At 67.3% G+C, this 217,006-nt stretch carries 196 protein-coding genes, 3 tRNA genes, 1 pseudogene and 2 riboswitches; of the genes and pseudogenes, 52 read left to right on the plus strand and 148 right to left on the minus strand.

The window, feature by feature from the left end:
* On the plus strand, positions 1-373 hold a 373-nt coding region (locus AC5RT3_RS08685), incomplete at its 5' end, for a hypothetical protein (RefSeq protein WP_494123977.1).
* 109 nt (positions 374-482) lie between these two features.
* Here AC5RT3_RS08685 and tyrS read toward each other — a convergent pair.
* The 3 genes from tyrS to AC5RT3_RS08700 are packed head-to-tail and all read right to left on the minus strand — an operon-like array spanning position 483 to position 4,819.
* The gene (gene tyrS, locus AC5RT3_RS08690) at positions 483-1,796 is read right to left on the minus strand and encodes a tyrosine--tRNA ligase (protein ID WP_494051613.1); all 1,314 of its coding nucleotides are present in this window, start codon (positions 1,794-1,796) and stop codon (positions 483-485) included.
* 34 nt (positions 1,797-1,830) lie between these two features.
* Entirely contained in the window at positions 1,831-4,059 is a 2,229-nt protein-coding gene (locus AC5RT3_RS08695; RefSeq protein ID WP_494123978.1) for a HelD family protein, read from the minus strand.
* Positions 4,060-4,111: 52 nt separating this feature from the next.
* The gene (locus AC5RT3_RS08700) at positions 4,112-4,819 is read right to left on the minus strand and encodes a DNA-3-methyladenine glycosylase (protein ID WP_494123979.1); all 708 of its coding nucleotides are present in this window, start codon (positions 4,817-4,819) and stop codon (positions 4,112-4,114) included.
* A gap of 112 nt (positions 4,820-4,931) precedes the next feature.
* Between AC5RT3_RS08700 and AC5RT3_RS08705 the strand changes: the two genes are divergently transcribed.
* Positions 4,932-6,416: an AlkA N-terminal domain-containing protein gene (locus tag AC5RT3_RS08705; protein WP_494123980.1), complete on the plus strand. Its 1,485-nt coding sequence runs from the start codon at positions 4,932-4,934 to the stop codon at positions 6,414-6,416.
* Positions 6,413-6,907, plus strand: a complete 495-nt coding sequence (locus AC5RT3_RS08710) for a methylated-DNA--[protein]-cysteine S-methyltransferase (RefSeq protein WP_494051609.1) — start codon at positions 6,413-6,415, stop codon at positions 6,905-6,907. The genes AC5RT3_RS08705 and AC5RT3_RS08710 overlap by 4 nt, the downstream gene beginning before the upstream one ends.
* A gap of 18 nt (positions 6,908-6,925) precedes the next feature.
* Here the strand turns inward: AC5RT3_RS08710 and AC5RT3_RS08715 are convergent, their stop codons facing one another.
* The 10 genes from AC5RT3_RS08715 to argC form a co-directional block, all read right to left on the minus strand.
* Positions 6,926-7,687 (minus strand): maleylpyruvate isomerase family mycothiol-dependent enzyme, encoded by a 762-nt coding sequence (locus tag AC5RT3_RS08715; RefSeq protein WP_494123981.1) that lies wholly within the window; start codon positions 7,685-7,687, stop codon positions 6,926-6,928.
* A 10-nt stretch (positions 7,688-7,697) separates the two neighbouring features.
* On the minus strand, positions 7,698-8,234 hold the full coding sequence (locus AC5RT3_RS08720) for a pyridoxine/pyridoxamine 5'-phosphate oxidase (RefSeq protein WP_494051607.1): 537 nt from the start codon (positions 8,232-8,234) through the stop codon (positions 7,698-7,700).
* 147 nt (positions 8,235-8,381) lie between these two features.
* Positions 8,382-9,809: an argininosuccinate lyase gene (gene argH, locus AC5RT3_RS08725; RefSeq protein ID WP_494051606.1), complete on the minus strand. Its 1,428-nt coding sequence runs from the start codon at positions 9,807-9,809 to the stop codon at positions 8,382-8,384.
* A gap of 5 nt (positions 9,810-9,814) precedes the next feature.
* The gene (locus AC5RT3_RS08730; protein ID WP_494051605.1) at positions 9,815-11,020 is read right to left on the minus strand and encodes an argininosuccinate synthase; all 1,206 of its coding nucleotides are present in this window, start codon (positions 11,018-11,020) and stop codon (positions 9,815-9,817) included.
* 44 nt (positions 11,021-11,064) lie between these two features.
* Positions 11,065-11,595, minus strand: coding sequence for an arginine repressor (locus AC5RT3_RS08735; RefSeq protein ID WP_009359387.1), 531 nt, complete (start codon positions 11,593-11,595; stop codon positions 11,065-11,067).
* Positions 11,595-12,596: an ornithine carbamoyltransferase gene (gene argF, locus AC5RT3_RS08740; RefSeq protein WP_494010387.1), complete on the minus strand. Its 1,002-nt coding sequence runs from the start codon at positions 12,594-12,596 to the stop codon at positions 11,595-11,597. The genes AC5RT3_RS08735 and argF overlap by 1 nt, the downstream gene beginning before the upstream one ends.
* Positions 12,593-13,846: an acetylornithine transaminase gene (locus tag AC5RT3_RS08745; protein WP_494123982.1), complete on the minus strand. Its 1,254-nt coding sequence runs from the start codon at positions 13,844-13,846 to the stop codon at positions 12,593-12,595. The genes argF and AC5RT3_RS08745 overlap by 4 nt, the downstream gene beginning before the upstream one ends.
* Complete coding sequence (argB, locus tag AC5RT3_RS08750; RefSeq protein ID WP_494051604.1) at positions 13,843-14,802, minus strand: acetylglutamate kinase; 960 nt, start codon at positions 14,800-14,802, stop codon at positions 13,843-13,845. Before argB ends, AC5RT3_RS08745 begins: the two co-directional genes overlap by 4 nt.
* A gap of 40 nt (positions 14,803-14,842) precedes the next feature.
* Positions 14,843-16,009 carry a bifunctional glutamate N-acetyltransferase/amino-acid acetyltransferase ArgJ gene (gene argJ / locus AC5RT3_RS08755; RefSeq protein WP_494051603.1) on the minus strand — a complete coding sequence of 389 codons (1,167 nt, stop codon included), beginning with the start codon at positions 16,007-16,009 and terminating at the stop codon, positions 14,843-14,845.
* The gene (gene argC, locus AC5RT3_RS08760; RefSeq protein WP_494123983.1) at positions 16,006-17,037 is read right to left on the minus strand and encodes an N-acetyl-gamma-glutamyl-phosphate reductase; all 1,032 of its coding nucleotides are present in this window, start codon (positions 17,035-17,037) and stop codon (positions 16,006-16,008) included. The genes argJ and argC overlap by 4 nt, the downstream gene beginning before the upstream one ends.
* Positions 17,038-17,170: 133 nt before the next feature.
* Here argC and AC5RT3_RS08765 point away from each other — a divergent pair, with 133 nt between their 5' ends.
* The 3 genes from AC5RT3_RS08765 (at position 17,171) to AC5RT3_RS08775 (ending at position 23,595) form a co-directional block, all read left to right on the plus strand.
* Entirely contained in the window at positions 17,171-18,136 is a 966-nt protein-coding gene (locus tag AC5RT3_RS08765; RefSeq protein WP_494010392.1) for a quinone oxidoreductase family protein, read from the plus strand.
* Positions 18,137-18,316: 180 nt separating this feature from the next.
* Complete coding sequence (locus AC5RT3_RS08770) at positions 18,317-22,204, plus strand: Pls/PosA family non-ribosomal peptide synthetase (protein WP_494124038.1); 3,888 nt, start codon at positions 18,317-18,319, stop codon at positions 22,202-22,204.
* Between the two features lie 17 nt (positions 22,205-22,221).
* Positions 22,222-23,595: a M1 family metallopeptidase gene (locus tag AC5RT3_RS08775; protein ID WP_494051600.1), complete on the plus strand. Its 1,374-nt coding sequence runs from the start codon at positions 22,222-22,224 to the stop codon at positions 23,593-23,595.
* Here the strand turns inward: AC5RT3_RS08775 and AC5RT3_RS08780 are convergent.
* The 3 genes from AC5RT3_RS08780 to pheS form a co-directional block, all read right to left on the minus strand.
* Positions 23,592-24,260: a 4'-phosphopantetheinyl transferase family protein gene (locus AC5RT3_RS08780; protein ID WP_494123984.1), complete on the minus strand. Its 669-nt coding sequence runs from the start codon at positions 24,258-24,260 to the stop codon at positions 23,592-23,594. The genes AC5RT3_RS08775 and AC5RT3_RS08780 overlap by 4 nt on opposite strands.
* Before the next feature lie 65 nt (positions 24,261-24,325).
* Entirely contained in the window at positions 24,326-26,869 is a 2,544-nt protein-coding gene (gene pheT, locus AC5RT3_RS08785) for a phenylalanine--tRNA ligase subunit beta (protein ID WP_494123985.1), read from the minus strand.
* Between the two features lie 2 nt (positions 26,870-26,871).
* Positions 26,872-27,933 (minus strand): phenylalanine--tRNA ligase subunit alpha, encoded by a 1,062-nt coding sequence (gene pheS, locus AC5RT3_RS08790; RefSeq protein WP_009358627.1) that lies wholly within the window; start codon positions 27,931-27,933, stop codon positions 26,872-26,874.
* Positions 27,934-28,131: 198 nt separating this feature from the next.
* On the opposite strand from pheS, the gene AC5RT3_RS08795 reads away from it, so the two are divergent.
* The 3 genes from AC5RT3_RS08795 to AC5RT3_RS08805 are packed head-to-tail and all read left to right on the plus strand — an operon-like array spanning position 28,132 to position 30,456.
* The gene (locus AC5RT3_RS08795; protein WP_494123986.1) at positions 28,132-28,626 is read left to right on the plus strand and encodes a hypothetical protein; all 495 of its coding nucleotides are present in this window, start codon (positions 28,132-28,134) and stop codon (positions 28,624-28,626) included.
* Positions 28,623-29,303, plus strand: coding sequence for an SIMPL domain-containing protein (locus AC5RT3_RS08800; RefSeq protein WP_494123987.1), 681 nt, complete (start codon positions 28,623-28,625; stop codon positions 29,301-29,303). Before AC5RT3_RS08795 ends, AC5RT3_RS08800 begins: the two co-directional genes overlap by 4 nt.
* Before the next feature lie 46 nt (positions 29,304-29,349).
* The gene (locus AC5RT3_RS08805; protein WP_494123988.1) at positions 29,350-30,456 is read left to right on the plus strand and encodes an Rv2578c family radical SAM protein; all 1,107 of its coding nucleotides are present in this window, start codon (positions 29,350-29,352) and stop codon (positions 30,454-30,456) included.
* 70 nt (positions 30,457-30,526) lie between these two features.
* Here AC5RT3_RS08805 and AC5RT3_RS08810 read toward each other — a convergent pair whose 3' ends face one another.
* Positions 30,527-30,976: a (deoxy)nucleoside triphosphate pyrophosphohydrolase gene (locus AC5RT3_RS08810; RefSeq protein ID WP_494123989.1), complete on the minus strand. Its 450-nt coding sequence runs from the start codon at positions 30,974-30,976 to the stop codon at positions 30,527-30,529.
* 164 nt (positions 30,977-31,140) lie between these two features.
* Here AC5RT3_RS08810 and AC5RT3_RS08815 point away from each other — a divergent pair, with 164 nt between their 5' ends.
* Both AC5RT3_RS08815 and AC5RT3_RS08820 read left to right on the plus strand, forming a co-directional pair.
* Entirely contained in the window at positions 31,141-32,349 is a 1,209-nt protein-coding gene (locus AC5RT3_RS08815) for an MFS transporter (RefSeq protein ID WP_494051594.1), read from the plus strand.
* Positions 32,350-32,580: 231 nt separating this feature from the next.
* Positions 32,581-32,856, plus strand: coding sequence for a GlsB/YeaQ/YmgE family stress response membrane protein (locus AC5RT3_RS08820; RefSeq protein WP_258805493.1), 276 nt, complete (start codon positions 32,581-32,583; stop codon positions 32,854-32,856).
* Between the two features lie 112 nt (positions 32,857-32,968).
* Here the strand turns inward: AC5RT3_RS08820 and AC5RT3_RS08825 are convergent, their stop codons facing one another.
* The 4 genes from AC5RT3_RS08825 to infC form a co-directional block, all read right to left on the minus strand.
* The gene (locus tag AC5RT3_RS08825; protein WP_494051593.1) at positions 32,969-33,877 is read right to left on the minus strand and encodes a TrmH family RNA methyltransferase; all 909 of its coding nucleotides are present in this window, start codon (positions 33,875-33,877) and stop codon (positions 32,969-32,971) included.
* A gap of 61 nt (positions 33,878-33,938) precedes the next feature.
* Positions 33,939-34,331: a 50S ribosomal protein L20 gene (gene rplT / locus AC5RT3_RS08830; protein WP_009358634.1), complete on the minus strand. Its 393-nt coding sequence runs from the start codon at positions 34,329-34,331 to the stop codon at positions 33,939-33,941.
* A gap of 115 nt (positions 34,332-34,446) precedes the next feature.
* Positions 34,447-34,641 (minus strand): 50S ribosomal protein L35, encoded by a 195-nt coding sequence (gene rpmI / locus AC5RT3_RS08835; protein ID WP_009358635.1) that lies wholly within the window; start codon positions 34,639-34,641, stop codon positions 34,447-34,449.
* Between the two features lie 120 nt (positions 34,642-34,761).
* Positions 34,762-35,769 carry a translation initiation factor IF-3 gene (gene infC, locus AC5RT3_RS08840; protein WP_494051592.1) on the minus strand — a complete coding sequence of 336 codons (1,008 nt, stop codon included), beginning with the start codon at positions 35,767-35,769 and terminating at the stop codon, positions 34,762-34,764.
* A gap of 388 nt (positions 35,770-36,157) precedes the next feature.
* Between infC and AC5RT3_RS08845 the strand changes: the two genes are divergently transcribed.
* Positions 36,158-36,544 (plus strand): DUF1844 domain-containing protein, encoded by a 387-nt coding sequence (locus AC5RT3_RS08845; protein ID WP_009358637.1) that lies wholly within the window; start codon positions 36,158-36,160, stop codon positions 36,542-36,544.
* 156 nt (positions 36,545-36,700) lie between these two features.
* On the opposite strand, the gene AC5RT3_RS08850 is transcribed toward AC5RT3_RS08845, so the two are convergent.
* The 8 genes from AC5RT3_RS08850 to AC5RT3_RS08885 form a co-directional block, all read right to left on the minus strand.
* Positions 36,701-38,002, minus strand: coding sequence for an MFS transporter (locus AC5RT3_RS08850; protein WP_494123990.1), 1,302 nt, complete (start codon positions 38,000-38,002; stop codon positions 36,701-36,703).
* Between the two features lie 56 nt (positions 38,003-38,058).
* Complete coding sequence (locus tag AC5RT3_RS08855) at positions 38,059-38,937, minus strand: SseB family protein (protein WP_494051590.1); 879 nt, start codon at positions 38,935-38,937, stop codon at positions 38,059-38,061.
* 26 nt (positions 38,938-38,963) lie between these two features.
* Positions 38,964-39,710, minus strand: a complete 747-nt coding sequence (priA, locus tag AC5RT3_RS08860; protein WP_494051589.1) for a bifunctional 1-(5-phosphoribosyl)-5-((5-phosphoribosylamino)methylideneamino)imidazole-4-carboxamide isomerase/phosphoribosylanthranilate isomerase PriA — start codon at positions 39,708-39,710, stop codon at positions 38,964-38,966.
* Between the two features lie 41 nt (positions 39,711-39,751).
* Entirely contained in the window at positions 39,752-39,910 is a 159-nt protein-coding gene (locus tag AC5RT3_RS08865; RefSeq protein WP_494010407.1) for a hypothetical protein, read from the minus strand.
* A complete protein-coding gene (gene hisH, locus AC5RT3_RS08870; protein WP_494123991.1) occupies positions 39,911-40,675 on the minus strand; it encodes an imidazole glycerol phosphate synthase subunit HisH in 765 nt (254 codons plus the stop codon).
* A complete protein-coding gene (hisB, locus tag AC5RT3_RS08875; RefSeq protein ID WP_133349866.1) occupies positions 40,672-41,298 on the minus strand; it encodes an imidazoleglycerol-phosphate dehydratase HisB in 627 nt (208 codons plus the stop codon). The genes hisH and hisB overlap by 4 nt, the downstream gene beginning before the upstream one ends.
* A gap of 63 nt (positions 41,299-41,361) precedes the next feature.
* The gene (locus tag AC5RT3_RS08880) at positions 41,362-42,480 is read right to left on the minus strand and encodes a histidinol-phosphate transaminase (RefSeq protein WP_494123992.1); all 1,119 of its coding nucleotides are present in this window, start codon (positions 42,478-42,480) and stop codon (positions 41,362-41,364) included.
* A gap of 113 nt (positions 42,481-42,593) precedes the next feature.
* The gene (locus AC5RT3_RS08885; RefSeq protein WP_494051586.1) at positions 42,594-43,007 is read right to left on the minus strand and encodes a LysM peptidoglycan-binding domain-containing protein; all 414 of its coding nucleotides are present in this window, start codon (positions 43,005-43,007) and stop codon (positions 42,594-42,596) included.
* A 437-nt stretch (positions 43,008-43,444) separates the two neighbouring features.
* On the opposite strand from AC5RT3_RS08885, the gene lexA reads away from it, so the two are divergent.
* Positions 43,445-44,179, plus strand: a complete 735-nt coding sequence (lexA, locus tag AC5RT3_RS08890; RefSeq protein ID WP_494051585.1) for a transcriptional repressor LexA — start codon at positions 43,445-43,447, stop codon at positions 44,177-44,179.
* A gap of 72 nt (positions 44,180-44,251) precedes the next feature.
* On the opposite strand, the gene AC5RT3_RS08895 is transcribed toward lexA, so the two are convergent.
* Positions 44,252-46,309 (minus strand): ATP-dependent DNA helicase, encoded by a 2,058-nt coding sequence (locus AC5RT3_RS08895; RefSeq protein ID WP_494123993.1) that lies wholly within the window; start codon positions 46,307-46,309, stop codon positions 44,252-44,254.
* Positions 46,302-47,882, minus strand: coding sequence for a GTPase HflX (gene hflX, locus AC5RT3_RS08900; protein ID WP_494123994.1), 1,581 nt, complete (start codon positions 47,880-47,882; stop codon positions 46,302-46,304). Before hflX ends, AC5RT3_RS08895 begins: the two co-directional genes overlap by 8 nt.
* A gap of 448 nt (positions 47,883-48,330) precedes the next feature.
* On the opposite strand from hflX, the gene AC5RT3_RS08905 reads away from it, so the two are divergent.
* Positions 48,331-48,945, plus strand: coding sequence for a class I SAM-dependent methyltransferase (locus AC5RT3_RS08905; RefSeq protein WP_494051582.1), 615 nt, complete (start codon positions 48,331-48,333; stop codon positions 48,943-48,945).
* Here AC5RT3_RS08905 and dapF read toward each other — a convergent pair.
* The 6 genes from dapF to AC5RT3_RS08935 all read right to left on the minus strand — a co-directional run bounded on the left by dapF (position 48,926) and on the right by AC5RT3_RS08935 (position 54,567).
* Positions 48,926-49,870, minus strand: coding sequence for a diaminopimelate epimerase (gene dapF, locus AC5RT3_RS08910; RefSeq protein WP_494123995.1), 945 nt, complete (start codon positions 49,868-49,870; stop codon positions 48,926-48,928). The genes AC5RT3_RS08905 and dapF overlap by 20 nt on opposite strands.
* A 74-nt stretch (positions 49,871-49,944) precedes the next feature.
* On the minus strand, positions 49,945-50,841 hold the full coding sequence (miaA, locus tag AC5RT3_RS08915; RefSeq protein WP_494123996.1) for a tRNA (adenosine(37)-N6)-dimethylallyltransferase MiaA: 897 nt from the start codon (positions 50,839-50,841) through the stop codon (positions 49,945-49,947).
* Positions 50,842-50,844: 3 nt separating this feature from the next.
* Positions 50,845-52,404 carry a tRNA (N6-isopentenyl adenosine(37)-C2)-methylthiotransferase MiaB gene (gene miaB / locus AC5RT3_RS08920; RefSeq protein WP_494123997.1) on the minus strand — a complete coding sequence of 520 codons (1,560 nt, stop codon included), beginning with the start codon at positions 52,402-52,404 and terminating at the stop codon, positions 50,845-50,847.
* 42 nt (positions 52,405-52,446) lie between these two features.
* Positions 52,447-52,932 (minus strand): regulatory protein RecX, encoded by a 486-nt coding sequence (locus tag AC5RT3_RS08925; RefSeq protein WP_494124039.1) that lies wholly within the window; start codon positions 52,930-52,932, stop codon positions 52,447-52,449.
* A gap of 144 nt (positions 52,933-53,076) precedes the next feature.
* Complete coding sequence (gene recA / locus AC5RT3_RS08930) at positions 53,077-54,132, minus strand: recombinase RecA (RefSeq protein WP_494051578.1); 1,056 nt, start codon at positions 54,130-54,132, stop codon at positions 53,077-53,079.
* 210 nt (positions 54,133-54,342) lie between these two features.
* The gene (locus tag AC5RT3_RS08935; RefSeq protein WP_009358653.1) at positions 54,343-54,567 is read right to left on the minus strand and encodes a DUF3046 domain-containing protein; all 225 of its coding nucleotides are present in this window, start codon (positions 54,565-54,567) and stop codon (positions 54,343-54,345) included.
* 41 nt (positions 54,568-54,608) lie between these two features.
* Here AC5RT3_RS08935 and AC5RT3_RS08940 point away from each other — a divergent pair, with 41 nt between their 5' ends.
* A complete protein-coding gene (locus tag AC5RT3_RS08940) occupies positions 54,609-55,136 on the plus strand; it encodes a MarR family winged helix-turn-helix transcriptional regulator (protein ID WP_494123998.1) in 528 nt (175 codons plus the stop codon).
* Between the two features lie 101 nt (positions 55,137-55,237).
* Here the strand turns inward: AC5RT3_RS08940 and AC5RT3_RS08945 are convergent, their stop codons facing one another.
* From AC5RT3_RS08945 to AC5RT3_RS08980, 8 genes are all read right to left on the minus strand, one after another.
* Entirely contained in the window at positions 55,238-55,690 is a 453-nt protein-coding gene (locus AC5RT3_RS08945) for a helix-turn-helix domain-containing protein (protein ID WP_494010421.1), read from the minus strand.
* A 200-nt stretch (positions 55,691-55,890) separates the two neighbouring features.
* A complete protein-coding gene (locus AC5RT3_RS08950) occupies positions 55,891-56,370 on the minus strand; it encodes a CinA family protein (RefSeq protein ID WP_494051577.1) in 480 nt (159 codons plus the stop codon).
* Positions 56,367-57,011, minus strand: a complete 645-nt coding sequence (pgsA, locus tag AC5RT3_RS08955) for a CDP-diacylglycerol--glycerol-3-phosphate 3-phosphatidyltransferase (protein ID WP_494051576.1) — start codon at positions 57,009-57,011, stop codon at positions 56,367-56,369. Before pgsA ends, AC5RT3_RS08950 begins: the two co-directional genes overlap by 4 nt.
* Positions 57,012-57,033: 22 nt before the next feature.
* On the minus strand, positions 57,034-59,931 hold the full coding sequence (locus AC5RT3_RS08960; protein ID WP_494123999.1) for an FtsK/SpoIIIE family DNA translocase: 2,898 nt from the start codon (positions 59,929-59,931) through the stop codon (positions 57,034-57,036).
* 167 nt (positions 59,932-60,098) lie between these two features.
* Positions 60,099-61,790, minus strand: a complete 1,692-nt coding sequence (locus AC5RT3_RS08965) for a ribonuclease J (protein WP_494124000.1) — start codon at positions 61,788-61,790, stop codon at positions 60,099-60,101.
* 40 nt (positions 61,791-61,830) lie between these two features.
* Complete coding sequence (gene dapA / locus AC5RT3_RS08970) at positions 61,831-62,739, minus strand: 4-hydroxy-tetrahydrodipicolinate synthase (RefSeq protein ID WP_494010426.1); 909 nt, start codon at positions 62,737-62,739, stop codon at positions 61,831-61,833.
* 58 nt (positions 62,740-62,797) lie between these two features.
* Complete coding sequence (locus tag AC5RT3_RS08975; protein ID WP_494124001.1) at positions 62,798-63,610, minus strand: carbon-nitrogen hydrolase family protein; 813 nt, start codon at positions 63,608-63,610, stop codon at positions 62,798-62,800.
* A gap of 104 nt (positions 63,611-63,714) precedes the next feature.
* On the minus strand, positions 63,715-63,981 hold the full coding sequence (locus AC5RT3_RS08980) for a hypothetical protein (protein ID WP_494124002.1): 267 nt from the start codon (positions 63,979-63,981) through the stop codon (positions 63,715-63,717).
* 222 nt (positions 63,982-64,203) lie between these two features.
* Between AC5RT3_RS08980 and AC5RT3_RS08985 the strand changes: the two genes are divergently transcribed.
* Complete coding sequence (locus AC5RT3_RS08985; protein ID WP_494124003.1) at positions 64,204-65,439, plus strand: heparan-alpha-glucosaminide N-acetyltransferase domain-containing protein; 1,236 nt, start codon at positions 64,204-64,206, stop codon at positions 65,437-65,439.
* A 59-nt stretch (positions 65,440-65,498) separates the two neighbouring features.
* Here the strand turns inward: AC5RT3_RS08985 and AC5RT3_RS08990 are convergent, their stop codons facing one another.
* From AC5RT3_RS08990 to AC5RT3_RS09020, 7 genes are all read right to left on the minus strand, one after another.
* Positions 65,499-65,981 (minus strand): hypothetical protein, encoded by a 483-nt coding sequence (locus tag AC5RT3_RS08990; protein ID WP_494010430.1) that lies wholly within the window; start codon positions 65,979-65,981, stop codon positions 65,499-65,501.
* Between the two features lie 2 nt (positions 65,982-65,983).
* Positions 65,984-66,754: a 4-hydroxy-tetrahydrodipicolinate reductase gene (gene dapB / locus AC5RT3_RS08995; RefSeq protein WP_494051571.1), complete on the minus strand. Its 771-nt coding sequence runs from the start codon at positions 66,752-66,754 to the stop codon at positions 65,984-65,986.
* Positions 66,755-66,845: 91 nt separating this feature from the next.
* Positions 66,846-67,334, minus strand: a complete 489-nt coding sequence (locus AC5RT3_RS09000) for a molybdenum cofactor biosynthesis protein MoaE (protein WP_494010432.1) — start codon at positions 67,332-67,334, stop codon at positions 66,846-66,848.
* Entirely contained in the window at positions 67,324-67,854 is a 531-nt protein-coding gene (locus AC5RT3_RS09005; RefSeq protein ID WP_494010433.1) for a MogA/MoaB family molybdenum cofactor biosynthesis protein, read from the minus strand. The genes AC5RT3_RS09000 and AC5RT3_RS09005 overlap by 11 nt, the downstream gene beginning before the upstream one ends.
* Positions 67,851-68,345: a cyclic pyranopterin monophosphate synthase MoaC gene (gene moaC / locus AC5RT3_RS09010; protein WP_494051570.1), complete on the minus strand. Its 495-nt coding sequence runs from the start codon at positions 68,343-68,345 to the stop codon at positions 67,851-67,853. Before moaC ends, AC5RT3_RS09005 begins: the two co-directional genes overlap by 4 nt.
* On the minus strand, positions 68,333-69,574 hold the full coding sequence (locus AC5RT3_RS09015) for a molybdopterin molybdotransferase MoeA (RefSeq protein ID WP_494051569.1): 1,242 nt from the start codon (positions 69,572-69,574) through the stop codon (positions 68,333-68,335). Before AC5RT3_RS09015 ends, moaC begins: the two co-directional genes overlap by 13 nt.
* Positions 69,575-69,597: 23 nt before the next feature.
* Positions 69,598-71,013, minus strand: coding sequence for a molybdopterin-dependent oxidoreductase (locus AC5RT3_RS09020; protein ID WP_494124040.1), 1,416 nt, complete (start codon positions 71,011-71,013; stop codon positions 69,598-69,600).
* A gap of 309 nt (positions 71,014-71,322) precedes the next feature.
* Here AC5RT3_RS09020 and moaA point away from each other — a divergent pair, with 309 nt between their 5' ends.
* The 3 genes from moaA (at position 71,323) to AC5RT3_RS09035 (ending at position 74,719) form a co-directional block, all read left to right on the plus strand.
* Positions 71,323-72,444: a GTP 3',8-cyclase MoaA gene (gene moaA, locus AC5RT3_RS09025; protein WP_494124004.1), complete on the plus strand. Its 1,122-nt coding sequence runs from the start codon at positions 71,323-71,325 to the stop codon at positions 72,442-72,444.
* A 6-nt stretch (positions 72,445-72,450) separates the two neighbouring features.
* Complete coding sequence (locus AC5RT3_RS09030) at positions 72,451-72,717, plus strand: MoaD/ThiS family protein (protein ID WP_494124005.1); 267 nt, start codon at positions 72,451-72,453, stop codon at positions 72,715-72,717.
* 151 nt (positions 72,718-72,868) lie between these two features.
* A complete protein-coding gene (locus AC5RT3_RS09035; RefSeq protein ID WP_494124006.1) occupies positions 72,869-74,719 on the plus strand; it encodes an HNH endonuclease signature motif containing protein in 1,851 nt (616 codons plus the stop codon).
* Positions 74,720-74,764: 45 nt separating this feature from the next.
* On the opposite strand, the gene AC5RT3_RS09040 is transcribed toward AC5RT3_RS09035, so the two are convergent.
* The 10 genes from AC5RT3_RS09040 to truB form a co-directional block, all read right to left on the minus strand.
* Positions 74,765-75,442, minus strand: coding sequence for a DUF1579 domain-containing protein (locus AC5RT3_RS09040; RefSeq protein WP_494124007.1), 678 nt, complete (start codon positions 75,440-75,442; stop codon positions 74,765-74,767).
* 89 nt (positions 75,443-75,531) lie between these two features.
* Positions 75,532-76,875 carry a M16 family metallopeptidase gene (locus tag AC5RT3_RS09045; protein WP_494051564.1) on the minus strand — a complete coding sequence of 448 codons (1,344 nt, stop codon included), beginning with the start codon at positions 76,873-76,875 and terminating at the stop codon, positions 75,532-75,534.
* A gap of 112 nt (positions 76,876-76,987) precedes the next feature.
* Positions 76,988-79,246, minus strand: a complete 2,259-nt coding sequence (locus tag AC5RT3_RS09050) for a polyribonucleotide nucleotidyltransferase (protein WP_494051622.1) — start codon at positions 79,244-79,246, stop codon at positions 76,988-76,990.
* Between the two features lie 240 nt (positions 79,247-79,486).
* Positions 79,487-79,756 (minus strand): 30S ribosomal protein S15, encoded by a 270-nt coding sequence (rpsO, locus tag AC5RT3_RS09055; RefSeq protein WP_494010440.1) that lies wholly within the window; start codon positions 79,754-79,756, stop codon positions 79,487-79,489.
* A gap of 182 nt (positions 79,757-79,938) precedes the next feature.
* The gene (locus tag AC5RT3_RS09060) at positions 79,939-81,198 is read right to left on the minus strand and encodes a kynureninase (RefSeq protein WP_494051563.1); all 1,260 of its coding nucleotides are present in this window, start codon (positions 81,196-81,198) and stop codon (positions 79,939-79,941) included.
* Positions 81,195-82,049 carry a tryptophan 2,3-dioxygenase gene (kynA, locus tag AC5RT3_RS09065; protein ID WP_494124041.1) on the minus strand — a complete coding sequence of 285 codons (855 nt, stop codon included), beginning with the start codon at positions 82,047-82,049 and terminating at the stop codon, positions 81,195-81,197. The genes AC5RT3_RS09060 and kynA overlap by 4 nt, the downstream gene beginning before the upstream one ends.
* Before the next feature lie 89 nt (positions 82,050-82,138).
* Positions 82,139-83,122: a bifunctional riboflavin kinase/FAD synthetase gene (locus tag AC5RT3_RS09070; protein WP_494051562.1), complete on the minus strand. Its 984-nt coding sequence runs from the start codon at positions 83,120-83,122 to the stop codon at positions 82,139-82,141.
* A gap of 78 nt (positions 83,123-83,200) precedes the next feature.
* A complete protein-coding gene (locus AC5RT3_RS09075) occupies positions 83,201-83,656 on the minus strand; it encodes a hypothetical protein (RefSeq protein WP_494051561.1) in 456 nt (151 codons plus the stop codon).
* Between the two features lie 19 nt (positions 83,657-83,675).
* The gene (locus tag AC5RT3_RS09080; RefSeq protein WP_133349922.1) at positions 83,676-84,029 is read right to left on the minus strand and encodes a hypothetical protein; all 354 of its coding nucleotides are present in this window, start codon (positions 84,027-84,029) and stop codon (positions 83,676-83,678) included.
* 1 nt (position 84,030) lies between these two features.
* Positions 84,031-84,969: a tRNA pseudouridine(55) synthase TruB gene (gene truB / locus AC5RT3_RS09085; protein ID WP_494051560.1), complete on the minus strand. Its 939-nt coding sequence runs from the start codon at positions 84,967-84,969 to the stop codon at positions 84,031-84,033.
* A gap of 65 nt (positions 84,970-85,034) precedes the next feature.
* Between truB and AC5RT3_RS09090 the strand changes: the two genes are divergently transcribed.
* The gene (locus AC5RT3_RS09090) at positions 85,035-86,198 is read left to right on the plus strand and encodes a pyridoxal phosphate-dependent aminotransferase (RefSeq protein ID WP_494051559.1); all 1,164 of its coding nucleotides are present in this window, start codon (positions 85,035-85,037) and stop codon (positions 86,196-86,198) included.
* Positions 86,199-86,210: 12 nt separating this feature from the next.
* On the opposite strand, the gene trxA is transcribed toward AC5RT3_RS09090, so the two are convergent.
* Both trxA and AC5RT3_RS09100 read right to left on the minus strand, forming a co-directional pair.
* Positions 86,211-86,648, minus strand: coding sequence for a thioredoxin (gene trxA, locus AC5RT3_RS09095; RefSeq protein WP_494010447.1), 438 nt, complete (start codon positions 86,646-86,648; stop codon positions 86,211-86,213).
* Between the two features lie 2 nt (positions 86,649-86,650).
* Positions 86,651-87,136: a nucleoside deaminase gene (locus tag AC5RT3_RS09100; protein WP_494010448.1), complete on the minus strand. Its 486-nt coding sequence runs from the start codon at positions 87,134-87,136 to the stop codon at positions 86,651-86,653.
* Positions 87,137-87,318: 182 nt separating this feature from the next.
* Here AC5RT3_RS09100 and AC5RT3_RS09105 point away from each other — a divergent pair, with 182 nt between their 5' ends.
* Positions 87,319-88,470 (plus strand): ScyD/ScyE family protein, encoded by a 1,152-nt coding sequence (locus AC5RT3_RS09105; RefSeq protein ID WP_494051558.1) that lies wholly within the window; start codon positions 87,319-87,321, stop codon positions 88,468-88,470.
* A gap of 90 nt (positions 88,471-88,560) precedes the next feature.
* Here the strand turns inward: AC5RT3_RS09105 and rbfA are convergent, their stop codons facing one another.
* The 5 genes from rbfA to rimP form a co-directional block, all read right to left on the minus strand.
* Positions 88,561-89,070 carry a 30S ribosome-binding factor RbfA gene (gene rbfA, locus AC5RT3_RS09110; RefSeq protein ID WP_494051557.1) on the minus strand — a complete coding sequence of 170 codons (510 nt, stop codon included), beginning with the start codon at positions 89,068-89,070 and terminating at the stop codon, positions 88,561-88,563.
* Between the two features lie 246 nt (positions 89,071-89,316).
* The gene (gene infB, locus AC5RT3_RS09115) at positions 89,317-92,232 is read right to left on the minus strand and encodes a translation initiation factor IF-2 (protein WP_494010451.1); all 2,916 of its coding nucleotides are present in this window, start codon (positions 92,230-92,232) and stop codon (positions 89,317-89,319) included.
* A gap of 152 nt (positions 92,233-92,384) precedes the next feature.
* Positions 92,385-92,747 (minus strand): YlxR family protein, encoded by a 363-nt coding sequence (locus AC5RT3_RS09120; RefSeq protein WP_494010452.1) that lies wholly within the window; start codon positions 92,745-92,747, stop codon positions 92,385-92,387.
* A 161-nt stretch (positions 92,748-92,908) separates the two neighbouring features.
* On the minus strand, positions 92,909-93,889 hold the full coding sequence (nusA, locus tag AC5RT3_RS09125; protein WP_494010453.1) for a transcription termination factor NusA: 981 nt from the start codon (positions 93,887-93,889) through the stop codon (positions 92,909-92,911).
* Complete coding sequence (rimP, locus tag AC5RT3_RS09130; protein ID WP_494124008.1) at positions 93,889-94,506, minus strand: ribosome maturation factor RimP; 618 nt, start codon at positions 94,504-94,506, stop codon at positions 93,889-93,891. The genes nusA and rimP overlap by 1 nt, the downstream gene beginning before the upstream one ends.
* Before the next feature lie 106 nt (positions 94,507-94,612).
* Between rimP and AC5RT3_RS09135 the strand changes: the two genes are divergently transcribed.
* Positions 94,613-95,752 (plus strand): DUF4439 domain-containing protein, encoded by a 1,140-nt coding sequence (locus AC5RT3_RS09135; RefSeq protein ID WP_494124009.1) that lies wholly within the window; start codon positions 94,613-94,615, stop codon positions 95,750-95,752.
* Positions 95,753-95,822: 70 nt separating this feature from the next.
* Complete coding sequence (locus AC5RT3_RS09140) at positions 95,823-96,860, plus strand: aminoglycoside phosphotransferase family protein (RefSeq protein ID WP_494051553.1); 1,038 nt, start codon at positions 95,823-95,825, stop codon at positions 96,858-96,860.
* A gap of 13 nt (positions 96,861-96,873) precedes the next feature.
* Here AC5RT3_RS09140 and AC5RT3_RS09145 read toward each other — a convergent pair whose 3' ends face one another.
* From AC5RT3_RS09145 to AC5RT3_RS09155, 3 genes are all read right to left on the minus strand, one after another.
* Positions 96,874-98,265: a pyridoxal phosphate-dependent decarboxylase family protein gene (locus AC5RT3_RS09145; RefSeq protein WP_494124010.1), complete on the minus strand. Its 1,392-nt coding sequence runs from the start codon at positions 98,263-98,265 to the stop codon at positions 96,874-96,876.
* 66 nt (positions 98,266-98,331) lie between these two features.
* The gene (locus tag AC5RT3_RS09150) at positions 98,332-99,126 is read right to left on the minus strand and encodes a sulfite exporter TauE/SafE family protein (protein ID WP_494010458.1); all 795 of its coding nucleotides are present in this window, start codon (positions 99,124-99,126) and stop codon (positions 98,332-98,334) included.
* A gap of 9 nt (positions 99,127-99,135) precedes the next feature.
* The gene (locus AC5RT3_RS09155) at positions 99,136-100,941 is read right to left on the minus strand and encodes a proline--tRNA ligase (RefSeq protein ID WP_494124011.1); all 1,806 of its coding nucleotides are present in this window, start codon (positions 100,939-100,941) and stop codon (positions 99,136-99,138) included.
* A 426-nt stretch (positions 100,942-101,367) separates the two neighbouring features.
* Here AC5RT3_RS09155 and AC5RT3_RS09160 point away from each other — a divergent pair, with 426 nt between their 5' ends.
* Genes AC5RT3_RS09160 through AC5RT3_RS09170 form a run of 3 tightly spaced genes read left to right on the plus strand, consistent with a single transcriptional unit; the run spans position 101,368 to position 103,582 of the window.
* Positions 101,368-102,198 carry an ABC transporter ATP-binding protein gene (locus tag AC5RT3_RS09160; RefSeq protein WP_494124042.1) on the plus strand — a complete coding sequence of 277 codons (831 nt, stop codon included), beginning with the start codon at positions 101,368-101,370 and terminating at the stop codon, positions 102,196-102,198.
* The gene (locus tag AC5RT3_RS09165) at positions 102,198-102,953 is read left to right on the plus strand and encodes an ABC transporter permease (RefSeq protein ID WP_494051551.1); all 756 of its coding nucleotides are present in this window, start codon (positions 102,198-102,200) and stop codon (positions 102,951-102,953) included. The genes AC5RT3_RS09160 and AC5RT3_RS09165 overlap by 1 nt, the downstream gene beginning before the upstream one ends.
* Positions 102,950-103,582 (plus strand): TetR/AcrR family transcriptional regulator, encoded by a 633-nt coding sequence (locus AC5RT3_RS09170; RefSeq protein WP_494051550.1) that lies wholly within the window; start codon positions 102,950-102,952, stop codon positions 103,580-103,582. The genes AC5RT3_RS09165 and AC5RT3_RS09170 overlap by 4 nt, the downstream gene beginning before the upstream one ends.
* On the opposite strand, the gene AC5RT3_RS09175 is transcribed toward AC5RT3_RS09170, so the two are convergent.
* The 8 genes from AC5RT3_RS09175 to dxr form a co-directional block, all read right to left on the minus strand.
* Positions 103,559-104,269: a hypothetical protein gene (locus tag AC5RT3_RS09175; protein WP_494051549.1), complete on the minus strand. Its 711-nt coding sequence runs from the start codon at positions 104,267-104,269 to the stop codon at positions 103,559-103,561. The genes AC5RT3_RS09170 and AC5RT3_RS09175 overlap by 24 nt on opposite strands.
* A gap of 87 nt (positions 104,270-104,356) precedes the next feature.
* Positions 104,357-105,247 carry a GNAT family N-acetyltransferase gene (locus tag AC5RT3_RS09180; protein WP_494051619.1) on the minus strand — a complete coding sequence of 297 codons (891 nt, stop codon included), beginning with the start codon at positions 105,245-105,247 and terminating at the stop codon, positions 104,357-104,359.
* The gene (ispG, locus tag AC5RT3_RS09185) at positions 105,210-106,376 is read right to left on the minus strand and encodes a flavodoxin-dependent (E)-4-hydroxy-3-methylbut-2-enyl-diphosphate synthase (RefSeq protein WP_411376019.1); all 1,167 of its coding nucleotides are present in this window, start codon (positions 106,374-106,376) and stop codon (positions 105,210-105,212) included. The genes AC5RT3_RS09180 and ispG overlap by 38 nt, the downstream gene beginning before the upstream one ends.
* Positions 106,377-106,408: 32 nt before the next feature.
* The gene (locus tag AC5RT3_RS09190) at positions 106,409-106,702 is read right to left on the minus strand and encodes a YciI family protein (RefSeq protein WP_494010464.1); all 294 of its coding nucleotides are present in this window, start codon (positions 106,700-106,702) and stop codon (positions 106,409-106,411) included.
* 80 nt (positions 106,703-106,782) lie between these two features.
* Positions 106,783-107,310, minus strand: coding sequence for a hypothetical protein (locus AC5RT3_RS09195; protein WP_494010465.1), 528 nt, complete (start codon positions 107,308-107,310; stop codon positions 106,783-106,785).
* Positions 107,307-108,014: a MarR family transcriptional regulator gene (locus AC5RT3_RS09200; RefSeq protein ID WP_494010466.1), complete on the minus strand. Its 708-nt coding sequence runs from the start codon at positions 108,012-108,014 to the stop codon at positions 107,307-107,309. The genes AC5RT3_RS09195 and AC5RT3_RS09200 overlap by 4 nt, the downstream gene beginning before the upstream one ends.
* Positions 108,015-108,149: 135 nt before the next feature.
* Positions 108,150-109,481: a M50 family metallopeptidase gene (locus AC5RT3_RS09205; RefSeq protein WP_494010467.1), complete on the minus strand. Its 1,332-nt coding sequence runs from the start codon at positions 109,479-109,481 to the stop codon at positions 108,150-108,152.
* A gap of 18 nt (positions 109,482-109,499) precedes the next feature.
* Positions 109,500-110,681, minus strand: coding sequence for a 1-deoxy-D-xylulose-5-phosphate reductoisomerase (gene dxr, locus AC5RT3_RS09210; protein WP_494124012.1), 1,182 nt, complete (start codon positions 110,679-110,681; stop codon positions 109,500-109,502).
* A 58-nt stretch (positions 110,682-110,739) separates the two neighbouring features.
* On the opposite strand from dxr, the gene AC5RT3_RS09215 reads away from it, so the two are divergent.
* A complete protein-coding gene (locus AC5RT3_RS09215; protein ID WP_494051547.1) occupies positions 110,740-112,197 on the plus strand; it encodes a lipase maturation factor family protein in 1,458 nt (485 codons plus the stop codon).
* A 32-nt stretch (positions 112,198-112,229) separates the two neighbouring features.
* Here AC5RT3_RS09215 and AC5RT3_RS09220 read toward each other — a convergent pair whose 3' ends face one another.
* Genes AC5RT3_RS09220 through AC5RT3_RS09250 form a run of 7 tightly spaced genes read right to left on the minus strand, consistent with a single transcriptional unit; the run spans position 112,230 to position 120,201 of the window.
* Positions 112,230-113,069 (minus strand): HpcH/HpaI aldolase/citrate lyase family protein, encoded by an 840-nt coding sequence (locus AC5RT3_RS09220; RefSeq protein WP_494010470.1) that lies wholly within the window; start codon positions 113,067-113,069, stop codon positions 112,230-112,232.
* Positions 113,066-113,692 (minus strand): MaoC family dehydratase, encoded by a 627-nt coding sequence (locus AC5RT3_RS09225; protein WP_494010471.1) that lies wholly within the window; start codon positions 113,690-113,692, stop codon positions 113,066-113,068. The genes AC5RT3_RS09220 and AC5RT3_RS09225 overlap by 4 nt, the downstream gene beginning before the upstream one ends.
* Positions 113,689-114,471: a CoA transferase subunit B gene (locus tag AC5RT3_RS09230; RefSeq protein WP_494051546.1), complete on the minus strand. Its 783-nt coding sequence runs from the start codon at positions 114,469-114,471 to the stop codon at positions 113,689-113,691. The genes AC5RT3_RS09225 and AC5RT3_RS09230 overlap by 4 nt, the downstream gene beginning before the upstream one ends.
* Complete coding sequence (locus tag AC5RT3_RS09235; protein WP_494051618.1) at positions 114,468-115,235, minus strand: CoA transferase subunit A; 768 nt, start codon at positions 115,233-115,235, stop codon at positions 114,468-114,470. The genes AC5RT3_RS09230 and AC5RT3_RS09235 overlap by 4 nt, the downstream gene beginning before the upstream one ends.
* 48 nt (positions 115,236-115,283) lie before the next feature.
* The gene (locus AC5RT3_RS09240) at positions 115,284-116,447 is read right to left on the minus strand and encodes an acyl-CoA dehydrogenase family protein (RefSeq protein ID WP_494010473.1); all 1,164 of its coding nucleotides are present in this window, start codon (positions 116,445-116,447) and stop codon (positions 115,284-115,286) included.
* Positions 116,448-116,450: 3 nt separating this feature from the next.
* The gene (locus AC5RT3_RS09245; RefSeq protein ID WP_494124013.1) at positions 116,451-118,586 is read right to left on the minus strand and encodes an acetyl/propionyl/methylcrotonyl-CoA carboxylase subunit alpha; all 2,136 of its coding nucleotides are present in this window, start codon (positions 118,584-118,586) and stop codon (positions 116,451-116,453) included.
* Positions 118,587-118,593: 7 nt separating this feature from the next.
* Positions 118,594-120,201 carry a carboxyl transferase domain-containing protein gene (locus AC5RT3_RS09250; RefSeq protein ID WP_494010475.1) on the minus strand — a complete coding sequence of 536 codons (1,608 nt, stop codon included), beginning with the start codon at positions 120,199-120,201 and terminating at the stop codon, positions 118,594-118,596.
* A 144-nt stretch (positions 120,202-120,345) separates the two neighbouring features.
* On the opposite strand from AC5RT3_RS09250, the gene AC5RT3_RS09255 reads away from it, so the two are divergent.
* Entirely contained in the window at positions 120,346-121,005 is a 660-nt protein-coding gene (locus tag AC5RT3_RS09255; protein ID WP_494010476.1) for an SACE_7040 family transcriptional regulator, read from the plus strand.
* Positions 121,006-121,124: 119 nt separating this feature from the next.
* Here the strand turns inward: AC5RT3_RS09255 and AC5RT3_RS09260 are convergent, their stop codons facing one another.
* The 3 genes from AC5RT3_RS09260 to pdhA are packed head-to-tail and all read right to left on the minus strand — an operon-like array spanning position 121,125 to position 124,701.
* Positions 121,125-122,513 carry a dihydrolipoamide acetyltransferase family protein gene (locus AC5RT3_RS09260; protein ID WP_494124014.1) on the minus strand — a complete coding sequence of 463 codons (1,389 nt, stop codon included), beginning with the start codon at positions 122,511-122,513 and terminating at the stop codon, positions 121,125-121,127.
* Positions 122,514-122,521: 8 nt separating this feature from the next.
* Entirely contained in the window at positions 122,522-123,532 is a 1,011-nt protein-coding gene (locus AC5RT3_RS09265) for an alpha-ketoacid dehydrogenase subunit beta (RefSeq protein ID WP_494124015.1), read from the minus strand.
* Positions 123,532-124,701 (minus strand): pyruvate dehydrogenase (acetyl-transferring) E1 component subunit alpha, encoded by a 1,170-nt coding sequence (gene pdhA / locus AC5RT3_RS09270; RefSeq protein WP_494010479.1) that lies wholly within the window; start codon positions 124,699-124,701, stop codon positions 123,532-123,534. The genes AC5RT3_RS09265 and pdhA overlap by 1 nt, the downstream gene beginning before the upstream one ends.
* A 194-nt stretch (positions 124,702-124,895) precedes the next feature.
* Between pdhA and AC5RT3_RS09275 the strand changes: the two genes are divergently transcribed.
* From AC5RT3_RS09275 to AC5RT3_RS09290, 4 genes are all read left to right on the plus strand, one after another.
* Positions 124,896-125,369: an Lrp/AsnC family transcriptional regulator gene (locus tag AC5RT3_RS09275; protein ID WP_494010480.1), complete on the plus strand. Its 474-nt coding sequence runs from the start codon at positions 124,896-124,898 to the stop codon at positions 125,367-125,369.
* Between the two features lie 242 nt (positions 125,370-125,611).
* Positions 125,612-126,166, plus strand: a complete 555-nt coding sequence (locus AC5RT3_RS09280) for a hypothetical protein (protein WP_494010481.1) — start codon at positions 125,612-125,614, stop codon at positions 126,164-126,166.
* Between the two features lie 141 nt (positions 126,167-126,307).
* The gene (locus tag AC5RT3_RS09285) at positions 126,308-126,712 is read left to right on the plus strand and encodes a DUF4383 domain-containing protein (RefSeq protein WP_494010482.1); all 405 of its coding nucleotides are present in this window, start codon (positions 126,308-126,310) and stop codon (positions 126,710-126,712) included.
* Positions 126,713-126,718: 6 nt separating this feature from the next.
* Entirely contained in the window at positions 126,719-127,339 is a 621-nt protein-coding gene (locus AC5RT3_RS09290; RefSeq protein WP_494051542.1) for a hypothetical protein, read from the plus strand.
* A gap of 84 nt (positions 127,340-127,423) precedes the next feature.
* Here AC5RT3_RS09290 and AC5RT3_RS09295 read toward each other — a convergent pair whose 3' ends face one another.
* Both AC5RT3_RS09295 and AC5RT3_RS09300 read right to left on the minus strand, forming a co-directional pair.
* The gene (locus tag AC5RT3_RS09295; RefSeq protein ID WP_494051541.1) at positions 127,424-129,040 is read right to left on the minus strand and encodes a monocarboxylic acid transporter; all 1,617 of its coding nucleotides are present in this window, start codon (positions 129,038-129,040) and stop codon (positions 127,424-127,426) included.
* Positions 129,037-129,417: a DUF485 domain-containing protein gene (locus AC5RT3_RS09300; RefSeq protein ID WP_494010485.1), complete on the minus strand. Its 381-nt coding sequence runs from the start codon at positions 129,415-129,417 to the stop codon at positions 129,037-129,039. The genes AC5RT3_RS09295 and AC5RT3_RS09300 overlap by 4 nt, the downstream gene beginning before the upstream one ends.
* Before the next feature lie 180 nt (positions 129,418-129,597).
* Between AC5RT3_RS09300 and AC5RT3_RS09305 the strand changes: the two genes are divergently transcribed.
* From AC5RT3_RS09305 to AC5RT3_RS09325, 5 genes are all read left to right on the plus strand, one after another.
* Positions 129,598-130,779, plus strand: a complete 1,182-nt coding sequence (locus AC5RT3_RS09305) for a sensor histidine kinase (RefSeq protein ID WP_494051540.1) — start codon at positions 129,598-129,600, stop codon at positions 130,777-130,779.
* A gap of 35 nt (positions 130,780-130,814) precedes the next feature.
* Entirely contained in the window at positions 130,815-131,531 is a 717-nt protein-coding gene (locus tag AC5RT3_RS09310; protein WP_494051539.1) for a LytR/AlgR family response regulator transcription factor, read from the plus strand.
* Positions 131,528-131,878, plus strand: coding sequence for a DUF485 domain-containing protein (locus AC5RT3_RS09315; RefSeq protein ID WP_494010488.1), 351 nt, complete (start codon positions 131,528-131,530; stop codon positions 131,876-131,878). The genes AC5RT3_RS09310 and AC5RT3_RS09315 overlap by 4 nt, the downstream gene beginning before the upstream one ends.
* Positions 131,879-131,945: 67 nt before the next feature.
* Positions 131,946-133,412 (plus strand): sodium/solute symporter, encoded by a 1,467-nt coding sequence (locus AC5RT3_RS09320; RefSeq protein WP_494124016.1) that lies wholly within the window; start codon positions 131,946-131,948, stop codon positions 133,410-133,412.
* A 4-nt stretch (positions 133,413-133,416) separates the two neighbouring features.
* A complete protein-coding gene (locus AC5RT3_RS09325; RefSeq protein ID WP_494124017.1) occupies positions 133,417-133,770 on the plus strand; it encodes a hypothetical protein in 354 nt (117 codons plus the stop codon).
* A 15-nt stretch (positions 133,771-133,785) separates the two neighbouring features.
* Here AC5RT3_RS09325 and AC5RT3_RS09330 read toward each other — a convergent pair whose 3' ends face one another.
* The 6 genes from AC5RT3_RS09330 to rpsB all read right to left on the minus strand — a co-directional run bounded on the left by AC5RT3_RS09330 (position 133,786) and on the right by rpsB (position 138,740).
* Positions 133,786-134,370, minus strand: a complete 585-nt coding sequence (locus AC5RT3_RS09330) for a DivIVA domain-containing protein (protein ID WP_494124018.1) — start codon at positions 134,368-134,370, stop codon at positions 133,786-133,788.
* 74 nt (positions 134,371-134,444) lie between these two features.
* On the minus strand, positions 134,445-135,368 hold the full coding sequence (locus AC5RT3_RS09335; protein ID WP_494124019.1) for a phosphatidate cytidylyltransferase: 924 nt from the start codon (positions 135,366-135,368) through the stop codon (positions 134,445-134,447).
* Positions 135,368-135,925 carry a ribosome recycling factor gene (gene frr, locus AC5RT3_RS09340; RefSeq protein WP_009357884.1) on the minus strand — a complete coding sequence of 186 codons (558 nt, stop codon included), beginning with the start codon at positions 135,923-135,925 and terminating at the stop codon, positions 135,368-135,370. Before frr ends, AC5RT3_RS09335 begins: the two co-directional genes overlap by 1 nt.
* Positions 135,926-136,052: 127 nt before the next feature.
* Positions 136,053-136,790: a UMP kinase gene (pyrH, locus tag AC5RT3_RS09345; protein WP_009357885.1), complete on the minus strand. Its 738-nt coding sequence runs from the start codon at positions 136,788-136,790 to the stop codon at positions 136,053-136,055.
* A 134-nt stretch (positions 136,791-136,924) separates the two neighbouring features.
* The gene (gene tsf / locus AC5RT3_RS09350) at positions 136,925-137,761 is read right to left on the minus strand and encodes a translation elongation factor Ts (RefSeq protein WP_142044739.1); all 837 of its coding nucleotides are present in this window, start codon (positions 137,759-137,761) and stop codon (positions 136,925-136,927) included.
* A gap of 127 nt (positions 137,762-137,888) precedes the next feature.
* The gene (gene rpsB / locus AC5RT3_RS09355) at positions 137,889-138,740 is read right to left on the minus strand and encodes a 30S ribosomal protein S2 (protein ID WP_009357887.1); all 852 of its coding nucleotides are present in this window, start codon (positions 138,738-138,740) and stop codon (positions 137,889-137,891) included.
* Positions 138,741-139,190: 450 nt separating this feature from the next.
* On the opposite strand from rpsB, the gene AC5RT3_RS09360 reads away from it, so the two are divergent.
* Positions 139,191-139,781 (plus strand): M23 family metallopeptidase, encoded by a 591-nt coding sequence (locus AC5RT3_RS09360; protein ID WP_494051533.1) that lies wholly within the window; start codon positions 139,191-139,193, stop codon positions 139,779-139,781.
* A gap of 45 nt (positions 139,782-139,826) precedes the next feature.
* Here AC5RT3_RS09360 and AC5RT3_RS09365 read toward each other — a convergent pair whose 3' ends face one another.
* The 6 genes from AC5RT3_RS09365 to AC5RT3_RS09390 all read right to left on the minus strand — a co-directional run bounded on the left by AC5RT3_RS09365 (position 139,827) and on the right by AC5RT3_RS09390 (position 145,084).
* Positions 139,827-141,017, minus strand: coding sequence for an acyl-CoA dehydrogenase family protein (locus AC5RT3_RS09365; RefSeq protein WP_494124020.1), 1,191 nt, complete (start codon positions 141,015-141,017; stop codon positions 139,827-139,829).
* A 138-nt stretch (positions 141,018-141,155) separates the two neighbouring features.
* Positions 141,156-141,229: transfer RNA gene (locus AC5RT3_RS09370), tRNA-Ile, on the minus strand.
* A gap of 73 nt (positions 141,230-141,302) precedes the next feature.
* Positions 141,303-142,499, minus strand: coding sequence for a glycosyltransferase (locus AC5RT3_RS09375; RefSeq protein WP_494010494.1), 1,197 nt, complete (start codon positions 142,497-142,499; stop codon positions 141,303-141,305).
* Positions 142,500-142,609: 110 nt separating this feature from the next.
* Positions 142,610-143,518, minus strand: a complete 909-nt coding sequence (locus tag AC5RT3_RS09380) for a DMT family transporter (RefSeq protein ID WP_494051531.1) — start codon at positions 143,516-143,518, stop codon at positions 142,610-142,612.
* Positions 143,518-144,141, minus strand: a complete 624-nt coding sequence (locus tag AC5RT3_RS09385; protein ID WP_494051530.1) for a CDP-alcohol phosphatidyltransferase family protein — start codon at positions 144,139-144,141, stop codon at positions 143,518-143,520. The genes AC5RT3_RS09380 and AC5RT3_RS09385 overlap by 1 nt, the downstream gene beginning before the upstream one ends.
* Positions 144,142-144,229: 88 nt before the next feature.
* Positions 144,230-145,084, minus strand: coding sequence for a phage holin family protein (locus tag AC5RT3_RS09390; RefSeq protein WP_494051529.1), 855 nt, complete (start codon positions 145,082-145,084; stop codon positions 144,230-144,232).
* Positions 145,085-145,258: 174 nt separating this feature from the next.
* On the opposite strand from AC5RT3_RS09390, the gene AC5RT3_RS09395 reads away from it, so the two are divergent.
* From AC5RT3_RS09395 to AC5RT3_RS09405, 3 genes are all read left to right on the plus strand, one after another.
* Positions 145,259-146,482 (plus strand): multidrug effflux MFS transporter, encoded by a 1,224-nt coding sequence (locus AC5RT3_RS09395; protein WP_494051528.1) that lies wholly within the window; start codon positions 145,259-145,261, stop codon positions 146,480-146,482.
* Positions 146,483-146,540: 58 nt separating this feature from the next.
* On the plus strand, positions 146,541-146,768 hold the full coding sequence (locus AC5RT3_RS09400; RefSeq protein ID WP_494051527.1) for a hypothetical protein: 228 nt from the start codon (positions 146,541-146,543) through the stop codon (positions 146,766-146,768).
* A gap of 74 nt (positions 146,769-146,842) precedes the next feature.
* Positions 146,843-147,250, plus strand: a complete 408-nt coding sequence (locus tag AC5RT3_RS09405) for a hypothetical protein (RefSeq protein WP_494010500.1) — start codon at positions 146,843-146,845, stop codon at positions 147,248-147,250.
* Positions 147,251-147,304: 54 nt separating this feature from the next.
* Here the strand turns inward: AC5RT3_RS09405 and AC5RT3_RS09410 are convergent.
* The 6 genes from AC5RT3_RS09410 to AC5RT3_RS09435 all read right to left on the minus strand — a co-directional run bounded on the left by AC5RT3_RS09410 (position 147,305) and on the right by AC5RT3_RS09435 (position 153,771).
* Positions 147,305-147,377, minus strand: a tRNA-Asn gene (locus tag AC5RT3_RS09410).
* A gap of 146 nt (positions 147,378-147,523) precedes the next feature.
* Positions 147,524-147,596: transfer RNA gene (locus AC5RT3_RS09415), tRNA-Asn, on the minus strand.
* 77 nt (positions 147,597-147,673) lie between these two features.
* Positions 147,674-149,599, minus strand: coding sequence for a DNA primase (gene dnaG / locus AC5RT3_RS09420; protein ID WP_494051526.1), 1,926 nt, complete (start codon positions 149,597-149,599; stop codon positions 147,674-147,676).
* Between the two features lie 82 nt (positions 149,600-149,681).
* A complete protein-coding gene (locus tag AC5RT3_RS09425; protein ID WP_494051617.1) occupies positions 149,682-150,968 on the minus strand; it encodes a deoxyguanosinetriphosphate triphosphohydrolase in 1,287 nt (428 codons plus the stop codon).
* Between the two features lie 22 nt (positions 150,969-150,990).
* Positions 150,991-152,172, minus strand: coding sequence for a tRNA dihydrouridine synthase DusB (gene dusB / locus AC5RT3_RS09430; RefSeq protein WP_494051525.1), 1,182 nt, complete (start codon positions 152,170-152,172; stop codon positions 150,991-150,993).
* A 54-nt stretch (positions 152,173-152,226) separates the two neighbouring features.
* Positions 152,227-153,771: a YibE/F family protein gene (locus AC5RT3_RS09435; protein ID WP_494051524.1), complete on the minus strand. Its 1,545-nt coding sequence runs from the start codon at positions 153,769-153,771 to the stop codon at positions 152,227-152,229.
* A 54-nt stretch (positions 153,772-153,825) separates the two neighbouring features.
* Between AC5RT3_RS09435 and AC5RT3_RS09440 the strand changes: the two genes are divergently transcribed.
* Positions 153,826-154,605, plus strand: coding sequence for an alpha/beta hydrolase (locus AC5RT3_RS09440; protein WP_494051523.1), 780 nt, complete (start codon positions 153,826-153,828; stop codon positions 154,603-154,605).
* A 169-nt stretch (positions 154,606-154,774) separates the two neighbouring features.
* On the opposite strand, the gene AC5RT3_RS09445 is transcribed toward AC5RT3_RS09440, so the two are convergent.
* The 3 genes from AC5RT3_RS09445 to AC5RT3_RS09455 form a co-directional block, all read right to left on the minus strand.
* Complete coding sequence (locus tag AC5RT3_RS09445; RefSeq protein WP_494051522.1) at positions 154,775-155,809, minus strand: GNAT family N-acetyltransferase; 1,035 nt, start codon at positions 155,807-155,809, stop codon at positions 154,775-154,777.
* 2 nt (positions 155,810-155,811) lie between these two features.
* Positions 155,812-157,197, minus strand: coding sequence for a glycine--tRNA ligase (locus AC5RT3_RS09450; RefSeq protein WP_494051521.1), 1,386 nt, complete (start codon positions 157,195-157,197; stop codon positions 155,812-155,814).
* A gap of 130 nt (positions 157,198-157,327) precedes the next feature.
* Positions 157,328-158,323: a DMT family transporter gene (locus AC5RT3_RS09455; RefSeq protein WP_494124021.1), complete on the minus strand. Its 996-nt coding sequence runs from the start codon at positions 158,321-158,323 to the stop codon at positions 157,328-157,330.
* A 32-nt stretch (positions 158,324-158,355) separates the two neighbouring features.
* Between AC5RT3_RS09455 and AC5RT3_RS09460 the strand changes: the two genes are divergently transcribed.
* Entirely contained in the window at positions 158,356-158,586 is a 231-nt protein-coding gene (locus AC5RT3_RS09460; protein ID WP_009359372.1) for an RNA-binding S4 domain-containing protein, read from the plus strand.
* Between the two features lie 75 nt (positions 158,587-158,661).
* Here the strand turns inward: AC5RT3_RS09460 and AC5RT3_RS09465 are convergent, their stop codons facing one another.
* Positions 158,662-159,312 (minus strand): alpha/beta hydrolase, encoded by a 651-nt coding sequence (locus AC5RT3_RS09465; protein WP_494051519.1) that lies wholly within the window; start codon positions 159,310-159,312, stop codon positions 158,662-158,664.
* Positions 159,313-159,390: 78 nt separating this feature from the next.
* On the opposite strand from AC5RT3_RS09465, the gene AC5RT3_RS09470 reads away from it, so the two are divergent.
* From AC5RT3_RS09470 to AC5RT3_RS09480, 3 genes are read left to right on the plus strand one after another with little or no spacing between them, the layout of a single operon-like run.
* Positions 159,391-160,260, plus strand: coding sequence for an SGNH/GDSL hydrolase family protein (locus AC5RT3_RS09470; protein ID WP_494051518.1), 870 nt, complete (start codon positions 159,391-159,393; stop codon positions 160,258-160,260).
* 48 nt (positions 160,261-160,308) lie between these two features.
* Positions 160,309-161,487, plus strand: a complete 1,179-nt coding sequence (locus tag AC5RT3_RS09475) for a winged helix DNA-binding domain-containing protein (RefSeq protein WP_494124022.1) — start codon at positions 160,309-160,311, stop codon at positions 161,485-161,487.
* A 22-nt stretch (positions 161,488-161,509) separates the two neighbouring features.
* Positions 161,510-162,070, plus strand: a complete 561-nt coding sequence (locus tag AC5RT3_RS09480) for a hypothetical protein (RefSeq protein WP_494124043.1) — start codon at positions 161,510-161,512, stop codon at positions 162,068-162,070.
* Between the two features lie 3 nt (positions 162,071-162,073).
* Here the strand turns inward: AC5RT3_RS09480 and AC5RT3_RS09485 are convergent, their stop codons facing one another.
* Positions 162,074-163,558 (minus strand): CoA-acylating methylmalonate-semialdehyde dehydrogenase, encoded by a 1,485-nt coding sequence (locus tag AC5RT3_RS09485; protein WP_494124044.1) that lies wholly within the window; start codon positions 163,556-163,558, stop codon positions 162,074-162,076.
* A gap of 63 nt (positions 163,559-163,621) precedes the next feature.
* Positions 163,622-164,524, minus strand: a complete 903-nt coding sequence (gene mmsB / locus AC5RT3_RS09490; protein ID WP_494124023.1) for a 3-hydroxyisobutyrate dehydrogenase — start codon at positions 164,522-164,524, stop codon at positions 163,622-163,624.
* Positions 164,525-164,664: 140 nt separating this feature from the next.
* On the opposite strand from mmsB, the gene AC5RT3_RS09495 reads away from it, so the two are divergent.
* Entirely contained in the window at positions 164,665-165,564 is a 900-nt protein-coding gene (locus AC5RT3_RS09495) for a LysR family transcriptional regulator (RefSeq protein ID WP_494124024.1), read from the plus strand.
* Positions 165,565-165,585: 21 nt separating this feature from the next.
* Here AC5RT3_RS09495 and AC5RT3_RS09500 read toward each other — a convergent pair whose 3' ends face one another.
* The 4 genes from AC5RT3_RS09500 to AC5RT3_RS09515 form a co-directional block, all read right to left on the minus strand.
* Positions 165,586-166,704, minus strand: coding sequence for a zinc-binding dehydrogenase (locus AC5RT3_RS09500; protein ID WP_494124025.1), 1,119 nt, complete (start codon positions 166,702-166,704; stop codon positions 165,586-165,588).
* A gap of 99 nt (positions 166,705-166,803) precedes the next feature.
* The gene (locus AC5RT3_RS09505) at positions 166,804-168,186 is read right to left on the minus strand and encodes an MFS transporter (RefSeq protein WP_494124026.1); all 1,383 of its coding nucleotides are present in this window, start codon (positions 168,184-168,186) and stop codon (positions 166,804-166,806) included.
* Positions 168,187-168,385: 199 nt separating this feature from the next.
* The gene (gene metX / locus AC5RT3_RS09510) at positions 168,386-169,501 is read right to left on the minus strand and encodes a homoserine O-acetyltransferase MetX (protein ID WP_494124027.1); all 1,116 of its coding nucleotides are present in this window, start codon (positions 169,499-169,501) and stop codon (positions 168,386-168,388) included.
* A gap of 12 nt (positions 169,502-169,513) precedes the next feature.
* A riboswitch (SAM riboswitch) is annotated at positions 169,514-169,630 on the minus strand.
* 121 nt (positions 169,631-169,751) lie between these two features.
* Positions 169,752-171,077, minus strand: coding sequence for a bifunctional o-acetylhomoserine/o-acetylserine sulfhydrylase (locus AC5RT3_RS09515; protein ID WP_494124028.1), 1,326 nt, complete (start codon positions 171,075-171,077; stop codon positions 169,752-169,754).
* Between the two features lie 42 nt (positions 171,078-171,119).
* Positions 171,120-171,236: riboswitch (SAM riboswitch) on the minus strand.
* A 161-nt stretch (positions 171,237-171,397) separates the two neighbouring features.
* Between AC5RT3_RS09515 and AC5RT3_RS09520 the strand changes: the two genes are divergently transcribed.
* The gene (locus AC5RT3_RS09520; RefSeq protein ID WP_009359382.1) at positions 171,398-172,036 is read left to right on the plus strand and encodes a VOC family protein; all 639 of its coding nucleotides are present in this window, start codon (positions 171,398-171,400) and stop codon (positions 172,034-172,036) included.
* Positions 172,037-172,211: 175 nt separating this feature from the next.
* Positions 172,212-174,158 (plus strand): HNH endonuclease signature motif containing protein, encoded by a 1,947-nt coding sequence (locus AC5RT3_RS09525; RefSeq protein ID WP_494124029.1) that lies wholly within the window; start codon positions 172,212-172,214, stop codon positions 174,156-174,158.
* Between the two features lie 3 nt (positions 174,159-174,161).
* Here AC5RT3_RS09525 and AC5RT3_RS09530 read toward each other — a convergent pair whose 3' ends face one another.
* The 6 genes from AC5RT3_RS09530 to tdh form a co-directional block, all read right to left on the minus strand.
* Positions 174,162-174,941: a CPBP family intramembrane glutamic endopeptidase gene (locus AC5RT3_RS09530; protein WP_494051510.1), complete on the minus strand. Its 780-nt coding sequence runs from the start codon at positions 174,939-174,941 to the stop codon at positions 174,162-174,164.
* 84 nt (positions 174,942-175,025) lie between these two features.
* A complete protein-coding gene (locus tag AC5RT3_RS09535; RefSeq protein WP_494051509.1) occupies positions 175,026-175,814 on the minus strand; it encodes a DeoR/GlpR family DNA-binding transcription regulator in 789 nt (262 codons plus the stop codon).
* 97 nt (positions 175,815-175,911) lie between these two features.
* Positions 175,912-177,123, minus strand: a complete 1,212-nt coding sequence (gene hutI / locus AC5RT3_RS09540) for an imidazolonepropionase (protein WP_494124030.1) — start codon at positions 177,121-177,123, stop codon at positions 175,912-175,914.
* 11 nt (positions 177,124-177,134) lie between these two features.
* Positions 177,135-178,241, minus strand: coding sequence for an NAD(P)/FAD-dependent oxidoreductase (locus AC5RT3_RS09545; RefSeq protein WP_494124031.1), 1,107 nt, complete (start codon positions 178,239-178,241; stop codon positions 177,135-177,137).
* Between the two features lie 56 nt (positions 178,242-178,297).
* Complete coding sequence (locus tag AC5RT3_RS09550; RefSeq protein WP_494124032.1) at positions 178,298-179,494, minus strand: glycine C-acetyltransferase; 1,197 nt, start codon at positions 179,492-179,494, stop codon at positions 178,298-178,300.
* Between the two features lie 12 nt (positions 179,495-179,506).
* On the minus strand, positions 179,507-180,553 hold the full coding sequence (gene tdh, locus AC5RT3_RS09555) for an L-threonine 3-dehydrogenase (RefSeq protein WP_494051505.1): 1,047 nt from the start codon (positions 180,551-180,553) through the stop codon (positions 179,507-179,509).
* 132 nt (positions 180,554-180,685) lie between these two features.
* Here tdh and AC5RT3_RS09560 point away from each other — a divergent pair, with 132 nt between their 5' ends.
* A complete protein-coding gene (locus tag AC5RT3_RS09560; RefSeq protein WP_494010526.1) occupies positions 180,686-181,597 on the plus strand; it encodes a LysR family transcriptional regulator in 912 nt (303 codons plus the stop codon).
* 16 nt (positions 181,598-181,613) lie between these two features.
* On the opposite strand, the gene AC5RT3_RS09565 is transcribed toward AC5RT3_RS09560, so the two are convergent.
* The 5 genes from AC5RT3_RS09565 to AC5RT3_RS09585 form a co-directional block, all read right to left on the minus strand.
* On the minus strand, positions 181,614-182,222 hold the full coding sequence (locus tag AC5RT3_RS09565; RefSeq protein ID WP_494051503.1) for a hypothetical protein: 609 nt from the start codon (positions 182,220-182,222) through the stop codon (positions 181,614-181,616).
* A gap of 199 nt (positions 182,223-182,421) precedes the next feature.
* Positions 182,422-183,930: an Asp-tRNA(Asn)/Glu-tRNA(Gln) amidotransferase subunit GatB gene (gene gatB / locus AC5RT3_RS09570; protein ID WP_494010528.1), complete on the minus strand. Its 1,509-nt coding sequence runs from the start codon at positions 183,928-183,930 to the stop codon at positions 182,422-182,424.
* Positions 183,930-185,504, minus strand: coding sequence for an Asp-tRNA(Asn)/Glu-tRNA(Gln) amidotransferase subunit GatA (gene gatA / locus AC5RT3_RS09575; protein WP_494051502.1), 1,575 nt, complete (start codon positions 185,502-185,504; stop codon positions 183,930-183,932). The genes gatB and gatA overlap by 1 nt, the downstream gene beginning before the upstream one ends.
* 3 nt (positions 185,505-185,507) lie before the next feature.
* Positions 185,508-185,804 carry an Asp-tRNA(Asn)/Glu-tRNA(Gln) amidotransferase subunit GatC gene (gene gatC, locus AC5RT3_RS09580; protein WP_494010530.1) on the minus strand — a complete coding sequence of 99 codons (297 nt, stop codon included), beginning with the start codon at positions 185,802-185,804 and terminating at the stop codon, positions 185,508-185,510.
* Between the two features lie 146 nt (positions 185,805-185,950).
* Positions 185,951-187,435, minus strand: coding sequence for a CitMHS family transporter (locus tag AC5RT3_RS09585; RefSeq protein ID WP_494051501.1), 1,485 nt, complete (start codon positions 187,433-187,435; stop codon positions 185,951-185,953).
* A gap of 202 nt (positions 187,436-187,637) precedes the next feature.
* Here AC5RT3_RS09585 and AC5RT3_RS09590 point away from each other — a divergent pair, with 202 nt between their 5' ends.
* Both AC5RT3_RS09590 and AC5RT3_RS09595 read left to right on the plus strand, forming a co-directional pair.
* Positions 187,638-189,407 carry a sensor histidine kinase gene (locus tag AC5RT3_RS09590; RefSeq protein ID WP_494051500.1) on the plus strand — a complete coding sequence of 590 codons (1,770 nt, stop codon included), beginning with the start codon at positions 187,638-187,640 and terminating at the stop codon, positions 189,405-189,407.
* Positions 189,400-190,065 (plus strand): response regulator, encoded by a 666-nt coding sequence (locus tag AC5RT3_RS09595; protein WP_494010533.1) that lies wholly within the window; start codon positions 189,400-189,402, stop codon positions 190,063-190,065. Before AC5RT3_RS09590 ends, AC5RT3_RS09595 begins: the two co-directional genes overlap by 8 nt.
* Before the next feature lie 6 nt (positions 190,066-190,071).
* On the opposite strand, the gene AC5RT3_RS09600 is transcribed toward AC5RT3_RS09595, so the two are convergent.
* The 17 genes and pseudogenes from AC5RT3_RS09600 to AC5RT3_RS09680 form a co-directional block, all read right to left on the minus strand.
* Complete coding sequence (locus tag AC5RT3_RS09600; protein WP_494010534.1) at positions 190,072-190,455, minus strand: RidA family protein; 384 nt, start codon at positions 190,453-190,455, stop codon at positions 190,072-190,074.
* 48 nt (positions 190,456-190,503) lie between these two features.
* Positions 190,504-191,007, minus strand: coding sequence for a GNAT family N-acetyltransferase (locus tag AC5RT3_RS09605; protein WP_494051499.1), 504 nt, complete (start codon positions 191,005-191,007; stop codon positions 190,504-190,506).
* A 111-nt stretch (positions 191,008-191,118) separates the two neighbouring features.
* Positions 191,119-191,928 (minus strand): inositol monophosphatase family protein, encoded by an 810-nt coding sequence (locus AC5RT3_RS09610; RefSeq protein ID WP_494051498.1) that lies wholly within the window; start codon positions 191,926-191,928, stop codon positions 191,119-191,121.
* Positions 191,925-194,213, minus strand: a complete 2,289-nt coding sequence (ligA, locus tag AC5RT3_RS09615) for an NAD-dependent DNA ligase LigA (RefSeq protein WP_494051497.1) — start codon at positions 194,211-194,213, stop codon at positions 191,925-191,927. The genes AC5RT3_RS09610 and ligA overlap by 4 nt, the downstream gene beginning before the upstream one ends.
* 37 nt (positions 194,214-194,250) lie before the next feature.
* Positions 194,251-194,883, minus strand: a complete 633-nt coding sequence (locus AC5RT3_RS09620) for a hypothetical protein (RefSeq protein ID WP_494124033.1) — start codon at positions 194,881-194,883, stop codon at positions 194,251-194,253.
* 146 nt (positions 194,884-195,029) lie between these two features.
* Positions 195,030-195,662, minus strand: coding sequence for a hypothetical protein (locus AC5RT3_RS09625; RefSeq protein WP_494051495.1), 633 nt, complete (start codon positions 195,660-195,662; stop codon positions 195,030-195,032).
* A gap of 119 nt (positions 195,663-195,781) precedes the next feature.
* Positions 195,782-200,227 carry a type VII secretion EssC family protein gene (locus AC5RT3_RS09630; RefSeq protein ID WP_494010540.1) on the minus strand — a complete coding sequence of 1,482 codons (4,446 nt, stop codon included), beginning with the start codon at positions 200,225-200,227 and terminating at the stop codon, positions 195,782-195,784.
* Positions 200,224-200,928: a hypothetical protein gene (locus AC5RT3_RS09635; RefSeq protein WP_009359457.1), complete on the minus strand. Its 705-nt coding sequence runs from the start codon at positions 200,926-200,928 to the stop codon at positions 200,224-200,226. Before AC5RT3_RS09635 ends, AC5RT3_RS09630 begins: the two co-directional genes overlap by 4 nt.
* 61 nt (positions 200,929-200,989) lie before the next feature.
* Positions 200,990-202,714 (minus strand): serine/threonine-protein kinase, encoded by a 1,725-nt coding sequence (locus tag AC5RT3_RS09640; RefSeq protein ID WP_494124034.1) that lies wholly within the window; start codon positions 202,712-202,714, stop codon positions 200,990-200,992.
* Positions 202,711-204,411 carry an FHA domain-containing protein gene (locus tag AC5RT3_RS09645; RefSeq protein WP_494124035.1) on the minus strand — a complete coding sequence of 567 codons (1,701 nt, stop codon included), beginning with the start codon at positions 204,409-204,411 and terminating at the stop codon, positions 202,711-202,713. The genes AC5RT3_RS09640 and AC5RT3_RS09645 overlap by 4 nt, the downstream gene beginning before the upstream one ends.
* Positions 204,398-205,336 (minus strand): PP2C family protein-serine/threonine phosphatase, encoded by a 939-nt coding sequence (locus tag AC5RT3_RS09650; RefSeq protein ID WP_494103504.1) that lies wholly within the window; start codon positions 205,334-205,336, stop codon positions 204,398-204,400. The genes AC5RT3_RS09645 and AC5RT3_RS09650 overlap by 14 nt, the downstream gene beginning before the upstream one ends.
* On the minus strand, positions 205,333-206,589 hold the full coding sequence (locus tag AC5RT3_RS09655; protein ID WP_494124045.1) for an RDD family protein: 1,257 nt from the start codon (positions 206,587-206,589) through the stop codon (positions 205,333-205,335). Before AC5RT3_RS09655 ends, AC5RT3_RS09650 begins: the two co-directional genes overlap by 4 nt.
* A 249-nt stretch (positions 206,590-206,838) precedes the next feature.
* Positions 206,839-206,919, minus strand: a pseudogene (locus AC5RT3_RS09660) (zinc-ribbon domain-containing protein); the annotation flags it as partial.
* Positions 206,916-209,495, minus strand: a complete 2,580-nt coding sequence (locus AC5RT3_RS09665) for a transglutaminase TgpA family protein (RefSeq protein WP_494124036.1) — start codon at positions 209,493-209,495, stop codon at positions 206,916-206,918. The gene AC5RT3_RS09665 and the pseudogene AC5RT3_RS09660, both read right to left, overlap by 4 nt.
* A complete protein-coding gene (locus tag AC5RT3_RS09670) occupies positions 209,492-210,814 on the minus strand; it encodes a DUF58 domain-containing protein (RefSeq protein WP_494051488.1) in 1,323 nt (440 codons plus the stop codon). Before AC5RT3_RS09670 ends, AC5RT3_RS09665 begins: the two co-directional genes overlap by 4 nt.
* Positions 210,815-210,872: 58 nt before the next feature.
* A complete protein-coding gene (locus tag AC5RT3_RS09675) occupies positions 210,873-211,844 on the minus strand; it encodes an AAA family ATPase (RefSeq protein WP_009356297.1) in 972 nt (323 codons plus the stop codon).
* A 76-nt stretch (positions 211,845-211,920) separates the two neighbouring features.
* The coding region (locus AC5RT3_RS09680; protein ID WP_494124037.1) for an Ig-like domain-containing protein at positions 211,921-217,006 on the minus strand (5,086 nt) is incomplete at its 5' end.

Raw genomic sequence — 217,006 nt, forward strand, 5'->3', positions numbered from 1 at the left:
ACCAAAACCAGTGGAAATAACACCAGCAAAAGCTGCACAAAATTTGAAACCAGCCAAAAACACCAAACCAATGCCACAGGGGCGGCACGATCCGGCACATTCAACCAATTACATACATAATCGGTATCAACAAACTTGGCACACTATTGAGTTCTCAAACAACAGACACATTCGAATATTCCCGAAACAAATTCAAAAAGAATTTCTATCTCGTATTTCTTCGCTGCGATGTTTCAATCTTATTTCATCCATATTCGCTTTTGCAAATCCGGATGTTTTCCCGGAATTCACTCGGCGAAGTGAATCCACCCAGCAAAAAGTGAAGCATTCCTACCATCAGAGCATTGCTCCGAGAAGAATCGCTTCTCATTAGTTGGGGGTTTGTCACCACTCAGCGGCGGCGACTCAGAAAACAATACACGCCCCTCCGCAGCCGTGCAAATCGACTGTGGAGGGGCGTGCAAAAGGGTCAGATGCCGTAGTTACGGGACCAGCACCTCAACCGTGGCCAGGTTCTTCTTGCCCCGGCGGAGCAGCAAGTACTGGCCGTGCAGGAGTTCATCCTCGGAAATCACGGCTTCCGGGTCCAGAACCTTTTCGTTGTTGACATACGCGCCACCTTCACCAACCGTGCGGCGGGCAGCGGACTTGCTCTCCGACAGCCCCGACGCCACCAGCAGGTCCACGATCCCGAGGGCATCCACCTGGACGGTGGCGGAGGGAAGCTCAGACGTGGCCGCCTGAAGCGTGGACTTGTCAAGGGCAGTGAGATCGCCGTTGCCGAACAGGGCGGCCGAAGCGGCGATGACTTTTTCAGTGGCTTCCACGCCATGCACCAGCGACGTGACTTCGTAAGCGAGCTTCCGCTGGCCCTCGCGGGCGAAGGGACGCTCCGCCACTGCCACTGCGATCTCTTCGATCTCGGCGCGGGTCAGGAAGGTGAAGACCTTCAGCCTGTCCACAACGTCTGCATCCGCAGTGTTGAGCCAGAACTGGTAGAACGCGTACGGGCTGCACATGCCGGCGTCGAGCCAGATGGCGTTGCCTTCGCTCTTGCCGAACTTGCTTCCGTCGGAGTTGGTGATCAGCGGGGTACCCAGGGCGTGGACGCTCTTGCCCTCCACCTTGCGGATCAGTTCGGTTCCGCTGGTCAGGTTTCCCCATTGGTCGGAGCCCCCGGTCTGCAGGACACAGCCGTAGGCGCGGTACAGCTCCAGGTAGTCCATGCCCTGCAGGATCTGGTAGCTGAACTCGGTGTAGCTGATGCCCTCGTCGGAGTTGAGCCGCGAGGCAACGGCATCCTTGCGGAGCATGGTGCCCACCCGGAAGTGCTTGCCTACTTCCCGCAGGAAATCGATGGCGGTCAGCGGCGCCGTCCAGTCAAGGTTGTTTACCATCCGCGCAGCGTTGTCGCCCTCGAAGCTCAGGAACCGGCGGACCTGCGCCTGGAGGTAACCCACCCACTCCGTAACTGTTTCCTTGGTGTTCAGGGTGCGCTCGGCGGTGGGCCGGGGATCACCGATCAGGCCGGTGGAGCCGCCAACGAGTCCCAGCGGCTTGTGCCCCGCCAGCTGCAGCCGCCGCATGAGGAGCAGCTGGACCAGGTTGCCCAGGTGCAGGCTCGGTGCAGTCGGATCGAAACCGCAATAGTAAGTGACCGGGACGCCGGCGAGGAGCTTTTCAAGCTCGGCTTCGTCGGTGGAGACGTGGACCAGGCCACGCCACTTCAGCTCCTGCCAGATGTTGGCAAAAGAGGGGTCGTTGTGTTGCGATTCGAGGCTGTTGATGTCTGGCACGCCTTCTAAGGTAGCAGTATCCGGGGACGCCGGATCAGCGGACGATACCGGCCGGAACCGGTTCGGAGGCGATCAGCCGCAGCCGCTGAGTGGCGCGGGTCATCGCCACGTAGAGGTCACCCACCTTGCCGTGTTCGTGGTTGAGCATCTTTGCCGGTTCCAGGACCACCACGCCGTCGAACTCAAGGCCCTTGGCTTCGCGGGGGCTGATGATCACGATGTCCTGTTCGTAGCTGCCCGCGCCCGTGCCGATACGGCGCCCGTAGGCCGCGCGCAGGGCTGCCGTGGCCTGGGGCAGGAGGGGTCCGTCGGCGATCACGGCGAGCAGGCCGCCGTCGAGCGCTTCCAGCTCCTCCGGCAGGACCTCCACAAGCCGGTCCACCAGGGCGCCGGGGATAACCTCGTCGATGACGGGTGACCAGCGCCCCTCCCGCACGGCCTTGGGGGCGGACACCACCAGGCCCGCCGCGTTTGCCATCCGGACGGCGGCTTCGGCGATCTGGGAGGGCGTGCGGTAGTTGACCGTCAGCTCCTCCAGCTGCCACCGGTCACCGAACATCGGCGCCAGCGCGCCCTGCCAGGAATTGGCGCCGGCAACGGAACTGGTCTGGGCAATATCGCCCACGATGGTGAAGGACTTCAGGGGGCAGCGGCGGACCAGGAGCCGCCACTGCATGGGGGAAAGCTCCTGCGCCTCGTCCACCACAATGTGCCCGAAGGCCCAGGTGCGGTCGCTGGTGGCACGCTCGGCAGCGCTGAGCCGTGCCTCCCGTTCCTGGTTCTGCTCCATCAGGTCTTCGGCGGTCATCAGGGCGTCAACGCCGGCGGTTTCCATGTTGACGAGCGTTTGCTTGGCGTTGGCGAGATCCCGGGCACGGTCATGCTCCTGCTGCGCCAGCCCGCGGCCGGCGGCGGCGTCAAGTTCACCCAGCAGTTCGGCAGCCTCATCCAGCAGCGGAACGTCGGACTCCGTCCAGGGGGCGTCAGCCGGCCGCAGGAGCAGCGCGCGCTGCGCGGGCGAAAGGTTGGGGGTGCAGAATTCCAGGATGGCCGGCTTGCTGAACAGGTCGGAGATCAGCTTTTCGGGGGTCATTGGCATCCAGCACAGGTTCAGGGCGATGCGGACATCCCGGGCCGTACGGACATCCTCTGCAAGGTAGGAGCGGTCCGCGTTGTTGCCGATGTTCCCGGCCTCGACCAGTTCGGTCATCTGCTCCGTCAGTTCACGCAGCAGGATCTTAACGAACGTTACGCGTGCCTCGTTGTACGGCTTGCCGGTGGCACGGGCCTTCTCCCGGGCGCGGCGGACCTGCCGGGGCGTCAGCACCAGCTTCCGGCCGTCCACTTCCAGCGTCCTGTTGTGGGCAGGAACCCGCTGGCGGTTGGAGACGGCGTTGGCCACGATTTCTGCCATGTCCAGGCGGCCCTTGAGGGCAGCAACATCGGCGTCCTGCTCCGGCACGGCATGGATGCCGGGCATGAGGCGGCCAAGGCTGGCCATGACCACGCCGGTCTCACCCAGCGAGGGCAGCACGCGTTCGATGTACTTCATGAACGACGACGACGGGCCCACCAGGAGCACGCCTGCACTCTTGAGCCGGTCGCGGTGGGTGTACAGCAGGTAGGCGGCGCGGTGCAGGGCGACGGCGGTCTTGCCTGTGCCAGGTCCGCCCTGGACCACCAGCGCGCCGGAGATGGAGGACCGGATGATGCGGTCCTGCTCGGACTGGATGGTGCTGACGATGTCCGACATCCGGCCCGTGCGCTTGGAATTCAGGGCGGCGAGCAGGGCGCCTTCACCCTGCAGCGACTCATTGTCCGCGAGCATCCCGGCATCGAGGACGTCGTCTTCGATGGCCTTGACTTCGCGGCCCTGCAGGATCAGGTGCCGGCGGCGGCGCACGCCCTGCCGGTCGAACGCGGTGGCCTGGTAGAAGTGCCCGGCCTCGGGCGCGCGCCAGTCAACCATCAGGCGCTGCAGGTCCTCGGTGGTGAGGCCGATGCGGCCGATGTACTGCGCTTCGCCGGAGTCCAGGTCCAGGCGGCCGAAGACCAGCCGGTCATCCACCGCGTCCAGCTGCGCCAGGCGGTCCTCGTACAGTGCGGCGAACGCATCGCGCTCGGAAACATTCTGCATGGTGCCCACTGCCCCGGCCCGGCGGACCTGCGCGAGCTGCCGGCGCTTTTCCTCGCGGAGCTCTTCCAGCCGGGCATACAGGCCCGCTACATACTCCCGTTCGTGGGCCAAATCGGCGTCAAGCATTCAACGTTCCCCTATCGCAAAAGACAGACCTACCATTCTACAACCATTTCCGTTAACGCTGCTGAAACGCGGACCGGGGCGGTTGCGCTGATGGACCCATGGTGGCCGGGGGTTTCCGGACCCGGGGTTTGGCGGGCTTGTACCTGGAGACAGTGGGGTCCCCGGTGATCCAGAAGCGCCAGGCGTACTCGTCCGAGCCGCCCGCCCCGGCCACCCCCACCCGCGGGCCTGAACTTACCTGGGGAGGCGGCCCCGGCGGAAGTACCAGCCCGAAGGGCGGGGCAAGCGCGTCACGTCCGCTGTCCGCCGTCGTCAGTCCCAGGGCCTTGGCCAGCCGGGCCGGGCCGCTGGCGAGGTCGGCGGGGCTCCTGGACGTGGTTCGCCGCCGCCGGGCCAGTTCGAGGCCGTCCACGATTTCGCCTGCCCGCAGCAGCAGCGCGGAGGCAACCCCCTCCGGCCCGCAGACGATGTTGGTGCAGTGGTGCATTCCGTAGGTGAAATAGACGTACAGGTGTCCGGCGGGGCCGAACATCGGCGCGTTGCGGGGCGTAGGGCCGCGGTACGTGTGGGAGCCCGGGTCCGGGTGGAGCGAATCCTCCGGTCCCAGGTAGGCCTCCACTTCCGTGAGGCGGACGGACACCGGACCTTCGCGCGACTCGTGCGTGAGGACGGCGCCCAGCAGCAGCGGGGCCAGCTCGCGGGCATCGCCCGAGAGGATCTCCCGCAGCGGCGAACGGGCCGGCACAGGGTTTTCACTCATGGCCAGACCTTACCCGCATCCGCCGGTTTCACCCGCGGCGCGGCAGCGGAGCCGCCACGGCCATGTCCGATTTCCGCTAGCAGGGGCCTCCGGTGGCTGGCAGGATGGAGTCATGGACTTCTGGCAGCGCTACCGGGCAATCGACGCCCGGGACACCCGTTTCGACGGGCAGTTCTACACTGCGGTCCGGACCACGGGGATCTACTGCCGCCCCTCCTGCCCGGCCCGCACCCCCAAAGCCGCCAACGTCACGTTCTACGAAACCTCGGCTGCGGCCCATGACGCCGGTTACCGGGCCTGTAAACGGTGCCTTCCCGAGGCCGTCCCCGGCACGCCGGCCTGGAACCTCCGCCAGGACGTCGCGGGCCGGGCCATGCGGCTGATCAATGACGGCGTGATCAACAGGGACGGCGTGGAGGGGCTTGCTGCCCGGCTGGGCTACTCGTCGCGCCAGCTCAACCGGATCCTCACCCATGAACTGGGCGCCGGGCCGTTGTCCCTGGCCAGGGCCGGACGGGCCCAGACCGCCCGCACCCTGCTGGTCTCCACGCCAATGAAGCTTGCCGACGTCGCCTTCGCCGCCGGCTTCAGCAGCGTCCGGCAATTCAACGAGACCATGCTTGACGTGTTCGCCATGACCCCCACTGCCCTTCGGCACACCGGGCGGCATGCACACACGGCAGGAGCTGCCACGGTACTGACCCTCAGCCTCCCCTACCGCAAGCCCTTCGATCCCGGCATCTTCACATTCCTGGCGGTCCGCGCCATCCCGGGCATCGAGGCAGGCACGCCAACCTCCTATGCCCGGACTCTCCGGCTGCCCCACGGCGACGCCCGCTTCAGGATTGATTACGACGCCGGCGCGCGGGAGCGGCCGCTGACCCTCACCATCGGCGCGGCGGACCTGCGCGACCTGCCCGCGCTGCTGAGCCGCGTCCGGCGCCTGTTCGACCTGGACGCCGATCCGGAAGCCATCGACGACGCCCTGTCCTCGGATTGCCGGCTGGCCGCGTCAGTGGCGGAAGCCCGCGGCATCCGGATGCCCGGCGCCCTGGATCCCCAGGAGCTCCTGGTGCGGGCCATGGTGGGGCAGCAGATTACCGTCGCCGCGGCCCGCACGGCGCTGACGCAGCTCTCTGCGGCCGGCAGCCCCAGCAGTGTTCCGGGCGACGGCCTTGACCGTCTCTTCCCCACGTCCGCACAGATTGCCGAGGCCGGACATTTGCTGCGCGGGCCCCGGCGCCGGACGGAATCGCTGCTTTCTGCTGCCGCCGCCATGGCGGAAGGACGAGTTGACCCCGGTTATGGCGATGACCTGGCCGGCCTCACGGCCAAGCTGCTGCCGCTGCCCGGCGTGGGACCCTGGACTGTGGGCTACGCGGCCATGCGGATCCTCGGCGCCCCCGACGTCTTCCTCGCCAACGACGCTGCCGTCCGGAACGGGATCCGGGCCCTTTCGGCGGGCGGCGCCGGCCTGGCCCCGGACTTCCGGGAAGTCAGCCCCTGGCGTTCCTACGCCACCATGCACTTGTGGCGCGCCGCCGCCGCACCCAAAGCCCCCGCCGCCAGCGGCACTTCCAGGAAAGCGATGCCATGACCGCCCAACTGCTGACAATGTCCACCCCGGACGGCCCCTTCACCATCATTGCGCGGGAGGGACTGGTCCTGGCGTCAGGCTGGACCGCCGACCCCCGCGAACTGACCGGCCAGGTCCATCCCGTGCTGCGCCCCGACGCCGTCCAGTCCGTCGCCGCGCTGGGTGACATCTCGGGGGCTGTGGAGGCCTTTTACGACGGCGACCCCGCGCCGGCCATGGCAGTGCCGGTCCTGCAGCGCTCAGGTCCGTTCCGGGCCCACGCCTGGGACGTCCTCCGGCAGGTCAAGCCCGGCCACCCCGTGACGTACACGGAATACGCGGCCCTGGCAGGCAACGCCAAGGCAGTCCGCGCGGCCGCCAGCGCGTGCGCATTCAATGCCGCCGCCTTGTTCGTGCCCTGCCATCGGGTGATCCGGACTGACGGCACCCTGGGCGGCTTCCGCTGGGGCCTGCGCGTGAAGGAGAGCCTGCTGGCCCGCGAAGCGGCCTGACGGGACAGTACAGGGGGACTACTTCGGCGCCGGGGTTCCGGCTGGCCAGGGCAGCAGCTCAGGCAGGTCCGTCCCGTCGGCTGCAGCGGAGGCACGCAGGCTGCCGAGTGATGGCTCCCGGCCTGCCAGCCATGCGGCGATGTCCGTAAGCATCCCGCTGATAACGGTGGACCGGTTGCCGCTGCCGATGCTGACGGGCGGCAGGCCAAGCGGCTGCAGCACCAGCTTGTCCTCCGGCCGCACCCTGGCGGCGAGGAAGTCGAAGAGGTGCTCGCAGAACGCCCGGCTCCAGGTTTCCGGCCCCCTGCCCGTCTGCAGGTCTGACGTATGGATGACGAGTTCGCGCCAGAGCGCCAGGCCGCCGTCCAGTACCACTCCCCCGCGGTACGAAATCGGGGCCCACCATCCGGTGCGGTTGGCCGAGGAATCCTTGACGCCCGGCAGCGCATCGAAGGCCCTGAGGACCCGCTGCAGTGCCGCAGTTAGGTCTGCGAGGTGGGTGGCGGCGTCGTGCCCCGCGGCCATCTCGATGGCTTTGTTCCGGCGGTCCATGCCGCCGTCGTACAGCTCTATTGTTTCGTCGCGGGCTGCGTACTCGAGTTGCCGGGCCATGGCGTTGGAGATCCCGGTGAGATGGGCGAGGACATGTCCCCGCGTCCAGCCCGGCAGTGCCGAGGAAGCCCGGACGTCTTGGTCGCTGAACTTTGCGGCGTCTGCGGCAACGTCACCCGCGGCCTTATGGAGGTCTGCGAGCAGGTCATCGGGTGCGGGAGAGGCCATGGCGCTCATCCTAACCCTCAGGAGCTCCGTCCGGACCCAGCCGGTGCCGGACATGTTCACCGTCGCTGCTCCCCTGCCAGAACTCGAACTCCGTGGGCTGGACCGCGTACAGCTGCCAGTTGGGATTGGTGCTGCCGTCGGCGCGCGGACGTTCCGCCCAGTCGCGGGCGGAGGCCTCGGCGGAGAGCCGGACCACCGGCCCGGCCACGCGGACCTGGCGTCCCAGGGAGGCCCAGTAGAAGTTCATGGCGGCCTGCGGGACGATGTCCAGTTCCTGTCCCTTGCGGGAGGTGCGGGAGGTGGCGAAATGCCAGCCGTCGCCGTCGATGTTCTTCAGGATCAGCATGCGTGAGGACGGCTGCTGCCCGGCACTGACCGTGGCCAGGCTGAAGGCGTGGGGCTGCTGCTCCCCCGCGTCCAGCGCCTCGTCCAGCCACTGCTTGAACAGCTCCACTGGGTTCCGCGCAGCGCCGGCCGGATCAAAGCTGGGAAGGTCGGCCGGGAAGTCGGGCAGGGTGCGGAGGAACTTCCGGAAGGTTTCGCTCATGACGCCATGCTAGCGGCGGGTCCATGCCTGGACGGCACAACGCTCTCTCAGTTGCTACATGAAAATGGCCAACGCTCTCTCACTTTCTTAGCGAAGGTGAGAGAGCGCTGGCCAGAAAGGCGCATCAAGTGAGAGAGCGTCGGGTTGTTACCCTGCGTACTCCCGGACCGCGGCGAGTTCGCCTTCAAGGGCGGCCAGCTGGCGTTCGACGGCGGCCGGCGCCGTTCCGCCCTGGGAGTTGCGGCTGTTCAGCGACCCCTCCGTGGACAGGACCGTCCGGACCTCAGGAGTGAGGTGAGCCGAGATGGCCGCATACTCGTCGTCGGTCAGGTCCCACAGCTCGACGCCGCGGGACTCGGCCTGCTTGACCGCCGCACCGGACAGCTCATGCGCTTCACGGAACGGGACGCCCTGCCGGACCAGCCATTCGGCGATGTCCGTGGCCAGCGCAAAGCCCTGAGGTGCCAGCGACTCCATCCGCTCCCGGTTGAAGGTCAGCGTGGCGAGCATGCCGGAGACGGCCGGGAGCAGGAGCTCCAGCGTGTCAGCGGCGTCGAACACCGGTTCCTTGTCCTCCTGCAGGTCGCGGTTGTACGCGAGCGGCAGGCCCTTGAGGGTGGCAAGGAGCCCGGTCAGGTTGCCGATCAGGCGCCCCGCCTTGCCGCGGGCCAGCTCGGCCACGTCCGGGTTCTTCTTCTGCGGCATGATCGAGGACCCCGTGGAGTACGAGTCATGCAGCGTGACGAAGGAGAACTCCTTGGTGGCCCAGAAGATCACTTCTTCCGAGATCCGGGACAGGTCCACGCCGATCATGGAGCACACCCAGGCGAACTCGGCGAAAACATCGCGGGACGCCGTGCCGTCGATGGAGTTGTGGACCGCGGAGTAGAAGCCCAGGTCCGCAGCCACCGCCTCGGGATCGAGCCCCAGCGAGGACCCGGCCAGAGCACCTGACCCGTACGGGGAAACACCGGCCCGCTTGTCCCAGTCCTGGAGCCGCTGCACGTCGCGCAGCAGGGCCCAGGCATGGGCCAGCAGATGGTGGCTGAGCAGGACGGGCTGGGCGTGCTGCAGGTGGGTGCGCCCCGGCATGGCCACGCCCTGGTGGGCTTTGGCCTGGTCCACCAGCGCGTCAACGGTGTCCAGCACGCCGCGGGCGATGATCCGGGCGTGGTCGCGCAGGAACATCCGGCCCAGGGTTGCCACCTGGTCGTTGCGGGACCGGCCGGCGCGCAGCTTGCCGCCCAGCTGCGGACCCGCCCGCTCGATCAGGCCGCGTTCCAGGGAACCGTGGACGTCCTCGTCGGACTCCGCCGGCAGGTAGGCGCCGGAAGCCACGTCCTCGTCCAACTGCGTCAGGGCGGCGAGCATGCCGTCCAGCTCGCCATCGTCCAGCAGGCCGGCCTTGTGCAGCACGCGGGCATGCGCCTTGGAACCGGCGATGTCGTAGCGGGCCAGCCGCCAGTCGAAGTGCGTGGACTTGCTCAGGGCGGCGAGGGCGTCCGCGGGGCCGCCGGCGAACCGGCCGCCCCACAAGGCTCCCGCATTTGTAGCTTCCGTCTTGGGCTCAGCCACGTGGGCTACTTTCCTGCGACCCGGATGTCGCGGCCGGAGGCCACCTTGGCGGACATGCCCCACAACTCGATGAAGCCGCGGGCCATGGACTGGTCAAAGGTGTCGCCGGTGTCGTAGGTGGCCAGGTTGAAGTCGTACAGGGAGGTGTCGGAGCGGCGGCCGTTCACGATGGCCTGGCCGCCGTGCAGGGTCATGCGGATGTCGCCGGAGACGTACTTCTGGGTGTCATCGATGAAGGCGTCCAGGGAGCGCTTCAGCGGGGAGAACCACTGGCCGTCGTAGACCAGTTCGGCCCAGCGCTGGCCCACGGTGGCCTTGAAGCGGGCCTGCTCACGCTCGATGGTGATGTCCTCAAGGTGCTTGTGCGCGGTGATCAGGGCCATGGCGCCGGGGGCCTCGTAGATTTCGCGGGACTTGATGCCCACCAGGCGGTCCTCGACGACGTCGATGCGGCCCACGCCCTGGGCGCCGGCCCGGCGGTTGAGTTCCTTGATGGCCTGCAGCGGGGTGACCCGGGCGCCGTCGATCGCTACCGGCACGCCGGCTTCGAAGGAGATGATGACCTCATCGGGTGCCGGCGGGAACTCCGGCGTGGCGGTGTAGTCGTAGATGTCCTTGGTGGGGGCGTTCCAGATGTCCTCGAGGTAGCCGGTTTCCACGGCGCGGCCCCAGACGTTCTGGTCGATGGAGTACGGGTTCTTCTTGGTGGTCTCGATGGGCAGTCCCTTTTCCTCGGCGAAGGCGATGGCCTTGTCCCGGGTGAGGGCGAGGTCGCGGACCGGTGCGATGCACTTCAGGTCCGGGCCGAGGGTCTGGATGCCCACTTCGAAGCGGACCTGGTCGTTGCCCTTGCCGGTGCAGCCGTGGGCAACGGTGGTGGCGCCGAATTCGCGGGCGGCCTTCACCAGGTGCTTGACGATCACCGGGCGGGAGATGGCGGACACCAGCGGGTAGTGGCCCTGGTAGAGGGCGTTGGCCTTCAGGGTGGGGACGCAGTATTCGTTGGCGAACTCATCGGACGCGTCTGCCACGTAGGCTTCGACGGCGCCGCAGCCAAGGGCGCGCTGGCGGATGGTTTCGAGCGACTCGCCGCCCTGTCCGACGTCGACTGCCACGGCGATGACCTCGGCGCCGGTGGCTTCACCGATCCAGCCGATGGCTACGGATGTGTCCAGGCCGCCTGAGTAGGCGAGCACAATGCGTTCAGTCACTTCACATGCTCCTTAGTGGGGGGTGTTTGATGTTGTCTTCAAGCTTATTGCCCGGCTTCCTCGGCCAGCTGCAGGAAGCGGGCTGCGAGGTCGGGGCCGCCCAGCGGATCCCGGGACACCAGCAGCACGGTGTCGTCGCCGGCGATGGTCCCCAGGATGGCGGGCATGACCGAATGGTCGATGGCCAGGGCCAGGAAGTTCGCGGCCCCCGGAGGGGTCCGGAGCACCACGATGTTGGCCGACGCTTCCGCCGTCACCAGCAGTTCGCTGCACAGCCTGGCGAGCCGGGCGTCCAGGATTTCCTGGCTCACGCCGGTCTTGGCGGCACGCTCGCCCCCCTCGCCGGGGACGGCGTACACCAGGGCGCCCTCCTTGCCGCGGACCCGCACGGCCCCGAGTTCCACGAGGTCCCGGGACAGCGTGGCCTGGGTGACCTGCACGCCGTCGTCCGCGAGCAGTGCGGCGAGCTCCGCCTGGGAACGCACCGACTGGTTGGTCAGGATGGCGGTGATGCGTGCCTGCCGCGCAGTCTTGGTGGCCGGGCTGGAGCCCGGTGACACGGGCTGGGCGGACACTAGAACGTGCTCTCCCCGGTACCTTCAACCGGCGAAAGGCCGTCAACGAAGGCAAGGCCGGAGCGGTGCATCAGCCAGGCCATCAGCGCTTTCTGGGCGTGCAGCCGGTTTTCCGCCTCGTCCCAGACGATCGACTGCGGGCCGTCGATGACGCCCGCCGAGATCTCGTAGCCCCGGTACGCGGGCAGGCAGTGAAGCACGACGGCGTCATCCGCGGCGAGTTTCATGGCTTCCTCATCCACGGAGTACTCCCGGAACAGCTGCAGCCGCGCTTCCTTTTCCGCCTCCTGGCCCATGGACACCCAGGTGTCGGTGGCCACGACGTCGGCGCCCTGGAGTGCTTTGGCGGCGTCGGTGGTGATCAGCACCGAGCCACCCGTCTCTGCGGCACGTTCCTCGGCGGCGGCCACGATGTCCGCGGCGGGCAGGTAGCCTTCCGGGCCGGCGATCCGGACGTGCATGCCGGCGGTGACCCCGGCCAGCAGGTAGGAGTTGGCCATGTTGTTGGCGGCGTCGCCCAGGTAGCTCATGGTGAGGCCGTTGAGCTCCCCCTTGTGCTCCTTCACGGCCAGGAGGTCTGCCAGCAGTTGGCAGGGGTGGTAGTCGTCGCAAAGTGCGTTGATGACCGGGACGCTGGAATTTTCCGCCATGGCCACCAGGCCGGCATGCGCGCCTGTGCGCCACACGATGGTGGAGACCATGCGCTCCAGGACCTTCGCGGTGTCCTCCACGGATTCCTTGTGGCCGATCTGGGCCTCACCGGGGTTGATGATCAGGGCATTGCCGCCCATGTCAGCAATGCCGGTGGCGAAAGAGACCCGTGTGCGGGTGGAGGTCTTGTCGAAGATGACGGCAACGGTCTTGCGCCCGCTGCTCTCTGCCGCGAAGGGCTGGACGCTGTAGGGCGCCGCCTTCATGCGCGCGGCAAGCTCCAGGACCTCCGCCTGTTCGGCGGGGGTCAGGTCCGTGTCCTTGAGGAAGTGCCGGGTTGCGGGAGTCACTGGGCGTCCTTAGCTGTCTGGAGGATTGCCGGGAAAGCGGCGAGGAACGAGTCGGCCTGGGCCGTGGTGAGGACCAGCGGGGGCGCCAGGCGGATGGTGCGCGGGCCGGGGCTGTTGACGATGAAGCCGGCGTCCAGGGCAGCCTGCACCACGGCGGGCGCGACGTCGGCGTCCAGGTCGAAGCCGATCAGCAGGCCGGCGCCCCGTACTTCGGTGACGCCCGGCAGCGCCGCCAGCGCGGAACGGAGGTCCTCCCCCACCGCGGTGGCGTTGGCCAGGACGTTCTGGCTTTCGATCGCGTGCAGCGTGGCGAGGGCGGCCGCCGTCGCCACCGGGTTCCCGCCGAAGGTGGTGCCATGCTGGCCGGCGGACAACAGCGACGACGTCTGCTCACCCATGGTCACCAGGGCGCCAATGGGGAAGCCGCCGCCCAGGCCCTTGGCCAGCGTGATGGCATCCGGGACGATTCCCGCCTCTTCGCTGGCGAACCACTTGCCGGTCCGGCCGATGCCGGTCTGGACCTCATCCAGGATCAGCAGCGCGCCCACCCTGGCAGTCAGCTCCCGCGCCGCCCGGAGGTACTCCGCCGAAAGCGGCCGTACTCCCGCCTCACCCTGGATGGGCTCGAGGAAGACCGCCGCGACGGTTTCGTCCACGGCGGCTTTGAGCGCCTCGATGTCGCCGAACGGGATGTGCTCCACGCCGCCGGGCAGCGGTTCGAACGGAGCCCGGTAGGCTTCCTTGGCGGTCAGGGCAAGTGCGCCCATGGTCCGGCCATGGAAGGCTCCCTCGAGGGCGATGATTTTGGTCCGCTGCACGCTGCCGCCACCCAAGTTGCGGCGGGCAAGCTTGAACGCTGCCTCGTTCGCCTCGGTGCCGGAATTGGTAAAGAACACCTTGGACCCGGCGGGCGCGTTGGCCAGCGCCAGGAGCTTTTCGGCCAGTGCGATCTGGGTGGGGCTGGTGAAGAAGTTGGAGACGTGGCCCAGGGTGGAGAGCTGGCTGGCGATGACCGACGTGACGAACGGGTGCGCATGGCCCAGTGCGTTGACGGCGATCCCGCCGAGCAGGTCAAGGTACTCCTTGCCGTCGGCGTCCCACACCAGGCAGCCGGCACCGCGGACCAGGACACGCTGCGGGGCGCCGAACACTCCCATGAGTGAGGACGAATAGCGCGACAGCCATTCGGAGCCGGCATGGCCGGTGGTTTCCACGAGTTCGGTCACTGGTGACTTTTCCATCGTATTCATCCGTTGATCTCCTCGTCCGGAACAACCTGGGTGCCGATTCCGGCGGTGGTGAATGTTTCAAGAAGCATGGAATGGGGCAACCGGCCGTCCACGATGTGCGCCCGTTCCACGCCCTCGTCAATGGCCTTGAGACAGGCGGCCATCTTGGGGATCATGCCCGATTCGAGCTTGGGCAGCATGTCCCGCAGTTCGGAAGCCGTGAGGGAGGAGATCAGCGACGACTTGTCCGGCCAGTTGGCGTACAGGCCCTCGACGTCGGTGAGGATGACCAGCTTGGACGCGCCCAGGGCCGAGGCAACGGCCGCCGCCGCGGTGTCCGCGTTGACGTTCAGCACCTGTCCGGTGGGCTGGAACCTGGCGGCACCTGCGACGCCGTCACCGCCGTCGACGATTTCCGGGGCCACGGTGGAGATCACGGGGATGCGGCCGGCGTCGAGGATGTCCACCACGCCGGCGGGGTCGACGCCCACCACCTCGCCCACCAGGCCCAGGTCCACCTCTTCGCCGTCAACCACTGTCCCGGTCCGCACGGCGCGCAGCAGGCCGCCGTCTTCACCGGACATGCCCACGGCGTAGGGGCCGTGGGAGTTGATGAGCCCCACCAGTTCGCGGCCCACCTGTCCGGTGAGGACCATCCGGACCACGTCCATGGCCTCCGGCGTGGTGACGCGCAGGCCGCCCTTGAACTCTGATTCGATGCCCAGCCGGCCCAGCATGGAGTTGATCTGGGGCCCGCCGCCGTGAACCACCACCGGATGGATGCCCACATGGTGGAGGAACACGATGTCCTCGGCGAACGCGCGGCGGAGTTCGTCATTGACCATGGCGTTGCCGCCGTACTTGATCACCATGGTGGTGCCGGCGAAGCGCTGGATCCAGGGCAGCGCCTCGATAAGGGTGGCGGCCTTGGCCTGGGCGTCGGACATGCTGGTGGTCTCGCGCGTCTGGGTGTTCATGCTGTCTCTTCCGCGGGGATCGGCGATGGCTGAAACGGTGCTAGCTGGAGTAGGCGCTGTTCTCGTGCACGTAGTCGTGGGTGAGGTCATTGGTCCAGATGGTCGCTTCTGCGTCACCGGCCTGCAGGTCGATTTCCACCAGGACCTCGCGCGGCTCCAGGTTCACCAGGCTCCGGTCGTCGCCGATGCTGCCGTTGCGGCAGATCTGGATGCCGTTCATGGCCACGTTGAGCTGGTCCGGCTCGAACGCTGCGTCCGTGGTGCCCACCGCTGAGAGCACGCGCCCCCAGTTGGGGTCCTTGCCGAAGATGGCGGCCTTGAAGAGGTTGGACCGGGCCACGGAGCGGCTGACGGTCTCGGCGTCGGTTTCACTGGCAGCGTTGAAGGTCCGGATGGCGATGTCGTGGCTGGCGCCTTCGGCGTCTGCGATGAGTTTCCGTGCCAGCTCGGCGCAGACCTTGGTCAGGCCTGCGGTGAAGACCTCGGCGGCCGGAACTGCTCCGGACGCTCCGGAGGACAGCAGGACAACGGTGTCGTTGGTGGACATGCAGCCATCGGAATCGGCGCGGTCAAAGGTGACCCGGGTGGAGTCCCTGAGGGCCAGGTCGAGCAGTTCCGGTTGCACAGCTGCGTCGGTGGTCAGCACCACCAGCATGGTGGCAAGGCCGGGGGCCAGCATGCCCGCGCCCTTGGCGATGCCGCCGATGCTGAATTCCTGCCCGTCCGCGTCAGTGCCGATGAACAGCGCTGACTTGGGGACAGAATCGGTGGTCATGATGGCCTCGCCGGCTTCCGGTCCGCCGTCGGTGCTGAGGGCAGCGGCAGCGGCCTCAACACCGGGCAGGATCTTGTCCATGGGCAACTGCTCGCCGATCAGGCCGGTGGAGCAGACAAAAACGTCGGTGGCCGAAATTCCCAGGACTTCGGCTGCCTTCTCGGCGGTGCTGTGGGTGTTCTGGAAACCGGTGGGCCCAGTGCAGGCGTTGGCACCGCCGGAGTTCAGCACCACGGCATCCACCCGGCCATCGGCGACCACCTGGCGGGACCAGTGGACGGGGGCGGCAGCCACCCGGTTGCTGGTGAACACGGCTGCGGCGGCCTTGGACGGGCCGTCATTGACCACCAGCGCGAGGTCCGGCTTGCCGGAAGCCTTGAGTCCGGCGGTGACGCCGGCGGCGCGGAATCCCTGGGGCGTGGTGACGGTCACGGGGCTACTCCCTGCAGGTCAAGGCCGGCGGTTTCCTGCAGGCCGAGTGCGATGTTCATGGACTGGACAGCGCCACCGGCAGTGCCCTTGGTGAGGTTGTCGATGGCGCAGGTGGCGATGACGCGGCCGGTGTGGCCGTCGAAGGCCAGCTGCATGGCGGCGTGGTTCGATCCCTGCACACTCTTGGTGCCGGGCCACTGGCCCTCGGGCAGCAGGTGCACGAACGGCTCGTCGTCGTAGGCGTCGGCCCAGGCCTGCCGGAGCTGCTCTGCCGTGATGCCGGGCTTCACCTTGGCTGTTGCGGTGGTGAGGATGCCCCTGCTCATGGGTGCCAGGGTGGGCGTGAAGGACACAGTGACCTGTTCACCCGCGGCATTGGACAGTCCCTGCTCTATCTCCGGAGTGTGGCGGTGCCCGCCGCCTACGCCGTAGGGGCTCATGGAGCCCATCACTTCGGCGCCGATGAGGTTGACCTTTGCGGCCTTGCCCGCACCGGAGGTGCCGGACGCGGACACGATGACGACGTCGTCGGGCTGCAGCAAACCGGCGGCGAACCCGGGCGTCAGCGCCAGCAGGGCCGACGTCGGGTAGCAGCCGGGCACTGCAATCCGCGTGGCGCCCTTGAGCGCCTCGCGCTGGCCGGGGAGCTCGGGAAGGCCGTACGGCCACGTGCCCGCGTGGGCGGAGCCGTAGAACTTTTCCCACGCGGCCGGGTCCTGCAGGCGGTGGTCGGCACCGGCGTCGATCACCACCGTCCCTTCCGGCAGCTGGGCGGCGATTTCGGCGGAAGCGCCGTGCGGCAGGGCGAGGAAGACGACGTCGTGGCCGGACAGGTTGTCCACCGTGGTGTCTTCCAGGATTCGGTCGGCGAGCCCGTGCAGGTGCGGCTGCAATTCGCCCAGGCGCGAGCCCGCGTTGCTGTGCGCCGTGATCGCGCCGATGGTGACGTCCGGGTGTCCGGCCAGGAGTCGGAGGACTTCTCCCCCGGCGTAACCGCTGGCGCCCGACACTGCAACAGAAATAGTCATGCCCCCGACTATACAGCAATAGTTATGCATGAGAACCGATATTTATGCATAACCTTGCTTCCCCGCTTCGCGGTATCCCTAGGATGGTGACAGCATCGGGAGCCGGACGCGCCGGCTCCTGGAAAGGGGAGCAATGACGCACGCAATCGTCGCACGGCAGGCAGGCGGACCGGAAGTCCTCGTCTACGAGGAAGCGGAACCCCCCGTGCCGGGGCCCCGGCAGCTGCTGGTGAAGGTGCGGGCGGCAGGCGTCAATTTCATCGACACGTATAAGCGCAGCGGCACCTACAAGGTCCCGTTCCCCTTCACCCCGGGATCGGAAGCCGCAGGAACGGTGGAGGCAGTGGGTGAAGGGGTTACCGCCTTCTCCGTTGGCGACCGGGTAGCCACTGCCGAGGGATTCGACTGCTATGCGGACTACATGCTGGTGGCCGAGGACACCGCATTGCCCGTTCCCCGCGGTCTGGACGACTTCACGGCAGCAGCACTTCCCCTGCAGGGGATGACGGCGCACTTCCTGATGAATTCCACCTTCAAGGTGGAGCCCGGGCACACCGTCCTGCTGCATGCCGGCGCAGGCGGCGTGGGGCTGCTCCTGATCCAGCTGCTGAAGGCCAGGGGCGCAGAAGTGGTCACCACCGTCTCCAGCGAGGAAAAGGAGCAGCTTGCACGGGGGGCCGGCGCTGACCATGTGGTGCGGTACGACCGGTTCGCACAGCACGTCAGGGACATCACCGGCGGCAGGGGCGCAGACGTGGTGTACGACGGCGTGGGAAAGGACACCTTCGACGGCTCCCTCGACGCCCTTCGGGTGCGCGGCACGCTGGTGCTCTTCGGCGCAGCCTCCGGCCCCGTTCCTCCCGTTGACCCGCAACGGCTCAATTCCGGCGGATCCCTGTTCCTCACCAGGCCCACCATCGCCCACCATCTGAGGGATGCTGCCGAGCGGCGCTGGCGCTCGGACGAGATCTTCGCAGCTGCCGCTGACGGAAGCCTGAAGGTCCGGGTCGGCGCCCGCTATCCGCTGTCCCAGGCGGCACAGGCCCATCGGGACCTGGAGGGCCGGCGCACCACGGGCAAGGTGCTCCTGGTTCCGTAAGCCTCCGCTCCGCAGTGGCCAACGGCACCTGCTGAATGAACAAGAGGTGAACGGCCGGACTGCATGAACGCCGAGTTTGGCCGCGGGGTACATCTTCTGTTCATCTGGCACAGGCAAAATGCCCCAGTGACTCAGCAGCAGGTCCCCCTTGAGGATGTCCCTTCCACGTATCCGCCCCAGATGCCGGGGTCCCTGGCCGCTCCCCCGGCCCGGACGCTGATCGACATCCTGCAGGACACTGCGGCCCGCTACCCGGAGGCATCCGCCCTGGACGACGGCCGCCGCCCGCTCAGTTACGCCCAGCTGATGGCTGAAGTCCGGGCGGCGGCCCGGCGGCTCCACCAGGCCGGCCTCGGCGCCGGGGACAAGATAGGCGTGCGGATCCCGTCGGGGACCAACGAGCTGTATGTTGCCATCCTCGCGGTGCTCCTGGTGGGCGCGGCCTACGTACCCGTGGATGCGGACGATCCGGAGGAGCGCGCCCGCCTGGTCTTCAGGGAAGCCAGGGTGGCCGGTGTCCTGGAAGCCGGTGGCGCGCTCCGCGGCGTGGACCTCGTGCCCGCCGGCCGTACGGCACCGTTTGCCGGTGCCCGGCCGCCTGCCCCCGACGACGACGCCTGGGTCATCTTCACCTCCGGATCCACCGGCACGCCGAAGGGCGTTGCCGTCAGCCACCGCTCGGCAGCAGCCTTTGTGGATGCCGAGGCAAGGATCTTCCTCCGGGATGAACCCCTGGGCCCCCAGGACCGGGTCCTGGCCGGACTCTCGGTGGCCTTCGACGCGTCCTGCGAGGAGATGTGGCTTGCCTGGCGCCACGGGGCATGCCTGGTCCCCGCACCCCGGGCGCTGGTGCGCACCGGCATGGACCTCGGCCCGTGGCTGATCAACCACGGGATCACCGCCGTCTCCACCGTTCCCACGCTTGCGGCACTCTGGCCCGCCGAATCGCTTGAGAACGTCCGACTGCTGATTTTCGGCGGGGAGGCCTGCCCGCCGGAGTTGGCCGGGCGCCTTGCGGTGGAGGGCCGGGAGGTCTGGAACACGTACGGCCCCACGGAAGCAACCGTGGTAGCCTGCGCCGCCCCGCTGGGCGGTCCGGGACCTGTCCAGATCGGCCTGCCACTCGACGGCTGGGACCTGGCCGTCGTCGACCCGGACGCCGTGCCGGTGGCCGAGGGCGAAGTAGGGGAGCTGATTATTGGCGGCGTGGGGCTGGCCCGCTACCTCGACCCCGCCAAGGACGCAGAGAAATACGCGCCGATGCCGAGCCTGGGCTGGGAGCGTGCCTACCGTTCCGGGGACCTGGTCCGGTTTGAGCAGGCGGGCCTGGTCTTCCAGGGCCGGGCCGACGAGCAGGTGAAGCTCGGCGGCCGCAGGATTGAGCTGGGCGAGGTTGATGCGGCGCTGCAGGCCCTTCCCGGCGTTGCCGGCGCTGCCGCCGCCGTCCAGACCACCGCAGCCGGAAACCAGATCCTGGTGGGCTACCTTGCCCCGGTTTCGGGGCAGGACCTCGACCTGGCCGCTGCCCGCGGGCAGCTGGCCGCCACCCTGCCGGCAGCGCTGGTTCCGATGCTCGCGGTGGTGGACTCGCTGCCCACCAAAACCAGCGGCAAAGTGGACCGCCATGCCCTGCCTTGGCCCCTGCCCGGCGCGGGCGCCGCTGAGGCGGACGCCGCGCCGCTGAACCTGCCCGAAGACGCTGCCTGGATCGTGGAGCAGTGGAGCGCCGTCCTGGGTAGCCCTGTGACCTCCCTCGACGCCGACTTCTTCGCCTACGGCGGCGGTTCGCTCTCCGCAGCCCAGCTGGTATCGGCGCTGCGCGTGCGGTACCCGACCATCACCGTGGCGGACATCTACGCCACCCCCCGCATCGGCGCCCTGGTGGAGGCAGCCCGGCTGTCCCTTCCGGACGGCGCCACCGCCCCCGCACCCGACCGCCAGGTCCGGCCCACCGCACGGAAGTCCCAGGTTTTCCAGACCCTGATGGGCGTACCGCTGCATGTGCTGGTGGGGATGCGCTGGCTGACTTTCCTCATGGCCGGCAACAACATCCTTGCCGCGCTGGCCGGGTTCACCGCGGCAGCCACGGTCTCCTGGTGGTGGGTGGCGGCTTCCTGGCTGGTCTTTGTCAGCCCTCCCGGCCGGATGCTGATCTCGGTGGCCGCTGCCAGGTTCCTGCTTCGAGGCGTCAAACCCGGAACCTATCCGCGCTCGGGGCGGGTTCACCTGCGCCTCTGGCTGGCCGAGCAGATTCAGGACCTGTCCGGCGCCATCAGCCTGGCCAGCGCACCGTGGATCCCCTCCTACGCGCGGGCACTGGGAGCCCGGATCGGCAGGGACGTCCAGCTCCACTCGCTGCCGCCCGTCACAGGCCTGCTGTCCCTGGGCAGTGGCGCCAACGTCGAGCCCGAGGTTGACCTGTCCGGCTGGTGGATCGACGGCGACAACGTGCACATCGGTGCCATCCGGATCGGCGCCGGGGCCACGGTGGGCGCGCGCAGCACGCTGATGCCCGGTGCAGCCATCGGAGCGGGCGCCCAGGTGGAGGCCGGTTCCGCCGTGCTCGGCAAGGTGAAGGCAGGCCACCTGGTGGCCGGGTCCCCCGCGCAGCGGCGCGGCAAGGCCAAGCGGTCACTGCCTGATGCCCCTGCCCGGACCCAGCTTCAGGCCAGGCTGTGGTTCGCCGGGTTCGCCGGCGCATCCGCCTGCCTGGCGGTTCTCCCCTATCTTTCCGCTGCCGCCGCTGTGGGCGTGGCGTATCTGTTCATCCAGGGCAGCACATCGCTCTCGGCTGCGCTGCCGCAGCTGGCCCTGGCGTTGCCGTTGTCCGCCCTGGCCTGGTTCCTCAGCAACGCCCTGCTGGTCCTGGCCACAACCCGGCTCCTGAGCATCGGCCTCACCGAGGGCTACCACCGGGTCCGAAGCCGCGTGGGCTGGCAGGTCTGGGCCACGGAACGGGTGCTGGACCTGGCGCGGGACCTGCTGTTCCCCGTCTACGCCAGCCTTTTCACCCCTGTGTGGCTGCGCCTGCTGGGAGCGAAGATCGGCCGGAACGTGGAAGCGTCCACGGTGCTGCTGATCCCCTCGATGACGACCGTTGGCGAGGGGGCCTTCCTGGCGGATGACACCATGGTGGCCTCGTACGAGCTTGACGGCGGCTGGCTGCGGGTGGCGCCGGCCAAGATCGGCAAACGCTCCTTCCTGGGCAACTCGGGCATGACCGCTGCCGGGCGGAGCGTGCCCAAGAACTCGCTGGTGGCGGTCCTGTCCGCCACCCCGGCAAAGGCTAAGTCCGGCACGTCATGGCTGGGCAGCCCCCCGGTCCGGCTGCGCCGAACCGCCATCGCCTCGGACGATACCCGCACCTACCAGCCGCCGCTCCGGCTGAAGGTGGCGCGCGCCCTGTGGGAGCTCTGCAGGTTTGTCCCGGTGATGCTCTCGGTAGCGATTGCCGCCGGCATTATCCTGGCCTTTGACCAGCTGGCCACGGCGTTCAACTACGGGGTGGCCGCCCTCCTCAGCGGCGTGGTCGTGCTCCTGGCCGGTGCGGTGGCGGCCGGGGCCTCCGTCCTTGCCAAGTGGGTACTGGTGGGCCGGATCCAGGCCGGCGAAAACCCGCTGTGGAGTTCCTTCATCTGGCGCAATGAGGTGGTGGACACCTTCATCGAAATGGTCAGCGCGCCGTGGTTCGCCCGCGCCGCCACGGGTACCCCCGCACTGGTCTGGTGGCTGCGTGCCCTTGGCGCCAAAATCGGCGCGGGCACCTGGTGCGAAAGCTACTGGCTGCCGGAAGCCGACCTGGTGACCCTCGGCCGGAACGCCACCGTCAACCGTGGCTGCGTGGTGCAGACCCACCTCTTCCACGACCGCGTGATGAGCATGGACGCTGTTACGCTCGAGGACGGGGCAACCATGGGCCCGCACGGGGTGATCCTTCCGCAAGCCGCTATTGGGGCCGGCGGCACTGTGGGCCCGGCATCGCTGGTGATGCGCGGCGAAACAGTACCGGCCGGGACGTACTGGATGGGCAACCCGGTCAGTCCCTGGAGCGGTCCCGCACAGCGTTGAACAACCCAAAGGTATTGATGAGTTTTCCAGCAGGAGCCGGCGGAAGCGTCCCGGCAGCGACCCTTCCCGCGGTTCCCGACCCCTACCTGCCCGGGGCGGGAAGCAACGCCTACCGGGTTGAACGCTACGAACTGGAGCTTGACTACAAAGTCAGCAGCAACCGGCTCAGCGGCCGGGCGGTGCTGTACGGCGTTGTCCAGGCGCCGGCGTCGGCCATTGTCCTGGACCTGGCCGGCAACCTGCGTGCCACCAAGGTGCAGCTGGACGGGCGGAAGGCGGGGCGCTTCAGCCAGCGCGCCGGCCAGCTGGTGGTGGCCGGGCAAGCCGGCCTGCGGCCCGGGCAGCGCTTCACGCTGGATATCCGCTACGAGGGCAACCCGGCACCCCGGCGGGGACTCTGGGGCGAGGTGGGCTGGGAGGAGCTATCCGACGGCGTCCTCGTGGCGGGCCAGCCCAACGGAGCTCCCTCCTGGTTCCCGTGCAACGACCACCCCCGGAACAAGGCCAGCTACCGGTTCACGGTCACTACGGACGCGAATTACCGGGCGGTCTGCAACGGCATCTTCCAGTCCCGGACCACGCGCTCCAGCCGTGAGACCTGGGTCTACGAGCAGGCGGAGCCGATGGCCAGCTACCTTGCCACCGTGCAGATCGGCCGGTACGGGCTGCTCGAACTGGACCCGGGCGGGGCCGGTTCCACCGTGCCGCAACTCGTGGCCGTTGCCCCGGACCTCGCAGACAAGGCACGGGCAGGACTTGCCCTGCAGCCGGCCATGATGCGTTCCTTTGCCCGTTGCTTCGGCCCTTACCCGTTCCCCGGCTACACCGTGGTGGTGACGGAGGACGAACTGGAAATCCCGCTGGAGGCGCAGGGCCTGTCCATCCTGGGCCCGAACCACCTGGACCCGGACTGGGAGTCGCAGAGGCTGATTGCGCACGAACTCTCGCACCAGTGGTTTGGAAACTCGCTGACGACGGCAACCTGGCAGGACATCTGGCTGCACGAGGGCTTTGCCTGCTATGCCGAGTGGATCTGGTCGGAGGAAGCGGGCATCATGCCGTCGGCTGCGCGGGCTGAAGCCGCCTGGCACCGGCTGCGGGCGGACGCGCAGGACATCCTGGTGGGTGATCCGGGCCCGGAGCACATGTTCGATGACCGGGTATACAAGCGGGGGGCGCTGGCAGTGCACGCCGTCCGGATGGCGTGCGGGGACCTCGCGTTCTTTGCCCTGCTGCAGGAATGGACCGCTGCGCACCGGTACGGGTCGGTTGGCACGCCCGACTTCATCCTCGCGGTCAACCGGGCCACGGCAGTCGACGCCGAGGCGCTGCTGCACCCGTGGCTCTACGAAGAACCACTGCCGCCGCTGCCGCTGGCCAGGGTTTCCTAGCCTGACAGTGCGACGGCGGCCGCCAGGTTCGCAGGCAGGCCGGTTTCAGCGCAGGGCAGGTCCCGAACCCCGGCACGCGCCAGGACATCGACATCGGACGGCGCCCTCCGCAGTCCTTCCCCGGTCATTTTCAGCCAGGCTTCCTTGCGGGCCCACAGGCGGGCCCGCTCCGTGAGCAGGGCAGTTCCGGAAAGGTGCCGCACTGCCCACTGCTCGTCGGGGGTAAGCGCCAGCGCCGCAAAGCCGGCAAAGCCGGTCCGTGCGGGATCCTCGATATCCACGCCCAGCCGGAATGCGGGCGCAGCATCGATTATGGCAACGAGCAGGGTCCACCCGGCAGCCCGGGAGGCACTGAACGCCACAGGTGCCGGAACGCCGTCGAGCAGGTAGCCCGGCCGCCCGTGGCTGACGTCCGGTCCAGTGCCGCAGGCAGGACAGCTGTAACTGGCGGCCAGGCGTTCGGGGCCCATCCCCAGGAGGCCAGCCACGAACAGCCGCTGCTCAAGCCGCCCGGCCAGGAAGCGGTCCCGCGCCTCCGGTTCCATGGCCCGGGCGCGCGCCAGTTCAGGGCCATCCAGGACCGCTTCGGCGTCCCGTCGGACCCGTTCGGTTTCCCCGGGCACAGCAAAGGGCGGGACGGCACGCACCACTAGATCCGGAGCCATGCCGCCCCGCCCCTGAAAAGCCGCCTGTGCAAGGCTGCCCTGCTGAGAGACTGCCCTGGCCGCCGTTAGCGCTGCACTGCCCCGAACCGTTCCGCGGCGAGGGCCACTGCACTTTCGCGCGCAGCCGACGCTTCGTCGGCCGTCAGGGTCCGGTCCGCGGCGCGGAAGCGCAGCCCGAAGGCCAGCGACTTCTTGCCGTCCTCGATCCCCTTGCCTGCATAGACGTCAAAGAGTGCAACGTCCTCCAGCAGTTCGCCGGCTCCCTCGCGGAGCGCAGCCAGCACGTCGTCCGCAGGGACATCGGCGGGCACCACGAGCGCCACGTCCTGGGTGGCCACAGGGAACGGGGAAATGTGGCGGGCAACAATGACATCCGGCGCGGCCTCGAACAGCGCGTCGGCGTTGAGTTCCAGGGCCACGGACCGCGCGGGCATGTCCGCGGCAGCAAGCAGCTTGGGGTGCAGCTCGCCCGCGTAGCCCACCACTTCGCCGCTGCGCAGCGACAGCCGTGCAGCACGGCCCGGGTGGAACGCCTGGTGGCTGCCCTGCGTCACCACCAGCTCGACGCCGAGCACGTCACCGGCCAGGCGGGCGACGTCCAGCGCATCCGCCCAGTCCCAGGCCCGGGGTGCGTGGGCGGCTGCTGCCGGCGAATCGTGCCCGGTGAGGACCGCGGCGACGTGGAACGGCTGGGCCGGAACGCCGTCGTACAGCGCATCCAGCACCTCATCGGCGGGCTTGGCGCCCAGCGGCGGGATGGAGGGGGTGCCCACCGTCCCGCCGGGCAGGAAGACCAGGCCGGACTCGAACAGCGCCAGGTCCCGGAAGCCGCGCGAATGGTTGCGCTTGGCCACCTCGATCAGTCCCGGCAGGATGGAAGTGCGCAGGTAGCCCTGCTCCTCGCTGATCGGGTTGGCCAGCTTCACCGCGCTGCGGGCAGCACCTTCCTCGGCCACACCGAAAGTGTCGTTGGCTGCCTTGGAGACGAACGGGTAGGACAGCACCTCGGTGAGCCCGGCGTCCGCCAGCGCCTGGATAAGGCGGCGGCGCTGCTGCTGCACCCGGGTCAGGCCGCGGCCCGGAGGGGCCACGGGCAAGGTGGCGGGGATCTTGTCGTAACCCACCAGCCGGGCAATCTCCTCGGAAAGGTCTTCCTTGGTCTCCAGGTCGTGGCGCCAGCTCGGGGCAGTCACGGTCCAGCCGCCGTCGTTCTTCACGACGGCCGCGCCCAGGTCCTCCAGGGACGTGACGATCTGTTCCTCGGTGAAGTCGATGCCGATCCGGGCCGCGGCAAAGCCTGCAGGCAGCTCGATGGTCACGGTGTCCGGGGCGGTGCCCACGTCCGTGCCGGTCGTGTCGGCCGTGCCGCCGGCAAGCTCCACCAGCAGGTCCACCACACGCTGGGCCGCCACGCCGGCTACCTGCCAGTCGACGCCGCGCTCGAACCGCTTGGACGCTTCGGACGGCAGCTTGTGGCGGCGCCGGGACCGGGAGATGGACACTTCGTCGAAGTGCGCGGCCTCCACCAGGATGTTCGACGTCGAATCGCCCACCTCGGTTGCCGCCCCGCCCATCACGCCGGCGATGCCGATGGCGCCCGAGTCATCGGTGATGAGCAGGTCCTCGGCGTCGAGGGTGCGCTCCTTGTCATCCAGGGTGGTGATCTTTTCACCGGCGGCGGCGCGCCGCACCACGATGTCCCCGGAGAGCTTGTCCAGGTCGTAGCAGTGCGTGGGCTGGCCCAGTTCGAGCATGACGTAGTTGGAGATGTCTACCGGCAGCGAGATGGATCGGATGCCGGCCAGCCGCAGCCGGGACACCATCCAAGGCGGGGTGGGGCGGGTGGCGTCCACGCCGCGGACGGTGCGTGCCACGAAGCGGTCGCAGCCGGGCTTGCCGTAGATGGGCGCGTCGTCGTTCAGTTTGACGCCGTAGCCGCCGGAGAGCTCCGCCGGGACCTGGACCTTCGCCGCAGGATCGGTAAAGGCGGTGCCGGTGGCGTGCGCGTACTCGCGGGCGACCCCCCGGATGGAGAAGGCGTAGCCGCGGTCCGGGGTGACGTTGATTTCGGCGGCCTGGTCGTAGAGGCCCAGGAGCTCCATGGCGTTGGTGCCGACCTCGGGGTCCAGGCCGATGCGGGACAGCACCAGGATGCCGTCGTGGTCCTCGCCGATGCCCAGTTCCCGCACCGAGGCAATCATGCCGGCGGACAGGTGGCCGTAGGTCTTCCGGGCGGAGATCTGGAAGTTGCCGGGCAGAACGGCGCCTGGAAGGGTGACCACAACCTTGTCGCCTTCAACGAAGTTGTGGGCGCCGCAGATGATTCCCTGCACGCCGGACGGGTCGATGCCCTTGCCGGTGAGCTTCTGCTCCTGCCCTTCCGGGACAACCCGGACCTGGCACCAGTTGATGGTCTTGCCGTTGGTCTGCGGTTCCTTGACCAGGCTCAGGACCTGGCCCACCACGATGGGGCCCTCCAGGGCATCGGTGGGACGGTGCACGTCCTCCTCTTCGAACCCGACCTTGACCAGCTCGGCCATGACGTCTTCAGCCGTTGCTCCGGCCGGTACCTCTGCGAATTCACGCAGCCAGGAAAGTGGGATACGCACTGTTAGATCTCCATCCCGAAGTGCTCGCTGAAACGTACATCGCCTTCGATCATGTCGCGCATGTCGCCCACCTCGTTGCGGAACATGAGGGTGCGCTCGATGCCCATGCCGAAGGCAAAACCTGAATAGACGTCCGGGTCGATGCCCGCGGCGCGGAGCACGTTGGGGTTGACCATGCCGCAGCCGCCCCATTCGATCCAGCGCGGGCCGCCCTTGGCGCCGGGGTGGAAGATGTCCAGCTCGGCGGACGGCTCAGTGAACGGGAAGTAGTTGGGACGCAGCCGGATCTGGGCCTCGTCACCGAACATCTGGCGGGCGAAGTGCTCCAGCGTGCCGCGGAGGTCGGCCATGCTGAGGTTCCTGTCGATCGCCAGGCCCTCGAACTGGTGGAACACCGGGGTGTGGGTGGCATCCAGTTCGTCGGTCCGGAACACCTTGCCCGGGCAGAGCACATAGATGGGCACCTCGCGCTCCAGCATGGAGCGCACCTGTACCGGCGAGGTGTGCGTGCGCATCAGGAGGTGGGCTTCGGGGGGCTCCACGAAGAAGGTGTCCTGCATTTCGCGCGCCGGGTGGTCCGGCTTGAAGTTCAGGGCATCGAAGTTGAACCATTCCGACTCGACTTCCGGGCCCTCGGCGATTTCCCAGCCCATGCCCACGAAGATGTCCGCCACGCGGTCCTGAAGCGTGGACAGCGGGTGCCGGGCACCGGCGCGACGGCGGCGCGGAGCCGCCGTGACGTCCACGGTCTCCTCGAGGAGGATCCGCGCATCGTTTTCCGCTTCCAGCACGGCCGTGCGGTCGGCGAGCGCCTTGTTGACCCGTCCGCGGGACGCGCCCATCAATTTACCGGCGAGCGCCTTCTGGTCTTTCGGCAGCTTGCCGATCTCACGGTTGGCAAGGCTGAGCGGGGACTTCTCCCCCGTGTGCGCGAGCCTCACCGCCTTCAGCTCGTCAAGGGTGGCCGCACCGGCAATGGCGGTGATGGCCTGGTCTACAGCGGCGTTGATGGCGGCTTCATCCGTGGGGTTCGGTGCAGCGGCGCCCGGCAAAGTTTCAGTCATCTACTGTTCTTAGCTACGAGTCGTGGCTGCCGGCGAGCAGAGCACCCTGCACGGTTTCCCGGCGGCGCGTCCGTCACTGGCAGGTCATGGATGAATGCCCTCAAATTCAGTTCATTCAATGACCAGGTCAGGGCCCGTCGGAGAAACCGGCAGGCACTGCCCTCCAGTCTAATTGAACCCTCCGGCTACCATGGCCTCATGACACTGCGGCGGCGCCCGGGATCCCTACCGCCCCTGACCGCTGCCCAGCGGCTGCGGCGGGCAGTCAACCTGGCCAACGGCAGCACCGTGCTGGGACTCGCGGTTGCCGCCGTTGCGCGTATACGGCCTGTCGCCGGACCGCGCGGACTGGTGCTGGCCGGCGGATACCGCTGGCGCCTGCCCTTCGCCCGCGCCTTCACCCTTGGCAACGTGGTGCTGTCCCGCGGCCCGGCCGAGGACCTGCTGTCCATGCCCGGGTTGCTTGGCCACGAGGAGCGGCACTGCACGCAGTACGCCTGGTGCGGTGGCGTTCCTTTCCTTCCCCTGTATCTTCTGGCCGCGGGCTGGTCCGTCCTGCGGACCGGGAATCCGGGGACCGCGAACCTCTTCGAGCGGCACGCGGGACTGGCCGCCGGCGGCTATCCTTCCCGCGCCTCCACCCGGCCCGGTTCGAAGCGCAGGACCGCGGGCCACCGGGAAGCAGGGGCGTGACCGTGGGCGCTGCGGACAGCCTGGAACAGAAGGGCCCTGCCGGCACTGTCACGGTGACAGGAACCGGGCGGGCGGAAGCAGCCCCTGACCTGACGCTCGTTACCCTGGGCGTGGAAACCCGGGCCGCTTCCGTCGACGCCGCCTATTCCGGTGCGGGCGCAGCCCTGGCATCGGTTACCGAAGCCCTGCGCGCCCGGGGCGTGGCGGCGGCGGACATCCAAACCACCGGCCTGAATGTGCGGGCGGACTACGTGTGGCGCGAGGGCGAAGGGCAGCAGGTGACAGGCTATGTGTCCTCCAGCTCGCTTGCTGTCCGGCTGCGGGATATCGCCGCCGTGTCCGCGCTCATCGCCGAAGCTGTCAGGGCAGGCGGCAACGACGTGCGCCTCAACAACCTTCAACTCACCCTTGCCGATGATTCGGCGGCCAGGGAGCGCGCCCGGGCGGCCGCCTGGGAAGACGCGCTGCGGGCTGCGCGCCAGTTCGCCGGCCTGGCCTCAGCCAGGCTGGGCCGTGTGCTGTCCGTGACCGAACACGCCCCCGGACAGGTACCGGTTCCCCTGGCAGGCTTCCAGCGCGCCAGCGCGGCCGAGGCCATCGCGGTGGAGCCCGGGACAAACCGGCTGGAAACGGCGGTAACGGTGGCTTGGGAACTCGAAAGTTTGCCGCCCGCCTAGATCCGCCGGCCTTGACATTTATTCGAACATGTTTTCGAATGGGGCTATGAGATGGGACGCCCAAGCACTGGTTCCGGCCCCGGCCGCGGAAGCCGGCGGTCCGGGTCCCGCCCTCCTCCCACTGGCGGGGCTGGTTCGCTCGGTCACCACCCCGGAATTCGCCGGGATCACCTTCCATGAGGTCACTGCAAAATCGGTGCTCAACAGGGTTCCGCCAGGTTCACGCATGCCATTTGAATGGACGGTCAACCCTTACCGCGGCTGCAGCCATGCCTGCGTCTACTGCTTCGCGCGCAAGAGCCACACCTACCTGGACTTCGACGCCGGCCTGGACTTTGACAGCCAGGTGGTGGTCAAGGTGAACGCGGCTGAGGTCCTTCGTAAGGAACTGGCCAAACCGTCGTGGACACGGCAGCAGGTGGCGCTGGGCACCAACACGGACCCCTACCAGCGGGCCGAGGGACGGTACAAGCTCCTGCCCGGCATCATCTCCGCACTGGCCGATTCAGGCACTCCCCTGTCCATCCTCACCAAGGGCACGTTGCTGGCGCGGGATATCCCGCTGCTGAAAAGTGCCGCCACCCAGGTTCCGGTGGGGCTCGGAATATCGCTGGCCATGACCAACGAGGCCCTTTCCGAAGCGATCGAGCCGGGAACCCCGGGGCCGCGTGCACGGCTCAAGCTGGTGGGCCGGCTTCGCGAGGCCGGCCTCCCCTGCGGGGTGATGGCCATGCCTATCCTTCCCTGGCTTTCGGACAGCGACGAAGCGCTGGACGCGCTCTTCGCCTCGCTGGCGGCGGCAGGCGCAACGGGCGTGACGGCCGGAGCCCTGTACTTGAAGCCCGGTACCCGCGAATGGTTCCTGAAGTGGCTTGCCGCAAACCATCCCGAACTGGTGGCCCGCTACCGTCAGCTGTACGGCGCCGGATCCTATGCATCCAAGGAGTACCGGGGCTGGCTTGCCGCCAAGGTCCGCTATTTCAAGGCCAGGCACGGGTTCACGCATTCCTCCGGATTCAGCCACCGGGACCTGGACGATCCCCGTGGAGAGGAAGCGGAGTATCCGGCAGGCATCATTCCGGAAGCTTCAGGAAGCCCGGCGGCGGGACCCGTCCGGCCCGGCGGACAAGCCGGGCAGCCAACCCTTTTCTAGGCCTGCCCAATCCCCGGGTGCCGCGCGTTTCCCGGTGTTGCACAAGTTGGCGGCCCAGAGTGTGCGCGTGCTAGTTCCGGCTCCCGCCGGCAGGCACTGACACCTTGTCGAGCAGCGCGCGGACAATCGGGAAGTCCGCGGGGATCCAGGGCAGGCCAAGCACGGCGGCAGGATCGGCAAGCGGTACCCAGCGAAGTTCATCGTGGTCTTCCAGGGGCCGGGGTTCTCCACGGGTGACCTCCGCGAACCACACCCGCATGGCGGCGCGCTCATTCAGCGGCCAGCCGCCGGTATCTGCGGCGGGCAACTCGTTGCCCAGCCTGACCCCCACGTCCAGCTCCTCGAGCAGTTCCCGCACGAGTGCCGTCTCGGCGTCCTCGCCCGGCTCCACCTTGCCGCCGGGGAATTCCCACATGCCCGCAAGGCTTTCGGGCGCGCTTCGCCGCGCCACCAGCAGCATCGCCGGTTCAGCCAGGCTGTCCACGATGGCTCCGCCCACAACCCGTATCAGTTCAGTCACCGCCCCATTCTATGGGGGACAATGGGAGCACCCGGAGTCCCTCCCTGCCGGGACGGGGAATACAGCTTCCCCCTCCAGGGTTTCCGCCTTCGGACCCCGTCCTTCCCGCCCCACCGCCGTGGCAGCACCAGTTCCGTCAGCAACCCCTTTCGAAAAGCAGGCATATGAGCAGCGCCCTCTCCACGTCCACGGCAGCCCCCACCACCTCCCCCAACCTGGCCATGGCCATCATTGCCCTTGCCATGGGCGGCGTGGGCATCGGCGTCACCGAATTCACCATGATGGGCCTGCTGAAGGAAGTGGAACAGGGCCTGGGCATCAGCACCCCCGAGGCCGGGCACCTCATCTCCGCCTACGCGCTGGGCGTGGTGGTGGGGGCGCCCCTGCTCGCCGCCGTGGGTGCCAGGCTTCCTCGCAAGCATCTTGCCCTCGGCCTGATGCTGTTCTTCACCGTGGCAAACCTGACCTCCTTCCTGGCACCGGACTACGGGACCATGCTGGTGTCCCGCTTCGCTGCCGGCCTGCCCCATGGCGCCTTTTTCGGCGTGGCGGCGGTCATCGCCGCCTCCCTGGTTCCGCCCACCAGGCGCGGCTGGGCCATCTCCATGGTGATGGCGGGGTTGAGCATTTCCAATGTGGTTGGCGTGCCGTTCGCCACCTGGTTGGGCCAGACCTACGGCTGGCGGCTGCTCTTTGTCCTGGTGGGCTTCATCGGGCTGCTGACGTTGGCCCTGATGTGGCGCTTCGTCCCGTTCCAAGCCGCCCACCCCGACGCGAGTATCATCCGGGAACTCGGTGCGCTGAAGCGGCTCCAGGTGTGGCTGGCCATCCTGATTGGTGTGGTGGGATTCGGCGGCTTCTTTGCCACCTACACGTACATTGCGCACACCATGACCCTGGTTGCCGGGATCCCGTCCTCCCTGATTCCCTTGGTGGTGGCGCTCTACGGGCTTGGCATGGTGGCTGGAAACATCGTGGGCGGGCGGATCGCTGACAAGTCGGTCATGGGAACCCTCTACAAGGTGCTGCCCGCCATCTCAGTGGCACTGGTGGTCTACGCGGTGGCCGCACACTGGCCTTGGTCGGCCTTTGCCATGGTGTTCGTGGTGGGCGCGTCCGGGTCCATGCTGATCCCCGCCCTGCAGACCCGGCTGCTGGACGCATCCCCGGATGCCCCCTCGCTGGCGTCGTCCCTGAACCACGCCGCCCTGAACGTCGCCAATGCCCTGGGTGCCTTCCTGGGCGGACTGGTCATCGCGCTGGGCTGGGGCTACGTGGCACCGGCCCTGGTTGGTGCCGTCCTCGCCATCCTGGGACTCGGCGTCGCCATTCTCAGCGGCATGCTGGAACGCCGGAAGCCCTTGCCTGCCTGAGCCCCGGCCGTAACCGAAAGGGAACTCCCCACAATCCTGGCCCCACTGGCAAGGTCACGGAACAGCCTCCACCCCGTGCCCCATGAACGGGCTCCAATGGACTCCCGGCGCCCGTAGGGCAGATTCAAGCGGGCGCCGGAAGTGGCCCTAATCCTGCTGACATCAAGGGGCCGTTATGTTAGCTTGAGGCTCATCGGGACGATTAAATCCCGGTAACCGTAAGGAGGAGACATGGGTTTTCTTGCTTGGATTATTCTCGGCCTCATCGTAGGTGCCATCGTCAAGGCGGTCATGCCCGGACGGGTCGGCGGCGGTTGGGTCACCAGCCTGGTACTGGGCGTTGTGGGCGCCATCGTTGGCGGCTGGATCGGCAGCCTCGTGTTCAACCGGGGCGATCTGGCCTTCTTTGACCTCGGCACCTGGATTCTCGCTATCGTCGGCGGCCTTGTTGTTGCCGGCATCTACGGGGCCATCACCGGACGCGGGAAGGCCACCCGCGCACCCTGATGCGTCCCGTCAAGTGAAGTTCATTGGCACCAAGGGCCCCGGACGTTTCCGGGGCCTTTACTTGTGCCCGGCATGCCCCCAAAGCACCAGGATCAGGTGGGGACCCCGAACGTCAGGTGGTGACTGCGGCCGGCTGCTGTGAACGCGCACTCGCGTAGAGGCACACTGTGGCGGCGGTGCCCAGGTTAAGGCTTTCCGCAGCACCGTAAACGGGAACGGCAACCCGGTGGTCAGCCAGTGCCAGCTCGTCCGGGGAGAGTCCCTGCGCTTCGTTGCCGAACAACCAGGCGGTGGGTGCAGCAAGGTCGTACGCGGATTCCGGACCGGCACCGGTAAGCCTGCGCCTGGCGTTCTCGTCCTGCAGCGCGTCCAGGTTCAGAGTGCCATAACCGTCAGCAGCCAGGATGCCGATCCCCCTGGCCTTGCAGGCCGCAGCAACTGCTGCAGCATCCGCCCCCAGCACCACCGGCAGATGGAACAGGGAACCGGCTGTCGAGCGGACGGCCTTGGGATTGTAGATGTCCACGCTGGAAGCGGTGAGGACAACTGCGTCGGCACCGGCCGAGTCGGCCGCCCGCAGGACTGTTCCAGCGTTCCCCGGGTCGCGGACCTGGCAGAGCACGGCGATCAGGCGGGGCCCGGCGTCGAGCACGTCTTCCAGTGCCACGTCCAGGAAGCGGCACACGGCGATGATGCCCTGCGGGTTGACAGTGTCCGCCATCGCGGCAAGGACCTCGTCCGTGGCGAGACGGGCGTTGGTTCCCGCGGCCAGCTCCTCGAATTCCGGAAAGCGGTCCAGACATGCCTCGCTGGCGAACACCTCGGAGACCACGCCAGGGGCTCCTGCGGCAAGGCGCTCCTGGTGCAGTTTCAACGCCTCGCGCACGGCCTGCGGCCCCTCGGCCAGGAAGTGCCCACGCTTTAAACGGGCCGGGCGCCCTGCAAGCTTTGCCACGTCCCTGACCCGATCAGCTCGGGGGTTGGACAGTGGAAAGTCTTGCGGGCGCCCGGTTTTGTTCATAGAAGAACTCTAGTGGCTGCTGCCACCGGTTCCTGAACTGCCCCTGAGGCGGGGAGGACTGCTACTTAGCAGCAACAACCTTCTTGGCGGAGGTGTCGGCCGGCAGCGAGTCCTTGGCGACCTGGACCAGCGCAGCGAAAGCGTTGGCGTCGGAGACAGCCAGCTCTGCAAGCATGCGGCGATCAACCTCAACCTCAGCAGCCTTCAGGCCCTGGATCAGGCGGTTGTAGGTCAGGCCGTTCGCACGGGAGGCAGCGTTGATGCGCTGGATCCAGAGGCGGCGGAAGTCGCCCTTCTTCTTCTTGCGGTCGCCGTAGCTGTACACAAACGAGTGCAGCAGCTGCTCTTTGGCCTTGCGGTAGAGGCGCGACCGCTGTCCGCGGTAGCCCTTCGCCCGTTCAAGGACAACCCGGCGCTTCTTGTGGGCGTTGACCGCCCTCTTCACACGTGCCACGTGCGTACTCCTTCAAAATCTGATCCCAAGCATCTACTGCCGGAGTTCCGGCGGCCTGAGAAGGCTTTTTTACAGGTGGCCGGCACCAGTCAGTGCCAGCCAAAGAACTTGGAAATTAGATGCCGAGCATCTTCCGGATGACCTTGGCGTCACCCTTGAAGACGATCTTGTCGCCGGCAAGGCGGCGGGTCAGACGGCTGGACTTGTGCTCCAGGTAGTGGCGGCGGTTAGCCTGCTGGCGGCGCAGCTTGCCGCTGCCGGTCAGCTTGAAGCGCTTCTTAGCACCACTGTGGGTCTTCATCTTCGGCATGGGAACCGATCTCCTTACGTTTCCGCAGGCTATGCCTGCAGCTCTATCACGCAGCCGCCCTGTGAAGGGCGGCATGCTGGTTGCTGTCTGCCGTCGGGCGGAACCTACGGCAGCTGTGAACTAAGTGGTCTTCTTGCCAGCCGGCTTCGGCACTGCCTTGGGGGCAGGGCGTGCAGCAGGCTTCGGCGCCGCAGGCCTGGCCACCGGCTTCGGCGGCGCAGGAACAGCTGCCGGTTTGGGAGCCGCAGCCGCCGGAGCAGCCTCAGACTTTTCCGTTGCTGCCGGCTTGGGAGCCGGCACGGCAGCCTTGGGGGCTTCCCGCTTCGGAGCCTCCTGCTTGGGGGCTTCCTGCTTCGGAGCCTCCTGCTTGGGGGCCTCCTGCTTGGGGGCCTCCTCCTGGGGTGCTTCCGGAGTTTCCGCGGGTGCTTCGGCTGCGGCTGCAGGCTCGACGGCGGGGGCCAGCGTCTGCTCCGGAGCTTCGGCGGGTGCTTCCGCTTCAGTCGACGTCGTGAAACCTTCAGGCAGCAGGTCGGCCAGTGACTGCGTCATGGGTGCCTGGTCCTGGCCGGAAACGTCGATCCGGCCGGCTGCCTTGGCTTCGTTCTGCGCCTTCGCTTCCGCACGCTGCGTTGCGCGGCGCGCCTCGGCCTTGGCTTCAGCCTTGTTCTTCAGCGGGCCGACCACCATGACCATGTTCCGGCCGTCGATGCGGGGGCTGGACTCGACTACGCCGACCTCGGCGACGTCGTCGGCAAAGCGCTGGAGCAGGCGGATACCCATTTCCGGGCGCTGCTGCTCGCGGCCACGGAACTGGATCATGGCTTTGACCTTGTCCCCGGCACCGAGGAAGCGCAATGCGTGTCCGCGCTTGGTCTCGTAGTCGTGGGTGTCGATCTTCAGGCGGAAACGGATTTCCTTCAGAACGGTGTTCGTCTGGTTCTTCCGGGCTTCACGTGCCTTGACCGCGGCCTCGTACTTGTACTTGCCGAAGTCCATCAGCTTGCACACCGGAGGCTTCGCCTGAGGTGCAACTTCAACGAGATCAAGGTCGGACTCGGCAGCCAGACGCAGGGCATCCTCGATACGGACGATGCCTACCTGTTCACCTGCAGGGCCGACCAGCCGCACCTCGGGGACGCGGATACGCTCATTGATTCTTGGCTCGCTAATGTTAAAGCTCCTGTTTTTGTTGTGGAATCCGGCAAATAGAGAAGGCCCCCAATTGCCGGAGCAATCGAAGGCCTCTTGGCGGCTGGTACATGCAAGCCCCACAAGGGGACCGCATGCATGGTTCCGGCGTCCACCGGGGCCATGCCCAACCAGTACCCGGCAACCTTGAGTTCCGGAAGTGTTCTGGTGAACCTTTGGAACAGCGGCTGACGCGGGTGGGAGAGAACTCCGCTTGCAAACTGCATGCCATTCTACAGAAAAAATTCCCGTCAGCGCCGGAAAGCGCCGGTGGGAACCTGGTCTTTAAAATAACGACATCCAGTTGGTCTGTGTCAAGCTTACCAGTATGAGCACGCCAGACAGTAATTCATACGTTTTCGACTCCGCCGGCTCCGGCGCCGATGTCTCCCAACAGATCCGGGATATTTCCGAAGTGCCGGCCATCGAGGTCATCACCACCGCCGCTGTCCACCTGATGAGCGCCGCCGCGGTCAAGCTTGGCCTTGCCGCCGAGGAAAACGCCGCGGAGCTGAAGGACCTGGACGAGGCGCGCAAGCTGATCACTGCCCTGGCGGGCCTGGTGACTGCCGCTGCACCGGAGATCGGTTCGCAGCACGCAGGACCCTTGCGCGACGGGCTGCGCTCGCTCCAGCTTGCTTTCCGCGAAGAGTCCCTGATCCCGGATGCCCCGGGCAAGGGTCCGGGCGAGAAGTACACGGGGGCCGTCAACTAAGGCAGCACACTCCCGGCAAACCGCGACGGCGGGCCGACCTTCCGGGGCCGGCCCGCCGTCGTCGTTCCCAGGAGTTTTCGTCCAGATAAGTCGACCTGCAGGCCCCGGAAATCACCATATCTGGACAAAAACCCGGGGGGAGAAATAGGGGGCGGCTCAGGCCGCAGCCTTCCGGCGGCGCAGCTGGAGGACCAGGCCCACCAGGCAGAGGACCACGCCGGCGACTCCCACGGACACGAAGCCGCCGGAGGAGCCCATAACGTCGATGAACACCCCGGCGAGCGGCGAGCCGAGCGCGACGCCCGCGGTGAGCGCTGAGCCGTACCAGCCCATTGCCTCGCCGCGGCGTTCCTCGGAAACGAGGTCCGCCACCTTCTCCGAGGCCGCGGACAGCACCGGAGCGCACAGCAGCCCCGGCAGGACGGACAGCAGTGCCAGCGTCCAGGTGTCCGAGGAAAACCCCATGGGGATGGTGAGGGCGGCCATGCCGAGCAGCAGGAGGATCGGTGGCACCGGCCGGTGCATGGCACCGTACAACAGCCCTCCCACCACCGAGGCCGCGCACCAGAACAGGAAGACGATGCCGATCTCGCTCTGCCGGCCCCCTGTTTCCAGGGCTGCCACGATGCCTACGTCGGTGCCGCTGAGGACCATTCCGGCGCCCGCGGCGACGGCGAAAAGCGCAGCCACGGTTGCCGTGAACCAGGCGAAGTTGTGGCTGACCTTGCCGCGGAGGCCGGACGGCGCCCGGGAGGCGGCGGGACCCAGTTCGGCGGCCGCTTCCTGCAGGTGGGCCGGGGCAGCGGCCACCATGGCAGCCTCTGCTGCATGGCGCTGGTCAGCCTGGCTCTCTTCCTTCTGTCCTGGTGCCTGTTCCGGGCTGCGGGTGGGCGGGTTGAACCAGATCAGGAAAAGCCCCGCCAGCGAGGTCGCCAGGCCCACGACCGTCAGGCCGGCCGTGGTGAAGCCGCTGGTGGCGACCACCGCACCGGCGGCCGGTCCGATCATGAACACCATTTCGGTGGTGATCGCGTCAAGGGCGTAGGCGGTTCGCCGCTGGTCGCCGTCGGCCAGCACGCCGAGGGACTGGCGCACCACGCTGAAGATGGGAAGGGTCAGCAGGCCGCCCACGAAGACCAGCGGGAGGAGCCACTGGTAGGACACGTGCGGGACGATGGACCAGATCACTGCCTCGGAGATGACGGACGGGACCAGAGCTTTACGCAGCCCGGCGGTGTCCACCCTGCGGCCACGCCAAGGGGCGCCCAGGGCGATTCCGAGGGTCATGACCGCGGCCGCGGCACCGGCGGCAGCGTACCCCTGCCCGAGCGTCAGGACGATATGGAGGGTCAGCAGCACGCCGGCGGCCGAGTGGGGTATCCGGGCAATCATGCCCACGAGGAGCAGCCTCCGGATGGGCCGGACGGCCAGCAGCTCCCGGTAGAGGGCGAAATTCACGAGGTGGTCCTTACGTCTGCCGCAGCGGACCGGGGATCATCCCGCCTGGCTGCCGGCTACTCTGCTGCGCGCCGCAGCTTGATCTCGATTGAGTCGACGCGCTCCCCAAACAATACATTCCGCGACCACTCCGCCTGGAGTCCGGCCACCAGCTGCTGGACGCCGGCAGCGTCAAGGCCGTCTTCGAGGTAGAGGACCACCTGCAGTTCGGGTCCGGCTCCGCCGCCCGGAATGGCTGTCCCGTCAGCCGCTCGCGCCGCCACTCCCCTGCCGGGCAGCAATTCGATCCGGCGGACTGCAGGGAAGCTGCCTGCCGCCCGTCCCATTTCTTCGGCAAGGCCCGCGTCCAGGTACGAGGGAACCCAGTCCTGCTGCTGGGCAAGGGCCCAGACTGCGGGCCGGCGGACCACGAAAGTTACGTCGGCGCCCGGGTCCAGCACCAGGAGTTCCGCGCCCTCGGCCACTGCGGACAGTGCCGCACGAGCGGCATAGACGGCGACGGGGCGGGCCTCGGGGTGCCAGGCGGAAAGCGCCGCGGCCGACGTAAAGGCGGGCATGGCGGTCCTGCCGTCCGCGGCTTTCAGCGTGACCAGGGCCATGTCCGCCTGCTTGTCGGCCTGCAGGCCATGGGACGACTCTTCCTCTTCGGCCAGCTGGGCCACGATGGGGATGAAGACGCGTGCCGTGGCGAGGGATGCGACGACGGACGATTCGCTGCCCGTGCCTGCCCGGAGGTCGGCCACCGCGGTGAGGTAGCCGGCGTCGGCCGTTCCGTCGTCGTCCTCGAAGTTGTGGATCTTCGCGTCGTCACCGGCGAGGCTGCGGCCGGCCCACGGCCTGCCTGCCGAATCCGTTGCTCCCCCGGCGCCCGCCAGCGCGGCAGCAATGTGCCCGGGCAGTTGGCGTGGCGGGGGTGTCCCTGGTTCGCTGGCCATACGGCTGCTTCCGTGCTGTCCGCGGCCTAGCGGCGGCCGGCGACGTCGAGGGCTTCGGGCAGCGTGAAGGCGCCCGCGTAGAGTGCCTTGCCCACAATGGCGCCTTCGACGCCGAGGGGAACCAGGGAGCGCAGCACCTTCAGGTCGTCCAGGCTGGAGATGCCGCCGGAGGCCACCACAGGCTTCCCCGTCTTCTCCACCATCTGGCGCAGCAGTTCCACGTTGGGGCCCTGCAGCGTTCCATCCTTGGTGACGTCCGTGACGACATACCTTGCGCAGCCGGCGTCCTCGAGCCGGTCCAGGACCTCCCAGAGGTCCCCGCCTTCCTTGGTCCAGCCACGCCCTGCGAGGGTGGTTCCGCGGACGTCAAGGCCGACGGCGATCTTGTCGCCGAAGCGCTCAATGACCCGCCGGGTCCATTCAGGATTTTCCAGCGCGGCGGTGCCGAGGTTGACGCGGGCTACGCCGAGGCCAAGGGCGGCCTCAAGGGATTCGTCGTCGCGCAGACCGCCGGAGAGTTCCACCTTGATGTCCAGCCGGCCTACCACTTCCCGCAGCAGCTCGGCGTTGGACCCCCGGCCAAAGGCCGCGTCCAGGTCCACCAGGTGCACCCATTCGGCACCCTGCTGCTGCCAGTTGGTGGCGGCCTCCAGCGGTGTGCCGTAACTCGTCTCGCTGCCCGCTTCCCCCTGGACCAGCCGGACGGCCTGCCCGTTCACGACGTCGACGGCGGGCAGCAGTTCAAGGACCGGCAGATCGTTTGCGGTGGTCATGTTCTTCCTCAGGGTTGGGTGCGGGGGTTGGCGGGGCGCGTTCAGGTTGCCGGCAGCGTCAGCAGGTAGGCGGCCAGCAGGGACATGCCCGCCAGGACGTAGAACGATATCTGTGTCCACAGCGGCTTGTGCTGCTGCCGGAAGGACAGGGCTCCGCCTACCAGCAGGCCGGCCAGCCCCATCAGGACAATGGACCACATCTAGGCAGGACCGCCGGCCGGGTCCGACTGGCTGCCGGAGGCAGGCTGGGCCGCGGGCCGGTGCAGGGCCTCCACCCAGTTCCGCAGCAGGCGCGCGCCGGCATCCCCCGACTTCTCGGGGTGGAACTGCGTAGCGCAAAGCGGGCCGTTTTCGACGGCGGCGATGAACGGGGCACCATGCTCGGACCAGGTGACCAGGGGCGGCGCCATGCGCGGCTGGATGACGTCGAAGTTCCATTCCTGCACACCGTAGGAATGCACGAAGTAGAAGCGTTCGTTCTCGACGCCGGCAAAGAGCTTCGAGCCTTCCGGTACCTTGACGGTGTTCCAGCCCATGTGCGGCACCACATCGGCGGGCAGGAGTTCCACCTTGCCGGGCCACTCCCCGATGCCTTCTGCCTCCGTGCCGTGTTCCACGCCTGCCTCGAAGAGCACCTGGAGGCCGACGCAGATACCGAGGACGGGCTTGCCCCCGGCAACCCGTCGTCCGATGAGTCGGATGCCGTCGACGGCCTTCAGTTCGCGCATGACGGTTTCGAAGGCGCCGACGCCCGGGACCACCAGGCCGTCAGCGTTCAGGACGTCCTCGGGCTTGGCGCTGAGCACTACCTCGGCGCCGGCCCGTTCCAAAGCACGCACGGCCGAGCGGACGTTCCCCGAACCGTAGTCCAGCACCGTGACGGTGGGCTTTCCTTCAGGGGAAGGCAGCTTCCGGCTGGCGGACGGATCGATAATTGCGCCGTCCTTCAGGACCTGGCCGCTCACAGGGCACCCTTGGTGGAGGGGATGCCTTCCACCCGGGGGTCCGGTTCCACGGCTGCCCGCAGGGCGCGCGCGAACGCCTTGAACTGGGCCTCCACGATGTGGTGCGGGTCGCGGCCAGCGATGACGTTCATGTGCAGGCAGATGCCGGCGTGCAGGGTGATCGCCTCGAAGACGTGGCGGGTCAGGGAGCCAGTGAAGTGGCCGCCGATCAGGTGGTACTCCTGGCCCGCAGGCTCGCCGCCGTGCACAAGGTAGGGCCGGCCTGACACGTCCACGACCGCGTGGGCCAGTGCCTCGTCAAGGGGAACGGTGGCTTCGCCGAACCGGCGGATCCCCGCCTTGTTCCCCAGCGCCGTGCGCAGCACCTCACCGAACGTGATGGCCACGTCTTCCACGGTGTGGTGGACATCGATGTGGATGTCCCCGGTGGCCTTGACCGTCATGTCGATGAGCGAGTGCTTGCAGAGCGCCGTGAGCATGTGGTCGTAGAAGGGCACGGACGTGTCGATGTCCGAGACGCCGGTACCGTCGAGGTTTATCTCCACGAGCACGGACGACTCACTGGTGGCGCGCTCCATGCGCGCGGTCCGGGCCGCGGCCGTGTTCGATCCGGTGGAACTCATGGTCAGGTGTCCTTTTTGCGGGAGAAGGAGTGTGGCACGGCGTCCAGCGCCGGTACTTCAAGTCTAGGCGGGAAGCGCGGCCTGACTGGCAAGGATGCTTTCCAGGGCGGTGAGGAATGCTGTGGTTTCGCTCTCAGTTCCTGCCGTGACGCGGAGGTGGCCGGGGATCCCGACGTCGCGGATCAGCACGCCGGCATCCAGCAGCTCCTGCCAGACCTGGCGGGGGTTCTCCAGGCCGCCGAAGAAGACGAAGTTGGAGTCCGAGGCTGCGGGCTTGAGTCCCAGCCGCGTCAGTTCGGTGACGATGCGGTCGCGCTGCTTCTTGATGTCTTCGACGTCGGCCATGAGGGCTTCGCGGTGCTGCAGGGCCGCCAGCGCTGTTGCCTGCGTGACGGCGGACAGGTGGTAAGGCAGGCGGACCAGGCGCAGGGCATCCGTGACTTCGGGGGCTGCCGCCATGTAGCCGAGGCGTGCACCCGCGAGGGCAAACGCCTTGCTCATGGTGCGGGAAACGATAAGCCGCTCCCGTCCGGGCAGGAGGGTCAATGCGCTGGGGGTGCCGTCATGGGCGAACTCGTGGTAAGCCTCGTCCACAATGACGATGGTTTGGCTTGCTGCTCCGGCCTCGTAAACGGCTTCCACCACATCCAGCCCGAGACCGGTTCCGGTGGGGTTGTTGGGTGAGCAGAGGAAGACGATGTTGGGCTGGAGTTCCTTCACCTGGCGGGCCGCGGATTCGGCGCTCAGCCCGTAATCGCCGGCGCGTTGGCCCTTGATGTATCCGGTATCCGTTCCGCTGGCCAGCAGCGGATACATGGAATACGTGGGCGGGAAGCCAAGGGCCGTGCGGCCGGGACCGCCGAACGCCTGGAGGATCTGCTGGAGCACTTCATTGGAGCCGTTGGCGGCCCACAGGTTGGACGCGTCCAGTCCGTGGCCCAGGTACTCGGCCAGCGCACGACGGAGGTCGGTGAACTCCCGGTCCGGATACCGGTTGAGGCTGGTGGCCGCGTCGGCCACGGCTGCGGTGATGGCGGCCCTGACGTCAGCCGGAACGCCGTGCGAGTTTTCGTTGACGTTCAGGAGGATGGGGACATCCAGCTGGGGCGCCCCGTAGGGGGTCAGCCCGCGGAGGTTGCTGCGGAGGGGAAGCCGGTTCAGACGCTCTAGCTGGTCATTCACCTGAACAGTTTAGTGGCCGTCCCGGAGACCGGAAAATGTGACAGCCGGTGTTCGCGCTGGGCGTGCGGCCTGCGGCAAGGCCGCACCCGGCGCATGTTGGGGCGGACGCTGCCTCAGCTGGTGGGGACGTACAACTGCTGGCCGGGCAAGACCGCCCCTGCAGGGAGGTTATTCAGCTGGACGATGTCGGCAACCACGTCCCGGGCATCACGGTCGGGGGCGACAGTTCCAGCGATGGACCACAACGACTGTCCGGACTGGACTGTAACGGTCACCGTGGGGGTCACCGTGAGGTCTTCAGCAGTGTCGGAGGCCTTGGCCGGCGAGTTAAAGAACCCTGCCAGGGACAGCAGCAGGGCCGCCAGCAGCACAAGCGGGATACCGATCAGGACGATCTTTCCCCGCCGGGTCAGACGAAGGGGAGGCAGGGGCGCCGGGCCGCCCGGGGTTCCGGGCGTGGCGTGCTGCAAAGCCTGCCGGGCAGAGGCCTGCGGAGCGTTTGCCTGCGAAGCGGATATAGCTGACATGTCTGAGCCCTCCTGGACCATCCTGTGCTGCCGGGGAAAAATCGTGCTGTGGTGCCTGTAGTGCCGGTACTGCCGTTAGTGCCTCTAATGCCTTGGTGCGTTCTCCGCCTGGGGGCGGGGACTGGTGACTTCCTGCTTTACGAGGTCCAGCCTGCCCGGCACCACTGACATTCCGGCCTTCGCATTCGAACGGTTTTCGAATACCGTGCACTTGACTAGAACACATATTCGAACTTTTGCCTCTCCAGTTTTAGCACCTATCAACGAATAATGTCGAGACTCGCTAGAACAAATGTTTGAAAAAGCAAAGTGGCTGGCCTAGCTTTGAAACAGGAAACAACCACCCTTGAAGCTGATCAGCAGGGTCTGACAAAAGGGCAAGTCACCCAGTCCGGAGCCTTGGAAAGCCCGGTGGCAACCGAAAGGCATTGGCGAATATGGCAGCAGCAGCCACCGGGGGCAGGGCAGCCTCGCAGCCGAAAAGGGCCGCGAAGGGGCTCACGCCGCGGCAGAAGAAAATTCTGGAAACCATCCAGCGCTCGGTCAACGAGAACGGCTACCCGCCCTCGATGCGCGAAATTGGCGACACTGTGGGTCTGGCCAGCCTGTCCAGCGTCACCCACCAGCTCTCACAACTGGAGAAGCTGGGCTACCTCCGGCGGGATCCGAAGCGGCCCCGGGCCATGGAGGTACTCACGCCTCTCACACTGGATGGCGGACCCGCAAAGACCGGCGGTCCTTCGGTTTCGCTGCCCCAGGACGCGGGTGCCACAGTAACGGAGCTGCCCACCGCAGTGGACACCGCCATGGTGCCACTGGTCGGCCGGATCGCCGCCGGCGGTCCCATCCTGGCCGACCAACTGGTGGAGGACGTCATGCCGCTCCCCCGCCAGCTGGTGGGACAGGGCGAGCTGTTCATGCTTCGGGTGGCGGGCGATTCCATGGTGGACGCCGCCATCTGCGACGGTGACTGGGTGGTGGTGCGGCGCCAGGCGGATGCCGCCAACGGCGATATCGTGGCGGCGCTCCTGGACGATGAGGCCACGGTCAAGACCTTCCGCCAGCGTGACGGCCATACCTGGCTGCTCCCGCAGAACACCCAGTACGAACCGATTCTTGGCGACCACGCCACCATCATGGGCAAAGTGGTCTCGGTCCTGCGCTCGCTCTAGGGAGAGCAGGACCAACAACTTTATAGTTCGAAAAAGACGGCACCTTCCCCTTTCACGGGAGGGTGCCGTCTGTCAGTGGGCCTCCGCGGCCAGCCGCTCAAGGGCTGCTACCGCTGTCTTCCGGTCCGTCGTGGCCCAGAACGGGGGCAGAGCCCCCCGCAGGAACCCGGCGTAGCGCTCGGTGGCAAGGCGTGAATCCAGCACCGCCACCACTCCCTTGTCGCCGGTGGACCGGATCAGGCGGCCTGCCCCCTGGGCCAGCCGGATGGCGGCATGGGTGGCGGACACCGACATGAACCCGTTGCCGCCCGCCTGCGCCACCGCACGGGACCGCGCCGTCATGAGCGGATCGTCGGGCCGCGGGAACGGAATGCGGTCGATGACCACCAGCCGGCACGATCCGCCGGGGACGTCTACTCCCTGCCACAGGGACATGGTTCCGAACAGGCAGGTGTCCGGTTCGTCGGCGAATTGCTTGACCAGGGCCGTCATGGTGGAATCGCCCTGGCAAAGGACTGTCACACCGAGCTTGGGGCGAAGCGCCTCGGCTGCTTCCTCGGCGGCGCGCCGTGAGGAGAACAGGCAGAGCGCCCCGCCGCCGGATGCGCGGATGAGCGCCTCCAATTCGGCCAGCGATTCCGGCGATGCGCCCCGGCCCGGTTTGGGCAGGTGGCCGGCAACGTACAGTATGCCCTGCTTCGGGTAGTCGAAGGGCGAGCCCACGTCCACGCCGGTCCAGCTGGGGGCGCCGTCTCCCACCAGGCCGAGACCCCCGGCGGCGGGCTCGAACGCTGATCCGATGGCCAGGGTGGCGGATGTCAGGATCACGGTGTGATCGGCAAAGAGGCCCTCCCGCAGCCGGCCTGCCACGGACAGTGGCGCGATGTTGACCAGCACGGGCGCGGATTCGTCGGGCTGCGAATACCCCTGGCCGGGGTCGAAGGAACTGGCACGCGAGAACCACACCACTTCCCTGTTGTCCCGGGCCGCAAGCAGCCGCTCGCACAATTCCAGGATGAGCATCAGGCGGGACCGCGCAAGCTGCCTCCCGCCGTCGGGCGTCGTGCTGCTGTCCCCCTTGGAATCGGACAGCGCCGCGCGGCAGGCCTCACGCAGCTGGTCGATGCAGTCCAGCTGTTCGTCGTTCAGGCCGTTGGGCAGCAGCCCGTTCGGCGCGCCCGCGAGGGCCAGTTCGAGGTTGGCGGCGGCGGCGTTGAGGGCGTCCACGGTGATGGCCGTGTGCTTCCGCGCGCTGGAGGCGGCGGCGTGGACCATGGCCACGGAGAGCTGGCCGGTGACGGCTCCCGTGACCCGGTCCTGCAGCTCGTGGGCCTCGTCCACCACCACAACGTCATACTCTGGCAGGACGGCCAGCCCTTCGAAGGCGCTGACAGCCAGCATGGCGTGGTTGGTGACCACGACGTCGGCCTCGGCCGCGTCCTGGCGTGCCAGCTCGCTGAAGCATTCCGCAGCCAGGGGGCACTTCTGTGAACCCAGGCATTCCATCGAGGTCACCGAGACCTGCCGCCAGGCGCGGTCGGTCACACCGGGAAGGAGTTCGTCGCGGTCGCCGGTGGCGGTCTTCTCCGCCCACTCGCGCAGCCGCACCACCTCCTTGCCAAGCTGCGAGGCGGGACCGCCGACCGTTGCGGCAAAATGGGGAACACTGGTGTCCTCCCCCAGCGAAAACAGCTGCCCCTCGGCGGGCTCCTCCGAAGGGAACCCGCCTTCGAGCTTGTGCCGGCAGACGTAGTTGGAACGGCCCTTGACCAGTGCCACCTTCACCGGCCGCTCCAGGGCAGGAGTGATCGCCTTGAGGAGGCGGGGCAGGTCCCGGCCCACGATCTGCGTCTGCAGTGCCAGCGTGGCGGTGGAAACCAGGGCAGGCTTGTTGCTTTCGAGGGCGTGGGCAATCAGCGGAACCAGGTACGCGAGGGACTTGCCGGTTCCGGTTCCCGCCTGTACCAGCAGGTGGTTCCCCGTTTCGATGGCGCGCGCCACCTGCCTGGCCATTTCGTGCTGCCCGGTGCGGCTCTGCCCGCCCATGGCGGCAACGGCCCGGTCGAGCAGCTCGATGGCGAGCTGCCCGCCGGCCGTTTCCGTGGCTTCGCCGGCCACGAGGTCAGTCATTTGCGGCGAAGGGTTCCAGTTCGGCCGCTAGGCCTTCCCGCACCATGACGACGGCCCGGGTACCTGCCTCGACGTGGTCAAGGCTGATGATTTCAGCGTCGGAGTCGTGCAGTTTGCTGAGCAGGTCGCCGCGGTTGTAGGGAAGGAGCAGTTCCATCTTGACGCTGGGCCGCGGGATGGATTCGCTGATTACGCGGAGCAGTTCCGCGATCCCCTCTCCGGTACGCGCCGAAACCACCACGTGGCGCGGCTCGCGCTGCTTAAGCCGCTCCACCACGAAGGGGTCCGCTGCGTCGGCCTTGTTCAGCACGATGATCTCCGGGATCTTGCGCGCATCCACCTCGCTGAAGACCTTGCGGACGGCAGCAATCTGGCCTTCGGGATCCGGGTGTGAGGCATCCACTACGTGCAGGATGAGGTCGGCGTCAGCCACTTCCTCCAGCGTGGAACGGAAGGCCTCCACCAGTTGGGTGGGCAGGGACCGGACAAAACCGACCGTATCCGCCAGGGTGTACCCCAGACCGTCCGCCGTTTCGGCCTTGCGCACCGTGGGGTCCAGCGTGGCGAACAGGGCGTTTTCGACCAGCACGCCCGCGTCCGTCAGGCGGTTCAGCAGGGAAGACTTCCCGGCGTTGGTGTACCCGGCGATGGCCACGGAGGGAACGGCATTACGACGGCGGTTGGCGCGCTTGGTTTCGCGGGCCGGCTTCATCGCGGCGATTTCGCGCCGCAGCTTGGCCATGCGGGTGCGGATCCGCCGGCGGTCCAGTTCGATCTTCGTCTCACCGGGGCCGCGGGAGCCCATGCCGGCGGCCGCGCCACCCACCTGGCCACCGGCCTGGCGGGACATCGACTCACCCCAGCCGCGGAGGCGGGGAAGCAGGTATTCGAGCTGCGCGAGCTCAACCTGTGCCTTGCCTTCCCGGCTCTTGGCGTGCTGGGCGAAGATGTCCAGGATCAGGGCAGTGCGGTCGATCACCTTGACCTTGACGATGTCTTCAAGCCCGCGCCGCTGGGACGGGGCAAGTTCGGCGTCGACGATCACGGTATCCGCGCCGGTGGACATCACGATGTCCTTGAGTTCCTGGGCTTTTCCGGAGCCCAGAAACGTACCGGGATCCGGCTTGTCCCGGCGCTGCACCAGGCCGTCCAGCACCTCTGAACCGGCTGTCTCGGCAAGTGCCGCAAGCTCGCGGAGCGAGTTTTCGGCGTCGGCAAGGGTTCCCTCGGACCAGAGCCCGGCCAGGACCACGCGCTCCAGGCGCAGCTGGCGGTATTCGACCTCGGTGACGTCTACCAGTTCGGTGGAGAGGCCGGCGGTGCGCCGGAGGGCGCGGCGTTCCTCAAGGTCCTGCTGGTCGCCGTCGAACGTGGTGTGCTCTTCGTCCAGGCGGGAGATGGCCTGTGCCGCACCCAGCACGGGCTTGCCGTTGCCGCGTTCTTCTCCGCGGGGCGTGCTGAGATTCCTGGCCGGTACGTCCTTGGAGAGAATCCGGTCGATCACAGCCTGGATTTCCGCAGGGCTCATGTCCTGGGCGGCTGGTTCGGATCCGGTGTTGGGCTGGCTGGTCATGGTCTCCTTTGAAGATTCGGCAGTTCCAGAATAGTGCCGATTGCTGGTCTGTGGGGAAGTATTCTCGCTGGGCTGACGGCCTGCGGTCATGCAGTTCTCCTGGGATGTTGGGCGCCGGCGGGCCGAAGGCGGCCGCGGGCGCGGGTGCCGCATCACGGAAGGCGGCGGAGCGGGAACGTGCCGGAGAATCGGCGAGAAGACCAGCGGATGCTGACTTTCGAGTATTGTCCGGCTGCCGGAACAGACATGTTGGGTCTGGTCCGGTGCACAAGCGGAAGGTGATGAAAACCTGCGTCGCCGTGGGACTGGCCGTCGCTGGAGGACGGACTGCGGGACGGGCGGTGCCCGTACCGGCTACTCGAAGATCAGGAACATGCCCTCCACCATAGCAGAGGCCCCGCGTCCGCAGTTTCCCTTTACGCTGCAAGGGGAACTACTCTGGCCAGTTATGGAGTCCGCACACTATTTCAGCGCATCCCCCGCCGGCCCCTTCACCAGAAAGCCCCTCACAGTAGAGCTCGCCGGCGAAACCCGCAGGCTGCAGACTTCCAGCGGCATCTTCAGCCCTGACGGCATCGATAAGGGGACGGCGGTCCTCCTGGCTGAGGTTCCGGCGCCCGCGCCCACCGGTAATCTGCTGGACATCGGCTGCGGCTGGGGACCCATCGCGCTCACCATGGCGCTGCGTGCCCCGCACGCACATGTGTACGCCGTGGACGTGAACGAACGCTGCATCACGCTGACAAATGAAAATGCTGCCGCTCTCGGGCTGGCGAACGTTGTGGCCAGCACGCCCGACGCAGTTGATCCGGACCTAAGGTTTGACACGATTTGGTCGAATCCGCCTATCAGGATCGGCAAGGACGAGCTTCACTCGCTGCTGAAACTGTGGCTGCCGCGGCTCGCGCCCGGTGGATCTGCGTGGCTGGTGGTTCAGAAGAACCTGGGCTCGGATTCCCTCCAGCGCTGGCTCGCCGGGGAGCTGGACCATTCCTTCAGGGTGACCCGCGAGTCCACGTCCAAGTCCTTCCGCATCCTGAAAGTCAGGAAAGAGTCCCGGTAGCCACGATGACGGCCGGGCCGCTGAGTTCCACATGCTCGTGGCCGGCCGGTCCGGCGAAGAATTTCACGCCTACTACCCCGCCTGGCACGTGGACCCGCCAGGTGTCCGGAGCCTCTGCGCCGGCCCAGTGGCGGATGGCGACGGCGGCAGCACAGGCTCCCGTTCCGCAGGACTGGGTCTCGCCGACACCCCGCTCGTGGACGCGCATGGTGACTGAACCAACGCCGTCGTGGATGAGCGGTTCAGCCGGGACAACGAACTCCACGTTGGTGCCGTTGGCAGGAATGGGTTCGACGGTGGGTGCCGTGAAGAGCCGGGTCCCCGCGAGTTCGGAGAGTTCTGCGAGGGCCACAACGGTGTGCGGGTTGCCCATGCTGACGGACAGCGCGGGCCGCGGGACCTCCAGCCCGTCCGCGGTGACCAGCGAATCCATGGCTTTGGCTGTGGCTTTACCGGGGAAGATGAACTCCCAGGGGCCCATGTCCACGGCGTACTCGTCCCCGGTACGGACCACGGTCTTGGCCCCGCCGCGGGTGCCGATGGTCAGTGCACCGCCGTCGGGAAGGTCGATCAGGCCTTCGGCCCGGAGAAAGTGGACGAAGACACGGACACCGTTGCCGCACATTTCGGACAGGGAGCCGTCGGCGTTCCGGTAGTCCATGAACCACTCGGCCTCGGGGACCGTGGCCAGCAGGTCGCGGCCTTCGGGGAGCAGGCGGGAGGGAACCGCCCGGATCAGGCCGTCTCCGCCAATGCCGCGGTGCCGGTCGCACAGGCCAGCCACCTGGCCCGCGGTGATGGTGCGCTCCCCCTCGGGATCAGCCACCAGGACAAAATCGTTGCCCGTACCATGCCCCTTCGAAAAGCGCAGCCCGCCCAGCGTGCGGAAGGCGGGGCCGGTGGTCTCTGCGAGGGTTGCGTCCATGCTTCCAAGGTTACCGGCCGGCTGCGGCAGGCCCGAAACCGGCTGCCCGGCACTGAAGCGCCGGCTGGAACCCGTCAGCGGCAGAGGTCCGCGGCACGCTCCACCAGTTGCGGGTCCTGCCAGTCCAGCCAGCTGATCCGGGGGTCCGCCCCGAACCAGGTGAGCTGGCGGCGGGCGAACTGGCGGGTGGCCACGATGGTGCTTTCCGCGGCCTCTGCGACGGTCGCTTCACCGTCGATGACCTGCAGGAACTGGGAGTAGCCGAGGGCGCGGGATGCTGTCTTGCCGTGGCGGAGGCCCTGGGCGTCCAGCCGGCGGACTTCGGCCAGCAGCCCCTTGTCCACCATCGCGTGCACCCGCAGGGCCAGGCGTTCCCGTAGTATGTCCCGGTCCACCGCGAGGCCCACCTGCACGGCGGGGTGGACGTACTCGCGGCGGGGCATGAAGGAGCTGAAAGGGCGGCCGGTGAGCTGGTGGACTTCCAGTGCCCGGATGATGCGCCGGTCATCGGAGAGCCGGCCTGCCGAGACCGGGTCCACGGCCCGCAGCCTGGCCAGCATGGCAGCGGTGCCGGTGGCGGCAAGGTCCGCTTCGAGCTGCTGCCTCAGCTGTGGGTCGGTGCCCGGAAAGTCCAGGACATCCAGCGCGGCCCGGACGTAGAGCCCGGACCCGCCGGCCAGGATGGCCCGTTTTCCGCGGGCATGGATTTCGTCGATGAGCTGCCGGGCTTGCTGCTGGAACTCCGAGACGCTCGCTTCCTGCGTCACCTCCAGGATGTCCAGGAGATGGTGCGGGACTCCCCTGCGCTCCGGCACGGTGACTTTTGCCGTGCCGATGTCCATGCCGCGGTAGAACTGCATGGCGTCAGCGTTGATGACTTCGCCGTCCAGCTCCAGGGCAAGGCTGACGGCGAGGTCCGATTTGCCGGAACCGGTGGGACCGACGACGGCGATGACTGGCGGAGTGCCCACCTGTCAGGGAGTGCGCAGCGGCAGTGAGGGCATGCCCAGGGAGACGCCCTTGCGGCCGGCGCCCGCAGCGGGTGCCGGGGCGCCGCAGGAGTCTGCCTGCGACCTGTCCCAGGCGTCACCGGCCCGTGAGCGCCGCAGGCTGTAGTCCTCCGGCGTGGGGTCCGCGACCAGGTGGAAGGCGGCAGCCTCAGTGATGGTGACCGTAACGAGGTCTCCCGGGCGTGGTGCGGGCGCACCGTCCGGAACGGAAAAATGCACCAGGCGCTGGTCCTGGGACCGGCCGGACAGCCGGTGGGTTTCTTCCGCCTTGCGGCCGGACTGGGCGGTGACCATCACTTCCACGCGGCGGCCCAGCTGCTTGCGGTTCTCCTCGGCGGCGATCCGGTCCTGCAGCGCGGTGAGCCGTTCGAACCGCTCCTGCACAACGGCCTTCGGCAGCTGGTCGGGCAGGTCGGCGGCCGGGGTGCCGGGGCGTTTGGAGTACTGGAAGGTGAAGGCTGTGGCGAACCGCGATTGTTCCACGACGTCCAGGGTGGCCTGGAAGTCTTCCTCGGTTTCGCCCGGAAATCCGACGATGATGTCCGTCGAGATGGCCGCATGCGGGATCTTCTCCCGAACCTTGTCCAGGATGCCCAGGAACTTCGTGGACCGGTACGAGCGCTTCATGGCCCGGAGGATGCTGTCCGAACCGGACTGCAGCGGCATGTGCAGCTGCGGCATGACGTTGGGTGTTTCCGCCATGGCATCGATCACGTCGTCGGTGAAAGCTGCGGGGTGGGGGCTGGTGAAACGGACGCGTTCCAGGCCCTCGATCTGGCCGCAGGCGCGCAGGAGCTTGGAGAATGCCTGCCGGTCGCCGAATTCCACGCCGTAGGAGTTGACGTTCTGGCCCAGCAGCGTGACTTCGATGGCACCGTCGTCCACAAGTGCCTGGATCTCCGCGAGGATGTCCCCGGGACGGCGGTCCTTCTCCTTGCCGCGAAGAGCCGGGACGATGCAGAACGTGCATGTGTTGTTGCAGCCCACGGAGATGGAGACCCACCCGGAGTAGACCGAGTCGCGCTTGGTGGGAAGCGTGGACGGGAACACGTCCAGGGATTCCAGGATCTCCAGCTGCGCCTCGTTGTTGTGCCGGGCGCGGTCCAGCAGCGCGGGCAGGGCGCCGACGTTGTGGGTTCCGAAGACGGCGTCCACCCAGGGCGCCTTCTTCAGGATGGTTTCGCGGTCCTTCTGGGCCAGGCACCCTCCCACCGCGATCTGCATACCGGGATTGGCAGCCTTGACCGGCGCCAGGATCCCGAGGTTGCCGTAGAGCTTGTTGTCGGCGTTTTCCCGGACCGCACAGGTGTTGAATACCACCACGTCCGCCTGCTCGCCGTCAGCAGCAACATAGCCTGCATCCTCGAGCATGCCCGCCATGCGCTCGGAGTCGTGCACGTTCATCTGGCAGCCGAAAGTGCGCACCTGGTAGGTGCGTGCCTTGGGCGCGGCGTCGTGCGGCAGGGACCCGGCCTCTTCGGAGGGCTGGGCACCGGAAAAGGAGGAAGGAATGGTCAAACTCACCTATTAAGGGTACCGGCTGTTACAAGTACGGTTTCGTGGCCCCTAGTCGGGGTCCGGGGCTCCGCGGGCTTCGAGGACCTCGTTCACGATCCGGAACGCCTGGGAGGGCTGGTAGCCCTTGCGGGCAAGCATGGACGCGAGGCGACGGACCGCCTTGTCGCGTTCGGCGCGGTCTGTCAGGTCCGTTCCCGGCCGGATCTTCCGCTCCACCAGGGATCGGGCGGCAGCCTCTTCATCGGCGTCCGTCAGCTGCTCCAGGGCGGCGGTGGCCGTGTCCTGGTCGATGCCGTTCTCAGTGAGCTCACGCCGGAGTGCACCCTTGGCCAGTTTCCGGGACTGGGAACGGCTGCGGACCCACATATCGGCGAATTCGGCGTCGTCGATGAGCCGGACTTCCTCGAACCTGTCCAGTACTGCCTCTGCGATGTCTTCGGGAATGTTCCGTTCGGCCAGTTTGCGCGCGAGTTGAAGCCGGCTCTTGGCAGAGGCTGTCAGCTGCCGGTAGACGATGGCCTGTGCGACGGACACGGGATCGGGCTCGGGATCGCCGAAATTGGGCGCGTGGGGGTCGCCGGGCCCGCCCAGCTCCCCCAATGAAGGGGGTGCCTGGCGGGCCCGCCCCGGGCGGCCCCCGCTGCTGCGGGGCCGCTCCTGTTCAAATCCGGCCAACTGCTAGAACCCGTCGACTGCCTTCAGTTTCGGGGAGTCCTTGGACTCCGCCTCCGCCGGCTTCACGCCAACGCCGAGCTTTTCCTTGATCAGCCGCTCAAGTTCGGCTGCCAGCTCCGGGTTGTCACGGAGGAACCGGCGGGAGTTCTCCATGCCCTGGCCCAGCTGGTCGCCATCGTAAGTGAACCAGGAGCCTGACTTCTTGATGATGCCGTGCTCCACGCCCATGTCGATGATGCCGCCCTCGCGGGAAATGCCCTGGCCGTAGATGATGTCGAACTCGGCAACCTTGAAGGGCGGGGCCATCTTGTTCTTGACGATCTTGGCCTTGGTCCGGTTGCCCACCGAATCCGCGCCTTCCTTAAGGGTCTGGATGCGGCGTACGTCAATGCGGACAGAGGCGTAGAACTTCAGGGCCTTACCACCGGTGGTGGTTTCCGGCGACCCGAAGAAGACACCGATCTTTTCACGCAGCTGGTTGATGAAGATGGCGGTGGTCTTGGTCTGGCTCAGCCGGCCGGTGATCTTACGCAGGGCCTGGCTCATGAGCCGGGCCTGCAGGCCGACGTGGCTGTCGCCCATGTCGCCTTCGATTTCCGCGCGCGGCACCAGGGCGGCCACGGAGTCGATGACGATGACGTCCAGCGAGCCGGATCCGACCAGCATGTCCATGATCTCCAGCGCCTGCTCACCGGTGTCCGGCTGGGAGACCAAGAGTGCATCGGTGTCCACGCCGAGCTTCGCGGCATAGTCCGGGTCCAGGGCGTGCTCGGCGTCGATGAAGGCTGCGATGCCGCCGGCGCGCTGGGCGTTGGCCACTGCGTGCAGGGCGACGGTGGTCTTACCGGAGGACTCCGGCCCGTAGATCTCGATCACGCGGCCGCGCGGCAGCCCGCCGATTCCCAGTGCGACGTCCAGGGCGATGGAGCCGGTGGGGATCACTTCGATGGGCGCACGGACTTCATCGCCCAGGCGCATGACCGAGCCCTTGCCGAATTGCTTGTCAATCTGGGCCAGCGCTGCTTCCAGCGCTTTTGCACGATCCGGGGCTGCCGCCATGGTTGACACCTCTAATGCTTTCTCGATGGTGGCCTTCGCGGCCGTTTATTGGTCATCTCTGACGCTAGGGGGACCCACTGACATTCCGGCCGGGTAATGGCGGCTATGTGGATAACCCGTTACGAAAAAGCATAGCTTTATCCGAACAGGTATTCGAACAGCTTGGCGGCGTGTCAGGGGAAAATACCGGCGGTTACCGAGGCTGAGCAGTCAGTCCCGCAGCGGCTTGATGTCGCGGCCCAGCCGGCGTTCGGCAGGAACATCCTGGACGTCGCAGACGGCCAGCCATACCTTGCGCGGTTCGATGCCGGCAGCGAGTGCCTGGTCTGCGGTCCTGCCGCCAACGCCCGCCAGGACCAGGGTGCTGCTCAGCACGCGGGAGTAGCCTGCGCCGAACTCGTCATCCATCAGCCGCCAGTAGTCACTGAGTCGCATCAGAAAATTCTCTCACGGCTCCGGACCTTAGAATTGTTGCCATGAGCAACTCCCCCGACGCCCTGCCGGACCACGGCGCCGACGCCACCACAGATGCTGCGCTGAACAACGTTGAACACCAGCTCACCCTCCTGTGGCGGCGGGGCCGGGCCATCACCAACCAGTTGTCCCGGCAGGTGCACCCGGACATGGAGCCCGCAGCCTACGGCCTGCTGACCGTGATCCGCCGCGAGGGCCCTATCCGCCTGACAGAACTGGCCATGAGCATCGGAGTGGGAAAACCGTCGGTGAGCCGGCAGATTGCGTTCCTGGAGAGCATCGGCCTGGTGTCCAAGGAAGCCGACCCGCTCGACGGGCGCGCCCAGTCAATCCGGCTGACGCCGAAGGGCGAGGAGAAGATGCACCAGGTGCAGGATGCCCGGCGGCAGGTCTTCCGGGAGCGGCTCGGCGAGTGGCCGGTCCAGGACCTCGAGGAACTGGCTCGGTACATGGCCAAGCTGAACGCGACGTACGAGCGGGACGGCTTCCCCAAGGACGCTCCCGGCGCAGCAGCCAGCCAGGAAGGCTGACGGAACCCCCTGTATGGGTTTGCACGTGAACGACGGAAGCCCCCGGCCTGTGGCCGGGGGCTTCACAACGTTCCAAGGCCCACCAACGGGTGGGGCCGCCCTTAGCGGGCGCCGGAGAGCAGACCGTCGGAAAGTTCGCCATTAAGTTCAGTGTCGAGGTCGCGCTCAAGGTCGCGGCCGTAACGCTGCGAGAATTCCTGCGGAACGGTGTCCGGCACGGTGACGCCTTCGGCCACTGCAACGCGATCGCTCACCTCGCGGAGCATGCTGGACAACGGAACGTCCAGTGCCGAGCAGATCGAGGACAACAATTCCGATGACGCTTCCTTCTGGCCGCGCTCCACTTCGCTGAGGTATCCAAGGGAGACACGGGCGCTGTGCGAAACTTCACGGAGCGTACGCCCCTGACGCTGGCGGACATCGCGCAGGACATCACCAATTTCGTGACGAAGTACAACCATCTTGCGCTCCTTCTGTTCGCTCTTACCCTGATCGGCGAGGCCCACATCCTTCCAGCGGACAACGCCGTTTACGGATACGGGCTGCTTTACCATCTGTATCGCCTTGCTCCCTCATTGGTCCGGTCCGCCCTGAAGCGAACCGTGTGGTCATTTCATCCTAGGCGCCTCCGCTCTTCGGAAGCGACACAATGTAATAACTAATCGGTACCGGCTTTTGTTCCCCGTAACTTTACGTCCGGTAACTTGGCCTGTTCCAATGGCATGGAACTGGGTCGCCTTGGAACGCCCCCGCCTCAGCCGGACAGCGCTTCGAGGAGCCGCTCGAGGGCCGCCCCACACGCCAGTCCGCGGATCTCCGCGCGGTTCCCCTCGAACGAATATTCAAAGGCCGCTGTTCCGGCAGCGGTGGCCACCCCCACGTATACGGTGCCCACCGGCTTCCCGTCATGCCCGTCCGGCCCCGCAACACCGGTAGTGGCAAGGCCCACATGCGCGTCCAGTACTGTCCGTGCACCTTCGGCCATGGCGCGGGCCACGTCCCCGTCCACGGAACCGGCCCGGGCCAACAGGTCAGACGGGACCTTGAGGACGGACTCCTTCACGGAGTTCTGGTAGGCGACCACGCCCCCCTGCAGCATGCCGGACGCACCTGGCGTATCCGCCAGGACAGCCGTCACCATGCCTGCGGTCAGTGATTCCGCAGTGGCTACTGTGCGCCCCTCTTCGAGTGCCTGCCGGACTGCCTGCGCCGCGAGGTGATGGAGGTTGGTCATGGCTTTTCCTGTCCAAGGTTGGCGCGGGCCTGCTTCTTGCCCCGGGACCGGAGGCGGAGCGCTTGAACGACGTACTCGACGCCGGTCCAGACCGTGATGGCCACGGCCGCCATCATCACGGCGAACGCAACCCAGGCCAGCCAGGGCGCGAAGGCCCCCAGCGGCAGGAGGTAGAGGAAGATGGCGGCGGTCTGCACCACGGTCTTGAGCTTGCCCCCGCGCGATGCGGGGATCACGCCGTAGCGGATCACGAAGAACCGCAGCCCGGTAATCCCCCACTCCCGGACCAGGATTACGAGCGTTGCCCACCAGGGCAGCTCACCAAGGAGGGACAGCATGACCAGCGCCGAGCCGGTGAGGAGCTTGTCGGCGATGGGATCGGCGATCTTGCCGAAATCGGTGACGAGGTTCCGGCTCCTTGCGATGTCGCCGTCGAGCTTGTCTGTATAGATCGCGACGGCGAACGCCAGCACCGCCGCCCAGCGCCACAGCCCGGACTCGCTGCGGAGTCCTGGCGCGTCGGCGACCAGGAACCAGACGAAGAACGGCACCAGCGCGATGCGGATCATGGTCAGGACGTTGGGAAGGTTCCAGACCCCGGCACGGCCAGGGCCGGCGGCGGTTGCATCGGTGCTAGTCACTTGTCTAGGCTACATTCCCCGGCTAGCGCCCGGTGAGGGACCAAGCGTCTTCGGACCCGTCGTCGTCATCGCCGTAGCCTCCCGGCGCGGTATCGGAGCCGTCGTAATATTCAGCCTTCTGCTTCCGCTGGTCCAGGTCCGCGGCCACCAGGTCCTCGGCGTAGCCGCCCTGGGCTATGTTTGCGTTGGCGTTGTCACTGAGGGCGGCAGTCTGGGAGTCTGCGGCGGCAGGAGTCTCCTGTCCCTTCAGGGCCGCCAGCACTGCGGCGAGGTCGTCCGGCTTCACCAGGACGTCGCGGGCCTTGGAGCCCTCAGACGGGCCCACCACTCCCCTGGATTCCAGCAAGTCCATGAGGCGGCCCGCCTTGGCGAAACCGACCCGGAGCTTGCGCTGGAGCATGGACGTGGAGCCGAACTGCGTGGTGACCACGAGTTCGGTGGCCTGCAGCAGCACCTCGAGGTCGTCTCCGATGTCGTCGTCGATCTGCTTCTTTTCCGCCTCGGGGGCAACGTCGTCGCGGTACACGGCCTGCAGCTGTGTCTTGACGTGTTCCACCACCTTGTGGATCTCGGACTCGGAGACCCAGGCGCCCTGAACGCGCATGGCCTTGGAGGCGCCCATGGGCAGGAAGAGCGCGTCGCCCTGGCCGATGAGCTTCTCCGCGCCGGGCTGGTCCAGCACCACGCGGGAGTCCGTGACGGACGAGGTTGCGAAGGCCATGCGGGAGGGCACGTTGGCCTTGATGAGGCCGGTCACCACGTCCACGGACGGACGCTGGGTGGCCAGGACCAGGTGGATGCCGGCGGCGCGGGCCAGCTGGGTGATGCGGACGATCGAGTCTTCCACGTCCCGCGGTGCCACCATCATGAGGTCCGCGAGCTCGTCCACGATCACCAGCAGGTAGGGGTAGGGCCGGATGACGCGCTTGGAGTCCGGCGGCGGCAGGACCTTGCCCGCCCGGACGGCCTTGTTGAAGTCGTCGATGTGCTTGAATCCGTAGTTGGCGAGGTCGTCGTAGCGGGCGTCCATCTCGCGCACCACCCATTGGAGTGCCTCGGCGGCCTTCTTGGGGTTGGTGATGATGGGGGTGATGAGGTGGGGTACGCCCTCGTAGGCGGTCAGTTCCACGCGCTTGGGGTCCACCATCACCATTCGGACCTCGTCAGGGGTGGCCCGCATGAGAATGGACGTGATCATGGAGTTCACGAAGGACGACTTGCCCGCACCGGTGGCGCCCGCCACCAGCAGGTGGGGCATTTTCGCGAGGTTGGCCACCACATAGCCGCCCTCCACGTCCTTGCCCACGCCCATCACCATGGGGTGGTCGGTGCGCCGGGCGTTCTGGCTGCGGAGGACGTCGCCCAGGGAGACGGTTTCACGGTCCGTGTTGGGGATCTCGATGCCGATGGCGGACTTGCCGGGGATCGGGCTCAGGATCCGCACGTCGCTGGAGGCGACTGCGTAGGAGATGTTCTTGGACAGGGCGGTGACCCGCTCCACCTTGGTGCCTGGCGCCAGCTCGATCTCGTAGCGGGTGACGGTGGGGCCGCGGCTGAAGCCGGTGACGGTGGCGTCCACGTTGAACTGCTGGAGGGTGTCGGTGAGGGCTGCCACGACGGCGTCATTGGCTTCGGTGCGCTCCTTGGGAATGGAGCCGGGTGTCAGGAAGTCCGACGCCGGAAGCGTGTACGTCACGTCCCCGGCCAAGGACAACTGTTCCGTGCGCTGTGGAATCGGGGTGGGTGGCGGCGCAGGCGCCACCGGGGTGGAGGGAACCTGGGGAGCGTTCGCGGGTGCCGCCGCCGCACCGGCCGCCATACCCGGGGTAATCATCGGGATGGCTTCGGTGGCATCCGCGGGAGCTTCAGCGCCGGCCGCACCCAGGCCCTGGGCGGCCTTGATTTTCTCGACGGCGATCTCGGCCTGCGTGGGTCGGCGGACGCCGGGGGCGGGGCGCGGAGCCGGGGAATCGTCGTCGTCGTCGATCACGGCGTGTTCGAACGCTTCGTCACCCACGTAGCCGTCGAGGCCGGCGTCTGGCTCCTCGTCCTTGCCGAAGAGGCGCCGTTTCTTCTTCTTGGGCGCAGCCGGCGCCGGGCGTTCAAGGTAGCTGCGGTCGTGCTTGTCCTGCTGGTCCTGGTCCATCAGGTCGATGCCCATGAGGTGCTCGTAGGCACCGCGCAGCCGCCGGGGGATGGCGGTGAAAGGCGTGGCGGTGATGATCAGCAGCGATACGAATGCCAGGAGCCCGTAGAGGACCAGCGGCACTGCCTGGTGGATGGCTGCCAGCGGGGTGGCCGCCAGGAAACCCAGCATGCCGCCCGCCTGGCGCAGGCCGTCGAAACCCTGCGCCACCGTCGGCTGCCCGCCCAGGATGTGGGCAAGCCCGCAGCCGGCGAAGGTCATGATGAGGAAGCCAATGCCCACCCTGTTGTTGCCGCGGCCGTCGGTGGGCTGGCGGAAGAGCCTGAAGGCGCAAGCGAAGAGCATCAGCGGGAGCAGCAGGGACATCCAGCCGAAGGTGCCGTTGACCACGGCATGGACGGCATCCGGGAACCAGCCGGTCAGCCCCCACCAGGCAAAGGTGGCGATGAAGACGCCGAGGGCAAGGTTGAACAGGGCTGCGCCGTCGCGCCGCTCTTCGGCGGGGAGGTCGCTGACGTCGTGGCCGATCCGCCGCACTCCCCCACCCACCAGGTGGCCCACGCCGAGCCAGGCGCCCCCCACCACCCGCAGCAGCCAGGGCTGGTGGTGTTCGACGGCGGGGAGTTGCCGCGTGCGGGCCGTGCTGGTGGAGCCTCCACCGCGGCCGGACTTGGATGCGGCCGAGCCGGAACCGCGGCCCGTGGAACTGCCGGATTTACTGCTGGAGCTGCCCCTGGCTGTTCCACTGCGCGCGGAAGTAGTACGTGTGGCCATAATAGCCACGCTACCGGAACGAGGCCGGTTTTCCGGGGATATCAGGGCCCGGGCCGCCCATGCCTGCCGCGGACGCAACAGGGCCCGGTTCCTTGAACCGGGCCCTGTTGGCAGCAACTCGGAGGGGCACGTTCAGTGGCGCTGCCGTGCCACAGTCCCGGGGCCGATCAGGCCTCGAGCACCACCGGGATGATCATGGGCTTGCGGCGCAGCTTGCGGTTGACCCACGTGCCCACCACCCGGCGGACCACCTGCTGGAGTTGGTGGGTGGTGTGGTCGGCGTGGTTGAGGACGGCTTCCTCCAGCGCGGCGTTGATCTTGGGAATGATGTCGTCAAAGACGGAATCGTCCTCGGCAACGCCGCGGGCGTGGATTTCCGGCCCGGACACCACCTTGCCCGTGGCCCGGTGGATCACGGTGATGATGGAGATGAAGCCTTCGTCGCCGAGGATCCGCCGGTCCTTAAGGTCGGCGTCGGTGATTTCGCCCACGCTGGAACCATCGACGTACACGAAGCCGACTTCCACCTGGCCCACCACGTCCGCCCGGTGGTCCTTGAGGTCCACCACGGTGCCGTTGTCCGCGAGGATGACGCTGGCTTCCGGGACGCCGGACTCGATGGCGATCTTGCCGTTGGCCAGCAGGTGCCGGGTTTCGCCGTGCACGGGCATGGCGTTCAGCGGCTCGAGGATGTTGTAGCAGTACAGCAGCTCACCCGCCGCGGCATGCCCTGAAACGTGGACTTTGGCGTTGCCCTTGTGGATCACGTCGGCGCCCAGTTTGAGGAGGCCGTTGATGATCCGGAACACGGCGTTCTCGTTCCCCGGAATCAGGCTGGAGGCCAGGATGACGGTGTCACCGTCACCCACCACCACGCGGTGGTCGCCGTTGGCCATCCGGGACAGGGCAGCCATGGGCTCGCCCTGGGATCCGGTGGACATGAGCACCACGCGGTTGTCCGGCAGGTTGTCGATGTTCTTGATGTCAACAATCAGGCCCGGCGGCACATCCAGGTAGCCGAGCTTCTCCGCAATGGCCATGTTCCGCACCATGGACCTGCCCACGAACGCGACCTTGCGGTTGTGCTTCGCCGCCGCATCCAGGACCTGCTGGACCCGGTGGACGTGGGAGGAGAAGGAGGCCACGATGATCCGCTTGCTGGCCTGGGCGAAGAGCCGTTCCAGCGTGGGGCCGATTTCCTTTTCCGCCGTGGTGAAGCCGGGGATGTCCGCATTGGTGGAGTCGGACATGAACAGGTCCACGCCCTCTTCGCCGAGCTTGGCGAAATGCCGCAGGTCAGTGATGCGGCCGTCCAGCGGGAGCTGGTCCATCTTGAAGTCGCCGGTATGCAGGACGGTGCCTCCGGCGGTGCGGATGAACACGGCCAGGGCATCGGGAATGGAGTGGTTGACGGCTACGAATTCGCACTCGAACGGCCCGAATTTCTCCACCTGGCCTTCCTCCACCGTGAGGGTGTAAGGCCGGATGCGGTGCTCCTGGAGCTTGGCCTCGATCAGGGCGAGGGTCAGCTGCGAGCCCACCAGGGGAATGTCGCCCCGTCGCTTCAGCAGGTACGGGACAGCGCCGATGTGGTCCTCGTGGCCGTGGGTGAGGACAACGGCCACAATATCGTCCAGCCGGTCCTCAATGTAGGAGAAGTCGGGCAGGATCAGGTCCACGCCAGGCTGGGTCTCCTCCGGAAAGAGGACTCCGCAGTCCACGACCAGCAGTTTGCCGTCGATTTCGAACACGGCCATGTTCCGGCCGATCTCCCCCAGGCCGCCGAGCGGAACGATCCGCAGCGTGCCGGCAGGCAGGCGGGGAGGGGTGACAAGGCCGGTTAGGGCGGTTTGGGTCATATTGCACTACTTTCCAGGGGAAGGGTGCCGGTCTTCACCTTCAGGAGTAGACCAGCCCCGCTTCCGCCAAATCCCCGCGGATGGTTTCGATCTCGGCTTCGTCCGGCTCCACGAGGGGCAAACGGACAATCGAGTTGGGCAGGACTCCCTGCCATTTAAGAATCTGCTTGGCCGCAACGGCACCCTGGACCCGGGTCATGGTGGCGCGGACTACCGGCTGGAGCTCGAAGTTGATCTTCCGGGCGGTGCCGAGGTCGTTGGCGTTGACGGCATCGATGAGCTCGCGGAACCGGCGGGTTGCCACGTGCGTGGTGACGCCCACCAGGCCGACGGCGCCCAGCGCCATCCAGGGCAGGGTCAGTCCGTCGTCGCCGGAGTAGAAGAGGAGGTCGGTTTCGGCCATGACGCGGGTGGCGGCGACGAGGTCGGCCTTGGCGTCCTTCACGGCCACGATGTTGGGGTGCTGCGCCAGGCGGATCATGGTGTCCGGCTCGATCGCGATGGAGGAGCGGCCCGGGATGTCGTACAGCATCACCGGGACGTCGACGGCGGAGGCGATGGTTTCGAAGTGGGCGCGCACGCCTGCCTGGCTGGGCTTGTTGTAGTACGGGGTGACCAGCAGGAGTCCGTCGACGCCGAGGGCTGCAGCCTGCTGGGAAAGGTGGACCGAGTGCGCTGTGTCGTTGGTGCCGGTGCCGGCGATGATGGCCGCACGTCCGCCCACGGCTTCCTTAACGGCGCGGAACATGCCGAGGTTCTCTTCGTCCGTGAGGGTGGAGGTCTCGCCGGTGGTTCCGGTGACCACCAGGCCGTCGCAGCCGTCGTCCACGAGCTTTGTGGCCAGCGCAGCCGCCTGCTCGTAGTCCACTGCGCCGTCCTTGGTGAACGGCGTGACCATGGCGGTCAGGAGGGTACCGAGGGCAGGGATGTGCGCGGAAGAGTCAGCCATGGAAAAAACGTTACCCTGTCCCCCGCTGGTTAGGACAATGCCACGGGCGTGATGCACGTCAAATGTCGTGCCGCCCGCCACCGAATGCCCGTTCACCATGCCGGAGGCGCAGGAGGGTGCTGCGCTGCAGGAGGCCGGCGACCACCTCGGTCCGGTTTCCTGCAGCACGCTTCAACGGCATCCCATCCGGGCTCCAGATTCCGCTCAGCCCGCACGACTCGCCCAGCGCGGTTTTGCCGGCGAGGTTGGCCAGCAGGGTGAACATCCGGTGGTCCATCGCGCGTGCCCCGAGGTGGAGGTCGAGCCTGCGCTCTTCACCGCGGGTGTACAGCGCGGAAATGCAGTAGGCGTCCGCTCCCCCCGCAGCGGCAGCGCCGGCATGCTCCGGGAAAGCGGCGTCAAAGCACAACGCGAGGGCAATCCGCCAGCCGTCGAGGACCATGACGTGCGGCCCGTCCCCCGGCACGAACAGCTCCTTTTCCTGGCCGTGAAGATAGGACTTGAAGGCACATTGTGTACTGCCGTCCGGATGCAGAACCAGCGAGGCCAGGCGGGGCGTACCGCCCGCCTCCCGGCAGGGGGCGCCGACCACGGCCGTGATTCCAGTCCGCCTGCAGATTTCACGGATGGGGCCAAGCCGGGCGTCTTCGGGAGCGATCCAGGTTTCGTTCCGGGACAGCAGGTCCAGGCGGTAGCCGGTCAGCGACAGCTCGGGGAACAAGGCCAGCCGGGCACCGTGCGCTTCGGCGTCTTCAATGAGGCGCACATGCTGGCCCACATTCTCCGCCACGCCTTCCACGGCCTCGTACTGGACGGTGGCCACGGTCAGGGTCCCGGCAGGTTCCATGAAGACGGATGGCAGCTCAGTCACGTTCCCATCCTAGGCGCGGCCTGAAACCTGTCGCCGGGCTCCGGTAGGCATTCTGCGCCGGGACCCGCTGCCCTTCCCGGGACACCGGGAACCCCCGGCCGGGGCTAATCCCCCGGGGAACCGCAGTAGCGTCCCACAGCTGCCTGCCGGAGGCCCTCCGCCCAGGAGGCCAGCCGCTGGGCCGCCCTGACATAATGGAGCAATTCCAGGGGCGTCAGTGCCTCAATGTCAGTCTCGGCGAGGCGGCGGGCCAGCTCGGCTCCCTCCGGCTGGCTGGAAAGGCTGATGCCTTCCTGTTCCCACTGGACATCTTCGGCCGGCCGCCCGGCGACCATCTGCCGGAAGAGGAAATCCACCACTCCCGGACTCATGGCTTTGAGGACACCGGCACTCCCGGACTCGATGCCTTCTGGCCCATCTCCTGGGATACCTCGCATTGGGGTGTGCATGCCGCCCATCGTATTCGAACATATATTCGAATACAAGGCTCCGCCGGGCCCTGCCATTTCCACTCCCCCTGCGCGCCGCTGCAAACGTTGTTGCACCGTGGCACTTGACAGCTAGTTCAAAGGCAGGTGTGAGACGATCGGCTCATGAGCTCCCGCACCCCGGCCAAAGCCTCCCGGAAGACCCGGGGCGCATCCGTTCCCGCACGGCTCTACGGCATCGACGCTGCCCGCGGGCTGGCACTGCTGGGAATGATGGCCACGCACCTGCTGCCCACCTTCGAGTCGAATGCGGACCTCACGCCCACCTGGATCGGCCTGACGTTTTCGGGCCGGGCCGCCGCGTTGTTCGCTGTATTGGCGGGGGTGGGGCTCGCCCTGTCTACCGGAAAGCACAAGCCCCTGGACGGCGGCGAACTCTCAGCCGCGCGCCGGGGCGTTGCCCTGCGCGCCCTGGTGATTGCCGCCGTCGGACTCACGCTGGGCGGGGTGGAAGTAAGCCTGGCGATCATCCTGGTCCATTACGCCGTGCTGTTCCTTTGTGTCCTGCCCTTCCTGGGCCTGCGGCTGAAGCATCTCTGCGCCTGGGCCGCGGCTTGGATCCTGGCGTCCCCCGTACTCGCCTACCTGCTGCGGCCTTGGCTGCTGGCCGCCGAACCGCCGCTAAGGCTGGGCCACAACCCGAAATGGGAAGACCTCGGCACACCCGGCCGGCTGCTCGCGGACCTGTTCTTCACCGGCTATTACCCGGTGTTCCAGTGGCTTTCCTACCTGCTGGTGGGCCTGGTGATCGGCCGCTTCATGCTCCACAAGGCGGTGGTTCCGGTGGTGCTCCTGGTGCTGGGGTCGGCAGTGGCCGTGGCAGCCAAGGCCCTGGGTGTGACGGCGATGGAAAGCTGGGGCGGGCGGGCCGCGCTTGAGCAGGCCCTCAATTCGCCCGGCTACCCGCTGGACAGCGTGCTCCAGGTGAATCTGATGGGCATCCCGCAGGAAGGATCGTGGTGGTGGCTGGCGTCCGCTGCGCCGCACTCGGCAACTACCTTGGACCTGCTGCACACTTCAGCCGTGGCAGCGGCCGTCATTGGCGCCTGCCTGCTGCTGGGACGGCTGGCCGAATGGGTGGACCTGGACCTGCTGCTCCCGCTGCGCGGGGCAGGCGCCATGACGCTGACCCTATACACGGTGCACGTCTGGGTGGTGTCCGGGTTCTACCTCAAGCCGCTGCCTGCCGGCTGGACGGAGGACGGGATGTACTTTGCGCACGCGGCGACGGCCATCATCGTGGGCATGGTGTTTGCGGTCTTGAAATGGCGCGGTCCGCTGGAATGGGTGGGCCACGCGGCGAGCCAGGCAGGCCGGGGCGAGCTCAAGGCCCTCCGCTGAGTTGAGCGTCCCCGGGCCGCCCGCGCGGCTGCCCAAGCCGCTACGACACGCGCAACCTGCTACGATGCCGGAACCTTGCCGCGGAACAGCCGGACGGCGTCGCGCATGGATGCCCTGGCACGCTTGCGGTCCCCGGCGGCGTCGTAGGCGCAGCTCAGCCGGAACCAGGAGCGCCAGTCATCAGGTGCGGCTTCAGCCTCGGCCCGGTACTTTTCAAACTCGGCATCGGCTGCCGCCCGGACGATCCGGCCGCCGGGAGTGCGGGGCAGTTCGTCCACGGGCAGGCCGCCCTCGGCCTCCAGCACCTTTGCCATCTGTTCAGTGCGGGCGCCAAACAGCAGTTCCCGGATCAGGGCCCACGCGCCGATCACGGGCAGAACCAGGTACGCGGCGCCGATGGCCTGGGCCGCCAGGTTTCTGTCCGTCAAGAGCAGGATGGAACGCTGGAAGGACACCACCAGGTAGAAGACCAGTAGCAGGGTCACCGCACCCACCCAGATCTTGGTGCGGTTCTTCCGGAAAGCCGCCAGGAACCCGCCCATGGCTAGATTCCCAGGTCCAGATAGCCGTCCAGGCCCACGGTGAGGCCGGGATGGGCTGCCACATTCCGCACGCCCAGGAGGACGCCGGGCATGAAGGAAGCGCGGTCGTAGGAATCGTGCCTGAACGTCAACTGCTCACCGGGACCGCCCAGCAGGACTTCCTGGTGGGCCACCAGCCCGCGCAGCCGCACGCTGTGCACCCGCACGCCGTCCACCTCGCACCCCCTGGCGCCGGCCAGTTCGCTGGTAGTGGCATCGGGGCTGGGCGGAACCTCGGCGGCACTGCGTTCAGCGGCGATCAGCTGCGCGGTGCGGACGGCCGTGCCAGAGGGCGCATCCACCTTGTCCGGGTGATGCAGTTCGATGATCTCCACGGATTCGAAGTACTTTGAGGCCTTCGCAGCGAACGCCGAGGCGAGGACTGAGCCCACGGCAAAGTTGGGGGCGATGAGCACACCGGTTTCCGGGTGTTCGGCCAGCAGCGCCTCCAGCGCGGAGAGGCGGCCGGCGTCCCAGCCCGTGGTGCCCACAACGGCATGGATCCCGTGTTCAACGGCGAACCGGACGTTTGCCTCGGTGCTTTCCGGCACTGTCAGGTCCACCAGGTACTGCGCTCCGGCGGCGGTGACCTGGTCCAGGGAATCGCCCCGTCCCAATGCTGCGACGAGCTTCATGTCGGGTGCGGCTTCAACGGCTTTCACGGCTTCGGCGCCCATGCGTCCGTTGGCGCCGAGCACGGCCACCAGCTTGGGATCGGAGTGTTGTTGGGTCATGCCTTAACCCTACCGGCGGGCCTGCCGGGGCAAGGAACCGGAGGGTGTGCGTTACCTCGCAGGACCATGTGCGGACCCAGCGGAGGTGGGTTCAGGCGCCGGCGCCGACCCACTCCACCGTTCCGTCCGAGAAGAACTGTTCCTTCCAGATGGGCACCTGTTCCTTGATCCGGTCCACCAGCTCCGAGCACACGGCGAAGGCCTGGCCTCGGTGGGCTGCAGAGACTGCACAGACCAGTGCGGGGTCGCCGATTTCGAGCATGCCGATCCGGTGGGCGGCCCAGATGCGGACGGGTTGTGCCGCCGGGTCTCCGGTGCCTGCGTCCCCGGCTGTGCCGGACGCCGCGTCTTGCTCGGCCACAAGGCGCGCGACGACGTCGGACATTACCTGATGTGCCGTGGGGTGCGCACTGTAGCTAAGGCGGTTGACCTGCTTCCCGCCGTCGTGGTTGCGCACGACGCCGCTGAAGCTCACCACGGCGCCCGCGGTATCGCTCTCCACGGCGGCGATCGCTTGGTCTACGGAGATTGGTTCCGCGCTTAGGACGGCGGAAACCACCTCGAATGCTTCAGTGCCCATGTCCGCCTTCCAGTTGGTCGCAGAGGTGTCCGATCACCGGGTCCAGGACGGCCAGTCCGTCCATGACCCCTTTTGGTGAGCCGGGGAGATTAACAATAAACGTACTCTTGGCCGCACCGGCATACCCGCGGCTCAGGGCTGCCAGCGGCGTCTTCGCGGCGCCGGCACGCCTGATCGCTTCCATGATGCCGGGGATCTCGCGGTCCAGCAGGGGAAGCGTGACTTCGGGGGTGCGGTCGTCCGGGCTCAGGCCGGTCCCGCCGCTGGTGATGACGACGGCGGGACGTTGGGTCAGGAGGGCGCGGATGGCGGCGCCCACAGGCTCCCCGTCGGGGACCACCATGGCGGGGTACACGTCAAAGCCGTGTTCAATCAGCCAGTCGGAAATCACGGGCCCGGTTTCGTCGTCGTAGATCCCGGCGGCCGCCCGGGTGGAGGCGATGACCACCCCGGCTTTCCGGCCCTGGACCTCGCCGTGCCGGTGCGGTTCGGGAGCACTGTGCGTGGCATGGATGGTCACAGGGCCCAGTCTCCACTCTTGCCGCCGCTCTTGGCCAGCACCTTGATGTCGGTGAGAACGGCGTGCTTGTCCACCGCCTTGATCATGTCGTACAGGCTCAGGGCGGCCACCGATGCTGCGGTGAGCGCCTCCATCTCCACGCCGGTGACTCCGCGCGTCTTCACGGTGGCCACGATGATGACGGACTCCGCGGCCAGCTCAAAATCCACCGTGACCTTGGACAAAGGCAGCGGATGGCACAGCGGAACCAGTTCGGGAGTCTTTTTCGCGGCCATGATCCCGGCAACCCTCGCGACGGCCAGGGCATCACCCTTGGGAAGCCCGCCGGAGCCGAGGAGGCCCATCACCTCCGCTGTGGTGTTGACGGTTGCGGTGGCCGTTGCCTCGCGGGTGGTCTCTGCTTTGGTGGAGACGTCCACCATCTGGGCGCTGCCGTCCTGGCGAAGATGTGTCAGGGCGCCGGGGGTTTGTTCTGAATTCACAGCATCCATACTTCCACCTCATCCCCGGCAGCGAGGGCGGCTACGCCCTCGGGAACATGCACCAGCACATTCGATCCGGCCAGGGCGTGCATCAAGTGCGAACTTTCGCCGCCCTCAAGCTGCACCGTACCGTCGGGCCGGAGCCTGCCGCGCCGCACCTGGTGCTTGTGTTCAGGCGACGTCAGCGGGTGGCCCAGGCGGGCCCGGACCGGCATCCGGGCGGCCGGTGCACCGAGCAACTGCGAGAGGGCTGGGCGGAGGAACATTTCGAAGGAGACCAGGCAGCTCACGGGATTGCCGGGAAAACCGAGGAACGGAGTGCCCTCAAAGGTGCCGATTCCCTGCGGGCCGCCGGGCTGCATTGCCACGTGCAGGAATTCCACCGGCTGGTCCGCCATCGCCTGCCGGACCACCTCATAGGCGCCCTTGCTCACTCCGCCGGTGGTGACGATCAGGTCCGCCCTGGCCCCCTGGTTCCGCAGCAGGGTGTGCAGTTCTTCGGGATTGTCGGTGGAGATACCTGCGCGCAGGACCCGCAGCCCCGCCTGGGTCATGGCGGCTTCCAGGAGCGTGCCGTTGGAGTCGTAGATCTTGCCGGCCGGAAGGTCCCGGCCCGGCTCCACTACCTCGTCCCCGGTGGTGACCAGCAGGACGGTGGGCGACTGGTAAACGGTGACCTCGGGGACGCCGAGGGCGGCCAGCAGCCCCAGCTGGGCAGGGCCGAGGAAGGTGCGGGCGGCCAGGGCCTGCTGCCCCGCCGCAATATCGCTTCCAACCTCGCGTACATAAGTGCCGGGGGCGGCGGCAGGCAGCTTTACCCACCCCGCGCCGCCCGGCGGAAGGAAATGGTCCGGGCTGGCCCGTTCAATAGGTACGACGGCGTCGGCACCTTCCGGGATCATCGCGCCTGTCATGATGGGCGCCGCGGTTCCGGCTTCCAGGGTTGCGGCGCCGGCGCCCGCCGGAACGGGAGCCGCGACGCCAAGTTCCCTACCGCCGTCGGGCACGTCGCTGGAGCGGATGGCGTATCCGTCCATCTGCGAGTTGGCGAAGGGCGGGAGGCTGATTGGCGCCGTGAGGTCCTCCACGAGGCCGCGCCCGAGGGCCTTGGACAGCGGGAGGAGTTCAGTCCGGGCGGAGTCCCGTAAGGGGCGAAGGAGTTCCGTGACGGCTGCCAGGTGGCTGTCGGTGGACCTTGCCCGGCCCTTCTGTGGGCCGTGCGGGTACGTGCTGGTCATGGATGTGCCTTCGGTTGCGGCCGTCAGGGTTTCACGTCCACTCTAACCGTGTGGAAACCGGTAGCCCCGTCGGGCGCCACCGGCCGCTGCTCCTCGTCCTGGCTTGCGCCGCGAAGATCCGTGGCACGCACCTGCACCTCGTACTGCCCCGGAACCAGGTCCACCTCCAGCGTCCACTGGTACCAGGTGTCCACGGAGATGCCTGGTGCGAGCCTGGCTTCCCGCCACGGGCCGCGGTTGACGCGGAGTTCCACTTTCCCAATGCCGATGTGCTGCGCCCAGGCGACGCCGCCGAAAGTGACGGTGCCAGCCGGCACGGACCGGCCCCCGCGGGGCACGTCGATCCTGGACGAGGTCTTGATGGGGCCCCGCTCGGACCAGCCGCGCGGGGTCCAGTAGGCGGCGTCGTCGGCAAACCTGGTGACTTTGAGTTCGGTGACCCACTTGGTGGCCGAGACGTATCCGTAGAGCCCTGGCACCACCAGCCGGACAGGAAAGCCGTGCTCAAGTGGCAGGGGCTCGCCGTTCATGCCGACGGCGAGCAGCGCGTCACGGCTGTCCGTCAGGACCTCCAGCGGGGTGCCGGCGGTCCAGCCGTCGGCACTGCGGGAAAGCACCATATCCGCTCCGGGGCGGGGTCCGGCTTGGGCGAGAAGCTCCCGGACGGGCCAGCCCAGCCAGCGGGCGTTGCCGATCAGATCACCGCCCACCGGGTTGGAGACGCAGGCGATGGTCACATGACGCTCGATGAGGGGCTTGGCCAGGAGCGACGCGAAGTCCAGCTCCACTTCTCGTTCAACCATCCCGGTGACTCTCATAACCCAGGTGTCCGGATTGACTGCGGGCACGGACAACGCCGTATCGATGCGGTAGAAGTCCCGGTTGGGAGTGACCAGGGGCTGCATCCCCTCCACTCCGGCTTCAGCGCCGGCAGGTATGGGCGGGGCGGCCGATGCTGCTGCCGGCAGCCTCAGCCGCTCCCGGGCGTCATGCACTCCTGCCGTGGCGCCGCGCCAGGCTACAGCAAGGACTCCGCCCGCCGCGGTGGCAAGCGCACCACCTCCAAGGTTCCGCAGGAACCGGCGCCGCGCGGTGCCTTCCGTTCCTGCCAAGGCTGCCGCGTCAAGCCTGCGGACCAGGAACCGCAGCAGTACGGCCACCAGGACGGCAGTCGCTGCCGGCAAGGCAAGTGCTGCGGGCGTCAGCTGCGCCCTCGTCAAAACCGCGGCCACTCCCACCAGCCCAAAGACACCCACCACCGCCACGCTGGCGAAGCGCCGCCTGGCCTCGAGGTTCCCCGCCACCGCAGCGAGGGCCGCGATAACCAGGCCCATGCCAGCCAGAAGGGCGGCCTTGTCCGCTGTGCCGAACAACGCCACCGCCCAGTCCTTGACACCCGGCGGGACAGCGTCGATGACGGCGCCGCCTACAGCCGTCATCGGCGACAGGGAAGGGCTCAGGATGCCCGCCAGGAGTTCCCCTAGCACCACTGCGGCACCGACGGCAACCACGCCGGCGGCGGACGCAAAGCGGCGGCGCTGGCGTTCCGTGAACTGTTGCTCCACGTTGGCAGCCACGGGCCCTTCAAGGCCCGTGCCGCCGTCGTGCGCTGCCTGCTGCTGCCGGGAACTGTCCACATGTCCAGCATAGGTTTGCGGGTGGCCGCAAGCGCCGGTGTGTTTCGGAATGGTCCTGCTGGGCGCGGACACGAATGTGATCTACAGCCCATCGTGGCGTAGCCTGATTTCATGAGTGTCCAGCTAGGCATGCCGCAGCCGCGGGAGGATGCCGGACTGTCCGTGCCGGCAGCCCGTCCTGCCGGCGCGGGCGCCGGACTTGTGGACCGCTACGGGCGCCGTGCCACTGACATGCGGTTATCCCTGACGGACAAGTGCAACCTCCGCTGCACGTACTGCATGCCTGCAGAGGGCCTCGAATGGCTCGCGAAGCAGGCGGTCATGTCCGCCGCCGAAATTGTCCGCATTGTCCGGGTCGGCGTGGAGCAGTTGGGAGTCCGCGAACTGCGGCTGACCGGTGGTGAGCCGCTGGTGCGGCACGACCTGGTGGACGTCATTGCGGAACTGCGGCGGAACCATCCTGACCTGCCGATCTCCATGACCACCAACGCAGTGGGGCTTGCCAGGAAGGCCGCGCCGCTCAAGGCCGCCGGACTGACGCGCATCAACGTGTCCCTGGACTCGCTGCACGAGGAAACATTCACCAAGCTGACCCGCCGCCCGTTCCTGGACCAGGTCCTGGCCGGGGTGGATGCGGCGTGGGCGGCCGGGCTTGGTCCGGTCAAGCTCAACGCGGTCCTTATGCGCGGCATCAATGACGCCGAAGCGCCGTCGCTGCTCGCCTGGGCGCTGGATCGGGGTTACGAGCTGCGGTTCATCGAGCAGATGCCGCTGGACGCCGACCATGGCTGGACCCGCCGCAACATGATCACCGCGGCCGAGATCCGCGGGCTGCTGTCTTCCGACTTTGTCCTCACCCCCGATCCGCGAGCCCGAGACGGTGCTCCCGCGGAACGCTTTGAAGTACGACGGCGGGCGGCGGGGTCTGCTGCTCCTACGGATGGCCCCGTGCTGGGAACAGTCGGCATCATTGCTTCGGTCACGGAGCCCTTCTGCTCGGACTGCCGCAGGACCCGCATCACAGCCGAGGGCAAGATCATGAGCTGCCTGTTTTCGCGGGAGGAATTCGACCTCCTGGGCCTCCTGCGGTCCGGCGCCAGCGATGACGACCTCGCCCGCCGGTGGCAGGACGCCATGTGGCTCAAGCCAAAGGCCCACGGCATGGACCACGTGGGACTCGACGCTCCGGACTTCGTCCAGCCGGACCGCAGCATGAGCGCCATCGGGGGCTAGCAGTTTATGAACGTACGTTACTTCGCTGCCGCACGTGCAGCCGCAGGCCTCGAGGAAGAGAAGTTCGACCTGCCTGAGGGCACTACGGTGGCCGGGCTGCTGGAGGCTATACAGTCCGTGGAGCGGCCGGAACCTCCAGCCGGTACCCCTTCGCTCCCCCGTATCCTCTCCCGGAGCAGCTTCCTGCTCAATGAGGTGGCGGTGCGCGACCAGTCAACCGTTGTGGGGCCGGAAGATGTGATTGACGTGCTGCCTCCGTTCGCCGGCGGATAAAGCCCGCAACGCGCCTTAGTTCCGCACCGCGCCTTATTTCCGTAGCTGCTCCGTAGCCGCCTGTGGACTATCCGCCCGCTGGTCCTGCCGCGGATCAGGCCGCTGAAGCGATGCGGGCCAGAATGTCAGTGCCTCCGGCGATGATTCTCCTATGGGAAACGGCGCAGCCACAAACGGCGCGATCACAGCAGCACCGATGGAAGGTGTTTTTGCCACCATGGCTGCCATCAACGCGCTGTTCCTCCTTGACGCCCGTCTGCAAGATCCCGAGAACTCCGGCACGGGCACGGATGTGCTCCAACGTGCCTACGAGATCCGGCTGGACCGCCTGGCTTTGATAGCAAAGCTCGAGGCGCAGGTCGCCGCCCTCAAGGCCCGCGACGCCGCCCAGTCCCTCGACCTGCAGCAGGCCCTGACCCCACCCGACGCCTCCACCCACGACCGCACCTACACGGAAATATCAGCGGTGGAAGAGCTCGCCGGGATCCTGACCATCAGCGCCGGGGCCGCAGGGGCGTTCCTCACCCAGGCCCGGCGGGTCTGCTCCCTCCCCTCCGTCTACGGGAATCTGTCTTCGGGGGCGTTGTCCTGGCAGGGCGCCAAGATCATCGCTGACGAAACAGAGGCCCTGCACCATACCGCCGCCGTGGCCCTCGCGGACCACTTCCTGGACCCGGACGCACCGAACCCGGCCCGGGGCTGCCCCGCCACCGCCCTCGTACCGTCCCGGCTCCGGGCCAAGGTCCGCGCCTGGCGCGAACGCCACCACCCCGACTCCATCGAAAAACGCCACGCTAAATCCGTGGCCGACCGGCGGGTCGAGTTCCACCGGGACCGTGACGGCATGGCCTGGATCTCCGCCTACCTCCCCGCCGACTCCGCCACGGCGATCTGGAACAAGAACACCGCCATCGCCCGCGGCCTGCAAGGACCCACCGAGACCCGGACCCTGCCCCAGATCAAGGCTGACGAGTTCGCCCGCCGCCTCCTCTCACACACCACCACTAGCAGTACAGCCAACGCAGCCAGCGCAGACAGCGCAGCCAGCGGCGCGAACATAGCAGGCACCCTGGAGAGCGGTGCGAACACGGCAGTCAACCAGGGCAATGAACAACTTGCTGTCATCGGAGAACACATACCCGATGCCTTCATCGGGGTCGCCACACTCTCAGGCTCCGACGAACTGGCAGCGGACCTCAGCATTCCCGACAGCCTGGCTGCGCCCTCCCACCAGCCCAGCGGCACTGCCGGCAGCTACAGCAATATCGCGACCACCCCAATTGAGGGCGACTCCAGCCTCGGGAAAGTCCCGACACCCCGCGCCGACGTGCTGGTGACCGTCCCCGTGTTCGCCCTGATCGGCCAAACGGACGAACCAGCCAGCCTCGACGGATACGGCCCTATCCCCGCGTCCATGGCCCGCAAACTCCTCACCGACGGCGCTGACTCCTTCACCCGGATCCTCGTCGACCCCCGCGACGGCGCACCCCTCGAGATAGGCCGCACCAGCTACCGGATCACCAAAGCAATGCGACAAGCCCTGACCCTGCGGGACGGCAAATGCACCTTCCCCGGCTGCAACAACAACTCCCTCGACAACGAAGCCGATCACCTCACCGCCTGGCAACACGGCGGAACAACCGGCATCAGCAACCTGGCACAACTCTGCCCAAAACACCACCGCCTGAAGCACAACAGCGGCTGGGCACCCGCGCAGGCAACAGAAAACCAACCACCCGGTTATACGTCACCCACCGGCCGACACTACCCAAGCGAACAACCAGATTGGGAACCACCTCAATGGCCCCCGGGATGGACCTCCACGATATTCCTCCGGACTCCCTCACGTGGGACGACGCAGCTTGGGACAGCTACTACTCCACGCCCTCCATCCTGCTGGCGGATCCGGACAGGGACTGGGACTCGAGCGCAGAAGCCCTCAAACTCTTGGCCATGCAAGACCCAACCCCAGCAACCACCTGGCGCCATGCGCGTCTCCTAACCCGATATGACAACGGCGCTCCGCAGCCCCGGCAGCACGGGCATGTCATCCTCTGGTGAAAATCGACGTCATGAACGGGGTGTAAGCCGAGCCTGTGCCATCAGCGCCGGCATTTTCAGCGCTCCCTCCGCCGGGTTGCGTCTTGGAAGGCTCGCGTGACCTCAATTCCGTGACATGAGTCAGCACGTCGCCGTCGAGGCGCACGGAGTGGCGGGTCCAGCCGGCACTGCCGTGGCGCTCCACCCGGAGCACACCCCCGCGCCATGTGCAGCGGTCCGGAGCCGCCGGCACCGGTTCTGTCGTGTCCGCGTGGTACCAGAGAACATCAGGGTGGTCGGGGTCCACCGTGAACATTCCGTGGCCTTCGAAGTGCGTCCCGTCCGGCTCCCGGTGGCTATAGGTCTGCACAACGCCGAAGCCACTCGCCACCCGCCGGTAGGTAACGTCCGCCTCCACCGTACGTTCTGGCCCCCACGGGCCGGCAGCCAGGCGCGTGCTCCCCCGCCAGCGGCCGAGGAGCCCGCGCAGCGCAGGATGGTCGGCAGGATGGACACCGGTGGGACGGCCGCCGGCATGCGCCGCAGCAGCATCCCTGGCAACGGAACGGGTGTCGGCGGAATGGGCGTCGGCGGAATGGCCGCCGGCGGCGTTGATGTCGGCGGGGTTGATGCTGCCGGGGTCGTCTTGGCCGGTGTTGTCCGTGCCCGGCAGGGGTTCGTCCACGCCCTTCACCCCTTACCGCAAGGCGTCAGCCCTCTGCCGAACGCCGGATGCGCTCATCCTATGCCCAGGCACGAATGTGGCGGCAGGGGTCAGAGTCCGAAGGTTTCCGTCTCCTCGAAGGGGCCGACGACGGTTACGGTCCGCGGTGCGGCGGCAAGTTCGGCTGCAAGGTCCTGAACCTGCTCGGCCGTGACGGCCTTGATCAGGCGAAGGGTTTCGTCGATGTCCTGGTATTCCCCGGAAACCAGTTCGGCGCGGCCCAGCCGGGACATCCGTGAACCGGTGTCCTCGAGGGCCAGGACGATGCCACCGCCAAGCTGTCCTACCGCCTTGCGGAGCTCCTCGTCGGAGATCCCGTGCTCGGCGAGCTTGTCCAGCTCAACAGCCAGCAGGTCCAGCACCTGCCGGACTTTGGACGGGGTGCACCCTGCGTACATACCGAAATAGCCGGCATCCGCGTAAGAGGAAGCGAAGGAGTAGGTGGAGTACACCAGGCCCCGCTTTTCACGGATCTCCTGGAAAAGCCGGGAGGACATGCCCCCGCCCAGGACAGCGTTCAGGACGCTCATGACGTAGCGTCGCTCGTCAGTGGCAACAATGGTGGGACAGCCCATGATGATGTTGGCCTGCTCGACGGCGCGCTTGACCACATGCAGCCCGGCGGTACCCGTGATGAGCGAGGGCTCGGTGGAACGCCGCTTAACCGGCGAAGCGCTGGCCTCGAGCGACCAGCCGGCTGATTCCAGTGCGGTGATGACGAGGTCGCACACCACGTCATGCTCCAAGCCGCCGGCAGCCGTAATCACCAGTTCGTCCGGCCGGTAGTAGCGGCGATAGTGCTCCCACACGGAGTCGCGGGCCACAGCCTTGATCGCGGCAGGCGTTCCGCCGATGGGACGGCCCAGGGGGTGGCTGCCGAGCACGGCGGATACGAAGTGCTCATGCGCGACGTCCGTTGGATCATCGCTGTCCATGGCGATCTCTTCGAGGATGACGTCCCGTTCCTGCTCCATCTCAGCGGGGTCGATGACCGCACCGGTGATCATGTCCGCAATCACGTCGATGGCCATCGGCAGGTCGGTATCGAGCACCCGGGCGAAGTAGCAGGTGCTTTCCTTGGCGGTCGCGGCGTTTGATTCCCCGCCCACCTCATCGAACGCTGACGCGATCTCCAGGGCCGTGCGGCGCTTGGTGCCCTTGAACAGCAGGTGCTCAAGGAAGTGCGTGGACCCGTGCTGGCCGGGGGCCTCGTCGCGGGAGCCAACGCCCACCCAAAAGCCGATGGTGGCTGACCGCTGCCCCGGCATGGCCTCCGTCAGCACCCGCACTCCCCCGGGCAGCACGGAACGCCGGACTTCGGAGCCGCCGTCGGAACCGTGGACCAGGGTGTCGCCGCGGTGGTTCTGCTCAAGAGGCAGGGGTACAACAGTCATTGAGGCCTTTCAGGACGGGCAGCCGGATCTGGCTGCCATCGTAACAGCGGCGGGGCCGGTGGATCATCCACCGGCCCCGCCGATTCATTGCTTCTGCCGGAGACCGGAGCTGTTAGACCTCGGCGCCTTCAGCAGGTTCCGTGGTGTGGGCGCGCTCGGTCTCAGCCGCACCTTCCTCCTCGGCCACCACAGGGGCGAGCGAGAGCTTTCCGCGGTCGTCGATCTTGGTGATTTCCACCTGGACCTTCTGGCCGACGGAAACCACGTCATCCACGTTGTCCACGCGCTTGCCGTTGGCCAGCTTGCGCAGCTCGGAGATGTGCAGGAGGCCGTCCTTGCCCGGGGTCAGCGACACGAACGCACCGAAGGTGGTGGTCTTGACGACCGTGCCCAGGTAACGCTCGCCGATCTCGGGGACCTGCGGGTTGGCAATGGCGTTGATGGCGGAACGTGCTGCCTCGGCAGACGGACCGTCGGTGGCGCCAATGTAGACCGTGCCGTCGTCCTCGATGGAGATGTCGGCGCCGGTGTCTTCCTGGATCTGGTTGATCATCTTGCCCTTGGGGCCAATGACCTCACCGATCTTGTCCACGGGGATCTTCACGGCGATGACGCGCGGTGCGAACTCGGAAAGCTCATCCGGGGTGTCGATCGCCGAGTTGATGACCTCCAGGATGTGCAGGCGTGCTTCGCGGGCCTGCTTAAGGGCTGCTGCCAGCACCGATGCGGGAATGCCGTCGAGCTTGGTGTCCAGCTGGATGGCTGTGACGAACTCGGAGGTACCGGCAACCTTGAAGTCCATGTCACCGAAGGCATCTTCGGCGCCGAGGATGTCAGTCAGGGCTGCGTAGCGGGTCTGGCCGTCCACCTGGTCGGAAACCAGGCCCATGGCGATGCCGGCGACGGCGGCCTTCAGGGGCACACCGGCGTTCAGCATGGACAGGGTGGAGGCGCAGACGGAACCCATCGACGTCGAACCGTTGGACCCGAGGGCCTCGGATACCTGGCGGATGGCGTACGGGAACTCCTCGCGGGACGGCAGGACCGGCACGAGGGCGCGTTCTGCCAGGGCGCCGTGGCCGATTTCGCGGCGCTTGGGCGAGCCCACGCGGCCGGTTTCACCGGTGGAGTACGGCGGGAAGTTGTAGTTGTGCATGTAGCGCTTGGTCTTCACCGGCGACAGCGAGTCGATCTGCTGCTCCATCTTGAGCATGTTCAGCGTGGTGACACCCATGATCTGGGTCTCGCCGCGCTCGAAGATCGCCGAACCGTGGACGCGGGGCAGGACCTCGACCTCAGCCGTGAGCTGGCGGATGTCGGTCAGGCCGCGGCCGTCGATGCGGATCTGGTCCTTGAGGATGCGCTGGCGCACAACGTGCTTGGTGACCGAGCGGAATGCTGCGGACAGTTCCTTCTCGCGGCCTTCGAACTGGCCGGCCAGGTTGGCCAGGACTTCGTCCTTGAGGGCGTCAGCTGCGTTCTCGCGCTCCTGCTTGTCCGCAATCTGGAAGACAGCGGTCAGCTTCTCGATGGCTGCGGACTCCACGGCGGCGTAGACGTCGTCCTCGTAATCGAGGAAGACAGGGAACTCGACTGTCGGCTTGGCAGCGCGGGCGGCGAGGTCGGCCTGGGCGTCGCAGAGAGCCTTGATGAACGGCTTGGCAGCCTCGAGGCCCTCGGAAACAACCTCTTCGGTGGGGGCGGTGGCGCCCTGTTCCTTGATGAGGGCCCAGGAGTTGTCCGTGGCTTCGGCTTCGACCATCATGATGGCGACGTCGTCACCGGCAACGCGGCCGGCAACAACCATGTTGAACACGGAGTTTTCCAGCTGCGAGTGCTTCGGGAAGGCAACCCACTGGGAGCCGTTTTCGTCGGCAACCAGGGCAACGCGGACGCCGCCGATGGGCCCGGAGAAGGGCAGGCCGGACAGCTGCGTGGACATCGAGGAGGCGTTGATGGCCACCACGTCGTACAGCTCGTCGGGGTTGATCGCCAGGACGGTGACCACGATCTGGACCTCGTTGCGCAGGCCCTTGATGAAGGCGGGGCGCAGCGGGCGGTCCATCAGGCGGCAGGCCAGGATGGCTTCGGTGGACGGGCGTCCTTCACGGCGGAAGAACGAGCCCGGGATGCGTCCGGCGGCGTACATGCGCTCTTCGACGTCAACCGTCAGCGGGAAGAAGTCAAAGCCTTCGCGCGGGTGCTTGCCGGCCGTGGTGGCGGACAGCAGCGCGGTGTCTTCGTCGATGTACACCATGGCGGCACCGGCAGCCTGCTTGGCGAGGCGGCCGGTTTCGAACCGGACCACGCGCTTGCCGAAGCGGCCGTTGTCGATGATTGCTTCTGAGAACTGGATTTCGGGACCCTCCAAGAGAGTCACCTCCGTTTCTGTTTTACGGAAGTCCAGCCGCATCAACCTGGCCAGCATCTGTCTACTGGCCCTGCACCCGGTCATCGATCGAGACCCACGGGCCGGGACTTCAGTCGCTGAAGCCTTCCCGGGGATCACTACCGAGGACCGCGAATGCGTGATGCGGTTGATCCTCCTGTTTAGTTTTGATTGAAGAAGGCGGCCCGTTCCGTGCTGGAAAGGGCCGCCCCCGAAGTCTGACTAGCGGCGCAGGCCGAGGCGCTCGATGAGCGAACGGTAGCGGGCGATGTCGGTCTTCTTGAGGTAGCTCAGCATGCGCTTGCGGCGACCCACCATGGCCAGCAGGCCGCGCTGGGTGTGGAAGTCGTGCTTGTGCTCCTTCATGTGCTCAGTCAGATCCTTGATCCGCTGGGTCAGGACAGCAACCTGGACCTCCGGTGAACCGGTGTCGCCTTCTACGGTTGCGTACTCCTTGATGATGGACTGCTTTACAGCGGCGTCAAGTGCCACAATAACTCCTATGAAATGTGCCGTGAGGGCCCGGTCAGAAAATCACTGCCGGGTCTGCCGCCGGTGCCTGGCCCCGGAAAACCGGGAGGGTCCGAACACGACAGGAACCAGCCGCCACGGACTGCAGCCGGATCCATCGTCAAGTTTACCGGCCCGGGCCTAACCTGTCGAAACAGTCGGTGTCAGTCCCGCAACCGGTCCCGGATGGCCGCCATTCCCTGCAGCACCTCCCGGAAGCTGGTGCTCAGGGGTGAGAGTCCTACCCGGATGCCGCGGGGCGAGCGGAAGTCGGGGATCACGTCGTCATCCCACAGCGACGCCACGGTGGCCTTGGTGAACCTGGGGTGGTCCACGGTGATGTGGCTTCCCCGCTCCCCCGGACTGCGCGGTGTTGCCAGTTCGGCGCCCAGCGGGGCCAGCCAGGCGTCGAAGATTTCGACGGCGAACGCCGTCAGCTTCTCCGACTTCGCCCGAATGGCAGCCATGGACGCTTCCTCGATCAGGTCGAGGGTTCCCCGCATGGCGAGCATTCCGAAGATGGCGGGGGTGCCGCTCAGGAATCCCCGGATGCCTGCCGCCGGCTCATACCCCATGGCCATCTCGAAGGCGTTCTTCCGGCCCATCCAACCCCAGATGGGCTGGTTCAGCGAGGCCAGGTGCCGCTGGTTGACGTAGGCGAACGCGGGAGAACCCGGACCGCCGTTCAGGTATTTGTACGTGCAGCCCGCTGCGAAGTCCACGCCCGCACCGTCGAGGTCAATCTCCACTGACCCCGCGGAATGGCAAAGATCCCACACCACCAAGGCGCCGGCGTCGTGCACTGCCTTGGTGATGGCGGGCAGGTCTGCCAAGTGTCCCGAGCGGTAGGCGATCTGGCTGAGAAGGACGACGGCGGTGCGGGGGCCGGTCGCTTCGCGCACCTGGTCGGCGGTCACCCCGGCGGCGGGGTCGGCTTTGATCCAGCGGAGCGTCAGGCCCTCCTCCAAAGCGATGCCTTCCACCAGGTAACGGTCCGTGGGGAAGTTCTCAGTGTCCAGGACCAGCTCGTTCCGGTCCGGGTCAGCCACCGCGGCCAGTGCAGCCCGGATCAGTTTGTAGAGGACCACCGTGGTGGAGTCCGCGATAATCGTCTGCCCGGGCGCAGCACCCAGCACGGCACGGCCCAGCTGGTCGCCGATGGCCTGCGGCAGGTCCAGCCATTCCTCATCCCACCCGCGGATCAGGCGCCCGCCCCAGCCCTCGCGGATGAACGCCGCGATGTCATCGGCCGTCCGCTTCAGCGGGCGGCCCAGGGAGTTGCCGTCCAGGTAGGACAGCGGGGTGTCGGTGCCGATGAAGTGGCCCCGGTAGCGTCCCAGTGGGTCCTGGCGGTCAAGCTCTTCGGCGCGCTGCTGCAGCGCCACGCCTTCTTCTTCCACCAGGGGCTGCTGCTGTGTGGTCATTGGCCGATCTCCGTCCTGACTGCGAATAACTCCGGGAAGAAAGTGAGTTCGAGGGCCTTTTGCAGGAAGGCGGCGCCGCTGGACCCACCCGTTCCGGTCTTCATGCCGATGGTCCGCTGCACCGTCCGCAGGTGGCGGAACCGCCACAGCTGGAAATTGTCCTCCAGGTCAACAAGCTCCTCGCAGGCCTCGTACGCGCTCCAGTTCTCTGCCGCGTGTTCGTAAATGTGCTTGAACAGCGGTACCAGTTCGGGGGTGAACTCGTGGGCGCGGCTGACATCCCGGTCCAGGACCGAGGCAGGGACGTCGAAGCCGTGCCTGGAAAGGTAGGCGAGGAATTCGTCGTAGATGCTGGGCGCTGCGAGGAGTTCGGACAGCATGGCAGTGGCCTCAGGATCGGATTCGAACACCGGAAGCATCTTGCGGTTCTTGTTGCCCAGGACGAATTCCACGGCACGGTACTGGGCGGACTGGAAGCCGGAGGAGTTGTCCAGGAAGCCGCGGAACTGGGAGTACTCGGTAGGGGTCAGGGTAGCCAGCACGGACCACTGTTCGGTGAGGGTCTTCTGGATGTGTTTGACCCGGGCAATGCCCTTCAGTGCCGAACCCAGGTCATCGTCACGGAGCCAGGCGGCGGCGCTCCGAAGCTCATGCAGCACCAGCTTCAGCCACAGCTCCGTGGTCTGGTGCTGGATGATGAACAGCAGTTCGTCGTGGTGTTCGGGCTTGCTGACCGGCTGCTGGGCACTCAGCAGGATGGGCAGCTGAAGGTAGGAGGCGTAGCTCATCCGGGAACTGAAGTCACGGACAATGCCTTTATCCAGCTTGCGGGTGTTCTTTTCGACGGACACGTACTGCCTTTCCATGCGGACCCCGGCAGCTTCCCGCCGGGACGGATGCAGCGGACCGGATGCGGCGCCCCGGTCTGGTCAACGTCTGGTCAGCGTTTGACCAGGAGGTCGTGGGCCTGGAGCACGTCCAGCTTCATCTGGTCCACCAGTGCTTCAGGCCCACGATAGGCCACCATCCCCCGAAGGCGCGCCACGAATTCCACAACTACTGTCTGGCCGTACAGATCGAAGTCCTCAACGGCCTCCTTGGGCCTGTCGATGACGTGGGCCTCCACCTGGCGGCTGACGCCGTCGAACGTGGGATTGGAGCCCACCGAGATGGCGGCTGGCCAGCGCTTGCCGGCCTGGTCCACAAGCCAGCCCGCGTAGATGCCGTCGGCAGGAATGAGGCCGCTGGCGTTGGAGGCGAGGTTGGCGGTGGGGAAACCCAGGGCCCGGCCGCGGGCGGCGCCATGCACCACTTCGCCGCGCATCCGGTGCCACCGGCCCAGCACGGCAGCCGCCGTGGCGACGTCGCCTTCCTGCAGCGCTTCGCGGACCCACGTGGACGAGCAGCGGCGGTCCTTGCCGTCGTCGTCATGCAGGGGGTAACCCTCGGAGCCGAACTCGCTGATCACCTGGACCTCGAAGCCGAACTTTTCGCCCAGGGCCTTCATGGTGTCCAGGTCCCCGGAATTGCCGCGGCCGAAGCGGGCATCATGGCCGATCACGACGTGGCTGGCGTGCAGGCAGTCCACCAGGTACTGCTCCACGAATTCCTCCGCGGTGAGACTTGCGAGGTCCAGTGAGTACTTCATGACCAAAATCGCGTCCAGGCCCAGCTCCCCGAGTGCCTCCAGCTTGTCGTCCAGCCCCATGATCAACTCGGGGGCGGACTCGGGACGATGGACCAGGGCAGGGTGGGGATCGAAGGTGACCGCTACCGCTTTGGAGCGGGTGAGGCGCGCCGTCCGGATCAGCTGGGACAGCACCTGCTGGTGTCCCCTGTGCACGCCGTCGAAGTTCCCAATGGTGACGACAGATGGGCCGAAGTCCGCCGGGACCTCGGACGGATCGTTCCAGATGTAGACCATCACCCTCGCCTTAGACTGCCTGCAGCATCAACATTCCGCAGCCGGACCGGCCGCGGAACTCTTCAAGGTTACCCGTATTCACCGTGCCCCTTTTCCCGGGGGCCGGCGCCGGTACAGCCACACCAGGCCGAGGATCGGCAGCAGGAGCGGGATGAAGCCGTAGCCGCGGCCGAACAGGGACCACACGGTTTCATGGGGGAACGCCACGGCATCGAAGACGCTCAGCGCCCCCACCACCAGGACGCCCACAAGTTCCACCAGCACGGCGGCGACGGACACTTTGAACCAGGTGCTGCCGGCCTTCGCCAGGGAGACCGTGGCTATCACATAGACCAGGGCCGCGAAGGCGGACAGCAGGTAGGCAAGCGGGGCCTCGGAGAACTTGGTGAGGATCTGGTAGCCGGCGCGGGCAGAGGCCGAAATGGCAAAAACGGCGTAGACGGCGATAAGGAGCCGTCCCGGGCCCGTGTTGCGTGTATTGCGGGAGGTGCCGGCGGGTGCACTGCCGACGGCGGCTGATTGCTGGTCATTCACGTTGCGTGCTTCTTCCACTTCAGTACCAGATCTGGTTCATGCGGGCGGCCATCACCAGGGCCGTCACACCGACGGCGGCCAGGACGAAGTTGCTCCACCGCGTCCGTTCCAGGATGGACCAGTAGACGGCAGCCGGGGGCAGGAGCATGGCCGTGGCAAGGTAGCCCCAGAACTCCCACGCCTCGCCCGCGATGGGTTCCCCGGCGATGACCCGGACGATCGAACCCACAAGATAGACAACCAGGGCGAGTTCCACGGCGGCCACCGAGAGGATGGTGACGTCGTTGGGCGCCTTCTTCATAATGCCGGCCACCAGGCAGATGGCGGTGGACAGCAGGCCAACCGCCAGGATGATCCAGAAATACGCGTCCAACCTAGGCCTCCCCCGCTGCCGCCGCCGTGGGTGCGCCGTTGCCGGGTGCGAACACCAGGACCGGCTTGGCGTAACTGCCGGCGTCAGCAAGCAGTGCCACCAGGCTTCCGTCCGGGGCGAAAGCGGCGGCGGGATGGTCGGGCGTGGCGGCGGAGGGGCTCCCCGGTTCCGCTCCGGCGGCAATGCGGCGGCCGAACGAGATTTCCGTGGTTTCCTCGGGGGTGAGCTCCCGGTTGGGCATCAGCGCCCGCGCCGCCTGGGACATTTCCACGACGTTGAGCTCCTCGGCGAGCTGTTCGAGGGTGCGTGCCTGCTCAAGGGAGTACGGACCAACGTGGGTCCGCCGGAGCGCCGTGAGGTGCCCGCCGACGCCCAAAGCGTTGCCCAGGTCCCTGGCGAGGGCGCGGATGTAGGTACCTGAGGAGCACTCCACCGTTACGTCCACATCCACCACGCCGGCTTCGTCATCCCGGCGGATGCCGTGGACCTCGAAGCGGTGGATGGTGACGGGGCGGGCTGTGAGCTTGACGTCCTCACCGGACCGGACCCGCGCATAAGCACGTTCGCCATTGACCTTGATGGCGCTGACGCTGCTGGGCACCTGCTGGATGTCCCCCGTGAGCGCTGCGACGCCGTCGTGAATCGCCTGCTCGTCCACGGCGGCGGCGGAGGCCGTGGCAGTCACTTCACCCTCGGCGTCGTCCGTCACTGTGGACTGCCCAAGGCGGATGGTGGCCGTGTAGGTCTTGGAGGTGCCCACGATGTAGGTGAGCAGCCGCGTGGCCTTGTTGATGCCGACCACCAGGACGCCGGTGGCCATTGGATCAAGGGTTCCCGCGTGCCCCACTTTCCGGGTCCCTGCGAGGCGCCGCATCCGGCCAACCACATCATGGCTGGTCCATCCCTGCGGCTTGTCCACTATCACCAGTCCAGAAAGCACGCCTACCAGTATATCGGCGCAGGCTGGGGCGCCGGTGCAGGATGGCGGCAGCTAGGATGGCAGGCATGCCCGAGCTTGCCGCCCATGTCCGCGACGTGCCCGTCAACCAGATCCGTGAGATCACCGAGGCGGCGTGGCGCACCCCCGGCGCACTGGTCCTGAGCATCGGGGAGCCGGGCTTCCCGCTCCCCCGCCACGTGCTGGACGCCGGCATGGCGTGCCTGGACCGCGATGAAACGAACTACACCCCCAATGCAGGTATTCCTGACCTGCGCGAAGCCTTCGCCGCCAGGTTCCGGGAACAGCAGGGCGTGGATGTGGGAGCCGACCGGGTGTACGTCGTGGCGGGCGCTCAGCAGGGCCTGCACCTGGCCATGAGCCTGCTGCTCTCCCCCGGCGATGAAATCCTCATCCCCAACCCGGGCTACCCCACCTTCGCGATGACCGGCCGGCTCCTGAACGCCGTGCCCGTGGGGTACCCGCTGTACCCCGGGCATGGATTCCAGCCCCGGCCGGAGGATGTCGAAGCGCTCATTACGGACCGAACCCGGGTGCTGGTGCTGAACTCACCGTCCAACCCGCTCGGTGCCGTCCTGGGCGGGGACCTGACCCGCGAGCTCATGGACCTGGCCCGGCGGCATGATCTCTGGGTCATCTCGGACGAATGCTACGAGGCGTTCACCTACGACGTGCCCCACATCAGCCCGGCAAGGTTCGACGGCGGCACGCCCGGCGAAGCGCGGGTCTTCACCTCCCTGACCCTGTCCAAGACTTATGGGCTCACGGGCCTTCGGGTCGGGGCGCTGGTGTGTCCGCCGGAGTTGAAGCAGCAGATGGACAACGTGATGGAATCCATCGTCTCCTGCGTCGCGGCGCCGCCCCAGTACGCCGCACTCGCTGCCCTCACCGGCCCCCAGGACTATGTGCAGCACGCCCACCGGCACTACCGGGAGAACCGCGACGCCGCCTCCGCAGTCCTTGACGCCAAGGGCATCCCGTACCTCCAGGCCCAGGGCGCCTTCTACCTGTGGGCGGATATGTCGCACGCCAGTGGTGGCGACGTGCGGGCATGGGTGCGCCGGTTCCTGGCGGACGCCGGTGTTGCCCTGGCCCCGGGCACTGCTTTTGGGTCGATCGGCGAGGGCTGGGTCCGGATTGCCCTGTGCGGACGGAAGCAGGAACTGCTGGAGGGGCTATCGCGCCTGCCGGCGAGGCCCGGCCTGGAGTAACGGCCCCGGCCGCTAGCGTGCCGCGCCGCTGAGGGCTCCGTCAAGCCAGGAGCGGAGCACCTCTGCAGGCGCCGCGCCTGCCTGCCGGGCGGCAACCTTTCCGTCCACCAGCACCATCAGGGTGGGGATTGCCTGCACATCGAACCGCCGCGACAGGCCCGGGGCCTTGTCCACATCGACTTTGACCAGCTTGATCCGGCCTGGCCGTTCGCGGGCGAGCTTGTCCAGGACCGGACTCACCATGCGGCAGGGCCCGCACCAGTCCGCCCAGAAGTCCACCAGCACCGGCACGCGTGACCTCTCGGCCACGGCGGCGAAGTCAACATCTCCGGCGTTGACGATCCAGGGCAGCCCGGCCTTGCAGTTGCCGCAGCGCGGCATCCCGGCTGCCTGCGCCGGAATCCTGTTGGTCTTGCCGCAGGAGGGGCAGGCGATGAGTGCGGGTTCCATGCCTAGTACTCCCTCCTTCCGGCGAAGGCGTCCCAAGCCTGGAAGGGGGCGCCCGACGTCGGGATGTCACCGCGGGTGACCGGCATCAGCTCCGGGCGGGCGCCGCTGAAGTAGTCGTAGAACAAGGCGTCATCGAACCCGGCAGCTGCGGCGCCGTGACGGTCAGCGGCGAAGTATACGCGGCCGATCCGGGCCCAGAGGGCGGACGCAAGGCAGAGCGGGCAGGGCTCGCAGCTGGCGTACAGCACCGCGCCGTGGAGGTCGAAGTTGGCTGTCGCCGAGGCGGCGGCGCGGATGGCCACCACCTCCGCGTGGGCGGTTGGATCGTTGTCCCGGGTGACCCGGTTGACGCCTTCGTGCACCCGCCCGTCGGCAGTCACCACCACCGCACCGAACGGCCCGCCGCCCTCGGCAACGTTCCGGACGGCCAATTCCACGGCCTGCTCAAGGTACCGCGTGGACTCAAGGTGCTCAGGTGCCTGGGTCATAGCTCGATCCTAGCCACCGCATCCCGGTTAGGGGATGAAATAGGGGGCGTATTAGGGGGAAAGTCCCGACGACATCTGTTCACCGCAGGCATAGTCTGGCGCCCTGGGGCTTCAGCTGTACTGCCTCCCCGTGGGGCACCCTCATCCCGGCCCGTTATAGGGCGCCAACCCCGGAGTACGCAATGAAGAGAAAGCTCACCTTGATCGCCTCCCTGGCCCTGGCAGCTGTCATCGCCCCGGCCGCACCGTCTTCGGCCTCCGACTGGGGCCACCACGGCGAGCCCTACGAGGAAGTGGCCACCGGCCTGGTCTCTCCCCTGCACCTGGCCGTCGGGACAAGCAAGTCCCTGTACGTGACGCAGGACTTCGCTGGCACGCTCAGCCGGATCGACAGGGACGGCGACGTCGAGGACATCTACCAGGCCCCCGAAGGCTTTGGCGTGGCTGGCGTGGAAACCCGTGGAACCACAACGTTCTTCCTGGAAACGGCCGGCGCCGGAGGTCCTGCGGAGGGCCTGAAGGGCTACCTGAAAGCCATCAGGCCGCACGGCGAGGAGCGGCTTATAGCCGACCTGGCGGATTACGAGCGGAAGAATAATCCCGATGGCAACCAGCAGTACGGCTTCGGAAGTGACGTCAGCGATCAGTGCCTCAAGGATTGGCCCGAAGCTTTCCCGGCCCGCTACAAGGGCAAACTCGACTCGAACGCCTATGCCACCGCGGTGCGGGGCAACACTGCGTACGTGGCCGATGCCGGGGCCAACGCGATCCTTGAGGTGAACATTCATTCGGGCCAGGTCAGCACCTTGGCTGTCCTTCCGCCCAGGCCCGCAGTCGTACCGGCAGGCCTGGTACTCCCCGTGGACATGGCGGGCAATACCTTCAACGTTCCTGCTTGTGTTGCCGGGCGGACGTATGCCTTTGAGCCCGTCCCCACGGACGTGGAGTTCGGCCCCGACGGATGGCTGTACGTGACGTCCCTGCCGGGCGGTCCGGAAATTCCGGAGCTCGGCCACCGCGGCGCGGTCTTCAAGGTGAATCCCTGGACCGGCCAGACAAAACTCTGGGTCGAAAACATCCTCAGCCCCACGGGCCTGGCTGTGGCCAACACCGGCGACGTTTACGTGGCATCGCTCTTCGGCAACGAGATCCTGAAATTCCACGCCTGGAAAGGACACCGCACCCAGTTCCTGGCAGTGAACCAGCCGGCCGACGTCGAAATCCAGGGCCGGACGCTGTACGCCACAGTTGACGCGCTGCCACCGATGGGCGGGCCTGAAGCGGCAGGACCGCCACCGGCCACCGGGCGCGTCATCAAGGCTGACATCCGGTAGGCACCTGCAGGAGGCATGCACAAAGGTTTCTGGGAAGCAGAAGGCCCGGACTGCATTCGCGGTCCGGGCCTTCTGCTGGGGTTTTCGGGGCTACTTGTTGCCGTCTTCGTCGAACTGGTCGGCGTCGTTGAGGTCGAGGTCCTCTTCGTCGAAGTCGTCTTCGTCGATCTCCACGTCAGGGGACGCATCGCTCTTGTAGGGGTCGGCGTCGCCGGCGTGCTTGGCCTTGGCAGCCAGGGCGGCCACCTCGGCGTCACGCTTCTTCGCTTCCCGCAGCAGTTCCTCCAGATTGGAGGCGTTGACCGGAATTTGGTCGGCCACGAATTCAAGCGTGGGAGTCAGCCGCGCAGTGATGTTGCGGCCCACCTCCTGCCGCAGCACACCCTTGGCCTTCTCCAGCCCCTTGGCAGCATCAGACTGCAAAGCCTGGTCCCCAAAGACGGTGTAGTAAACGGTGGCATGCTGAAGATCATTGGTCACGCGGGCATCGGTAACAGTAATGCCTTCAAGCCGCGGATCCTTAACCTTCCGGCTCAGGGCCTCAGCAACAACAACCTTAATCCGCTGCGCCATTTTGGCAGCACGTGCCGGATCAGCCATGAACAACTCCTAATAAAGATAAGAATTTGGGACGTACGACGGCGCAGGGCGCTTCCGTACACACGTTGGGTTTGGATGCCACGCACTTAGGCGAGTCTGGTAACGGACCCGGCGGGATTTTTCCGGCGTCCCGGGAGTGGCATCGGGCCTACCGAAGCTGGGCGGCGAGGGATCGAAGATCCCAAGCCGCCCAGCGTAGGGGCGGGGCCGCCGGAAAAATCCCGACGGCCCCAAACAACAGACAGGCTAAACGCGCGGCTTCTCGCGCATCTCGAAGGTCTCGATGATGTCACCTTCAACGATGTCGTTGTACGAGCCAAGGCCGATACCACACTCGAAGTCGGTGCGGACCTCGGTGGCGTCATCCTTGAAGCGCTTGAGCGTCTCAATGGTGAGGTTGTCACCGATGACCTTGCCGTCGCGGCTGATGCGTGCCTTGGTGTTACGTCGGATGATGCCGCTGCGGACGATGGAGCCTGCGATGTTTCCGAACTTGGAGGAGCGGAAGACTTCGCGGACCTCGGCGGTGCCCAGCTGGAATTCTTCGTATTCCGGCTTGAGCATGCCCTTGAGCGCCATCTCGATGTCATCGATTGCAGCGTAGATGACCGAGTAGAAGCGCATGTCCACGCCTTCGCGGTCTGCCAGTTCGGCAACCCGCTCGGCCGGCTTGACGTTGAAGCCGATGATGACGGCGGAGTCGACCGTTGCCAGGTTGACGTCGTTCTGCGTGATGGCACCAACACCGCGGTGGATGACGCGCAGCTGAACGCCTTCGCCGACGTCGATCTTGAGCAGGGCGTCCTCGAGGGCTTCCACGGCACCGGACACGTCACCCTTGAGGATGAGGTTGAGGGTGTCGATCTTGCCGTCGGCCACTGCCTGGTCGAAGTCTTCCAGGCTGATGCGCTTGCGGCGCTTGGCGAGCTGGGCGTTGCGGTCCGCGGCCTCACGCTTCTCGGCGATCTGGCGGGCCGTACGCTCATCGGAGGTCACCAGGAAGCTGTCACCGGCACGCGGCACGTTGGACAGGCCCAGGACCTGGACCGGACGGGACGGCAGCGCGACGTCGAGGGCTTCGCCGTCTTCGTCGAACATGGCGCGGACGCGGCCGTGGGCCGTGCCGGCCACGATCGTGTCGCCGACGGCCAGGGTACCGGACTGCACCAGGACGGTTGCCACCGCACCCCGGCCCTTGTCCAGGTTGGCTTCGATGGCAATACCGCGGGCGGCCTTGTCCGGGTTGGCCCGGAGGTCCAGCGCAGCGTCGGCGGTCAGCAGCACAGCGTCGATCAGTTCGTCGATGTTCAGGTTCTGGCGGGCCGAGACCTCAACGAACATGGTGTCGCCACCGTATTCTTCCGGAACCAGGCCGTACTCGGTCAGCTGGCCCTTGACCTTGTCAGGGTTGGCGCCTTCCTTGTCGATCTTGTTCACGGCCACGACGATCGGCACGTTGGCGGCCTGGGCGTGGTTGAGCGCTTCAACGGTCTGCGGCATAACGCCGTCGTCCGCTGCGACCACCAGGATGGCGATGTCGGTGACCTTCGCACCACGGGCACGCATGGCGGTGAACGCCTCGTGGCCGGGAGTGTCGATGAAGGTGATGTCGCGCAGGGTGCCCTCATGCTCATGGCTGATCTGGTAGGCACCGATGTGCTGGGTGATGCCGCCGTGCTCGCCGGCCACGACGTCCGAGTTGCGAATGGCATCCAGCAACCGGGTCTTACCGTGGTCAACGTGGCCCATGACGGTGACCACCGGAGCGCGCGGCTCGAGTTCGTCGTCGCCCTCGGCTTCGAGTTCGGCTTCCACATCGATGTCGAAGGTGGACAGCAGCTCGCGCTCCTCGTCCTCCGGGGACACGACCTGCAGCTTGTAGCCCAGTTCCTCGCCCAGCAGCGCGAAGGTGTCCTCGTCCAGCGACTGGGTGGCGGTGGCCATTTCACCGAGGTGGAACAGCACGGTCACCAGTGCGGCGGGGTTTGCCTCGATCTTGTCGGCGAAGTCCGTGATAGAGGAGCCTCGGCGCAGCCGGATAACGGTGTTGCCGTCGCCGCGGGGTACGCTCACGCCACCCAGCGACGGTGCGCTCATCTGCTCAAGTTCCTGGCGCTTTGCGCGCTTCGACTTGCGCTGCTTGCCACGGCCTGCGCCGCCCTTGCCGAAGGCGCCCTGGGTGCCGCCGCGGCCGCGGCCGCCCTTGCCGAAGCCACCGCCGGCGGGAGCACCGCCTCCGGCACCGGGACCACCGGTTCCGGGAGCGCCACCAGGGCGTCCGGGACCACGGCCACCGCCACCGGGACGGCCTGCACCTGCGGGTGCGGGACGCTCAGTGCGGTTGGGCATCATGCCGGGAGTAGGACGCGGACCACCGGGCCGGGGTGCACCGGGACGGGGACCGCCGGCACCGGCTGCGGGACGGGGGCCACCTGCACCGGCAGCGGGGCGCGGACCACCCGGACGGGGACCACCGGCACCGGCAGCGGGACGCGGACCACCGGGACGGTCACCGTCGGTGCGGCCGCCACCCGGGCGGGGCATGCCCTGCGACGTGGCAAACGGGTTGTTGCCCGGACGGGGAGCGCGGTCACCGTCGCCGCCACGGCCGCGGGGCATGCCCTGCGAGGTGGCGAACGGGTTGTTGCCGGGACGGGGGCCGCCCGGCCGGGGCGCGTTGGAACCGGGAGTGGAGCCACCCGGGCGGGCGGCGGGGGTGTCAGCCTTGGGAGCCGGACGGGCACCGGGCTTTGCGCCGGTGGAGGGTGCTGCGGGCGCGGCGGGTGCAGCCGGAGCGCTGGCAGCAGGTGCCGACGGCGCGCTGGCAGCAGGTGCCGACGGGGCAGCCGCCTGGGCGGGGGCTGCGGGTGCCGGAGCCTTGGGAGCTGCCGGGCCTGGAGCCGGGGTTGACGGACGTGCTTCCGCGGCGGGTGCAGGTGCCTTGGGAGCAGCTGCAGGTGCTGCGCTCTTGGGGGCAGCTGCAGGTGCTGCGCTCTTGGGGGCAGCATCGGGGAAGGCGTTGCGCAGCTTGCGCACGACGGGGGCCTCAATGGTGGATGAGGCGGAGCGAACGAATTCGCCCAGTTCCTGCAGTTTCGTCACTGCATCTTTGGAAGTAATACCGAGCTCTTTCGCGAGCTCGTGTACGCGGACCTTGGCCACATTTCTCCTGTCTCGGTCCGCACCGAGCCAGGCACGAACCGTCTACTTCTTACTGCGGGCCCCAGCCGCGGATGCTGCATAAGGGCCCATTGCAGAGCGCAACAAAGTTGTCATCGTTACGCACTCATCGCTGGGAACTCATCGGGTTTCCATCAGATTTCTGACCCGCTTTCAGGTTGGACGGTTGGTGTCGCAGCCGCCGTGGCGCCTGTGACCATCGGACCTGACGTGATCCGGCGTTCCACGGCTTCGGTTCCGGTTGCTCCCCGAAGGGCGCGTCCGAACGCTCGCCGCTTTACTGCCAGAGCCAGGCACGATTCGCTGGGATGCAGCCATGCACCCCGGCCAGCCATCCGGCGTCGTTCATCCACCAGGACAGCGGTTGATCCACTGCCTTCGGCGACGAGCCGGAGTAACTCAGACCGCGGCCCCTTCTTCCGGCAACCGATACAGGTGCGTTCCGGTTGACTCCCGCTGGTACGTACTTCTGCCACGGCAATCGTCCTGACGTTCATGTCTGCAGGCCATGGGCGCGCTCCTCCCCATCGGAAAGGGCACACTCAAGGCACACGGTTACCGGCCGTAAGGCGCGGTCCTATCTATTCTAGCCCCTCCGAGGCCTTCCGCCGGAACTGCCGGCCGGCTCCGGCGTGGCAGGATCCGGCCGGGCGGCGGGTCAGCTTTCCTTGGCCGTGGCGGCGTCGGAGACGATATCGATGCGCCACCCCGTGAGCTTCGCGGCCAGGCGGGCGTTCTGGCCCTCCTTGCCGATGGCGAGGGACAGCTGGTAGTCGGGGACAACCACGCGTGCTGACCGGGTGGCCTCATCCGTGATGGTGACCGAATTCACACGCGAGGGCGAGAGGGCGCTGGCGATGAACGTGGCCGGGTTCTCGCTGAAGTCAACGATGTCGATCTTTTCATCGTTGAGTTCGTTCATGACGGCGCGGACCCGGGAACCCATTTCACCGATGCAGGCTCCCTTGGCGTTGATCCCGGGAACGTTCGCCTTCACCGCGATCTTGGTCCGGTGGCCCGCTTCGCGGGCGAGTGCCACGATCTCCACGGAACGGTCCGCGATCTCCGGAACTTCCAGTTCGAAGAGCTTGCGCACAAGCCCCGGGTGGGAGCGGGACAGCGTGACGGACGGGCCCTTGGAGCCGCGGTGGACGTCAATGACCAGGGCACGGAGCCGGTTGCCGTGGATGTACTTCTCCCCCGGAACCTGCTCGGGCGGCGGAAGCAGCGCTTCCACTGAACCCAGGTTGACCTGGATCATGTGCGGGTTATTGCCCTGCTGGATGGTGCCTGAAACCAGTTCGCCCTCGCGGCCCTTGAATTCGCCGAGCACATTGTCGTCTTCAACGTCGCGCAGGCGCTGGAGGATGATCTGCCGGGCGGTGCTGGCGGCAATGCGCCCAAAACCCTCCGGCGTGTGCTCGAACTCGCCGATGGGCGCGCCGTCGTCGTCAATCTCCACAGCCCAAATGGTCACGTGGCCGCTCTTGCGGTCCAGCTCGGCCCGGGCCTTTTCGAAGGCGCCGGGAGACTTGTGGTAGGCCACCAGGAGCGCCTGCTCGATGGTGGGGATCAGGAGGTCCAGCGGGATTTCACGCTCACGCTCCAGAAGTCTCAGTGCGCTCATGTCAATATCCATCAGGCCTCCTCAGAAGGTCCATTGTGTTCAGGTTCCAGACCGCCCTCATTGAGGTGGCTGAATTCGATCTCGACTTTTCCGCTGCGGATCCTGTCGAAAGGAAGTTTGATGGGGTCGCCCTGCTTGGGCTTCATGCCCTTTTTAACGGCGATCTCCGGGACGATCGTCACGCCGGCGTCGTCCACCGACTGGATGCGGCCGGTGACGTTGTCACCCTGGATGACGTTCACCGTGACCATCCGGCCCTTGGCCCGGTGCCAGTGGCGGGGTTCGGTCAGGGGGCGCCCCACGCCGGGAGAGCTAACTTCGAGGTCGTAGGGGCGGCTGTCCATGCTGGGATCGTTGTCAAGGACGTCGGACAGGACCTTGGAAATGTCTGCGATGACATCGAGGCTTACGCCGCCCGTCTCCTCCTGCGGCAGGTCCACCACGACGTGGACCACCCGGTGGGACCCGGCAACGTTTATTTCCACGTCCTCGAGGTACAGCCTGTTGGCCAGGACAGAGGGTTCAAGGAGTGCCCTCAGCCGGGCAGCTTCCGGATTGTGTGCCGCTGCGGTCCCAGCCCTGCCAGTTCCGGTGTGGTCTGGTGAAGCCGTGGCTTCTGCATTGCTCACGATGCCGGCCGCCTCCCTATAGATGATGTGGTGTGTACTAGCGTAGCTATTTTACCGGCAGAACGGTGCACGGCGATCCCCCTCAGCCGTGGCACCATGGTCTGTTGTGAACGACGACAACCAGGAATACCAACCACGGATGCGCTATTTCCGGTACGCCGTCATCACCCTCGCAGCACTCCTTGTCCTCAGCCTGGGATTCGCCCTGATTCCCGCGGATCCGCCCGAGCCGCCCGCTCCCCCGTTCACGGAGCAGGCCCGCGCGGCCGCCCTGGCGGACGTCCTTGAACTCCGCGCCTCAGGGCTCCAGCTTGCTGCCGGAACGGCCGACGGCGCTGCTGCCGCCAGCTTGGACCGGGTTGTGACCTTGCTGACCATTCAGGCCCGCGCGCTCCTGCTGCCGGAGGCCGCTGCGTCGGCGGCCCCGTCGCCAACCACTGGCACCCCCACGCCGGCTCCTGCCGGGCTGACAGCTGCCGGACTTGCCACAGCCCTGGCCACCAGCGGTACGGAACGGCTCCGGGACGCGGAAACGGCCGACGGCGGGATGGCCCGCCTGCTGGCAGGGGCAGGCACAGCCCAGGTACTGGCAGCCAAAGAGCTCGCCACGGCAGCCGGCAGCCCCGACGCAGTCGCCGGTACCAACCAGGCCGTGCCGGGTGGCACCGCACCAACGGCACCGGCCGCGGCGGGTCCCGGCGCCACCGCGCCCGTGACACCAGGATCACCGTCCGCTGGGACAGCTGCAGCGTGCCCTTTTGTCCCGTCAGGCCAGGCTCCCGCCAGCGAGCAGACACAGTCAGCTGGGCGGGCGGGGGCGGGCAGCGCCCTGGCAGCCCTGGCGGCCGCCGAGCTGGAAGTGGTCTACGGATACCAGGCGGCCCTGGCGCGGCTCCCCGCGGATGCTGCCGGGGCGGCGTCGGAATTCCTGAGGCGGCACCAGGACCTTGTGGAGGATGCCGAAGCCGCCAGCCGCCTGTACTGCGCCGTTCCGCCGCCGCAGGAGCCGGGTTACGCGCTGGAGCCCGGTTTCCTGGCTGCGCCCGCCGCGGGACTGGCGCGGCTGGAGGCTGCGACCCTTCCCGCGTATGGAGACGTGGTGGCACTGACGGACGGCTCCGCCCGTGCGTGGGCGATGGCGGGCTTGCAGGCGGCCGCGGCCCGGACAATGCACTGGGGCGGGGACCCGGGCGCTGTTCCCGGAATGATGCTGGATGAGGCGCGGCTGCCTCTGCTGCCGCAGTAAGGGCAGGATTTCCGGGTCCCCCGCCCTGCCCGCTCCGGAAGTCCCGCCTGGGGCGCCTAGGCTGGACCTGATGAACACGCCAGCAGCCGTACCCATCCCGCCGGACCTTACCGCCCGGTACAGCCGGAGCAGCGCAGGACGTGCCTGGCTTGCCTCGCTGCCGGACCTGATCCAGGGCCGGCTGGAGCAATGGCGCCTCGAAACCGACCTCCCCGCCGGCAGCCTTCCCTGGAACGGGCACGGCGGGGTGGTGGTACCGGTACGGCAGGCCGATGGTTCCACGGCGGCCCTCAAAGTTGCCTTTCCGCACGACGAAGCCCGGGTTGAGCGGCACGCGCTGGAGCTGTGGGGTGGGGAGGGCGCGGTGGCCCTGCTCGAAGCGGACGCGGGCACGTGCGCCATGCTCTTGCAGCGGCTGGACGCCGGCAGCTCGCTTGCCACAGTGCCTTTTGAGGCGGCTGCCGAAGTGTGGGGCGGGCTGGTGCGGCAGTTGAGCCTCACACCGGACCACCGGCCGCAGTGGCGGGAGTTCGACCACATTGCCGCCCGCGCCGAGCAGTGGAGCGATGACCTGCCCGCCGACTGGGAGCAGCTGGGCCGCCCGTTCCCCCGCTGGCTGCTGGAAGCCGCGCTGGAGGTTTGCCAGACGCGGGGTGCGGTGGGACGGCGGTCCGGACGGGATGTCCTGGTTCATACTGACCTGCATTTCCTCAATGTCCTGGCCAGGCAGGGCAGCTTGGACGGACGGCCGACGGCCGCGGACTATGCAGCCATCGACCCCCAGCCCATGATCGGCGAACCCGAGTATGCCGTGGCACCCCTGCTCTGGAACCGGATCAGCGGATTGCCGGCTGGCGGCGCGGCCGAAGCCTTGCGGCGCCGGTGCAGCGACTTCAGCGCTGCAGCGGGACTGGATGGCGAGGTGGCCAGGCAGTGGGCCGTCGCCAGGGAGGTTGCCAACGCGCTGGGGTATGCCGGGAAGCCAGGCCATCAAGGCGACCTGGCACGTTCACTCTGGGTGGCCAGTACCCTGGCCGGCCGTACTTTGCCGGAACTGCCGCCGGTGCAGGAACTGCCGGAGCCGGGCGCGGCGGCCGGTACCGACTGACGATGTTATCCGCTCAGCTGCTGCGGACTGCGGCGAGGGCCGAGCCGACGGCTGCCACAGCAAGGCGCACTTCTTCTTCGGCCGTCTGCCAGTTGCTGACGGAGACCCGCAGGATGTCCCGCTCGTGCCAGCGGGAGCCGGACATCCAGACCCTGCCGTCCTCGATGATGCGGGCCGTGACCGCGCGGGTGGTGCCGTCGTCGCCAAAGGCCACGCACACCTGCGTGTAATCGACGTCGTTAAGGACCTCGGCGCCATCCAGCCCGGCGAGCCCGGCGGCGATGTCCGAGGCGGCTGCCGCCAAGCCGTGCACCTGTGCTGCCACGCCGTCGCGGCCAAGGCTTTTCAGGGCAGCCCAGACCGGGACGCCGCGTGCGCGGCGGGAAAGCTCGGGCACTTTCTCGAACGGGTCCCCGGGCCCTCCGGCGTCGTGCACCAGGTAGCTGGCGTGCAGGCCCATGGCGGAGCGGAGCGCGGCTGCGTCCCGGACGATGGCGATCCCGCAGTCGTAGGGCACGTTCAGCGTCTTGTGCGCGTCCGTCGCCCATGAGTCCGCCGCCTCGTATCCATTGGTCAGGTGGCGCAGTCCGGGGGCTGCTGCCGCCCACAACCCGAACGCGCCGTCGATATGCACCCAGGCGTCATGCTTCCTGGCAACGGCGATGGCCTCGGGAAACGGATCGAAGGCGCCGGAGTGCACATTGCCCGCCTGCAGGCAGACCAGCGCCGGTCCCCCGCCTTTCCCCAGCGCCGCGTCCAGCGCCTCGGGAAGCAGGCGTCCCTGGTGGTCTGCAGCCACCGCCGTTGGTTGCCCCAGTCCGAGGTAGCGCAGTCCAAGATCAACCGTGTCATGCCGTTCCCGGCCGACGAAGCAGCGGATGCGCGGGGCACCTGCCAGCCCGTCCCGGTCCAGGTCCCAGCCTGCGTCGGCGAGGAGGCGCCACCGGGCGGCCGCCATTCCGGTGAAGTTCGCCATCGTGGCGCCGGTTACGAACCCGACGTCGGACTCCGGGGGAAGGCCCAGCAGTTCCAGCAGCCAGGCACCTGCACTTTCTTCGATGGCCGCGGCGGCGGGGGTGGCATAGCGGAGGCCGGCGTTTTGGTCCCACGCGCTGACAAGCCAGTCCGAAGCGAGTGCCGCCGGCAGTGTGCCGCCGATAACCCAGCCAAAGAAGCGGCCGGACGGCATGGCCATCAGCCCGGGCCCAGCGCTCCGGGCGAGGAAGTCCAGCACTTGTTCGGCCGGCATTCCGTGCCGGGGAAGGGGGCCGCCGAAGACGCCGGCCAGGTCATGCGCAGTGGCGCTTGGTCCAACCGGCCGCTCCGGAAGGCTGTGCAGCCACCCCGTGGCGTGGTGAAGGGCGGCTGACAGGGCCCGGGCGTAGTCATCGTCGCCGTGTGACATACCTGCATGCTACGCCTGCCCCCGCGGGGCCACGAGCACCGGCACCCCCCTCACTCAGTGCGGAAATCAGGCGAAGTTTTCCTGCCAGATGTCATAGCCGAGTTTGATGATGAGGGCCGCCACCACCGCCAGGAAGACAATGCGGACAAACTTGCTGCCCTGCTTGACGGCAGTCCGGGCGCCGAGATAGCCGCCGGCCATGTTTGACGCGCCCAGCAGCAGGCCAAGTCCCCACAGGATGGAGCCGTGCGGCATGAAAAACAACAGGGCGCCGGCGTTGGTGGCCATGTTCACGATCTTTGCCTTGGCGCTGGCCTCGAGGAAGGCGTAGCCCATAGCCGAGACCAGCGCGATGACCAGGAAGGATCCGGTACCCGGTCCGATCAGGCCGTCGTAGAAGCCGATGACCGCGCCGATCAGGCATGCCACCACATAGTGCTTGTGGCCATCATGGCGCAGCGCGGTGATGTCACCGACGTCGGGCTTAAGCGCCGTGAAGAGGGCGACGGCAACCAGGGCCGCGACGATGATGGGTTTGAAGACGTTGGCCGGCAACGTGGCCGCGAGCACTGCCCCGCCGAAACTTCCCGCCAGGGCAATCACCGCCATGGGGAGGGCCGTCCTAAGGTCCGGCCCCACCCGGCGGTAATACGTGGTGGCACTGGTGGCCGTTCCGAAGATCGAGCCCAGCTTGTTGGTGGCCAGCGCCTGCACCGGCGTGATGCCGGGAACCAGCAGGAGGGCGGGGAGCTGGATCAGACCGCCCCCGCCCACCACGGCATCCACCCAGCCGGCAGCGAAGCCTGCCAGCACCAGCAGGAGCAGCGTTGTCAGTTGGAGGGATTCAAGTCCAAATTCCACTGCCGCGGTTCAGCTGTTGCGGACGGCGTTGACCACGTAGTCAACGGCCTTATCAACCGCCACGTTTTCCGCTTCGCCTGTACGCCGGTCCTTGATCTCCACCACGCCATCCACCAATCCGCGGCCGACCGCCAGGATGGTGGGAACGCCCACGAGTTCCGCGTCGCCGAACTTTACGCCGGGCGATACCTTGGGGCGGTCGTCGTAGATGACCGTTAGGCCTGCCGCCTCAAGGTCCAGTGACAGCTGTTCAGCGGTGGCGAAGATGTCCTCGCCCTTGCCGACGGCCACGACGTGGATGTCCGCAGGCGCCACGGCACGGGGCCAGACCAGGCCCTTGGCATCATGGTTGGACTCGGCCAGCGCTGCCACGGCCCGGGTGACGCCCACGCCGTAGGAGCCCATGGTGACGGTGACCTGCTTGCCGTTCTGGTCCAGGACCTTCAGGTCCAGGGCCTCGGCGTACTTCCTGCCCAGCTGGAAAATATGGCCCATTTCAATGCCGCGCGCCGTCTCCAGGGGGCCCGAGCCGTCAGGCGCGGGGTCACCGGCACGCACCTCGGTGCACTCGATGACACCGTCCCAGGTGAAGTCGCGTCCGGCCACCAGGCCGTAGACGTGCTTGCCGGCCTCGTTGGCACCCGTGATCCAGGCGGTCCCGCTGACAACGCGGGGGTCCACCAGGTAGGGCAGTTTGGCGGCGCCTTCGGACCCCAGCAGGGCCTGGTCCAGGGACATGCCCGGGCCGAGGTAGCCCTTGACGATCAGCGGGTGCTTCTTCAGGTCCTCTTCGCCTGCGGCCTCCAGTCCGATCTCGCCTGCGACCGGCAGGAAGGCTCCGATGTTTGCCTCGACGCGCTTGAGGTCCACGGCGCGGTCGCCGGGTACACCGATGACGACGATCTGGCGCTCGCCCGTGGGCAGCGTGACGGCGAGGACCACGTTCTTGAGGGTGTCGGCGGCAGTCCAGTCGCGGCCGTCGGGACGCGGGAAAATCTGGTTCGAGGCGGCCACCAGGGTTTCAATGGTGGGGGTGTCCGGGGTCTCGAGCACCTGGGCCGCGGGGGCGTCGCTGAAGTCGATCTCCTCGGGGACCACGGTGGTTACGGCCTCGACGTTCGCTGCATAGCCGGATGCCGAGCGGACGAAGGTGTCCTCGCCAATCTCCGTGGGGTACAGGAATTCCTCGCTTCTGGAGCCGCCCATGGCGCCGGCGGTGGCTGCGACCGGGACAACCTCCAGGCCAAGCCGCGCAAAGATCTTCAGGTAGGCGGAGCGGTGGGCGGCGTAGCTGGCGTCCAGGCCGGCGTCGTCAACATCGAAAGAGTAGGAATCCTTCATGATGAACTCGCGCCCGCGCAGCAGGCCTGCGCGGGGACGGGCCTCATCACGGTACTTGTTCTGGATCTGGTAGAGGCTCAGGGGCAGGTCCTTGTACGAGGAGTACAGGTCCTTGACCAGCAGCGTGAACATTTCCTCGTGCGTGGGGGCCAGGAGGTAATCAGCACCCTTGCGGTCCTGGAGGCGGAACAGGCCCTCACCGTATTCGGTCCAGCGATTGGTTGCCTCATACGGCTCACGCGGCAGCAGCGCCGGGAAGTGGACTTCCTGGGCTCCAATGGCCGCCATCTCCTCACGGATGATGTCCTCGACCTTGCGCAGGACACTGAGCCCCAGCGGAAGCCAGGTGTAGATGCCGGGGGCTGCGCGGCGGATGTATCCGGCGCGGACCAGGAGCTTGTGGCTGGCGACCTCGGCGTCGACGGGATCTTCACGCAGGGTGCGCAGGAAAAGCTGGGACAGTCTTAGGACCACGGGTGGTATCCGTTTCTGGGGAAGTGCTGGATCAGCAGGGCCGGACAATTTTCGTCTGGGTACTAATCTACCGGCACCCGGCCCCCGCTCCCGACTGTGGCCGGCACCGGTCGGACACATCCGGCGCCGGACACAGTAGAGCCACGCCCGGAATAACAAAGCCCCTGGCCCCCCAGTGAGGCTGGTCATCGCATCCGGGCGTGGCTCAACGCCGTTATCGCCCAAGTACTGGTGAGGACTGGTGAGACCGCCCAAACCACTCCAGCGCAGCTAGATCGAACCTATGTGACGGCGCCCACGTTGACAAGTATTTTTCGGTTCGGGACCCATTGACGGGCAGCAGAGCGGTGCCTAGCTTTAATTCATCAGGTGGTGAATTCCAGGGCCAGTAAGGTGCCCGGCAGCCTGTACGACGGCGGAGGCGCCATGTCCCACGCGGCAACCCAACCACAACACTTTGACTCCTCTGTGGCCGTGGCCGCCTCGGGGCTGATGGTCACGCGGGGCAGGCTGCAGGTCCTCCGGGGACTGGATTTCACCGTCCCTGCAGGGCGGATCACCGGGCTGCTGGGACCGTCCGGCAGCGGCAAAACCACCCTCATGCGGGCCATTGTGGGGGCCCAGATTGTCTCGTCCGGGACAGTGCACGTCCTGGGGGTGCCGGCGGGCAGTACCGTACTGCGGCACCGGGTGGGCTACGTGACCCAGTCTCCAAGCGTGTATCCGGACCTTACGGTGGAAGCGAACGTGCGGTACTTCGGTGCCATGCACCGGAAAGGCAAGGCCGACGCGGCAGAGGCAATAGCCGCCGTCGGCCTGGAAAGGGAGGCCCGCCAGAAGACGGCGAACCTCTCCGGCGGCCAGCTCAGCCGCGCCTCACTGGCGTGCGCGCTGGTGGCGCGCCCCAGGCTGCTGGTACTGGACGAGCCCACCGTGGGCCTGGATCCGGTGCTCCGGGCGGACCTTTGGAGCCGGTTCCGCTCCATGGCGGAGGCGGGGACCACGCTCCTGGTGTCAAGCCATGTCATGGAGGAAGCCAGCCATTGCCACACGCTGCTGCTTCTCCGCGAGGGCCTGCTGTTGGCGCAGCTGACTCCCGACGAGCTGGGCAGGCGCGGGCACAGCAGTGACCTGGAGCAGGCGTTCCTTTCCATCATCCGCGAATCCGGTGGCGGCCGCGGGAACCAGGCGCCGGCAGAGGACGCGGGCAGCGGCCAGGGGCACCGCGGTGCTGGAGCAGACAGGAGTGCAGGGTAATGGACGCCAGGATGCTGTTGGCCACCGCAGGCCGCGTTTTGGACCAGCTGCGCCATGACCGGCGGAGCATCGCCCTTATTCTGGTGGTTCCGGCGCTCCTGCTCACGGCGGTCTATTACCTCTTCGAGAACGAGGCGCTTCCGCCGGGAATGCCGCGCACCTTCGACCGGGTGGGCCTCATGATGCTGGCGATCTTTCCGTTCGTGGTGATGTTCTTGGTCACCTCCATCACGATGCTCCGGGAACGGACTTCCGGAACGCTGGAACGGCTGCTCACAACGCCGGTGCATAAAGCGGACCTGCTCTTCGGCTACGGCCTGGCGTTTTCCATCATGGCGGCCCTGCAGTCGATGGTGGCAACCGCCGTGGCCTACTGGATCTTCAGCCTGGACATCGAAGGCCCGCCGGGCTACGTGGTGATGATCGCCGTGATCAATGCCGTACTGGGCGTGGCCCTGGGCCTGCTGTGTTCCGCCTTCGCCAGGACAGAGTTCCAGGCGGTGCAGTTCATGCCGGTGGTGGTGGTCCCGCAGATCCTGCTGTGCGGGCTGTTCGTGCCCCGTGACCGGATGAATGACGTCCTGGAGTCAGTCTCCAATGTCCTTCCCCTGACGTTCTCCGTGGACGCACTGCAGGAAATCGCGGCACATCCGGAGGCCACCGGACAGCTCTGGCAGGATGCCGGCATCATGGTTGCCATTGTCCTGGCCGTACTGGTGCTCGCATCACTGACGCTGCGCAGGCGCAGCGCATGACGTCTCCCGGACCTGGTGGTGCCACGGCCCGGCGGGGACGCCGGGGCGGCGCCGCCGTATCCCGTGAGCACATTCTCGACGCCGCCAGGCGGTTGTTCGCCGAACATGGCTTCGAGGGGACAAGCCTTCGCCAGGTTGCCCGTGCGGCAGGCGTTGACCCGGCCATGATCCACCACTTCTTCAAGGGCAAGGACGAACTCTTCGCCCTGAGCGTGGAGCTGCCGGCCGACCCCGAGGAGGTCCTTCGCGGGGTGGCGGACACGGACCCGGGCCAGCGGGCAGAACTGCTCGTGCGCACCGTCCTGCACCTGTGGGAAAGCCCCGCGCAGGCGAGCCTGGTGGCGTTCCTGCGCGGAACACTCGGATCCCGGGCGAAGACAACACTTCTTCGGGAGATGGTGGGCCGCACCATCATCAGCCGCATCATGGCCGGCGTACCAGGGCTGCCCGCAGAGGTGGCCCTGCGCGGGGACCTGGTGGCAACCCAGATGGTGGGGCTGATGATGGTCCGCTACGTGGTCCGGATTGAGCCCCTGGCGTCTGCGCGGCAGGACGAGGTGGTCCGGCTCGTCGCCCCCACCGTGCAGCGGTACCTCACCGGCGACTTATTTGAGCAGGGCCGCCGCTGAGTCGAGGAGCGCGCCGGTGCGGGCAACAGCTTCCGCCTCGCTCTCGCCGCCAGCGGCGACAGCCGTGAACAGCACGCCCTGCTGCAGTGCCTGTGCCGTGATCATGGACTGTACCTGGCCGTCCGGCAGGAAAGTGTCCGTGCGGAAGGCCAGAGTGCCCGGAATCGTCCCCACTGCCTCCAGCGGCGTCAGCGTGACGTCCGCTGTCACACCGGAAACGGTCATGGTCATGGCGGAACAGGCTGCCAGTTGTTGCTCCTGCGCGGCGGCTCCGGCGACGAACGCTTGGTCAAGGCCCGTCGCGAGCGTCAGCATGGTCATTGAACCGGCGGCGGTGTCCAGGCTCTGGCCCACCGCCATGACGGCGTCATCCAAAGCCGGGACCCCGGTGGAGGCGGCCATTTCCTTGCACTCCGCGGGCTGGACGTCCATGGATGCGATGAGGGCCTTACCCTGCTCAATGCTCCCGGCGAGGTCGGAGCTGGCCATGACCGACAGTTTCCTGCCGTTGGAGTCCTGCAACTGTGCCAGGACAGCGGACAGCTCCTCAGCCGTGTAAACCTTCGGCTCGGGGGTGGGGGTTGGTGTTGGGGTTGGGGCGGAAGCTGTGGTTGCCGCCGGGGCGTCCGTGGTGGCTTCGGAGCCGGTGGCCGGAGCGGATGCGCCGCCGCAGGAAGTGATTGCCATGGCAAGCAGGGCTGTGGCCGCAAAAGTTCCCAGCACGGACGTCTTCAATTTTCCCCCAATATTCAGATTCAAGCCTGCGATGGCCGGCTAAAAGAGAACTGTAGCGAACGTTCCCACCTGGCGGAAACCGACGCGCTCGTAGGTTGAGCGGGCCCGGACGTTGAAGCCGTTGACGTACAGGCTGGTGATGGGTGCCACCTTTTGTGCGTGCTCCACCACCGCAGACATATAGCCGGAACTGAGCCCCTTCCCGCGGAAGAGCGGATTCATCCACACGCCCTGGACCTGGGTGACCTCGGAGGTGACCGCCCCGAGTTCGGCCTTGAACACCACCTCCTGAACCTCATTGAGGTGCACCAGGGAATGGCCCTGCCGGATGAGGCCCTCCACGCGGCGGCTGTAGAACTCCCTGCCGCCGAGGTAAGGCGAATACCCTACCTCCTCCTCGAACATGGCGGCGCAGGCAGGAAGGATCCGGTCGAAATCCGCGAGGCTCCCCAGCCCAAGCGCGGGATTGGGCTCCACGCACGGTGGCCCGTCGATGATCATCAGCGGCTGGTCCTCACGGACCTCATGCGCCCGGTGCCCCAGTTCCAAGAGTTCGGCGTAAATGGCCAGCACCGCGGGCGCCGGCCCGAAGGCGGAGGCGTAGCGGCGCCCGGACCTGTTCGCCGCGCCGGCAACCGCCGCGGCCAGGGCCGGGTCCAGTTGGACCGGCACCAGGTTAGCGCCTGCCCAGCATGCACCCACCAGCACGCCGTCGTCGAAAACCCCGATAATCCCGGCGCCGCCGCTGGTGGGCGCCGCCGTGCCGACAGCCCGCAGATGGGCAAGGATGAACACATTGGCCACCGGGTCCTGCTGCGCAAGCGACTTCAGCGCCGCGGTGTCCTGGCCGTCCAACGTACGGACGGAGAGCCCGGGCGGATCAGGAGCGTCCCTACGAGACGCTAACCACGGGGCTACCCTTGACAGCATCTTCGCCATCGGCCTCCCCCATCTCTTCCGCGATACGCATGGCCTCTTCGATCAGTGTCTCAACAATCGCGCTCTCGGGGACAGTCTTGATGACTTCGCCCTTCACAAAAATCTGGCCCTTGCCGTTGCCGGAGGCAACGCCCAGGTCGGCTTCCCGCGCCTCTCCCGGTCCATTCACCACGCAGCCCATCACGGCCACCCGGAGCGGGATTTCCATTCCTTCGAGTCCGGCGGTGACCTGTTCGGCCAGGGTGTACACGTCCACCTGGGCACGTCCGCACGAGGGGCAGGAGACGATTTCGAGTTTGCGGGGGCGCAGGTTGAGCGATTGCAGGATCTGGTTTCCCACCTTGATCTCTTCCACCGGCGGAGCCGAGAGGGAGACGCGGATGGTGTCGCCGATGCCGCGGGACAGCAGCGCTCCGAAGGCGGTTGCCGACTTGATGGTTCCCTGGAAGGCTGGTCCGGCCTCGGTCACGCCAAGGTGCAGGGGCCAGTCGCCCTTCTCCGCCAGCATTTCATAGGCGGCCACCATGACCACCGGATCGTTGTGCTTCACGGAAATCTTGAAGTCGTGGAATCCGTGCTCCTCGAACAGGGACGCCTCCCAGACGGCGGACTCCACCAGGGCCTCGGGGGTGGCCTTGCCGTACTTCTTGAGGATCCCGGGTTCCAGCGAACCGGCGTTCACGCCGATGCGGATGGACGTGCCGTGGTCGCGTGCGGCGGCGGCGATTTCCTTGACCTGGTCATCGAACTTGCGGATATTTCCGGGGTTTACCCGGACGGCGGCGCAGCCGGCCTCGATGGCGGCAAACACATACTTCGGCTGGAAGTGGATGTCCGCGATGACCGGGATCTGGGACTTCCGGGCAATGATGGGCAGCGCCTCGGCGTCGTCCGCGGACGGGCAGGCAACACGCACAATGTCGCACCCTGATGCCGTCAGCTCAGCGATCTGCTGCAGGGTCGCGTTGATGTCAGTGGTGGGCGTGGTGGTCATGGACTGCACGCTGATGGGATAGTCCGAGCCGACTCCGACGGAACCGACTTTGATCTGGCGCGTCTTCCGGCGGGGGGCAAGGACGGGTGGCGGGGCGGACGGCATTCCCAGGCTGACCGAGGTCACGTGGACTCCTAAAGGTAAAAAGTGGAAACGGCTTAGGCGGTGAGCCCGGCGAGCATGCCGGTGACCGGAGACCATTCAGTGATGCGGATTCCGGCGATGACTCCGGCAGCAGCGAACGGGTCCTGCTTCAGGATCGAGTTGAGTGCTGCTTCGTCCGTTGCCTTGAAGATCAGGAGCGCGCCTGCGCCGTCGCCGTAGGGTCCGCTGGCCAGGATGGCTCCGTCCTGGGCCAGGGTGCCGGTCCATTCTCGGTGGGCGGGCCGTGCCTCGTTCCGGGCTTCGGCGGAATCGGCGGCGTAAACGTACTCAACGGCAAAAACTGTCATACTGCTACCCTATCGCCCTGCCTGCCCTACCACCCATCCCGCAGGCTGTCCGGCCGTGCGGGAAGGTACCCGGCGGGATGCTAGGTGAGGAACAGGACCTTGGTGGCAGCAGCGATTCCTGCGGCCCAGAGCATCGACGTGAGGGTCCCGATGATGAAGCGCTCCGCAGCTACCGGCGTCTCCTTCAGCTCGGCGAACCTGCCAAGGCCTTTGACGGCCACGATATAGGCGATGGCGACCGGCTGGCCGGTGAGGATGGCAAGGCACACGCCCAGCCGCTCCAGGATGCCAATGATGGCCCCGCCGCGCAGGATCCGCTGGCTGGGGACCGCCGGCCCGGCAGGCGCAGCGTCTGAGGCCGGCCGGCCGGGTTCAGCGGTGAGTTCACCGTCCACATTCTGGTGGGGCGTGTCCGGCCGGTGCCCGGTGGAACGGTCCACCGTGACGTCCGCGGCGGGGTCCTCGGCCGCCCTCCGCGCCTCTTCCGCCGCCTTCGCCGCGTCCGCCTTGTCGTCGATGGTGCGGGCGAGCTTGAAGACGAACGCCGTGACAGGCCATCCGCCAAACCCGGCCAGCAGCAGGGCGGCAGCGATCCAGAATGCAGTCAACGGTCTCCTTCGGTCTGGCCAGGTTCAGTGTGGGTGCCTTTGGGACGGGAGCCGGCAGCCACCAGGGAGTGGGCATGGACAAGGAGCATGGAAGCTGCCGGCCTGGCAGCCCATTCTTCCTGCCATCCGGACCTCAGCACGGTACGGCTCACCGATTGTTCCGTAATTCCCAGTTCCCCGGCCACGAGTTTCTGGCCACCGTGCCTGCCTGCCCCGCCCTCCAGTGCGCGCAGCCGGTCTACTACGCGCCACTGCGCAGGGGTCCGCTGCTGCACCAGGCGCCCGATCAAACGAAGCACCGCCTGCGCATTTGCGCTCGCCATGTCACCTTCCTGGGCTGGGGTCCGGGTATCACCACCCATCGTCCCGGCCACCACTGACAACGGAACCTGGCTGGCCGCACCCTTCGCCAGTTCCACAGCTTTGCGCGCCGCCACAAAGGCGCTCCCGGAGCCTTCACGAGGGCTGCCGCCAGGGGCAAGTTGTACGTTTCCCAATCCGATCCCCACATACCAGTGCCCGCCCCGCAGCGCATGCAGGGCTACATCCACCACCTCGTCGGCGGAGGCCAGCACGCCCTGGAGTTCGTCACCCACGGAGCGTTCAAAAGTGGCGGGCGTCAGCCTTGCCAGGTCCGAGATGAGCTCCGGCACCCGGTCCACATCGGAGGTACTGCCGCGCTGGTCGATCGTCAGGACATACATGATTCAACCGTAAGCGGCTGATCGTCATCAATCAATCGGAATTAGCTGATTTTCTGATATCAGCCATCAACGGCTGATATGGACCCGTCATTGGGCAGGGCGGGAACCGGCTCCGCGGAAGAAGGGGCGCCGCCATCAGCCGAAGAGGTTCACAGGTTTCACGATGTCGGCGTAGATCAGCAGGGCACTCATTCCCATGAGCAGGGCCGCCACCACGTATGTGACGGGAAGCAGTTTCGCGATATCGAACGCCCCGGGATCAGGCCGGCCAAACAGTTTTGCCACCTGGCGCCGGGCACCTTCGTAGAGTGCCCCGGCAACGTGGCCGCCATCGAGCGGCAGGAGCGGGACCAGGTTGAAAACTGCCAGCGCGAAGTTGAGCCCGGCCAGCAGGCCAATCAGGGTGGCCACCCGGGACTGGACCGGGATCTCTTCCATCGCGGCCACTTCGCCGGCAACCCGGCCCACGCCCACCACGCTGATGGGGCCGTTGGGGTCCCGCGGTTCCTCACTGAATGCCGCCTTCGCAACACCCACCACCCGCGCCGGCAGATTGAAGATGACTCCGGCCACCTGGCGGATGTTCTCCCCCGCCATCGGAAGGACGGACGACGCCGGCTGCGGCACCAACTCCGTCTGCGCGCCAATGCCCAGGAAGCCTACGTCCTGGTACAGGAGGGTGCCGGCGTCGTCCGTTGCCTGCCTGCCGTCGGCGCCGATGATGGGCCGGGCGGACAGGACCGGCGTCACCGTGGTGGAAACGGAGGCGCCGTCCCGCTCCACGGTGATGTCCACTTCCCGGCCGGCGGAGGCACGGATCCACTCTGTCAGCTGGTCCCAGCTGGTGACCACCTTCCCGTCAAAGGAGGTGACGGTGTCGTTGGGTTGAAGTCCTGCCGCGGCGGCCGGGGTCAACTGGCAGTCCGCAGAGTCCGGGTCCACCGTTTCGCCCGCTGCCACCTGACATTTGGACACGTCCGAGATGGTGGTGGTAGCCGTTGCCATGCCGAAGCCCATCAGCAGGACGGCAGTGAGGATCAGGCCGAGGACCATGTTCATGGCCGGCCCGCCGAGCATGACGATGATCTTCTTCCACACCGGAAGCCGGTAAAAGACCCGGTTCGCGTCGCCCGGGCCTACTTCCTCATGAGCCAGGGAGCGTGCTTCCGTTGCGAGCGTCTGGAACATTCCGGTGCTTGAGGGGCGGACCGAGCCATCCTCTTTGTTGGGCGGGTACATGCCGATCATGGACACGTAGCCGCCCAGCGGGATGGCCTTGATCCCGTACTCGGTCTCGCCTTTCCGCCGGGACCACAGGGTGGGGCCGAAGCCGATCATGTACTTGGTGACCCGAACCTTGAAGAGCTTGGCCGGTACCAGGTGGCCCACTTCATGGAGCGCGATGGAGGCAGCGATGCCGATGGCCACGAACACGACGCCGAGGACAAAAAGGAGAACGGGGGTCATAGAGGGTGCTGCTGCTTCCTAAAGACTGCTGACTGCTAAACGTTCATGGGCGCGGGACCGTGCCCATCCTTCAGCATCCAGCACTGATTCCAGCGTCAGCCGGGAGGAACCTGAGTGTTCACTGAGGACACTATCCACGGTATCCACGATGTCCGTGAAGCGGATGCGGCCCGCGTGGAAGGCCATCACGGCCTCCTCGTTTGCGGCATTGAAGACCGCTGGGAAGGTGCTCCCCTGCCGTGCTGCGTCCTTGGCGAGGTTGACGGCGGGGAACGCCGCCGCGTCCAGCGGCTCGAAGGTCCACGTGACTGAATTGGTCCAATCACACGCGGCGGCAGCCTTGGGCACCCTGTCCGGCCAGCCCAGCCCGAGCGCGATGGGCAGGCGCATGTCCGGCGGCGATGCCTGGGCGATGACGGATCCGTCAATGAACTGGACCATGGAGTGCACCACTGACTGCGGGTGGACCACCACGTCGATCCGGTCCAGCGGAACATCGAACAGCAGGTGCGCCTCGATGACCTCAAGGCCCTTGTTCACCAGCGTGGCCGAGTTGGTGGTGACCATGACGCCCATATCCCAGGTGGGGTGCGCCAGGGCTTCCTGAGGGGTAACGCCGTGGAGGTCTTCGCGGCTCCTGCCCCGGAAAGGCCCGCCCGAGGCCGTGAGGATCAGTTTCTCCACTTCCGCGGTGGATCCGGACCGCAGGCACTGGGCGATGGCGGAGTGCTCGGAGTCAACGGGCACGATTTGGCCTTCCCGCGCTGCGGCCTTGACCAGTTCTCCGCCCACGATGAGCGATTCCTTGTTGGCAAGCGCCAGGGTGGCGCCTGATTTCAGTGCCGCCAGGGTGGGGGCAAGCCCGATGGACCCGGTGATGCCGTTGAGCACCACGTCCGCCTCGATTTCGGCGATCCGGGTGGAGGCATCGGGGCCGGCAACGATTTCCGGCCGGTAGCCCGGCCTTCCGGCCGCGGCTGCCGCTCCGGCAATCAGCGACTCCAGTTGCCGCGGATCGCCCCCGGCGATGCCAACCGCGGAAGCACCGGTCTGGACAGCCTGCCTGGCCAGGAGTTCAAGGTTGCCGCCGCCCGCGCTGAGTGCCACGACCTTGAAGAGGTGCGGGGCGCCGTCGACGACGTCCATCGCCTGGGTGCCGATGGAACCGGTGGATCCGAGGAGGACGACTCTGCGCTGCATTGCTTAAGTATCCCGCACCATTCTTGACCTCCTGACGGCCCGGCGTAACGTGGATCCCGTGGACTGGCTGTCATGGTTCGATGCGCCGGAATACGAGTTCGCCCGGCAGGTGCTGCAACGGGGCGTCGCCGCGCTCTTCTTCGTGGCGTTCCTCTCCTCGCTCAACCAGTTCCCTGCGCTGCTGGGCGAACGCGGGCTTCTGCCGGTCCCGGAATACGTCGGCGCCTTCAACAGGATGCGCCGGCCCACCCTGTTCCGCTGGCGGTACTCGGACCGGCTGTTGCGGGTTGTCTGCGCCACGGGGCTGGTGGTATCCGCACTGCTGGTGGCGGGGATTCCGCAACTCGGACCGCCGTGGGTGCCGCTCATTGCCTTCCTGGCCCTCTGGCTGCTGTACATGTCGATCGTCAACGTTGGCCAGACGTTCTACGGCTTCGGCTGGGAAATGCTGCTCCTGGAAGCCGGCTTCACCGTAGCCTTTCTGGGTTCCAACCAGACAGACCCGCCCCGCACCATCCTGCTCCTGATTGCATGGCTGGTGTTCCGGCTGGAATTCGGCGCCGGGATGATCAAGATCCGGGGTGGCCGGGAATGGCGGGACCTGACGGCGCTGTACTACCACCACGAGACGCAGCCGATGCCAGGCCCGCTGAGCCGGCAGGCCCACCTGCTGCCCAAGCCCCTGCACAAGGTGGAAGTGCTGGGCAACCACTTCGCCCAGCTGGTGGTCCCGTTCTTCCTGTTCGCGCCGCAGCCCGTTGCCAGCGTGGCGGCAGGCATCATCATTGCCACCCAGCTGTGGCTGGTGGCCAGCGGAAACTTCGCCTGGCTGAACTGGATTGCGATCGTCCTGGCCTTCGCAGCGGTCAGCGACCCGGTGGCCCACGCCGTCATCCCCGCGATTCCCCTGGACTGGCACAGCGGGACGCAGGAGACGCCGGCCTGGTGGCTGGCCATCACCCTCGCTGCCACGGTGCTGCTCGTGGTGCTCAGTTACTGGCCGCTGCGGAACCTGTTCTCGAGCCGGCAGCTGATGAACGCCAGCTTCAACCGGTGGCAGCTGGTCAACACGTACGGCGCGTTCGGCACCGTTACCAAGAAGCGGATCGAAATCGTGGTGGAGGGAACTATGGATGAGGAGCCGGACGATTCCTCCTGGCGCGAGTACGGGTTCAAGGGCAAGCCCGGGGATTTGCGGCGGATTCCGCGGCAGTGGGCGCCCTACCACCTCCGGCTGGACTGGCTGATGTGGTTCCTGCCGCTGCGCACCGTGCATGAGGAGTGGTTCTACGCGTTCCTCGGCAAGCTCTTGGAGGCGGACCGGCAGACGCTGCGGCTCCTGCGCCATGACCCGTTCGACGGCGGGGCGCCGCGCTGGGTGCGCGTCCGCAGCTACCACTACCGTTTCGCCACCCGGCGGGAGTTCCGCGAGACCGGGAACCGCTGGGTGCGGACTCTGCTGTACGAACCGATACCGCCGCTGTCGCTGCGCCGGTCACCGGGGCGGCGCAGGTAACGAGGCGGCGCAGGTAACGGGGCGCGAACGCCCTAGGCGTGTTCACCCGCGCGGCGGATGACGGCCTCGGCGTGCTGAAGGAGGGGGCCGTCGATCATCTTTCCGTTGTACTGGAAGACCCCGGAACCGGCGGCACGGGCAGCCTGCAGCAGGGCCGCGGCCTCTGTGACCTCGGCCTCGGAGGGCGCGTATGCGCCGCGCACCACGGAAGCCTGGCTGGGATGGATGCACGCCTTCGAGCTGAAGCCTGACGCCACGGCGTCCGCCGTTTCCGAAGCCAGTCCGCCAAGGTCCGGAATGTTCACATAGACCGCGTCCACGGCCTCCTTGCCGAACGCACGGGCCGCCAGCAGCACCGACGACCGTGCGTGCAGCGCCACTGCCCGGTAGCCGCCGTCGTCCTTCCTGCTGGATGTTCCCCCCAGGGTTGCCAGCAGGTCCTCGGCTCCCCACATCAGTGCCACCACATTGGGCGCGGCGGCAATGGCGGGGGCGTTCAGGACGCCCACGGCCGTCTCGCACAGCGCGATGACCTGGTAGTCCGCCAGCGCCTCCAGCTGTTCGGCAGTCTCCGCCTTGGCAAGCATGACGGTCCGGTAGGGGGTGTGGGCCAGGCAGTGGAGGTCCTTTTCGAACTCCTCGGTCCCCGCAGGGTTCACGCGCACGATCGTCCGGCTCGGGTCCAGTTCCGGCTCGTCGCCCGTTGCCCCCACCTGGGCGAGGATGGCACCGCGGGCCCGCTGCTTGTCCGCCGGGGCCACGGCATCCTCGAGGTCCAGGATAACGGCGTCTGCGCGTGTGGCAGCCTTCTGGTAGCGTTCGGGCCGGTCAGCGGGGCAGAAAAGCAGGGCGGGTCCCATCACAAAGGTCATACCGGCATTGTCTCCTGTCCGTCCCGGTGGCCGCTTCCCCGGCCGACGCCTTCTTTCTCCTCCCCGCCGTTCCCCTGTCCGGCGCGCTGCCGCGCATGCGCCTCACGGGTCCACATCAGGCAGCTCCGCGTTGCCAGCGCCACCACGGTGCCGTCCTGGTTCCTGCCGGTGTGCCGCATTGTGACGATCCCCTGTCCCGGCCGTGAACCGGACAGCCGCTTTCCGGTGATCAGCGTTTCGGTGTAAAGGGTGTCCCCGTGATGGAGCGGGTGCGGAAAGGACACGTCCGTGAGGCCCAGCTGGGCGATGATGGTGCCTTGGGTCAGCTGGCCCACCGACTGGCCCACCATGGTGGCGAGCGTGAACATGGAATTCACGAGCCGCTGGCCGAAGGGCTGCCCCGCACTCCATGCGGCGTCCAGGTGCAGTGCCTGGGTGTTCATGGTGAGGGTGGTGAAGAGGACGTTGTCCGCCTCCGTCACTGTCCGGCCAGGGCGGTGGGCGTACAGCACGCCCTCCTCCAGTTCATCGAAGTACAGCCCGCGCTGCTCGATGACGCGCGGGCCGGCGTCCTGGTCCGCCCGGGCCCCCGCGCCCCCTTCTTCCGGCCTGGCGGCAGTCATACGGTCAGTTCCATGTCTTCCTCGAACAGTTCGGCACCTGTGGCCGCCGCAACATCTTCCACCGAGACATTCGGGGCCAGCTCGCGCAGGACCAGCCGTGACCCGGACCTGTCCGTCACGACGTCGATGACCGCGAGGTCCGTGATGATCCTGTCCACGCAGCCTTTGCCGGTCAGCGGAAGCGAGCACTGCTGGACGATCTTCGGGTTCCCGTTCCGGTCCACGTGTTCCATCATGACAATGACCTTCTTGGCCCCGAAGACAAGGTCCATCGCGCCGCCCATGCCCTTGACCATCTTGCCCGGGATCATCCAGTTGGCGAGGTCGCCGTTCGCTGCCACTTCCATGGCCCCGAGGACCGCTACGTCCACGTGCCCGCCGCGGATCATGCCGAAGGACGCGGCGGAATCGAAGAACGCGGCGCCCTTGTTGACCGTGACAGTTTCCTTGCCGGCATTGATCAGGTCCGGGTCGACGGCGTCCTCCGCCGGGTAGGGGCCAACGCCCAGGATCCCGTTTTCGGAGTGGAGCACCACCTCCACCCCGTCAGGGATGTAGTTGGGGATTAGGGTGGGCATGCCGATGCCGAGGTTCACGTACTGGCCGTTGCTGAGCTCCTTGGCCACCCGGGCGGCGAGCTCGTTGCGCGTCCAGCCCTTGGTGTCGGCACCGGCCGTCGACTCGCCGGGTGCGGCATGCTGCTGGGATGCCGCGCGCCGGTATTCAGGCCGGACCGCTTCGGGCCGGGGTGCTTCAGGGCTGTTCGGGTCCATGGTCATGCTCCTGCCTGCCCGGTGAGGGCCACCGTCCGCTTTTCGATCCGTTTCTCGCCGCCAGGCGCCACCACCACCCGCTGGACGAAGATGCCCGGCGTGTGGATGTGCTCGGGATCAAGCTCGCCGGGCTCCACGAGTTCCTCAACCTCGGCGATGGTGATCCGGCCCGCCATGGCGCACAGCGGGTTGAAGTTCATGGCAGTGGCATGGAAGACCAGGTTGCCGTGCCGGTCGCCCTTCCAGGCGTGGACCAGCCCGAAGTCGGGGGTGAGGGACTCCTCCAGGACGTAATCGACGCCGCCGAAGGAACGCACCTCCTTCGGTTCGGAGGCCACCGCGATGCCGCCGTGGGCGTCGTACTTCTGCGGCAGGCCGCCGTCGGACACCTGGGTGCCCACGCCCGCCTTGGTGTAGAACGCCGGGATCCCGGCGCCACCCGCCCGCAGCTTCTCCGCGAGGGTGCCCTGCGGAGTGAGGACCACCTCAAGCTCGCCGACCAGGTACTGGCGCGCGAACTCCTTGTTCTCACCGACATAGGAGCTGATGGTGCGCCGGATGCGGCCGTCCCGGAGCAGGATGCCCAGCCCCCAGTCGTCCACGCCGCAGTTGTTGCTGACGGTTTCCAGGTCCGAGGTTCCGGACCGGTGCAGGGCGTCGATCAGGGTGACCGGTATTCCGCAGAGCCCGAAGCCGCCCACGGCCAGGGAGGCGCCGTCAGGAATGTCCGCCACTGCCTCGTCCGCGCTTGCAACAACCTTGTCAATCATCATCGATCCTTTCAGGCCGGCTACGTTCCATGCGGCAAACGCCGGGTGCTACAGACCCAGTTCGCGGGCGATGAGCATCAGCTGGACCTCCGTGGTGCCCTCCCCCACTTCAAGGATCTTGGAGTCGCGGTAGTGGCGTGCCACGGTGAACTCGTTGATGAAGCCATAGCCGCCGAATACCTGGGTGGCATCCCGCGCGTTGTCCATGGCCGCCTCGCCTGCGACCATCTTAGCGATGGCCGCCTGCGTCTTGAATGGCTTGCCGGCAAGCATGCGGGCAGCCGCATCGTAGTAGGCCAGGCGGGCGGTATGGGCCCTGGCTTCCATGCGCGCGATCTTGAACGAGATGGCCTGGTACTTGCCGATCTCGCTACCAAACGCCCTGCGTTCCTTGGCGTACCGGACGGACAGGTCCGCGCAGCCCTGCGCCGCGCCGGTGGCCAGGGCCGCGATGGCGATACGCCCCTCGTCCAGGATGGACAGGAAGTTCGCGTAGCCCCGCCCTTCGGTTCCCAGCAGGTTCGCTTCGGGAACCCGGACGTCCTTGAGGGTGAGCGGGTGCGTGTCCGAGGCGTTCCAGCCCACCTTGTTATACGGCTTTTCCGCCTTGAAGCCGGGCGTGTCGGTGGGCACCAGGATGGTGGAGATTTCCTTCTGCACCGTCCCGTCGCCGCGTTCCCTCTGGCCCGTGACGGCGGTGACTGTCACCAGCCGCGTGATGTCCGTCCCGGAGTTGGTGATGAACTCCTTGTTGCCGTTGATCACCCAGTCCCCCGCATCCCGCCGGGCAGTGGTCTTGGTGCCGCCGGCGTCCGATCCCGCCTCCGGCTCGGTCAGGCCGAAACCGGCGAGCGCCTGCCCGGACGCGAGCATGGGCAGCCACTGCTGTTTCTGCTCGTCGGTGCCAAACCGGTACACGGGCATGGCGCCCAAAGAGACGCCTGCCTCCAGCGTGATGGCCACGGACTGGTCCACGCGCCCCAGCTGTTCCAGCGCCAGGGCGAGGGCAAAGTAGTCGCCGCCCATTCCGCCGTATTCCTCGGGAAAGGGCAGGCCGAACAGTCCCATTTCCGCCATCTGCTTCACTACCTCGTAGGGGAAGCTGTGCTCTTCATCGTGCTTGGCCGAAACCGGAGCCACCACATTGTCCGCGAAGTCGCGCACCGTGTCGCTAAGGTCCTGGTACTCCTCGGTGAGTTCTACGCCTGGCATTCGTTAGGCTCCTTCGCCTGTTGTGGGATTGTGGTGGTCCTGTTCCGCGGTATGCGGGTGGACGGTGGCGAGGACCTGGTCGGCCTTCACCAGGTCTCCCGGTTGTGCGTTGAGGTGCACCGTTCCGGCGAGGGGTGCCAGGAGCTGGTGTTCCATCTTCATGGCCTCTACCGAGACCAGCACCTGGCCGGCTGCCACGGCGTCGCCGTCGGTGACCGGGACGGACACCACGGTGCCGGGCATCGGCGAACGCACGGCCGGGTCAGCGGACCCCTCTTCACGCTGGATGGCTGCAAGGATCCGTTCCAGCCGTTCCTCCCGGGTCAGAACGTCCAGGCGGCAGGACCAGCCCTGGTTGCCGAGGAAGACCTGCCCCGTGCCGTCTTCCGCCAGCGCGTAGTGGTGGGCGCCGCCGTCGAGCATCAATTCCACGTGGCCCTTCCCCTGGACGTGCAGGGAGGCGGTGTGGCCCGCACCTCCGTCCACCGTCACCGCCACCGGGCCGGACGCGGCGTCGCCGGTGACCTCCACGGTGGCCATGCCGCCGTCGGGGGTCCCCAGGGTGATGCGGCGCGGTGCGGGCTTGCCCAGCCGCCAGCCATTGCGCATCTGCCAGGGCCCGGCAGCAGGCGGAAGCTGCTGTTCCTGGCCGGCCAGGACATCCAGCGCCGCAGCCACCAGCTCGGCAGGACCCACCCGCCGGAAGGTGAGGCCGGGAAGCTTCCGCCCGATCAGGCCGGTATCCAAGCGTCCCGCCCGCACGTCGGGATCATTGACGAGCAGCCGGAGGTACTCGACGTTGGTGTCCAGGCCAAGGGCGGTGTAGCCGGCGAGCGCCGTGTCCAGTGCATCGAGTGCGGCGGCCCGGTCCCCGCCCCAGGCGATGACCTTGGACATCATGGGGTCGTAGTTCGAGGACAGCTCCAGCCCTTCAACCAGGGAGGAGTCCACGCGGACCTTGCCTTGCGCGCCGGCGGGCAGCTCGTCCAGCAGGTGCACCCTGCCGGTTGATGGCAGGAAGTTCTTCTCCGGCACTTCGGCATACACGCGGGCTTCCACCGCGTGGCCGGTCAGCACGACGTCGGACTGCCGGATGGAGAGTTCCCGGCCTGCCGCAATCCGTACTTGCCATTCCACGAGGTCCAGGCCGGCCACCATCTCCGTGACCGGGTGCTCCACCTGGAGGCGGGTGTTCATTTCCATGAAGTAGAACTCGTCCGGGTGCTCGTCGGAGACCAGGAACTCCACCGTTCCGGCACCGGTGTAGTTCACGCTGCGGGCGGCATTGCAGGCAGCGTCGCCAATCCGGGCCCGGATGGCGGCGCCGTTGGGCAGGTTTTCCAGCAGCGGTGACGGTGCCTCCTCGATGACCTTCTGGTGCCGCCGCTGCAGCGAACACTCGCGCTCGCCGAGGTGGATGACGTTGCCATGGTGGTCCGCCAGCACCTGCACCTCGATGTGCCGCGGGGTGGTCACCAGGCGTTCCAGGAACAGGGTGTCGTCGCCGAAGGCGCTCGCCGCCACCCGCCGGGCCGTGGCCAGGGCCGCCGGAAGGTCCTCCGCTTTGTCCACTGCGTGCATCCCCTTCCCGCCGCCGCCGGCGGAGGGCTTGATGAGGAGCGGAAATCCGACGCCGGCCGCTGCCTCCGCCAGCTCGGCATCGCTCATTCCGGGGCGGGCCACGCCCGGCACCACGGGGACCCCGTAGCCTGCCACGTGGTTCTTGGACCGGATCTTGTCCCCCATGACGTTCAGGGCCTCCACGCCGGGACCGATGAAGGTGATTCCCGCGTCTTCCAGGGCCCGGGCGAAATCGGCGTTCTCGCTGAGGAAGCCGTAGCCGGGGTGCACCGCCTGGGCCCCTGTTGCGCGGCAGGCCTTGAGCACCGCCTCGATGTTGAGGTAGCTATCGGCGGCAGGGGGCGGGCCGATGCGCAAGGAAGTGTCAGCCTCCCGCACGTGCCGGGCGCCGGCGTCGGCATCGCTGTACACGGCGACCGACCTGATGCCGAGCGCACGCAGTGTACGGATCACGCGGCAGGCGATTTCGCCGCGGTTGGCCACCAGGACGGTGCCGAACAGCGGGGCTGCGGCGACGGCTGCTGCCGGTGTTGCGGAGACGTCAGTGGGTGCGGTCATGGTGTGCTCACATCCGGAAAAGGCCGAAGGAGGTGTCCGGCAACGGGGTGCGGGAGACGACGTCGAGCGCCAGTCCCAGGACGGTGCGGGTGTCTGCGGGGTCGATCACGCCGTCATCCCACAGGCGGGCGGTGGAGTAGTAGGGGCTGCCCTGGTCCTCGTACTGCCGCCGGATGGGGGCCTTGAACTCTTCCTCGTCCTGTTCCGGCCATTCCTCCCCGGCGGCTTCGTACTGGTCCCGCTTGACGGTGGCCAGCACGCTGGCGGCCTGGTTGCCGCCCATGACGGAGATCCGGGCCGCGGGCCACATCCACAGGAACCGCGGCGAATAGGCCCGGCCGCACATGGAGTAGTTGCCTGCTCCGAAGGATCCGCCGATCACCACCGTGAGCTTCGGAACCCGGGCCGTGGCGACGGCCGTGACCATTTTGGCCCCGTTCTTGGCGATGCCGCCCTGCTCCGCGTCCCGGCCCACCATGAAGCCGGAGATGTTCTGGAGGAAGAGCAGCGGAATGCCGCGCTGGTCGCAGAGTTCGATGAAGTGTGCCCCCTTGAGGGAGGACTCGCTGAACAGCACGCCGTTATTGGCCACGATACCCAAGGGGTGTCCGTGCAGCCGGGCAAAGCCGGTGACAAGCGTGGTGCCGTAGTCCTTCTTGAATTCGTGGAAGGTGCTGCCGTCCACCAGCCTGGCGATGACTTCGTGCACGTCGTAGGGGGCGTTGACGTCCGTGGGTACGGCGCCGTACAGCTCTTCCGTGCTGGCAACGGGTTCGACGGCGGGTTCCACCTGCCACGCGGGCGGGGCCGGGGGCGGCAGCGTGGCCACGATGTCCCGGATGATCTGCAGGGCATGATGGTCGTTCTCGGCCAGGTGGTCGGTCACACCGGAAATCCTGGAGTGCACCTCCCCGCCGCCCAATTCCTCCGGGCTGACGATTTCGCCGATGGCCGCCTTCACCAGCGGCGGGCCGCCCAGGAAGATGGTGCCCTGGTTGCGGACGATAACCGTCTCGTCGCTCATCGCGGGAACGTAGGCTCCGCCCGCGGTGCAGGAACCCATGACGGCGGCGACCTGCGGGATCTTGGCCGCTGACAGGCGCGCCTGGTTGTAGAAAATGCGTCCGAAGTGGTCCCTGTCCGGAAAGACTTCGTCCTGCTTAGGCAGGAATGCGCCGCCCGAGTCGACGAGGTAGATGCAGGGAAGCCGGTTTTCGAGGGCGATCTCCTGGGCCCGGAGGTGCTTCTTGACCGTCATGGGGTAGTAGGTGCCGCCCTTGACGGTGGCGTCGTTGGAGATCACCAGCACCTGCCTGCCGTGCACCAGCCCGATGCCGGCGATTACGCCCGCGCCCGGAGCTTCGTCGTTGTACATGCCGTTGGCCGCCAGCGGCGCGATTTCCAGGAAAGGACTGCCGTCATCCAGTAGCTGGTCGATGCGCTCCCGGGGCAGCAGCTTGCCCCTTGCCACATGGCGTTGCCGGGACTTTTCAGGACCCCCCAGAGCCGCTTCGGCCAGTCTTTTTCGGAGCTCCCCGGCCAGCTCCCTCTGGGCCTGGCTGTTGGCACCGAACGCCTCGCTGGCCGGGTTGATCCTGCTGACAAGGGTCTCCATTGACGGTCCGTTCCTCCATGAGCCAAGCCGGATCCACTCCAACTCGGTTAGTGCCCAATAACTGAAATTCAGGTTAGTCTCTCGTAACTGTGATGTCCAACACATGGGCCGCCTTGCTAGAATCTGCGGGTCCTAGGAGGAAAAGTGCCCAGCACCGATACCACGCAGACCAGCGAGCGCAGCGCAGCCGGCCGCAGCCCGTCGACCCAGCGCAGCAAGGCGAAGGAGAACCGCCGCCAGGCACTGCTGGCTGCCGCCGCGTCACTGTTCGCGGTGAACGGGTTCAACAAGGTGTCGCTGGAGGACCTGGGAGCGGCGGCGGGAGTCAGCGGCCCGGCCGTCTACCGCCACTTCCCGGGCAAGCAGGCAGTCCTGGCCGACCTGCTGCTTACGGTCAGCCAGGATCTGCTGGACGGTGGCCGCCAGGTGGTGGAGGCCAGCCCCGACCCCCTGGCCGCGCTGCAGCGGCTGGTGGCGTTCCAGGTGGACTTCGCCCTAAGCAAGCCGGACGTAATCCGGGTACAGGACCGCGATTTCAGCAACCTGTCCGAGCAGGACCAGGCCGCTGTCCGCATCCTCCAGCGGAGCTACGTGGAGGTGTGGGTGGAGGTCCTCGCCGGCGTCCACCCGGACGTGGACATTCCGGAACTTCGGATGCGGGCGCACGCCACGTTCGGCCTCATCAACTCCACCCCGCATTCCGTGCGCAGCCACGGCCGCAGGATTACCGCCGCGGCCGCCCGCCCGCTGCTGGAGGGGATGGCCCTGGCCGCCCTCACCGTCAGTATTCCCCCGGCCCCCTGACAACCACTGGAGTTGTTGTCCAGCTATGGCGGCTTGGAACCGCTTGGAGTCACCATATCTGGACAAAAACTTCCGACCGCCGGCCCGGAATTCTGGCGCGGGTGCGGGCCGCCTTTCTACTACACCATGGTCAGGACCATGCCGGGTTCGGCCAGGATCGCGCCGACGTCGGCCAGGAACCGGGACCCCTGCTCGCCGTCCACCAGGCGGTGGTCGAAGGACAGGCTGAGCGTCAGGACCTGCCGCAGCGCCACCTCGCCCCGGTACTCCCAGGGCATGGTCCGCACGGCCCCCATGGCCAGGATGGCCGCTTCCCCCGGATTGAGGATGGGGGTGCCGGCATCAATGCCGAAAACGCCAATGTTGGTAATGGAGATGGTGCCGCCGGACAGGTCCCCCGGGGCGGTCTTTCCAGCGCGGGCAGTCTCGGTGAGGGCCGTCAGCGCTTCTGCCAACTGGTGCAGGGACAGCGCATCGGCGTCCTTGATGTTGGGCACCGTCAGGCCGCGGGGCGTTGCTGCCGCAATACCCAGGTTCACGTAGTTGAAGGTGACGATCTCCTGGCTGGCCTCGTCCCACCTCGCGTTCAGGCCGGGGTTGCGCCGTAGTGCGATCAGCACCGCCTTGGCGGCCAGGGTCAGCGGCGTGAGCTTTACCCCGGAGAACGCGCTGCTGGCTTTGAGTTTGGCCAGCAGCTCCATGGTGGGCGTGACATCCACCGTCAGGAACTCGGTGACGTGCGGCGCCGTGAAGGCACTCTCCACCATCGCCGCGGCCGTGAACTTCCGGACACCCTTGATGGGAGTACGGGTCGCCCGTGCTCCCTGCTGCATGGAGGTGGCCCCGGCCGCCAGGGCGCCGTCCGGCTCCTGCGCGGGCTTGCCGTCCAGGAAGGCCTGGACGTCCTCCCGGGTGATGAGTCCGCTGGGACCGGTTCCGGGAACCTGTGCCAGATCCACGCCGAGGTCCTTCGCCAGCTTGCGCACCGGGGGCGTTGAACGGGGCCGCTCGCCCTGGTGTTCAGGGGCCGGTTCAGCCACCGCTGCTTCCGGCGCGGCAGGACTGGCTTGGACAGGTTCGACCATCGGAGATCTTGCTCCGGCAGAGCCGGCCAGGGGAAAGGTGCGGGCCCGCCGCGCCGGGCGGGCGGAACTTTCGACGACGGCGCCGTACCCCACCAGGTTCGGCTGCCTCTTGGGCGCTTCCCCCTCCGACTCTCCCACCCCGGCAGCAGTGCCACCTGCCGCGGAAGGTGGCGTCCCGGCGTCGTCCGCGACTTCGAAGGACACGATGGGCTTCCCTACCTCCACGATGGTGCCCGGCTGTTCGTGCAGTTCCTTGATGACGCCCGCGAACGGTGACGGCAGCTCCACCACCGCTTTGGCCGTTTCCACTTCGGCAATCACCTGGTTCAGGCTCACCGTGTCACCCACATCCACCTTCCAGCTGAGGATTTCTGACTCGGTGAGTCCCTCGCCGAGGTCCGGGAGCCGGAATTCCTTGATCATGGTGCCGCTCATCCTTCCAGCCCGCTGAGGGAGTTGGGGCGGCCCAGCGCGCGGTCCACACCATCCAGGATGCGGTCCAGGCCGGGCAGGTGGTGCATCTCAAGCTTCGAGGAGGGGTACGGGATGTCGAAGCCGGTGACCCGCACCGGCGCCGCCTCGAGATGATAGAAGCAGCGTTCGGTAATGCTCGCGGCTACTTCGGCACCCAGCCCGCCAGACTCGCCGGCTTCATGGGTGACCACCAGCCGCCCGGTCCGTCGGACCGACGCCACGATCGTTTCGTAGTCCACCGGCGCCAGCGAGCGCAGGTCGATCACCTGGATGGAAATGCCCTCGTCAGCGGCAGCGGTTGCGGCGTCCAGCGCCGTCTTCACCAGCGGACCGTAGGCAACCAGCGTGACGTCCGAGCCCTCCGTGAGGACCCTCGCCTGGTCCATGGGCAGGGCCGAGCCGGGACCGGCCGACTCGTCCACGTCGGCTTTATCGTGGTAGCGCCGCTTGGGCTCAAAGAAAAGGACGGGATCATCGCAGGAGATGGCCTGCTGGATTACGGTGTAGGCGTCCTGCGGGTTCGCCACCGAGACCACCCGGAGGCCGGCGGTATGCGTGAAGTAGGCCTCCGGGGACTCGGAGTGGTGTTCGGGCGAGCCGATGCCGCCGCCGAACGGGATCCGGATGGTGATGGGCATCTTCACTGCTCCGCGCGTCCGGTAATGCAGCTTGGCGACCTGGCTGACGATCTGGTCGAAGGCCGGGTAGACGAACCCGTCGAACTGGATTTCCACCACGGGCCGGTAGCCCCGGTAGGCGAGCCCGACGGCGGTGCCCACGATGGCGGATTCTGCGAGCGGCGTGTCCACCACCCGGTGCTTCCCGAAGTCCTTCTGCAGCCCGTCGGTCACCCGGAACACGCCGCCGAGGGTGCCGATGTCCTCACCCAGGAGGACAACCTTTGGATCGTTCTCAAGGGACTTCCGCAGGCCCGCGTTGATGGCGCGGGCAAAGGTCATCTGGGTCATCAGCGTGCACCTTCTTCAAGAGTGGCCGTATCGGGATCGCCGAAGGAGGCCAGGTAACGGGAGTAGTGGTCCTGCTGCCGGTCCAGCCAGGAGTTGGGGGTGCTGTACACATGCTTGAAAACGTCCAGCGGCTCCGGATCGGGCATGCGGGTGCACCCGTCGCGCATCTCGCGGGCAACGGCGTCGGCCTTGTCCTTGACCTGTTGCTGCAGGTCTTCGGTGAGCAAGCCCTTCCGGTCCAGGAGCGCCGCCATCCGGCTGATGGGGTCCTTGGCGGCCCAGTCCTCGAGCTCGTTGGGGTCCCGGTAGCGCGTGGGATCGTCGGCGGTGGTGTGCGGTCCCATCCGGTAGCTGACGGCTTCGACGAAGGTGGGACCGCCTCCCCGCCGTGCCCGGTCCAGCGCGACGCGGGTAGCCGCCATCACGGCCAGGACATCGTTGCCGTCCACGCGCAGGCTGGGAATCCCGAAGCCCGCCGCGCGGTCCGCGAGCTGGATATGGGACTGGAGCCTGACAGGTTCAGAGATGGCCCAATGGTTGTTGGTGCAGAAGAACACCACGGGGACCTGGAAACTGGCCGCGAACACCATGGCCTCGTTGACGTCGCCTTCGCTGGTGGCACCGTCGCCGAAGTAGGTGATGGCCACGGAATCGGTGCCGTCGTTCTGGATGCCCATGGCGTAGCCGGTGGCGTGCAGCGTCTGGGCGCCGATGATGATCTGGGGTGTGGCCATGTTGACGGTGTACGGGTCCCAGCCGGAGGGCGCATTGCCGCGCCACACCCGGAGCAGGTCCGCCAGGCCAACGCCCCGGCAGTAGGCCACGCCGTTTTCCCGGTAACTGGAAAACACGAAGTCGTCGCTGCGGAGGGACCGCGCAGACCCGATTTGCGCCGCCTCCTGGCCCAGCAGCGGCGGCCACAGCCCCAACTCGCCCTGCCGCTGCAGCGCCGTGGCTTCGAGGTCGATGCGCCGGACGACGCTGATGTCCTCATACAGCGAGCAGAGCTGCTCATCGGTGATATCCCGGACCCAGAAATCGAACTCGGGATGGCTGACCCGCTCCCCTGCAGGAGTTATCAGCTGGACCAGCCTGGAGGCCGGTCCGGAGGTGCCCTGGGCGCTGGTGGGGGCGGATGCTCCGCCCTGGCCCGTTCCGTCTGTAGACACGATAGCCCGCAACCTTCTCACGTCGTTGACCAGCAGCTTTGGAACTTGTGGCTCCCGCCCTGCCGGCCTCCCGGGCGCCGTTGCCCCGGATAATTGTGACCCTACTCACAATGCTCACGGGGTACAACTGCCGCGCCGATCCTTGAGCAAAATGCTCTGTGCCGGGCGTCGGGACCGTGCTAGCTTTGCGCATTATGCAAGCTTTGGATGGCACTGATACCCGACTGTTATCGGCCCTCGCGGAGGACCCACGGAAAACGGTGGTGGCGCTTGCCCAGCAGCTGGGCCTCTCCCGGAACACCGTGCAGGCGAGGTTGGCGCAGCTGGAAAAGAAGCACGCCTTCCTGTCCTTCGAGCGGCGCATCAATCCGGCCTCGCTGGGATACCCCCTGATGGCCTTCATCTCGGTGCACGTCCAGCAGCAGAAGCTCACGCAGCTGGCGGGGCAGCTGGCAGAGATTCCCGAGATCCTGGAAGGCTACGGCCTCACCGGATCCGCAGACCTGCTCCTGCGCGTGGTGGCAGTGGACGCCGAGGATCTCTTCCGGATCAACGGCAAGATCCTGGCCTGCGACGGCGTGGAGCGGGCTGACACTGCCCTTGCGATGGGTGAGCTCATCCCGTTCCGCGTGCAGCCCCTGCTGGAACGCGGATCAGCGCGCGGCTGAGGAGGGCTGCCGCAGGGATGAAGCGGTTCGCCCGCCGTCAGTGAGAGGGCGTTTGCGGAAGGGGCGCCAAAAGTGAGCGGGCGTTTTGCGGAACAGCGCCGTAACTGAAAGAGCGTTTTACGACGGCGAAACCCGGCCGGCAAGTAGGCCTGGGCGCCCGGGTTATAGGCTTGTCCCAGAAATTCGCCGGGGACCCGAACCGGACCTCTGCACCCCAGCACCATTTTTGGAAAGGCTCCACCTTGAGCAGTCCCCAGGAACCGTACCAGCCGGGCCACCCCGGCCCGGGCCAGCAGCAACTCCCTCAGCAGCCGGGCCAGTACGCGGCCGCAGGCCCGTTCGGCCTTCCCGGCGAGGAGCCGCCGGCGAGGAGGCGCCCCAAGCTGTGGGTGGTTCTGACAGCCATCGGCGGCGTCCTGCTGCTGGTCGGCCTGGGCATCGTCATCCTGGTCAATGTGGCGGGCAGCGCAACCAACCAGGCCAAGGGCCTTGCGGACGGCTTCACCAAGCTGGTCATCGCCGGGGAGAGCTCCAAAGCCTACGATGACTACCTTGACCCCGCGCTGCAGGAGCAGCTGTCCAAGGAGTCGTTCATGTCCGGCATCGCCAGCCTCAACATGGACGATACCTGCGAGCCGGAGTACAACGACCTCCAGGTGGCCACGGAGAACGGCGTCAAGTCTGCCGATATCGTGGGCCTGATCACCTGCGAGGGCAAGAACGTGGACCTGGCATACCGGTTCGAGGGCACGGACGAACTGAAGATGACCAATATCAAGCTCAGGCCGGCGCCGTAGCTCCGGATTCCGCATTAGGAAGATTGCTGACCTTTACCCATCCGCACTTCCGCATGGTCCGAATCGCTTCCGAGGGTCCCGGCCAGGGACCCGCAGTCCGGCGGGGAACACCTCCCCCGCCCTACCGGAAGGATTCGGGCCATGCGCACTTCACCCAACCGCCTCGTCGCCACCGTCTTCGGAGCCGTATACCTGCTGGTGGGCCTCCTCGGCTTCGCCGTCACGTCCGGCGTCGGCTTCGCCGCCACCGAGGGCGCCAACCTCATCATTTTCGAAGTCAACCCGCTGCACAACGTCATCCACCTCGCCATCGGTGCCACGCTGCTTTTCGCCGGGCTGAAGGGCACCGCGATCGCCCGTTCCGTGAACGCCACCGTTGGCGCCGTCTACCTGCTGGTCGGCGTGCTTGGCCTGTTCCTGCTGAACTCCCCGCTGAACATCATCGCCCTGAACGGCGCTGACAACGTGCTGCACCTTGCCAGCGCCGTACTGCTGCTGGGTGTGGGCCTGTCGCTGGACAAGTCTCCGGCAACCGTCCGGGCCTAGGGCACGATGGACCGGACCGCACCCGCCCGGACGCTGGAGCCGGGAGAAGCGCCGGAAGCCTCTGACGCTCCGGTACCTGCCGCCGTCCGGCTCTTCGCCGGTTTCGCTGGCTTCGGTGCCGGCACCGTCAACCTGGCCATTTCCTCAAGCCTCTTCGCCGGGACAGCGGATACCGCAGGGCCGGCGGAGTTCGCCGCGGGCGGACTCGCCGGGCTCTGGGGTGCCGGCCTCCTGGCGGGCGCGGTGATCCACTTGGCCCGAGGGACCTTTCCGGGCAGCCGGAGTGCACGGGGCACCCTGCTGGCAGCCGCCGCCGTCCATGCGGCCGCCGCACTGTTCAGCGCACCGGCCGGCGGGGGGCTCAACCTGAGCCACCTGGCTGCCCTGCTGCTGACGCTAATGATCATCGCGGCCGTGGCGTGGCTGGGCCGGCACCGGAGCCCATCCTCCGCATCCGGGATGTCCGCCGCGTATCCCGGCCGGCTGCTGCTGGCAGCCTTCGCCGGTGCGGTGCTGGTGGCAGGAATCGCGACGCCGGGACTCGCCGCTTCCACGGCAGGCCAGTTCGCCGTCCCGCACGGCGAGCATGGGCTCACTCCCCCGCCCGGGGGACACCACCAGCGCTGAAAAAGCCTCCGCGCCGATGATTCGGCACGGAGGCTTTTTTCGTTGCAGGGTGGCTGCGGTTTCAGGGCAGCCGCGGGCGGACGGTCAGTGGTTGACGGCCTTTTCGGCGCCGACCCCGGTGAGGGACCGGACTTCCATCTCTGCCTGCTTGGCGCTGTCCTCGCGCTTCTTGTCCAGCACCGTGCCGAGCCATCCCAGGAAGAAGGCCAGCGGGATGGAGACGATGCCGGGGTTGCTCAGCGGGAAGAAGGCAAAGTTCGCGTCCTTGATCATGGACGTTGCGCCGCCCGAGACCACCGGGGAGAAGATGATCAGCACGATGGCCGCGCCCAGGCCGCCGTACATGCTCCAGATGGCACCCTGCGTGGTGAACTTCCGCCAGAACAGCGAGTAGATGATGGTGGGCAGGTTGGCGGATGCCGCGACGGCAAACGCCAGTGCCACCAGGAACGCAACGTTCTGCCCGTTGGCGAGGATGCCGCCCAGGATGGCCAGGACGCCGATGACCACCACGGTCCGGCGGGCAACCTTCACCTCGGTGTCGGCGTCGGCCTTGCCCTTGGCAATGACGCTGGCGTAGATGTCATGGGCGAAGGATGCCGCAGCGGTGATGGTCAGGCCCGCCACCACGGCCAGGATGGTTGCGAAGGCCACGGCCGAGATGAAGCCAAGCAGCAGCGGCCCGCCCAGGAAGAACGCCAGCAGCGGGGCGGCGGAGTTGACGCCGCCCGGGGCAGTCTTGATGGTTTCGGGACCCACCAGGGCAGCTGCACCGTAACCGAGCACCAGGGTGAACAGGTAGAAGAGGCCGATCAGCCAGATGGCCCACACCACGGACTTGCGGGCTTCCTTGGCGGTGGGGACCGTGTAGAAGCGCATCAGGACGTGGGGCAGGGCGGCCGTGCCCAGGACCAGGGCCAGGCCCAGGGACATGAAGTCCAGCTTGGAGGTTTCGGTCTTGCCGTACTGCAGGCCGGGGTTCAGCACCGCCGGGTTGTTGGCGGTTTCCACTGCGGCGCCCAGCAGGCTGGAAAGGTTGAAGCCGTAGATGGCCAGGACCCAGAGCGTCATGACGGCCGCGCCGGCGATGAGCAGGACTGCCTTGATGATCTGGACCCAGGTGGTGCCCTTCATGCCGCCGATGAGGACGTACATGATCATGAGGCCGCCGACGACGATGATCACCAGGGCCTGTCCGCCCCAGTCGCTGATGCCCAGGAGCAGGGAGATGAGGCTGCCGGCGCCGGCCATCTGGGCGAGGAGGTAGAAGAAGCAGACGGCAAGGGTGGAGATGGCGGCGGCAATCCGGACGGGCCGCTGCTTGAGCCGGAAGGACAGCACGTCCGCCATGGTGAACTTGCCGGTGTTGCGAAGCAGCTCAGCCACCAGGAGCAGCGCCACGAGCCAGGCCACCAGGAAGCCGATGGAGTACATGAATCCGTCATATCCGTTGATGGCGATGGCGCCGGTGATGCCCAGGAAGGACGCTGCAGAGAGGTAGTCCCCGGCGATGGCAGTTCCATTCTGGGATCCGGTGAAGGAGCGTCCGGCGGCGTAGTAGTCCGCGGCGGTCTTGTTGTTCCGGCTGGCCCGGAAGACGATCACCATGGTAACGGCCACGAACAGTGCGAAGACGCCCATGTTCAGCAGGGTGGTGTCCTTGAGGGCGGCGACATCAACCGCTGCGGGAATCCCGGTCACTTGTTTACCTCGCCCACTCGATTGCCATCCTTATCAAACTCATGTCCTTCAATCTCATTCCGGATATCCGCGGCGATGGGGTCCAGCCGCCGGTTCGAGTAACTGACGTACCAGCTGGTGATTGCAAATGTTGAGACGAACTGCAGCAGGCCGAGGATCAGTCCGATGTTGATGTTGCCCCAGACCTTCGTGGACATGAATCCCACGGCGTAGTCGGCGAGCAGGACGTAGGCGAAGTACCACAGCAGGAAGGCCACTGCCATGGGGAAGACAAAGCTGCGGTGACGCTTGCGCAGTTCCTGGAACTGCCCGGTCGACTGGACCTGTTCAAAGTCCACGGACGCCGCTGCGTCCGGAGTATGGGCATCGTGACCCATCGTTCCTCCTCGTTGAGACTTGCCGGGACACACCGGCCGGCGGCCCTGCGCAGGCACACCTTGGGTGTGACTCCAATCACTGTGCGGGTGCCTGCCGCCGGATTCCAGTGGAAGGGCGCCCGTGGTCGCTCAACGGTCGGGATGCTGCGGCAAACGGCACCCGCCGCTACGCTGGGCTCCATGCCGGACTCCCCCCTCCTGACCGCCGCGGCCGTGGCCGTGATCGCCATGGCCATCGCCGTCGTCGTCGGCGTGGGACTCAAGGTGCTCCGCTCCTTCCGGGACCTCGGCACGGACGCCGAACGCGCCACCTACCACACGCTGCACGCGGCGTCCCAGGCCGGCCAGCACCTGCGGCGCGGCCTGAATCCGGCCGGGGCGGCGAAAGCCAGCCGGCAACTGCGCACCCTGCTGGGCTCGGATGCCCTGGCCATCACGGACACGTCCGGCGTCCTGGCCTGGGACGGCGCAGGCGAGGAACTCAAGCCCCGGCTGATGGAACTTGCTGCTCCCGTTCTGGCAGGAGGCCGGACCGCCGTGTTGCCGGCCGGCGCGGACGGTACCGGCGGCGGCCTTGCGGCCGTCATCGCGCCCGTGCGGGCAGACTCCCGCGTGGTGGGCGCCGTCGCGGCTTTCGCGCCGTCGGCCGGCGCCGGACTGGTGCGGGCTACCGGCGAGGTGGCGGACTGGGTGGCCGTCCAGGTGGAGCTGGCAGAGCTGGACGCGTCCCGGACCCTGCTGATGGAAGCCGAGGTGCGGGCGCTGCGGGCGCAGATCAGCCCGCACTTCATCTACAACTCCCTCAACGCCATCGCCTCCTTCATCAACACGGATCCCCAGCGGGCGCGGGAACTGGTGGTCGAGTTCGCGGACTTCACGCGCTATTCGTTCCGCCGGCACGGGGACTTCACCACGCTCGCCGAGGAACTGCGCTGCATTGACCGCTACCTGCTGTTGGAGCGCGCCCGCTTCGGCGAGCGGGTGCAGGTCAGCCTGCGGGTGGCGCCCGAGGTGCTCAGCACGGTGATCCCGTTCCTCAGCCTGCAGCCGCTGGTGGAGAACGCCGTGCGGCACGGCCTGGAAGCCAAGGAAGGGCCGGGCCACATCAGCATCACCGCGGAAGACGCCGGAGCGTTTGCCGAGGTGACCATCGAGGACGACGGCGTGGGCATGGACCCCGCGCAGCTCCAGTCAATGCTCGCCGGGCATACCGATGGCGAGCACGTGGGGCTGCGGAACGTGGACGCCCGGCTCCGCCAGGTCTACGGCAACGAGCACGGGCTGATCATCGAGACAGCTCCAGGCGAAGGCACCCTGATCACCATGCGGGTGCCCAAGTCCCAGCCCGGCCATGACGCCTGATCCGGCTCGCGCCGCCGGAAAGCTACCCTAGGAGGATGATTAACGTCCTCGTCGTTGATGATGAGCTGCCCGCCGTGGAAGAACTCGCGTTCCTGCTGGGCAGGGACGCCAGGATCGGCAAAATCCTCCGCGCGACCTCCGGGACCGAAGCCCTCCGGGCCTTGTCCACCGGGTCCGTGGACGCCGTCTTCCTGGACATCCATATGCCGGCCGTCTCCGGACTGGACATCGCCCGCGCCATTTCCACGAGCAGTAATCCGCCGGCGGTAGTGTTTGTCACCGCGGACGAGGAACACGCCCTGGCGGCCTTCGAACTCGCCGCCGTCGACTACCTCCTCAAGCCCATCCGGGCAGAGCGCCTGGCCCGGTCGGTGGGCCGGATCGCAGAGCTGCGCGACGGCGGCGGCTCGCCGGAGATGATCACGGTGGACCAGGGCGGAACCACCAAAATGATCAGGCGCGACGACGTCACGCACGTGCAGGCGCAGGGAGACTATGCCCGGCTCCACACAGCCGACGCCAGCTACCTCATCCGGGTCCCGCTGGCCGATCTTGAGCAGCAGTGGGCGGAAGCCGGTTTTATCCGTACACACCGTTCCTACCTGGTGTCGCTCAAGCACGTCACCTCCATGAAGCTTGCGGCCGACGGTCCCTGCGTCACGGTGGCAGGGGCCAGCCTTCCGATCAGCAGGCGCCACCTGCCCCTGGTGCGGGAAAAGCTTGAGGCCACCCGGATCAGGCCCAGCGCATGACCAGGGTGCGCGTGACCGCTCCCGCCACCGCGGCCCGGGCCGCGCAGGAGAGCCGCGAAGCCGCGCTGGAATCGGACGTGGGCCAGGTTTTCGTCCGGTCCCTGATCAGGTCGCAGCTGCGGCTGGCCCTGGTAGTGGCCTTCGGCTTCCTGCTGATCCTTGCCGCGTTTCCGCTGCTCCTGGCCACAGTCCCGGGCCTGTCAGAAGCCCGCGTGGCGGGAATCCCGTTCGGCTGGCTCCTGCTGGGGGTGGGAATCTACCCCGTGATCGGGCTCAGCGCGTGGCTGTACATCCGGACTGCCGCCCGCAACGAGGCCCGCTACCGCGACCTGGCCGGTGACCAGTGAGCGCGGTGCCCAACGGGCATCGTGCCGGTGACCAGGGTGTGGGCGGGCGGGGCAAGGTGACGCCACAGTGAATCCCGGCGTGGCGATCACCGCCCTGGCCGTGGTTTCCGTGGCCACAGCGGTGATCGGCTTCTACGGCCTGCGGATCTCCCGCACCACCGGCGACTTCTACGTGGCATCACGGACCGTGCGCCCCTGGTGGAATGCCTCGGCCATTGGCGGCGAGTACCTGTCCGCCGCGAGTTTCCTGGGTGTGGCCGGACTCATCCTGCTGTCCGGTACCGACGCGCTGTGGTTTCCGGTGGGATACACGGCGGGGTACCTGATGCTGCTGCTGTTCGTGGCGGCGCCGCTGCGGCGCTCCGGCGCGTACACGATTCCTGATTTCACCGAGGCCAGGCTGGATTCGCGGGCCGTCCGCAAGGTCACCAGCCTGGTGGTGGTGCTGGTGGGCTGGCTCTACATCGTCCCGCAGCTGCAGGGCGCCGCCCTGACCATCCGGATCACGACCGGCCTGCCGTCGTGGGTGGGGTCCTTGGCTGTGGTGGTGGTCGTCTGCCTCACGGTGGTGGCTGGCGGGATGCGCTCCATCACGTTCGTCCAGGCGTTCCAGTACTGGCTGAAGCTGACAGCCCTGGCGGTGCCCGTGCTGTTCATCATGTTCATGCTCGCCGGCAACGGCACCCCCGAGCTGTCGCCGCCCGCGGTCAATCCCACCGGTGCACCCCCTGCCGGGCTCTACCAGGGCGTTTCCCTGATGGTGGCCCTGCTGTTCGGCACGCTGGGGCTGCCGCACGTGCTGGTCCGGTTCTACACCAACCCGGACGGGCATTCCGCGCGGCGGACCACCCTGATCGTCCTGGGGCTGCTCTCCGTCTTCTACCTGTTTCCCACCGCCTGCGGTCTGGTGGCACGAATGTTTGCCCCGGACCTGGCTCGTTCCGGCCAGGCCGACGCAGTGGTGCTTCTGCTCCCGGGAAAACTGGTGGGCGGAACGGCCGGGGAACTGCTCTCGGCGCTGGTGGTGGCGGGCGCTTTCGCCGCGTTCCTGTCCACCACGTCGGGCCTGGTGGTCTCCCTGGCCGGCGTGATCAGCCAGGACGTCCTGGGCGCCGGCGTCAACGGGTTCCGGCTCGCGGCGGTGGTGTCCGCCGTCGTGCCGCTGGGATTTGCCTTCGTGACCGATTCCTTCACCCTGGCCGGCAGCGTAGGCCTGGTATTCGCCTTTACCGCCTCCACCGTTTGTCCCGTCCTGCTCCTGGGCATATGGTGGCGGGGCCTGACCGACGCCGGCGCCATCGCCGGGATGGTGACCGGCGGGCTTCTGTGCGGCGGGGCCATGATCACCAGCGCGGTGGCAGGGGCCGGGAATACCCCGGGCTGGCTGGCACAGCCGGCTGCGTGGAGCGTCCCCGCAGCCTTCGCGGTGATGGTGGTTGTTTCACTCGCCACTGCCCGGCGGGTACCGAAGTCCATGGCACGGGTCATGACCCGCCTGCACACCCCGGAGCGGCCGCTGGCCACGGAACGCTGATTGGGTGGGCAATGACGCCATGTCCACCGACGGCGAAAGTCCGTTAGGCCGGCAGGAGCCGGTGCCTCTGGCGGTGCGGGCGCAGTTGCTCGCCACCGAGCACTGGGGCCTGCTGGCATCCCGCAGCACCACCCAAAGCGAGGTCCTCACCAGGATCAGCATGTTCCTGACGTTCACCTCGGCCAGCATCGTCAGCGTTCCCCTGGTAGGTCAGGCAGGGATGACGGCGGCGATCATCGTGGGTGCAATCTGCGCCGTCGCGTTCGTGGTTGCGTGGTCCGTCTACGGCTACCGCAGCTACGCCGGAATCTGGCGAAGGTTCACGCCGCTGTCCCCCACCCCGCCGGGCGAAAGCTGAGCCTCGCCGGCCGGGTCAGTCGATCGCAGCCATCAGTTCGACGACCCGGTCCAGGAACGCATCCACCTGGGCTTCCTCGTAGCCTTCGCGGCCGACGGCGGGCCGGAATACCGCCCGGCGGACGCTGTCCACGCTCAGGGGCTTGTCCTGTTCCAGGTACGCCACGAGTTCCCGGCACAAGCGGTCCACGTCTGCCGTGTTGTAGCTGCGCGCCTTCTTCCTGGCTGGGCGGCGGAAACGCTCGCCGTCGGGCCGGTGCAACCGCCCGCGGAGGATCCCGGAAAGGTTCCCGATCTCCCGCAGCCAGGCTTCCTCGCCCTGGGCTGCAATCAGTTCATCCCGTTCCCTCCTGGCGAAGGCGTCCTCAAGCCGGTCCAGGGCAGCGTCCACCACCGCGGCCGAGTAGCCGCCCTTGACCGGATCAAAGGAGACAGCCCGGACGTCGGCACTGTTGACGGGATGGGTTGCGGCTTCGGGGGTTTCCAGGGAAACCCGCGCGCGCTGCAGGAACTGGTCAACCTGCCTGGCGTTGTACCCGTAGTCGCTGCGCTGCACGCGCTCAAAGGACCCGGGGATCTGCCGATGAATGTCCAATGCCACTGTGATTCCTTCAATGCTCTTCGGCCGTAGCGCCGCTGCACCAGTTTAGAGGTGCCGGGCCGGCCGGGTGTGTGTCAGGCTCCGGCGACCAGTCCGTAAAGGACAAAGACAACAGGGGATGCAAACACGATGGAGTCGAGCCTGTCCATGACTCCACCATGCCCGGGCAGGATGCTGCTCATGTCCTTGACGCCCAGTTCGCGCTTGACCATGGATTCGGCGAGGTCGCCGGCCGTGGAAGCGGCCACGGTACCGACCGCCAACACCACCCCCACCCACCAGGGCTTGTCGAGGATGAACAAGCAGGCAAGGATGCCGATGAGCACGGCGCCGCCCACCGAACCGGCGAATCCCTCCCAGGACTTCTTCGGGCTGATCTTGGGCGCCATGGGATGTTTCCCCAGGGATGCACCCACCAGGTAACCGAAGGTGTCGTTGGACACGACCAGCAGGAGCATCACCGCCACCTGCCACGCCCCTTCGGGAATGGTCCCGCCGGGCCAGGACCCCAGCGGGGAGGCCCCGCCGGTGGCGTGCAGCGGCAGCGCCGCGAAGCTGATGAAGAACGGGACCCAGCCCAGGGTGAAGACGCCGGCAAAGATACTGTTGGCCGAGCCTGCTGCGCTTTCGATGGACCGCCACAGGAGCACGGCGACAGAACTGAGCAGCATGCCGAACAGCAGGCTTTCGATACCGCCGAAGTAGGCCACGAACGGCATGGCCACCGTGCCGGTCATAACCGGCACGATGGGCATCCTGGTTCCGTTGGCTTCCAGCGCCCGATAGATTTCCCAGACGCCGAAGACGGCGAAGGCCGTGGTGACGGCAACGAAGGCGAGCGGGAGGAACAGGAGTCCGCCCAGCACCGCAAAGAGCATGGCGAGACCCACCACGACGGCGGCCGGCAGGTTGCGGCCGGCCTTCGGCGTCGGATTGCTCCTGGGCTGCTTCCCCCGTGTGCGTGCCCGTGGTGCGGGGGCCTGATCTGCCTGGCCCATTAGACTTCGAGCAGCTCTGCTTCCTTGCGCTTCAGAAGCTCGTCGATGCCATCCACGTGGGCCTTGGTGATGCTGTCCAGTTCCTTCTCGGCGCGGGTACCCTCGTCCTCGCCGGCCTCGCCGTCCTTGACCAGCCGGTCCAGGGTTTCCTTGGCCTTGCGCCGGATGTTGCGGATGGAGATCTTGGCGTCTTCGCCCTTGGTCTTGACGATCTTGACGTATTCCTTGCGGCGCTCCTTGGTCAGTTCCGGAATGGTGATCCGGATGACGTTGCCGTCGTTGGACGGGTTGGCTCCTACCTCGGAATCGCTGAGCGCGCGTTCGATATCGCGCATCGCGGTCTTGTCGAACGGGGTGATCAGGATGGTCCGTGCGTCCGGGATGGCGAACGAAGCCAGCTGCTGCAGCGGCGTGGGGGAACCGTAGTAGTCCACCAGGACCTTGTTGTAGAGTCCCGGGTTGGCCCGGCCGGTGCGGACGGCGGCGAAGTCTTCCTTGGCCACTTCTACAGCCTTGTCCATCTTCTCCTCGGCTTCGAGCAAGGTTTCTTCTATCACGGTCTCTCCTGACGGTTGTGGTGCAGTCCGGGGCGCCGGCTCCGTGCACGTGGTTCTCGGTTGCTGTTTCCGTCCCCCGCTCTGGAAGGCGGGGGGCGGAACTGTCCTGAAATCATCCTAGCCGCAGCTAGGCAGTGACCAGCGTGCCCAGCTTTTCGCCGAGGATGGCGCGGGTGACGTTGCCTTCACCTTCCATGCCGAACACCACCATGGAGAGGTTGTTGTCCTTGCACATGGTCATGGCCGTCTGGTCCATGACACGGATGTCGCGGCGGAGCGCATCGTCGTAGCTGAGCGTTTCAAGCCGCTCGGCAGAGGGGTCCTTCTTGGGATCGGCCGTGTATACGGCGTCCACTCCGCTCTTGGCCATCAGGACGACGTCGGCGTGGACCTCGAGCGCACGCTGCGCGGCAACGGTATCGGTGGAGAAGTAGGGCAGGCCCGCTCCGGCGCCGAAGATCACCACGCGGCCCTTTTCCATGTGCCGGATGGCGCGGCGGGGAATGTAGGCCTCGGCCACCTGGCCCATGGTGATGGCGCTCTGGACACGGGTCTCCACGCCGGCCTGTTCCAGGAAGTCCTGGAGGGCCAGGCAGTTCATGACGGTTCCCAGCATGCCCATGTAGTCGGCCCGGGAGCGGTCCATGCCGCTCTGGGACAGTTCGGCGCCGCGGAAGAAGTTGCCGCCACCAACCACGATGGCCACTTCAACCTCGGGAACGGCCGCCGCGATCTGCTTGGCGACGTCGCGGACGGTTTCGGGGTCGACGCCCAGTTTCCCGCCGCCGAAGACCTCGCCGGAAAGCTTCAGGAGGACCCGGCGCCTGCTTTTCTCTGGCTGGATTACAGTGTTGACGGCTTCCATGATGCCTTCCCGTTGATGACTCTGAAAAAAGGTTATCCTGCCGGTACCAAAGGTCGATACCGGCGGCGGTTCGCACAGATCGCGTGCATGCAAAAGGGGCGGCCACCGAAGTGGCCACCCCCTTGCAGTTTCGACTAGGAGCCGACGCGGAAACGCGTGAACGCGGTTCCCTTGACACCGGCCTCTTCGAGGACCTGTGCCACGGACTTCTTGGCGTCCTTCGCGAATGCCTGGTCAACCAGGACCTCGCCCTTGTAGAAGCCGGTCACGCGGCCTTCCACGATCTTGGTGAGGGCGGCTTCGGGCTTGCCTTCGGCCTTGGCGGTTTCTTCGGCGATGCGGCGCTCGGACTCCACCAACTCGGACGGAACGTCGTCGCGGGTCAGGTAGTTCGGGGCCATCGCGGCGATGTGCACGGCAACGTCGTGGGCGGCGGTGGCAGCGGCTTCGCCTTCACCGTCGACTGCGAACAGCACGCCAACCTGGGCGGGCAGGTCCTTGGAGGTCTTGTGCAGGTAAGCGTCAACCGTGGCACCCTCAACGCGGGAGATGCGGCGGACAACAACCTTCTCGCCCAGGACAGCGCCTTCTTCGACGACGACCTCGGACAGCGGCTTGCCATCGACCTCGGTGGCGAGCAGGGTCTCCAGGTCGGCAGCGCCGGACTCGACGGCAACGGCCAGGACCTTGTCAGCCAGCTGGATGAACTTGTCAGCCTTGGCAACGAAGTCGGTCTCGCAGTTGACCTCGATCATGACGCCGACGCCGTTGCTGACCTTGGCAGCCACGAGGCCTTCGGCGGTGGAGCGGCCTTCACGCTTGGTGGCGCCCTTGAGGCCCTTGATGCGGATGATTTCGATGGCCTTCTCGGCGTCGCCGTTGGCTTCGTCAAGAGCCTTCTTGACGTCCATCATGCCGGCGCCGGTGCGCTCGCGCAGGGCCTTGATGTCCGCGGCAGTGTAGTTCGCCATGTGAACCCCTCTGTCTAGAAATTTGTTGTGGTGTACGGACCGACAGGACGGCTGCCCATCTTCATGGGCGGCCATCCTGTCAGCAGCTCCGGCTGCAGGCAGCGCGGAGAATCCGGATTTAGTTGTCTTACTTGGCGTCGTCGGCGGGAGCTTCGGCAGCAGCCGGAGCTTCAGCTTCTTCTGCCGCAGCAGGGGCAGCAGCCTCTTCGGCCTTGCTGCCTTCCAGGAGTTCGCGCTCCCACTCGGCCAGCGGCTCTTCCGGAGCTTCGGCAGCGCCCGAGCCGCGGTTGTTGCGGGCGATGAGGCCCTCGGCAACAGCGTCGGCAACAACGCGGGTCAGGAGGTTCACGGAGCGGATGGCGTCGTCGTTGCCCGGGATCGGGAAGTCGACTTCGTCCGGATCGCAGTTGGTGTCCAGGATGGCCACAACCGGGATGTTCAGCTTCTTGGCCTCGTCAACGGCGAGGTGTTCCTTCTTGGTGTCCACGACCCAGAGCAGGGACGGTGCCTTGGTCAGGTTGCGGATACCGCCGAGGTTGGACTCGAGCTTGGTGAGTTCGCGCTTGAGGAGCAGCAGCTCCTTCTTGGTGTACGCGGAACCGGCGACGTCGTCGAAGTCGATCTCTTCGAGTTCCTTCATGCGCTGGATGCGCTTGGCGACGGTCTGGAAGTTGGTCAGCATACCGCCGAGCCAGCGCTGGTTGACGTAGGGCTGGCCAACGCGGGTTGCCTGCTCGGCAATTGCTTCCTGGGCCTGCTTCTTGGTGCCGACGAAGAGCACGGTGCCGCCGTGGGCCACAGTGGCCTTGACGAACTCGTAGGCGCGGTCGATGTAGGACAGCGACTGCTGCAGGTCGATGATGTAGATGCCGTTGCGCTCGGTGAAGATGAAGCGCTTCATCTTCGGGTTCCAACGGCGGGTCTGGTGTCCAAAGTGGACGCCGCTGTCAAGCAGCTGGCGCATGGTTACGACGGGCATGCCGACGCTCCTTCCGGCAGGTCATTCATGAGAGAGCCCTCAGGCTTCTTACCCTGCCAATAGTTGACGGTTGATTTAGCGTGGCCCGGGGTTGGGCCGTGCTCCTGGCATCCATCACGCTTCCCATCCGCGCTGTAGGGCACGGACCGAAGGAGGCATGATCCTCTGAAGGCTGGGCTGGAGCTTTCACCTTGTGGAGGGCTGGATGCGCGTAGTCAGCTGCCGCTCCCCCACACTCCTGAATGGGGCGTGCCGACGCAATCCGGACAGGCAAATGCACCGCAGGGGTGATCCACTGGTACGGGAAGCGTTGAGGGCGCAGCAAACTGCTCCACCAAGTGTACTACAGGGACCCGCTTCCGCCGGACAGCACCGGCCGGCAGGAACGGCTTATCCACATAGGTCCCGCCATGCCTGCCGGCCCCGCTTTTCCGGGCGCATGCTGGCCCCATGAAACCCCAGCTTCTCCTGGCCGCACTGCTGATGCTTCCCGCTTCGGTGGGGTCCGCAGCACAACCCCCGCCGTTCGGCCCCGCTCCCCTTTCGGCCCCGGCGGGGACGACTGCGGAGACGACTGCGGGGACGACGACGGCCGAGGACATTGGCCCCGATGTTGCGGCACCCTCCTGGCAGTGGCCGCTTGCGCCACGGCCGCGGGTGCTGCGGGATTTCGATCCTCCACCGAAGCCATGGCTGAGCGGGCACCGGGGCGTGGACCTCGCGGCAGCGCATGACGGTGTGGCGGTTACCTCTCCGGCAGCCGGCACGGTCAGCTTCGTGGGCGTCGTGGTTGACCGCCCCGTGATCACCATCGACCACGGGAACGGACTGCGGAGCAGCTTCGAACCGGTTGAGAGCACCCTCGCGGCCGGGGCCGCAGTCGGCGCCGGCCAGGTTGTAGGCACGGCACTTCCCGGCCATTGCGGAACTGCAGCCTGCATCCATTGGGGCGTGCGTCGGGGCGATGATTACGTCAATCCCCTGCAGTTCGTCATGGACCTGAGGCCTTCCATCCTCCTGCCACTGGGCGGCCCACCCTAGCGAAGCGAGGTCGCACAACGGCGACCGGAGACAGAAGACAGTCGGTCAAACAATGGCCGAGATGCCGGTGATGGCCCGCCCGGTGACCAGGGTGTTGATTTCGGCGGTTCCCTCGTAGGAGTAGATGGCCTCGGCGTCGGCAAAGATCTTCGCCATCCCGTAGTCCGTCACGATGCCGTTGCCGCCCAGGATGCTCCGGCCGATGGCCGCGCTGTCCCGCATCCGCTCGGTGGTGAAGGCCTTGGCCAAGGCGGACTGCTCGTCCCTGGCCATCCCGGCGTCTTCGAGCTGCGAGAGCCGCACCATCATTCCCATGGAGCTGACGGCGTTGCCCAGAATCGTGACCAGCTGGCTCTGCACCAGCTGGAAGGACGCCAGCGGCCGGCCAAACTGATGCCGCTCTACCGCGTAGCGCCGGGCAACATCGAAGGTGGCCACCTGCTGGCCCACCGCCTGCCAGGCGACACCGAGGCGGGTGACTTTGAGGACTTTGTTGACGTCGCGGAAACTGTTGGCGTGCTCCAGCTTGAAGAAGCCGGGCACCACCACGTTGTCCAGGGTGATGTCGGCGTTTTGGACGGTGCGGAGGGAGATCTTGTTCTCAATCTTTTCCGCGCTGAAACCTGGGAGTGCGGTATCCACCAGGAAGCCCTTGACCTGGTTGTCGTCCACGTCGCGCGCATACACGACGACCCAGTCGGAGAAGGTGGCGTTGCCGATCCAGCGCTTGGCCCCGTTGAGGATCCAGTTGGCGCCGTCCCGCCGCGCGATGGTCCGTGTACCGCCGGCAACGTCACTTCCGCCCAGCGGCTCGGTGAGCCCGAAAGCTCCGATCTTCTTCAGGGCGTAAATATCGGGAAGCCACGCGTCCTTCTGCTCCTGCGAGGCGAGGGTTTCGATGGACCCGGTAAACAGCCCGTCGTGAACGCCCATGAAGGTGGCGATAGAGGCATCGGCGCGTGTTACTTCGGCATGGAGCAGGCCGGCGAACAGGTTGGAGCAGCCCTGCCGCCGGACCGGGCTGACCAGGTCAAGCTCGGCGAGCTTGGGAATGAGGTTCATCGGGAACTCGCCACGGTTCCAGAAGTCCACGGCGATGGGCCGCACTTCCCGCGCCAGGAAGTCCCGGACTTCAGCCAGCCGGTCCTGCTCCTTGGCGGTGAGCAGCTGCTCAAAGGCGTAGAAGTCGCCGTCGGCGTAGGGAAGGTCAAAGGGGTCTGCAGCAGGCGTGGACATGGTTGCCCTCCAGGTGTTCAGCGGCCGGTACTCTCCACAGCGGAGAGGAGTAAGTTACTGGTCAGTAACATACCGCACATCAGGCGCTTAACAAAGGAAACCGCGGCTGACGAGAATCGTCGGCCGCGGTTTCAGGAGTAGGGCTACTCGGACTTGAACCGAGGACCTTAGGATTATGAGTCCCGCGCTCTAACCAGCTGAGCTATAGCCCCGTGCCGCCCGGCCACAGCGAAAACGAACTGCGGCGGCAGGGCAAAAACACTCTAGCAAAACCCGGAAGGGGTTTTAGACCACCTTGTCCTCGTAACCCGCGCCACGGTAGAGGTCTTCGAAGGTCTGCAGGGTGCCCTGGATGCTGTGCGGTTCCACCATCGCCCGGCTTGCCCTGCCCATGGCCTCCTGCTGGTCCTTGGGCAGCTGGAGGATCTGGGTGATCTTCTTGGCCAGGTCATCGCTGTCATTGGGGGTGAAGAGGTAGCCGTTTTCGCCGTCGCGCACCAAGTGCGGCAGCGCCATGGCGTCCGCCAACACCACCGGGGTGGAGGCGGACATGGCCTCGAGGGTCACCAGCGACTGCAGCTCGGCAGTGCCCGGCATGCAGAAAAGATCTGCCTTGATATAGGCCTTCCGCAGGTCCTCGTCGCTGACCAGGCCCAGGAACTTCACCCGGCTGCCCAGGCCCAGCCGCTGCACCAGTTCCTCCAGTGCGGTCCGTACTTCGCCGCCGCCCACGATCTCCAGGTGCACGTTCAGCTCCGGCGGGGTCTTGCCGATGGCCCGGATGAGGACGTCGACGTGTTTTTCCTCCGCGAGCCGGCCGGCGAACATCACGGTGGGGTGCGGGTGCGGCTCGATCAGCTCGCCCGGCTGCAGCTCGTAGGCGGCGGAGTCGATGCCGTTGGACAGCGGCAGGACCTTGCGAAGGAAAGCATGCTCGTGCATGGCCTTGGCCGCGAGCGGCGTGGGGGTGGTAATCACGTCCGCCTGGCCCATCACCTTGCCCATGTCCTTCCAGGAGATGCGGCCGATGATGTCCTTGAACCACTGCGGGAATGGCAGGAACGGGTTGAGGTTTTCCGGCATGAAGTGGTTGGTGGCCACGATCCGCACACCGCGCTTCACGGCCTCGTACAGAACGTGCTCGCCGATCATGTAGTGGCTCTGGATATGGACCACGTCCGGCTTCACGCGGTCGAACAGCAGGCTGATTTCCTTTTTGATTTCCCAGGGGAAGCAGATGCGAAAGTATTCATGGGTGGGGGCGGCGTGGGAGCGGAGCCGGTGCACCGTCGCCTCCTCACGGAACTCCGTGAAGCTCTTCCCCTTGCCGTCCCGGCAGGCCAGCACGTGCACGTTGTGGCCCCGGCCGGTCATGCCCTTGGCCAGGCGATAGCCGAACTGGGCTGCGCCATTGACGTGGGGCGGATAGGTGTCCGCGGCGATCAGGATGGTCAGTGGCGGCTGGTCGGCTGGCGTGGTCACGTGGAAAACTCCTGATGGTCACGGTGCGGACAGCGATGACTGGCAGCACGGCTGGCCCGGCGTGGTTCTGCCCGGCTTCGTGGACTTTGCTGGATCTGTAGTGGAACGGGCTAGTGGGAGGGCCTGCCCGCGGTCTTCCGCGCGTCCTTCTTGCGCTTGGTGACCTCGGGATGGTGGCGGGAAAGGGCGATAACCCCAACGATAGCAAGGGAAGCTGCGGTTCCCATGGCAATCGCCATAACGGCATGCACATCGGGCCGGAGTTCGCCGAGGATGACGATCCCGATGGCTATCCCCACGAGAGGATCGATCACTGTGAGGCCCGCGATAACGAGGTCTGGCGGACCCGAGGAGTAGGCGCTTTGGACAAACCATGACCCCAGCCCTCCTGCGGCGATGAGGGCCACTACCGAATACCACTGCACGTTCAGCAGGAACAACCCGTTGGGGTCCAAAAGGTGTTTGCCGATGATGCGGGTGAGGACGGCCACGAATCCAAAGAGGACGCCGGCACCGAGGATATAGACGAAAGCGTTTATCCGGTGCTTGAACATGACGGCCAATGTGCCGAAGAGTCCAACGGCGAGGGCCAGCAACAGCACGATGGTGAGTTCGGCGTCGAGGCTCACATGGTGGGTTTCCTGGGTGACGGTGACCGCCAGGAGGACAAAGAGCGCAGACCCGGTCACGCAAGCGGCAATGGCCACTACCGTTGCCCGGTTGATGGTGAGGTCTTGGTCCTTGGCATTGATGATGGTTGTGATGACGAGGGCGATGGCGCCAATTGGCTGGACGACAGTGAGCGGGGCGGACACGAGCGCCACTGCGTTCATGGCCATGCCAGCGCACAGCAGCAGGAGGCCGAACACCCACCGCGGGTTCCTGAGCAGGCGGAGGAAGCTGTTCGAGCTGAGTGCCAACCCCCCGGTGTCTGCCTTGACGGCGCTTCCCTGCCGCTGGGCACCCAGGGCGAGGCAAAAGGCTCCAAGCAGTGCAAGCAGAACGGCCACCCAGACCATCAGGTGGTCCCGCCGTCGTGATGCTGCTGCCTTCTGCCTTTCCGCAGGATGGCCCAAAAGTAGTTGTAGGCCGCGATCCAGTGGCCGATCAGACCGAGGCCCAGCACAATCCAGGCGGCCACGAACAACCCGTACGAAAATCCGGTATCCAGCTTTGAAAGAACCAGCATCGGCGTCCCCAGGAGCAGCAGCCCGGTCCGCACTTTGCCCACCACGCTGACCGGAAGGTCGGGGTGGCCGCCGAAGAACGAGAGCGTCAGGACCAGCAGGACGGCGTCCGGAACCACCAGCGCGGCGAGGTAGAGCCAATGCACGACGCCGGCAATCACCAGCGTGACCGCTACGGCGATCAGGGCAAGCCGGTCGGCGATGGGGTCCAGGACACGGCCCAGCTTCGAAGCCTGGTCGAAGCGGCGGGCGATGTAGCCATCGATCCAGTCGGTGCTTGCCATGACGGCGAGGACAACTACTCCGGCGCCGTATTCCTTTTGTGCCAGGACCAGCCAGATGAAAAGCGGAACGCCCATGAACCGCACCACTGTGAGCAGGTTGGGGATGGTGAAGACCACGTCATGGTCCACCTGGGGGCGTCCGGGACGGGCGCCGGCACCGATAAATTTCACCCGTCCCCCTTCCCTTCCTGCGCCTGGTTGGCGCGGTCTTGTCGTGGCCGGCAAGCGCGCCGGCGGTCAATGGCCGGTGGGCCGGCTGCTAGTACGTCCGGATCAGTTTCCGGAGCAGGACCAGCAGGACCGTCCCCGCGGCCGCCAGTGCCGCCAGCGGCTTCCAGCGATTTTGCAGTCCCCCGGTGGAACCGGAGAGCGCGGCCAGCCTTTCACCGGCGGAATCCTTCGCGCGAAGGGCGAGTGCCTGGCCCTCCCGGACCTTGCCCTGGGCTGCGGCGAGCAGGTACTGCGCCTGCGTCTTGACGTCCAGTTCGCTGCCGAGCTCGTCGCGGACCTCGGTGAGGTGGTGGCGGCGCTGGTTGAGGCGGCGCGCCAGCTCCGGTTCGGAAGCGTGCGGGAATTCCTTGTCGTGCTCGGCCGCCTTTGCCGCCTTCTCGGCCTTGGCCTTGGCGGCCGCCTGCTCCTTGGCAGCCTTGGCAGCTTTTGCCTCGGGGCTGTCCGGGTCGAGGACGGCGGCGTTGAAGGCGGAACCTTCCCTGGCGACGCCGACGTCGTGCCTAATGCCCCGGATGGTTTCTTCCGGAAGCAGGGGCATGGCCTTCTTGAACTTGCGCAGGCCGATCAGGCCGCCGATGAGCGCTATCAGCATGAACGCCGCGGATACCAGCAAAGCGGCCAGCCAGGCGGGCATGATGGTGGCCAGTCCCATGATGGCCGCAACGATGAGCCCAATCAGCAGGAATGCCAGGAAGACCAGTGCCACGGCGAAGAAGGCGGCAGCGACGCCCACCTGGACGCCCTTGCGCTTAAGTTCGAACTTGGCGAAGGCGATCTCGTCGTTCAGCTGGCGCGGGGCCAGCCGGAAGAGGAGTTTTAGCGTCCTGGGCAGCGCGGTGATGCGCAATCCGGGGCTGGTGCCCCCGCTGTGACGTCCGCTCATCGGTTCCGCCTTACTGGTTTTGTTCGATCCGGCTTCCGTATCCTGCAGGAAAGTGCTCGGCACAGTCCCCGGCACAAAACTACCATTCAGGTTCAGGGCGAACTTCGGGGCTTGCCGGACGGCGCGGCCTACAACGCTGAAAATCCCGGCCCGCCGGGCCTAGGATTGACATCCGTGACCACTCCCTCCAATCCGGGTGATTTGCTGAGCCGACGCCGGAAGCTTCTGTACATCCTCCTTCTCGGTGCGCTGACGGCCCTGGGTCCGTTCACGATCGACCTCTACCTGCCGGCGTTTCCCGCCCTGGAGGCGAGCCTTGGGGTTACCGAGGCTCAGGTCCAGCTGACCCTGGCCGGGACAACCGTGGGCTTTGCCTTCGGGCAACTGGTGGTGGGCCCGTTCAGCGACAAGTTCGGCCGCAGGTATCCGCTGATCCTGGCCACGGCCCTGCACATCGCCGCGTCACTGGGGGCGGCCCTGTCCACGGACATCACCACGCTGGGCATCTTCCGGGTACTGATGGGCGTCGGCGCTGCCGGTGGCGGCGTGGTTGCGATGGCCATGGTGCGTGACCTCTTCTCCGGGTATGCGATGGTGCGGATGTTCTCCCGGATGAGCCTGGTCAACGGCCTGGCGCCGATCCTCGCACCGGTCATCGGATCGCAACTGCTGCTGGTGATGGAGTGGCCCGGGATCTTCGTGTTCCTTGCCTCCTACGGCACCGTGGTCATTGTCGCCGCCCTGTTCCTTGTCCGCGAGACCCTCCCCCGGGAGAAGCGCGGCCAGAGCGGCATGACCGTCCGGCAGCGTTACCGCGTGCTCTTCAGCGACCGGATCTTCGTGGGCCTGCTCATGGTGGCGGGGCTTAATTTTGGCGGACTCTTCACGTACCTCTCCGCCTCGCCCTTCCTGTTCCAGGACGTGTTCGGGTTCTCGGCCCAGGAGTACGGCCTGCTGTTCGGCATCAACTCCCTGGGCATCGTGGCCGGAGTGCAAACCAGCTCGCGTCTGATCCGCCGGGTTCCCCCGCAGTGGATCATGGCCGGGGCCACGGCCTGGCTGTTCTTCATGGCCATGCTGATCGTGCTGTTCGACCAGCTGGGCTTTGGCCTGTGGGGCGTCATGGTCCCGCTGTGGTTCTACATCATGGGCACCGGATTCATGTTCCCCTGCGTCCAGGTCCTTGCCCTGGCCGGCCATGCCTCCCAGGCAGGCACTGCGGCGTCCCTCCTGGGTGCAGCCACCTTCATGATCGCCGGCCTCATTTCGCCGGTGGTGGGCTGGCTTGGCATCACCAGCGCCGCGCCCATGGGGGCAGTCCAGGCAGGCTGCATCCTGCTGGCCATCGCGGCCCTCTGGCTGGTGGTCCGCCCGCGCACGGTCCCGTCAATCCACTGATGCACTCCATGGACTGTTCCACTGACCAGCCCCGGCAAGCACCCGGAGGGAAGAAGCCATGACCCGCAAGCCCCAGCGCAACGGACGCGGGCTCTTCCTCGGCACGGTGCTGGGCGCCGTCGTGGGCTATTTCGCAGGGCGTGCCCTGGGCAACCCCGCCATGGGCATCGCGCTGGGCGCTGTGGCGGGCGCGGCGCTGCTGTACCGCGTGAACCCGGGCCCTTGGCGCCGGGGCCAGGACCGGGACCGGGACCAGGATCAGGACCAGGACCGGGACCGGCCTTAGCCCGGGAGTCGCCTGGCCTGCCCTTGTCTCCGGAATCTGCCCCCGCTGCGCCCCTCCCGCGATAAAATGTGTCCGTGCCCAGCTGGCAGGATCAACCGCCACTTCCGGCCACATGGCAACGGTGCGACGCCGGGATTCTGCCATTGTGGTGGGAGCGGCTGCGCGCCCAGATGGGACAGCAGTCGGCTGCACTGTACGCGGCCGGCCTCTTTACCGAGGACCGGCGCCGGCCGATTGCCCAATGGTTCAACCCCGCGTTCAAGGCGGCCCTGCTGGTGGCCCCGGAAACCTCCCCGGAATGGCCCGTGCAGCGGTTCGGGATCTTCTACGCGCCGCCGGACACCGGATTCGTCCGGATCCACTCGGCCTCGCATGAATGGAGCCCGCGGCAGCCGCGCCGGTCCCCTACGGAAAAGGAAGCCTTCGAGGCCGCCATCGCCGAGGCCGAGCGGTTCCTGCAGGTGGAAATGGATTTCGTCTGAACATGGAAAAGTCCCCGTCCTTCCAGCTGGAAGGACGGGGACTTTTTGGTGAAGCTCCTCCTGCTGGACTTGAACCAGCAACCCTTCGATTAACAGTCGAATGCTCTGCCAATTGAGCTAAGGAGGAATGAAGCAGGTACGACATTAGCAAAGGTGTCCGGCGAAAGTGAAATCGGCTGATTTCCGCGGCAAAAGGGGTTGCCCCCGGACGCACAGCAGCCCCGCCGGACAACAAAAATCCCCGCTCCGGAAGACCGGAACGGGGATTGGAAGCTCCTCCTGCTGGACTTGAACCAGCAACCCTTCGATTAACAGTCGAATGCTCTGCCAATTGAGCTAAGGAGGAATGAAGCGGGTATTAGCCTAGCAAAGACCTGCCCGGGAAACGAAATCGGGGAACCGGGCCCTGCCGTGCGGGCCAGGCTACGCCTCGGCACGCAGCGCCCGGCGCTCCATTTCCAGCATCAGCAGTTCCCGGTTGAGCCGCTGGTAGGTTTCCGGATCCGCTGCCGGGTCCAGCCGCTGCAACTGGCCCATCTTGTCCGCCTTGACCCGGGTGATCTGCAGCTCGAACAGGCGGGACAGGATGTCCCGGCAGTACTTCTGCACCGCTTCCTCCGTGCTCGCGGGCAGCGGCACCACAGCCAGCTCGGATACCAGCGGCCGCAGCGGTTCCGGCACCTCGTGCATCACGTGCTCCACCCACCGCACGGGATCCACCACCAGGCCCGGCCCGGTGGCACGCATGGCGTCGTGGACGGCCTGGAAAGCCGGGGTGGCGAACCTGGCAGCAGCGAACCGGTCCCACACGCCTCCTTCCAGCAGGGACGGCATCTGGAGGGCCACCTCGAGTGCCTGGCGCTCCATGGAGGCCACGGGGTCGCGGGGGTCCGGCCGGTGGAAGGACGGCACGGCTCCCGTCGACGGACCCGCTGCCACGCCCGGCCCGCCGGCCGGAGCGGGGGCCGGCTGCTGGCCCTGGGGCTGGGAACCGGGTGCGGGCGGGCGTCCGGTGTCTCCGCGCTTAACCGCTGCATTCACCAGCCGCAGCACCTCGTTCGGGTCAGGCATGCCCAGCCAGCCCGTGAGCGCCTGGCAGTAGCCGGTGCGGGTGGACGCGTCGCGGATGGCCGCCACCACGGGCACGGAGGCCTTCAGGCCCTGCACCCGGCCTTCCACCGTGTCCAGGTTGAACTGCTTCAGCGTGGCGCGGATGGCGAATTCGAACAGCGGCCGGCGGGACTGCACCAGGGCGTGCACCGCCTCATCGCCCTTGCTTTGGCGCAGGTCGCAGGGGTCGGCGCCGGTGGGCTCCACAGCCACGTAGGTCTGGGCAGTGAAGCGCTGGTCCTCCTCGAACGCCCGCAGCGCGGCCTTCTGGCCCGCGGCGTCGCCGTCGAAGCAGAAGATCACCTCTCCCCCGGTGCCGTCATCGGACAGCAGCCGGCGGGCAATCTTGATGTGTTCGGTGCCGAACGCGGTGCCGCAGGTGGCCACCGCCGTCGTGATTCCTGCCAGGTGGCAGGCCATGACATCGGTGTAGCCCTCGACTACCACCAGCTGGCGGTCCTTCGCGATGCTTCGTTTGCCGAGGTCGATGCCGTAGAGGACCTGGGACTTCTTGTACAGCGCCGTTTCCGGGGTGTTGAGGTACTTGGGGCCCTGGTCGTCCTCGTAGAGTTTGCGCGCGCCGAAGCCGATGGTGTCCCCGGCGATGTCCCGGATGGGCCAGATGAGGCGGCCGCGGAAACGGTCGTAAATACCCCGGTTGCCTTCGGAAAACATGCCGGTGAGCTTCAGTTCGGCGTCCGTGAAGCCACGCCCGCGGAGGTGCTTGAGGAGCGCGTCCCAGCCTTGCGGCGCGTAGCCGCAGCCGAAATGCTCCGCCGCCGCGCGGTCAAAGCCGCGGCCGTGCAGGAAGGTCCGCGCCTCCGCCGCCCCTGGAGTCAGCAGCTGGGCGCGGAAGAATTCGTCCGCGATCTTGTGGGCGTCCAGCAGCCGCTGCCGGCGGCCCACTTCCTCCCGGTTGGGGCCGGTGCCGCCGTCCTCGTACCGCAGCTCGTAGCCGATGCGGGCCGCGAGTTTCTCGACGGCCTCCTGGAACGAGCTGTGGTCCTGCTTCTGGACGAAGGCAATGACGTCGCCGTCCTCGCCGCAGCCGAAGCAGTGGTAGCGGCCCACCTGGGGCCGGACAGTGAACGACGGCGAGCGCTCATCATGGAACGGGCACAGGCCTTTGAAGGTCCCCAGCCCGGCGCCTTTAAGCGTTACGTAGCCGTCAACGACTTCCTTGATGTCCGTGCGCTGGCGTACTTCGTCAATATCTTCGCGTTTGATCAGGCCGGCCACAGACTAATCCTAGTGTTGGGGTACGACGGCGGCTGGCAGGTCATGACGTTCGTCACCACGGCATTCATCATCACGGCGTTCATCACCACAGGGACGGCAGGCTCCCCACCAGGCGCTCGTACATGGCCAGTGCCGAACCGTCCGTCAGGGACGCCACCTGGTCGATTACGACGCGGAGCCGGGCGCCGTCGTCGGCTGCGTCCCGCCAGTCGGCCGCGAACATCGGTTCCAGGTGCCGGTCCCCGGTGGCGCTCAGCGCGGTGACGAGGGCGTGCAGCACCTCGCGCTGCCGCTCGTAGATGGGCTGCCGGTGCTCCGTGGTCATCACGAAGGTGGTGGCCAGGCCCTTCATGACGGCGATCTCCATGACCGTTTCGTCCGGGACCATGAGCTCGGCTTCGTAGCGGGTCAACCTCCCCGGTCCGTACACGGCACGGGTGGTTTCCAGCGCGCTCTGGCAAAACCGGCCGATCAGCTGGCTGGTCATGTTCTTCAGGGCAGCCATGGATTTGCGGCTGCCGTCCGCCTCCCGGACCCACACGTCCGTAGCCTCGAGGCGGGCCAGAGCGGCGTCAATGGCCGCGGGGTCGTTGTGCGGCAAGTACCACTGCTTGGCGTAACCCACCACGCGGGCGCGGTGGTCCGGGTTGTCCATCCACCGCAGCTGGAAGTGCCCGGCCACGATGGCGTCCTCCACGTCGTGGACGGAATAGGAGATGTCGTCCGCGAGGTCCATGACCTGCGCTTCCAGGCAGGAGCGGCGCTCGGGGGCGCCCTGGCGGATCCAGTTGAAGATGGGAAGGTCGTCCTCGTAGGCGCCGAACTTGCTGGTGCGCTGGCCGTGGATGACCGGGGCTTCCAGCGCGGACCACGGGTACTTGGCAGCCGCGTCCAGGCTGGCCCGGGTGAGGTTCAGCCCGGCCGGCTGGCCATCCGCGGTCAGCACCTTGGGCTCGAGGCGGGTCAGGAGCCGCAGGGTCTGGGCGTTGCCCTCGAAGCCGCCGATGGCGTGCGCCACCTCGTTCAGCGCCGACTCCCCGTTGTGCCCGAACGGCGGGTGGCCCAGGTCGTGGCTCAGGCAGGCGGTATCCACCACGTCCGGATCGCAGCCCAGGGCACGGCCCAATTCGCGTCCCACCTGGGCCACTTCCAGGCTGTGCGTCAGGCGGGTCCGAACAAAGTCGTCGGTGTCCGGTGCCACCACTTGCGTCTTGGCCCCCAGCCGGCGCAGTGCGGAGGAATGCAGGACGCGCGCACGGTCGCGCTCGAAGTCGGAGCGGTACGTGCTCTTCGGCGGTTCTTCCACCCAGCGGGCGGAATCGTCGGCGTTGTAGGCGGCGCGGGCCAACGCGGCGGCCGGACCGGCCATTGGAGTCTCAGCCAAGGGAGTTTCAGCCACCGGAAACGTCCAGCTCCGCGGCGGCAATGTCCTTCGACTGCGCGTCGTTGAGCGCCCGGGAGTCCAGCCAGTCCTTGGGCAGCGCCGGCTTCTTCGGTGACCCTGCGCGGCCACGCGGGCCCTCGGAATCGACGCCGGGGTAGGGCACCTCGGGGTCCAGCTCATCCAGGAGCGAGCGCAGGACCTCAAGCGTCGGCACCGTGGCGAGCTTGGCCCGCAGGTCCCCGCCCACCGGGTACCCCTTGAAGTACCAGGCCATATGCTTCCGGATCTCCCGGAGGGCCTTGTACTCATCGCCGCCGAAGGTTTCGATCATCAGCTGCGCGTGGCGGTACACGCCGTCGGCCACCTGGCGCAGGTTGGGCCGGTGGCGCTCGTCGCTGCCCTCGAACGCGGCCTGCAGGTCGCCGAACAGCCACGGCCGGCCCTGGCAGCCGCGGCCCACCACCACACCGTCCACGCCGGTTTCACGGACCATCCGTACGGCGTCCTCGGCGGACCAGATGTCCCCGTTGCCCAGCACGGGGATGTCCGGCAGGGCCTCGCGGAGTCGGGCGATGGCGGACCAGTCAGCCTGCCCGGAATAGAACTGCGCCGCGGTACGGCCGTGCAGCGCGACGGCAGTGACGCCGGAATCGCGGGCAATCCGGCCGGCGTCGAGGTAGGTGAGGTGGTCGTCATCGATGCCTTTGCGCATCTTGATGGTCAGCGGGATGTTGCCCTTGGCGGCTTCCTTCACGGCGGTCTGCACGATCGAAGTGAAGAGGTCGATCTTCCACGGCAGCGCCGAACCGCCGCCGCGCCTGGTGACCTTCGGGACGGGGCAGCCGAAGTTCAGGTCAATGTGGTCGGCACGGTCCTCCTCCACCAGCATCCGCACGGCGGCGCCCACGGTGACCGGGTCCACGCCGTACAGCTGGACCGAACGGACCTTCTCGTCGTCGTCGTGGGAGATGATCCGGAGGGACTCGGGGGTCCGCTCAACCAGCGCGCGGGAGGTGACCATCTCCGCCACGTACATGCCGCCGCCGTACTCACGGCAGAGCCTACGGAAGGCGGAGTTGGTGATGCCGGCCATGGGCGCCAGGATCACCGGCGTGTCCACGGTGATGGGACCCAGCTTCAGGGGCGGGAGTTCCAGCTTGGGAGCGGGAGGAGTTGCTGCAACAGTCACCTTTCCATTGTTGCAAAGGCGGGCAAATCGGCTCCCCGCGGCCTTGAGCCGCCGTCAGCCCCGGTCAGCCGCCCGCCGGCCGCGCCGGGTTTGCGGCATCCCGCCGGTGCTGCCGGCGCTGTCGGGGGTTCCCGCGCTGTCGGGGGTTCCCGCACTGTCCGGAGTGCCTGGACTCTCCGCACCGCCGGCGGCGCGGCTGGACCGCCGTTCCAGTGCCGCGGCTGCGAGCGATCCGGTGTCGTCCACCTCGTCCCCAAGCTGCCGGCCGGCATCGGCTGCCCCCGGTCCCGGCACCGCGGGTCCGGTTGTTGCGACGGCGGGCGCGGCCGGATGGACGCCGGTCGCCTTGACCACCAGGACGGCGATCAGCGTGGTGACCGGGATGGCCAGGACAAGGCCGATGGAGCCAACCAGGGTGCGGATCACTTCCTCGGAAAGTTCGGCGCTGGTGAGCGTCTCCCCCAGCGGCCGGTCGTACAGCATCACGATGATGAGGATGGGCAGCGCCGCCCCCGCGTAGGCGAACGCGATGGTGTACACCGTGGAAGCGATGTGGTCGCGGCCGATCCTCATGGCGGAGGTGAACAGCTTGCGTGCGCTGCTGGCGGGTGCCAGTTCATAGAGCTCCCACACGGCGGATGACTGGGTGATGGTCACGTCGTTGAGCACGCCCAGGCCAGAGATGATGAGCCCGCACAGGATCACTCCGGTGATGGAGATATTGGACGACGTGTTCACCAGGGTGGTGGCGTCGTGGTTGCCCACCCCGGCCAGGTTGGCCGCATTCGTAGCCCAGGCCGCCAGCAGCGCCGTGATGCCCAGCCCGAAGATGGTCCCCAGTAAGGCCGTGGACGTCCGGGCCGAGAATCCGTGGGCGAAGTAGAGTACCCCGATCATGATCACCGTGGACCCCACCAGCGCGAGCAGCAGCGGGGGCTTGCCTTCCACCAGGCCCGGGAGCATGAAGCTGGCCAGCACGAAGTACGCGCCCACCAGCCCGACCAGGGCCCGCAGCCCCCGCCAGCGGGCGACGGCGATGACCACCACCGCGTAGAGCAGGGCCAGCAGGACAATGGGCAGGGTGCGGACGAAGTCCACGAAGATGTAAGCGGGCGCACCCTGCGAGGACGCCGCGCCCTGTGCGTTGGACAGATTCAGGTAGCGGATCTGGTCCCCCGCCTTGACCCCGTGCGACTTGGCGATATCCGGATTGATGACCACCTTGACCGGACTTCCGCCCTTGTCCGGCTCAGTGAAGGCGAAGGTGCAGTCCGAGCCCTGCTGCCCCGGATTCTGCTGCTGCGCCTGGCCTTGCTGTTGTTGGCCCTGCTGGGCCGCCCCCTGCATGCAGTTCTCCGTCACCACGCTCTGGATGGTGCCGGTGTCGAACGTCACGCCGGGCGCTGCCGAGTACGGATTGGCCAGCGAGATGCCTTCCTTGCTTCCCGACGGCCAGAGCATCGCCATGCCCGCAAGGGTCAGCAGGGTGATGGGAATCAACACCGCCGCCAGGATCCGGTTGGCTTTCCGCCGGGCAGCCATCGCCTCCGGCGTCGGCTCCGAATGACCTGGAGAAGCGTGGGAGTGGCCGGCGCCCATCAGCAGTGAAACCTCATACGTTGAACTCTACGTCCGGCGCCGTAGGGTTGATAAATGGATCAGTGGGAGGTACCAGGAGTGGCCAACCGAAGCACCGATGACACCAGCGGGCAGGCGTCCGGAAGCGTTCCCGAGCCCGTCCACCAGGCCGTGCTGGGTGTCCTGGAAGCATCCGCACCCACCCGGGGCGTTGCCCTGGTGCTGCACGGCGGAAAATCCCACAGCCGGGAACCGGTGGAAGCGCGGCACCTGAGTCCGGCGCGGATGGTGCCGTTCGCCAGGCACCTGCACCGGGCGGGACGGAAACACGGCCTGGCGGTGTGGTCGCTGCGGAACAGCGTCCGCGGTTGGAACGGGCCGGACATGGCTCCGCTGCAGGACGCCCGCTGGGCGCTGCGGCAGATCGAGGAGCAGCATCCTGGCGTGCCCATCTTCCTTCTGGGCCACTCAATGGGCGGACTGACGGCCGTCTGCGCGGCGGACCATCCGCAGGTGGAATCCGTGGTGGCCCTGGCGCCTTGGCTCACCCCGCAGACTCCGGTGGCCAACGTGGCCGGCAGGAAGGTCCTGATTGTGCACGGCACCAACGACCGCTGGACCAGTCCTTCCCAATCGCTGGCGTTTGCGCGGCGGGCCTCCGCGGAAGCGGCCAGCATGCAGTACGTGGCACTGCAGGGAGCAGGGCATTTCATGCTCCGGAAAGTCCGCCTCTGGCAGACCCTTGCCACCGGTTTCGTCATCAAGTCCTTCAGTGAGGGCACCGGCGCGGATGTCCGGCCGTCCCGCGCCTTCACCCAACTGCTGCCGGAATCGTCGGTACAGGTCACCCTCTGAACCCTGTCCCGGAACCAGCAGCCTGACGGTTGCCCGGACCCATCCGAAGGAACCTCCAGCACGAAACCCTGCTGCTGCGGCGCCTGCTCCAGGCCGGCGTGGACGGGTGCATCCCAGACTTTCCGTTGGCGCTACTTACTTGGGGAGGCGCGCACCCGGTGCCACGCCGTCAGTCCGAGACGACGAGGGTTTCGGCCGCTGCGAGGCGCGCCTTCCCACTCTCCAGGAGGGGTTCGACGGCGGCCCGCAGGGCCGTCATGGAGTCGTCCAGTTCCAGCATGACCGGGTGCTGGTACGCGATCAGCGCAAGGATGTCGCGCACCGCCTCGGCGGCGTCACCGGCATCGAGGGCCGGCTCATGGCCCACGAATACGTCGGTGGGAGCATCGGCTGATGCCGGCTCGGATTCCTGGCCGGGTTCCGGCGTGGCGGGCGCCGCATAGCTCACGGCGAAGGCCCGGATCCGGCCCTTCTTACCGGGCGCCACGCCCGCACCGAAAGCCGACTCCGGCTGTGCCCGCAGCACGATGGCGCCGTGGGCGCCGGTGAGCTCGTCCAGGAACAGTTTCTGCACCTGCCCCACGGACAGCACGCCAGGCGGGTCCCAGCCGTGGATGGACGTGTAGTACCTGCCCACGACGTCCGTCAGTTCCACGGATCCGGTGGCCAGGTCCATCACCACGTCCGAGCCGGCGTTTTCGCCGCTGACCGGCCGCCCGCCGTAGTCCTTCTCCGGAAAGACGGGAAGCCGGAGGGCGCCAGGCTCCACGATGACCAGCCGGGACCGCTGGATGGGCGACAGCCCGGCGGCCTCCGCGAAGGCGGCGCCGGCGGTGCCGGGCTCCACCTTGGCGCGCAGCTTCGTCACGCCCGACGGCGCGTGTTCGGCTTCCCGCCGCAGCATGGCCAGCAGGCTGGCACCGATGCCGGAGCGCCGGTGGTACCGCGCCACCTCGATGTAGGTCCACAGCCGCTCGGGGTGCAGCGAGGCTTCGTAGACGACTCCTGCCGCCACGGGAATGCCGACGCCGTCAAGAACGTCCTCGGCCACGATGCAGCGGCGCCACGGGGTGCCGCCGCCCCCGTTGGAGGAGACCGCCAGGGCGCCGCGGAACTGGCGGGCCTGGGCAGTCTCCGGGCCACCCCAGATCTCCAGAAGCGCCAGGTCGTCGCCCTCACGCCATTCGCGGTATTCGATGGCCATGGCTAGGCCCCGATCAGGCGTGCGGCCAGGTAGCCCTCCACCTTGTCCAGGGAGACGCGTTCCTGGCTCATGGTGTCCCGTTCGCGGATGGTCACGGCCTGGTCCTCGAGGGTGTCGAAGTCCACCGTGATGCAGAACGGGGTGCCGATCTCGTCCTGGCGGCGGTAGCGGCGGCCGATGGCGCCGGCGTCGTCGAAGTCGATGTTCCAGTTCTTGCGCAGCTGGGCACCGAGGTCCTTGGCCTTCGGGGACAGGTCCTCGTTGCGGCTCAGCGGCAGCACGGCGGCCTTGACCGGGGCCAGGCGCGGGTCGAGCTTCAGGACGGTGCGGACGTCCACCCCGCCCTTGGCGTTGGGGGCCTCGTCCTCGGTGTAGGCGTCGATCAGGAAGGCCATGAAGGACCGGGTGAGGCCGGCGGCGGGCTCGATCACGTACGGGGTGTACCGCTCGTTGGTGGCCTGGTTGAAGTAGCTCAGGTCCGTGCCGGAGGCCTTGGCGTGGGTGGAGAGGTCGAAGTCGGTGCGGTTGGCAATGCCTTCCAGCTCGCCCCACTCGGAACCCTGGAAGCCGAAGCGGTACTCGATGTCCGTGGTGCCCTTGGAGTAGTGGCTGAGCTTCTCCTGGGGGTGCTCAAAGAAGCGGAGGTTCTCTTCACGGATGCCCAGGCCGGTGTACCAGGCCATCCGCTCCTTCATCCAGTACTGGTGCCATTCCTCATCCGTGCCGGGCTCCACGAAGAATTCCATTTCCATCTGCTCGAACTCGCGGGTGCGGAAGATGAAGTTGCCGGGGGTGATCTCGTTGCGGAAGGACTTGCCGATCTGGCCGATGCCGAACGGCGGCTTCTTGCGGGACGTGGTGAGCACGTTGTTGAAGTTCACGAAGATGCCCTGGGCGGTTTCCGGGCGGAGGTAGTGCAGGCCTTCCTCGCTGGCCACGGGGCCCAGGAAGGTCTTGAGCAGGCCGGAGAACTCCTGCGGTTCGGTCCATTCCCCACGGGTGCCGCAGTTGGCGCAGGCGATGCCCTTGAGGCCGTTTTCGGCCGGCCGGCCCTTCTTTTCCTCGTACTCTTCCTCGAGGTGGTCCGCACGGTAGCGCTTGTGGCAGGACAGGCATTCCACCAGGGGGTCGGAGAAGACCTCCACGTGGCCGGACGCTTCCCATACCTGGCGGGGCAGGATGACGGAGGAGTCCAGGCCCACCACGTCCTCGCGCCCGCGCACCACGGACTGCCACCACTGGCGCTTGATGTTTTCCTTCAACTCGGCGCCGAGGGGCCCGTAGTCCCAGGCAGAACGCGAACCTCCGTAGATCTCACCGGCCTGGAACACGAAGCCCCTCCGCTTGGAGAGGGAGATGACCTGGTCGAGAACGGATTTTGCTGCCATGGGGGTAACTCCAATTTCTACAGGGCCGCTGGGTGCGGTCCGCGTTATTCAGGCCCCGGGCAACACCAGAGGTATGGCACTTCCGGCGGCCGGGCGGGGCGGATGAAGGGGTGCGAAAAAGCTGCGTGTCCTAGCCTACCGGCCGGCGCCTGCGGAGCGCGCCCCGCGGCCACGGCAGGGTGGCGAGGATGATGGCGCCCAGGGTCAGCACGGTGCCCAGGACGGTGGCCGGCGCCACCACTGTGCCGGGGACAGGCAGCACCGCGTCCAGGGCCAGGGAACCGAGCAGCTGGCCGGCGATCATGCCGAGGCCGGTCACCAGAACCCCCAGGCTCCTGACCAGGAGCGCGCCCAGCCCGATGAAGACACAGCCCATGGGCCCGCCCAGGTAGTACCACCACTCCCCCGGCAGGGGATTACCCGGGCCTGCCGCCAGCAGCTTGACGGCGAGCGCCACCCACAGCACCAGGCTGCCCGCCACGAAGTTGACCAGCGTGGCGGCGATGGGTGTTCCGTAATGCATGGTGGCGGTCCCGTTCATGGCCTGCTGGAAGCTCATCAGGAACCCTGCCGCGACGGGAAGCAGGAGGGGAAGGAGCAGACCGGCAGGGCCGCCGTCGCCGGCTGCACCGGTGCCGGTGAAGCGAGGCGAAACAGCCCAGGCGACGGCTGCGATGGTCAACACGCAGCCGATGATCCGGATGCCGGTGACCGGCTTCTTTCCGGCCGGGCCGAGGCCCAGCCGGTCCACCAGGAGGCCGCTCACAGTCTGCCCGGTGACGGTGGCCACCGTGAACAATGCGACGCCCAGGACGCCCACCGTGAAGGACTGGGCAAAGACAAACAGCGCGCCGATGCCCCCTGCCAGGACGTAGACGCGGGGAAACGCCCTGGCCCGGACGGCGGGAAGGATCCGTGCCAGCCCTGCGCGGCCGCGGGGCAGGAGCAGTGAGATGAGGATCATGACAAGCAGGCCTGTGCTGAAACTCACCACGGCAGCGGCGATGCCGTCGCCCAGGCGGGCTCCGAGTGCTCCGTTGATCCGGCCCTGGACCGGGATGGCGAGGCCGGCGCCCACCGCCAGCGGTAGGCCTGCGAGGACAGGCAGGCGGGAGGTGGAGGTCATTGAATCCACCTTACGTCAGGCATTATTGCTGTATGAGCAACCCCGTTGAGGACGTCCCCATCCGCGACAGCATGATCCGCCTGGGCCAGCTGCTGAAGCTCGCCAACCTCGTGGAGGACGGCGTGGAGGCCACCGAGCTGATCAAGAACGGGCTGGTCAAGGTCAACGGCGAGATCGACGACCGGCGCGGCCGGCAGCTGCGCAACGGCGACACCGTCACGGTGAACAACCAGACCGTGAGGGTCGTCGCTCCAGAGGCCTGAGGCCCCTGGACGGCGGATGTTGTGCAGGCGCTGGGCGGGGCATCCTCCGCACGCCGCCGCCCGCCGTCGTACTCCTTACTTCTTCAGGACCTCGTGGGTGAGGAACTCGCCGACGTGTCCGATCTCCTGCTGGTTGATGCCGTGCCACATGCCGGTATAAAGCACCTTGGTGAGCTTGACGTGCTTGCGGACCCAGGCCATGGTGAAGTCGATCTTGTCCGGGGTAATCACCGGGTCCTGCTGGTCGCGGCCCCAGAACATGGGGACGGTGCCGTCCAGTTCATGGTCCCGGAACGTGGGGTCGCCGTCCGCGTCCACCACGAAACCTGACAGGCCGACGACGGCTGCGAAGTCCGTGGGCCGCTGCCGCAGCAGGGTGGTGGCCATGGCCATTCCCATCGAGAAGCCAAGAAGGGTAACCGACGGGTGCCCCACCCGGATCGCGTCGATCCACTCCAGGACGTAGGCAGAGGCCGCCTTGACCCGCTCCAGGGAGTAGTCGATGGACGCGGTGAGCGGGAACCAGGTGAAGCCGGGACCCATGGCGATGGGTGCCCGCACGGAGGCGACGGCGAAGTCCCCCGGCAGCAAGTCCGCGAGGCTCAGCAGATCCTGCTCGTTGGCGCCGTAACCATGCAGCAGCACCAGCAGCGGCTTCCCGTCACGCTGGTCCTCAGGGTGGGACCACAGGACGACAGGGGCAGGAAATACTTCGGCTTCAGTCATGGTTTCCATTCTTACAGGTACCCGGACGCAGCAACCTACGTTCGCGTAGCCAGCAAGCCGGAAGGCAGGATAGGGACCGTGACCGACGCAAGTGCCATCCAGACGCCGCCCGCACACGCCGGATCCCACCCCTGGAGCCGCTATGTGGCCATGGGTGATTCCTTTACCGAGGGCATCGGCGACCCCGAACCCTCCAGCCCCGGCGGCTACCGCGGCTGGGCCGACCGCGTGGCGGAGGAACTGGGACGAAGCCAGCCGGACTTTGCCTACGCCAACCTGGCCGTCCGCGGCAGGCTGCTGCAGCAGATCGTGGATCAGCAACTGGCCCCCTGCCTGGCGCTGAAGCCGGACCTCGTCACCCTGTCCGCCGGCGGCAACGATCTGATCAGGCCCGGCGGCGATCCCGACGCCCTGGCCGAGAAGCTCGATTCCGTGGTCCAGATCCTGGCCATGGGCGGCGCCACCGTTGTCCTCTTTAACGGCCCCGATACCGGCTCCTCCGTCCTGGGCCGGATCCGGAGCAAGGTGGCCATCTACAACGAAAACCTGCGCACCGTCGCGGCCCGGCATGACGCCATCATCGCGGACATGTGGTCCCTCCGGCAGCTCAGCGACCCCCAGATGTGGGACCAGGACCGGCTGCACTTTTCGCCGCTCGGTCACCACACCATCGCGGCGATGGTGCTGGACGCGCTGAACGTGGAGCACGCCCTGGAACCGCTCCGGCCCAAGCCGCTTCCGCCCCGGTCGTGGCGGGAGGCGCGGTCCGGCGACCTGGTGTGGGCCCGCGAATACTTCGTCCCCTGGGTGCTGCGCCGCCTGCGGCAGCAGTCCTCCGGTGACGGCATCACCGCCAAGCGTCCGACGCCGGGTCCCGTCTTCGGCCCGGGCGTCCCCCTGGGCTCCGGCGAGGGACCGCTGGGAAACACCGGGGCAGTCCGGCGGTAGCTGGCCGCGGCAGATCAACCCCGACGGCGGGCAACCCAGGCGGTGGGCATGGAACCTGATGCGGTGGTGCGGCTGAGGCTGCAGGCCCAGATGCTTCGCGAACCCCGCGCGGGGTCCCCACAGGCGGCACTCCGGCGGCTCCTGGCGGTGCAGGCACAGGAGTTCCCCTATGCCCGCTGGAGCCTGGCCCAGCGTGTAGCTTCCACCGGGTGCTCCCCTGTAACGGCTGCAGACATTGAGCAGGCCGTGGCCGACGGGACAGTCCTGCGCACCCACATCCTTCGGCCCACCTGGCATTTCGTCCACCGCGAGGACCTGCGCTGGCTTTCGGCCCTTTCCGCCCCGCGGCTCCACCAACTCAACGCACTGACGTACCGGCGCACCGGGATCGACGCCGCCACGGCCAGGCGGACAGGCGAGGTGCTGGCCAGCGCTGTCGCGGGCGGCAACCACCTGACCCGTGAGCAACTCGCCGGAAAGCTGCAGACGGCCGGCTTCGAGGCCAATGGGCTGCGGCTTGCCTACATCATCATGCACGCCGAGGTCAGTGGCGTTTTGGCCAGCGGCACGCCTGTCCGCAGCCGCGGCGGGGCGCTCAAACAGACCTATGCGCTCTTTGACGAGCGGGTTCCTCCCGGTCCGCAGCCGGCACCGGCCCGGGAGGAAGCCCTGGCTGAACTCGCGTGCCGCTATTTCACCAGCCGGGGCCCTGCCACGGCCAAGGACTGCGCCGGGTGGTCGGGACTGACGGTGACGGACGTCCGGAAGGGGGTGCGGCTGGCCAGGGAGGCACGGCCCGAAGCGCTGGCCGCCACGGTGATTGACGGCGTCGAGCACTATTTCGCGGCCGCCGGTGCGCATCCAGGGACTCAGGCCGGCGGTACACCGGCTCCGGCACCGTGGATCGACCTGGTCCAGTGCTACGACGAATACATCATGGGCTACTTCGCCACCCGGCACTATATGGGCGGCGGCGCCCCTGCCCTTCCCTTGGCCGGCGAGCCCATCCACGTGGTGCTGCTGGACGGCCGGATGGCAGGCTCGTGGCGGCACAGACTGCTTCCGGACCGCTGCGAACTGGATATCCGCCTGCATGATCCTGTCAGCGCCACCCCGGGATCGCCGCTGGCCGCCGCAGTCCAGGAAGCCGTGGACCGGTACGCCGCCTTCATCGGACTCCCGGCCATCCGGGTACCGTCCGGGACTAAACTTGAAGGACACACATGAGAGGCGCAGCACCGTGAGCAACATGTTTTTCTGGATCATCATCCTGTCACTCCTGATCCCGGTGGCCATGCGGATGTACCGGAAATCGGTGGCCCGCCGGAACTACGACCAAAGCTTCCCCGGCCGCTACCCCGAACAGTTCCCCGGCGCAGGGCAGTTTCCAGGTTCAGGACAGTTTCCCGGTTCCACCGGTCCGCAGAGCAAGCAGCCCCGTGACGGCTATACCCAGCAGGACTACTTTGCGGGCGGGTTCCGCCAGTTGGACCGGCCGCAGCCCCTCGACAACCCGCAGCCCCTGGATGACCCTCACCCGCTGCCCAACCAGTACGGCCAGCCGCCGGTGCCGCCCATGGGCAACGGCAACTGGGCCCCGCAGGAACCGCCGTTCCAGCAGCAGGGCGGGCAGCAGCCTGCCGGGCACCCCGCCCCTGAACAGCCTTCCGCGCCCGCCACTCCCCCGCCGCCGTCGGCACCGCAGGGATTCCGGGCCCGCAAGCTGGCGGAACTGGACCAGCAGTACAGCAACGGCGAACTGTCCATGGAGGAGTACATGGCCCGCCGCGGCGAGATCATGAACGGCTAGGGGTCAGTCCACCTGCGGGAATCCGAGATCGATCACCGAGGTGGACGGGTCGGGCCACCTGGTGGTCACCACCTTTCCGCGGGTGTAGAAGCGGATGCTGTCCGGACCGTACATGTGGGTGTCTCCGAACAGGGAGTTTTTCCAGCCGCCGAACGAGAAGGTGCCCACGGGTACGGGGATTGGCACGTTGACGCCTACCATTCCCGCCTCAACGTCGAACTCGAACTGCCGCGCCGCACCGCCGTCGCGTGTGAAGATGGCGGCACCGTTGCCGAACTCGTTCTCATTGACCAGCCGCACGGCGTCGCTGTAGCTCTCCGCCCGGACCACGGACAGGACGGGGCCGAAGATCTCGTCGTCGTAGACCTTCATGCCCGGCTTGACGTGGTCTATCAGGCTGACGCCGAGGAAGAAGCCGTCCGAGGCGAATCGCTGCTCCCGCCCGTCCACCACCACGCTGGCGCCTTCGCTTTCCGCTCCGGCCACATAGGACGCCACCCGGTCGCGATGTTCGGCCGTGATCAACGGCCCCATCTGGGAGGACGGATCCGTCCCGGGGCCGATCTTCAGGTCCGCCATCCGGCGTTTGATGGCTGCCACGAGGTCATCGGCGATGTTGCCCACCGCCACCAGGACGCTGACAGCCATGCACCGTTCGCCGGCCGAGCCATAGGCGGCGGACACCGCAGCATCAGCCGCCATGTCCAGGTCGGCGTCGGGCAGGACCACCATGTGGTTCTTGGCTCCGCCCAGCGCCTGGACACGCTTGCCGTGATCCGCGGCGCGCTTGTAGATGGACTGGGCAATGGGCGTGGAACCGACGAAGCTGACGGCTTTGACATCCCGGTGCTCCAGCAACACGTCCACCGCTTCCTTGTCGCCCTGGACCACGTTCAATACCCCGGGAGGCAAGCCTGCCTCCGCGAAGACCTCTGCGATGAAAACGGCAGATGAGGGGTCCTTCTCGCTCGGTTTGAGCAGGACCGTGTTGCCGCAGGCGAGCGCACTGCCGATCATCCACAGCGGAACCATCGCGGGGAAGTTGAACGGGGTGATGCAGGCAACCACGCCCACGGGCTGGCGGACGGAATGAACGTCCACACCGCCCGAGACCTGCTCGGAGTGCTCGCCCTTGAGCATGTGGCTCAGCCCCGTGGCGAACTCGATGTTCTCCAGGCCGCGGGAGATTTCGCCTTCAGCGTCGGAGAGCACCTTGCCGTGTTCGCTGGTAAGGATTGCCGCCAGCTCCGGCTTGCGCCGGGCCAGGATGTCGCGGACTTTGAAGAAGATACCGCTGCGCCTGGCGAGGCTGGTGGCCCGCCAGCCCGGGAGTGCCGCCTTTGCTGCCGCAATGGCTTCCTCCACCCGGGCGCCGGACGCGAGCACCACCTGTTTTTCCTGTTCGCCGGTGGCAGGGTTGAAGACGGGGCCAAAGCGTTCTGCCTCGGTGACCCGCTGTCCATTGATGATGTGGGGAATGGTCTGCATGGATACCTCTTTCGGAATGGTCTGCATGGATACCTCTTTCGGAATGGTATGGGTGCGGGGGTGTTAGTCAGCGGTGCGGAGCGAGCCGTCCACCAGCTTGATGATCATGGAGCAGTCCTTGCCGGCTTCCCCCGCGTCGACCAGGCGCTGGAACAGCTGCTGCACGTGCCTGCCGATCTCCAGCGGGGTGCCGGTGTCCTCGGCGGCGCTGAGGGCCAGCCCAATGTCCTTGTTGGCCAGTTCCGTAGTGAACGTGGGCGCAAATTCGTTGTTCGAAGCGGCGGTCTCCACCACGCCCGGGACCGGGTACCAGGTTCGCAGCGCCCAGCTGTCCCCCGACGAGACCGAGGCGATGTCCCAAAATACCTGCTTGTCGAGGCCAAGCCGATCTGCCAGCACGGCGCCCTCAGCCGTTGAGGCGAGGTTGATGAACAGCATGAGGTTGTTGCAGATCTTGGCTGCCTGGCCCGTGGTGGCGCCGCCGGTGGGAATGATGTTGGCGGCCATCGGACGGATGTACTCCGTGGCGTCCGCCACCGCTCCCGGCTCCCCGCCCACCATGAAGGTCAGCGTCCCGGCCTTCGCCCCGCTCATGCCGCCCGAAACCGGCGCGTCAACGAAGCGGAAGCCGGCGGCAGCAGCGGCGTCGTGCAGTTCCTGCGCGGAGGCGATGTCTATGGTGGAGGAATCAACCAGCAGGGTGCTGGTATCTGCGGAGGCCAGCACTCCTTCCGGGCCCAGGTACACGGCCCTGGCATGCTCGCCCTTGGGGAGCATGGTGAAGACGGCGTCGGCTCCCTCCACTGCTTCGGCAATGCTGCCGGCGGGCTTGACCCCGCCGGCCTCCGCGGCGGCAAGGGCTGCCGCGTTGAGGTCGAAGCCGCGCACCTCATGTCCGGCCTTGGCCAGGTTCACGGACATGGACCCGCCCATGTTCCCCAGCCCAATCCATCCGATTACTGCCATCGCCCGGGCTCCTTTGCTCTGTGGCCGGCCGCCATGGCCGGACCATCCAGTGACAACGGTCACATGCTGTTAGAGTGCAATCAAGGGGAAAAATCACAGACAGCATGTGCACTGATGCACATTGACGGAAGGTTGCACCAGTGGCCCGGCTTCCCAGCCCAGACGACCTGCTGATTCTCCTGACCGTGGCACGGCTGGGGCGGTTCAACGCCGTCGCCGAGAGCCTGGGAACCACGCACACCACCATTTCCCGCCGCATCCTGGCACTGGACCGGCAGCTGGGCGGCAGGACGCTGGAACGCAGCCCGCATGGCTGGGAGCTGACCGAACTTGGCGCCTCCGCAGTGGCGGCCGCCGAGGCCATCGAGGAAACGCTGGGCTCGCTTGCGGGCACCATCGGCCAGGAACGCGATGCCCTGTCCGGCATGGTCCGGATCAGCACGTCGGACGGTTTCGGCGCCGAATTCGTGGCTCCGGCGCTGGTACGCCTCCAGCAGCGCCATCCCCTGCTGAATATCGAGATGCTCAGCGCAACCCGCAAGGTCAGCCGCAACCGGTCCGGAGTTGACCTGGAAGTGGTGGTGGGCGGAGCCGACGTCAACAATGCCCAGACGATTTTCCTTACCAACTACTGCCTCCGGCTTTACGCCAGCGCCGCCTATGCAGCCCAGCGCGGACTGCCGGAAACGCCCGACGGCGTGGGGCAGCACGGCTTCGTGTCCTACGTCGAATCCGCCCTCCAGGTGGCGGAACTCGGCCACCGGTCCTCGCAGCTGCCCACGCCGAAATCCAGCTTCCAGGCCACGAGCATCTTCGCCCAGGTGGAGGCTGTACGCAGGGGCGCGGGCATCGGGCTGCTTCCTAACTTCATGGTGGCCCGCGACCCCGGTTTCGTCCCCGTCCTTCCGCACGATTTCGAGCGCCAGCTTCCCATCTGGGCAGTGGCGCGGCCGGAGTCGATGCGGTCGGGGCGCGTCCAGGCGGTCATAGCCGCGCTCAAGGAAGAAGTGGCGGCCCGGCAGGACCTGCTGGCCGCCTGAGCCTGCCGAGGGCGGCAGCATTCAGGGGCGGAACAGCCGGCGGACCACCTTCCCGGCCGCCAGGGCGTCCAGGCCCTCATTGATCTCGGCGAGCGGGCGCGTGTCCGAATGCAGCAGTTCCACCGGCAGCCGGCCGTCCCGCCAGTAGCCGAGATAGCGCGGGATGTCCCGGTCGGGGACGGCGTCGCCCATGTACGAGCCGAGCAGCCGCTTGCCCGCACCCGCAAACTGGAGCGCCGGGACGGCCAGTTCCGCGGACGGATGCGGCAGGCCCACCGAAACCACGGCGCCGCCCCTGGTCACCAGCTCAAGGCAGGAGGCGATGACACGGGCGGAGCCCACTGCCTCCACGGCAACATCCACGCCGTCACCGGCGGCATCTGCAATCAACCTTGCAGCGTCCTCTGGGGTACCGGCAGCGCTGGCACCGCAGTCCAGGGCCAGCTGGTGCTTGTCCCTGTTTGGATCAATGGCGATGATCGAGCCCGCACCGGCGATGCGGGCTGCCATGACTGCCGACAGGCCGACGGCGCCGAGGCCAAACACGGCTACCGACTCCCCGCCGTCGACCTTTGCGGTATTGAAGACCGCGCCCATGCCCGTCAGCACCGCGCAGCCGAACATCGCGGCAACTGTGTCCGGGACGTCGTCGTCGATCACCACGACCGATTCGCGCGCAACCACCGCATAGTCTGCGAAGGCCGACACGCCAAGGTGGTGGTTGATGCGCTCCCCTGACCGGGTCCGCAGCACGGCCTCACCGTGCAGGAGGTCGCCGGACCCGTTGGCTTCGGCGGCACGGTGACACAGGGCGGGCCGGCCTGCCCGGCAGGCGCGGCAGTCCCCGCAGCTTGGAACGAAGACCAGCACCACGTGGTCGCCCTCGGAGACACCGGTGACTCCGCTGCCCACCGAGACCACCCTGCCCACCGCTTCATGCCCCAGCGCCATCGGCAGGGGCCGGACGCGCGAACCGTCCACCACGGAGAGGTCGGAGTGGCACAAGCTTGAGTAGGTGATGGAAATCCCCAGCTCGCCTGCCCGTGGTTCGGGCCGTTCCAGCTCCTCCACCGTCAGGGGGCAGGCGTCGGAGTAACGGGTTCCCGCAGGAACGGTGTTGTAAAGGACAGCGGCTCGCATGAGGGTTCCTTGGTGTGGTTGGGGGTGGTGGTCATGCGGCTGCCCGGACCCGGAATCCGGGTCCGGGCAGCTGCCTTGCCTGTGGTGACTGGCTGCGTGCTACTTCTTGCTGGCAGCCAGGAGGTCTGCGGTGCCCTTGGCATCCGCGGCGTCGACGTCATGCAGTGAGATGCCCCTGGTCTCCTTGAGGAAGAGCACGGACACCGCCGTCACGATGCAGGCGGCCAGGAGGTAGAGGGCCACCGGAAGGGATGAATTGAAGCTGCCCAGCAGGGCGGTGGCGATGATCGGCGCCAGCGAGCCGGCAACGATCGAGGTCACCTGGTAGCCCAGGGACACGCCGGAGTAGCGCATCCGGGTGGGGAACATCTCGGCCATGATGGACGGCTGGCCCGCGTACATCAACGCGTGGAAGAGCAGCCCGATGGTGATGGCGGCCAGGATGACCATGTCATTGGCTGTGTCCATCATGGGGAAGGCGAAGAAGCCCCAGGTTCCGCCGAGGATGGCGCCCGCCATGTAGACGGGCCGCCGGCCGAAGGCATCGGAGAGCTTGCCGACCAGCGGGACGGCGCAGAAATGGATGAAGTGCGCCACCAGCAGCAGGAGCAGGATCCGTGAAGTGTCCGTCTGGACAACCACTTTCAGGTACGTGATGGAGAACGTGACCACCAGGTAGTAGAGGATGTTTTCGGCGAACCGGAGCCCCATGGCGGTGAAGACGCCGCGGGGGTAGCGGCGGAAGACTTCGGCAACACCGTAGCCCTTCTTTTCCGCGGTGACTTCCTTCCTGGCTTCGATGAAGATCGGAGCGTCCTGGACCTTGGTGCGGATGTAGTAGCCGACGATGACGATGACGGCGGACAGCCAGAACGCCACGCGCCAGCCCCAGCCGAGGAAGGCTTCCTGGGACAGGGTCGAGGACAGGGTGAACAGTACGCCCGTGGCCAGCAGGTTGCCCATTGGAACAGCGGACTGCGGCCAGCTGGACCAGAACCCGCGGGACTTGTTGGGGCTGTGCTCTGCCACCAGCAGCACGGCGCCACCCCACTCACCGCCGACGGCGAAGCCCTGCACGAAGCGCAGGAACACCAGGAGGGCAGGAGCCCAGTAGCCGATCTGCGCGAAGGTGGGCAGGCAGCCCATGAGGAAGGTGGCCACACCCACCAGGATGATGCTCAGCTGCAGGAGCTGCTTGCGGCCGAACTTGTCACCGAAGTGGCCAAAGACGATGCCGCCGATGGGGCGGGCCACGAAGCCTACGGCGTAGGTGACGAATGCGGCAATGATGCCGTCCAGTTCCGTGCCAGAGTTGGGGAAGAACGTTTTGCCGAACACCAGTGTGGCGGCAGATGCGTAGAGGAAGAACTCGTACCATTCGACCACCGTGCCGGCCATCGAGGCCGTGACGACTTTCTTCAGCCCTGAGGCCTTAACATCGGTTTCCTCGAGCCGCCGTGCGGCGGAGTGTTCCGTACTCATGAGTGAACTCCTTTGGCGTCTCCGTCGACACCACAATGGGGATCGGACAGCGGTTTTGTGGCGAGCACCACAAAACTGCAGGTTCACACGAGTATTGTCTGGTGACGCGCTGAGCTCAACACCGAATACTGCAGGAAGCATCTGCAAAAATGCACATCCAGCACGGCAGCCTGGCGGGAACCCCGGGCTGGGCAGAGGTTCAGGGCAGGAGGTGCTCGCGGAGCTGGTCCCCGAGCTGCCCAATTTCCGTCAGGAAGCCGTCGTGGCCGATCGGCGCCTGGATCAGATGCACGCCCACGTCCCCGGGCAGTGCGCGCGCCAGCTCCCGCGACTGGGACGGGAAGTAGAGCCGGTCCGAGTCGACTGCAGCGATGAAGAACCGGGCTTCGGAACGGGCCAGCGTCTCGGCCAGCGTTCCGCGTTCCCTGCAGACGTCGTGGCTCATCAGCGCTTCGGTGATGGCGATGTAGCTGTTGGCGTCGAAGCGCTGGACCAGCTTGTTGCCCTGGTGGTCCAGGTAGCTCTCCACCTGGTAGCGGCCGCGGCCCGACAGGCAGTCAGCCTGCAGCGGTGATTCCGGGGCCTGGGGCTCCCGGCCGAACCTGCCCTCCAGCTCGGCGGCGGAGCGGTAGGTGATGTGCGCGATGCGCCGCGCCAAGGCCAGGCCTTCCTCGGGGAAGGGGCCACCGTAGTAGTCGCCGCCGTTGAAGTTGGGGTCCTGGCGGATGGCAAGGGTCTGCGCCTGGGCAAACGCGATTTGCTCTGCCGTGCTGGCGGCGCCCACGGAAATCACGGCGCAGCGCTGCACCCGCTCCGGGTAGGTGATGGCCCATTCCAGGGCGCGGGCACCGCCCAGGGAACCCCCAAGGACTGCGTACCAGCTGCCGATGCCGAGCTGGTCTGCCAGCCGGGCTTCGGCCACGGTGCTGTCCCGCAGTGTCACCAGGGGGAAGCGGGAACCCCAGGGTGTCCCGTCCGGGGCGGGCGACGACGGCCCGGTGGACCCGTAGCAGCCGCCCACAATGTTGATGGACACCACGAAGAACCGGTCCGTGTCCACGGGGGCACCGGGGCCGGCGAGCTGTTCCCACCAGCCGGGTTCGTCGCTGTCGCCGCGGGTGACATGGGTGCTGCCGGTCAGGGCGTGCTCGATGAGGATGGCATTGCTGCCGTCGGCGTTGAGCGTGCCCCACGTTTCGTAGGCGAGTGTGACGTCCGGCAGGTAGCCGCCGGCTTCCAGTTCCAGGCCCCCGATGGAGGCGTAGCGGACAATTCCGTGCTCGGGAACGGTGGTGGGGGTGACGGTAACCGTCATGGCAAGACCTCTTCTACGCGCTTGCCCACCGGCGGAATGACCGGCAGGCCAGGTCTTCACCCGGGGCACCCCACCGCGGAAGGAGGGTTGCCGGCCAGCAAGCCGGGGCTGTCACTGGCACTCATGACCTGGTTCGAGTGTACGAAACACCACCCGGCCCGGGCCAAGAGTGTGACTGGTTGTGACTTCCCCGGCTTTGCGCACGCAGGCCGGCCACCCGCCGTCGGGCCCTGGTCCCCGGACCGTCCGCTCAGGCGCCCTGCGCCTCCTTGGCGGCACGGAACCCGGCTTCAAGGTCGGCGAGGATATCGTCGATGTGCTCCAGGCCGACGGAGAGGCGGACCAGTCCCGGAGCGACGCCGGCCGCCGCCTGCTGCTCCGGTGACAGCTGGCTGTGGGTGGTCGACGCCGGGTGGATGACCAGCGAGCGGACGTCCCCGATGTTGGCCACGTGCGAGTGCAGCTCCAGTGCGTCCACGAAGCGCTTGCCCGCCTCGGCACCGCCGGCCAGGTTGAAGGCGACAATGGCGCCGGTGCCCCTGGGCCCGTACTTGCGGCCGCGCTCGTACCAGGGGCTGGAGGGCAGCCCGGCGTAGGCGACGGATTCGACGTCGTCCCTTGCTTCCAGCCACCGCGCCACCTCCCCGGCGTTGGCCACATGGCGCTCCACGCGCAGGCTCAGGGTCTCCAGGCCCTGCGAGATCAGGAAGGCGTTGAAAGGCGAAACGGCGGAACCGAGGTCGCGCAGGAGCTGGACCCGGGCCTTGAGGATGTAGGACAGGTTGGCCCCCAGCGCCCCGCCCTCGCCCAGGTCGCGGCCGTATACCAGGCCGTTGTAGGTGGGGTCCGGGGTGTTGAAGCCGGGGAAGCGTTCGGGGTCCTTGCTGAAGTCGAACTTGCCCGAATCGACGATGACGCCGGCGATCGCGGCGCCGTGGCCGCCCAGGTACTTGGTGGCCGAGTGGACCACGATGTCCGCGCCCCATTCCAGCGGCCGGATCAGGTATGGCGTGGACAGCGTGTTGTCCACGATCAGGGGCACGCCGGCCTCGTGGGCGGTGCGGGAGACGCCCTCGATGTCCAGCACGTCCTGCCGCGGGTTGGACACCACTTCGGCAAAGAAGAGCTTGGTGTTGGGCTGGACCGCCTCGCGCCAGTGGTCCAGGTTGTCCGGGTCCGCCACGAAGGTCACCGAGATGCCGAACTTCTTCAGGGTGTGGGCGAACAGGTTGTAAGTGCCGCCGTAGAGGCTGGGGCTGGCCACGATGTGGTCGCCGGCCTCGGCGATGTTCAGGACGGCGAATGTCTCTGCCGCCTGCCCCGAGCTGAGGAGGAGCGCGGCCAGGCCTCCTTCAAGGCTCGCAATCCTCTGCTCAACGGCATCCTGGGTGGGGTTGCCGATGCGCGTGTAGATCGGGGCAAGCTCGCCGAGGGCGAAGCGGTTGGCAGCGCTCTCGGCGCTGGGAAAGACGAAGGAGGTGGTCTGGTAAATGGGCAGGGCGCGGGCGCCGGTGGCAGCATCCGGTTCCTGGCCGGCGTGGATCTGGCGGGTTTCGAAGGACCATCCGTTGGACATTCAAGGCTCCTTTGATTGGGCCCGGCATGCTGGAAGCACCACGGGCCGCGCTTGCCACCCGGCCTTATTGCCGGACAGCCAGGTCCTCACCCGGGGCACCCCGCCGCGGATGGAGGGTTGCCGGCCAGCGAGCCGGGGCTGTTGCTGGCACTCATGACCTGAGCCCAGTGTAGGAATGTGGCCGGCCGGGCGAACAGCATTGTGACGAACATGGTCCCGTGTTCCTACCATGGAGCAGGTTTCGAGGGTGCTGAAATCGGAAAATCCCAGTAAGGGTATCCTTAGCTGAGAGCCCGATCACAAAGTGCCAAGATGATGGCATGCGCATGGATCACGTCTCTTACGCCTGTGAACACGATGGCCTCGCGGCCACCACCGAACGTATTTCTTCTGCCCTCGGCGTTGAGGCAGTGAAGGGCGGGGTACACCCGCGGTTCGGTACCCGGAATATGATCATCCCGCTCGCGGGACACAAATACCTTGAGGTCGTGGAGGTCCTGGACCACCCTGCGTCGGACAAGGCTCCCTTCGGACAGGCCGTCCGGGCCCGCTCCGCGGCCGGCGGCGGCTGGATGGGCTGGTGTGTCGAAGTTGACGACCTTGCTCCGTTCGAGGCACGCCTGGGACGGGCTGCCGTCAACGGCAACCGCAAGTTTCCCGACGGCCGCGAGCTGGTGTGGAAGCAGATTGGAATCCTGGGCCTCATCGCCGATCCCCAGGTGCCCTACATGCTGAAGTGGGAGGGCGATCCGTCGCTCCACCCGTCCAACGCCTACGAGAGCAACATCAAGATGAGCTGCCTGACCATCGCAGGCTCGGCCTCCCGGGTCACCGAATGGCTGGGCGAACCGGTGGAAAAGCCGCTGGAGGATGTAGCAGTTGAGTGGGTTGCCCCGCATGGTACGCCCGGCATCCTCTCAGTCACCTTCGAAACCCAAAACGGAGCGGTCACCATCTGACCTTCCTTTGACCGGGCGTTACGGCCCTAGCGGACTTCGGCCGCCATCAGGATGTGACAACGGCGTCACCTCCCGATGGCGGCCGAAGTTGCTTTAACCGCGGGTTTTTCCCCGGGGCTCAAGGCTCTGGGCCGCAGTCGCTCAAAATGTCAGTGCCTCCGGTGATGATTCTTGTATGGGAAATGGCGCGGTCGTAGCAGCACCGATGGAGAGTGTTTATGCCACCACGGCTGCCATCAACGCGCTGTTCCTTGAAGAAGAAGCCCTTGCGGCTGCTTCGGAGTCTGACGGAGGCGCTGGGGTTGATCCTTTGGACCGGCTGTACCGGATCCGGCTGGACCGGCTCGCCCTGGAATCGCGACTCGAGGCTCAGGTCGCCGCGCTCAAGGCCAGGGACGCCGCCGAGTGCATTGATCTGCAGCAGGCCATGACCCCGCCCAACGCCTCCACCCACGACCGCACCTACGCGGAAATATCGGCAGTGGAAGAAATCGCGGGGATCCTGACCATCAGCGCCGGGGCTTCGGGGGCGTTCATCACCCAGGCCCGGCGGGTCTGCTTCCTGCCCTCCGTCTACGGGAAGCTGTCTTCGGGTGCGTTGTCCTGGCAGGGCGCCAAGATCATCGCTGACGAAACAGAGGCCCTGCACCGTACCGCCGCCGTGGCACTCGCGGACCACTTCCTGGACCCGGACGCACCGAACCCGGCCCGGGGCTGCCCCGCCACCGCCCTCGTACCGTCCCGGCTCCGGGCCAGGGTCCGCGCCTGGCGCGAACGCCACCACCCCGACTCCATCGAAAAACGCCACGCCAAATCCGTGGCCGACCGGCGGGTCGAGTTCCACCGGGACCGTGACGGCATGGCCTGGATCTCCGCCTACCTCCCCGCCGACTCCGCCACTGCAATCTGGAACAAAAACACCGCCACCGCCCGCGGCCTGCAAGGACCCAACGAAACCCGGACCCTTCCCCAAATCAAGGCTGACGAGTTCGCCCGCCGCCTCCTCGCCCACACCACAGACCCTTCCGCAGGCAGCACGGCCAGCGGCAACAGCAACCAACCCGGCACCGGTTCGCAGGAACAGGCTGTCATGGAGGAACAGATCCCCGATGCATTCATCGGGCTCGCCACACTTGTCGGCTCCGACGAATCGGCTGCGGACTTGAGTGCCGATGATCAGACGCTTACCGGCGTTATCGGAGGGTATGGAGCCGGCCTGGACGGAACAACCGCTGGCGAAACGAGCCCCGAGGCCGGGAAAGTCCCGACACCCCGGGCCGACGTGCTGGTCACCGTCCCCGTGTTCGCCCTGACCGGCCTGACCGACGAACCCGCGATCCTCGACGGCTACGGCCCGGTCCCCGCGTCCATGGCCCGGAAACTCGTCGCCGACGGAGCCGACTCGTTCTACCGTGTCCTCGTCGACCCCGCCGACGGAACACCCTTGGAAATCGGCCGCACCAGCTACCGGCTCACCAGAGCCATGCGGCAGGCCCTCCGCCTCCGCGACGGCAAATGCACCTTCCCCGGCTGTAACAACCATTCGCTCGACAACGAAGCAGACCACCTCCAAGCGTGGGAGCACGGTGGCACCACCGGGCTCAGCAACCTGGCACAACTCTGCCCAAAACACCACCGGCTCAAACACAACAGCGGCTGGAAGCCTACGGAAGCAACGCAAAACGAACCACCCGGCTGGACCTCACCCACCGGCCGCACATACCTTGCCGAACAACCCGACCGGGAACCAACCATCTGGCCAGACAACGGACTGGTTCAGGAACTGAATACCGTGCCGCACCTCCAGGAACAAACTGGAGCGGACCTCTCCACTGCCCATGGATGGCTCCCGCCGGAATGGCTGGAATCAGCACCGCCCTGGAGCGAACAAGCCTGCGCCGAACCACCATGTGAAGAACCCGTGGACGACAACCTCATCGACGCTGACGACATCGCGCCTTACGACCCCATGTGGGACGACTTCTACGCCATGCCCGTCGTTCTGCCACCCGACCCACAAAAGGACCTGTCCGTCAGCGATTTGGCCCTCGGCCACCAGGCCCTCAGCGACCCGGCCCTGAGCTATTGGGCACAGAGCAACCCGGCCCTGCTCCACACGTAGCTGTTACCCCAGCCCCACGGCCCTGCCGAAGAGGCTGAATCCGACAAATGCCACGATGTCCAGAAGCGCGTGGGCAATGACAAGGGGCATGACCCGCTTGGTCCGGGTGTACAGCCAGGCAAAGACGATGCCCATCACCACATTGCCAATAAAGGGACCGAATCCCTGGTACAGGTGATAGGTGCCGCGGAGAAACGAACTCGCCGCGATGGACAGCGGGATGCTCCAGCCGAACTTGCCGAAACGGTTCATCAGGTACCCCACCACGATGACCTCCTCCACCACCGCATGCCGGAGGGCGGACAGGATCAGGACCGGCACGGTCCACCAGTAGGCGTCCAGCGCGCTGGGGATGATGGCAGTAGTGATGCCCAGCGTCCTGCCCGCGGCGTAAAGGCCCAGGGAGGGAATCCCTATCAGGGCCGCGAGCCCCAACCCCTGCAGCAGGTCCTTGCCAGGCCGGACGAAATCGAAGCCCAACTTCCGGAACGCAGAGCCAGGATTGCCGCCGTCGGCCGTTGCCGCCTGCCGCTGGTCCGTCAGGAAGTAGATCACCAGCAGCACCGGCACCAGGGCGAAGATGATGTCCAACAGCTGGTACGTCAGGTCGAAATACTCGCGGGTGCTCTGGGAGCGGTTGAGTGTGGAAGTTCCCTCGGCCAGCGGAGCCCGGGTCATCTTGTCCAGCAGCTGCACCACGGAGTACACGGCGGACTGGCCAAGGGAGAGGCCCAGGACAATCCAGACTTCGAGCTTCAGACGACGGCGGGAGGGAACCAGCATGTACCCATCTTGCCTGCAGTTTCTGGATCGTGGCTGATTGCCTAAACCCCGATCGCCACTGCCCGGCACGCCCAGGCCGGGCGGTTAGGCAGGTGCCACGATGACTTCCGTGCCGTTGGCTTCAAAGGCAGCCTTGTCCTTCGGGGAGATGCCCGCATCCGTAATCAGCCGGGTGAAGTGGTAGCCGTCCATGGTGGCAAAGGCACGCACCCCCACCTTGGAGGAGTCGGCGATGACGTAGGACACCCGTGCCCTGCTGGCCAGCAGGGCGTTGACCGAGGCCTCGCCCTCACCAGTATTGGTGGGACCCACCTCCGGATCGATGCCGTTGACGCCGATGAAGGCGATGTCCAGCACAACCTTCTGCATGATGATGTCCGTGTACGGCCCCACCAGTTCGTAGGACCGCGGATTGAGGATGCCGCCGGTGACCATCACCTTGATGTTGGGCCGCACGGCCAGCTGGCCTGCGATGTTGATGGCGTTGGTAACCACTGTCAGGGTGGGCTGGTTGGACGGTGCGTTCAGGTCCTCGCGGGTCGCGAGGATCTGGGCGAGGGCTGTGCTGGTGGTGCCGCCGCACAGCCCAATCACTGCACCGGGCCGGATCAGGGCGGAGGCGGCTTGGGCGATCTGTTCCTTGGCCTCGGCGTGGTCGTCGCGGTTGTAGCGGCCTGGAAGGTCGTAGGCCAGGGCACCGGTGGTAGCTCCGCCGCGGGTACGGGTGAGGAGCCGGCGCTTGGCCAGGCTGTCCAAGTCCCGCCGTGCCGTTGCCGGCGATACCCCGAGCGTGCTGACGATCTCGTCGACTTCCACCTGCCCGGTCTTGGCCAGCAGGTCGAGAATGGCGGTCAGTCGGTCGGTGCGGGTCATGCAGGGCCTCTCAATACAACAGCCACCGCTTCGGGTGACGTTTTCTGATCATAACAGACGCGAAATGATCATCTAACGTCACTAAGCCCTTCGCGGCCTACCGCTCCCGCACTCCGGCCCGCCAGACAGCGTACGTCAACGGCATGCCGGGACGGTAGGCGAGGTGCGTGGCCGAGGGCGCGTTGAGCACGTGCAGGTCCGCACGGTGGCCGACGGCGATTGAGCCCACCGCGCGTTCGCCGTCGGCGTCCTTCCCGGCTTCCTTGTGCAACGCCAGCGCGCCGCCGTAGGTGGCCGCCCGTACCGCCTCGTGCACGCTGAGGTGCATCTGCAGGACAGCCGTGGAAACGCAGAACGCCATGGAACTTGTGTAGGACGTGCCCGGGTTGCAGTTGGAGGCGAGCGCCACCTGGACGCCTGCATCCAGCAGTGCGCGCGCCGGGGCCAGCGGCTGGCGGGTGGAAAGGTCGCAGGCAGGCAGGCAGGTGGCCACCGTGCCCCGTTCCCCGGTTCCACGGGCTGCGTCCCAGCCGGACCAGGTTCCGGCCAGGGCCTCGACGTCGCCGGCGGAAAGGTAGTTCACATGGTCCACGCTGGCTGCCCTTAGCTCCACGGCCAGCTGGACCCCGGGGCCCTCACCGAGCTGGTTCCCGTGCACGCGCAGCCCCAGGCCGGCGTCCCGGCAGGCCAGCAGAACCCTGCGGGACTGTTCCGCCGTGAAGGCTCCCTCCTCGCAGAACACGTCCGCCCACTGTACAAAAGGGCGGACGGCAGCCAGCATGGGGCCGCACACCAGGTCCGTGTAGGCCTCCGGATCCTGGCCTGCGGGAACCAGGTGGGCGCCGAGGTAGGTCACCTGGTCCGCAGCCGTGGAGGCAATCCGTGCGCTGCGGGCCTCATGCTCCACGTCCAGCCCGTAGCCCGTCTTCGTCTCGAGGTAGGTGGTCCCCTGGGAGACCGCTTCCGCCACCCTGCCCATTGCCAGGCGGGTGAGGTCGAAGTCCGACGTGGCGCGGGTGGCGTTCATGGTGACGGCGATGCCGCCGGCAGCGTACTGCTCCCCCGCCATGCGCGCCTCGAACTCAGCCGTCCGGTCACCGGCAAACAGCAGGTGGGTGTGCGAATCCACCCAGCCGGGAAGGACGGCCCGCCCGCCGGCATCAACGGCGTCGTCGGCTGCAGGCGCTTCGGCGGCCGCCCCGATCCAGGCGATGCGCTCCCCCTCGATCACTACCGCCGCGTCTTTCAGGACCCGGTGTTCCAGGTCCTGGGTCATCAGTTCGGCAATGTTGGTGATCAGGGTGCTCATGCAACCATTGTTCAGCGCCGGATGGACCACCGCGTGGCTGCCAGCGCCTGCGCTGTCCGGGATACCGGAACTGTCCCATCGGTCCCGTCCTGGCCGGCAAGGATCTGCTCCGCCGCCAGTTCGGCCATGGCCGAGGAGGTTTGGAACCCGTAGCCGCCCTGTCCGGCGAGCCAGTAGAAGCCCGGCGCCTCGGCGTCGAAGCCCGCCACCGGAACCCCGTCGGCCGCTTCCGTGCGGAGCCCGGTCCAGGCCCTGCGCACCCCCGTGATGCCGAGGGTTGTCACGGTGTTCAGCAGATCCACCAGGCGTTCGACGTCGCCCGGCCTGGGCCGGGCATCCTCGGGGCCGCTGGGCACCGCCTCCGACGGCGAGATCAGGACATCGTTCCCCTCCCGCCGGAAGTAGAACGTGTTGTTCGCGGCTGCCACCATGGGGCTCCCCTCAGGCAGGGGACGTTCGACGGCGGCAATCGCCGCGGTGCGCCGGTACGGCTGCAGGCCCAGCTTCTCCACCCCGCTGATGACGGCCAGCTCGTCGGCCCAGGCTCCGGCCGCGTTGACCAGCACCCCCGCCTGGAAGGCTTCCGTGCCGGCACCCACTTCCCAGCCGGACCCGAGCCGCTGCGCGGAATGGACCCCGGCGCCGGTATAGATATCGGCCCCGGCGGCCACTGCCCGCTCCCGGTGGTCCTCCAGCAGCAGCGGTGCATTGGAACCGAACGATCCGGTGTCCAGGCCTGCAGCGGCAAACGACTCCGGAACCAGCGCCGGACAGAGCTCCAGCGCTTCGGCATGGGTGATGGGCTTCATGGAGCCGCTGGCTTCCGCCGCGACGCCGGCCTCGCTGCCGATCAGCATGAAGCTCCGCGAAGTGAGGACCGGCTCCGGCAGCTCGGCGTCGCGGGCGGCGATCAGCTCGAGTGTCCTGGCGGTGAGCTCCTGAACCACGGGCGGGCCGTAACTGGGGATGAGCTGCCGGGCCGACCGGGAGGACGTGTGGTAGGCCAGCTCCTGCTCGGCCTCCACCAGCGCCACGCTGCATTTCCCCGCCAGCGCGGACGCCAGGGACAGTCCGGCAATGCCGCCGCCCACGATCAGGACATCGTAATGTGCTGCCATGCGTTCCATCCTTGCAGAGTTGCTCCAGAAACGGCTGCCAGTGATCGGTGCCCGGGTCAGGCAGCCACTTCCGCGCGGCTGGCAACGAAGGCCTGAACGCACGCTTCGACGTCGTCGGCTGAGTGCGCGGCCGAAAGCTGCACCCGGATGCGGGCGGCACCGCGCGGCACCACCGGGAAGCTGAACGCGGTGACGAAGACACCGTGCTGCAGCATCCGGTCAGCCACCTTGGCGGCAAGGACGGCGTCGCCGAACATGACCGGGACAATCGCGTGCTCGCCGGGCAGCAGGTCGAAGCCTTCCTCCGTCATCCGGCGGCGGAAAAGGGCGGCGTTGTCGAAGAGCTGCCGCCGCAGGCTGGCCGAGTTCTCCACCAGGTCCAGTGCCTTGATGGTGGCGGCGACGATGGCCGGAGCCAGCGAATTGGAAAAGAGGTAGGGCCGGGCCTTCTGCCGGAGCATGGCCACGATCTCGGCGCGCCCGGAAACGTAGCCACCGGAGGCCCCGCCCAGGGCCTTGCCGAAGGTTCCGGTGTAGATGTCCACCCGGTGCGAGACGCCGGCATGTTCCGGCGTGCCCGCGCCGGTGGAGCCCATGAAGCCGACGGCGTGCGAATCGTCCACCATCACCAGCGCGCCGTACTGTTCGGCGAGGTCGCAAATGGCTTCCAGCGGGGCGAGGTAACCGTCCATGGAGAACACGCCGTCGGTGACGATGATCTTCCGGCGGGCGTCCTTCGCCTCCACGAGCTTCACTTCAAGGTCCGCCATGTCCTGGTTGGCATACCGGTACCGCTGGGCCTTGCACAGCCGGATGCCGTCAATGATGGAGGCGTGGTTGAGCGCATCGGAAATGACGGCGTCCTCGGGACCGAACAGGGATTCAAACACCCCGCCGTTGGCGTCGAAGCAACTCGAGAACAGGATGGTGTCCTCGGTACCGAGGAAGCGGGAGACGCGGCCTTCGAGTTCCAGGTGCAGGTCCTGGGTGCCGCAGATAAACCGCACGCTGGCCATGCCGAAGCCTCGTTCATCCATCGCCCCCTTGGCTGCGCTGATGATGTCCGGGTGGTCTGCGAGGCCCAGGTAGTTGTTGGCGCAGAAGTTCAGGACGTCCGCTCCGGATGAGCCGAGTCGGCCGGCGGTGATGTGGCTGGACTGGGGCGAGGTGATGCTGCGCTCAGTCTTGTAGAGCCCGGCGGTGCGGATGTCCTCCAGCTCGCTGCTCAGCTGGTCCTTGATGGAGGTGTACATGGTGGTGATCCTTTAGAGTCGGGTCCAGTCGAGGACAACTTTGCCGCCGCTGCCGCTGCGGGCCAGGTCGAAGCCCTTCTCCCAGTCTGCAGCGGGGAGCGTGTCCGTGACCACGGCGGAGATCCCCGCGTGGAGGACCGGGTTGGAGGAGAGCATGGCGCTCATGGCGTACCAGGTTTCGTACATTTCCCGGCCGTAGATGCCTTTGAGGGTGAGCATGTGGGTGACCACCTTGCCCCAGTCGATGGTGATGTCCTGGCTGGGCAGGCCCAGCATGGCAATCCGGCCGCCGTGGTTCATATTGTCGATCATTTCCGGCAGGGCGGTGGGGTGGCCGGACATCTCCATGCCGATGTCGAAGCCTTCACGCATGCCCAGTTCACGTTGGGCGTCGCGGACGCGGGTGGTGGAGACGTCGATGGCAAGGTCTGCGCCGAGCCTGCGGGCCAGGTCCAGCCGGGGCTGCGAGACGTCCGTGATGGCGATCTTTCGGGCACCGGCGTGGCGGGCGACGGCGATGGCCATCAGCCCGATGGGTCCGGCACCGGTGATGAGCACGTCCTCGCCCACCAGCGGGAAACTCAAGGCGGTGTGCACCGCGTTGCCGAAGGGATCGAAAATGGCGCCGAGCTCGGGCGTGACCGAGGGATCATGGTGGACCCAGACGTTGGTTTCCGGGATGACCACATACTCGGCGAATGCCCCGTCCCGCTGCACGCCCACGCTGACCGTGTGGATGCACATCTGCCGGCGGCCGGCGCGGCAGTTCCGGCAGATGCCGCAGACAACGTGGCCTTCACCGGATACCCGGTCGCCAACCTTCACGTCCCGAACGTCCCCGCCGGTCTCCACTACCTCGCCGTAGAATTCGTGGCCCGGAATCAGGGGAGCTTCGATGATCCCCTGGGCCCAGGAGTCCCAGGACTGGATATGGAGGTCTGTGCCGCAGATCCCGGTGGTCATGACTCGAATCTTCACGTCGTCCGGACCCACCGTGGGCTCCGGACGGTCCACCAGTTCGAATCCGGCCTCCGGGCCGGCCTTGTAGAGAGCCTTCATCGGCTTCCTCACTCTTGGTTGTCACATCATTGGCAGGTGCTGCCCTCCCCATTACAGCCCCGGAAACCGTTTAGCACAATCAGCTTTTACTCAATCGACGATGTAGCTTTTGCTAATGCTTAGACTTGGTCCATGGAGATCCACCAACTTGAAATCCTCCGCGAGCTCGGCGCCCTGGGCAGCGTCAAGGCCGTGGCCGACACCCTGATGGTCACCCCGTCCGCCGTCTCCCAGCAACTGGCCCTGCTCCAGCGCACGGTGGATGTTCCGCTGACCCGGAAGGAGGGCCGGAACCTGGTGCTCACCGAGGCGGGCCAGGTCCTCGCAGACGCGGGAGCCGCCGTCGTCAGCGCGATGGCCGAGGCCAAAAGCGCCATCGGCAGCTACCACGGCTCCCCGGCAGGACGGGTTACCCTGAGCGGCTTCCACAGCGCCGGCCAGGCGGTCTTCGCACCCCTCGCCAGGATGCTGGACACCCCAGGCGGGCCGCGGGTGGAACTGTCCGACGAGGACGTGGCCCAACAGGACTTCCCCGCCCTGACCGCCCGCTACGACCTGGTGCTGGCCCACCGGATGGACCACAGTCCCCGCTGGCCGGACGAACGGGTTACCGTGATCCCGCTCGCGCACGAGCCCCTGGACGTCGCGCTTCCGGCCGGACACCCGCTGGCACGGAAGCGGGCTGTGACCGCGGACGACGTCGCCGGTGAGGCCTGGGTGACCAGCCACGCCGGCTACTCCCCCGCCGACGTGCTGTCCGCCGTCGCCGCGGTGTCCAGCCGTGAACTGAACATCGTCCACCGCATCAATGACTACTCCACGGTGGCGGCCCTGGTGGCCGCCGGCGGCGTGGTGGGACTGCTGCCCCGGTACACCGCCCGCCCCGTCCTGAATCCGGATATCGTCCTGCGTCCGCTCGAGGGCATCAGCACCCGGCGGCGGATCGACCTGCTGGCACGGCCGGAGAACCTGAAGCGCCGGTCCGTGATGATGGTGTGCGAGGCGCTGCAGGAAATCATGGCGGGGCTGGTGGAGCAGGGCTGAGCGAACAGGGTCCCGGCTACTGCGATTGCCCTTTGGCCTGCCCGTGGCCCATGCCGTTCCCCCTGCCCAGCCCGAGCCCGGGCACGTCCCCGGCGCCTTCGGCAATCCGCTCTGCCGTGGCCTGGTCCCCGTTCTTTGCGCCTGCTACCCGGACCACCTCGCCCGTGGTGATGTCCGCGATGCTTCCGTCGCCGGGCCGGAGCCGCTCGCCGTCGTCGCCCGTTCCCGGCGCCTTGGTGATACGCGTTTCGGCGTTGACGGTGTAGGTCCGGCTGAAGCCGTCTTCGCTTTTGACGGTGATGGACGTATCGCCAACAGCCTCAACCGTGCCGCGCTGCTCGAGGACGGTCTGGAAGGTGCCGTCAGCGTTCTTGACCACGCTTTCGCTGTGCTGGAGTTGCGGCCGCTGGGCCTTGTCCGGCTTGCCGGGCTTCCCAGGCTTGGCGGACATGTCCGGTTTGCCCGGCTTGTCGTGCTTTTTCTCCTGCCCGGGCGCGGACTGCGGCGGCGACGGGAACGGCGAGTCGGCGGACCACGCGATGGCGGCCCCCGTACCACTCAAGGCAAGGGCAATGGCCCCCGCAACGAAGGCCTTGCGGATCCTTGGCTTGTCCTGCAGTGGCATCGCGGTCCCTTTCGCGTCGCTGTCCGGGGCCTGCATAGGGCGGCCTCCGTGCGCTCCAGTGTAGGACCGGCGTCACCGGGTGTGAACGCGTACTTTCCGCCGACCACTACCTGAGTACTTGAGGCAAAACCGGGCAGCGACCCCGGCCGCTGCGGTTCCGCAACGGCCGGGGCGCTACCCGGTTCGGGGTGCGCGGCAGCTAGACGGTGACGCCCAGCTTCTCGAGGATCAGCTCGCGGACGCGTCCGGCGTCGGCCTGCCCGCGGGTGGCCTTCATGACCCCGCCCACGATGGCGCCGATGGCCTGGACCTTGCCGCCGCGGATCTTGTCGGCGACGTCGGGCTGCGCGGCGAGGGCGGCGTCGATGGCTTCCAGCAGGGGCCCGTCGTCGGACACGACGGCGAGGCCGCGCTTCTCGACGATCTCCGCCGGGGTGCCTTCACCGGCGAGAACGCCGTCCAGCACCTGCGACGCCATCTTGTTGTTGATCTTGCCGTCCTCAACCATGCGGGCGAGCTCCACGATGGTAGCGGGCTGGACGCCCAGCTGGCCGGGGTCCACGTCGGCTGCCTTGGCGCGGCCCACGATTTCGCCCATCCACCACTTGCGCGCCACGGAGGCGCTGGCGCCGGCGGCAATGGTTTCCTCGATCTCGTCCAGGACGCCGGCGTTCACCACGTCGCGGAATTCGAGGTCCGAGTAGCCCCAGCTGGCCTTGAGCCGCTTGCGGCGCTCGGCCGGCGGCTCGGGCAGGGTGGCGCGCAGCTCCTCCACCCATTCACGGGAGGCCACCACGGGAACCAGGTCCGGCTCCGGAAAGTAGCGGTAGTCGTCGGCGTCGGACTTGGCCCGGCCGGACGTGGTGGTGCGGGTGTCCTCATGCCAGTGCCGGGTTTCCTGGACGACCGGCTCGCCGGAGTCCAGGACGGCGGCGTGGCGCTGGATCTCGTAGCGGACGGCGTGTTCGACGGCGCGCAGCGAGTTCACGTTCTTCGTCTCGGAGCGGATGCCGAAGCGTTCGCGGCCGTGCGGGCGGAGCGAGACGTTCGCGTCACAGCGCACGTTGCCGCGTTCCATGCGTGCGTCGGAAACTCCGAGGTTCTTCACGATCTCGCGGACCGCCGCAACGTAGGCCTTGGCCAGTTCGGGGGCGCGGGAACCGGCACCCTGGATCGGCTTGGTGACGATTTCCACCAGCGGAACGCCGGCCCGGTTGTAGTCCACCAGGGAGAAGTCGGCGCCGTGGATGCGGCCCGTGGCCCCGCCCATGTGGGTCAGCTTGCCGGCGTCCTCCTCCATGTGCGCGCGTTCGATTTCCACGCGGAACACGGTGCCGTCCTCAAGTTCGACGTCCAGGTAGCCGTCGTATGCGATGGGCTCGTCGTACTGCGAGGTCTGGAAGTTCTTGGGGGTATCCGGGTAGAAGTAGTTCTTCCGGGCGAAGCGGCAGCTCTCGGCAATCTTGCAGTTGAGGGCCAGGCCGATCTTGATGGAGGACTCCACCGCCGTCTTGTTCACTACCGGCAGGACGCCCGGCATGCCGAGGTCCACCTCGTTGACATTGGTGTTGGGCTCGTCACCGAAGACGTTGGGCGCGGAGGAGAACATCTTGGTCTTGGTGTTGAGCTCCACGTGGACCTCGAACCCCAGGACGGGATCGTACTTCTCCATCGCCTCTTCGAAGCTGAGGATCGCGTCGGTGGTCATTATTTTGCCTCCTGGGTTTCGAGGGCCGCGGTACCGGCAAGGTCGGGAGCCTGGGCAAGCAGCGGTCCGCCCCACTTGGCCTCGAGCAGGGACTCCAGGACGGCGCCCACGCGGTACAGGCGGGCGTCCTCCCGGGCGGGTGCGAGCAGCTGGATGCCCACGGGCAGGCCGTCCTCGTCCGCCAGTCCGCCGGGCAGGGACAGCCCGGGAACGCCGGCCAGGTTGGCCGGGATGGTGGCGACGTCGTTCAGGTACATGGCCAGGGGGTCGTCCAGCTTCTCGCCGAGGCGGAAGGCCGTGGTGGGCGCCGTGGGGGAAATCAGGACGTCCGCCACGGTGAACGCGGCGTCGAAGTCCCGCTGCACCAGGGTGCGGACCTTCTGTGCCGAGCCGTAGTAGGCGTCGTAGTAGCCGGCGCTCAGGGCGTAGGTGCCCAGGATAATCCGTCGCTTGACCTCGTCGCCGAAGCCCGCAGCACGGGTGGCACCCATGACGCGTTCGATGGTCATGGGACCGTCCTCGGGCAGGACGCGCAGGCCGTAGCGGACGCCGTCGAACTTCGCGAGGTTGGAGGACGCCTCGGACGGCATGATGAGGTAGTAGGCACCCAGGGCGTACTGGAAGTTGGGGCAGGAAACCTCGACGATTTCCGCTCCCGCCTCACGCAGCAGCTCGAGCGAATCGTTGAAGCGGTTTTCGACGCCGGCCTGGTAGCCCTCGCCGTGCAGTTCCTTGATGATGCCGATCCGCAGGCCTTCGACGTTGCCGGTCTTCGCGGCGGCCACGAGGTCGGCCAGCGGGTCAGGCAGCGAGGTGGAATCGCGGGAGTCGTGCCCGCCGATGACCTGGTGCAGGAGTGCCGAGTCCAGGACGGTCCGGGAGACCGGGCCGATCTGGTCCAGCGAGGAGGCCATGGCGATGGCGCCGTAGCGGGAGACGCTGCCGTAGGTGGGCTTGACGCCCACCGTGCCGGTGACGGCGCCGGGCTGGCGGATGGACCCGCCGGTGTCCGTGCCGAGGGCCAGGGGCGCCTCGAAGGCGGCGACGGCGGCAGCCGAGCCACCGCCGGAGCCGCCAGGGATGCGGTCCAGGTCCCACGGGTTGCGGGTGGGGCCGTAGGCCGAGTGCTCCGTGGAGGAGCCCATGGCGAATTCGTCCAGGTTGGTCTTGCCCAGGATGGGCATCTTCGCGGCGCGGAGGCGCTCCACAACGGTGGCGTCGTAGGGGCTGTGCCAGCCCTCGAGGATCTTCGAGCCTGCCGTGGTGGGCTGGCCGATGGTGACGATGAGGTCCTTGACCGCGATGGGCACGCCGGCCAGGTAGTGGAGGGCCCCGGCCTCGGGTCCGCCGGCGGCACGGATGGCATCCACTTCGGCCGCGACGGCGAGCGCTTCCTCGGCGTTGATGTGCAGGTACGCGTTGATGCCGCGTTCGCCGCCGTCCACGTCGGCGATCCGGTCCAGGTGCGCCTGGACCACCTCGACGGCGGTAACTTCGCGGGCGCGCAGCTTGTCGGCCAGCTGTGCGGCTGAGAGCCGGATCAGGGCGGCGGCGCTGGTGTTCTGTTCAGTCATTGTTTAGTCCTCATCCAGGATTGCCGGAACCTTGAAACGGTTGTCGTCGGAATCCGGGGCACCGGAGAGTGCCTGTTCCGCCGTGAAGGTGTGGCCCACGACGTCTTCCCGGAAGACATTGCTCAGCGGGATGGGGTGGGACGTGGCCGGCACGTCGTCTCCGGCGGCTTCACTGACCGACTTGATCGCATCAACGATGACGGCGAGTTCTCCGGCCATCCTGTCCAGCTCATGAGCACTCATCTCGATGTGAGCGAGCTGCGCGAGATGCGCAACGTCGTCACGGTTGATCGCAGCCATGGATCTCCCCTGCAAAGTTCGGATTGGTTTCCGATCCATTCTAGTGGGGAAACGATGATGCCCGTCTGACGACCCCCAGCGGGCGTCAGACGGGCACCTTCATGCCGGGGTTCGTCCACAAGGAACAGCGCCGCGGCAGCTACAGACTAACCGATACCGATGGCTCCGGTCAGCATGCCGATTCCCAGCATGACCAGGGACACCACGGCGCTGCGCCACAGCACCTTCTTGTGGTGGTCGCCGAGGTCCACCTTGGCCAGGGACACCAGCAGCAGGATGGCCGGAACCAGCGGGCTCTGCATGTGGAACGGCTGGCCGGTGATGGAGGCGCGGGCCATTTCCGCGGCGCTGATGCCGTAGTGCGCGGCGGTTTCGCTGAGGACCGGCAGCACGCCGAAGTAGAAGGCGTCATTGCTCATGAAGAACGTCATGGGGATGCTGAGGACGCCGGTGATGACGGCCATGAACGGGCCCATGCTGGACGGGATGATCTGCACGAGCCAGGCGGACATGGCTTCCACCATGCCGGTGCCGGTCAGCACGCCGGTGAGGACGGAAGCGGCCATGACCATGCTGACCACCGCGACGATGGACGGGGCGTGGGCCACCAGCTGGGTGGCTTGGTCCTTGACCTTGGGGAAGTTCACCAGCAAGGCGATGGCGGAGCCCACCATGAAGACATAGGGCAGCGGGATGAGGTCGGCGATGAGCATGCCCATGACGGCCACCGTGAGGGCCAGGTTGAACCAGAACAGCTTGGGGCGCAGGGTGCTGCGGTTGGGGTCCAGGGCGGTGTCCGCCATGGCCGTGTCGCTGTCGTCCACCAGGTCTTCGGGACGGTCCAGCACTGCCACGGACGAGCCTTCCGGAGAGAGGCCGCCGGCGGGGGCTGCTCCGCCAGGGTTGCCACCCGTGCGTCCGCGGCCGGTTCCGGAACCGCCGCCCGCAGAGCCTGCGAAAGCGCCGCCGTCGAACTTCTCGGCAGTATCCGGGACGCCCCAGATTTCCGGCTGGGTGGCACGGAGCCGGTTGCGCTCCTGCAGGCCGAGGAGCCAGGCGAAGGCGAGGACCACGGCAATGCCGGCGACCAGTGAGGGAAGCATGGGGACGAAGACGTCGTTGACGTCGATTTCCAGTGCGGTGGCGGCGCGGGCGGTGGGGCCGCCCCAGGGGACGATGTTCATGGTGCCGTTGGCGAGGCCGGCCACGCAGGTGAGGACCACGGGGCTCATCTTGAGCCGCAGGTAGATGGGCAGCATGGCTGCGGTGGTGAGGATGAACGTCGTGGAGCCGTCGCCGTCCAGGGACACGGCGGCTGCCAGCAGGGCGGTGCCGAGCACAACCTTGGCGGGATCGTTGCCGAGCTTGCGAAGGATGAACTTCACCAGCGGGTCAAACAGCCCGACGTCGATCATCAGCCCGAAGTAGATGATGGCGAACATCAGCAGCGCCGCGGTGGAGGTCATGGACTTCATGGAATCCAGGACCATGTCCCCGATGCCCAGGCCGGCACCGGCGAAAAGTCCGAAGACGGTGGGGACGATGATCAGCGCCAGCACTGGCGTCAACTTTTTCGTCATGATCAGCACCATGAATACCGCGATCATGGCGAATCCAAGTATTACCAGCACAGCCGGCTCCTTCTTGTGAACGGCACCACAGCGTTGTGATGCGTGCTACAGACTGTAGGGTGGCCGCCGTCACGGCAGTGCCTTTGGCTCAATTGATTGGCATACTGCTTATTGGGAGCATTTTGCTCATTCTGCTCACGTGCTGCCGCGGCTGGTTGCCGCGGGGCCAGGTGGGCACAGCCGACCCGTATCAAGGAGGATCATGCAGCGTTCCGCGCCCCGACCGCCGCTGCGGTTCTCCACCCAGACGCTGCTGCTGCAGGTGGCCGTGGTACTGCTGGTGGTCCTGCTCAGCGCCGCCGTCCATGCGTGGCTGACCTATGACAGGGTTGGCAGCGAGGCCGAAAACCAGGCGCTGACACTCGCCCGGACCGTCGCCTCCAATCCCTCCGTCCGGGCCGACGTGCAGGCCATCAGCGCGCGCGAGGGCACTCCCCCGCCGGCCGAACTCGCGGCCGGGCCCCTGATGCAGGCGGCCGAGGCCGCGCGGACCAGGACCGGGGCCTTGTTTGTGGTGATCACCGATGAGACGGGCCTCCGGCTGGCGCATCCGGAGCCGGAGCGGCTTGGCGAGAAGGTCAGCACCGACCCCACCGAAGCCCTGGCCGGACGCGAGGTCACCACCCGGAACACCGGGACGCTGGGCCCGTCTGCCGGAGCCAAGGTGCCGGTGTACGCCCCCGGCAGCTCCACCGTGGTGGGCGAGGTCAGCGTGGGCTATTCCATGGAGACGGTGGGCCAGAGCGTGGCCCGCGACATCGGCCCCGTGGCCGGGACAGCGGCGGGGGCCCTGCTGGCCGGCGTGCTGGGTTCCTTCCTGCTGCGCCGCCGGCTGCAGCGGCTGACGCTGGGCCTGGAACCGGAGGAGATCAGCACGCTGGTCCACGACCAGGTGGCGGTGCTGCAGGGCGTGGACGACGGCGTCATCGGCGTGAGTGCCGACGGCCGGATCAGTGTGTTCAACGCCGCCGCACAGCGCCTGCTCAGCCAACCGGACCTGACCGGCGGGCGCTGGGAGGATGCCCCGGTCCCGGACCAGGTGAAGTCCCTGACCAGGCGCGGCACCACCGGCAGTGACGCCCTGGAAGTCGTGGCGGGAGGACGGGTGCTGGTGGCCAATGCCCGCAAGGCCCTGCACCGGCGGGAAGACCTCGGCTGGGTGGTGATGCTGCGAGACCGTACGGAACTGCAGGAACTCACCCGCCAGCTGGATGCCGTGGGCACCATGTCGACGGCACTGCGCGCGCAGCGCCACGAGTTCGCGAACCAGCTGCACACGCTGGCCGGCTTCATGAGCATCGGCCAACACCGGCAGGCGCGCGAGTACCTGGCCCAGCTTGCCGCCACCGGCCCCCTCACGTTCCCGGTGGAGCAGGCCGAACTTCTGCAGGACCCCTACCTCCAGGCGTTCGTGGGTGCCAAGGGCGTGGAGGCCGAGGAGCGGGGTGTCGCCCTGCGGATCGGCCCCGAAACCCTGGTCCGCGGGCAGGTCACGGAGGCGCAGGACGTCACCACGGTGCTGGGCAACCTGATCGACAACGCGGTCAATGCAGCGGTGGCGGGAGTGGCGGCGGAACGCTGGGTGGAGGTGGAGGTGCTGGACGAGCCGGGCGACGACGGCGGCACCCTCCACGTGGTGGTCGCGGACTCGGGCGACGGGCTGGCGGAGGGAACGGATGCCGAACAGGTCTTCACCGAAGGCTTCACCACCGCGACCGGCCCGTTGTCTAGGAACGGCCGTGCCGGCGGCCAGGGCTTTGGGCTGGCTCTTGCCCGGCAGCTGGCCCGGCGCCGCGGCGGGGACGTCACGGTGTTGGACCGGGGAAGGCCGGGCGGACCCGGCGCCGTCTTCATGGCCACACTGCCGGGAACCACGGCGGGAAGTACGGGGTCGGCGGCACGCTCCGGGACACCAGAAGGCGATTCAGCTCCGCGAAGCGCGGACATGAAGGGAGACCACAACGATGGCTGAGGATTTCCGGGTCCTGATCGTGGACGACGACTTCCATGTGGCCAAGCTCCACGCTGCTTACGTGGACTCGGTGGCTGGCTTCCTGGCCTTGGCGCCGGTGGGCACGGCCTCCCTGGCGCTGCAGGCCATCCACAGCCTCCGTCCCGACCTGGTGCTGCTGGATGTCTACCTGCCGGACGCCTCCGGCCTGGACCTGCTGCAGCAGCTGGACGTCGATACCGTCATGCTCAGCGCGGCCTCGGATGCCCTGTCCGTCCGGACGGCCTTCCGCCGCGGTGCGCTGGGATACCTGCTGAAGCCGTTCACTGCTGACGCCCTGTCGCAGCAGCTGCGGTCCTACGCCCGGTACCGGCGGCTCCTCTCCAACCCCGGGGCGCTGGACCAGGACGCCGTGGAGCGCGCCAAGCGGTCACTGATCCCGGGGGATGTCACGCCGTCGGCGAAGCCACGCTCCGCCACGGAAGCCGCGGTGCTGGAGTCGCTGGTTCCCGGCGAACAGTATTCGGCCGCGGAAGTGGCCGGCCGGGTGGGCGTGTCCCGGGCAACCGCCCAACGCTACCTGTCATCGCTCGCCGACGACGGCGCCGTCGACATCCAGCTGCGGTACGGGAGCACGGGCAGGCCGGAGCACCGCTATGGCCTGCCCGCCGCGCCGTAGATTTTTCTAGCTGGCGCTCTTCTGGGCCACGAGCTCGATCTCGACAAGCATCTTCGGGTCCAGGAACGGCAGCACATGCACCAGGGACAGGGTGGGGCGGATGTCGCCGAATACTTCGCCGTGGGCGCGGCCTGCTTCTTCCCACTTGCTGATGTCCGTCAGGTAGAGCTTGGACTGGACGACGTCCTCGAAGCTGAAACCGGCGTCCGCCAGGACCTTGCCGAGCTTCTGCAGGATGAACTGGGTCTGCGTGTAGAAGTCATCGCCCACGATGCCGTCCTCGCCGCTTGCCGCGGTGGCCGAAATGTACAGGGTGTTGTCCACCTGGACGGCGCGGGAGTAGCCGAGCGTCTGTTCCCAGACGGAACCGGTGCCGAAGGTTTTGCGCATGGTGGGGCCTTTCAATGCCGGAAGTGGGTCGGCACCACTGTAGGGCTGCTACAGGTCCAGCCGGTAAACCAGCAGTTTTGTGTCGGTTCCGGGGACGAACCAGTCGCGATCCGGCACGCGGCGGAACCGGGCCTTGCGGTAGAGGCCCTGCGCGCTCTCCCACGTCTCCCCCGTGGTGAGGGCGATGCCGGTGATGCCGGGCAGCGACCGGGCATGGTCAATGAGGGCGTCCACCATGGCCTTTCCGGCTCCGCTGCGCTGCACGGTGGGGTCCACCACCAGCATGCGGAACTCGAGCTCATCCGGCAGTGCGATGTCCGCGTACGGTTCCCCGGCGGTGGCCAGCGTCACCGATCCCACCACGGTGCCGTCCCGCTCGGCCACCCAGATGGTGGCCTGGCCGGCGCGCAGCGCAACATCCTGGATCTTGCGCATGTACGGGTGTTCGGCATCGTCGAAGTAGCCCGCGGCGAGGTAGGAATCGCGCGTGATGCGGGCAACGGCGTCGTAATCGGCCTCGACGGCGGCACGGATGGTGATCTGCGGTGGCACCCGTCAATGGTAGTGGCGGCTGCCGCTCCCCCGGCCCGAAAGGGCGCTTTCCGTGACTGAACTATCACTACCGGCGGCAGCGGTACTGCCGCGTTGCCGGACCCTGGATGACTAGAGCGGGAACTTGCCGGACAGCTCCAGGCCGGCGGCGCAGGTCCACGCGTCCAGCCTGTCGGTATCGGAGGGCCCGCCGTCGAGCGGACTGGCCAGCCGCGGCCGCCGCACCCAGCAGCCGGCTTCCTCCGCGATGAGCGCACCGGCGGAGAAATCGTGCTCGTTGAGCCCGCGCTCGCCGTAGGCGTCATGGGTGCCGTCGGCCACCATGCACAGGTCCAGGGCGGCCGAACCCAGCCGCCGCACATCAGCGAACCCGTCCATGAGGCCCGCCAGCGCGGTGGCCTGGTCGGCGCGGACGGCAGGATCGTAGCTGAAGCCGGTGGCCAGGATCTGCCCCTTCCGGCCGGGGACCGGACCCTCCAGCCGGGTGACCCGGCCGCCTTCCTCCAGCCAGGCGCCCTGGCCGCGGGAGGCATAGTAGGTGCGGCCGAGCGCAGGCGCGTTGACCACGCCGGCCAGCCAGGCGCCGTCGGCATCGGCGACCGCCACGGAAGTGGCGTAGTAAACGATGTTGCGGATGAAGTTGGTGGTGCCGTCCAGCGGATCGATGGACCAGCGGTAGCCGCTGGGTGCCTCGGGCCGGGTAGTGCCGTGTTCCTCGCCGGTGATGCTGTCGTTCGGGCGGGCCGCTGCGATCACCCCGCGGACGGCGTTCTCGGCCGCGACGTCGAACGCGGTAACCCAGTCACCTGCCGCGCCCTTGTTGCTGGGAGCCAGGGTGTCCCCGTTCCTGGCGGCAAGCACCTTGGCTCCGGCCGCGGCGGCGGCCTTTGCCACAACCAGAAGTTCGTCAGGGGTGGTCATGCAGTTGCCTCCGCGGTGTCCTCATCGGTTTCCATCCCTGCCGGCGCCCCGGCGCCGTCACCGGGCAATGCGTCAGGGCCGCCTTCCAGCAGCTGCCGGAAGCCGTCCTCGTCAAGCACCGGAATTCCGAGCTGTTCGGCCTTGTCCAGCTTGGTGCCCGCGCTTTCGCCGGCCACCAGGTAGCTGGTGTTCTTCGAAACCGAGCCTGCGGCCTTGCCGCCCCGGACCAGGATGGCTTCCTTGGCCTCGTCCCGGCTGAAATTGGGCAGGGACCCGGTGACCACCACCGTGAGGCCCTCGAGGGTGCGCGGGGCGGATTCGTCCCGTTCGTCTGCCATTCGGACGCCTGCCGCGGCCCAGCGGTCCACGATCTGCCGGTGCCAGTCCTCTGCGAACCATTCCTTGAGCGCGGCGGCGATAGTGGGCCCCACGCCGTCCACGTGGGCAAGGTCCTCCTCGGAGGCTGCCCGGATGGCATCCATGGTGCCGAAAGCCTGCGCGAGTGCCCGTGAAGCCCGCGGCCCGACGTGACGGATGGACAGCGCCACCAGGACGCGCCACAGCGGCTGGGCCTTGGCCTTTTCCAGTTCCTTGAACAGCTTTTCCGTGGTGGCCGTAGGCTTGGACGGCGACTTGGCCGTGCCCTTGCTGTAGAAGTAGGGCACCAGTTCGTATTCGCCGGTGCCCACGCCCTTGGAGCGCTTCTCACGGCGGATCTTCACTGGGGCGAGGTCCTCGGGGGCGAGGTCGAACAGGGCTGCCTCGGAGGTCAGCGGTGGAACCTCCGGCTCGGCCGGCTGCGTCAGCGCGATGGCGGCCTCCCAGCCAAGCGCCTCGATATCGAACGCCCCGCGGCCGGCAAGGTGGAACACCCGCTCACGGAGCTGCGAGGGGCAGGATTTCGCGTTGGGGCAGCGGATGTCCACGTCGCCCTCCTTGGCCGGGGCCAGGGGCGTGCCGCAGGAGGGGCATTCGGTGGGCATCACGAAGTCCCGCACTGGTGGATCCTGCTGGTCGCGCAGGGCCAGGACCGGGCCCACGATTTCCGGGATGACGTCTCCGGCCTTGCGGAGGATGACGATGTCGCCGATCTTCACGCCCTTGGCCTTGACCACATCCTGGTTGTGCAGGGTGGCCATCTCCACGGTGGAGCCGGCAACCTTGACCGGCTCCATCATGCCGAAGGGGGTCACCCGGCCGGTGCGGCCGACGTTGACCTGGATATCCAGGAGCTTGGTGTGCACTTCTTCCGGCGGGTACTTGTAGGCCACGGCCCAGCGCGGCACGCGGGTGGTGTAGCCAAGGGCACGCTGGGTGGCGAAGTGGTCCACCTTGATGACGATGCCGTCGATCTCGTGGAGCAGTTTGTGGCGCTGGGCCCCGTACTTTTCGATGAACGCCAGGACGTCCCCGCGGCTTTCCAGTACCTCGAAGTAAGGACTGACGGGCAGGCCCCAGCCCTTGAGCAGGTCATAGGTTTCGGACTGGCTGCGTGCTTCAAGCCCCTCGCGTGCGCCGATGCCGTGGACGAACATCTTCAGGGGACGCTTGGCGGTTTCGGCCGGGTCTTTCTGGCGGAGCGAACCGGCGGCGGCGTTGCGCGGATTGGCCAGCGGCGCCTTGCCCGCTTCGATCAGTGCCTCGTTGAATTCCGCGAACTCCTTCGACGGGATGAACACCTCGCCGCGGACTTCCATCTCTGCCGGGAAGCCTCCGCCCTCAAGCTGCTGCGGGATCTCCTTGATGGTGAGCACGTTGTGCGTGATGTCTTCACCGGTTGTTCCGTCGCCGCGGGTGGCGGCGCGGACCAGTTTCCCGTCCCGGTACAGCAGGTTGACGGCCAGGCCGTCGATCTTGAGCTCGGTGAGCCAGGAAGCCTTGGCCGCGCCGTCGCCAAGCTTTTCGATACTGGCTTCCGCCCTGTTCAGCCAGGCCTCCAGCTCATCGATGGAAAAGACGTCTTCCAGGCTGTACATGCGCTGCAGGTGTTCTACGGCCGCGAAAGCGGCGGACACCTCGCCGCCCACCTCCTGGGTGGGTGAATCGTTGGAGACCAGTTCCGGGTGGAGCGCCTCGATCTCCTCGAGGCGGCGGAAGAGAGTATCGAACTCGGCGTCCGATACCAGGGGCGCGTCCTCCTGGTAGTAGGCGAACCGGTACTTCCGGACGAGGTCCGCCAGGTTCTCGTATTCCTCGCGGAGAGAGTCGGAGGGGATGGCGTCCGGGCTGTCGGGGCTGCTGTTCCCGGAGATTGTCTTTTCTGCGGGGCCTGGTCCTGTGCTCACAGACCTATCTTGCCTTACGGGTGTGACAGGACGCCGATTAGTGTGCCCGGAGGCGGGTCCTGCCCCACCAGATGAAGGCTGCACCGCCTGCGCCCACCAGAAGCGTGCCGGCTGCGATGGGAAGCAGTTCGGGACCCCCGGCGCCCGGACCGGCGGCCGGGGTTATGCCTGCCAGCTGAGTTGCCTTGGCGGACCGGCTGATGGGCGTATTCCAGTCCGGCGCACCGGAGGCCCCGGCCGAAGCGGGTCCGGCCGATGTGGCGACGGCGGTGCCAGCGGTGGCGGTTTCTTCGCCGGGCCTTTCCGATGCTTCCTCTTCGGCTGCGCCCTGCACGGAGGGACCGTTTGCCGGCGCAGTGGCGGCCGGGGATGCCGCCTGTTGTTGGGCACGAACGGGTGCTTCTGCAGCCAGGTTCCCTGGCTGCGCCGGGGTTTCGGCCGGGGCCTGCGTGCGGCGTTCGACGTCCGTGGGTTCCGGCTTGCCGCCGCCAAGGAGGGGCAGGCACACAAGGCCGCAATCTTCGGTCGGAGCGTCCGCTTCCGGCGTGGCAGGTGATGGCTCCGGCGAATCGGCAACTGCAGGCCCTGCCAGGAAGAGGAGGGCAATGGCCAGGACCGCTGCTGCCGCGGTGGCCGCCGCCACACGGAGGGCCGGTGAAGTCGGGGTCATTGCTACCTTTCGATGCGCGCAGTCCCCCCACCGCGGCTTTTCTGGTGTCCCCGGCAGTCTTCTACAGCCAGGGCCGGGGCCGCAAATCCGCTCAGTGTGCCCGGGGCTGTAGCCGGGGCGACCGCCCGCCTGCTGCCCGGCAGGTGTCAGTGCGCGCGGATGCGGTTCCTGCCCCACCAGGCAAAGGCTCCCCCGCCGGCGCCCACCAGGAGGACACCGGCGGCGACGGCCGGCAGGTTGGCGCCGTCGGACCCCGCCCCCTGCCGGGAGACAGCGGCTGCCTGGGTGGCCTTCGCTGACCTGGTGACGGGCGTGTTCCAGTTTGAGGACGACGACGGCGTGCCGGTTGAGGGGGCCGTTGCGGACGGAGTGGCTGCAGCCTCAGTTTCCGTTGGCCCGGCAGCCGGCTCGGCCGGCTCGGCCGGCTCGGCTGGCATCAGTTCCACGGAGGCAGTGGGGGCCGCCGGATTTGCGGCCGGCGTGGACGGGGCGGCGGGCCGGGGTGCCGCGGGCACCGAGGGATCGGGCCCGTCAGTTTCCGTGGGATCGTCGTCGGGCTTGGCCGTCTTGGTGGGGCGTGCTTCCGGGGTCCAGGTTTCAGTGGGTTCCTGCGCACATTCCTGTCCACAGCCCGGGGTCGAGGTGGAGGTCTGCGAGCCCGTCGGTTCAGGGGAATCGGCCCATGCGGCGCCCCCTGCGGGCAGTGTTATCGAGAGCGCCAGCACGGCTGCGGCGGCTGTTGCCGAGGCGGCGCGGAGTAGCGGACTGGACGGGGTCATGGATACCTTTCGGTGCGCGCAGTCCCCCGTCTGCGGCTTTCTGGTCTCCAAGCAGTCTTCTACAACACGCCGGAGGGCCGCAAATCCATCGAATGTACGGCCCTCCGGCGTATAGCCTGCTAGTCGCGGCTTTCCGGCGGGAGCGCCACCTGGATTTTGCGGGCTTTTCCGCGTCCCACCACATAGCCCCTGCCCGGGATGAATTCCGGGCTGACCCGGCCCAAGGAGGTGTTCAGCAGGCTGTCGCCCTCAATATCGCCCGGGTTGAGGAGCAGGCCCCGCCGGCCGGATTTGAATGGCTGCGCGAGCTGCCAGGCTGAGGACCAGGTGGAGGTTTCGGACTCACCCACCACCCACTGGTCCGCCTTGATGGAGGCTGTGACCAGCCGCGCAACGCCGGATTCGGCGAGAGTGTCCGTGAATTCGGTCAACCCCTCAATGAAGATGCCCAGCCTGCCCGGGTTGCCGGAGGAATGCTCCACCAGCTCCTCCATCATCTCGGCCAGGTCGTCGGGCCCCACCACCGACCGGTTCCACAGGGGCAGCGACGCGACGGCGGAGCGCCGCGACCCGAGGTAGATCAGCTCGGTGTCCGGGTTGGACCGGCGGAGGGCGTAGGCGAGGGTGACCAATGCCACGGTGCGGCCGGCGCCGGGAGGACCTGCCAGCAGCAGCGGTCCCCGGGCCATAAGCGCCGCGGGCTCCAGGGTTTCGTCGTCGACGCCGATGACCGGCATGTCGGGACTGCCGGCCGGCAGGACGTCCAGGTCCACCTGTTCGGGGAGCCGCTCGATGCCGGGAGCGGTGTCCAGGCCCTGGCGCAGCATCGCTTCGCTGAGCTTGTGCACCTCGCGGGCCTGCAGGGCGAGGTTGGAGTTCCCGCCGAGCACGGCCAGCTGGACCTCCAGCCCGTCCAGCAGGCCGCGGCCCGGGGGCGAACCGGCGTTGAGGACATCACGCGGCACGTCCATGGAGATGTAGTCGTCCTCGGAGGACAGGCGCAGCACCAGGCGGCGCTGGATGGAGGCGAGCAGGGATGCGGGCACGGCGTTGGGCCGGTCGCCGGTGACCACCAGGTGGATGCCCAGGGTGCGGCCGTCGGTGGCCAGCTGCAGGAAAATGTCCCACAGCCCGGACAGCTTGCTGTGTTCGTAGGCCTCGCGGAAGGCGGACATCCCATCCACCAGGACGAAGATCCGCTTCTCGTCGGGCCGGTGGGCCAGCCTCCGGTACTCCACGATGGTGGAGGCCCGGACTTCGGCGAAACGGGCAGAGCGCTGCTCTGCGATGTCGCGCAAGAGGCGCAGCAGCCTGCCCACGCGTTCCACGTCGTCGCCGTCAATCACTTCGCCCACGTGGGGAAGCTCTTCCAGCATGCTCAGTCCGGACGAGCCGCAGTCGATGCCGTACACATGGACGGGCCCGCCGCGGGGTGTCACCGCGGCGGCAATGGCGATCCCGCGGAGGGCGGCCGACTTTCCGGAACCGCCCGTCCCGTAGATGGCCATGTTGCCGTCCTTGTCCGGCTCGTAGAAGACCGTGGGCTGGTCCTGCCGGGCGGGGTCGTCGGCCACGCCGAGCAGCAGGCGTTCATCAGTGCGCGGGTTGGGCAGCCTGGAGAAGTCGTAGGTCTTGGCCAGTTCGTCCAGCCACGGCTTCCGCGGCGGCCGGATGCCCAGCGTGCCGGCGGCCCGGACGATGTTCGCGGTCATCCGGGCGATGTCGTTCGGCCCCGCGGGTTCGGCCACCACGGGCTTTTCGGGTGCGGGCGGTTCCCAGCTGGGCCCGGACCCGAAGGCCATCTCCACGATGTCGATCTGGGGTCGCTGCGGTTTGTCGGTGGTCCACCCGCCGGCGTAGCCGGTCTGGAAGCCCTGGATCCGGCCCGGTCCGGTCTTTGCGGCACCGCGGCCGGGGATGCCGGGGTCGAAGTAGGCGGCGTCGGGGACGCCGAGGATGTCGGTGGCGTCCTCCTCGTCGGCCATGCGCAGGGCCACGCGGAGGTTGGTGTTGGCCCGCAGGCTGTCCTTGATCACGCCGGCGGGCCGCTGGGTGGCCAGGATGAGGTGCAGGCCGAGGGACCGTCCGCGGGCGGCAACGTCCACCACGCCGTCAACGAACTCGGGCACGTCGTTGGCGAGGGCCGCGAATTCGTCAACGATGATGACGAGGTACGGCGGGGCGTCGGGATCGGCCTCGCGCTGCAGCGCCAGCAGGTCCTTCGCCTTTTTCCGGTTGAGGAGCTGTTCCCGGTAGTGGAGTTCGGCGCGGAGGGACGTCAGGGCACGGCGCACCAGGTGCGGCGAGAGGTCGGTGACCAGCCCCACCGTGTGCGGAAGGTTGATGCAGTCCGCGAAGGCGGCGCCGCCCTTGTAGTCCACGAACAGGAAGCTGACGCGGTCCGGGCTGTAGGCGGCCGCCATGCCCATGACCCAGGACTGCAGGAACTCGGACTTGCCGGCGCCGGTGGTGCCGCCCACCAGGGCGTGCGGGCCCTCGTTCTTCAGGTCCAGGTAGAGCGGCTCGACGCCCTTGGAGCCAACCAGGGCGCGGAGCGTGCCGTTGTCCTTGCGGTTGGCCACGGCGGTGGCACGGACGGAGTTGTTTTCGGTCCAGCGTTCGGCGACGGCCTGGGGGTTGTCCAGGAAGTCCTTGCCGATCAGGGTGGCGTAGGAGACCGACCTCGGGAGGTCGGAATCGTCGTTCACGGGCTTGCCCACATCCACCACGGGGGCGAGCATCCTGGCCAGTTGGCCGGCGAGTTCGGCGTCCACGCTTTCGCAGCTGACGGGGTAGGTGTGCCGGCCCAGCCTGACCTGGCCGGTGGTGGTGCCGTGGTCGCCGTCCACCACCATGAAGTCGCGGCAGGCCGCCGGCAGGGCCTGGATGTCGGTGGCCACCCAGAGCACGTGGACGCCGGCGTCCGGTCCGCGCTCGGCGAGCCGGGTGAGCCGGCCCCGGTCCACTGGCGCGTCGTCCTCCACGACCACCAGCACGGACGGCAGGACAGGCGCCTCCAGCTCGTGCTTGGCCGGATCCACGTCCGGCCGCAGGTCCGGGCCGGAGCGCCTGGCGGCGGCCTCCCGCGCGTCGAGCAGGTCCTCGAGGCGGGCCAGGAGCGAGGACCCGCCCGCGGACCCGGCAGCCAGGTGGTCTCCGGAGAGCGGGCTGTGGCCGGAGCCGACGTGCGGCAGCCACTGCAGCCAGTTCCACCGTTCCCGGGACTGGGCGGACGTGATGGCGGTCAGGACCACTTCGGCCGGCGAATGGAGTCCAACCAGCTGGAGCACCATGCCGCGGGCAACATCGTCCACCAGGCCGCGGGCACCGGCGATGCCCAAGGACCCGGAGGTACGCAGCTGGGAAACCACCGGAACACCCTCAATGTCCCGGAACTGCTTCAGGCAGTCCTGGATCTCCCGTGTGTACTCGACCTCGGTGTCGTTGTTGGACGGTTCCTCCAACTGCAGGCGTGACGGCGCCGTACCCATGCCGAACCTGAGCCCCAGGAACGATGAGTGTTCCGGGCGGTGGGTCCACAGCAGCGGGCCCAGTTTGTAGATGGCGTCCACGGTGTCGCTGACCGAGGGCGCCTCCTGCAGCCGGACGGCACGCTCCACCTTCTGCAGCTCGGTGACATCCTCGCGGAACGCCGCCATGGAAGCCCGGAAGTGCTTCAGGCCGTCCTTCCGCAGGCGCCGGTTGCGCATCTTCTGGTCAACGAAATGGCCCACGATGAACAGCGGCATCATCAGCATGAAAACCATGGACAGCGCGTTGCGGGTGACGGCGAAGATCACGGCACCCATCATCAGCGGGGCGATCAGCATGATGTACGGGAAGGGCTGGTCCTCGGGGCGTTTCGGCCCTGCCGGCACCACCCGCTTGGGTTCCTCGAACCGGGGCACCACCCGGGGTGAGCGGTTGAAGTCCACCATGGGCGACGTCGGCGCTGCCGCATGGTTGTGCCCCAGCGGAACCACCGTCACGGTGGTGTCGCCAAGGGTGACGGTGTCCGAGGAGTTCAGGGTTGCGCGGGTGACGGGGAGCCCGTCCATCAGGAGCCCGTTGGCGGAGTTGGTGTCGACGATCTCCACTCCCTCGCCCACGGTGATGCGGGCGTGGCGCTTGGAGGTCAGGGGGTCCGTGAGCCGGATGTCCACGTCCCGGTCCCGGCCGATGTAGCTGGTGCCGGTGGGCAGCGAAAATTCCCGTCCGACGTCGGGCCCGGACAGCACGCGCAGGGTGGCGGCGGCCGGGCCGCGGCTGGTTCCGGGTTCGTGGAACTGTTCGCTGACCTGGGCCAGCGAAACGACCGAACCGGGGCGCAGGCCGGATTCGAGGAGGTTGTCCGTGCGGGTCAGGACATTGCCGCTGATGCCGGCGCCCACGAATGCCTCATCAATGCGCAGGGACAGGTTGTCCGGTGCGGGGGTGCCCTTGCGCTCCGGGTCGGCGGCCCACAGAACGGCGGCGATATCGGCCACCGTGGCAAGGCCGTCCACCGTGACGGCAAGGTCCTTGGCCTCGGCCGGCTCGCGGCGGAGTGTCAGCCGGATCCTCATCCTTCGTCCACGCCCCTCATCTTCTCCAGGAGGTAGAGGTCGTCAGGCGTCACCAGGTGCGAGGTCACGGCATGCTCCACCAGCCGCGCCCGGCGGTTGGTGGCGAGCTTGCCGCCGCCGCCGCGCAGTCCCGCCACGCCCACGCGGTCAAGCTTGTCGCACACGTTGTCCAGCTTCCGGTTGAAACGGGTCAGCGCCCAGCCAAGGGTCTTGGCGGCGGCGGCCGACGACGGGATGGCGCTGAAGCCGGTGCCTTCCCGTCGGAGCATGGGTTCGGCGAGCGCCACGATGAGGGCCTTCTGGGAATCGGTGAACACCACCGGCCCGATGGTGGTGTCGCCGCTGACGCCGCCCTCGCGCGCCTCCTGGCGGAAGGACGGCGTCTTCAGGTGCACGGCGAACTCGTAGGTGGTGGGTCCGGCCGTGAAGATGATGTTGGTGTGGCTGAACACCAGCGGGATCCGGGCGCCGGGCGAAAGCCACGCCTGCATGCCGCCGGAGGCATCAGCCACGGTGGCGGACAGCATGCTGCCCACGTTGCTCAGCCACCAGATGCCGTCGTAGCGGGCCACCTGCAGGAACTGCCGGTGCAGGTACGGGTTGTCGTCCACTTCCAGATCGCCTTCACGGCCGATGTTGAAGACATCCTCATCCGACGGTTCGTACCATTCCCCACAGAAATCGATTGCTAGGTCCCCCATGTTCTGTGTCTCCTTCCGGGCAGTCCCCGCGTGAACAGGATTGCCGGTCCGCTGTGCCGGGTCATTTGTTGATGCAGGCTATGGAGTCGTCCTCCAGCGGGGAGAAGGCTCCGTCGCTGCGGACGATCATGACCTGAAGGCAAGTGGGCACGGAGGGGTTGAGCGCCACCTGGACGCTGGTCCCCGTGGTGGCCTGGTACTCGCTGCTCTCCCCCACGGCGTACACACGCCATTTGTACGTGTCGCCGTCCTTGGGCTGCGGGTTCTCCCAGGTGAACGTCGCCTTCCCCTCGGCGTCCACCATTCCCTTCAGGGCCGCGACGTCCGGCACCGTGCCGTTGTCCAGGGCGTCCGCCGGCGGCTTGCTGGCCTGCTGCGTCTCCGCCACCCGGGGCGTTTCCGGGGCGGCGTTGGCCACCACCAGGCCCACGACGGCGGCAAGGGCAAGCAGGGTGCCGCCGGAGATGGCCAACCAGAGGTTGCGTTTGCCGTGGTCAGGGGCCTGCGCTGCCGAAGGGTCCTCCACGGAGGGCGGCGGCGTAGCCGCCCGCTGGATGGTGGCGTCGGCTGCACCTGTGTAGCCGGACTCGGCAGCATAGGCGGACGACGCTCCCGGGCCGGTGTTGCCCTGGTTGCCGCGCAGGACCGTGGCCTGCGCCCATTCCCGCGGGCCGCCGTCGGACGTTGCGCCGGTGCCACTGCCGGCACCGGAGCCAATGCCGGCGCCGGTGGAGAACTGCTGCCGGGCCGCGGTGGTGGCGGAGTCCGGTGCCGGACCGGCGGGCGTGGACTGGGGTCGGGTGCGTGCCGGGAAGGTGGGCGCGCTGCCCGTCCGTTCCGGGTCGATGGCGGCGATGCTCCGGACCCGCGTCTCCTCGACGCCTTCGTCCGGGTGGCTGTCCTCCTGGTGCGGCTCCTCCAGTACCTCGAAGGGTGTCACGGACAGGTTCAGCTCGGCCTGGATGCGCTGCAGGGCCAGGGCGAACGCGTGCGCGGAAGAGTAGCGGGACTGGGGAGACTTTGCCATGGCCGTGGCGAGGGCAAGCTCCAGCGATTCCGGAACATCGGCCCGGCCAAGGCGGGGCAGGGGTGTATTGCTGATCCTGTTGATCAGCTCCCGCTGGGAATTGTCCGCACCGGGCAGCACGAAGGGCGACCGGCCGGCCAGGAGCGTGTAGAGCGTGGCGCCCAGGGCCCAGACGTCCACCATTACCCCGTCCACGCTTCCGTCCCGGAACTGTTCGGGCGGGGACCACGGGATGGACATGCCCGAGTCGTCGTCGGAGTCGCCGGCCAGGGTGCCCGAGATGCCGAAGTCGGTGAGCGCGGGGCGGTTGTAGTCCGTTACCAGGATGTTGGCAGGCTTGATGTCGCGGTGCGCGATGCCGGCCCGGTGGGCTGTCTCGACGGCGGAAGCCACCTGGATACCGACGGCCAGGACCTCGTCCACGCTGAAGCGCTGCCGCCGGTAACGGACGTCCAGGCTGGGCCGGGAGCAGTACTCCATGGCCAGGTACGAGTGCCCGTCATCGGTCACTTCCGCCTCGAAGATGGTGACGATGTAGGGGTGCGAGGACAGCTGGGCCATCAGGTTTGCCTCGGACTCGAAGCGGCGCCGGGCGCCTTCGGTCTTCAGGTCCGAGAGGAGCACCTTGACGGCGACCTTGCGGCGGGGCCGGTCCTGCTCATAGAGGTAGACGTCGGAGAACCCGCCGGAGCCGAGAAGGCTGATGTAAGTGAACCCCGGGATGCGGGGCGGCGGCGCTACGGGCCGTTTGGAACTCACGGAATCTCCTCAAAACGCAGCGAGATGTTGTCACCAAGCTCGGCGATGTCGCCGTCAAGCAGGATGGCCATCTCGTTCTGGGCAAGGCGCCGCGGCGGCTGGCCCTCCCGGACCAGGACGGTGCCGTTAGTTGCCTTCAGGTCGCAGAGCATGACGTGCCAGCCTTCCAGCCGGACCTCCACATGGGAACGGGAGATGTCGCCGCCGGGGCTTGCCACCTGCACCAGTCGGGGCATGACGCCGCCCTGCACCCGGGATACCGACGGCTGGCGGCCGACCACCAGGGACTGGTCCAGGTCCAGCAGCTCGCCCGTGGACATCCGGACCCGGCCCAACCGGGGACGCGCCACCTGCACGGCGTCCGGCAGCAGCGCACCGCCGCAGGCTGAGCACTGGGCTCGGGTGGGCGGGTTGGCGTGGCCCTGGCCGCACACCCGGGCCAGCACCATGGGTCCGCCGCCGTCTTCCGGAGGCCGGGGCGGCGCAGGCCGGGACGCCTTGCCGGCGAGGCTGCTCTTCATGACCGTCTGGCCGTCGTGGTCGCCGTCGAAGCCGGCCCCCGCGGCTTCCGGGGCCTCTCCGGCCGGGCCGGGTGCCGACGACGGCGGGATTGTCCCGAATACTGGCGCCGGCGCAGGCGGCGGAGCGGAGCTGGCTTCCGGGGTCCGCCAGGGCACGGAGTCGATCAGGACCCCGCCCTGGCCTGGAGGGACGGGGGCGGGTTGAACCGGTGTGGAGTCTGCCGGCTGAATGGCAGGCTCCACGAGTTCGATCTCGTCAGCGGCTTCCAGGGCGGGACGGACGGCAGTTGGCTCCAGGCCGGGGGCAGGAGCCGGTCCGTTCCCCGCGTGTTCCTCCTCCGGGTCCTCGCGCACGGCGGCATCCTCGATGTTCCGCATCACCGTGCGCTCCCACAGGTGGTCATAGGAGCTGGTGTGTTCGGTGGCAGGCGTGGAAGCGGGCGTTCCGGCCGTTTCCTGGTCAAGTTCCGGCTCTTCCAGGGGGTCGGACTCGTCGTCGATCACACCGAGGACCGTCTCCGAGGACACTCCCTGGTCCGGGAGGATTGTCACATCAGGGTCAATGGGCTCAAGGTCAACGGGTTCGTGGTCGAAGGGCCCAGGATCGGCGCGAGCAGGATCGACGGCGGCGGGCACGGGAGCATCAGCGATCTCCTGCCGCACGTCCGCGCTGCCGTCGGGGTCCACCACAACCGCCGCGGCGGAAGTCCCGGTGACCAGCGCAGGCTGGCCCTCCCCCAGCCGCAGGGTCAGCGACTGCAGCAGGATGACGCCTTCGCCGAGCGGGAGTTCAGGCAGCCCTGCGGCCCCGGCGCCGGGAATGGTGAGGGTGCAGGGTCCCGGCAGGGCGAAGCGGCGCTCGTTCCAGGTGGTGACATCGCGCCCGTCGAGGTCCACCGGTCCCTGCGGCTGAGTGACGGTGAGGTTCAGTCCGCCGCGCAGGAAGACCCGCAGGGAACTGTTGAAGTCGAGGATCCCGAACGAGGGGATGCTGGCCAGCGACCCGCCCGAGCTGCTGGTGACGGCGTGGAGTACTTCGTGGACCTCGGGACCATCCGCCAGCAGGTTCCAGAGGGCACCGGCGAGGGCAGGCGGCGTATCCGGGCCGAGGAGGACAGCGGTACCGGAACGGACAACGCCGAACCATGAACCCGGGATATAGCTAGTGCCGGCCATCGTGGCCTTCCCCTCCGTCAACCGAATCCTGGCCTTCACCCGTATCCGGGGCCGGCCCGGTACCCGCTTGTGCCGCCTGGCCACGCGGGAGTGTCACTTCGTCCTCTGCCGCCGTGTCATGCCGGGGCGCGGTGGTGGCGGCGCCGGCGTCGTTCAGGACGTTCCGGGCGTCCACCACGATCACCGTGACGTTGTCCCGTCCACCGCTGCGCAGGGCTGCCTGGATAAGCGCATCAACAGCATCCTGCGGCTCGCCCACCGTGCTGAGGATCCGGAAGATATGTTCGTCGGTCAGCTCGGAAGTGAGCCCGTCCGAGCAGACGAGGACCCTGTCCCCCTCCTCGACGGGAAGCAGCCAGTAGTCGGCCTCCGTCTCGTCTCCGGTGCCCAGGGCGCGGGTGACCACGTGGCGGCGCGGGTGGACGGTGGCCTGCTGGGGGGTGATCTCCCCCGCGTCCACCAATTCCTGGACCTCGGAGTGGTCAACGCTGATCTGTTCGAACCGGCCCTGGCTGAGCCGGTACGTCCGTGAGTCCCCGATGTTCATCACCAGCCAGTACGGCACGCCCATCTGCTCCACGATGACGGCACCGGCCAGGGTGGTGCCGGCACGGGCGCCGGTGGCTTCGCGGATGGAGAGGTCGGCGTGGACCAGGTATTGCTGGAGCACCGCGGCAGTGGCCGTCCGCTCGCCGGTAGTCAGCTGGGGCATGGCGGCAAGGGACCGCACGCAGATGCCGCTGGCAATCTCGCCGGCTTCATGGCCGCCCATTCCGTCCGCCACGGCGAAAACGGGATCGGAGGCGATGTAGGAATCCTCGTTCAGCTCCCTGCGGAGTCCCCGGTCCGTCCCGTAACCAACGGTTAAGGTAAGGCCCCGTCCCGGCTGCATGGTTGAGGAATCGCTGGCGGGCTGTTGGTTCATGCCTGTCCTAGGTAAAAGGTTCGGTCTCCAAAGTGAACGCTGGAGCCGGGGGTTACAAAGCTGGGCACGCCCGGCACCAGTGCCGTGCGGTGTCCGTCGGGGGTGGTCACGGCGCTGCCGTTGGTTGAATTCCGGTCCGTCACCCAGATACCTGCTCCGTCGGTGAGCAGGTGCAGGTGCGTCTTGGAAATGGAGCGGCCGGGATCGTCGACGGCGAGCAGCTGGGCTTGCTGTTCCCCCGCCTGTCCCACGGGGTTGCGGCCCACCAGGACGCTGCGGTCCAGCTGGAAGTCGCGGCCGTCGTCGAGCCGGATCCGAAGGACCGCCACGGGCGCGGGACCGGAGGCGGGGCGCACCTGGGTGCGTTCGACGTCGTCGTCCAGGGACGGCGGCACTTGGCCCACGGCGGGGGGTGCGAAGGACGCCGGGGCCGTGTACGGCATGGTCTGCGAGGGCAGCGTCTGGAAAGGAGGGGTTTGCGAAGGCGGTGTTTGCGAAGACGGAGCCTGGGACTGCAGGGACTGCGGAGGCACTCCCTGACCCGGATTCTGCTGGGCCTGCGGCGGCAACTGCGTATTGATGATCTTGGGGGTTGCGGCAGCCGCAACCGGGGAGAGCACCTGCTGCACGGGCGGCAGGTCCAGCGGCGCGAAACTGTAGGGGCCCTGGATGCCGCCGGTAGTGATGGGGTCGCGGCCTGCCTTCACGTCAAAGGCAAGTGTCTTGGCCGCGGCGTCATGCCAGCCCCGCAGACTGCCGTTCCTGTCCCAGCTGTTCGAAACCACCACGGCCACGGCCCAGCCGGCGCCCGCAAGCAGCAGCGGCCCGAGGATGAAGAGGGCAACGCCGAACCACTGGAAGACCACTACAAGAATGGCCGCGAGTGCCGCCAGGAGGATGCCGGCCCCCGTGATGAGGCCGCGCAGGAAGACTGCACCCGCACCGGGAGCGTAGCCGTCGTTGTCCGCGCTCCGGATACCCATCAGCAGGTTTCCCGGCGTTTTCCCGGTCCGGGCCTCCAGGCCCATGACCACCAACAGGTAGGCGAGTGTGAGCCCCAGCCCGATGCTGCCGAACAGCACCAGCGACGCCGTGTCGTAGGTGATGAATCCGCCGCTGCGGGTGCGCGTGATGCCCGCGAAACCGACGGCGAACGTCACCACCAGGACAACCAGCGGGGGCAGCCAGTCGATCACGGCGGCGCCGAGCCGCTTGCCCGCCGTGGCCGGAACAAGCTGAAGGTTTGTTGCCATTCCCGTTCCTCCCCCTGGAGCGGCCCCCACCTTCCCGGTGGAACCCCCGGCGCTCCCCAGCCCCGTGCCCGCGTTCACGATGCCCGCGGCCCGATGTGCCGGGGGCGTTTGTACTACCGGGATAGTACCGGGAATCGCCGGCACGTGCGCGGCGGGCGGCCCGGTCCTGGGGTCGATGGCCCCGCTGGTGCCGGAGGGCACTGCGTGGTCCTGGTTATGGAGGCTGTGGGCCGCGCGGTTGGGCAGGGGCGCGCCGCAGGCGGTGCAGAACGCCGCCCCGGTGCGGACAAGTTGCTGGCAGCGCGGGCAGCGCCCGGGGTCCGAGGTCACTGCTGCTGGGGTCCTTGCGTCGGAGGGATATCTGCCGGGGATGAACCCGTTGGGGGTGCTGCCGGATGTTCCGGACCGTTGCCTGCGGCGGGCCGCCGGCGCCCCGGCACCTTCAGGGCGGGCAGTGCCAGCCGTGTGCCCCGCAGGTTCAGGACAGTCCGGGCGTCGGCGAGGAGCGACCGCGGCGAGCACCGTGCCTGCTGCCGGCGCCAGAATCCAACGGTGGCTGTCATTTCCTTCAGCGAGCCGTCCACGATGGTCCAGTATTCCCGGACTTCTTCCTCCGTGGGCTGGCCCGCCCCGAAAATCGAGGCGTCCGCGCGCCTTGCGAGCATGGCGGTGGTCCCTTTGCTGGCCGGGAACGCCTCGGCCAGGACCGCTGCGCTTTCGCGGCGCGTGGAACGGGTATCGACGGCGGCGCCCATGTCGGTGGCAAGGCTCACCACCTCGCTCCATCCTCCGCCCACCCGCTGGGCGGGATGGCCGTCGCGGAAACGGGCCTTCCGCCGTCGTGATTTCAGCAGGGCGATCAGCAGCAGCGGCAGCGCCAGGATGGACAGCGGAACCAGGGCAATGCCCAGCGCGCCCAGGAGGGCGCCCCAGAACAGCCACGGGTTGTTCTTCTTTTGGTCGGCGTCCAGCGCATCGGGCGAGGAGTCCGGCGGCAGGTCGGCCGGCTCCTGCGGCGGGGGCGGCGGCTGCAGCACCTGCGGCTTGGGCTTGGACTTGTTTTCCGGATCCGGCGGGATGGGAACGTTGTCCTTCGGCGGGGTGGGATCGAAGCTGACCCAGCCCACTCTTTCAAAGGCCACTTCCACCCAGGCATGGACGTTCTTGCCGGTGATCTTGACTTCGCCGGCGCCGTTTTCCGGGCTGGTGGGGTCCGGGTAGAAGCCCATCACCACGCGGGACGGGATGCCCAGGTGGCGGAGCATCAGGGACATGGCAACGGCGTACTGCTCGTCGTCGCCGAGCATCTGCTTGGCGGTCAGCAGGTTCCGGATCCGGGCGGAACCGTGGCCCGATACGCTGGGCAGCTGCCCTTCGCTGACCAGGCCGTTGCTGAAGGCGCCGGTCTTCTGGAAGTGCGCTTCAATCTGGCGGACCCGGTCGATGGCCGTGGGCGCGTCCGCGGACAGGTCGTTGGCCTGGGATGCAACCACCGGGGGGACTTCGAGGGCGTCGGGCAGGGACATCTTGGCGAAGTCGTACTGCGTCAGCTGTCCGTGTTCCAGCTTGACGGGATCGGACACCTGGACACTGTAGGAATCGCCGCGGGTCAGGCCGTTCGTGGTGACGGCGGTGTCCGTGCCGGAGTTGAAGTACAGTCCGGACGCGGCCGCCGAAGCACCCTCATCGAAGCTCAAACCGGTGGTTTTCCGGCCGCCGGGGACAAAGAAGCCCTGGTAGTCCTCGATGGTGATGTCAATGGCATAGTCCCTGGTGGGAACGGTGCCGGAGGTGTCCGCGAGGGTGTTGATGGACTCGGTGTCGCCTACCTTGCTGAAGTTGCCGGAGCCGTTCGGATCCATGGTGTAGTTGGTGCCGTTGAAGGCATCCAGCGCCCCCAGCCGTACCCTGCCGTCACGCGGCAGGCCCTTGACCACGAAGAGCGTGTCGTCCTTCTTGTCCTTGACGTAGGTCCGGAAGCTCGCCAGCGGCGTGATGTAGTCCTTGGGGTCGAACGGCGGCACCACAACGTTCCGGAGCACTTTCCGTTCATTACCGGCGGATACCAGCGGCGCGGACAGCGCGGTGACGGCGACGCTGACCGCGATGACGCCCGCGGCCATGCCCAGCCGGCGGATCCTGGCGCGCCGCGTGGCGGAGGAATCGGCCTGCGGGTTGTTGACCGCAACCCTGCGGGTGCTGTTCCTCCGGAGGGCGTCCCGCCGGAAGGTTGCCCACGCGATGCCTAGGACCGTGAGGCCGATGCCGCGCTCGAGGGTGAGGAAGGCGGCGTTGGTGCTGAACGCGATGCCGGTGACGAAGAGGACCAGGACGGGCAGGAGCGGGAAGTAGGGGCTCCGCACGCGCCAGGTCAGGACCCCGGCCACCAGGGCGGTGATCAGCGAGCTGAGGAAGGGGACGATGAGCACCCCGCCGGCAGTTCCCACCGGAACGCCGACCGTGAGCATGTCCTTCCAGGCGAAGACGATGCCGAGCAGCAGGATCCGCAGCGAATCCAGGGTGGGGACGAACCCGGCAATGGCGGAATCGGGAACAGCCAGCAGCGTACCGAACAAGAGGTATGCGCCGAGTGCGAGGGCCGTGGTGATCAGCAGCCCGAGCCGCAGGTGTGCGTTGGCGGCGCCGATGGCGAGGCCCAGGACGATGCCGCCAAATCCCGACAGCAGGTAGTAGGGGTCGCCGCCGAAGCTGAGCCCGAAACCGAGCAGGCCCAGCCCCAGCAGGACGGTGAGGGCACCGGCGTCGAGCACGAAATGCCAGCGGGGCTGGCCGCCGGCGAAGGCGGACTCCTGCCGGTTCGGCGTCGCCGCGCGGCGGGATGTCCTGCGGGGCCCGGGGACCGATGAGGGCTTGTTCGGTGCGGTTCTGCCCGGTGCGGAGCTCATGCTGCCGCCTTTCTCAGCACGATGGCAAGGTCGGCCAGGTCGCCAAGCGTCAGCACGGTCAGGTCCGCGATGTTGGCCCTGGTGGGAGCGGCGCCTGCATCCACCCGGACAGCGAGGCTGCGCACGCCCGGCGGAACCGATACGGCCGCGGAGCGGAGCTGCGTGGCGGTCACGTTGCTGCCCACCACGAAGAACGTCACGGAAGCGTTGGGCACGGTGTCGGCGAGGGTCCTGGCCAGGTCAACGGCGGTGCGGCGCATGGGTGCGCCCACGATCCTGGTCATGTCGTCCAGCATGTTGCGGCCCGTTTCGCAGCGGAGCGGGCCTTTTTGGGTGATGATGTCCAGCTCCCGCTGTTCGCGGATGGCCTGGCGGCCGATGGAGGCGGCCGCGGAAATCGCCATTTCGAACTCGGCTTCGGAAGCGTATTCGTCCGTGTTGATGGACAGCGAAATGGCGAGGTGGGCCCTCCGGGTCTCCTCGAACTGGCGCACCATGAGCTTGTTGGTGCGGGCCGTGGTCTTCCAGTGGATATGCCGCCGGTCATCCCCGGGCACGTAGTCGCGCAGGGCATGGAAGGACACGTCCGCGCTGGACAGGTCAGTGGTGGGCATGCCCTCCAGGTCGCGGATGAAGCCCGCTGCCGAACCGGCCAGCGCAACCGTGCGGGGATGGACAAAGAGGTCCTCGGGTTCCGTCCACAGGACCTGCCGGCGCAACAGGTGCAGGGGGTCTGCCCGGACCGACCGCACGGGCCCGACGACGATCACGGCGCGGCGGGCCGTGGGAATGGTGAACAGGTCCTCATGGACCTGTCCGGGCTTCATCCGGGGCAGGTGGAACACCGCAGTGGCATTGCCCACGGGCAGTTCCAGGGCAGCCGGCAGCAGGGGGCGGGTGGAGGTGTTGGACACGGCGATGCTGCCCACGGCGCTGTCCCCTACCGCCACGCGGGTACGGGCAAGGTCCAGTACCACTCCGTAGGAAGAGCGGCCAAGGATGAAGCCCACGGCAACCAGGAACATGACGAACGCCGCGATGGCCGCCGCCTTGGCCTCCTGCCAGCCGAAGGCCTGCCCGGTCACCCACAGCAGGACAGCGGCGGACAGAACCGACCAGCCCAGGATGCTGACCACCGAGAGGACCGGCCAGGCGTATTTCAGCCAGGTGCCGCGTGCCGTCCGCCAGGCCGGGGCAAGGGCCATTGCGGCAGTGCTGCTGGCCTCCGCCCAGACAGCGGACGGGTGGAGGCGGGCGTTCCTGGCGAGGGGTTGCTTCAGACGCTCCGCGAGCCGGATCAACGGGGTGCCGCTGGACATATGTGTGCCTTCGTTATGTTGCGCTGGTTCAAGGGTGCTGCAGGGTGTGCGGCGGCCGTCAGGCGTTGGTGCGCTGCTGCGGAGCGGCGACGTCTGCGAGGATCCGCGTGAGGACTGCTTCGGCCGTCGCGCCGGAGAATTCCGCCTCGGGGTCCATGACGAAACGGTGGGTCCAGACCACCGGGGCCAGTTCCTTGATGTCATCCGGAAGCACGAAGTTCCGGCCCTGGGATGCGGCCCAGACCTTGGCGGCCCGCACCATGGCGAGCGCACCGCGCACTGAGACACCCAGCCGGGTTTCAGGCGCGCTGCGGGTCTCCTCGCAGAGTCGTGAGATGTATTCCAGCACGGCCGTGTCCACGTGCGCGGTGGCGGCGAGGTCTGCCATGTCGGCGACAGCCTGGGTGGTGATCACGGCCGGCAGTTCCTTGGACCGGTCCTTGACATTGGATCCGGCCAGCAGGCGCACGGTGGAGGCGTGGTCCGGGTAGCCGATGGAGGTCTTGATCAGGAAGCGGTCCAGCTGGGCCTCGGGCAGGCGGTAGGTTCCTGCCTGCTCGATGGGGTTCTGCGTCGCCATCACCATGAACGGCCGTCCGGCCGAGTAGGTGACGCCGTCCACGGTGACCCGGGATTCCTCCATGACTTCAAGCAGCGCGGACTGGGTCTTGGGCGAAGCCCGGTTGATTTCGTCGGCCAGGACGATGTTGTTGAAGATCGGGCCCTTGTGGAACTCGAACTTCTGCGTCTTCTGGTCGTAGATGGTCACGCCGGTGACGTCGGAGGGCAGCAGGTCGGGGGTGAACTGGATGCGGTTGTTTGAGCCCTGCACAGTGGCGGCGAGGGCGCGGGCCAGGGAGGTCTTGCCCGTGCCGGGGGCGTCCTCGAACAGGACGTGCCCCTCGGCGAGCATCGCCGTGAAGGTCAGCCTGATGACGTGCTCCTTGCCGAGGACGGCCTGGCCCACATTGGCAACGAGTTTTTCAAACGTGTCGGCAAACCAGGCGGCCTGCTCGGTGGTCATGGTCATGGGTAGCTCTTCCTCTTCCTGGATCAAGGTCTTTGCGGGGCCGGACCGGCTCCGCTGCTGTGGTGGTGGCGCGCGCCTAGCGGTTGGGCATCCCGGCCGGCGGGTTGCAGCCAAGGCTGGAGGTATCGCAGCGGATCCAGTTGCCGGCCGCCATCCCGGAGGTCAGGTGGTACCAGATGCCACTGGGATTGTTCGAGGTCTTGTACCAGACCTGGTAGCGGTCAGTCTGCGCGGCGGCGCCGGCGTCCAGCCATTTGCCTTCGCCGTTGCACTGGGACGGGTTTCCGGCCACGTAGCTGTCGGTTCCCTTGCGCGGTTCGGTGCAGCTGCGGACTGGTGTCGCCGTGATGTTCCACGACGTGGGCGGCGGAGGGGTGGGGTCGGCGCCGGACCTGGATGTCACCGGTCCGCCAATGGCACCGTTCACAATGGTCACCGCGCGCACGCGGAGCTGGCGGGCCTGGTCCCAGCCGCCGGCTGAACGGTCGTAGCGGTTCACCTTGCCCACGTTGATCCAGCCGCCGCCCTCGTAGCTGACCTCGTAGTGGCTCAGCGGCCGGCCGTTGGTATTGGGGTTGTTCCAGGTCCAGTGGACGTCGCCGTCGCCCTTGGCCGACGTGCCGCCGTCGATGTTGGGGGCGTTCGCCGGTCCGTAGGGGTTGCCGGTACCAATGGCCTTCGCGTCACCGGACATACTGTTCTTGGTGGACGTGGCGATGATGGTGACCGTGATGTCCCTGCCGTTGGTCAGGCTGCCGATGGTTCCTCCCCCGGCATTGATCGGTCCGCTCCGGCCGTCGGCGTTGTAGGAGTACGTGATTTCAGCTGCGGTGGAACCGTTGCGCTGGGCATCCGTCAGAGGAGTGAAGGATACCTCCAGCTGTCCGCTGGTACCCGTGGCCTTCACGGTTCCGCCGTTAACCTGGCCGGGTTTACCCGCAGCCCGGACAGCCGCGGACGGCGCGCTGGTTCCGCTGGTCCCGGCTTTGTTGGTGGCGGAGACCGTGAAGGTGTAGTTGGTCTCCGAGTTGTCCACCGTGACGTTCTGGGTGGTGTCCGCCACCTGCTGGGTGGCTACCACGGCACCGCCGCGGAGGGTCGTCAGCGTGTACGCGCTGACCGCGTCACCATTGTTGTTGGGTGCCGTCCAGGAAACCCTCATTTGGCTTTGGCTGCCCACCGGCTGAACCTGCACGGCGGTGGGTGCCGCCGGCGTGGCCGGCACTCCCGCCGGCACCTCTGCTGCCGAATAGGGGCTCCATTCTGATGGTTCCTTGGCGTCGTTGCGGGCCAGGACCCGGACCTTGTAGGAAACGCCGTTCTGCAGGCCCTTCCACACGTAGCTCACGGCGGTCAGGTTCTGGACCTGGGCGTTCTGGCCGGCGGGCGGCGGTGATATCTCCAGGTCATAGGACTTGACCGGGGAGCCTTTGCTGGCGGGCACCGTCCAGTTGATGGCCAGTTCCCTGTCGCCAAACTTCAGCTGCGGCGCGAGCGGAGTATCGGGCTTGACGTCCGGGCGTACTTCCGCGGAGGCCGGAGAGCGGTCCGACTCGCCGAACTCGTTCGTGGCCGTGACCTGGAAGTGGTACTTCGTGTTGTTGGTCAGTCCGTTGAGCGTGCAGGTGTTGGCGGGGCAGTCCTGCTGGAAGCCGCCCTCGCCGTAGACCGTGTACCTGGTGATAGCCGAACCGCGGTCTGCAGGCGCCGTCCAGGTCAGGAGAGCGGTCTGGTCCCCCACGCTTTGTGCCTGCGGCGTGGAGGGGGCCTGCGGTTTGTCCTTCACCGTGAGCCTGACCCGGGCAGTTGCCTGCCGGGACGTGTCCCCCGTCTTGTCCGCGACCGTGTAGGAGACCACCATGGTTCCGGTGAAGCCCGGGGCGGGGGTCACCACCACGGAGTCGCCGTCGACGTCCACGTTGCCGCTGCCGGTTTCCGTGCCGGCGGCGATGATCTTCAGCGGCGTTTCCGGGAACGGATTGGCATCGTTCGCGAGCACGTTGACCTTGACCGGCTTCCCTGCTGCCGCGTTCGGCTCCAGGTCGTCGTTGGCCACCGGCTTGGGCCGGTTGGAGGCCGTGACCGCGAGCTGGTACGTGGCCGTTGCTTCCAGGCCGCGGGGGTCCCTTGCCTTGACCTGCAGGGCGCCGCTGGTGCCGGTGCCGCTGGAATCGGCTGCGGACACCTTCAATGTCCGGCCCTCGATGCTGGCACTGAAGCCCGCGGGAGCTCCGCCCACCAGCTCATACTTCATCTTCTCGACGTCGTCCCGGTCGGGATCCGAGGTCAGCTTGCCCAGGTCGGCGCTGGCGGAGTCACCCTTGGGAACGTCCAGGGAAGCGCCGAGAAGCTCGGGCGGGTTGTTGCGGTTGGGGTCGGGCAGCACCTTGGTGCGGATGCTGAGGGTGGACTTCAAGCCCGCAGGATCGTCCGGCCCTGACCCGTCGGTTACTTCGAAGGTCAGGGAACCCGGGCCAATGTAGTCGGTTCCGGCCGTGTACTTCAGCCCGTCGCCGTCGCCGATCATGGGGTTGCTGCCGTCGGAGCCGATCAGCTTGATCCTGTCGGCCTGGGTCAGGCGGGGTGAGCGGCCCTCCCGGACCTTCACCCATTCGTCCAGGTCGACGTCCACGGACTGGCCGGCGATGACCTCCAGGACTTCGTCCTTGGCCAGGGTAGGCACCTGCTGGCCGAGGCCGGGGACCCAGATGACGGCTGTGGACTGCTGGCCGTCCACGTCCTCAACCGTGTAGGGGATGAGCTGCGGCTGTTCCGTCAGGTCCACAACCATATTGTCGTCAGCGCCCGGCCGGGCGGTGGTGGCTTCGGTGCTGACTTTGAGGTTTTCACCGACGCCGTCAGGGTCTTCGTCGTTCTTCAGGACGGGAACGTCGACGGCGGTCTTCCCCATGGTCTGGGCGGAGGTTACGCGGTCGTCGCGGGCGATGGGGGCCTTGAGCGGCACTTCGGGATCCACCACCACGCGGATGGTGGCCTGGGCGGAGGCGTCCCTGTCGTCGGCGATGGTGTAGCGGACGTTAACCGTTCCGGCCTCGCCCGGGGCCATGAGCAGGATCCGGCCGCTGGCCTTGCTGACGCTGGCCTGCAGGGCCGGGTCCGCCCCGATGCCGTCAATGAGGATGCGGATCAGGTCGCCGTCGGGGTCGGTGTCGTTGCCGGTGGCGTCGACGGCGATCTGCCGGCCGGGGCGGACGCGCACCTCGTCGTCCACGGGGGTGGGTTTCTGGTTGACCTCGCCACGGGGGGCGATGCCAACCGTGACTGTGCCGGTGTTGACGGCTCCTTGGCGGTCCACCACCTTGTACCGGAAGGTGTCGGTTCCGGCGCCGTCACCGGCTGCCGTGAAATCAATGAAGTTGCTGCCCACCGTGGCGGTGCCCATGGCAGGCGTGCTGTCGATGCCCGTGAGCTGGACGGAGTCGCCGTCGGGATCGATGCCGTCCAAGGGGACGGGGATGCGCACGGTACCGGATGCCACCACGCGGGCGGTGAGGTTGCGCGGCTGGGGCCGGGTGTTTTCAGCACCTTCCAGCGGAAGGATGTGGACGGTGACCGCGGCGGCGCTCTTCTGGCCCTGCGGGTCCACGGCGTTGTAGATGGCACGGACTGTCTTGGGCTGGCTGCCGGCGATGAAGCGGAGGGTGTTTTCCGAGACGAAGCTCTTACCGTCGAGGGGATCCACGCCCTGCGGCAGGACCGGGTCTACAGTGAGTTCCTGGCCTTGCGGGTGGGTGTCATTTTCGAGCACCGGGATGGTGACGACGTCGTTGACCCGGACGTTAACTTCGTCCGGCTTGGGCTGCGGAGCCTCCACGACGGCCGGGGCCGGGACGGGGACCACGGACACACTGCCTGTGGCGGACTTCTTGCCGTTGGACATGGTGTATTCGAAGAGAATCGGGTCCTTGGTCCCCAGGATGTCCGTGATGCGCAGGACGCTGTGGTTGATCACGCTGACCGACGCTGTGGAGTTTTCGGGCAGCTTCACCGACTGCAGCACCAGGACGCCGCCGGAGGGATCGGAGTCGTTGGCGAGCGGGTCCAGCAGCACGCTGCCGCCGGTGGGCATCAGGGCGACGTCGTGGACTGCAACCGGGTTGCCGGCCTCGTCCCCGGATTCCACGTCCACGCGGATCAGCCCCTGGCTGCTCTGCGGCCCGTTGCTGGCGATGTAGGTCAGGTAGACGGGCCCGGGTGTGGTGCTGCGGAAAGTGAAGGTGCCGCCGTCGGTGACGGGTCCCAGGTCCGCCGGGCCGTTTGCCTCAACCTGGGCGAGCCGGAGGGCGCCGCCGTTGGGGTCGACGTCGTTCTTCAGCGGGGAAACCACCAGGTCCTGTCCGACTACTGCCGTGACGTAGTCTGCGTTGACCACCGGGGCCAGGGCGCCCGGCGGCTGCACGTTGATGATGACTTTGCCGGTCACCGTCGCACGGCCGTCCCAGATGGTGACCTCCACCGTCTTCTTGCCGGCTGTGGCACCCGAGTCCTGGAACGTGAGCAGGCCGTCGCGGCGGACTTTGACCTGGTCCTGGTCATTGTCCGCCCTGGCGTCCAGGAGGACCAGGTCGTCGCCGTCGGGGTCGAGCCAGTCCGTGAGGATGTTCTGGCTGACGGTCTTGCCCTGTTCAACCAGCATGGTGGTGTCGTCCCCGCGTTTGAACTGCGGAGGCTTGTTCTCGTCCGCGCCTACCACGTTCAGCGTGACCTGGCCGCCGGCGGAGAGGCCGCGTCCATCGGAGGCGTTGTAGTTGAACGTCTCAGTACCCGGCTTGGCGTCAGCAGGCACCGATATCTGGAACGCGGTGCCGCCGTAGATGTTTTCGAGGGTGCCCGCCTGCGGGCCTGAGTCAGCCAGGGCCGCGGTGAGCACGTCGCCGTCGGGGTCCGAATCGTTGTCCAGGACGCTGAGGATGGTGGTGCGCCCGGGGCGCACGCCGACGGCGTCTGGTTTGGTTTCCGGCGGACGGTTCGGTTTGGTGCGGTCCGGCAGGACGTTGATGGTGTTGTTGTCCGCGGACTCCTGGTCCTGTTCGTCGGATTCGTTCTTGGGCGGGATGACGTCGTCCCAGTTGTTGACCAGCTGCATGTTCTGGTTGACCAGCCACACATTGCCGGAGTTCACGTCATTGAGGACCACCAGG

The organism is Arthrobacter sp. Y3221159, from assembly GCF_059089885.1.

Excerpts from the sequence above, each read along its gene's own strand:
- AC5RT3_RS08695 (WP_494123978.1), bottom strand. The coding sequence starts at position 4,059 with ATGCTTGACGCCGATTTGGCCCACGAACGGGAGTATGTAGCGGGCCTG.
- AC5RT3_RS08700 (WP_494123979.1), bottom strand. The coding sequence starts at position 4,819 with ATGAGTGAAAACCCTGTGCCGGCCCGTTCGCCGCTGCGGGAGATCCTC.
- AC5RT3_RS08705 (WP_494123980.1), top strand. The coding sequence starts at position 4,932 with ATGGACTTCTGGCAGCGCTACCGGGCAATCGACGCCCGGGACACCCGT.
- AC5RT3_RS08710 (WP_494051609.1), top strand. The coding sequence starts at position 6,413 with ATGACCGCCCAACTGCTGACAATGTCCACCCCGGACGGCCCCTTCACC.
- AC5RT3_RS08715 (WP_494123981.1), bottom strand. The coding sequence starts at position 7,687 with ATGGCCTCTCCCGCACCCGATGACCTGCTCGCAGACCTCCATAAGGCC.
- AC5RT3_RS08720 (WP_494051607.1), bottom strand. The coding sequence starts at position 8,234 with ATGAGCGAAACCTTCCGGAAGTTCCTCCGCACCCTGCCCGACTTCCCG.
- AC5RT3_RS08745 (WP_494123982.1), bottom strand. The coding sequence starts at position 13,846 with ATGAATACGATGGAAAAGTCACCAGTGACCGAACTCGTGGAAACCACC.
- argB (WP_494051604.1), bottom strand. The coding sequence starts at position 14,802 with ATGAACACCCAGACGCGCGAGACCACCAGCATGTCCGACGCCCAGGCC.
- argC (WP_494123983.1), bottom strand. The coding sequence starts at position 17,037 with ATGACTATTTCTGTTGCAGTGTCGGGCGCCAGCGGTTACGCCGGGGGA.
- AC5RT3_RS08765 (WP_494010392.1), top strand. The coding sequence starts at position 17,171 with ATGACGCACGCAATCGTCGCACGGCAGGCAGGCGGACCGGAAGTCCTC.
- AC5RT3_RS08770 (WP_494124038.1), top strand. The coding sequence starts at position 18,317 with ATGCCGGGGTCCCTGGCCGCTCCCCCGGCCCGGACGCTGATCGACATC.
- AC5RT3_RS08775 (WP_494051600.1), top strand. The coding sequence starts at position 22,222 with ATGAGTTTTCCAGCAGGAGCCGGCGGAAGCGTCCCGGCAGCGACCCTT.
- AC5RT3_RS08780 (WP_494123984.1), bottom strand. The coding sequence starts at position 24,260 with ATGGCTCCGGATCTAGTGGTGCGTGCCGTCCCGCCCTTTGCTGTGCCC.
- pheS (WP_009358627.1), bottom strand. The coding sequence starts at position 27,933 with ATGACTGAAACTTTGCCGGGCGCCGCTGCACCGAACCCCACGGATGAA.
- AC5RT3_RS08795 (WP_494123986.1), top strand. The coding sequence starts at position 28,132 with ATGACACTGCGGCGGCGCCCGGGATCCCTACCGCCCCTGACCGCTGCC.
- AC5RT3_RS08805 (WP_494123988.1), top strand. The coding sequence starts at position 29,350 with ATGAGATGGGACGCCCAAGCACTGGTTCCGGCCCCGGCCGCGGAAGCC.
- AC5RT3_RS08815 (WP_494051594.1), top strand. The coding sequence starts at position 31,141 with ATGAGCAGCGCCCTCTCCACGTCCACGGCAGCCCCCACCACCTCCCCC.
- AC5RT3_RS08820 (WP_258805493.1), top strand. The coding sequence starts at position 32,581 with ATGGGTTTTCTTGCTTGGATTATTCTCGGCCTCATCGTAGGTGCCATC.
- AC5RT3_RS08825 (WP_494051593.1), bottom strand. The coding sequence starts at position 33,877 with ATGAACAAAACCGGGCGCCCGCAAGACTTTCCACTGTCCAACCCCCGA.
- rpmI (WP_009358635.1), bottom strand. The coding sequence starts at position 34,641 with ATGCCGAAGATGAAGACCCACAGTGGTGCTAAGAAGCGCTTCAAGCTG.
- AC5RT3_RS08845 (WP_009358637.1), top strand. The coding sequence starts at position 36,158 with ATGAGCACGCCAGACAGTAATTCATACGTTTTCGACTCCGCCGGCTCC.
- AC5RT3_RS08855 (WP_494051590.1), bottom strand. The coding sequence starts at position 38,937 with ATGGCCAGCGAACCAGGGACACCCCCGCCACGCCAACTGCCCGGGCAC.
- priA (WP_494051589.1), bottom strand. The coding sequence starts at position 39,710 with ATGACCACCGCAAACGATCTGCCGGTCCTTGAACTGCTGCCCGCCGTC.
- AC5RT3_RS08865 (WP_494010407.1), bottom strand. The coding sequence starts at position 39,910 with ATGTGGTCCATTGTCCTGATGGGGCTGGCCGGCCTGCTGGTAGGCGGA.
- hisB (WP_133349866.1), bottom strand. The coding sequence starts at position 41,298 with ATGAGTTCCACCGGATCGAACACGGCCGCGGCCCGGACCGCGCGCATG.
- AC5RT3_RS08885 (WP_494051586.1), bottom strand. The coding sequence starts at position 43,007 with ATGTCAGCTATATCCGCTTCGCAGGCAAACGCTCCGCAGGCCTCTGCC.
- lexA (WP_494051585.1), top strand. The coding sequence starts at position 43,445 with ATGGCAGCAGCAGCCACCGGGGGCAGGGCAGCCTCGCAGCCGAAAAGG.
- AC5RT3_RS08895 (WP_494123993.1), bottom strand. The coding sequence starts at position 46,309 with ATGACTGACCTCGTGGCCGGCGAAGCCACGGAAACGGCCGGCGGGCAG.
- hflX (WP_494123994.1), bottom strand. The coding sequence starts at position 47,882 with ATGACCAGCCAGCCCAACACCGGATCCGAACCAGCCGCCCAGGACATG.
- AC5RT3_RS08905 (WP_494051582.1), top strand. The coding sequence starts at position 48,331 with ATGGAGTCCGCACACTATTTCAGCGCATCCCCCGCCGGCCCCTTCACC.
- dapF (WP_494123995.1), bottom strand. The coding sequence starts at position 49,870 with ATGGACGCAACCCTCGCAGAGACCACCGGCCCCGCCTTCCGCACGCTG.
- recA (WP_494051578.1), bottom strand. The coding sequence starts at position 54,132 with ATGGCGGCAGCCCCGGATCGTGCAAAAGCGCTGGAAGCAGCGCTGGCC.
- AC5RT3_RS08935 (WP_009358653.1), bottom strand. The coding sequence starts at position 54,567 with ATGCGACTCAGTGACTACTGGCGGCTGATGGATGACGAGTTCGGCGCA.
- AC5RT3_RS08940 (WP_494123998.1), top strand. The coding sequence starts at position 54,609 with ATGAGCAACTCCCCCGACGCCCTGCCGGACCACGGCGCCGACGCCACC.
- AC5RT3_RS08945 (WP_494010421.1), bottom strand. The coding sequence starts at position 55,690 with ATGGTAAAGCAGCCCGTATCCGTAAACGGCGTTGTCCGCTGGAAGGAT.
- AC5RT3_RS08950 (WP_494051577.1), bottom strand. The coding sequence starts at position 56,370 with ATGACCAACCTCCATCACCTCGCGGCGCAGGCAGTCCGGCAGGCACTC.
- AC5RT3_RS08960 (WP_494123999.1), bottom strand. The coding sequence starts at position 59,931 with ATGGCCACACGTACTACTTCCGCGCGCAGTGGAACAGCCAGGGGCAGC.
- AC5RT3_RS08965 (WP_494124000.1), bottom strand. The coding sequence starts at position 61,790 with ATGACCCAAACCGCCCTAACCGGCCTTGTCACCCCTCCCCGCCTGCCT.
- dapA (WP_494010426.1), bottom strand. The coding sequence starts at position 62,739 with ATGGCTGACTCTTCCGCGCACATCCCTGCCCTCGGTACCCTCCTGACC.
- AC5RT3_RS08980 (WP_494124002.1), bottom strand. The coding sequence starts at position 63,981 with ATGAGTCCGGGAGTGGTGGATTTCCTCTTCCGGCAGATGGTCGCCGGG.
- AC5RT3_RS08985 (WP_494124003.1), top strand. The coding sequence starts at position 64,204 with ATGAGCTCCCGCACCCCGGCCAAAGCCTCCCGGAAGACCCGGGGCGCA.
- AC5RT3_RS08990 (WP_494010430.1), bottom strand. The coding sequence starts at position 65,981 with ATGGGCGGGTTCCTGGCGGCTTTCCGGAAGAACCGCACCAAGATCTGG.
- dapB (WP_494051571.1), bottom strand. The coding sequence starts at position 66,754 with ATGACCCAACAACACTCCGATCCCAAGCTGGTGGCCGTGCTCGGCGCC.
- AC5RT3_RS09000 (WP_494010432.1), bottom strand. The coding sequence starts at position 67,334 with ATGGGCACTGAAGCATTCGAGGTGGTTTCCGCCGTCCTAAGCGCGGAA.
- moaC (WP_494051570.1), bottom strand. The coding sequence starts at position 68,345 with ATGGATGCTGTGAATTCAGAACAAACCCCCGGCGCCCTGACACATCTT.
- AC5RT3_RS09015 (WP_494051569.1), bottom strand. The coding sequence starts at position 69,574 with ATGACCAGCACGTACCCGCACGGCCCACAGAAGGGCCGGGCAAGGTCC.
- AC5RT3_RS09020 (WP_494124040.1), bottom strand. The coding sequence starts at position 71,013 with ATGACGGCTGTAGGCGGCGCCGTCATCGACGCTGTCCCGCCGGGTGTC.
- moaA (WP_494124004.1), top strand. The coding sequence starts at position 71,323 with ATGAGTGTCCAGCTAGGCATGCCGCAGCCGCGGGAGGATGCCGGACTG.
- AC5RT3_RS09030 (WP_494124005.1), top strand. The coding sequence starts at position 72,451 with ATGAACGTACGTTACTTCGCTGCCGCACGTGCAGCCGCAGGCCTCGAG.
- AC5RT3_RS09035 (WP_494124006.1), top strand. The coding sequence starts at position 72,869 with ATGGGAAACGGCGCAGCCACAAACGGCGCGATCACAGCAGCACCGATG.
- AC5RT3_RS09045 (WP_494051564.1), bottom strand. The coding sequence starts at position 76,875 with ATGACTGTTGTACCCCTGCCTCTTGAGCAGAACCACCGCGGCGACACC.
- AC5RT3_RS09060 (WP_494051563.1), bottom strand. The coding sequence starts at position 81,198 with ATGACCACACAGCAGCAGCCCCTGGTGGAAGAAGAAGGCGTGGCGCTG.
- AC5RT3_RS09070 (WP_494051562.1), bottom strand. The coding sequence starts at position 83,122 with ATGGTCTACATCTGGAACGATCCGTCCGAGGTCCCGGCGGACTTCGGC.
- AC5RT3_RS09090 (WP_494051559.1), top strand. The coding sequence starts at position 85,035 with ATGCCCGAGCTTGCCGCCCATGTCCGCGACGTGCCCGTCAACCAGATC.
- trxA (WP_494010447.1), bottom strand. The coding sequence starts at position 86,648 with ATGGAACCCGCACTCATCGCCTGCCCCTCCTGCGGCAAGACCAACAGG.
- AC5RT3_RS09100 (WP_494010448.1), bottom strand. The coding sequence starts at position 87,136 with ATGACCCAGGCACCTGAGCACCTTGAGTCCACGCGGTACCTTGAGCAG.
- AC5RT3_RS09105 (WP_494051558.1), top strand. The coding sequence starts at position 87,319 with ATGAAGAGAAAGCTCACCTTGATCGCCTCCCTGGCCCTGGCAGCTGTC.
- rbfA (WP_494051557.1), bottom strand. The coding sequence starts at position 89,070 with ATGGCTGATCCGGCACGTGCTGCCAAAATGGCGCAGCGGATTAAGGTT.
- AC5RT3_RS09120 (WP_494010452.1), bottom strand. The coding sequence starts at position 92,747 with ATGAACGTCAGGACGATTGCCGTGGCAGAAGTACGTACCAGCGGGAGT.
- nusA (WP_494010453.1), bottom strand. The coding sequence starts at position 93,889 with ATGGATATTGACATGAGCGCACTGAGACTTCTGGAGCGTGAGCGTGAA.
- AC5RT3_RS09140 (WP_494051553.1), top strand. The coding sequence starts at position 95,823 with ATGAACACGCCAGCAGCCGTACCCATCCCGCCGGACCTTACCGCCCGG.
- AC5RT3_RS09145 (WP_494124010.1), bottom strand. The coding sequence starts at position 98,265 with ATGTCACACGGCGACGATGACTACGCCCGGGCCCTGTCAGCCGCCCTT.
- AC5RT3_RS09160 (WP_494124042.1), top strand. The coding sequence starts at position 101,368 with ATGTCCCACGCGGCAACCCAACCACAACACTTTGACTCCTCTGTGGCC.
- AC5RT3_RS09165 (WP_494051551.1), top strand. The coding sequence starts at position 102,198 with ATGGACGCCAGGATGCTGTTGGCCACCGCAGGCCGCGTTTTGGACCAG.
- AC5RT3_RS09170 (WP_494051550.1), top strand. The coding sequence starts at position 102,950 with ATGACGTCTCCCGGACCTGGTGGTGCCACGGCCCGGCGGGGACGCCGG.
- AC5RT3_RS09175 (WP_494051549.1), bottom strand. The coding sequence starts at position 104,269 with ATGGCAATCACTTCCTGCGGCGGCGCATCCGCTCCGGCCACCGGCTCC.
- AC5RT3_RS09180 (WP_494051619.1), bottom strand. The coding sequence starts at position 105,247 with ATGCTGTCAAGGGTAGCCCCGTGGTTAGCGTCTCGTAGGGACGCTCCT.
- AC5RT3_RS09190 (WP_494010464.1), bottom strand. The coding sequence starts at position 106,702 with ATGACAGTTTTTGCCGTTGAGTACGTTTACGCCGCCGATTCCGCCGAA.
- AC5RT3_RS09200 (WP_494010466.1), bottom strand. The coding sequence starts at position 108,014 with ATGTATGTCCTGACGATCGACCAGCGCGGCAGTACCTCCGATGTGGAC.
- AC5RT3_RS09205 (WP_494010467.1), bottom strand. The coding sequence starts at position 109,481 with ATGACCCCCGTTCTCCTTTTTGTCCTCGGCGTCGTGTTCGTGGCCATC.
- dxr (WP_494124012.1), bottom strand. The coding sequence starts at position 110,681 with ATGCAGCGCAGAGTCGTCCTCCTCGGATCCACCGGTTCCATCGGCACC.
- AC5RT3_RS09220 (WP_494010470.1), bottom strand. The coding sequence starts at position 113,069 with ATGACCTTTGTGATGGGACCCGCCCTGCTTTTCTGCCCCGCTGACCGG.
- AC5RT3_RS09225 (WP_494010471.1), bottom strand. The coding sequence starts at position 113,692 with ATGACTGCCGCCAGGCCGGAAGAAGGGGGCGCGGGGGCCCGGGCGGAC.
- AC5RT3_RS09230 (WP_494051546.1), bottom strand. The coding sequence starts at position 114,471 with ATGACCATGGACCCGAACAGCCCTGAAGCACCCCGGCCCGAAGCGGTC.
- AC5RT3_RS09235 (WP_494051618.1), bottom strand. The coding sequence starts at position 115,235 with ATGATTGACAAGGTTGTTGCAAGCGCGGACGAGGCAGTGGCGGACATT.
- AC5RT3_RS09240 (WP_494010473.1), bottom strand. The coding sequence starts at position 116,447 with ATGCCAGGCGTAGAACTCACCGAGGAGTACCAGGACCTTAGCGACACG.
- AC5RT3_RS09245 (WP_494124013.1), bottom strand. The coding sequence starts at position 118,586 with ATGACCGCACCCACTGACGTCTCCGCAACACCGGCAGCAGCCGTCGCC.
- AC5RT3_RS09250 (WP_494010475.1), bottom strand. The coding sequence starts at position 120,201 with ATGGAGACCCTTGTCAGCAGGATCAACCCGGCCAGCGAGGCGTTCGGT.
- AC5RT3_RS09260 (WP_494124014.1), bottom strand. The coding sequence starts at position 122,513 with ATGATCAAGGAATTCCGGCTCCCGGACCTCGGCGAGGGACTCACCGAG.
- AC5RT3_RS09265 (WP_494124015.1), bottom strand. The coding sequence starts at position 123,532 with ATGACCCAGATGACCTTTGCCCGCGCCATCAACGCGGGCCTGCGGAAG.
- AC5RT3_RS09275 (WP_494010480.1), top strand. The coding sequence starts at position 124,896 with ATGCAAGCTTTGGATGGCACTGATACCCGACTGTTATCGGCCCTCGCG.
- AC5RT3_RS09285 (WP_494010482.1), top strand. The coding sequence starts at position 126,308 with ATGCGCACTTCACCCAACCGCCTCGTCGCCACCGTCTTCGGAGCCGTA.
- AC5RT3_RS09290 (WP_494051542.1), top strand. The coding sequence starts at position 126,719 with ATGGACCGGACCGCACCCGCCCGGACGCTGGAGCCGGGAGAAGCGCCG.
- AC5RT3_RS09300 (WP_494010485.1), bottom strand. The coding sequence starts at position 129,417 with ATGGGTCACGATGCCCATACTCCGGACGCAGCGGCGTCCGTGGACTTT.
- AC5RT3_RS09305 (WP_494051540.1), top strand. The coding sequence starts at position 129,598 with ATGCCGGACTCCCCCCTCCTGACCGCCGCGGCCGTGGCCGTGATCGCC.
- AC5RT3_RS09310 (WP_494051539.1), top strand. The coding sequence starts at position 130,815 with ATGATTAACGTCCTCGTCGTTGATGATGAGCTGCCCGCCGTGGAAGAA.
- AC5RT3_RS09315 (WP_494010488.1), top strand. The coding sequence starts at position 131,528 with ATGACCAGGGTGCGCGTGACCGCTCCCGCCACCGCGGCCCGGGCCGCG.
- AC5RT3_RS09335 (WP_494124019.1), bottom strand. The coding sequence starts at position 135,368 with ATGGGCCAGGCAGATCAGGCCCCCGCACCACGGGCACGCACACGGGGG.
- pyrH (WP_009357885.1), bottom strand. The coding sequence starts at position 136,790 with ATGGAAGCCGTCAACACTGTAATCCAGCCAGAGAAAAGCAGGCGCCGG.
- tsf (WP_142044739.1), bottom strand. The coding sequence starts at position 137,761 with ATGGCGAACTACACTGCCGCGGACATCAAGGCCCTGCGCGAGCGCACC.
- rpsB (WP_009357887.1), bottom strand. The coding sequence starts at position 138,740 with ATGCCCGTCGTAACCATGCGCCAGCTGCTTGACAGCGGCGTCCACTTT.
- AC5RT3_RS09360 (WP_494051533.1), top strand. The coding sequence starts at position 139,191 with ATGAAACCCCAGCTTCTCCTGGCCGCACTGCTGATGCTTCCCGCTTCG.
- AC5RT3_RS09365 (WP_494124020.1), bottom strand. The coding sequence starts at position 141,017 with ATGTCCACGCCTGCTGCAGACCCCTTTGACCTTCCCTACGCCGACGGC.
- AC5RT3_RS09380 (WP_494051531.1), bottom strand. The coding sequence starts at position 143,518 with ATGGTCTGGGTGGCCGTTCTGCTTGCACTGCTTGGAGCCTTTTGCCTC.
- AC5RT3_RS09390 (WP_494051529.1), bottom strand. The coding sequence starts at position 145,084 with ATGAGCGGACGTCACAGCGGGGGCACCAGCCCCGGATTGCGCATCACC.
- AC5RT3_RS09400 (WP_494051527.1), top strand. The coding sequence starts at position 146,541 with ATGACCCGCAAGCCCCAGCGCAACGGACGCGGGCTCTTCCTCGGCACG.
- AC5RT3_RS09425 (WP_494051617.1), bottom strand. The coding sequence starts at position 150,968 with ATGGCCGGTCCGGCCGCCGCGTTGGCCCGCGCCGCCTACAACGCCGAC.
- AC5RT3_RS09435 (WP_494051524.1), bottom strand. The coding sequence starts at position 153,771 with ATGGGCGCCGGCCACTCCCACGCTTCTCCAGGTCATTCGGAGCCGACG.
- AC5RT3_RS09440 (WP_494051523.1), top strand. The coding sequence starts at position 153,826 with ATGGATCAGTGGGAGGTACCAGGAGTGGCCAACCGAAGCACCGATGAC.
- AC5RT3_RS09445 (WP_494051522.1), bottom strand. The coding sequence starts at position 155,809 with ATGGCCATCGAATACCGCGAATGGCGTGAGGGCGACGACCTGGCGCTT.
- AC5RT3_RS09450 (WP_494051521.1), bottom strand. The coding sequence starts at position 157,197 with ATGGCAGCAAAATCCGTTCTCGACCAGGTCATCTCCCTCTCCAAGCGG.
- AC5RT3_RS09455 (WP_494124021.1), bottom strand. The coding sequence starts at position 158,323 with ATGACCTCCACCTCCCGCCTGCCTGTCCTCGCAGGCCTACCGCTGGCG.
- AC5RT3_RS09460 (WP_009359372.1), top strand. The coding sequence starts at position 158,356 with ATGAGCAACCCCGTTGAGGACGTCCCCATCCGCGACAGCATGATCCGC.
- AC5RT3_RS09465 (WP_494051519.1), bottom strand. The coding sequence starts at position 159,312 with ATGACTGAAGCCGAAGTATTTCCTGCCCCTGTCGTCCTGTGGTCCCAC.
- AC5RT3_RS09475 (WP_494124022.1), top strand. The coding sequence starts at position 160,309 with ATGGAACCTGATGCGGTGGTGCGGCTGAGGCTGCAGGCCCAGATGCTT.
- AC5RT3_RS09480 (WP_494124043.1), top strand. The coding sequence starts at position 161,510 with ATGTTTTTCTGGATCATCATCCTGTCACTCCTGATCCCGGTGGCCATG.
- AC5RT3_RS09485 (WP_494124044.1), bottom strand. The coding sequence starts at position 163,558 with ATGCAGACCATTCCCCACATCATCAATGGACAGCGGGTCACCGAGGCA.
- mmsB (WP_494124023.1), bottom strand. The coding sequence starts at position 164,524 with ATGGCAGTAATCGGATGGATTGGGCTGGGGAACATGGGCGGGTCCATG.
- AC5RT3_RS09500 (WP_494124025.1), bottom strand. The coding sequence starts at position 166,704 with ATGCGAGCCGCTGTCCTTTACAACACCGTTCCTGCGGGAACCCGTTAC.
- AC5RT3_RS09505 (WP_494124026.1), bottom strand. The coding sequence starts at position 168,186 with ATGAGTACGGAACACTCCGCCGCACGGCGGCTCGAGGAAACCGATGTT.
- metX (WP_494124027.1), bottom strand. The coding sequence starts at position 169,501 with ATGACGGTTACCGTCACCCCCACCACCGTTCCCGAGCACGGAATTGTC.
- AC5RT3_RS09515 (WP_494124028.1), bottom strand. The coding sequence starts at position 171,077 with ATGTCCAACGGATGGTCCTTCGAAACCCGCCAGATCCACGCCGGCCAG.
- AC5RT3_RS09520 (WP_009359382.1), top strand. The coding sequence starts at position 171,398 with ATGCGCATGGATCACGTCTCTTACGCCTGTGAACACGATGGCCTCGCG.
- AC5RT3_RS09525 (WP_494124029.1), top strand. The coding sequence starts at position 172,212 with ATGGGAAATGGCGCGGTCGTAGCAGCACCGATGGAGAGTGTTTATGCC.
- AC5RT3_RS09530 (WP_494051510.1), bottom strand. The coding sequence starts at position 174,941 with ATGCTGGTTCCCTCCCGCCGTCGTCTGAAGCTCGAAGTCTGGATTGTC.
- AC5RT3_RS09535 (WP_494051509.1), bottom strand. The coding sequence starts at position 175,814 with ATGACCCGCACCGACCGACTGACCGCCATTCTCGACCTGCTGGCCAAG.
- hutI (WP_494124030.1), bottom strand. The coding sequence starts at position 177,123 with ATGAGCACCCTGATCACCAACATTGCCGAACTGATGACCCAGGACCTG.
- AC5RT3_RS09545 (WP_494124031.1), bottom strand. The coding sequence starts at position 178,241 with ATGGCAGCACATTACGATGTCCTGATCGTGGGCGGCGGCATTGCCGGA.
- AC5RT3_RS09550 (WP_494124032.1), bottom strand. The coding sequence starts at position 179,494 with ATGTACACCTCCATCAAGGACCAGCTGAGCAGCGAGCTGGAGGACATC.
- tdh (WP_494051505.1), bottom strand. The coding sequence starts at position 180,553 with ATGAAGGCTCTCTACAAGGCCGGCCCGGAGGCCGGATTCGAACTGGTG.
- AC5RT3_RS09560 (WP_494010526.1), top strand. The coding sequence starts at position 180,686 with ATGGAGATCCACCAACTTGAAATCCTCCGCGAGCTCGGCGCCCTGGGC.
- AC5RT3_RS09565 (WP_494051503.1), bottom strand. The coding sequence starts at position 182,222 with ATGCCACTGCAGGACAAGCCAAGGATCCGCAAGGCCTTCGTTGCGGGG.
- gatB (WP_494010528.1), bottom strand. The coding sequence starts at position 183,930 with ATGACCACCGACGCGATCCTCAGCTTCGAAGAGGCGATGGAGAAGTAC.
- gatA (WP_494051502.1), bottom strand. The coding sequence starts at position 185,504 with ATGACTGAACAGAACACCAGCGCCGCCGCCCTGATCCGGCTCTCAGCC.
- gatC (WP_494010530.1), bottom strand. The coding sequence starts at position 185,804 with ATGGCTGCGATCAACCGTGACGACGTTGCGCATCTCGCGCAGCTCGCT.
- AC5RT3_RS09590 (WP_494051500.1), top strand. The coding sequence starts at position 187,638 with ATGCAGCGTTCCGCGCCCCGACCGCCGCTGCGGTTCTCCACCCAGACG.
- AC5RT3_RS09595 (WP_494010533.1), top strand. The coding sequence starts at position 189,400 with ATGGCTGAGGATTTCCGGGTCCTGATCGTGGACGACGACTTCCATGTG.
- AC5RT3_RS09600 (WP_494010534.1), bottom strand. The coding sequence starts at position 190,455 with ATGCGCAAAACCTTCGGCACCGGTTCCGTCTGGGAACAGACGCTCGGC.
- AC5RT3_RS09610 (WP_494051498.1), bottom strand. The coding sequence starts at position 191,928 with ATGACCACCCCTGACGAACTTCTGGTTGTGGCAAAGGCCGCCGCCGCG.
- AC5RT3_RS09620 (WP_494124033.1), bottom strand. The coding sequence starts at position 194,883 with ATGACCCCGACTTCACCGGCCCTCCGTGTGGCGGCGGCCACCGCGGCA.
- AC5RT3_RS09625 (WP_494051495.1), bottom strand. The coding sequence starts at position 195,662 with ATGACCCCGTCCAGTCCGCTACTCCGCGCCGCCTCGGCAACAGCCGCC.
- AC5RT3_RS09630 (WP_494010540.1), bottom strand. The coding sequence starts at position 200,227 with ATGAGGATCCGGCTGACACTCCGCCGCGAGCCGGCCGAGGCCAAGGAC.
- AC5RT3_RS09635 (WP_009359457.1), bottom strand. The coding sequence starts at position 200,928 with ATGGGGGACCTAGCAATCGATTTCTGTGGGGAATGGTACGAACCGTCG.
- AC5RT3_RS09645 (WP_494124035.1), bottom strand. The coding sequence starts at position 204,411 with ATGGCCGGCACTAGCTATATCCCGGGTTCATGGTTCGGCGTTGTCCGT.
- AC5RT3_RS09650 (WP_494103504.1), bottom strand. The coding sequence starts at position 205,336 with ATGAACCAACAGCCCGCCAGCGATTCCTCAACCATGCAGCCGGGACGG.
- AC5RT3_RS09655 (WP_494124045.1), bottom strand. The coding sequence starts at position 206,589 with ATGGCAACAAACCTTCAGCTTGTTCCGGCCACGGCGGGCAAGCGGCTC.
- AC5RT3_RS09665 (WP_494124036.1), bottom strand. The coding sequence starts at position 209,495 with ATGAGCTCCGCACCGGGCAGAACCGCACCGAACAAGCCCTCATCGGTC.
- AC5RT3_RS09670 (WP_494051488.1), bottom strand. The coding sequence starts at position 210,814 with ATGTCCAGCGGCACCCCGTTGATCCGGCTCGCGGAGCGTCTGAAGCAA.
- AC5RT3_RS09675 (WP_009356297.1), bottom strand. The coding sequence starts at position 211,844 with ATGACCATGACCACCGAGCAGGCCGCCTGGTTTGCCGACACGTTTGAA.